Raw genomic sequence first — 170,778 nt, 5'->3', positions numbered from 1 at the left:
ACATCGTGTGGTGTTTTCTTTTCGGGCGGGCGCCCCCCCGCGCTGTCAAAAAAAAACACCCCCCCCCCCCCCCCCCGGGGGGGGGGGGGGCGGCCCCCCCCCCCCCCCCCCCACGACGGCGTTCGCCCTCCCACTCGACCTCGGCGGACGAGTGGGCTGCGGCCTGCGCTACTCTTGAACGTCACCGCTGTCGCACCGCGCTGACCGTGCGCGCCCGACAGGGCGGTGTTCAGCCGCATTTTCCCAGCTCCAAGCCCCAGGAAGTGACATGCCTCCGAAGAAGAAGCTCGTCAAGACGTTCACGCTTCAGCTGCCGGCGGGCCAGGCCACGCCGGCGCCGCCGGTCGGCCCCGCGCTCGGCCAGCACGGCGTGAACATCATGGAGTTCTGCAAGTCCTACAACGCGCAGACCGAGTCCCAGCGGGGCGACATCGTCCCCGCCGAGATCAGCGTGTACGAGGACCGCACCTTCACCTTCGTGCTGAAGACCCCGCCCGCCGCCCGGCTGCTGATCAAGGCCGCCGGTGTGCAGAAGGGCTCGGGCGTCCCGCAGGCCGAGAAGGTGGGTTCGGTCAGCCGCGCCCAGCTGCGTGAGATCGCCGAGAAGAAGATGGCCGACCTCAACGCCAACGACCTGGACCAGGCCGAGAAGATCATCGCCGGCACCGCCCGGTCGATGGGCATCACCGTCAACGACTGACGTCGGCCCCGCCGACGACCCGATCGTGGGAGGGCTCGCGCCGAGCGGCCCGCCAGAGACCACAGGAGTAATCAGCAATGCAGCGCAGCAAGAGCTACCGCAAGGCCGCCGACGTCATCGACCGGTCCAAGCTCTACACCCCCGCCGAGGCCGTGAAGCTGGCCAAGGAGACCACCAACGTCAAGTTCGACGCCACGGTCGAGGTCGCCATGCGCCTCGGCGTCGACCCCCGCAAGGCGGACCAGATGGTCCGCGGCACGGTCAACCTGCCGCACGGCACCGGTAAGACCGCCCGCGTGATCGTCTTCGCCGGCGGCGCGAAGGCCGAGGAGGCTGCCGCGGCGGGTGCCGACGAGGTGGGCACCGACGAGCTGGTCGCCCGGATCCAGGGTGGTTGGCTCGACTTCGACGCGGCGATCGCCACGCCGGACCAGATGGCCAAGATCGGCCGGATCGCGCGGATCCTGGGCCCGCGCGGTCTCATGCCGAACCCGAAGACCGGCACGGTGACCATGGACGTCACCAAGGCGGTGCAGGACATCAAGGGCGGCAAGATCACCTTCCGGGTGGACAAGCACTCCAACCTGCACCTGATCATCGGCAAGGCCTCCTTCACGGAGAGCCAGCTGGTGGACAACTACGCGGCGGTGCTCGACGAGGTGCTGCGGGCCAAGCCGTCCGCGGCGAAGGGCAAGTACCTCCGCAAGGTCATCCTCACCACCACGATGGGCCCGGGTGTCCCGGTCGACCCGAACCTGGTGAAGAACCTCACCGAGGAGCCGGCCGAGGCCTGAGCCCGACCAGTTCGCTCCGCCGGGGCGCCGCCACACCTGTGGCGGCGCCCCGGCGCGTTCAAGGTGTGGCAGGCTCGTCCGCATGCGGCTGGAGAACGTCTGGTTGCGGTACCACCGGCGAGGGCCGTGGGTGCTGCGCGGGGTCGACGTACGGATCGGTCCGGGTGAGGTGGCGGTCGTGCTGGGCCGCAACGGCGTCGGCAAGTCGACGCTGCTCCAGGTGGCGGCCGGGGTGCTCCGACCGGGCCGGGGGCGGGTCACCGACCGGCCGGTGCGGGTCGGCTGGGTGCCGGAGCGTTTCCCGTCCGACCAGCCGTTCACCGTGGCCCGCTACCTGACCGGGATGGCGCGGGTCGCCGGGTTGGGTCGCGCCGCCGCCGATGACGCCGTGGCCACCTGGACGGACCGGCTCGGGCTGGCCCGGTTCCGCGCGGTCCGGCTGCCGGAGCTGTCCAAGGGCACCGCGCAGAAGGTGGGCCTCGCCCAGGCGATGCTGCGTCCGCCGGGCCTGCTGGTGCTCGACGAGCCGTGGGAGGGGCTGGACGCCGCCACCCGTGACCTGGTCCCCGAGTTGATCGACGAGGTGCTCGCCGGCGACGGCGCGGTCCTGGTCAGTGACCATCGGGGGGAGACGGTCCGGCTGCCGGGCGCGCGCCGCTGGACGGTGGCCGACGGCTCGCTGACCGAGGAGACGCCGTCGGCGGACGAGGCCGTCGCCGTGGTCGAGGTCGCGGTGCCGGCCGCGCGGGTCGCCAGCACCGTCGCCCGCCTGCGGGCCGACGGCCACCAGATCCTTCGGGTACGCCCCGACCCCTCCACCGCCACACCGGAGGTCGGCTCCGCGGCACCGCCGGTGCGGCCGGCCGCCGAGCGGGCGACCGAGCAGCCCGGCGGCACCGACGCGGCGGGCGAGCCGGCGACGGTCGAGCCGGCGGCGGGGGAGGCCCGGTGACCGCCCTGGTCCGGCTGCGGCTGGCCGGCTTCCTGCGTACCGGGAGGGCGCTGGCGCCGCTGCTCGCGGGTCTCGTCGCGCTCGGCACGCTGTACGGCGGCGGCCGGGCCCAGCCCGCGGAGGCGTACGGCGTCTCCGCCGTGGTGCTCTTCCCGGTGCTCGCCTGGCAGACCAAGATCCTGTTGGACGTCGAGCCGGACGTGCAGCGCCGGCTCGCCCAGGTGTCCGTCGGGGTGGCCGGGGAGAGGGTCGCGGGTCTGCTCGCCGCCGGCCTGGCGGCGCTGGCGACGGTGGCCGTCGCGCTGGTCTTCCCGTGGCTGGTGGGCGGGGTCACCGGTCCGGTGGACCCGGGGGACCGGTCGGTGCCGGTCGGTCTCGCGCTGGGGCTGTTTGCGCATCTGCTGGTCGTACCCGCGGCGGTTGCTCTTGGCGCGTTGGCCAGCCGGGCGTCGGTGGGCGGCGCCGGGTACGGCGTCGCGGTGCTGGCCCTCGGCGGCGTCGGCGCGGTGGTGCTCGGTCTGAGCGGGTCGGTGGCCCCCTGGCTGGCTCCGCCGATCATGGCGACCGCCCGGACGGTGGCGGGCGACGCCGCCGCGCTCACCCTGCTGGGGCTGAGCGTGTGGGCGCTGGCCTGGAGCGCCGCGGTCGTCGGCGGCTACCTGTGGCGGCGGCGCGCCCAGGGTTGAGCAGCGCCGGCGTCGGTGGTCCGGCTCACAGATGGCGATTTGGCGCTGGTGGCGCGGGCGCGTACTCTTCAACAGTCATCCGTGTTCTCATGGATGAGGAACCACCCAGAGACCGCTGGTCACCGTGTTTCGGCACGGTCGAAGGTCCCGCGACAGACGGGCGACCCGCGTAGGGCGGCAAGCGTAACTCGGCAGTGAGCATGGTCCGCCGACCGTGACGATCCGCCGGCCCTCGCCCCGTGCGCCCTGCGCCGGGGCTTTCTCGTTGTCGCTGCCTCCGCCCCCGTTCCAGGCTTCGGCCGTGACGGGGACCAGCCTCGAGTAACGAGAGAGGAGGGACATGGCGGACAAGCCGATCCGAGCCGACAAGGCCACGGCCGTCTCTGAGCTGACCGAGAGCTTCCGCAGCGCGGGCGCCACCGTGCTGACCGAGTACCGCGGTCTGACGGTTTCCCAGCTCACCCAGCTGCGGCGCTCGCTCGGTGCCGAGACCAGCTACACGGTCGCGAAGAACACGCTGGCGAAGCGTGCTGCGACGGACGCGGGCATCACCGGCCTCGACGAGCTGTTCACCGGTCCTACCGCGCTGACTTTCGTTTCGGGCGACGTCGTCGAGGCGGCGAAGGGGCTTCGCGACTTCGCGAAGGCCAACCCGAAGCTCGTCATCAAGGGCGGTGTCTTCGAGGGCAAGGCCATTTCCGCGGCCGAGGTCACGAAGCTCGCCGACCTGGAGTCCCGCGAGGTGCTGCTGGCCAAGCTGGCCGGCGCGATGAAGGGCAACCTGAGCAAGGCCGCGGCCCTGTTCCAGGCACCGCTCTCCAAGGCCGCCCGCGCGGCGGCCGCCCTTGCGGACAAGAAGCGCGAGCAGGAGGGCGCCGAGGCGGCCTGAGGCCGCGCGGCGCACCCACGTTCTTAACAACCTTTAGAAAGGACGCCAGACATGGCGAAGCTCAGCACCGACGAGCTGCTTGACGCGTTCAAGGAGATGACGCTGATCGAGCTCTCCGAGTTCGTGAAGCAGTTCGAGGACACCTTCGAGGTCACCGCCGCGGCTCCGGTCGCGGTTGCCGCCGCTGGTGGCGCCCCGGCCGCCGCCGAGGCCGAGCCGGAGAAGGACGAGTTCGACGTCATCCTCGAGGCTGACGGCGGCAAGAAGATCCAGGTCATCAAGGTCGTGCGTGAGCTGACCGGCCTGGGCCTCAAGGAGGCCAAGGACGCGGTCGAGTCCGCGCCGAAGGCCATCCTGGAGAAGGTCAACAAGGAGACCGCCGACAAGGCGAAGGCCAAGCTCGAGGGCGAGGGCGCCAAGGTCACCCTCAAGTGACCTGACGTTCCACCTGCGCGTGCCTCGGCTCGGTGAGCCGCGACACGATCGCGTCGCGGCGGGCGGTGATCCGACACGGATCACCGCCCGCCGTGTTGGTGGATCCGGCGGCACCGGCCCTGAGCTGGGCGTCGACGATCGGTGTGGGGCCCCGGACGAGCGCGACGGGTCCACCTCCGGTGGGAAAGAACAGACGACCCGGATACCGGGCCTTGACGCGGCCCCGGGCTGCCAGGCACGCTGACACCAGCAAGACACCGCGCTTGCGACGGCCACAACGTGGGTAATGACAGCGGCGGCACCAACGGCTGCGGCAACCCGCGCGGCCCAGTGGGGACGTTGCGTTCTGAGCGGCCCGGCAGACCCCGGTTGACGGGGGCCGAGGCGCGTTCCGCGAACGACCTGCGGGGTGGGCTGGACAGCGGTTAGCCTCTCGGCTACACTGCTAGTTTGCGCTGCCTTCCGACTTGACCCCTGCTCGGAAATGTCCGTTTACGGATATTTCTGGTGGGGTCATTGGAGTGCACGCGTACCAGCCGTTCTGCAGCACCGGTCCTCGGAAGGACGCATCTTGGCAGCTTCCCGCCCTGCGAAGACCAGTCGTACGTCGAGCGCATTCGCTCCCCGCCGAGTTTCATTCGGCAGGATCACCGAACACCTCGAGGTCCCCAACCTCCTTGCCATCCAGAACGAGTCCTTCGACTGGCTCGTCGGCAACGAGGCTTGGCAGGGCCGGTCGGCGGACGACCCGCACGCACGCTCGGGTCTCGCGGAGATCCTTGAAGAGATCAGTCCCATTGAGGACTTCTCCGGCACCATGTCGCTTTCCTTCTCGGCGCCGCGCTTCGACGAGGTCAAGGCCTCGATCGAGGAGTGCAAGGAGAAGGACCTGACCTACTGCGCTCCGCTCTTCGTGACCGCGGAGTTCACCAACAACACCACTGGCGAGATCAAGAGTCAGACGGTGTTCATGGGTGACTTCCCGATGATGACGCCCAAGGGCACCTTCGTCATCAACGGCACCGAGCGCGTCGTGGTCAGCCAGCTCGTCCGGTCCCCGGGCGTGTACTTCGACAAGCAGCCGGACAAGACCTCCGACCGCGACCTCTCCAGCGTCAAGGTCATCCCGAGTCGGGGTGCCTGGCTGGAGTTCGACATCGACAAGCGCGACACGGTCGGCGTACGTATCGACCGCAAGCGTCGGCAGGCCGTCACGGTCCTGCTCAAGGCCATCGGATGGTCGGCCGAGCGGATCCGTGAGAAGTTCGGCTGGTCCGAGCTGATGATGACGACGCTCGAGAAGGACCACATCGCCGGCCAGGATGAGGCCCTGCTAGACATCTACCGCAAGCTGCGCCCTGGCGAGCCGCCGACGCGCGAGAACGCCCAGACCCTGCTCGACAACCTCTTCTTCAACCCGAAGAGGTACGACGTCGCCAAGGTCGGGCGCTACAAGTTCAACAAGAAGCTCGAAGTGGACGTGCCGATCACCACCGGCACGCTCACCGAGGACGACATCGTCGCCACCGTGGAGTACCTGTGCCGGCTGCACGCCGGTGAGGACGGCTACGAGGCCGACGACATCGACCACTTCGGCAACCGGCGCCTGCGCACCGTGGGTGAGCTGATCCAGAACCAGGTTCGGGTCGGCCTGTCCCGCATGGAGCGGGTCGTCCGTGAGCGGATGACCACGCAGGACGTCGAGGCGATCACCCCGCAGACCCTGATCAACATCCGCCCGGTGGTGGCGGCGATCAAGGAGTTCTTCGGGACGTCGCAGCTGTCCCAGTTCATGGACCAGACCAACCCGCTGGCGGGCCTGACCCACCGGCGCCGGCTGAGCGCGCTCGGCCCGGGTGGTCTGTCCCGGGAGCGGGCCGGCTTCGAGGTCCGTGACGTGCACCCGTCCCACTACGGCCGGATGTGCCCGATCGAGACGCCGGAAGGCCCGAACATCGGCCTGATCGGCGCGCTGTCCACCTTCGCCCGGGTCAACCCGTTCGGCTTCATCGAGACGCCGTACCGGAAGGTCGTCGAGGGTCGGGTCACCGACCAGATCGACTACCTGACCGCGGACGAGGAGGACCGGTTCGTCAAGGCCCAGGCCAACGCGCGGTTGAAGGCTGACGGCACGTTCGCCGAGGACCGGGTCCTGTGTCGTCGTAAGGGCGGTGAGACCGAGGACGTCGTCCCCGGTGCCGTCGACTACATGGACGTCTCGCCCCGGCAGATGACCTCGGTCGCGACCGCCATGATCCCGTTCCTCGAGCACGACGACGCCAACCGGGCACTGATGGGCGCGAACATGCAGCGCCAGGCGGTGCCGCTGGTCAAGGCCGAGGCGCCGCTGGTGGGTACGGGCATGGAGTACCGGGCCGCGGTCGACGCCGGCGACGTGGTTGTCGCCGAGGTCGGCGGTGTGATCGAGGACCTCTGCGCCGACTACGTCACGATCCACCAGGACGACGGCCACCGCCGGACGTACCTGCTGCACAAGTTCCGCCGCTCCAACGCCGGCTCCTGCGTCAACCAGAAGCCGGTCGTCTTCGAGGGCGACCGCGTCGAGGCCGGTCAGGTCATCGCCGACGGTCCGTGCACCGACGAGGGCGAGATGGCACTCGGACGCAACCTGCTGGTGGCGTTCATGTGCTGGGAGGGTCACAACTACGAGGACGCGATCATCCTGTCGCAGCGCCTCGTGCAGCAGGACGTGCTCACCTCGATCCACATCGAGGAGCACGAGGTCGACGCCCGGGACACCAAGCTCGGCCCGGAGGAGATCACCCGCGACATCCCGAACGTCAGCGAGGAAATGCTCGCCGACCTCGACGAGCGCGGCATCATCCGGATCGGTGCCGAGGTCGTCCCCGGCGACATCCTGGTCGGCAAGGTCACGCCCAAGGGCGAGACCGAGCTGACCCCGGAGGAGCGGCTGCTCCGCGCGATCTTCGGTGAGAAGGCGCGTGAGGTTCGGGACACCTCGCTGAAGGTGCCGCACGGCGAGACCGGCACGGTCATCGGTGTGCGGACCTTCTCCCGCGAGGACGGCGACGAGCTGCCGCCGGGCGTCAACGAGCTGGTCCGGGTCTACGTCGCCCAGAAGCGCAAGATCCAGGACGGCGACAAGCTCGCCGGCCGGCACGGCAACAAGGGCGTCATCTCCAAGATCCTTCCGGTCGAGGACATGCCGTTCCTCGAGGACGGCACCCCGGTCGACATCGTGCTCAACCCGCTCGGCGTGCCGAGCCGGATGAACATCGGCCAGGTTCTGGAGACCCACCTCGGTTGGGTCGCCAAGACCGGCTGGAAGGTCGAGGGTGACGACGCCGACTGGAAGCGGCAGCTGCGCTCGATCGACGCGCACGAGTCCGAGGGGGACACGAACGTGGCCACCCCGGTCTTCGACGGTGCCCGCGAGGAGGAGATCTCCGGTCTGCTCGAGTCGACCCTGCCCAACCGGGACGGCAAGCAGCTGATCGGGCGCACCGGCAAGGCGCAGCTGTTCGACGGTCGTTCCGGCGAGCCGCTGCCCGACCCGATCGCGGTCGGCTACGTCTACATCCTGAAGCTCAACCACCTGGTCGACGACAAGATCCACGCTCGGTCGACCGGCCCGTACTCGATGATCACGCAGCAGCCGCTGGGTGGTAAGGCGCAGTTCGGTGGTCAGCGTTTCGGTGAGATGGAGTGCTGGGCGATGCAGGCGTACGGCGCTGCCTACGCCCTGCAGGAGCTGCTCACGATCAAGTCCGACGACGTTCTCGGCCGGGTGAAGGTCTACGAGGCCATCGTCAAGGGCGAGAACATCCCGGAGCCGGGCATCCCGGAGTCGTTCAAGGTGCTGCTCAAGGAGCTGCAGTCGCTGTGCCTCAACGTTGAGGTGCTCTCCAGCGACGGTGTGGCCCTGGAAATGCGCGAGACCGACGACGAGGTGTTCCGGGCCGCCGAGGAGCTGGGCATCGACCTGTCCCGGCGCGAGCCGAGCTCGGTCGAAGAGGTCTGAGGTGAGCGGTCGGGGGCCGGCTCGCCGGCCCCCGACCCCACCCGAGAATTAGCAGTACAGACGACGACATAGGGGACAGAGTGCTCGACGTCAACTTCTTCGACGAGCTGCGCATTGGTCTCGCCACCGCCGACGACATCCGTCAGTGGTCGCACGGCGAGGTCAAGAAGCCTGAGACGATCAACTACCGCACCCTGAAGCCGGAAAAGGACGGACTCTTCTGCGAGAAGATCTTCGGTCCGCAGCGGGACTGGGAGTGCTACTGCGGTAAGTACAAGCGCGTCCGGTTCAAGGGCATCATCTGTGAGCGCTGTGGCGTCGAGGTGACCCGCTCCAAGGTCCGTCGTGAGCGGATGGGGCACATCGAGCTCGCTGCTCCGGTGACCCACATCTGGTACTTCAAGGGCGTGCCGAGCCGGCTGGGCTACCTGCTGGACCTCGCCCCCAAGGACCTCGAGAAGATCATCTACTTCGCCTCGTACGTCGTGACGAGCGTGGACGCGGAGTCGCGTCACCGTGACCTCTCGACGATCGAGAACGAGATCCTGGCCGAGAAGCGGCAGTCCGAGAACAGCCGCGACTCGGAGATCGAGAAGCGGGCCGCCAAGCTCGAGGCCGACCTGGCCGAGCTGGAGGCCGAGGGTGCCAAGGCGGACGTCCGGCGCAAGGTCAAGGAGGGCGGAGAGCGCGAGATGCGCCAGATCCGCGACCGGGCCCAGCGCGAGATCGACCGCCTGGACGAGGTGCTGGACACCTTCCGCAAGCTGGAGCCGAAGCAGCTGGTCACCGACGAGCTGCTCTACCGCGAGCTGCGCGACCGGTTCGGTGAGTACTTCACCGGCTCGATGGGCGCCGAGGCCATCAAGGCGCTGGTCCAGAACATGGACCTCGACGCCGAGGCCGAGAGCCTGCGGGAGACCATCCGGTCCGGCAAGGGCCAGCGGAAGATCCGGGCGCTCAAGCGGCTCAAGGTCGTGGCGGCGTTCCTGAACACCCGCAACTCGCCGCTCGGCATGGTGCTGGACTGCGTCCCGGTCATCCCGCCGGACCTGCGCCCGATGGTGCAGCTCGACGGTGGCCGGTTCGCGACCTCGGACCTGAACGACCTGTACCGCCGCGTGATCAACCGGAACAACCGCCTCAAGCGACTGATCGACCTCGGCGCGCCCGAGATCATCGTCAACAACGAGAAGCGGATGCTCCAGGAGGCCGTCGACGCGCTGTTCGACAACGGCCGCCGCGGCCGGCCGGTCACCGGTCCGGGTAACCGCCCGCTCAAGTCGCTCTCCGACATGCTCAAGGGCAAGCAGGGCCGCTTCCGGCAGAACCTGCTGGGCAAGCGCGTCGACTACTCCGGCCGTTCGGTCATCGTGGTCGGCCCGAAGCTCAAGCTGCACCAGTGTGGTCTGCCCAAGCAGATGGCGCTGGAGCTGTTCAAGCCGTTCGTGATGAAGCGGCTGGTCGACCTCAACCACGCACAGAACATCAAGTCCGCCAAGCGGATGGTCGAGCGTCAGCGCCCGGTCGTGTGGGACGTGCTGGAAGAGGTCATCGGCGAGCACCCGGTGCTGCTCAACCGGGCGCCGACCCTGCACCGCCTGGGCATCCAGGCCTTCGAGCCGCAGCTGGTCGAGGGCAAGGCGATCCAGATCCACCCGCTGGTCTGCACCGCGTTCAACGCCGACTTCGACGGTGACCAGATGGCGGTGCACGTGCCGCTGTCCGCCGAGGCCCAGGCCGAGGCTCGGATCCTGATGCTGTCGTCGAACAACATCCTCAAGCCGGCCGACGGCAAGCCGGTCACCATGCCCACCCAGGACATGGTCATCGGCCTGTACCACCTCACCCACCTCACCGCCGGTGAGAAGGGCGAGGGCCGGGCGTTCAGCTCGGACGCCGAGGCGCGGATGGCGTTCGACAACGGCGAGCTACACCTGCAGGCTCCGGTGAAGATCCGCCTGCGTGACGTGATCGGTGTCGACAACGGCGCCGGCGCCGAGGCGTGGAGCGCCCCGGAGGGCTGGGTCGAGGGTGAGCCGCTGACCGTGGAGACCACCCTCGGTCGGGTGCTGTTCAACGAGACGCTGCCGCAGGGCTACCGCTTCGTGAACTACGAGATCCGCAAGGGTCAGCTCTCCGCGATCGTCAACGACCTCGCCGAGCGCTTCCCCAAGGTGGCGCTGGCCGCCACCCTGGACGGGCTCAAGGAGGCCGGTTTCCACTGGGCCACCTGGTCCGGCGTGACGATCGGCATGGAGGACGTCATCGCTCCGCCGCGCAAGGCGGAGATCCTGGCGAAGTACGAGAAGGAAGCCGACCGGATCGACAAGCAGTACCAGCGTGGTCTGATGACCGCCGAGGAGCGTCGCGGCGAACTCATCGAGATCTGGACCAAGGCGACCAACGAGGTCGCCAAGGAGATGGACACCGCGCTGCCGCAGGAGAACCCACTGTGGAAGATGATCAACTCGGGTGCCCGCGGTAACCTGCTCCAGCTCCGGCAGATCGCGGCGATCCGTGGTCTGGTGGCCAACCCGAAGGGCGAGATCATCCCGCGGCCGATCAAGGCCAGCTACCGGGAGGGTCTGTCCGTGCTGGAGTACTTCATCTCCACGCACGGTGCCCGTAAGGGTCTCGCCGACACCGCGCTGCGGACCGCCGACTCGGGTTACCTGACCCGTCGTCTGGTGGACGTCTCCCAGGACGTGATCATCCGCGAGGAGGACTGCGGCACCGACCGGGCGATCCCGATGCAGATCGGCGAGCGCCTGGAGGACGGCAGGCTGGTCGTGCACGAGCACGCCGAGACCAGCGTGCACGCCCGTACCCTGGCCGACGACATCAAGGGGCCGGACGGCACCGTCGTCGCCGAGCGGGGTCAGGACATCAACTCGATCGGGGTCGACAAGATCGTCGCCGCCGGCGTGGAGACGGTCCGGGTGCGCAGCGTGCTCACCTGCGAGTCGAAGCTGGGTGTCTGCGGTGCCTGCTACGGGCGTTCGCTGCCGACCGGCAAGACCGTGGACGTCGGCGAGGCGGTCGGCATCATCGCCGCCCAGTCGATCGGTGAGCCGGGTACGCAGCTGACGATGCGTACCTTCCACACCGGTGGTGTCGCGGGTGAGGACATCACCCAGGGTCTGCCGCGTGTCCAGGAAATCTTCGAGGCTCGGGTCCCGAAGGGTAAGGCGCCCATCGCCGACACCCCGGGTCGGATCCGGATCGAGGACGGCGAGCGCTCCCGGAAGATCATCGTGGTGCCGGACGACGGCAGCGACGAGATCGTCTACGACAAGATCTCCAAGCGGGTCCGGCTGCGGACCCACGACGGTGGTCACGTCGAGGTCGGCGAGAAGCTCACCGAGGGCACCATCGACCCGCACGAGCTGCTGCGCATCCTCGGTCCGCGCGCGGTCCAGGTCCACCTGACCCAGGAGGTCCAGGAGGTCTACCGCTCGCAGGGCGTGCTCATCCACGACAAGCACATCGAGATCATCATCCGCCAGATGCTCAAGCGGGTGACGGTCATCGACTCCGGCTCGACCGAGTTCCTGCCGGGTGTGCTGGTCGACCGGGCGCTGTTCGAGTCGGAGAACCGCCGACTCGTCTCGGAGGGCGGCGAGCCCGCCGCCGGTCGTCCGGTGCTGATGGGTATCACCAAGGCCTCGCTGGCCACCGACTCCTGGCTCTCGGCGGCCTCCTTCCAGGAGACCACCCGGGTGCTGACCGACGCTGCGATCAACTCGCGCAGCGACTCGCTGGTCGGCCTCAAGGAGAACGTGATCATCGGTAAGCTCATCCCGGCCGGTACCGGCATCAGCAAGTACCGCAACGTCCGGGTCGAGCCGACCGAGGAGGCCAAGGCCAAGGTCTACTCGATGACCGGTTACCCGGAGACCGACTACGGGTTCGGGCCGGCCAGCGGGCAGGCTGTGCCGCTGGACGACTTCGACTTCGGGTCGTACCGCTAAGCACCAACACCGACGAGGCCCCCGGCACCTGCCGGGGGCCTCGTCGTGTCCGGACCTGCCCACCCGCACATCGGGTTGGGCAGAATGGGGGCATGACCACCGCAGCCGGCCAGGTGTCCAGCGCGCAGGGCCCCCGCCATCCGCTGGATCCCGATCCGGCCCGGGCCACCAAGGCGCGGGCGGTGTTCGCGCTGGGGCTGCTCGGGATGCTGACCGGCCTGTTCATCGGTGGTGTGGTGCCGGCGACGGTGGCCCTCCAACTGTCCCGCCAGGCGCGCCGCGAGGCGTACGCCTCGGGGGGTTTCCTGACCGGCGGCGCCTGGCTGCGGCGCGGGGAGCGGATGGCCTGGGCCGGCCTGGTGCTGGTCGCGGTCAGCGTGGTGGTCGCAGTGGTGATCGGCGTGGTCCGGTTGGCGGGCGCGCCGTTCGGCCACGACTACCCGACGAACATGGACTGACCCGATCCGCGGTCGCGCCCGGCGTGGGCGGTGGAACCTCCGGCGGTAGCCTGGCCGTGTCCGCCGCACGGCGGTGGTGGCCTGTCGACAGGAGGACCTCGTGACGGAACCGGCGCGGCCCCCGGCGGACGAGCCGGCCGGGCATCCTGGCGCGCCGACCTCGCCGCCGGCCCCGACCCCGGCCCCGGCCCCGGCTCCGGTCGAGCCAAACGCCTGGGCGCGGCCCGATCCGGACCGGCAGCCGGACGCGCCGGCGGCCGTGTCGCCGGCGCCCGCGCCGCACCCTGACGTGCCGACCTGGGGCGCACCGCCGCCTTCCGCGACGCCGCCGGGCTGGGGTGCACCGCCTCCCTCGACCCCGCCCGGCTGGGGCGGGCCGCCGCCTTCCGCGACGCCGCCTGGCTGGGGTGCACCGGCACCCGGCTCCGGGTTGACGCTGCCCGGTGGGGGTGCGGTCGCCGCGTCCGGCTCCGGCCAGCCGTACGCGGTCTCCGGTGCGCCGGCCCCGCCGCCCGGTTGGGGGCAGCCGCCGTCCGGGTACGGGCCCCCGCCGGGGTGGGGGCAGCCGGCGCACGCCCCCGGTTATGGGCCCCCGGTGCCGCCACCGACCGACGACCGGCCCCGCCCGCCGAAGCGGGTGGAGTCGGTGCCCGGTACGCCGTACGGCGTGGTGTACCTGGACGTGGCCCCGGTCACCTCGGGCCTGGCCGTCGGGGCGTTGGTGGCCGGCATCGCGTCGATCCTGGTGTCGTTGCTGGTGATCTGCTTCGGCGTGGCCTTCGCGAACGAGGGTGGGGTCTGGGCGGCCGGCGCGTTCGCCGTGCTGGGCGCGCTGGCCGGGGTGGCCGCCGTCGTCGCCGGCCTGCTCGGCCAGCGGCAGATCCGCCGGCCCGCAGGTCCGTCCGCGGTCCGGTTCACCGGTCGAGGGCTGGCGGTGGCCGGTCTCAGCTGCGGTGCGGCGGGAGCGTTGCTCAGCCTGCTGGCCCTGGGCCTGTCCCTGGTGATCTCCCTGACGTGAGGCTGGTCACCGTCCGGATCGCCGTGCGGCCCGGTTGTCGCAGGTCCCGGGACGGGTCTGCGGTGCCGGCTGCGGGGGCGACGGGTGGTCCGGTGGGGAAGCCGGTACACTTGTATCCGTAGGTGCCCATCACGGGCGACGGGGCAGGGCATGATCCGGCTGGCGGGTGTGAGACGGCCGCCGGGCCAATCCGTTTTGACCTGGGCGGCTGTGGTAGGTACTCTTTCCCCTTGTGCCCGGGCATGCCCGGGCAACTCGTGCGTGCGCTGGTTCCGGTGATCCGGATGGCGAGCACGACAAGCCAAAGATCCGGCGCGGGGCGACCCGCGTGCCGGTGACAGAAAACCCCGGTAGGTCCGCGAAAGCGTCCGTACCGGGACCGTGAGCTGGGCGACACGCCCGACCGCGGGTGCCGGGACCTCCGCAAGGTGGCCCTGGTCGGAATGTAGGAGAGCCGGTCATCAGGCCGGCTAACGAGCAGACGGCGCGGCCGCGACAGCGGCCGAAGGGAGCGGAGAAACCCGGTGCCCACGATCCAGCAGCTGGTCCGAAAGGGCCGCCAGGCCAAGACGACCAAGACCAAGACCCCGGCGCTGAAGGGTTCCCCTCAGCGGCGCGGCGTGTGCACCCGCGTGTACACCACCACCCCGAAGAAGCCGAACTCGGCGCTGCGCAAGGTCGCTCGTGTGAAGCTCAGCAGCCAGATCGAGGTGACCGCCTACATCCCCGGTGTGGGTCACAACCTCCAGGAGCACTCGATCGTGCTCGTGCGCGGCGGCCGGGTGAAGGACCTCCCCGGCGTGCGTTACAAGATCGTCCGCGGTTCGCTGGACACCCAGGGTGTCCGTAACCGCAAGCAGGCGCGCAGCCGTTACGGCGCGAAGAAGGAGAAGAGCTGACATGCCGCGTAAGGGACCCGCTCCGCGGCGGCCGCTGGTCGCTGACCCGGTGTACAACTCGCCGCTGGTCACCCAGCTGGTGAACAAGATCCTGCTCCGCGGCAAGCGTCAGCTCGCCGAGTCCATCGTGTACGCGGCCCTCGAGGGCTGCCGCGAGAAGTCCGGCACCGACCCGGTCGTCACCCTCAAGCGGGCGATGGACAACGTCAAGCCGACCCTCGAGGTGCGCAGCCGTCGTGTCGGTGGCGCCACCTACCAGGTTCCCGTCGAGGTTCGCCCCGCCCGGGCGACCACGCTGGGCCTGCGGTGGCTGGTCACCTACTCCCGCGCACGCCGCGAGAAGACCATGGTCGAGCGGCTCATGAACGAGCTGCTGGACGCGAGCAACGGCCTCGGTGCCGCCGTCAAGCGGCGCGAGGACACGCACAAGATGGCCGAGTCCAACAAGGCCTTCGCGCACTACCGCTGGTAACACCCTGGTTCCGGCGCTCTCGGGCGCCGGAACCGCCACCAGTTGAGTCGAGACGACGATAAGTAGGGATTGAAGTGGCCGCCGCAGACGCGCTCGCCAACGTACGCAACATCGGCATCATGGCGCACATCGATGCCGGTAAGACCACGACCACCGAGCGGATCCTGTTCTACACCGGTATTACGTACAAGATCGGTGAGGTCCACGAGGGCGCTGCCGTCATGGACTGGATGGAGCAGGAGCAGGAGCGTGGTATCACCATCACCTCCGCTGCTACCAAGTGTGAGTGGAAGGGCCACACGATCCAGATCATCGACACGCCTGGCCACGTCGACTTCACGGTCGAGGTCGAGCGGTCGCTGCGGGTACTGGATGGTGCGGTCGCGGTCTACGACGGTGTCGCCGGCGTGGAGCCGCAGACCGAGAACGTCTGGCGGCAGGCCGACAAGTACAACGTCCCGCGGATGTGCTTCGTCAACAAGCTCGACCGGACCGGCGCCGACTTCTTCCGCTGCGTGCAGATGATGATCGACCGGCTGAACGCGACCCCGCTGGTGCTCCAGATCCCGATCGGGCTCGAGGGCGACCACATCGGCGTCGTGGACCTGGTCGGCATGCGCGCTCTCACCTGGCGCGGGGAGACCCAGAAGGGTGAGGACTACGCGATCGAGGAGATCCCGGCCGAGCTGGCCGACTCCGCGGCCGAGTGGCGCGAGAAGCTGATGGAGACCCTGGCCGACGTCGACGACTCGGTGATGGAGAAGTACCTGGAAGGCGAGGAGGTCTCCGTCGAGGAGATCAAGGCCGCCATCCGGCGTGCCACCATCGCCGGCAAGGCCAACCCGGTGCTGTGCGGCTCGGCGTTCAAGAACAAGGGCGTCCAGCCCATGCTCGACGCCGTGGTCGACTTCCTGCCGTCGCCGCTGGACGTTCCGGCGATCGAGGGTACGGCCCCCGACGGCGAGACCCCGCTGCTGCGTAAGCCGTCCAACTCGGAGCCCTTCTCCGGCCTGGCCTTCAAGATCCAGACGGACAAGCACCTGGGCAAGCTCACCTACGTGCGGGTCTACTCCGGCACGCTCGATTCCGGTTCCCAGGTGGTCAACTCCACCAAGGACCGCAAGGAGCGGATCGGCAAGATCTACCAGATGCACGCCAACAAGCGGGAAGAGCGTCCGTCGGCGCAGGCCGGTGACATCATCGCCGTGCAGGGTCTCAAGCAGACCACCACCGGTGACACGCTCTCCGACCCGGCGAACCCGGTCATCCTGGAGTCGATGACCTTCCCGGAGCCGGTCATCTCGGTGGCGATCGAGCCGAAGACCAAGTCCGACCAGGAGAAGCTGGGCACGGCCATCCAGCGCCTGGCCGAGGAGGACCCGACCTTCCGCGTCCAGCTGGACGAGGAGACCGGTCAGACGGTCATCTCCGGCATGGGTGAGCTGCACCTGGACATCCTGGTGGACCGGATGCGCCGCGAGTTCAACGTCGAGGCCAACGTCGGCAAGCCGCAGGTGGCGTACCGCGAGACGATCCGCCGCAAGGTGGACAAGATCGAGTACACCCACAAGAAGCAGACCGGTGGTTCGGGTCAGTACGCCCGCGTCATCGTGAGCGTCGAGCCGCTTCCGCTGGACAACGACTCGCCGACCTACGAGTTCGCCAACGCCGTCACCGGTGGCCGCATCCCGCGGGAGTTCATCCCGTCGGTCGACGCCGGTGCCCAGGACGCCCTGCAGTACGGCATCCTGGCGGGCTTCCCGCTCGTCGGTGTGAAGCTGACGCTGCTGGACGGCCAGTACCACGAGGTCGACTCCTCGGAAATGGCATTCAAGATCGCCGGCTCGATGGTGATGAAGGAGGCGGCCCGCAAGGCCGACCCCGCACTGCTCGAGCCGATGATGGCCGTTGAAGTCACCACTCCTGAGGAGAACATGGGTGACGTCATCGGCGACCTCAACTCCCGCCGCGGCATCATCCAGGCGATGGAGGAGCGCAGCGGCGCCCGCATCGTCCGGGCTCTGGTGCCGTTGTCGGAGATGTTCGGCTACGTCGGCGACCTGCGGTCGAAGACCCAGGGCCGGGCTAGCTACAGCATGCAGTTCGACTCCTACGCCGAGGTTCCGCAGAGCGTCGCGAAGGAGATCATCGCCAAGGCAACGGGCGAGTAACTGCCCCGAGCAGGTGATTCGTGGTCGGTCGCGGGAGGGTTCACCCGCCCGCGGCCACCACGATCGGGTTGCGTGAGACCGGGCCTGTAGGCTTCATCGCCGCAGAACCCACAAAAGCTCTCCGGCCGTTCAGGCCGGAAAGGCTGTCGACAGAGTCCTAAGCGCCGACCGGCGCGCCGGGCGTACGAACCAAGAAGTCCACAGGAGGACACCAGTGGCGAAGGCGAAGTTCGAGCGGACTAAGCCGCACGTCAACATCGGCACCATTGGTCACATCGACCACGGTAAGACGACGCTGACGGCGGCCATCACCAAGGTCCTGCACGACCAGTTCCCGGACCTGAACCCGTACACGCCGTTCGACGAGATCGACAAGGCGCCGGAGGAGAAGGCCCGCGGCATCACGATCTCGATCGCGCACGTCGAGTACCAGACCGAGGCGCGGCACTACGCGCACGTCGACTGCCCCGGCCACGCGGACTACATCAAGAACATGATCACCGGTGCCGCGCAGATGGACGGCGCGATCCTGGTGGTCGCGGCGACCGACGGCCCGATGCCGCAGACCCGCGAGCACGTGCTGCTGGCCCGCCAGGTTGGCGTGCCGTACATCGTCGTGGCGCTCAACAAGAGCGACATGGTCGATGACGAGGAGCTCCTGGAGCTCGTCGAGCTCGAGGTGCGCGAGCTGCTCTCCTCGCAGGAGTACCCGGGTGACGACCTGCCGGTCGTTCGGGTTTCGGCGCTGAAGGCCCTCGAGGGTGACCCCGAGTGGACCGGCAAGCTCCTGGACCTGATGACCGCGGTCGACACCGCGATCCCGCAGCCGGAGCGCGAGACCGAGAAGCCGTTCCTCATGCCGATCGAGGACGTCTTCACGATCACCGGTCGTGGCACCGTCGTCACCGGTCGCGCCGAGCGCGGCATCCTCAAGCCGAACGAGGAGGTGGAGATCGTCGGTATCCGCGAGAAGTCGCAGAAGACGGTCTGCACCGGTATCGAGATGTTCCGCAAGCTGCTCGACGAGGCCCGCGCGGGCGAGAACGTCGGTCTGCTGCTGCGTGGCATCAAGCGCGAGGACGTCGAGCGCGGCATGGTGGTCGTCAAGCCGGGCACCACGACCCCGCACACGGAGTTCGAGGCGACGGTCTACATCCTCTCCAAGGAGGAGGGCGGCCGGCACACCCCGTTCTTCCAGAACTACCGTCCGCAGTTCTACTTCCGGACCACGGACGTCACCGGTGTCGTCACCCTCCCCGAGGGCACCGAGATGGTCATGCCGGGTGACAACACCACCATGTCGGTGAAGCTGATCCAGCCCATCGCCATGGAGGAGAACCTCAAGTTCGCGATCCGCGAGGGTGGCCGCACCGTCGGTGCCGGGTTCGTCACCAAGATCATCAAGTGAGCTAGGTAACCCCGATTAGACCCGCCGCCGGTCGTGCGGCATACTAGTCAGGTTGCGTAACGACAGTTCGTCGCCTGTGTTCGGCTTTCGCTGAACCTCCGGGTGACGGCACAGTCGAGCGTAGGGTGGTTGGCGGCCCAGTCGCCAACCACCCTCGCACGGCGTTCAGGTCGCGGTAATGCGATCGGCGCCTTGACCCACCGCGCGGTCAGGACCGCTCCGGAGTCCCGGGGCGGAGCCCGGCCCGAGGGCGCGACACGCCCGACCGCGGGGGTCGGCGAAGTGGGCCTGTACCAGCCGGTACAGGCGCCCGCAACACAGCGGCATCGAGAGAAGGAACAGAAGCCACCATGGCGGGACAGAAGATCCGCATCCGGCTCAAGGCCTATGACCACGAGGTCGTCGACTCCTCGGCGCGGAAGATCGTCGAGACGGTGACGCGTACCGGGGCGCAGGTCGCGGGCCCGGTGCCGCTGCCCACGGAGATCAACCGTTTCTGCGTTATCCGCTCGCCGCACAAGTACAAGGACTCGCGCGAGCACTTCGAGATGCGCACGCACAAGCGGCTGATCGACATCATCGACCCGACCCCGAAGACGGTCGACTCGCTCATGCGCCTCGACCTGCCGGCTGGCGTCGACATCGAGATCAAGCTGTAGGGACCGGACAAATGGACAGGCAAGTCAAGGGGATCCTGGGCGCCAAGCTCGGCATGACCCAGGTCTGGGACAACAACCGCGTTGTTCCCGTGACCGTGGTCGAGGCCGGCCCGTGCGTCATCAGCCAGGTTCGTAGCGCCGAGAAGGACGGTTACTCCGCGGTCCAGCTGGCCTACGGCACCATCGACCCGCGCAAGGTCAAGAAGCCGATCAGCGGGCACTACGCGAAGGCGGACGTGGCGCCGCGCCGGCACATCGTCGAGCTGCGCACCACGGACGCGTCGGAGTACTCGCTCGGCCAGGAGGTCACGGTCGAGGAGTTCCCGGCGGGCGTCACGATCGACGTCACCGGCAAGACCAAGGGCAAGGGCTACGCCGGCCCGATGAAGCGGCACGGCTTCCACGGTCTGCGCGCCAGCCACGGTGTCGAGCGCAAGCACCGCTCGCCCGGCTCCATCGGCGCCTGCGCCACTCCGGGTCGTGTCTTCAAGGGCACCCGGATGGCCGGCCGGATGGGTGGCGTGCGCTACACCGTGCAGAACCTCACCGTCCAGGCGGTCGACACCGAGAACAACCTCCTGCTCGTCCGTGGTGCCATTCCTGGCCCCAAGGGCGCGCTGGTTCTGGTCCGTACCGCGGCCAAGAGCAAGGTGAAGAAGGGCGGTGCGGCCAAGTGACCACCGTTGACGTGCGCACCGTCGAAGGCACCACCAGCGGCTCCGTCGAGCTGCCGGCGGACATCTTCGACGTGCAGGCCAACGTCGCGCTGATGCACCAGGTCGTGGTGGCCCAGCTCGCGGCGGCCCGACAGGGCACGCACAAGACCAAGACCCGCGGCGAGGTCGCCGGCGGCGGCAAGAAGCCGTACAAGCAGAAGGGCACCGGTCGCGCCCGGCAGGGCTCGATCCGCGCCCCGCAGTTCGCCGGCGGTGGCGTGGTGCACGGTCCCGTGCCGCGCGACTACAGCCAGCGGACCCCGAAGAAGATGAAGGCCGCCGCGCTGCGCGGTGCCCTCTCCGACCGGGCCCGCGCCGGGCAGGTGCACGTCGTCGAGGCGTTCGTCTCGGGCGAGAAGCCGTCGACCAAGGCGGCCCTGGCCACGCTGACCAAGCTCACCGAGGCCCGTCGGGTCCTGGTCGTGCTGAGCAGCACCGACGAACTGAACTGGGTGTCGCTGCGCAACGAGCCGCGGGTGCACCTGATCGAGTCCGGCCAGCTGAACACGTACGACGTGCTGGTGGCCGACGACGTGGTCTTCACCAAGGACGCCCTGGACGAGTTCCTGGGCGTGCCCGCCGAGACCACCGAGGAGGGTGGCAAGTGAGCACGATCGCCGACCCGCGCGACATCATCGTGGCGCCGGTCGTCTCGGAGAAGAGCTACAGCGAGCTGAACCGGAACTGGTACACCTTCCTGGTGCACCCGGACGCGAACAAGACCGAGATCAAGATCGCTATCCAGCAGATCTTCAACGTCCGCGTCCTGACGGTCAACACGCTCAACCGCCAGGGTAAGCGCAAGCGCACCAAGACCGGCTTCGGTCAGCGCAAGGCGACCAAGCGGGCGATCGTGAAGCTGGCTGACGGTGACCGCATCGAGGCCTTCGGCGGCCCGGTCAGCTGAGGGGTGTAGACAATGGCTATCCGTAAGTACAAGCCGACGACGCCGGGCCGACGTGGCTCCAGTGTCGCCGACTTCGCCGAGATCACCCGGTCCACGCCGGAGAAGTCGCTGCTGGCTCCGCTGCCGAAGAAGGGCGGGCGTAACGCCCACGGCCGGATCACCACGCGGCACCACGGTGGAGGTCACAAGCGCCAGTACCGTCTGATCGACTTCAAGCGGGTCGACAAGGACGGCGTGCCGGCGAAGGTCGCTCACATCGAGTACGACCCGAACCGCACGGCGCGCATCGCGCTGCTGCACTACGCCGACGGCGAGAAGCGGTACATCATCGCGCCGAAGGACATGAAGCAGGGCGACCGCGTCGAGTCCGGTCCGGGCGCCGACATCAAGCCCGGCAACAACCTGCCGCTGCGCAACATCCCGGTCGGTACCACGATCCACAACGTGGAGCTGCGCCCGGGTGGCGGGGCCAAGCTGGCCCGTTCCGCCGGCGTGGGCATCCAACTGCTCGGCCGTGAGGGCGCGTACGCGACCCTGCGTATGCCGTCCGGTGAGATCCGGCGTGTGGATGTGCGCTGCCGCGCCAGCATCGGCGAGATCGGCAACGCCGACCAGTCGAACATCAACTGGGGCAAGGCCGGCCGTATGCGGTGGAAGGGCAAGCGCCCGACCGTCCGTGGTGTCGCCATGAACCCGGTCGACCACCCGCACGGTGGTGGTGAGGGTAAGACCTCCGGTGGTCGCCACCCGGTCAACCCGCAGGGTAAGCCCGAGGGCCGCACCCGCCGTAAGGGCCAGCCGAGTGACCGGCTGATCGTCCGCCGCCGCTACGCCACGCGTAAGCGCGGCTGAGGGAGATAAGACATGCCTCGCAGCCTGAAGAAGGGCCCGTTCGTAGACGCCCACCTACTCAAGAAGGTGGAACTGCAGAACGAAAAGGGCACGAAGAACGTGATCAAGACCTGGTCGCGGCGCTCGACGATCATCCCGGAGATGCTCGGGCACACGATCGCGGTGCATGACGGACGCAAGCACGTCCCGGTGTTCGTGACCGAGGCGATGGTCGGGCACAAGCTCGGCGAGTTCGCGCTGACCCGCACGTTCAAGGGTCACGAGAAGGACGACCGGAAGAGCCGTCGGCGCTGACGCCGCGGGCATACGGATAGAGGGAACAAGGGGTTACAGCGATGCCAGGAAAGGGCGACGCTCCGGTGCTTCCGGGCGCGCGGGCGGTTGCGCGGCACGTGCGCATCTCGCCGATGAAGGCGCGCCGGGTGGTCAACCTCGTCCGCGGCCTGCCCGCGAAGGAGGCGCTCACGGTGCTGCAGTTCGCGCCGCAGGCTGCGAGCGAGCAGGTGTACAAGGTGCTCGCTAGCGCGATCGCCAACGCGGAGAACAACGAGCGGCTGGACCCCGACGCGCTGCTCGTCAGCGAGGCGTTCGTTGACGAGGGCCCGACGATGAAGCGGTTCCAGCCTCGGGCGCAGGGTCGGGCGTACCGGATCCGCAAGCGGACCTGCCACATCACCGTGGCGGTCGAGGCGGTCGCGCCGGCAGCGCCGAGGAAGGCCGCGGCCAAGAAGGCCGCACCGGCCACGGAGGCCGCACCGGCCGAAGCGCAGAGCAAGACGGAGGGCGCCGAGTAATGGGTCAGAAGGTTCACCCCACTGGGTTCCGGCTCGGCATCTCGACCGACTGGAAGTCCCGCTGGTTCGCGGACAAGCTCTACAAGGACTACATCGGCGAGGATGTCAAGATCCGCCGGATGATGTCCAAGGGCCTCGAGCGCGCCGGCATCTCCAAGGTCGACATCGAGCGCACCCGCGACCGGGTCCGCGTCGACATCCACACCGCTCGGCCGGGCATCGTCATCGGCCGTAAGGGTGCGGAGGCCGACCGGATCCGCGGCGAGCTCGAGAAGCTCACCGGCAAGCAGGTCCAGCTGAACATCATCGAGGTGAAGAACCCCGAGTCGGACGCTCAGCTCGTCGCGCAGGGCGTGGCCGAGCAGCTGTCCAGCCGGGTCAGCTTCCGTCGGGCGATGCGCAAGGCCATGCAGTCGGCGATGAAGAACCCGGTCTGCAAGGGCATCCGGGTTCAGGTCTCGGGTCGCCTCGGCGGCGCCGAGATGAGCCGGACCGAGTTCTACCGTGAGGGCCGGGTTCCGCTGCACACGCTGCGGGCCAACATCGAGTACGGCTTCTTCGAGGCCCGTACCACGTTCGGCCGGATCGGTGTGAAGGTCTGGATCTACAAGGGCGACGCCGTCCCGGGCCGGGAGGCTCCGGCCGAGGCCGGTCCGTCCCGCCCGCGTCGTGGTGAGCGTGGCGACCGTCCCGAGCGTCCGCGCCGTGGCCGGTCGGGTTCGTCCGGCACGACGGCCGGTGGCACCGAGGCCGGCCGGGCTGCTGCGACCACCATCGCGCAGCAGGCCGAGACGCCGAGCGGCGAGCCGGTCGACAGCGCAGCTGTCGCGGCCGCGGCTGCTCCGGCAGAAACGCAGCAGGAGGGCTGACAGATGCTGATGCCGCGCAAGCCCCCGAAGGGCTTCCGCAAGCCGCACCACCCGGACCGCAGTGGCGCGTCCAAGGGTGGTAACCGGGTGGTGTTCGGCGAGTTCGGGATCCAGGCTCTCGAGCCGGCGTACGTGACCAACCGCCAGATCGAGTCGGCGCGTATCGCGATGACCCGTCACATCAAGCGTGGCGGCAAGGTCTGGATCACGATCTTCCCGGACCAGGCCCTCACCAAGAAGCCTGCCGAGACCCGGATGGGTTCCGGTAAGGGTTCGCCCGAGTGGTGGGTCGCCAACGTCAAGCCGGGGCGGGTTCTCTTCGAGATGTCCTTCCCCAACGAGCAGATCGCGCGAGAGGCCATGCGTCGCGCGATCCACAAGCTCCCGATGAAGTGCCGCATTGTTACGCGCGAAGTGGGTGAATCCTGATGGCAGCGGGCGTTAAGGCGACCGAGCTGCGTGAGCTCTCCGAGGAGGAGCTGGTCACGAAGCTGCGGGAGGCCAAGGCGGAGCTGTTCAACCTCCGCGTGCAGGCCGCAACCGGGCAGCTGGACAACAACCGGCGGTTGCAGGTCATCCGTCGGGAGATCGCCCGGATCTACACGATCATGCGCGAGCGCGAGCTGGGGCTCTCGGCCGCGCCGACCGAGGTGACTTCGTGAGCGAGCGAAGCGAGCGTAAGGGAGCTCGAGCATGAGCGAAAACACCGCAGCGAGCGCGCAGCGCTCGCGCCGCAAGGTCCGTGAGGGCCTGGTGGTCAGCGACAAGATGGACAAGACCGTCGTGGTCGAGGTCGAGGACCGGGTTCGGCACGCTCTGTACGGCAAGATCATGCGCCGTACGAGCAAGCTGAAGGTGCACGACGAGCAGAACGCCGCCGGCACCGGCGACCGGGTCCTGATCATGGAGACCCGGCCGCTGAGCGCCACCAAGCGTTGGCGGATCGTGGAGATCCTGGAAAAGGCCAAGTAGCGAAGGCTCGAGCTCGCCCGGCGTTGCGTCGGGCGTAGGTTCCGCCAGGCTCCGGCCGCTACGGCGGCCGGAGAACCGGCAGACATAGGAGATAGACGTGATTCAGCAGGAGTCGCGACTGCGCGTCGCCGACAACACGGGTGCTCGGGAGATCCTGTGCATCCGGGTTCTCGGTGGCTCCGGTCGGCGCTACGCGAGCATCGGCGACGTCATCGTGGCCACCGTCAAGGACGCGATCCCGGGTGCCGGTGTCAAGAAGGGCGACGTCGTCAAGGCCGTCGTCGTTCGCACCGCCAAGGAGAAGCGGCGGCCGGACGGCTCGTACATCCGCTTCGACGAGAACGCCGCCGTCATCATCAAGGACGGCGGGGACCCGCGCGGTACCCGCATCTTCGGCCCGGTGGGTCGGGAGCTGCGGGACAAGCGGTTCATGAAGATTATTTCCCTCGCGCCGGAGGTGTTGTGACCGTGAAGGTCAAGAAGGGCGACACGGTCGTCGTCATCGCCGGCAAGGACAAGGGTGCCAAGGGCAAGGTCATCGCGGCCTACCCGCGGCAGGACAAGGTCCTGGTCGAGGGCGTGAACCGGGTCAAGAAGCACACCCGCATCAGCACCACCCAGCGTGGCGCCAAGACCGGCGGCATCGTCACCCAGGAGGCCCCGATCCACGTCTCGAACGTGCAGGTCCTGGACTCCGACGGCAAGCCGACCCGCGTCGGTTACCGGATCGACGACAACGGCCAGAAGGTCCGCATCGCGCGTAGCACCGGTAAGGACCTGTGATGACCACGGCTACCGAAAAGACCATGCCGCGCCTCAAGGAGCGGTACCGCAACGAGATCGTGGCCCAGCTGCGTGAGCAGCACAGCTACGGCAACCCCATGCAGGTGCCGCGGCTGGTCAAGATCGTCGTCAACATGGGTGTCGGCGAGGCTGCTCGCGACGCCAAGCTGATCGACGGCGCGGTCCGCGACCTCGCCACGATCACCGGCCAGAAGCCGCAGGTGCGGCGGGCGACCAAGTCCATCGCGCAGTTCAAGCTCCGCGAGGGCATGCCGATCGGCGCGAAGGTGACCCTTCGCGGCGACCGGATGTGGGAGTTCCTGGACCGGCTGCTCTCCATCGCGTTGCCGCGTATCCGCGACTTCCGCGGTCTGGACGGGCGCAAGCTGGACGGGCACGGCAACTACACGTTCGGTCTGACCGAGCAGTCGGTGTTCCACGAGATCGATCAGGACAAGATCGATCGCCAGCGGGGCATGGACATCACGGTGGTCACGACCGCCACGACTGACGACGAGGGCCGGGCGCTGCTCAAGCTCCTGGGCTTCCCGTTCAAGGAGAACTGAGATGGCCAAGAAGGCGCTGATCCTCAAGGCGGCCGCGAAGCCGAAGTTCTCGGTTCGCGCGTACACCCGCTGCCAGCGGTGCGGGCGTCCGAAGGCGGTCTACCGCAAGTTCGGGCTCTGCCGGGTCTGCATCCGGGAGATGGCCCACCGCGGTGAGCTGCCGGGCGTGTCCAAGGCTTCCTGGTAAGGGCGACCGCGTCCCGGCTGTCAGCCGGGAACTCCTGCACCGATTAGGTATTGCTCTTCGCCGTAGGCCCGGGGCTGATGCCCCGGGAACCCCGGCGAGAAAGGCTGACGAAATCCATGACGATGACCGACCCGATCGCAGACATGCTCACGCGTCTGCGTAACGCCAACCAGGCGTACCACGATCAGGTGAAGATGCCCTACTCCAAGATCAAGGCGAACATCGCCGAGGTCCTGAAGGCCGAGGGTTACATCGCCACCTGGTCGGTCGAGGAGCCCGAGGAGGGCGCCGTCGGCAAGCGACTGGTCGTCGAGCTGAAGTACGGCCAGAACCGCGAGCGGAGCCTGGCCGGCATCAAGCGCGTGTCCAAGCCCGGTCTCCGGGTGTACGCCAAGTCGGACGGGCTCCCGCGGGTGCTCGGTGGGCTGGGCGTGGCGATCATTTCGACGTCCCAGGGGCTGCTGACCGACCGGCAGGCCCGCAAGCGGAGTGTTGGCGGGGAAGTCCTCGCCTTCGTCTGGTAACGGGAGACAGGTAGAAATGTCGCGAATTGGACGTAAGTCGATCCCGGTGCCAGCCGGCGTCGACATCACGATCGACGGGCAGACCGTCAAGGTCAAGGGCCCCAAGGGCCAGCTCCAGCACACCCTCGCCGAGCCGATCACGATCGAGCGGGCCGAGGATGGGCAGCTGAGCGTCAACCGGCCGAACGACGAGCGCAAGGCCAAGGAACTCCACGGCCTGAGCCGTACGCTGGTTGCCAACATGATCGTCGGGGTCACCGAGGGCTACCGCAAGAGCCTGGAGATCGCCGGCACCGGTTACCGGGTCACCGCCAAGGGTTCGGACCTCGAGTTCGCGCTCGGGTTCTCGCACCCGGTGGTCGTTCCCGCCCCGGCGGGCATCACCTTCACGGTGGAGCGGCCGACCCTGTTCCACGTGGCCGGCATCGACAAGCAGCAGGTCGGTGAGGTCGCCGCCAACATCCGGAAGATCCGTCCGCCGGAGCCCTACAAGGGCAAGGGCGTGAAGTACCAGGGCGAGGTCATCCGCCGCAAGGCCGGAAAGGCAGGTAAGAAGTGAGCGCCACGCTGCTCAAGCGCCGCCGCGGCGTCGCCGCCAAGCGCGCCGTTGGGCGTGCGCGTCGGCACTTCCGCGTCCGCAAGAACGTCAGCGGTACGTCCGAGCGTCCGCGCCTGGTCGTCACCCGTTCGCTGCGGCACATGGTCGCCCAGATCGTCGACGACACCAAGGGCCACACCCTGGCGTCGGCGTCGACCCTGGACGCCTCGCTGCGCGGTGCGGAGGGCGACAAGAGCGCCCTCGCCGGCAAGGTGGGCGCGCTGCTCGCCGAGCGGGCCAAGGCCGCCGGCGTCTCCAAGGTCGTCTTCGACCGCGGTGGCAACCGGTACGCGGGGCGAGTCGCCGCGCTTGCCGACGCCGCCCGCGAAGCCGGGCTCGAGTTCTAACAACCCCGTCACGAGAGATAAGGAAGGCTGCTGATGCCAGGTCAACAGCGCCGTGGCGGCGGGTCCGGTGGCAACGAGGGTGGTCGCCGCGACAACCGCCGTGAGGGCGGCCGCGGAAACGCGCCCGTCGAGAAGACCCCGCACCTTGAGCGGGTCGTCGCGATCAACCGCGTCGCCAAGGTCGTGAAGGGCGGTCGTCGCTTCAGCTTCACCGCCCTGGTGATCGTGGGCGACGGCGACGGCACGGTCGGCGTGGGCTACGGAAAGGCCAAGGAGGTGCCCGCGGCCATCGCCAAGGGTGTCGAGGAGGCCAAGAAGCACTTCTTCAAGGTTCCGCGTATCGGCCAGTCGATCCCGCACCCGGTGACGGGTGAGGACGCCGCTGGCGTGGTGCTGCTCAAGCCGGCCTCGGCCGGTACGGGTGTCATCGCCGGTGGTCCGGTGCGTGCCGTGCTGGAGTGTGCCGGGATCCACGACGTGCTCTCCAAGAGCCTCGGCTCGTCGAACCCGATCAACATCGTGCACGCCACCGTGGCGGCCCTGAAGGGGCTTGAGTCCCCCGAGCAGGTCGCGGCGCGTCGTGGCCTGCCGGTGGAGGACGTCGCGCCGGCCGCCATGCTGGCGTCGCGTGCGGGGGTGGCGCACTGATGGCACGTCTGAAGGTCACCCAGCTCCGGTCCGGTATCGGGACCAAGCAGAACCAGCGTGACTCGCTGCGTTCGCTCGGTCTCAAGCGGATCAACGACGTGGTGGTCAAGGAGGACCGGCCCGAGATCCGCGGCATGATCTTCACTGTGAGCCACCTCGTGAAGGTCGAGGAGGTCGAGTAATGACGATCAAGGTGCATCACCTGCGCCCGGCGCCCGGTTCCAAGACCGCGAAGACCCGTGTGGGTCGCGGTGAGGGTTCCAAGGGCAAGACCGCTGGTCGCGGTACCAAGGGTTCCAAGGCCCGCAAGAACATCTCGGCGGCGTTCGAGGGTGGGCAGATGCCCATCCACATGCGCCTGCCGAAGATGAAGGGCTTCAAGAACAAGTTCAAGGTGGTCTTCCAGGTGGTCAACCTGGACCGACTCGCCGAGCTGTTCCCGAACGGCGGCCAGGTTGGCCCGCTGGAGCTGGTCGAGTCCGGCGCGGTCCGCAAGGGCCACCCGGTGAAGGTTCTCGGCACCGGCGACCTTGGCGGAGTGGCGCTCCAGGTGTCGGCGCACGCGTTCAGCGCGTCGGCCAAGGAGAAGATCGCCGCCGCCGGTGGCTCCGTCACCGAGCTGTAAGGCGTACGACCCATGGCGCCCGTCCAGTTGTGAGCAACTGGCGGGCGCCATGGTCTACCCGGGGCGTGTGCGCCCGGTAATATCGGAATCGGTTTATGTAGCCGGGCACATCTGCCCGGACCGGGATAGGGCTGTTAGAGTCCCATCCCAGCCATGGATTCCGGGCGCTCGCCCGGGATCCACCCCGACCCGCCAGGGATCACCGGCGGCCCGCCTCGCGCAGGAGGAAGAAGTTGCTGTCCGCCTTTCTCAGTGCGTTCCGTACGCCTGACCTGCGCAAGAAGCTGCTGTTCACAGTAGGCATCATCGCGGTCTACCGGCTGGGTGCCACGCTGCCCAGTCCGGGCGTCTCGTACGGCAACGTGCAGAAGTGCCTCGACACCATCCAGGGTGACACCACCGGGGTGGTGAACCTTCTCAACCTCTTCTCCGGCGGGGCGCTGCTACAGCTCTCGGTCTTCGCGCTGGGCATCATGCCCTACATCACGGCGTCGATCATCCTGCAGCTGCTGACCGTCGTGATCCCGCGCCTGGAGCAGCTCCGCAAGGAGGGTCAGGCCGGCCAGGCGAAGATCACTCAGTACACGCGGTACCTGACCCTCGGTCTCGGTGTGCTGCAGGCCTCGGCGTTCGTCGCCCTGGCCCGCTCGGGGCAGCTCTTCCAGAACCGCTGCGACCAGTTCCCGATCATCCCGACCGGCACCGGTATCCCGGACTGGCTGACCCTGACCATCCTGGTGATGACGATGACCGCCGGCACCGGCATGGTCATGTGGCTCGGTGAGCTGATCACCGACCGGGGCGTCGGCAACGGCATGTCCGTCCTGATCTTCACCTCGATCGCGGCCCGGCTGCCCAGCGAGGGTTGGCAGATCAAGACCAGCAAGGGCTGGGACATGTTCGCCCTGGTCATCGCGCTGGTCCTGGTGGTCATCACCGCGGTCACCTTCATCGAGCAGGCGCAGCGCCGGATCCCGGTGCAGTACGCCAAGCGGATGATCGGCCGGCGGATGTACGGTGGCACCTCGACCTACATCCCGCTCAAGGTCAACCAGGCGGGTGTGATCCCGGTCATCTTCGGTTCGTCGCTGCTGTACCTGCCGCAGCTGGCCCTGCAGTTCTTCGACCAGAACGACCCGGGCAAGACCCAGGCGTGGATCCAGAACAACCTGGTCAACCCGAGTAGCCCGATCTACATCACGGTCTACTTCCTGATGATCATCTTCTTCACGTACTTCTACGTCTCGATCACGTTCAACCCGACCGAGGTCGCGGACAACATGAAGAAGTACGGCGGGTTCGTGCCGGGCATCCGCCCGGGCAAGCCGACCGCCGACTACCTGGACTTCATTCTCAGCCGGATCACCCTGCCGGGCGCGCTCTACCTCGGCGTCATCTCGATCCTGCCGAACTTCTTCTTCATCTGGCTGGACAACCAGCAGTACCAGAACTTCCCGTTCGGCGGCACCGCTGTGCTCATCATGGTCGGCGTCGGTCTGGAGACCGTGAAGCAGATCGAGAGCCAACTCATGCAGCGGAACTACGAAGGGTTCCTGCGGTAGATGAGACTCGTTCTGGTTGGTCCGCCGGGTGCGGGCAAGGGCACTCAGGCCGAGTTCATCGCCGCGCACCTCTCGGTGCCGAAGATCTCGACCGGAGACATCTTCCGGTCGAACGTCACCCAGGGCACGCCGTTGGGTGTCGAGGCGAAGCGGTACATGGACGCGGGCGAGCTGGTTCCGGACGAGGTCACCATCAACATGGTCCGGGACCGGCTGGCCGAGCCCGACGCCAGCGAGGGTTTCCTGCTCGACGGTTTCCCGCGGACCACTCCGCAGGCCGCCGCTCTCGACAAGCTCCTCGCCGACCTGGGCACCGCCCTCGACCTGGTCCTGGAGCTGGTGGTCGACGACGACGAGGTGATCCGACGGCTCTCCGGCCGGCGTACCTGCCGGGGCTGCGGCAAGATCTGGCACGTCGAGTTCGACGCCACCACCCGCCCGGGCATCTGTGACCGGTGCGGCGCCGAGCTGTTCCAGCGCGACGACGACAAGCCGGAGACGATCGCCACCCGGCTTCGGGAGTACAGCGAGAAGACCGCGCCCCTGGTCGACTACTACGGCGCCCAGGGCAAGCTGGTCGGGATCGACGCCACCGGCCCGGTGGAGGACGTCACCAGCCGGGCCATCGACGCGCTGCGGTCGTACGGCGGCTGAGGTCCTCGCCGGTCCACGCGGATAGAGTGCGAACAGCGGGGTACGCGAGACGTGCCCCGCTGAACAGCCACGAAAGGTAATCGCTCCATGCGTCGTCCCCAGCTGGACATCCAGCTGAAGACCCCTGACCAGATCGAGAAGATGCGGGCCGCCGGGCTGGTGGTGGCGGAGGCGCTGCGCCGGATGCGCGAGGCCGTGGCCCCCGGTGTGAGCACCGCCGATCTGGACGCCATCGCCGAGTCGACCATCCGCGAGGCGGGCGCCGTCCCGTCGTTCAAGGGCTACCACGGGTTCCCGGCGTCGATCTGCTCCTCGGTCAACGAGCAGATCGTGCACGCCATCCCCTCGCCGAAGCAGGTGCTCGCCGAGGGCGACCTCATCTCGATCGACTGCGGCGCGGTGCTGAACGGCTGGCACGGCGACTCCGCGATCACGGTCGGGGTCGGCGAGGTCGACCCGGCGCTGCTCAAGATGGCCGAGGTGGCCGAGGACGCCATGTGGGCCGGTATCGCGGCCGCCGCCCGCGGCGCGGCCAGCGGCAAGGGCCGCCTCACCGACATCTCGCACGCGGTGGAGACCGCCGTCCGCAAGGGCGGCCGGTACGGCATCGTTGACGGCTACGGTGGGCACGGCATCGGCACCGAGATGCACCAGGACCCGCACGTGCTCAACCACGGCCGGCCGGGCAAGGGCCCACGGTTGGTTCCCGGTATGGCACTCGCCATCGAACCGATGATCACGATGGCGTCCCCGCGGACGGTCGAGCTGGCCGACGGCTGGACGGTCGTCACCCGGGACGGTTCGGTGGCCGCGCACGTCGAGCACTCGATGGCGCTGCTGCCCGACGGCGTCTGGGTGCTCACCGCCTTCGACGGCGGCCGCGCCCGACTGGGCGACCTGGTAACGGCTCGCCAACCCGCCACCTCGACCGCCCCCTGACCGCTCCAGCCGCCGCCCTGGCACGTTGATCGACTCCGATTCGCCGATCCGGCGGTATCCAACCGATGCGATGTAACCAGGACGGCGAACCGGGTGGATCGAGGAGGGCGGCTCGGGGTCGGACGGGACTGGCGTGGCGGTGGCATGCTTGCCGGCATGGACGGGCGCGACGGGATGCGAGCGGCGGACGCGGACCGTGAGGCGGTGGCCGACCGGTTGCGCGTCGCCCTCGGCGAGGGCCGACTGGACCTGCACGAGTACGACGAGCGGTTGCAACGGGCGTACGCCGCACGGACGTACGCGGAGTTGGACGCCCTGCTGACCGACCTGCCGCCGGTGCCGCCCACCGGGGGGTCGACGCTGGCGCCGGTCATCCCGGCCGCCCCGCCGGGCGCCGGCGCGGGTCACCAGCCCGCCCCGACGGCGGGTGCCGGCACGGCCCGCTGGTTGGCCGAGGTGTGGCTGCCGTACCTGAGGGTGATCGCCGTCGTGGTGACCATCTGGGCGGTGATCTCGCTGCTCAGCGGGGAGCTGCTCTATTTCTGGCCGATCTGGGTGGCCGGGCCGTGGGGCGCGGTGCTGATGATCCAGACGGTGACCGGACTGGGTCGGGGAGAGCCCCGGCGTCGGGCCGTCGAGCGGGAGCGCAAGCGGGCGAAGCGGGAGCGGCGACGGGAACTGCGCGCCGACGAAGCGAACGAACGGGACGAACCCCCAGCGCCAGCCTGATCATCTGCGGCGGCCTGGGGCGGGCAATCCGCGGCACCGTCCGGAGCTCGTGCCTTGATCCACTCGGATTCGCTGAAGTTGTGTTGTCCACCACCCGCGGATGCCGCGGTTTCACGGAAGGCGAGTGGATCACGCGCAGGTGGGGCTCGGGCGGAGATCATCGGGCGTCCGGACGGGGGGCCGGCACCGACACGGCGGCGTGGTGGGTGGCCGGTTTGGCGACGGACCGCAGGCGGGCGTACACTTTCAGATCGGCGCACAGCGTCCACTCCGGCATGCCCACCCTGCGCTTCGGTGGGTCCTGGAGCCGCGGCTGGCGCGGGCTCCTGATCAAGGTCAGGTTTCCGTGTAAGACGTTGTGGGCCGCCCGGAGCAATCGACGTCAGGACAGCGGAGGACATGCCGAAAAAAGACGGAGCCATTGAGATCGAGGGTCGGGTCATCGAGCCCCTGCCGAACGCTATGTTCCGGGTGGAGCTCGCGAACGGCCACAAGGTGCTGGCTCACATCAGCGGCAAGATGCGGCAGCACTACATCCGCATCCTGCCGGAGGACCGGGTCGTCGTCGAACTCTCGCCGTACGACCTGACCCGCGGGCGCATCGTCTACCGCTACAAGTAGTCCTGACGACGGCCGGGAAGTCCCGTGTCCGTCTTCGACGTCCGGTCTCGCGTACTCCGCGTCGCCGGGCCAGATGGGAAGTAAGGCAACCGTGAAGGTCAAGCCGAGCGTCAAGAGGATCTGCAACAAGTGCCGGGTTATCCGCCGGCACGGCCGGGTCATGGTCATCTGCAGCGACCCGCGCCACAAGCAGCGCCAGGGCTGACTCAGCCCATCCGGCCGTAACACCGGCCGGATGGCGTTGGTCCGGGCAGATCCCCAGCGACACACACATCACACATGCTCGTCCCAGCCGCGAGCGGTACGCGAGACGTACTCCTGCGTGGCTGACCCCCGGTCGGAGGCCGGGGCCCGCTCGGGCAGCGACCGATCCCGGTCGCCGGCGCTGACAGCGTCGGAAAGACGGGACGGCCGGTAGCGGGATGGGACGGGTCCACACCTCCGCCACACATTACGAGGAGTACGCCCGCACATGGCACGTCTAGTCGGCGTGGATCTCCCCCGCGAGAAGCGGATGGAGATCGCGCTCACCTACATCTTCGGGGTCGGTCGCACCCGCGCCCTGGAGACACTCGCCGCCACCGGCATCTCGCCGGACAAGCGCGCTCGGGACCTCACGGACGAGGAGCTCGTGCAGCTCCGCGACCACATCGAGGGCAACTACAAGGTTGAAGGCGACCTGCGCCGCGAGGTCGCCGCTGACATCCGCCGCAAGGTCGAGATCGGCTGCTACGCCGGCATCCGGCACCGCCGGGGCCTGCCCGTGCGTGGCCAGCGGACCAAGACCAACGCGCGGACCCGCAAGGGCCCGAAGCGGACCGTCGCCGGCAAGAAGAAGCCCGGCAAGAAGTAGTTCTTAACCGGATGACGGGGGTGGCCGCCGCCGAGGTGGGCCAGGCCGCAACCCGATCCGGAAAGTCAACTAGGAGCGCACAGACTTATGCCACCGAAGGCTCGTGCCGGAGCCGCTGTCAAGAAGGTCCGGCGCAAGGAACGCAAGAACGTCGCCCACGGGCAGGCGCACATCAAGAGCACCTTCAACAACACCATCGTGTCCATCACGGACCCGACCGGTGCGGTCATCTCCTGGGCCTCCGCCGGCCAGGTTGGCTTCAAGGGCTCCCGCAAGTCGACTCCGTTCGCCGCGCAGCTGGCCGCCGAGGCCGCCGCGCGTCGGGCCATGGAGCACGGCATGCGCAAGGTCGACGTGTTCGTCAAGGGCCCCGGCTCCGGCCGGGAGACCGCCATCCGTTCGCTGCAGGCCGTGGGCCTCGAGGTCGGCCAGATCGCCGACGTCACCCCGCAGCCGCACAACGGGTGCCGTCCGCCTAAGCGTCGTCGGGTCTGAGAGGTAGAGAGAGATGGCTCGTTACACCGGTGCTGACTGCCGCCGTTGCCGGCGGGAGAAGATGAAGCTGTTCCTCAAGGGCAGCAAGTGCGATGGCCCGAAGTGCCCGTTCGAGTCCCGGCCGTTCCCGCCCGGGCAGCACGGCCGCGGCCGCACGAAGGAGACGGAGTACCTGCTCCAGCTCCGTGAGAAGCAGAAGGCCCGCCGGGTTTACGGCGTGCTGGAGAAGCAGTTCCGCGGTTACTACGAGGAAGCCGTCGGCAAGCAGGCCAAGACCGGTGAGGTCCTCCTGCAGATCCTCGAGTCGCGGCTGGACAACGTCGTTTACCGGGCCGGCTACGCCCACTCGCGGGACATGGCCCGCCAGCTGGTCAAGCACGGTCACTTCACGGTGAACGGCAAGAAGGTCGACATCCCGTCGTACCGCGTCAAGGAGCACGACATCATCGAGGTTCGGGGCAAGAGCAAGGAGCTCACCCCGTTCATCGTCGCGCAGGCTCAGGCCGGCTCGAAGACGGTTCCGGCGTGGCTTGAGGCCATCCCGAGCCAGATGAAGGTGCTCGTGCACTCCCTCCCGGCCCGGCAGGTCATCGACACGCAGGTCCAGGAGCAGCTGATCGTCGAGCTCTACTCCAAGTAGTCGGAGCTCGTTGCGGTGGCCCGCCCTCCGGGGCGGGCCACCGGAACAGTTTGTGTCGTGGGCGTCAAATAGCGGGCGTCCCGGAAGAGAAGAGAAAACATGCTCATCAGCCAGCGACCCTCCCTCTCCGAGGAGTCGATCAACGAGACCCGGTCGCGGTTCGCCATCGAGCCGCTGGAGCCGGGCTTCGGTTACACCCTGGGCAACTCGCTGCGGCGCACGCTGCTGTCGTCGATCCCGGGTGCGGCCGTCACCTCGATCAAGATCGACGGCGTGCTGCACGAGTTCACCACGATCCCCGGTGTCAAGGAGGACGTGGTCGAGCTCGTCATGAACATCAAGGAGCTGTGCGTCAGCTCCGAGCACGACGAGCCGGTCAGCATGTACCTGCGCAAGCAGGGCCCGGGCGACGTGACCGCGGGTGACATCCAGCCCCCGGCCGGCGTCTCCGTGCACAACCCGGACCTGAAGCTCGCGACCCTCAACGGCAAGGGCCGGCTCGACATGGAGCTGACCGTCGAGCGGGGCCGGGGCTACGTGACGGCTGCGCAGAACAAGCAGTCCGGCGCCGAGATCGGCCGGATCCCGGTCGACTCGATCTACTCGCCGGTGCTGAAGGTGACCTACCGCGTCGAGGCGACCCGTGTCGAGCAGCGCACCGACTTCGACCGGCTGATCATCGACGTCGAGACCAAGCCGTCGATGGGTCCGCGTACCGCGCTGGCCTCGGCCGGTTCGACGCTGGTGGAGCTGTTCGGTCTGGCACGGGAGCTGGACGAGACCGCCGAGGGCATCGACATCGGGCCGTCCCCGCAGGACGCCCAGCTGGCGGCGGACCTCGCCCTGCCGATCGAGGAGCTGGACCTCACCGTCCGCTCCTACAACTGCCTCAAGCGCGAGGGCATCAACTCCGTTGGTGAGCTCATCGGGCGTACCGAGGCCGACCTCCTCGACATCCGCAACTTCGGTCAGAAGTCGATCGACGAGGTCAAGATGAAGCTCGCCGGGATGGGTCTGGGGCTGAAGGACTCTGCCCCGAACTTCGACCCGGCGAACGTCGTGGACACCTTCGGCGAGGCCGACTACGACACCGACGACTACCGCGAGACCGAGCAGCTCTAGTCCGCGCTGCCGCCACAACTGAGGAGCACCAAAAATGCCCACGCCCACCAAGGGCCCCCGCCTCGGCGGCAGCCCCTCGCACGAGCGGCTGATGCTCGCCAACCTGGCGACCGCGCTGTTCCAGCACGGCAAGATCCAGACCACCGAGACGAAGGCCCGACGGCTGCGTCCGCTGGCCGAGCAGCTCATCACCAAGGCCAAGCGCGGTGACCTCGCCGCGCGTCGGCGGGTGCTGGGCGTCGTCAAGGACAAGGACGTGGTCTACGCCCTGTTCGACCAGATCGCGCCGCGGTACGCCAACCGGCCCGGCGGCTACACCCGGATCGTGAAGACCGGTCCGCGCAAGGGTGACGCCGCTCCGATGGCGATCATCGAGCTGGTGGAGGAGCTTCAGGTCGCCGAGCCGAAGGCGAACAAGAAGACCGCCGCCCGCAAGGCCGCGCAGCAGGACAAGGTCGAGGCGCTCGCCCCGGCTGAGGAGGCCCCGAAGTCGGCCGACGCCGACCAGGACTCCGAGGCGCCGGTGTCGGCGTCCGGTGACACCGACGCCGCCCGCGAGGACAGCGACGAGGCCACCGAGAACAAGGCCTGATCAAGGGCAACGTCGGGCCCGGCACCCCATCGGGGTGCCGGGCCCGACCCGTAACAGGAGGTACGAGGTGGACGAGCGGATCCGGCTGCGGCTGGACGTCTCGTACGACGGGGCGGGTTTCTCCGGTTGGGCGGCCCAGCCGACCCGGCGGACCGTCGCGGGGGTGCTCGTCGAGACCCTGGCCCTGGTCCTGGGCGACGGTACGGCCACCGGGTTGACCGTGGCGGGCCGGACCGACGCGGGGGTGCACGCCACCGGGCAGGTCTGCCACCTGGACCTGCCCGTCGACGTGTGGCGCCAGCACGAGGGGCGGTTGTTGCGCCGGCTGGCCCGTCTGCTCCCCACCGACGTGCGGGTGCGGGCGATGGTCGAGGTGCCCGCCGAGTTCGACGCCCGGTTCTCGGCCACCTTTCGGCGCTACGAGTACCGGGTGACCGACGCGCCCTTCGGGGCGGAGCCGCTGCGCCGGCACGAGGTGCTGGCCTGGCCGAGGCCGCTGGATCTGGCCGCGTTGAACGCCGCGGCCGCCGGCCTCGTCGGGGAGCACGACTTCGCCGCGTACTGCCGGCGCAAGGAACACGCGACGACGCTGCGCGAGGTGACGCGGCTGGACTGGCGTCGGAACCCCGACGGCCTCCTGGTCGCCACCGTGCAGGCGGACGCGTTCTGTCAGGCCATGGTGCGCAGCCTGGTGGGGGCCATGCTGGTGGCCGGCGACGGCCGTCGTCCCGTCCAGTGGCCGGGCAGCCTGCTCACTCACCGGGAGCGGTCCAGCGAGGTGACGGTGGCGCCGGCACACGGGCTGACCCTCGTCGCGGTCGGCTACCCGCAGGACCCGGCCGAGTACGCGCGTCGCGCCGACCTGACCCGCCGGCTGCGGGTCCCCGTCGAAGGCTGACCGCCGCCGGGCGGGGTCGGTCGTCGGGAGGGTTGACCGCCGCCGGGCGGGGTCAGTCGCCGGGCAGTTCGCCGTCGCCGCTCTGGGTGCCGCTGCTCTCCGTCGGCGCCGCCGTCGGTTGCCCGGCCGTGCCGCCGTCGGCCCGCCGTTGCAGCACGCCCTTGCTGAGATGCAGCTCGATCATGTCGAACAGGATCTCCCGGATCTTCGGGTCGCCGGACTTGACGGCCGCACCGTCCGCGCGGACCACCAGCGCGTACGCCAGGTAGTGGCCGCGCACCTGCCAGCCGACGCGGGCGGGGGCGGTGCCCAGCACGGCGGTGTCGTCGCCGGCGGTGAGGCCCCGGAAGCGGCCCTGCCGTTCGTCGAGGAGCTGGCGGATCCGTTCCCGGGTGCGCTCGGCGCTGGCCTTGTCGGTGAGGTTGAACAGGCCGGTGGTGACCAGGTGGTCGCCGTCCGGGGTCCGCAGCGTGGCCCGTACGACCTGGTTGCAGCCGAGGCGGACCAGCATGTCGGCCACCTCGCCGGTGGCGGCGACGGCACAACTGCCGCTGGAGTGCGTCTTGAGCACCTGGTAGGCCGCCTGGCCGTCGGAGAGCTTCAGTTCCTTGCCGGGGAAGACCTCCTTGGCGGTGAGGGGGGCCTGGTCGGTGTCCCGGGAGTCGAGGTCCTGCCGCTCGGCGGCGGGAGCGGACGCGGCGGTGTTCGGCTGGTACGTCGGGGTGGTCTCCGGCTGTTTGCCGCGTTCGGACAGGAGCGCGGCGGCGCCCAGCCCGCAGAGCGCGAGCAGGACCAGGACGGCTGCGCCACCGACCAGCACCTGCCAGAGGCGGCCGCCGCCGCGCCGGGAAGTCTGCTCGATCGGCTGCGCGGAGGTGTAGACCCGTTCGCGGGGTGCGGCGAGCGGAACGTCGGCACGGGCGGGCGGCGGCGGCTGCGACGACGGCAGGACGAGTTGGTTCGGCCGGGGCAGCGACGGCGCGGGGAAGCGCGACGGAGAGGGCCCGGCCGGCGGGGGCGGGCCGTCGAACGCGGCCACCTCGGAGCCGGGCTCCGGGTACTCCTCGAAAGCGTCCTGATCGGACTCGTACCGATACACCATGTCGCCTAGAGTAGGAGCCATTGTCCCTTTAGGGGGTAATAACGGGAAATGTGTGCGTGGGCCGTGTCGGGACGTGTCCCGGCCGGTGCGAGAATTGCCGACGTGACCGGCGACCACTACTTCACCGCTGAACCCGCCAGCGACGCCCCGCCGCGCGAGGTCGAGTTCTCCGTCGCCGACCGCGACTACCGGCTCGCCTCCGCCGGCGGGGTCTTCTCCGCCAGCCGACTCGACCCGGGCACCGCGGTGCTGCTGCGCAAGGCCGAGCTGCCCACCGCCGACACCACCGGTGACCTGCTCGACCTGGGCTGCGGGTTCGGGCCGATCGCCTGCGTGCTGGCCGACGTGGCGCCGTCGAGCACGGTCTGGGCCGTCGACGTCAACGCCCGCGCCCGTGACCTCACCGCCGCCAACGCGGCCCGGATCGGTGCCGGTGACCGGGTCCGGGTCAGCGCACCGGACGACGTGCCGGCGGACCTGCGGTTCGCCGAGCTGTGGTCCAACCCGCCGATCCGGATCGGCAAGGAGGAACTGCACGAGCTGCTGCTGCGCTGGCTGCCCCGGCTCGCCCCGGACGGCGTCGGCTGGCTGGTGGTCGCCCGGCACCTCGGTGGCGACTCGCTGCAGCGCTGGCTCACCGAGCAGGGTTGGCAGGTCGAGCGGCACGCCAGCCAGAAGGGCTTCCGGGTGCTGCGGGTCACCCGGTAATTGGATATCCCCCCCGCCGCCGCCTGGGGCAGGATCCCGGCGTGGGATACGTGGACGTGGCAGGGGTCGGGCACATCCTGCCCGACGGTCGGGAACTCTTCGCCGACGTGTCGTTCCGGGTCGGCGAGGGCGCCAAGGTCGCCCTGGTCGGGCCGAACGGCGCGGGTAAGACGACGCTGCTGCGGATGGTAGCCGGGGACCTGCCGGTGCGGACCGGTGTCGTCGCGCGCGCCGGCGGGCTGGGCGTGATGCGCCAGTTCATCGGCATGATCGGTGACGAGTCGACGCTCGCCGACCTGGCGCTGTCGCTGGCCCCGCCGCCGCTGCGCGACGCCGGCCGCCGGCTCGCCGAGACCGAGGCGGCCATGCGGGCGGCCGAGGTCCGCGGCAAGTACAGCACCGCCGCCGGCAAGGCCCAGCTGGCGTACGCCGACGCCCTCGGCGCCTGGGGCGAGGTCGGCGGGTACGACGCCGAGGTGCTCTTCGACACCGTCGCGACCATCGTGCTCGGCCTGCCGTGGGACGCCGCCCGGGACCGTCCGGTGCGGACGCTTTCCGGTGGCCAGCAGAAGCGGTTCGCCCTGGAGTTGCTGCTGCGCGGCCCGGACGAGGTGCTGCTGCTCGACGAGCCGGACAACTTCCTCGACGTGCCGGGCAAGCGCTGGTTGGAGGCACGGCTGCGCGAGTCGACCAAGTCGGTGCTGTACGTGTCGCACGACCGCGAGTTGCTGGCCCAGAGTGCCGACCGGGTGGTCGCCGTCGAGGGTGGCAGCGCCTGGGTGCACCCGGGTGGCTTCGCCAGCTGGCACTCGGCACGGGTGGCCCGGCACGCCCGCCTCGACGAGCTGCGCCGACGCTGGGACGAGGAACACCAGAAGCTGCGCGAGCTGATGCTGATGTACAAGCAGAAGGCGGCGTACAACGATGGGTTGGCCTCGCGGTACCAGGCCGCGCAGACCCGGCTGCGCAAGTTCGAGGAGGCCGGGCCGCCGCCCGTACCGCCGAAGGACCAGGACATCCGGATGCGGCTGAGCGGCGGGCGGACCGGCAAACGCGCGGTCATCTGCGAGCAGCTGGAGCTGGACGGCCTGACCTTCCCCTTCGACCTGGAGATCTGGTATGGCGACCGGGTGGCGGTGCTCGGTGCCAACGGCACCGGCAAGTCGCACTTCCTGCGGCTGCTGGCCCGCGGCGGCACCGATCCCGACCCGGCGAACGGCCCGGTCGACGGGGCGGGTGCGCTCGCCCCGGTCGCCCACGACGGCACGGCCCGGTTGGGCGCCCGGGTCCGCCCCGGGCACTTCTCCCAGACCCACGACCGGCCGGAGCTGATGTCGAAGACGCTTGTCGAGATCCTCTGGCGGGGTGACGACCACCGCACCGGGATGGACCGGCACGCGGCGATGGGGGTGCTCAGCCGCTACGAGCTGGCCGGTCAGGGTGACCAGCGCTTCGGCACGCTCTCCGGCGGGCAGCAGGCCCGTTTCCTGGTGCTGCTGCTGGAGCTGTCCGGGGCGACCCTGCTGCTGCTCGACGAGCCCACCGACAACCTCGACCTGGCCAGCGCCGAGGCCCTCGAAGCGGGCCTGAACGCGTTCGAGGGGACGGTGATCGCGGTCACCCACGACCGGTGGTTCACCCGCTCCTTCGACCGGTTCGTGCTGTTCCGGGGCGACAACGAGGTCGTGGAGACCCCGGAGCCGGTCTGGGACGTGGGCTGATCGGTCCCCGGGCAGGGGTGCGTCCGGCCGGCATAGGGTGGATCTCGTGACTGAGATGACCTATCGCCGGCTGGGCGACTCCGGGCTCGTGGTGTCCGTGGTCGGCATCGGCTGCAACAACTTCGGCCGCAAGTTGGATCTCGACGGCACCCGCGCGGTGGTGGACGCCGCCCTGGACGCCGGAATCAACCTGTTCGACACCGCCGACATCTACGGCGAACCGCAGGGCGGCTCCGAGGAGCTGCTCGGGCAGGCGCTCAAGGGTCGCCGCGACGACGTGGTGGTGGCCACCAAGTTCGGCATGGACATGAACGGCCTCAACGGTCCGGACCACGGTGCCCGGGGTTCGCGGCGGTACATCGCGCGCGCGGTCGAGGCGTCGCTGCGCCGACTCGGCACCGACCACATCGACCTGTACCAGATGCACGAGCCCGACCCGGGCACTCCGATCGACGAGACCCTCGCCGCCCTGGACGACCTGGTCCGCGACGGCAAGGTGCGCTACCTGGGCAACTCCAACTTCGCCGGCTGGCAGATCGCCGACGCCGACTGGGTCGCCTCGTCCAACGGGCGGTCCCGCTTCATCAGCGCGCAGAACCACTACAGCCTGCTGGAGCGGTCGGTGGAGACCGAGGTGATCCCGGCCTGCGAGCGGTTCGGCCTCGGCATGCTGCCGTTCTTCCCGCTCGCCAACGGCCTGCTCACCGGCAAGTACAAGCGCAGCGAGCAGCCGCCGGCCGGCAGCCGGCTCTCCGGTGGCGGCCGGTACGCGGAGCGGCTCGCCGCGGCCGACTGGGACACCATCGAGGCCATCGAGGCGTACGCCGCCGAGCGGGGGCTGACCATGCTCCAGGTGGCAATCGGCGGACTGGCCGCCCAGCCGGCGGTGACCTCGGTGATCGCCGGTGCCACCACGCCCGAGCAGGTGCACGCCAACGCGGCCGCCGGCACCTGGGAGCCCACCGACGACGATCTGGCCGCGCTGCGCTTCATCCTCTGAGCGCGGCGGAGCCGGCCGCACGACAGCGGGCCGGGCCGCTCATCGCGGCCCGGCCCGGTCGGCCAGTGGATGGCGCCGAAGCGCCGCTGGGTCAGTGGATGGCGCCGGAGCGCCGCTGGGTCAGTCGGTGCGGCGCTGGGGCGCCGCTGGGTCAGTCGGTGCGGCGGCGGCCGAACAGCATGGCGACCCCCATCGCGGCGGCGACGAGCACCAGCCCGGCCGCCGCGAACGGCCACCACCCGGCGTTCCCCCCGCGTCCGTCGGCCCGGTCCGCGGTGACCGCGACCGGCTTGGGCGCCGGCGGTGACTGTGCCGCCCGGGCCTGCACCGTGGCGGTGGCCTGGGTCTGCAGCGGGGCGGGGGAGTTCACCGTCACCCGCCAACTGCCGGCCGTGAGCAGCGGACCGCTGGTGTAGAAGCCCTGCCCCTCGGGCTGCGGTTCGAGTTGCACCGGGCCGACCTTCTGCCCGTCCGGGCCGGTGGCGGTGAGGACCAACCGCACCAGCTTGTCCAGCCGACGACCGTCGGCGTAGGTGGCCTGGATGGTGACCCCCTCGGCCCCGTCGCCGGCCACCGTCAGTTTGAGTTTGTCGGCCTGCGCCGCCGCCGGGGGTGCGGCGAGCAGGGTCAGAGCCAGTCCGGCGACCACGGCGGCCAGCACCTTGCGGATACCCGTCACGGACATCTCCTCACTACCGATGAGGGAGGCCCCTCCCCGACGCCGCAGCGCCGGGGAGGGGCCTCGTCGGATCAGAGCTGGCGACCGGGTGCCAGCCGGGTGGTGTCGCCACCGAGCCGCCCGGCGCCCTTGACCGGTTCGCCGTCGTTCGCCTTGACTCCGGCCTTACTGGCCGTACCGCCCAGCCGGACGATCATGGCGTCGGCGTCCCGGATCAGGACGTCCCGGACCTCCGCCTCGGCCACCAGGGTGGCGTCGGCGGCGAGCGTCCGGAACTGCGTCAACTGCTTGATCGCCTTGCTGTCGTTGCCGGCCGCCTCGGCCTGGCGGGCCGCGTCGAGCTTCGCCTTCAGCTGCTTGTGCGCCGTGGCCGAGAGTCGACCCGTCGCCTTGAACCGGTCCAGCAGGTTCTGCATGTCCCGGAACGAGGTGGTGACGAAGAACCGGACCGTCGAGGTGGTCGTGTTGCCCGCCTTGTCGGTCGCGGTGACGGTCAGCTCGTGCAGGCCGAGCGGCAGCTCGTACATGGCCTGCAGGGTGCCGCTGGCGTACGCCCTGCCGTCGAGCTGACCGACCACGGACGCGATGCCCGAGGTGGGGTCGACGGCCTGCCAGGACACCCGGACGTCCTGGCTGTCGCCGTAGAGCTGGCCGTCGGCGATCCCGGACACCAGCAGCGTCGGCTTGGTGCCGTCGATGCGCAGCACCGCCGACTTGAGCGTCTCGGCGTTGCCCGCCTTGTCGGTGGACCGGAACAGCAGCTCGTGCTGCCCGTCGCCGGTCACCTCGACCGGCGCCGTGTACGGCGTCCACGCGCCACCGTCCAACGACCACTCCACCGTCTTGACCCCGGAACCGGCGTCGGTAGAGGTCAGCACCACCGGGATCGTCCCGTTGTGCCAGCCGGCGTCGTTCGCGGGAGCGAACGTCGCCGTCGTGACCGGTGCGGTGGCGTCGATCTTGACCGTGACGGTCTTCGTCGACTCCACGTTGCCCGCCTCATCGGTCGAGCGGAACCGCAGCTCGTGCTCGCCGTCCCCACTGATCGCCACCGGAGCGGTGTACGCCGTCCAGGTGGTGGCCCCGTCCAGCTGGTACTCGGTGCTGGCCAGCCCACTGCCGCCGGCCTCGTCGGCGGCGGTGAGGGTCACCGTCACCGGACCGGTGTACCACCCCTCGGTCGGGGTGCCCGAAACCGCCGCCGTGGCGACCGGCGCGGTCTCGTCGGCGACCTTCGTGCTCAACCGGAAGTAGTCGAACGCGGCGGTCTTCGAGGCGGTCTGGTTGGCGCCGAGGGTGAACAACCCGACCTTCGGGGTGGCGCCCACCGCGCTGTTGGTCAGCGCCTCCAACGCGGTCCAGGTCGTCCCGTCGGCCGAGTACGACGCGGTGAACGTGTCGCCGGTGCGGGCCAGTCGCAGGTGCCACACCGCCGAGGTGAGGCTGGTCGCCTCCGGCTGCGGGTTCTGCACCGCCCCGCCGATCTCGCTGCGGAACTCGATCCGCCGCGTCACCGCCTGGCCGGCCTGGTTGTCCGCGATGAAGTCGAACTTCAGGTAGTTGTCGTCGTCGGCCTGCACGAGCAGACCGGCCTGCTGGTACTGCTCGTTCAGCAGACTGCCGTCGACCTTCGTCTCCAGGGTCCAGTCGCCTGACGGCGCGGTCTGGAGGATGAAGTTCTTCGGCCCGGTGTTGTCGGTGCCGTAGATGTCACCGTTGGGCACGTCGATCCGCAGCGCGCCGCCGGTGACCCGGTAACCGGCCGGGTCCTCCCGCAGGATCGCGTCCCAGCGGCACTTGTCCAGCGTGTCGCCGGTGAACTCGTCCGACGGGTCGACCGGGCCGGCCGGAGCGTCCGGCGTCACCTGGAACGAATCGAAGGCCGCGTCGACCACCGGCGCCTCGGTGCCGCCGTTGAGTGCGAAGACCCCGATCCGCGGGTTGGTGATGCCGGCGAGCGCGGCCGAACGGCCGACCGGGGTGAACGTCTGCCCGTCGCCCGAGGCGGCGGCGGTCAGGTTCGTCCCGTCGCTGGTGATCCGCAGGTACACGGTGTCACCCGCCGGTGCGGCGGCGCTGTCGGCGCCCTCGTTGCGAGGCGTCGCGGCCGTCTCCCGGATGAACTCCACCCGCCGGCTGCCGTTGTACAGCAGGTCCACCTTGGCGTAGTTGTCGTCGTCGCCGTACACCAGCAGACCGGCCTGCTGGTAGTTGGCGGTGACCGGGAGGGTGACCTTGGTGGTGATCTCCCAGGCGCCGGTCGGAGCCGGCTGGAGCACCAGGTTGGTCGCGTCGTTGCGGGCGCCGTAGAGGTCGCCCACGCCGGTCGGCAGCCGCAGCGCGCCGCCACTGACCGAGTAGAGCTGGTTCTCCCGGATGACGCTGGACCAGCGGGTCTTGTCGAGGCTGGTGCCGTCGAAGGCGTCCGAACGCGCCCCGAAGCAGGACGTGTCCGGGGCGTCCACCCGCACCGGCACCGTGGCGTACGACTTGGCGCCCTTGCTGTCGGTCACCGTGAGGGTGGCCGTGAAGGTGCCCGGGCTGGCGTAGGTGTGGCTGGCGTCCAGCGTGGACGCCGTACCGCCGTCACCGAAGTCCCAGGCGTACGTCAGCGGGGTGTCGCCCTCGGCGTCGGTGGCCGTGCCGTCGAACGCCACGGTGACCGGCGCGGTGCCGGCGGCCGGGGTCGCGGTGGCGGTGACCACCGGCGGCGCGTTCTCGGTGACGCCGCGGCCGACGAAGTCCATCCAGTTGACGTTGAACAGCGAGCCGGAGCCGCCGTTCGGGTCACGGGCCACGAAGTACAGCGAGCCGCTCGCGGCACCGGTGACCGGCGCGCTCACGTCCGTGTACGTCTGCCACGCGCCGGTCGCCGGCACGGTGGCCGTGGCGACCACCGGTCCGTCCACCGCGCCCGCCCGGACCTCGATGCGACCGCCAGCGGCGGCCGAGGCGGCCCGGAACCGGATCTCGCTGATGTTGGTCAGGTCCGCCGGGGCGAGCGACCACCAGTCGCCGTCCTCGATGAACCCGATGTTCTGACCGCCGCCGGCGGTGTCGGCGCCGGTCTCCCGCTGCACGCCGGCGTCTCCGCCGCCGGTGCTCACCGGTGCCCGACCGGTGGCGGTGAAGAACTCGGCCTGCTTGCGCTTGGGCTGCAGCACCTCGATGACCCGACCGGTGAGCGGGCTGGCTCCGCCGGCCCCGCCGTCGTCGGTGTAGGTGGCCTCGAAGACCGCGAAGACGTTCGCCTCGGCGCCGTGCCCGGAGGCGAGCGACGTCTGGACGGTGCCGGTGCAGCCGGTGTGCTGCTCCAGCGGGTGGGCGTGCTCGTCGTGACCCAGCAGCACCTGGAGGTTCACCCGGGCACAGTCGATCTCCCCGTCCTCGGGGTCGGTCACCTTGATCGTGTAGCGGACCTGGTCACCCCAGTCGAAGAACCCGCCGTCCGGCGGGAACTCGATGGTGACCGTCGGGGACGTGTTGCCCACGGTGATCGGCACGTTGGCCACCGCGGTACGGCCCTTCGGGTTGGTGACGGTGAGCTGGGCGGTGTAGTTGCCCGCCGTGGCGTAGGTGTGCGTCGGGTTAGCGTCGGTCGAGGTCTGCCCGTCGCCGAACGCCCAGGCGTAGGTGAGCGCGCCACCGTCCGGGTCGCGGGAGCCGGCGCTGGAGAAGGTGACGGTCAACGGCGCCGCACCCGAGGTCGGGGTGGCGGACGCCGCCGCGATCGGCGCGCGGTCACCGGCGGTGTAGTCGATCCGGTAGACACCCGAGTTGTCGTTGTTGCCACCGAAGCCGCTGCCCCACTCGATCAGGTACAGGGCGCCGTCGGGGCCGAACTCGAAGTCCATCGGCCGGACCATGGTCATCCCGGTGAGCAGCTGGTTGATGTCCACCAACGACTTGCCGTCGGGGGTCAGCTGCATCGTGTACATCTTGTTCTGGTTCCACTCGCCGAGCAGCGCCTTGCCGTCGTAGTAGGCCGGCCACTTGCGGGTCGAGTTGAGGTCCGCGTCGTAGCGGTAGACCGGGCCGCCCATCGGGGCGCCACCGCCGCCGATCTCCGGGTACCGGGCGTCACCGGCGTACCCGTAGTCGACGGTCGCGGGGACGACCGGCGGGAGGTTGGTCAGGCCGGTGTTGTTGGGCGAGTTGTTCACCGGCGCCGCGCAGTCGAACTTCGCGCCGCTCGGGCCGGACGGGAACGTGTAGTCGTTGTACGCCTCGTTCGTGCCCGTGCAGTACGGCCAGCCGTAGTTGCCGGGGGTCACGATGTTCCACTCGACCAGGCCACGCGGGCCGCGGGTGGGGTTGTCCGCGTTGGCGTCCGGCCCGTAGTCCGCGACGTACAGCGTGTTGGTCTTCGGGTCGGTGCCGATCCGGAACGGGTTGCGGAAGCCCATCGCGTAGATCTCGGGACGGGTCTTCTCGGTGCCCGGAGCGAAGAGGTTGCCGGCCGGAACGGTGTACGACCCGTCGTCCTCCGGGTGGATCCGGATCACCTTGCCGCGCAGGTCGTTGGTGTTGGCCGAGGTGCGCTGCGCGTCGTAGTCCTGGCGGCCCGACCGCTCGTCGAGCGGCGAGTACGAGTTCGACTCGAACGGGTTGGTGTTGTCACCGGTGGCCAGGTACAGGTTGCCGGCGCCGTCGAAGGTCATGCTGCCCCCGGCGTGGCAGCAGGTGTTGCGCTGGGTGTCGACCCGCAGCACCTGCTTCTCGCTGGCCGGGTCGATGGTGTCGCCGGTCACCGTGAACCGGGACAGCAGGTTGCGCGTGACGCCGTCGTTCGGGGCGTAGTACAGGTACACCCACTTGTTGGTGGCGAAGTCCGGGTCGAGCCGGATGCCGATCAGGCCGTCCTCGTTGCCGGTGAAGACGTCCAGGTCGACGGCGGTGACGGTGTTGCCGGTGTCCGGCTTGATGATCTGCACCCGACCGTCGCGTTCGATGTAGAAGACCCGCCCGTCTCCGGCGATGTCCAGTTCCATCGGGTTGCTCGTGTTGCTGTCAAGGGAGACCTTCTCGAAGTTGGAGGTCTTCGAGGCGCCACAGTCGGCGTCCACCACACCGGCGGCGGTCTGGATGCCGCCGAGCAGGTGCTTGAGGAACTCCGGTTCGGCGTACGACTCCCGGGTGTGCCCGCCGCCGGTGTACCATGATCGACCACCGTCGAAGTCCTGACACCAGGCGGTCGGGTGGTCGGCGCCCATCGCACCGGCGCCCGGGGTGTAGCTCTTCTCGTCCAGGCTGGCCAGCACGTGCACGTCCGGCCGGGGGTTGGTCTGGAAGTTGTACCACTCGTCGAAGCGGGACCAGCGGTCCGGAAGCTCGGCGGTGGACGGGTGTGCGTGGTCCTCCACCTTGACCGTGGCCTGCTGGTTCGCCGGGTGGTTGGCGAAGTACGCGCCGACCAGGTCGCCGTACCAGGCCCAGCTGTACTCGGTGTCCGACGCGGCGTGGATGCCGACGTAGCCACCGCCCGCCTTCACGTAGCGCTCGAACGCCGCCTGCTGGTCGGCGTTGAGGACGTCGCCGGTGGTGGAGAGCCAGATCACGGCCTTGTACTTGGCCAGGTTGGCGTCGGTGAATACCGCGCCGTCCTCCGAGTTGTCCACGGTGAATCCGTTGGCCGCGCCGAGTTGCTGGATGGCGGCGATGCCGGTGGGGATGGAGTCGTGCCGGAAGCCGGCGGTCTTGGAGAAGACCAGGACGGAGAAGGGATCGGCGGCGGCCTTGGGCGCCTTCGGCACCACCTGGGTCACCGGGGCCGCGGCCTGCGCGTCTTTCGGGGGGACCTGGGCGGCGGGAGCCGCCTGCGCCGGCGACCCGAGCAGGGTCGTCGAAGCGAGGGCCAGGGAGATGAGGGTCGCGGTGATGGGTTTTCGGGCACGACGAGAACGGGACACGCCGCCTCCAATGTCGCAGTGGACAGGAATCGCGGGGGCCGGCTCGCCGAAGACCGTCCCAGATGGAGCCGGTGGGGACACCGTGCCAGGGCGTCCACGCCGGCATTTTGTCGAATCGCTGAACAAATTAATTCGGCTCGCTCAATGTCGGGCAAGATGCCGGCGGGTAACGGTTCTGCAACGGGGGGCGACATTCCGAACAGGACCGGGATGAAGCACCCCAACTGATTCGGCCTTCCGGGCCCGTCGACCCCTCCCTTGGCAGGCCGACGGATCCGTCGTACTGTGACACGCAAGTAACCCACGGGAGCCCGGTGTACCGGGCTGAGAGGGGGGCTGACAGCCCCCGACCGTCGAACCTGATCCGGGTAATGCCGGCGCAGGGAGGAGCGTTGCCGTGCCGTCCCTTGGACGACTGCATCTCATCACCGACACCCGACCCGGTCGGGACCCGCTCGCCGTGGTCCGCGCCGCCCTCACGGTGGCCCGCGCCGACCTGGTGGTGCAGGTCCGCGTCGAGGACTCGGCCACCGACCGCGAGACGTACGAACTGGCCCGGCAGGTGCTGGCGCTCTGCCGGCCGTACGGGGCGACCTGCCTGGTCAACGACCGGTTGCACGTGGCGCTGGCGGTGGGCGCCGCCGGCGGGCACATCGGCGCCGACGACCTGCCGGTCGCCGCCGCCCGCCGGGTGCTCGGCCCCACCGCCGTGCTGGGCGCCACCGCCCGCGCGCCCGGTACGGCGAGCGCGGCCGTCGCGGCGGGAGCCAGCTACCTGGGCGTCGGACCGTGTCACGCCACCACCACCAAGCCCGGGTTGCCGGACCCCATCGGCCCCGCCGGGGTACGCGCCGTCGTCGACGCCGTCGACGTACCGGTCATCGCGATCGGCGCGGTGACCGCCGACCGGGTACCGGCGCTGCGGGCCGCCGGGGCGTACGGGGTGGCGGTGGTCGGCGCGATCTCCGCCGCCACCGACCCGGCCCACGCGACCGCCGAGCTGATCGAGGCGCTGACGTGCTGACCGGCCGGTCCCCGGCACCGCGATCGAGCGACCGGGCCCGGCTGGACGTGGCGGTGGTGGGGGCGGGCCCGGTCGGGCTGGCGATCGCCTGGCGCTGCTCCGCGCGCGGGTTGCGGGTGGCGGTGCACGACGCGGCACCCGGGTCGGGGGCGTCGGCGGTGGCCGCCGGCATGCTCTCCCCGGTCGCCGAGGCGTACTTCGGTGAGCGGCGGCTGACCGAGCTGCTGCTGGCGTCCGCGGCCCGCTGGCCGGCGTTCGCCGCCGAGCTGACCGAGACGACCGGCGTCGCGATCGGTTACCGCACCGAGGGCACCCTGATGGTCGGGCTGACCGGTGACGACCTGGCCGAGGCGCGCCGGCTCTGGGCGTACCAGCAGGGGTTGGGTCTGCCGGTGACCCCGCTGCTGCCCAGCGGGCTGCGCGACCGCGAACCGGCGCTCGCGCCGCGGGTGCGCGGCGGCGCGCTCGCGCCCACCGACCACCAGGTCGACCCGCGGCTGCTGGTGCCGGCGCTGCGCACGGCCGCGCAGCGGGCCGGCGCGGCGTTCGTGCCGCAGGCGGTCCGACACCTGTCCGATGTGGAGGCGAGGGTCACCGTGGTCGCCGCCGGCTGCGGGGCCGCCGCCCTCACCGGGCTGCCGGTGCGGCCGGTGAAGGGCCAGATCCTGCGGCTGCGCGCGCCCGGCGGCGTCGCGCCGGGCTTCCGGCACGTGATCCGGGGGTACGCCGACGGCGAGCACGTCTACCTGGTGCCCCGCGCCGACGGTGAGGTCGTGCTCGGCGCGACGGTCGAGGAACGCTCGGACACCACGGTCACCGCCGGCGCCGTGCAGCGGCTGCTCCGCGCCGGGGTCGACCTGCTGCCCGAACTGGCCGAGTACGACCTGGTCGAGGCGGTCGCCGGGCTCCGCCCCGGCACCCCGGACAACGCGCCCATCCTCGGGCCGCTGCCCGGCCGACCGGACGTGCTGGCCGCCACCGGGCACCACCGGCACGGCATCGTGCTCACCCCGGTCACCGCCGACCTGATCGCCGACCTGGTGGTCACCGGCGTGCCCGACCCGCTGCTCGCCGCGTTCCGGCCCGACCGGTTCGTCGGCGCGGCGACCGGCGGTGGACCCGATCGGACGATGGAGGGCGACCAGTGGAGTTGACGGTGAACGGGGCCGGGCGCAGCGTCCCCGGTGGCGCGTCGGTGGCGGACCTGGTCCGCGACGTGGTGCCCGAGCAGCGTGGCGTGGCGGTCGCGGTCAACGGCGAGGTGGTGCCCCGGGCCGGTTGGCCGGTGACGGTGCTGCGCGACGGTGACCGCGTCGAGGTGCTCACCGCGGCGCAGGGCGGGTGAGCGGCGTGTCGTTCGAGCTGGGTGGGGTGACGTTCGGCTCGCGGCTGATCCTCGGCACCGGCGGGGCCGCGAACCTGCACGTGCTGGAGCAGGCGATCCGCGCGTCCGGCACCGAGCTGGTCACCCTGGCCCTGCGCCGGGTGGACACCGCCCCGGGCACCGGCGGTGGGCTGCTCGACCTGCTGGACCGGTGCGGGGTACGGCTGCTGCCGAACACCGCCGGCTGCTACACGGCGACCGAGGCGGTGAAGGTGGCCCGGCTGGCCCGGGAGGCGTTCGACACCGACTGGATCAAGCTGGAGGTGATCGGCGACGAACGGACGCTGCTGCCCGACGGGGTGGAACTGCTCCGCGCCGCCGAGGAGCTGGTCGCCGACGGGTTCACCGTGCTGCCGTACACCAGTGACGACCCGGTGCTCGCCCGCCGGCTCGCCGACGTGGGTTGCGCCGCGGTGATGCCGGCCGGTTCCCCGATCGGCTCGGGCCTCGGCGTCGGTAACCCGCACCACATCCGGCTCATCCGGCAGGGCGTGGACGTGCCGGTGATCCTGGACGCCGGCATCGGCACCGCGTCCGACGCCGCCCTGGCGATGGAGCTGGGCTGCGACGCGGTGCTGCTGGCCAGCGCGGTCACCCGGGCCGCCGACCCGGTGGCGATGGCCACGGCGATGCGGTACGCGGTCGAGGCGGGCCGCCTCGCGGCGGGCGCCGGCCGGATCGCCCGTCGCTTCCACGCCCTCGCCTCCACCCCCGACGAGGGAAGACCCGACCTGTGACCGCGCCGTCCGGTGTCGTCGTGTTGACCGACCGGCTCGTCGCGCGCGGCGGACTCGACCGGGTGGTGGCGGGAGCCGTCGCCGGGGGAGTGCGCTGGGTGGTGCTGCGGGAGAAGGACCTGCCCCGCGCCGAACGCGCCGCCCTCGCCGCCGACCTGCGTGCGATCCTCGCTCAGGTCGGCGGGACCCTCATCGTGGCCGGCCCCGACCCGCTCGGCGGCGACGCCGTCCACCTGCCCGCCGCTGGCCCGTACCCGCCACCAACCCACCAGCTGGTCGGCCGCTCCTGCCACAACCAGGCCGAGCTGGCCCGTCTCACCACCGAGCACTACGCGACGGCCTCCCCGGTCTGGCCAACGCCATCCAAGCCCGGCTACGGTCCGCCCCTGCACGTCGCGGGGTTGGGCAGCCTCGTCCGCGCCAGCCCGGTGCCCCTGCTGGCCCTCGGCGGAGTGGAAACCCCGGAACAGGTGACCGCCTGCGTCCAAGCGGGAGCCAGCGGAGTAGCAGTACTGGGCGCACTGATGCGGGCAGCAGACCCAGAAGAAACAGCCGCCACCCTGAGCAGCGCTTGTGTCGAGGCGGTCACCCCTGAGCTGTCCGAAGGCCGGCACGGGTGCACGGAGGTCTCCCGGGCAGCCCCCAACCGCAACCAGGGAAAACCATGACCCCGCGCACAATCCTCACCATCGCCGGCTCCGACTCCGGTGCCGGCGCCGGCATCCAGGCCGACCTCAAGGTCTTCGCGGCTCTCGGCGCGTACGGCACGAGCGTCCTCACGGCGGTCACCGCGCAGAACACCCGGGGTGTCGACGCCGTCCTGCCGTTGCCGCCGCGCACGGTCACCGAGCAGTTGGACAGCGTCCTGGGCGACTTCACCGTCGGCGCGGTCAAGACGGGGATGCTCGGCACGCCGGCGGTCGCCGACGTGGTGGCCGAGGCCGCCCGGGACGGCCGGTTGCCCCAGCTCGTCGTCGACCCGGTGCTGGTCGCCACGAGCGGCCACCGGCTCGGTGTGGTGGGCGCGGTGGAGCGGCTGCTGCCGTACGCCCGGGTGGCGACACCGAACTGCGCGGAGGCCGCGGCCATCACCGGACGCGGGGTGGACGACGTGGCGGGGATGGTCGTGGCGGCCGAGGCGCTCGCGGCCGGCGGCCCGGAGTTCGTCGTGGTCACCGGCGGTGACCTGGACGGCGGCGAGGCGGTCGACGTGCTGCACGGCGGCGGCGTCACCACTCTGCTGCGCGCGCCCCGGGTGGACACCCGGCACACCCACGGCACCGGGTGTTCGTTCTCGGCGGCCATCGCGGTGCGGCTCGCGCTGGGCGATGAGGTGCCGACGGCGGTCGAGGCCGCCAAGGAGTACGTGCTCCGCGCGCTGACCGGTGCGCGGAGTTGGGAGCTGGGCGCGGGACGTGGGCCGTTGGATCACTTCGGCTGGTCCGCTTGATCACCAGGGAGGTTGTCGTGCAGGCACGAGGCAAGGTGTACGTCGAGGGTTCGCGGCCGGATGTGCGGGTGCCGTTCGCGGAGGTGGCGCTGACCGGCGATCATCCACCGGTGCGGCTCTACGACACGTCCGGTCCCGGGTCGGACCCGGAGGTGGGGCTGCCGCCCCTGCGGGGGCCGTGGATCGCCGAGCGGGGTGACGTGGCACCGGTGCGTGGCGCGGGTACGCCGCTGGCCGGTGCGGACGGGCGTCGTCCGACGCAGCTCGCGTACGCACGGGCCGGTGTGGTGACGCCGGAGATGGAGTTCGTGGCGATCCGGGAGAACGTCGACCCGGAGCTGGTCCGCGCCGAGATCGCCGCCGGTCGGGCGGTGTTGCCGCTGAACGTGAACCACCCGGAGTGTGAGCCGGCGATCATCGGCAAGGCGTTCCTGGTCAAGGTGAACGCCAACATCGGCACGTCGGCGGTCAGCTCGTCGGTCGCCGAGGAGGTGGAGAAACTGACCTGGGCCACCCGTTGGGGTGCGGACACGGTGATGGACCTGTCCACCGGCAAGCGGATCCACGAGACCCGGGAGGCGATCGTGCGGAACTCGCCGGTGCCGATCGGGACGGTCCCGATCTACCAGGCGCTGGAGAAGGTCGGCGGTGACCCGGTGAAGTTGAGCTGGGAGGTGTTCCGGGAGACCGTCATCGAGCAGGCCGAGCAGGGCGTCGACTACATGACCGTGCACGCGGGAGTGCTGCTGCCGTACGTGCCGCTGGCCGTGGACCGGGTCACCGGGATCGTCTCCCGAGGCGGTTCGATCATGGCGGCCTGGTGCCTGGCGCACCACGAGGAGAACTTCCTCTACACGAACTTCGCCGAGCTGTGCGCGATCCTGGCCCGCTACGACGTGACGTTCTCCCTCGGTGACGGGCTGCGGCCCGGCTCGATCGCGGACGCCAACGACGAGGCGCAGTTCGCCGAGCTGCGCACCCTCGGTGAGCTGACGACCGTCGCCTGGGAGCACGACGTCCAGGTGATGATCGAAGGGCCGGGGCACGTACCCATGCACAAGATCAAGGAGAACGTGGACCTCCAGCAGGAGTGGTGCCACGAGGCGCCCTTCTACACACTCGGTCCGCTGACCACCGACATCGCGCCCGCGTACGACCACATCACCTCGGCGATCGGCGCTGCGATGATCGGCATGTTCGGCACCGCGATGCTCTGCTACGTCACCCCGAAGGAGCACCTCGGACTGCCGGACCGCGACGACGTGAAGGCGGGCGTGATCGCGTACAAGATCGCGGCGCACGCGGCGGACCTGGCCAAGGGGCACCCCGGCGCACAGGACTGGGATGACGCGCTGTCGAAGGCGCGGTTCGAGTTCCGTTGGGAGGACCAGTTCAACCTCTCGCTGGACCCGGACACGGCGCGCTCGTACCACGACGCGACGCTGCCGGCCGAACCGGCGAAGACGGCCCACTTCTGCTCGATGTGCGGGCCGAAGTTCTGCTCCATGAAGATCACCCAGGAGCTCAAGGAGTACGCCGCCCGTGGCATGAAGGACAAGTCGGAGGAGTTCGTGTCCGGCGGGAGCCGCGTCTACCTGCCGTTGACCTGATCCGCCTGACCGTTGCCGGCCGGTCTGCGGCTGGCGAGTGTGCCGGCCGGCCGGTGTGAGGCGATGATCGACTCGGGTTCATTGATGTCGCGGTGTCCACGTGGGCGGGACAGCCCGGTATCAGTGAACCCGAGTCGATCAGGCAGGTGGGTTGATCCGTCGACGTGTCGGCGGGGGACGGTCAGTCGCGGTGGTGCCGTCCGGTGGAGCGCATCGACCGGCGACCGCTCTCCTGCTCCGGCTCGTTGTCCGGCACCGGCTTGCCCAGGCCGGCGACCCAGTCGACGAACTCCTCGTCCTGCGCCGGCAGCGGCTCCTCCCCGTTCGACACGTTCGGGGTCTCCTCGTCGGTGCGGGACCGGTTGCGGCGGAACAGTCCGCCGAGCCGTCCGCGCCGGGTCGGCTGCTCCGGCTCGTCCCGGGGCGTCGGCACGACCGGCGCCGGGTCGACGCTCGCCGGACCGTCGTCGGTGAGCGTTCCCGCCTGCCCCGGTACGACCGGGGACGACGAGGTCGGGACCGGGTCCGTCGCCGGGTCCGCCCCGGACGGTGCCGACCCGGTGTTCCGGTCCGATGTGCCGACGGCCCGGCGCCAGCGAGCGGCCGCCCGGTCCAACGCGCTCTCGCCACGCTCGTCCGGCGTCGTCGCACTCGCCGCCTCGGCGGGGGCCGGCGGATCGCTCGGCTCGGTCGTGCCGGTCGGTGCCGTCGAGGAGTCGTCCGTCGAACCGGGCTGCGCGTCTGTCGACCCTCCCCGACGGGTGGTATTGAAGGCGTCCCAGGTGCTGGCGCGGCTCAGGTCCGGCAGCGGTGCCCGGTGCCGGGGGCGGAGCGTCCACTCGGCCGGATCCGGCGTACTCCGGGCCTCCGGGACCGTCGACCCGGCGTCCTCGGCCGGCGCGGACACGGTCCGCCCCGGGGTGACCGGCCAGGCCGGCGGGGCCGGCGTCCACCGGTCCGGCTGGGCGCCACCGGCGGGCTCCGAGCCGAACAGCGAAGCGTGCGAGCTGTCCCCGGCCATGAAGCGGTCGGTTCCGGTCTGCTCGGTGCCGGTGTGGTCGGTCCGTCGCGTGGTGCCGGTGCTCCGGGTGGCCGTGGCGGCCTCGGTGGCCGACGGGGTCGTCGCTCCTCGCCCGGCCTCGTCGGGCGAGGGCCGGGCGGCGGAAGCGGCCGGGGCTGCCGGAGCGACCGAGGTGGCGGGAGCAGCCGGTGTAGCGGGAGCAGCCGCGGCTGCCGGAGCGACCGAGGTAGCGGGAGCGGCCGGGACTGCTGAAGCGGCCGGGGCGGCGGGGACGTCGACGGTGGGCTGCGGGCCGTCGGTGCCGGACCGGGCGGCCTTCCTGGCTCGCCCGGTGCTCGCGGCGGTCGTGGGCATCGCGGTCGCGGCGGTCGTGGCCGTCGCGGTGGTGCCGCTCCCGGCTGGCGCGTCGGTCGCCGCCCTGGCCGATGCGTCGGCCTCGGCCCTGCCCGGCGCAACGGCCCCGGGCCCGGCTGGCGTGCCCGCTCCGGCTGGCGTGCTGGCTCCGGCTGGCGTGCCCGCTCCGGCGCGCGGGTCGGCCGGCGTGCTGGCTGGCCCGTCGGCAGTGGTGCTGGCTGGCGCGTCGGCCGGCGTGCTGGCTGGCGCGTGGGCCGGCGTGCTGACTGGCGCGGCGGTGCCGGCGGCGGCCAGGTCGGTCGGTGCGGCCTCGGTGGTCGACAGCGTGCCGGCCTCGTCCCGGGCCGAGGCGACGGGGGTGGACTTCGGCTTGCGGGACCGGCGTGGCTTCGGCGTCGACGCTCCGGGGGCGGCGTCAGCACCCGTCGTGGTCATGTCGCCGAGGTCGGTGCTGCTCGCGCTGGTCATGTCCCGGTCGGGCGTGGTCGGGTCGGTGGTCGTCGGGTCGAGCGTGTCCCGGTCGGTCATGGTCGGGTTGTCGGCGTCCGTGCCGGTCCGGCCGGTGGGGCGGCGATCGCCCGTCGGGATGGCCTCGGTCGGTGGGGTCGTGCCACCCTCGACGGTCGCTGCGGCGTTCGACAGCGGGCGGTCGGTCGGATCGGCTGCGAGCGACGAGTCGAGCCCGGCCAGCGGAGAGGAGACGGCTGCCGCCTCGTCCCGGCCCGCGGCGGGCTCGTGCCGTGCGGCGCTGAACTCGCCGGTCGGCGCGGTCACCCAGGGGGCGGCGGCCGGTCGGGAAGCGCCGGCCTCGTCCGGCCCGGTCAGGTCGGCGGGGACCGGGCCGTGCTGGCCGCCCGCCGTGGCCGCCGGCCAGTCCCAGTGCGCCGGGACGGTGCGTACCCCGCTGTCGGCGGCGTGCGGGGGGCGCCCGGTGCCGGTCCGCTCGATGGCGGAAGGCTCGCCCGCGATGGTTCCGAGTGCGGTACGCGCGCCGGCGGTCGGCTCGCCCGTGGTGCTGTCGTCGGCGGTGCTGTCGTCGGTGCTGTCGTCCGCCGAGCCCGCCGGCCGGGCGTTGGGCAGGGCGAGACCGGTGGGCAGCGGACGCAGGATGGTGGTCGGCTCGATCGCCTGCGAATCGGTGCGGTTGGCGCGTACCGGCCAGCGCAGCAGGGCGGCCGCCGCCGCGCCGAGCGCACCGGCGAGGACCGCGATGAGCGCGCCGTAGTAGGGGGTGGTCTGGTAGCGGTCCACCGTGTCACCGGGGCCGGCGGTCAGGTAGGCGAACGCCACCAGGACCGGACCGGCCACTCCGGTGGCTCCGCTGATCAGCGGGACCTGGCCCCGCCATCGGGCCAGGCCGGCGGTCGCCGCGCCGGCGAGCAGCGCCGTGATGGGCAGCAGCAGCAGCGCGAGGCGCTGTGCGACGTCATCGTCGAGCCAGCTCGGCTCCAGCACGCCGAGCCGCACGGTGGGCAGCGGGCCGGCCGTACCGAGCGACGGCAGGACGGAGATCAACGCCAGCAGCCAGACGGCGCCGGCCACGGCCGCCATGTTCCAGCCCAGCTCGGGCCGGAGCAGGACGGCGATGGCCGCGCCCGCCCCGATGACCGCTCCGAGGACGGCGCAGATGCCGACCGCCCAGACCGGGTCAACCGAGATCAGCTCGGCGGCTCGCGCGGGCTGCATGCAGAGTGGCGCGACGGCGGTGGCGCCGAGCGCGGCGGCACCGCCGATGGCCAGTTGCCGGCCGGTGCTGGCCGCCGGGATGTCTCGGCGGGCCAGGCGTCCGGTCAGGACGGCGCCGGCGACGGCGGCGTTCGCGGCGAACCAGCCCACCCAGACGAGCTGGGCCGGCCACTGGTTGACGGTCGTGCCGGTGAAGGCGCCGGTGAGCCGGACGATGCCGAAGCCGTACGCGACACCGAGCTGACCGGCCCCGGCCAGCACGCTCACCCCGAGCGCCGTGAGCAGCAGTCTGCCCCAGGTCCGAAAGGCCATGTCCGGCACGTTACGCACCCGGTACACCGGATCGCCACCGGCGCGCCGCGCGGCGCGTCGGCCCGCGCCCGGCGGGTCTACTTGAGTTCGACCAGTCGGGCCAGGTAAGTCGTGTCCCCGACATTGGTGAGCATGTGCACCGCCCCGGGGTCGCGGTAGACCACTCCACCGGTCGGCTCGTCGGCGTCGATCCGGGTGCCGTCGACGGTCTGTACGACGTTCTTCGCGCCCTCGATCGCCACCACGAGGTAGGGGTGGTCGTGCCGGTGCAGGGGCTGCCGCTCACCCGGTTCGAGTCGGATGTGCCAGACCCGGACCCGGTCGTTCTCGTACACGATCTCCTGGCCCACCGGCCCGAGCTCGGTGCCGTCGATCACGTCGCTCATCGTTCTCCGTCCAGTTGGGGGAGCACCTCGGCGGCGATCAGCTCGAGGTGGTCCAGGTCGGCGAGGTCGGTCATGCGCAGGTGCACCCGCGTGGTGCCGATCTCGGCGAACTCACCGATCCGCTGCACGAGCTGCGCGGGCGAACCGACCACCGGGTCCTCCGGCGGCAGCGCGCTCTTCTCGTGCAGGGGCGCGGCGCGCCGCTGTGCCTCCGCGTCGGTCCGGCCGATGGCCACCACGATCCCGGCGGAGAGCACCAGCGGTGCACGCCCGGCCTCCGTCCGACCCGCGCGGTCGCACGCCTCCCGGACCCGGTCGTACGCCGTGGCGGTCTCCGTGACGGACTTGAACGGCATGTTGAACTCGTCGGCGTACCGGGCGGCCAGTTCGGGGGTGCGCTTGGGACCGCGTCCGCCCACGATGATCGGTGGGCCGGGCACCTGCACCGGCTTGGGCAGGGCGGGCGCGTCCACCAGCCGGTAGTGGTCGCCGGTGAAGCTGTACGTCTCGCCCAGCGGGGTGCGCCACAGCCCGGTGATCACCTCAAGCTGTTCGGCCAGCCGGTCGAAGCGTTCACCGACGGCCGGGAACGGGATGCCGTACGAGGTGTGCTCGCGCTCGTACCAGCCGGTGCCGATGCCCAGGTCGACCCGGCCGCCGCTCATCTGGTCGACCTGCGCGACCTGCACCGCGAGTGGGCCGGGCAGCCGGAAGGTGGCCGACGTCACCAGGGTGCCGAGCCGGATGCGTTCGGTTTCCCGGGCGAGGGCGGCGAGGGTCAGCCAGGCGTCGGTGGGGCCGGGCAGGCCCGGGTCGTTGCCCATCGACTGGTAGTGGTCGGCGCGGAGGAATCCCTCGTAGCCGCCGGCCTCGACCAGCCGGGCGAAGCGGAGCTGGGTGTCGTAGGTGGCGCCGCGGTTCGGCTCGGTGAAGACCGACACCCGCATGTTCATCGTCCTTCCGCGCCGGCCGCCGCCGGCTGGTCGCGTTCCATCAACAGCTCGTGCAGGTCGGCGCTGACCTGGGCCACGTCGGCCAGGTGGGCGTTGCGGCCCAGGGTGCGGGGGCTCAGCACGACCACCCAGGCGGCGAGCAGCACCGCTTCGTCGATCGAGTGGGTGACGAAGGTGATGGTCGACTTGGTGTCGGTGTGCACCCGCTGGAGTTCGCCGGAGAGTTGCTCGCGGGTGGGCGTGTCCAGCGCGGAGAACGGCTCGTCCATCAGCATCACGCGGGGTTTGCGGCCGAGTACGGCGACGAACTCACCCTCGGCGACGTCGAGGTCGATGCCGCGCAGGGCCTCGACCCGGCCGGACCGGCCCTCGAAGGTGCGCGACACCCCGGACAGTCGGATCATCTCCGGCGGACCTCCGCTGAGTGGACGGTCAAGAATCCGACAAAGGCTAGCCGGGTCGTTGGTGTATCGCACCGTCCGAGGTGGTCGTCAGGTTGTTTCCGTTCCGTAACCAGACGCGTCTGGCGTCGCAACTGTGGGTTTCTCGTACGCTGTGCCCGCGAAGAGTCCCCTCACGATGGCGGTGCCGGCTTCCACCCCTCCCGTCGGTTCCCGCCGCGACAACCCCTCCGGTGGTCTGCGGCCCCGGTCGGAAAGGACCTGGTGCACTGATGAGAAGGCTGACCCGTACGGTCGCTACGGCCGCGCTCGCCCTCGCCCTCGCCCTCGTCTCCGCCTGCGGCAGCGGGTCGGACTCGTCCGACGACGCCAAGGGCGGCGACGGCGGGGCGCTGGAGAAGGTGACCTACCTCACCTCCTTCGGCAACTTCGGCCGTGACTCCTACGCCTGGGTGGCGAAGGAGAAGGGCTTCTTCGAGGAGGCCGGCTTCGACGTCGAGATCAAGGCCGGTCAGGGCACCGGTGGCGTCATCCAGACGGTCGTCGGCGGCCAGGCCGACTTCGGGCCGATCGACCTCACCGGCGGTCTGCTCCAGCTCGGGAACGGCCAGGCGAAGGACTTCGTCGCGGTGGCCGCGATCCAGCAGCGCACGATGGCCGGCATCGCCACCCTCGAGGGCAAGAACATCGCCTCGCCGAAGGATCTCGAGGGCAAGAAGCTCGCCGACACCCCCGGCTCCGTGGTCCGCAACCTGTTCCCGACGTACGCCCGGCTCGCCGGCGTGGACGCCAGCAAGGTGACCTGGGTCAACGGTGAGGCGCAGGCTCTGATCGGCACGCTGGCCGCCGGCTCGGTGGATGGCATCGGCCAGTTCGTCGTCGGTCAGCCGACGATCGAGGCGGTGGCGAAGAAGAAGGCCGTCATGCTGCCGTACAGCAACGTGATGCAGGACCTCTACGGCAACGTGCTGATCACCTCCTCCCAGATCGCCAAGGAGAAGCCCGAGATGGTGAAGCGGTTCACTGCGGCGCTGCTCAGGGGCCTGGAGTACAGCCTGGCGAACCCGAACGAGGCCGCTGACCTCCTGAAAAAGAACGTCGACGCCACCGTCGTGGCGTCGGCCGCCGCCGAGCTGGAGCTGATGGCCTCGTACGTCCGCTCCGACAACTCTGCCGGCGCCGCCATCGGCACCCTGGACAGTGGCCGGGTCGCCAAGAGCATCGCGGTCCTGCGGGGTGCCGGCGCGCTCAAGCAGAACATCACCCCCGAGCAGATTATCGACTTCAGCCTCGCGCCGAAGGCCTGACCGTCCGGTCGTCACCAGGGGGTACGTCCCGCCGGCTCCGGTGGGACGTACCCCCGTCGCTCGTCGGCCCCCGCGGCCGTGGGATTTCGAGGAGATCAAGATGACCGACGTCCGCTCAGCAGAGCCGGCCGTGCCGGTGCCCCCGCCGGCGGGCACCGGCCGCGACGCGGGTCGGGGCGCCGGCCTGCGCGCCGGGACCGGGGCGGCGCTGCTGCCCGCGGCCGGTATCCTCGTCGCCCTGGCGGCGTGGTGGCTCATCGCCCGGCTGGAGCTGGTCCACCCGGCCGCCCTGCCGCCGCCGGATGACGTGCTCGCCGCGTTCGTCGACAAGCCCGCCCGGATGCTGGAACACACCTGGGACACGCTGCTCGAGATCCTTTTCGGGTTCGCCCTGTCGGCGGCGGCCGGTGTCCTGATCGGACTTTCCCTGGCCAGCTCCCGCACGGTGGAGCGGATGTTCACCCCGCTGCTGGTCGCGGTGAACGCGGTGCCGAAGATCACGCTGGGCCCGCTGCTGGTGGTGGCGCTGGGCTGGGGTCAGAAGCCGATCCTGACCATGGTGTTCCTGCTCTGCTTCTTTCCGATCGTGCTCTCCACCGCGACCGGGCTGACCACCACGCCGGCCGACCTGGCGGAGCTGGTCCGGTCCTGGAACGCCTCCCGCTGGCAGGCGTTCCGCAAGGTGCGCTTCCCGGCCGCGCTGCCGCAGATCTTCGTCGGCCTCAAGGTGGCCATGCCGTTGGCCGCGATCGGTGCGGTGATCGGCGAGTTCCAGGCCGGGGAGAGTGGCCTCGGTTACGTCATCCTCCAGTACGCCGGCGTCGGCGACACCGCCACCGCCTGGGCGGCGATCATGCTGGTGGCGCTGGTGAGCATCCTGCTCTACTCGGCGCTCCTGCTCATCGAGCGGATCGCCCTGCCCTGGGTCCGCGAGACCACCAGCAGCCGCTGATCGCTCGATCCCCGACAACGCGAAGGGCCGGCCTCCCGCTCGGGAGACCGGCCCTTTCGCCGTTCGTGGGCGACGCGCTGCGGCTCAGCCCGCGAGTCGCCAGCGGCCGTTGCGGGCGACCAGCGTGGTGAGTGCCTGCGGCATGAGGCCGGAGTGGTTGTCCGGCGTCATCCGGATCGGGCCGGAGAGGCCGTCCATCTGGGACGTCTCCAGCACGTCGCGGATGCCGTTGCGGTCCACCGTGCCGGCCTCGCCGCCGGCGCGCAGCTCGGCGTCGGCGATCAGTTGCACCGCGTCGGCGGCGAACGACGACGATCCGTTGTAGCCGCCGTAGCGCGCCGTGTAGTCCTGGAACCACTGCCGCCGGGCCGCCTTCGCCGGCGTGGTGGCGATCACGTCGTCGATCACCATCGTCTGGGTGAAGATCAGCGTGGCCCGTTCGGTGGCGCGGGCCGCCGCGCCGAGGAAGAGGTCACCGGCCGCGCCCGCGTCGAAGAACAGCGAACCGCGAAAGGCGGCCTGCTGGGCGCTGGTGGCGGCCAGCGCCGCCTGCTCCGGAGGCGTCCAGATGACCAGCGCGTCGGGCCTGTCCGAAGTGAGCTGGCCGACCTGCTGGCCGACCTCGGTGTCGGTGGTCTTCACCGCCTGCTCGCCGACGGGCTTGATGTTGGCCTTGGTCAGCTCGCGGCGCAGGGCGGCCACGCCCTCCCGGCCGTAGTCGTCGTCGCTGTAGAGCAGGCCCACCTTGCGGACCGACTTGCGACGCAGTTCGGTGGTGAGTGCGGCCGCACTGTCGGCGGCGTTCGGGCCCAGCTTGAACACGTAGCGCCGATCGGCGACCGGAGCGGCGATCGCCCCGGAAGCGGCGAGCGCAATGGTGGGAATCCGCTTCTCGTTGATGGTTCCGACCGCGCCGACCGCGCATTCGTTACAGCCGCCCATGATGATGGCGCTGACTTGGGAATCGCTGCTGAAGTCGGCGATGTTGCGCAGTGACTCGGCGGCGTCGGAACGGTTGTCCTTCACCTTCAGCTTGATCTTCCGGTCGTTCAGTGCTCCCGAGGAGTTCAACTGCTCGACCTTGAGCTCCAGGGCCCTCTGGTATGCCCGGCCCACCGGCGCGGCCGCGCCGGAGAGTTCGAGGTCCGCAGCGATCACGATCGGACTCGTGTCCTTGTCGGCCCCGCCGAACTGGCAGCCGGTGAGCGTGGTGGCAACTACGGCCGATGCGAGCGCCGCGATGGTCGCGGAGCGGATGGGGCTCAACTCAGTCCTCCAGGTGCGGGCGCGGGCGCTGCCCGGTCACCGCCGCTAATCCGTCCTCAGTGGAGGACGGGATCTCCTCTGCCGTACGGTGTGCGCGAAGCCTGCAAAACCTTGCCAATGGCCGGCGCTGTGGTCAAGCGCGGACCCCGGTTGCATTTTCGGGACGGCCATCCCACATGCTGGGGTAACGCAACGTTTGCAAAAGCTCACTTTGCACACACGTGTGACCACTCTGGAGTTACAACCCCTGTTCAGGGGCTTGCGGAAATGAAGGTATCAGTTGACCGGATCACGGGTTCCGCGCCGTCGGACCGTTTCCTACCTCGCTGCGGCTTCCCAAACAGGATCTTCTCTGATGAAATCGCGGCCGTGCCGCGCGTGGTCCCCTCCGCCTACGGCACGGTTCGGCGGGCCAGGCGGGGAAGAAACGACGGAGGCGATGTCGTGAGCACCGGACCGACGACCCTGCCCGCAGTTGGCGACTCCACGCGGCGTTCGCGCCGCGGGTTGCCGCGGCTGCGTGACGCCCGGATCCGGTCCAAGTTGGCGCTGATCCTGGTCGTCCCCGTGGCGGCGGTGATCGCACTGGCCACGGTCCGGCTGATCTCGGTAGGCGAGGGCGCCGTCGACGCCACCCAGGCACGATCGCTCACCGCGCTCTCCATCGACGTCAGCGCGCTCACCCAGGATCTCCAGTCCGAGCGGATGGCCGCGGCGGCCTACCTGGCCGCCCCGCAGCAGCCGGCCGACGCGTTCAACCTGCGGGTCCGTCAGACGCAGCAGCGGGTCGAGGAGTACCGGGCCGAGCGGGGCCGGATCGGCGAGGTGCCGGCGGCTCTGCGGGACCGGCTGGCGGCCATCGACAGTCACCTGGCCACCCTGGACGGCACCCGGCAGGAGGTGCTCGACCGTCGTCAGATGGCGGTCGCCGAGGCGGTGCTGAGGTACGGCGTCATTCTCACCGACCTGGTCGGCTACGGTGACGGGCTCGCCCAGCTGCCCGGCGACGAGAGTCTGTCGGACAGCCGCCGGGCCGTCGCCGCGTTCGCCCGCGCCAAGGCGTCGGTGGCCGAGGAACAAGCGGTGGCCTTCACCGCGCTCACCGCCGGCCAGCTCGACGAGGAGCAGTTCTCCTCCTTCGTAGCCACCCTGACCAGCCAGCAGGAGGCCCTGGTCGCCTTCTCGCTCGCCGCCGACCCGGTGCAGCGCGCCCTGGTCGACAGAACCGTCTCCGGTGACGCGGTCGGCCTGTCCGACCGGGTGGCCACCGACCTCACCCGCTCGGTCGGGCAGCGTTCACTGGTCAACGCGCAGGACGCCACCGCCGCCATCGGCGCGGTCACCGACCTGATGCGCTGGGCCGAGGTCCAACTGCAGAACCGACTTCTCGAGCAGTCCGACCAGGCCCGCTCGGACGTCATCCGGCAGGCCGTGGTCGAGTCGGTGCTGGTGCTGCTCACCCTGATCATCGCGGTGACGCTGGCCGTGGTGCTGGCCCGCTCGCTGAACCACTCGCTGCGCCGACTGCGCGAGGGTGCCCTGTCGGTGGCCAACCACGACCTGCCCGACGCGGTGCAGCGGCTGCAGAACATGGGCAGCGTCGGCGACGGCGGGGTGGAGGAGATCGTCCGGCAGGTCCGAGATCCGATCCAGCTCACCAACCGCGACGAGGTCGGTCAGGTGGCTCTGGCCTTCAACGTCGTGCACCGGGAGGCGGTCCGGGTCGCGGCCGAGCAGGCCGCGCTGCGGACCAGCGTCTCGGCGATGTTCCTCAACCTGGCCCGCCGCAGTCAGACCCTGGTCGACCGGATGATCGGCGAGCTGGACGCGATCGAGCGTGGCGAGGAGGACCCGAAGCGGCTGGCCCAGCTCTTCGAGCTGGACCACCTGGCCACCCGGATGCGCCGCAACGACGAGAACCTGCTGGTCCTGGCCGGTGCCGACTCCGCCGTGCCGCGTCGCGACGACGCGCTGGTGGTGGACGTGCTGCGTGCCGCGCAGTCCGAGGTGGAGCTGTACAACCGCATCGAGTTCGGCACCGTGGACACCGACATCTCGGTGGCCGCGCACGCGGTCAACGACGTGGTACGGCTCGTCGCCGAGCTGCTCGACAACGCGACCCGGTTCTCGCCGCCGACCACCACGGTGGTCGCCGACGGTCGCCGGATCCGCGACTACGTGCTGATCCAGATCGAGGACCGCGGGCTCGGCCTCACCGATGACCAGCTCGACTCGCTCAACCGGCGCCTGGCCGCGCCGCCGAGCGTGGACGTCGCCGCGTTCCGGCTGATGGGTCTGGCCGTGGTGAGCCGGCTCGCCTCCCGCTACGGGATCCGGGTGGAGTTGCGCCGCAACGTCGAGGGCGGCACCGTCGCTCAGGTGACCCTGCCCGCCGCCACCGTGATCCTGCCCAGCAACCGGGGCCGCGAGCAGGTGCTGACCCGGCCGCGCCAGCCGATGGCCGTCGAGCAGACGCCGCTGACCCCGATCGGTCACGCCGAGTCGTACTCCGGTGCCACGGCCGCGGCGGCGACGCTGCCCGACCAGTGGCGGACCAGCACGCCCGCGCCGGCGCAGTGGCAGTCCCCGTTGGACTCCCGCGACACCACCCCGTCCGTGCAGGCCGGCGGCTTCACCGGCGCGCACCAGACGGTGCCGCCCGCGCCTGCCCCGGCCGCCCCGGTTCCGCCGGCCCGGCCCGCCTACAGCAACGGCGGCGGTCCCTCGGTGGGCAGCCCGACCGTGGCGTACCCGACCATCGACCCGCTGCCCCGGCGTGGCTCGGGGGCGGACACCCCCGACGGACGTACCGCGCCGGTGTTGCCGGTCGGGCCGGTCGCCGGGCTCGGTGCGGTCGCGCCGCCGGCCGCGCCAACCGTGCCCTCGGTGCCGGCCGCCCCGGTCAGCACCCGTCCGGACTTCCCGGCCGAGGCGCCGATCTTCCGGGAGATGGAGGCGGTCTGGTTCCGGTCGCACGGCGACGACGCGACCGCGATCTTCACCCGGCCGCAGTTCGACGGGCCGCCGCCCTCCACCGGGACGGCCGACACCGCTCTGCGGTCGAACGGAGGCGGTCAGCAGGCCGCCGCGTTCGCGCCGGCCGCCGCGCCAGCCCGTCCGCCACTGCCGACCCGCACTCCGGGCAGCTCCGGTGAGGCCGCCGGAGTGCAGACCGCGGGAAGCATGGACGGTTTCGGCAACGGGAACGGCGGCGGCAGCCGGGGCGCCTCGACGCCCACGCCACCGCCGTCGTACACGCCGCCGCCGGTGCCCCGCACGGCGCCGGCCGCACCGGCCGCGCCCGTCCAGCCCGCCGCGCCGAGCGCACCCACCGTGGATTCGAGCGCCTGGCGGACGGCGGCGGACGAAGGCTGGTCGCGGGCCAGCCGGGCCGCCGAGCCGGCTCCCGCCGGTACGACCCGGTCGGGCCTGCCCAAGCGGGTGCCGCAGGCGCAACTCGTGCCCGGCGGCATCGAACCGAAGGGTGGCCGGGACCGCAGCCGGCGGACCCCCGATGAAGTACGCGGCCTGTTGTCGGCCTACCACCGCGGTGTGCAGCGTGGCCGGACGGCCGGGACGGACCAGAACAGCACCTCGACCAAGGAGAGCCGATGAACAGGCCAGCTGCCATGCAGGACATGGGTTGGCTGCTCACCAACTTCGCCGACAGCGTGGCGGGTATCGCCCACGTGGTGGCGGTGTCCGCCGACGGGCTGCTGCTCGCGTCCTCCCGGGACCTGCCGGGGGACCGGGCGGACCAGCTCGCCGCGATCACCTCTGGCGTGGTGAGCCTGACCGAGGGCGCGGCCCGGATGTTCAGCGCGGGCGGGGTGTTGCAGACCGTCATCGAGATGGACAGCGGCTACCTCTTCCTCATGTCGATCAGCGACGGCTCGTCGATGGCCGTGCTGGCCGCGCGGAGCTGCGACGTGGGCCAGGTGGGCTACGAGATGGCGTTGCTGGTCGAGCGGGTCGGTGCCGCGCTGGTGCCGCTGCCGCGAGACGCGGTGCGTTCGTAGCACCGAGACCCGGCGCGCGGACCGCGCGCCGGACCAGGGATGGGGGGCGGTGTACGCCGACTCCGTACGGGACGAGGAGGTGATCGGGGATGGACCAACGGCGCGTTGACCCGCGCGGTGCTCTGGTGCGTCCGTACGCGGTCACCCGTGGTCGTACGGAGCCCCGGCAGGACATCGCTCTCGAGGCGGTCCTCACGGCCTCACCCACCCAGGTCGCCGAGTCCCGCTTCGCCGGGCACGACAAGCACCGAATCGCCACGGTCTGTGAGGGCCGTGCACAGTCGCTGGCGGAGATCGCCGCGTACACCCGGATGCCGCTGGGCGTCGCCCGGGTGTTGGTCGCCGACATGGTGGCCGAGAGCCTGCTGACGTTACACACTGCTGCTCCCGCCGAGGGGTTCGAGGAGCGGATGGAACTGCTTGGAAGGGTGCTAAGTGGACTTCGCAGGCTATGACCCCGCTGGGGGGCGGCCGGGCCGGGGAATCGTCTCCGCGAAGATTGTCGTCGCGGGCGGCTTCGGCGTCGGTAAGACGACGCTGGTCGGCGCGATCTCCGAGATCACGCCGCTGAGGACCGAGGCGGTGATGACCGCGGCCGGTGTCGGCATCGACGACCCGTCCAAGGTGCCGGGCAAGGAGACCACCACGGTCGCCATGGACTTCGGCCGGATCACGATGGCCCAGGACCTGATCCTGTACCTGTTCGGTACGCCGGGTCAGACCCGGTTCTGGTTCATGTGGGACGAGATCATCCGGGGTGCGGTGGGCGCCGCCGTGCTGGTGGACACCCGCCGGATCACCGACGCGTTCGCCCCGCTGGACTACTTCGAGAACCGCAATCTGCCGTACGTGGTGGCGCTGAACCGGTTCGACGGTGCTCCCGAGTACGAGGCGGAGGAGGTCCGCGAAGCGCTGGCCATCTCGCCGCAGGTGCCGCTGGTGATGACCGACGCCCGGCACCGGGATTCGGTCAAGCAGGTGCTGGTGACGGTGGTCGAGCACGCCATGCTCCGGCTCCAGGCCGAGCACGGCCGGGGTTTCCCCACGCCCGTCGGCTGATCCCGTCGCGGTCGGCCGGTCCGCACCGGCCGACCGCGACGCGTCAGTCCACCCGGAGCCGGTAGCCGCGCTTGACCACGGTCTGCACCACGCGCGGGGCGCGCAGGCCGGCCCGGAGGCGGGCGACGGCCATCTCCACCGCGTGCTCGTCCGCGCCGCGGGGCAGCGTGCGCAGCAGGGCGGTCCGCGACAGAACCCGGCCGGGGGACTGGGCCAGCGCCCGCAGCACCGCCATCGGCGCGGGAGCGAGCGGTCGCAGTTCGCCGTCGATCACCGCGGCGTGACCGCGCAGGGTGAGCAGATGCCCGGCGGCCTTGAACGTCATGGTCCGGCGGGGCAACTCGTCGACGATGGTCCGTACGAGCGCCCCCAGCCGGGCCCGACCCGGGGCGCTGACCGGTATCCCGTGCCGCAGCAGCGGTTCGGCGGTGACCGCGCCCACGCAACTGGCGAGCACGTCGGTGCGGAACGCGGACAGCACCGCCTCGCTGCGGTCCCCGGCGGCGCGCAGCAGGGCCTCGGCCGCCGGCGCCGAGGTGAACGTCACCGCGTCGACCAGCCGGCCGGCGATCAGGTCGATGAGTCGGTGCAACGGTGCCGGGTCGGTCGGCGGTGCCCACCGGTAGACCGGTACCTCGATGACCGTCGCGCCGGCCGCCTCCAGTGCGAGCGTGCACTCCGGTTGCCGTTCGCCGTGCAGCTGCATGGCGATGACCTGCCCGGCCACGCCGCGCCGACGCAGGTGGTCGACCACCTCGTCGCAGCTCTCCGAGGCGGGCGACCACTGGTCGTGCAGTCCCGCCGCTCGGATCGCGCCGCGTGCCTTGGGTCCTCGGGCCACCACGTACGACCCGGCCAGCACCGAACGCAGCGGCTCGGCGAGCCCCCAGCCCTCGGCCGCTTCCAGCCACCCGCGCATGCCGATGCCGGTGTTGGCCATCAGGATGTCCGGCGGTTGGTCCAGGCAGGCGCGGGTCGCCTCGCGCAGTTCGGTGTCGTCGGACAGCGGCACGATCCGCAGTGCCGGGGCGAGCACCACCCGGGCACCCCGCCGCTCCAGCAGCGCGGCCAGCTCGTCGCGCCGCCGGTCGGCAGTCACCCCGATGGTGAAGCCGGCCAGTTCTTCCCGCATCAACCCTCCCGTCGCAGCCGCACTTCGACCAGCCCGTCGCGGCAACGCGCGTCGTGTCGGGCCACGGCGACGCCGGGCAGGTCGAGGCACCGCCCGGTGTGCAGGTCGTACACCTGCTTGTGCAGCGGCGAGGCGACGGTCGGCACCCCGCCGCGGCTGCCCACGATGCCCCGGGACAACACGTAGGCGCCGGAGACGGGATCGCGGTTGTCGATCGCGAACAGCCCGTCCGCGGTGCGGAAGAGAGCGACCTGCACGCCGTCGACCAGGGCGGCGACCCCCCGATCGGGTTCGAGCCGGTCGAGGGGGCAGATCGTGGTCCAGTCCAGTGTGGTGGTGGAGTTCATCGCCGTACCTCCGGTAGGCCCAGTGCGACCGGCTGCCGGTCCCGCACCGGCACCGGCTGGCCGCGTTCCAGCGCGAAGGTGATCGACGGGTCGGGCACGTCGGGTGCGTTGACGAACGAGGTGTAGCGGCGCAGCCGGTCCGGGTCGTCGAGCACGTCGCGCCACTCGTCGGAGTACGACGACACGTGCCGGGCCATCGCCGCGTCGAGGTCGGCGCAGAGGCCCAGCGAGTCGTCCACGATCACGGCGCGCAGGTGGTCCAGGCCGCCGTCCATCGCCTCGATCCAGCCGGCGGTGCGTTGCAGCCGGTCGGCGGTACGGATGTAATACATCAAAAATCTATCGATTAGTCGAATCAGCACTTCTGTCGACAAATCAGTGGCGAACAGGTCGGCGTGCCGGGGCCGGAAGCCGCCGTTGCCACCGACGTACAGGTTCCAGCCGGTCTCCGTGGCGATGATGCCGAAGTCCTTGCTGCGGGCCTCGGCGCACTCCCGGGCACACCCCGACACCGCCGACTTGATTTTGTGGGGAGCGCGCAGCCCCCGGTAGCGCAGTTCCAGCGCCACCGCCAACCCCACCGAGTCCTGTACGCCGTAGCGGCACCAGGTCTCGCCGACGCAGGACTTCACCGTGCGCAGCGCCTTGCCGTACGCGTGACCGGACTCGAACCCGGCGTCCACCAGTCGTCGCCAGATCAGCGGCAACTGCTCCACCCGTGCCCCGAACAGGTCGATCCGCTGCCCACCGGTGATCTTCGTGTAGAGCTGGAAGTCCCGGGCGACCTCACCGATCACGATCAGCTTCTCCGGGGTGATCTCGCCACCCGGGATCCGGGGCACCACCGAGTAGCTGCCGTCGCGTTGCAGGTTGGCCAGGAAGTGGTCGTTGGTGTCCTGCAACGACGCCTGCTCCCCGTCGAGCACGTGCCCGCTGCCCAGCGAGGCGAGGATCGACGCCACCACCGGCTTGCAGATGTCGCAGCCACGGCCCCGACCGTGCTCGGCCACCAGTCGGGAGAAGGTGCGGATGCCGCGCACCTGGACGATCTCGAACAGCTCCCGCCGGCTCACGTCGAAGTGCTCGCACAGGGCCGTGGACTGCGCCACCCCCGCCGCGTCCAGCAGCTGCTTGAGCATCGGCACGCAGGAGCCGCAGCTGGTGCCGGCCCTGGTGCACGCCTTCAACGCCGGCACGTCCGCGCAGCCGTCGGCGATGGCGGCGTCCACGTCGCCACGGGTGACCGCGTTGCAGGAGCAGACCTGCGCGGTGGCGGGCAACGCGCCCGCGTCCGCGCCGCCGCCGTCGGGGGCGAGCAGTGCCAGCGGCGCGGCCGGCAGCGGGCCGCCCACACTGGCCCGCAACGTCGGGTACGCGCTGGCGTCGCCGACCAGCACCCCGCCGAGCAGCGTGTGCGCGTCGTCGGAGAGGACCAGCTTCGCGTACGCCCGGGTCGCCGGATCGGTGAACGTGACGTCCAGGCAGCCCGGCGTGGTGCCGTGCGCGTCGCCGAACGAGGCCACGTCGACGCCGAGCAGCTTCAGCTTGGTGGCGGTGTCCGCTCCCGGGAACGTCGCCGCGCCGCCGACCAACCGGTCGGCCACCACCTCGGCCGTCGCGTAGCCCGGCGCGACCAGGCCGTGGCAGGTGCCGTCGACCGCCGCGCACTCGCCGACCGCCCAGATCCGTTCGTCGGCGGTGCGGCACGTCCCGTCGACCAGCACCCCACCGCGCGGCCCCGTCGGCAGACCGGCGGTACGGGCCAGCTCGTCGCGCGGTCGGATGCCGGCGGCCACCACCACCAGCTCGGCGTCGACCGCGCTGCCGTCGGAGAGTTCCAGGGCGGCGACCGCACCGTCCGGGCCGGGACGGATCGCGGTGGTGGCAACCCCGAGGTGGGTACGCACACCCAGCTCCTCGACGTAGCGCCGCAGCATCGCGCCGCCGGCCTGGTCCACCTGCACCGGCATCAACCGGGGCGCGAACTCGACCACGTCGGTGCTCAGGCCCAGCAGCCGCAGGGCGTTCGCCGCCTCCAGCCCGAGCAGCCCGCCGCCGATCACCGCGCCGACCCGGCGGCCGTCCGCGTACGCCCGGATCGCCGCCAGGTCGTCCAGGGTCCGGTAGACGAAGACCCCGGGCAGCTCCGCGCCGGGCACCGGTGGCACGAACGCGTACGAACCGGTGGCCAGTACCAGCGCGTCGTAGTGGTACTCGCCGACGGCGGTGGTCACCACCCGCCGGTCCCGGTCGATGGCGGTGGCCGGCTCGCCGAGACGCACCCGCACCCCGTCGTGCGGGGTGTGCAGGTTCAGGTCGCTCTCGCTCACCCCGTCGAAGAACGCCGACAGCCGCACCCGGTCGTACGCCGCACGGGACTCCTCGCCGAGCACGGTCACCCGCCAGCGTCCCTGCGGATCCCGGGCGCGCAGCGCGTCGACGAAACGCTGCCCGACCATCCCGTTGCCGATGACCACCAGGTCGCCGCTCATCGCGTCACCTCCACCGATTCCGCCTCGGACAACCAGTCGACGATGCCGCCCACCGCGTCCCGGCAGCCGCCGCATCCGGTGCCGGCCCGGGTCACCGCGACCACCGCGTCGGCCGTCCGGGCACCGGAGCGCCAACAGCGCACCAGCGCGCCCTTGGTCACCGTGTTGCACTGACAGACGATGGCCGCGTCCGGCATCAGCGCCGGTGACGCGGCCGGTGCCGCGCCGGTCGCGCCGAGCGCTCGGCCCAGCAGCAGCGCCCGCCGGTCGGCGGGCACCGGATGGCCACGATCGAACAGTTGGATCACCGTGCCGACCGCCGGGTTGTCGCCGAGCAGGATCGCGCCGATCAGACGCTCGTCGCGGATCCGCAGCCGGGCGTACGTGCCCCGGGTCGGGTCGGCGAAGGTCAGCTCCTCGCCCGGCTCGCCGCCCACCGCGTCACCCATGGCGGCCAGGTCGATCCCGGCCGCCTTCAGTCGGGTCACCACCGGCCGGGGCCGGTAGCGGGCCAGCGGGTCGGTGCCGCTCAGCACGTCGGCGAGCACCCGGGCCTGGGCCCAGGCGGGTGCCACCAGGCCGGTGAGCGCGCCGTCGTGCTCGGCGCAGTCGCCGATCGCCGAGATGCTCCGGTCGTCGGTGCGCAGCCGGTCGTCCACCACCACACCACGTCGCACGGTCAGGCCGGCGGCCCGCGCGAGGGCGGTGTCCGGGCGTACGCCGCAGGAGAGCACCAGCAGATCGGCGCGCAGCGACCGACCGTCGGCCAGGTCGAGGCGTACACCCGTGTCGTCCGCGACCACGCCGGTCGCCGGCACGGCGAGTTGGATGGTGACGCCGAGGCCGGTGAGGGTGCCGGCGAGCACCGCGCTGGCCGCCGGGTCGAGCTGCCGTTCCATCAGGTGCCCGGTGTGGTGCACCACGGTGGTGGCCAGCCCTCGGGTGGCGAGCCCTCGGGCGGCCTCCAGGCCGAGCAGCCCGCCGCCGAGCACGAGCGCGCTGCGCGCGCCGTGGGCCGCCGCGATGATCCGCCGGCAGTCGTCCAGGGTCCGGAACGACACCACCCGCGGCGGGAGGTCGGCCGGGTCGAGGCCGGGTAGCGGCGGCACCACCGCCCGGGCGCCGGTGGCCAGCACCAGGTGGTCGTATCCGATCCGTTCGCCGTCGGCGGTGCGGACCTCCCGGGCGGAGCGGTCCACCGTCGTCACCGGTACGCCGGTGCGCCTGTCGATGCCGTGCCCGGCGGCCTCGGTCAGCTCCACGTCCGGCTCGCCGATCCGGCCCGCCAGCAGGGTGGAGAGCATGATCCGGTTGTACGCGCGGTGCGGCTCGGCCCCGAGGACGGTGACCTTCCGGTCGCCTTCGCGGGCGTGCAGTTCACCGGCGAGGCGGGCGCCCGCCATCCCGTTGCCGACGATCACCACCCGGGTCGTCATGCCTTCTCCACCCGTACCGCGCAGATCTTGAATTCGGGCATCCCGGAGATCGGGTCCACCGCGTCGTTGGTCACCGAGTTGGCCCGGCCGGCCCCGGCCCAGTGGAACGGCGCGAAGACGGTGTCCGGTCGGATGCCCGCGCTGAGGCGGGCCGGAGCGCGCAGTTCACCCCGGCGGGACGTGACCAGCACCGGGTCGCCGTCGTCGATGCCCAGCCGGACGGCCAGGTCGGGGTGCAGCTCGACGAACGCCTCGGGTGCGGCGCGGCGCAGCGCGGCAACGCGGCGGGTCTGGGTGCCGGACTGGTACTGGGCCAGCACCCGGCCGGTGGTGAAGTGCAGCGGGTACGTGTCGCAGACCTCCTCGGCGGCCGGCCGGTGGTCGACGGGGTGGAACCGGGCCCGGCCGTCCGGGGTGGCGAAGCGGTCGGCGAAGAGTCGGGGTGTGTCCGGCCCGTCCTCGCTGGGGCAGGGCCAGTGGACGCCGTCGGCGGCGTCGATCCGCGCCCAGGTGATGCCGGCGTAGTCGGCGGTGCCGCCGGCGGACGCGCGGCGCAGCTCGGCGAAGACGGCGGCGGGGTCGGTCGGGAACCGGGCCGCCGCGTTGGTGGCCGCCGCCTGTTCGGGGGCCAGCCTCGCCGCGAGGTCGGCGATGATGGCCAGGTCGGTCCGGACGCCGGGCGGCGGCGGGCGCAGCGCACGCCGGCGCAGCACCCGACCCTCCAGATTGGTCATCGTGCCGTCCTCCTCGGCCCACTGCGCGGTGGGCAGCACCACGTCGGCCAGCGCCGCCGTCTCGGACAGCAGCAGGTCGGCGACGACCAGCAGATCGAGGTCGCGCAGCCGGCGCTCGATGCGGGCCGCCCGGGGCGCGGAGACCACCGGGTTCGAGCCGAACACCAGCAACGCGCGCGGGCCGTCGGGCGTGCCGAGCGAATCGAGCAGCTGGTACGCCGGCACACCCGGGCCCGGCAGCTCGTCGGCGGGCACGCCCCAGACCCCGGCCACGTGCTCCCGGGCCACCGGATCGTCGATCTTCCGGTAGCCGGGGAGCTGGTCGGCCTTCTGCCCGTGCTCCCGCCCGCCCTGGCCGTTGCCCTGGCCGGTGAGGCAGCCGTACCCCGAGCCGTCGCGGCCGGGCAGGCCGAGGGCGAGAGCCAGATTGACGTACGCGGTGACCGTGTCGACGCCCTTGGCGTGCTGCTCGGCGCCGCGCGCGGTCAGGATGATCACCCGTCCGCCGGTGCCCAACGCGCGGGCGGTCGCCTCCAGGTCGGCGACCGGCACCCCGGAGAGCTGCTCCGCGCGGGCCGGCCACCAGGCGGCGACGCTGCGGCGGACCGCCTCGAAACCGGTGGTCCGCTCGGCCACGTACGCCTGGTCGACCCAGCCCTCGGTGAGCGCGATGTGCAGCAGCGCGTTGGCCACCGCGAGGTCGGTGCCGGGCAGCGGTTGCAGGTGCAGGTCGGCCTGGCGGGCGGTGGCGGTGAGGCGGGGGTCGACGACGATCAGCCGGCCGCCGGCGCGGCGTTGCTCGGTGAGCCAGCGCACCAGCGGCGGCATGGTCTCCGCCGGATTGGCGCCGACCAGCAGCAGCGTGTCGGCCCGGCCCAGGTCGGCGAGCGGGAACGGCAGCCCCCGGTCGACGCCGAAGGCGCGCATCCCGGCGGCGGCCGCCGAGGACATGCAGAACCGTCCGTTGTAGTCGATGTGCCGGGTGCGCAGCCCGATCCGGGCGAACTTCCCCAGGGCGTACGCCTTCTCGTTGGTCAGGCCACCGCCGCCGAAGACGGCGACCGCGTCCCGGCCGGCGTCGTCCTGCACGGTGCGGATGCCCGCGACGATCCGGTCCAGTGCGGCGTCCCAGCTCGCCGGGCGCAGCTCGCCGGTGGCCGGGTCGCGCAGCAGGGGAGTGGTCAGCCGGTCCGGGTGGTCGAGCAGGTCGGCGGCGGTCCAGCCCTTCTGGCACAGCCCACCGCGGTTGGTGGGGAACTGGCGGGGGTGCACGGTCACCCCGTCACCGTCCGCGCGCAGGGTCATGCCGCACTGAAGGGCGCAGTACGGGCAGTGCGTCGCCACCTCCCGGGGCGCCAGCCCCGGCCGAGTGGCCGACCATGCACCGTCTGTCATGTCGGCAAAGCGTGCCGCCGGGCGGTTTCCGGTCCGGGTCCCTTCTGTTTCGGTCCTGTCAAGTGGGGCTCACACCGCACCGTGGTTCGGCGACGAACGGATGGTCGCCGGTGGTCAGCGCACGTCGGCGCGGCGTGGTCGGCGGGTCACTGACAGCCACCCAGGAAACGGGCGTGGAGTGCTCGCGGGTCAGGACGAACGCCCAGGGAGTACAGATCGTCAACCGCGTCTTGCATGTTCGCTGCCAGATAGAACGCCAGGGCGATCGAATGGCCGTAGAACTCGGCGGCGAGGTCAAGCTGAGCCGGCGCGCACGGCCAGGGAGCAGCGCAGTTACGGCAGCGCCACGCCGGGCGCATCGGATGGTGCGGACGTGGGCGGCGGGTCATCCGACCCGCACCGGACCGCGCTTGACGGGAGCGCGGGTGGTAGGGCGACGGGCCGCCGGGGCGGGCGTCTCCGGCCAGATCAGGCCGGCGGGCATCACGAACAGGGACCGGCGTGCGACCGCATCCCCATTCGCGGCCAGCTCGTAACCGTCGACCCACAGCCACCCGTCGTACGTCGGCCAGTCGAGAACGCGAATCACGCGGACGAAGATCGGGCGCATGAACTGCACGCTCGCGGCGCGGGTCAGGTGCACGACCTCACCCGGGTGCGGCTTCCGCGGTCTGGGCTTCGGCTCGGGTCTCCGATCGGGTGGCGTGTCCGGCACGGTGTCCCCCTGGCCGTCACGTCGGGAAGAAGCCGCCCCCATGAATGCTCGCCCGCGGAGATCTTGGACAGTTTCCGTTCTCTCCTAACGGAAACTGTCCAAGATCTGGGCAGCTCAAGGGCGACCTCGGTACGAACGCGTCCGCCGGTCCAGTGGTCCCTACCGGCCGCGCCGTCCGATCCCAGGTTGCTTTCAGTGATGGGACAAGAACACCCCGTAGCCATATGGTCACGAGACATTCCGCGCATCCGATGGGGGAAGTCGTGAACGATGCGCTACGCGCAGCACTAGCCGAGACGGGACGCTCGATCGAGTCCCTGGCAGGGTTGGTCGGGGTCGATCGGAAGACGGTCGCGCGTTGGCTGAACCACGACCACATTCCCCACCCTCGACACCGTGAGGCGGCGGCGAGTGCGCTCCGACGGCCCATAGGGGACATCTGGCCGGACACCTCAAGACGCCGCGAGCCAATGCGGACGAGCCACCATGCGTGAGCAGGTGCAGGCTCTCATCACCGCGTGCGGGCCCGGCACGTCCGCGTGCACATCGTCCCCTCTGCCGTCGGCGCGTACGCTGGCCTGAACGGTCCCTTCGTCATCGCTGTGGGGCCCGAGCATCGGATAGCCGGCTATCTCGACAATCAGCTCCAGGGCCACGTCGTTACCGGTGCCGAGGCCATAGCGGCGATACTGGCGGCGTGGGAGAACGTACGCGGTGAGGTGCTGTCCTACTGGCAATCCGTCGATCTACTTACGGGGACGGCGAAGACATGGAACTGGCCGGCGCGCAGTGGCGTAAGAGCACCCGCAGCAGCGGCAATGGCGGCGACTGCGTCGAGGTTGCGGACAACCTGCCTGGCATCGTTGGCGTGCGGGACTCGAAGGACACGGCAGGGCCGGAACTGGTCTTCGGGCCAGCGGCCTGGCGGGCGTTTGTTGCTATGGCGAAGGCGCACGACCCAGCCTGACCAGCATGACGCGGACGGCCCCCGGCTCCTGAAACCAGGAAAGCGCCGGGGACCTTCGCGTGTCCGGGGTCACCACCCGCAGGTAGCGCAAGCGCGGCCACGCTCCCCATGTCGACCGTTCGTGACGGTCCCGGCTTCGCTGCAGCGGGATCCGCGGTGACGTCGCGGGCGGCATGAGTTGGTCGCCTTCTGGAGCTGGATCGCTGACGACATCAGCGTCGTCCAGTGCTTATGATGTGGGAAATGTGTCTCAAATTCCGGGAGGGTGCGATGAGCGTGACGGACGTGTTCGACGCGGTGGCCGCCGGTCGTACGCCGGAGGTGTTGGATCTGGGCGCGGGCACCGGGCTGCTCTCGCTGCTGCTCGCCGCCGCCGTGCCCGGGGTGCGGTTGACCCTGGTGGACGGGGCGCCGGCCATGCTCGCCCGCGCCACCGAGCAGTTGCGCGGCCGGGGCGTGCCGCACCGGACCGTCCGGGCCGACCTGTCCGACGAGCTGCCGCCCGGCCGGTACGACGCGGTGGTCAGCGCGCTGGCGATCCACCACCTGGACGACGACGGCAAGCGGGCGCTCTACCGACGGGCCGCGGCCGCGCTGGCACCGGGTGGCGTGTTCGTCAACGCCGAGCAGGTGGCCGGCCCCACCCCTTTCCTGGACCGGCGCTACGACGAGGTGTGGCTGGCGCGGATCACCGAGCTGGGCGCGTCCCCCGACGAGATCGCGGGTTCCCAGGCGCGGATGCGGCACGACCGTCCCGCCACCGTGGCCGACCAGTGCCGCTGGCTCACCGAGGCCGGCCTGGTCGACGTCGACTGCTACTTCAAGGAGTGGCGCTTCGCGGTGTTCGGCGGACAGGCCCGGTGAGAAGCGGCGGAATGTGCCTTTCGTCGGCGGGGGACGAGTCGGTGAGCGCGTGGATGACTGACGGTCATACCGCTGGGTAGTCTGCTCGACATGACTGCCAAGGTGACTCTGTCGTTCACCGACGAGACGATCGAGGAGGCGCGGCGGTTCGCCAAGCGCGAGGGGCTGTCGCTCTCCGCGTGGATGGATCAGGCCGCCCGGGAGAAGGCGCTGCGCGAGGTGTTCACCGCGCACGCCGCCGCCGTGGGCCGCGCCAACCTCGACCTGGAGTCCGCCGCCCTCGCCGACGCCCGCGAGGTGGGCATGGTCAACGACCTGCTCTCCGGCGGCCGGCCGCGTGCTGCGTAGGGGTGAGGTCTGGCGCATCGAGGGCGCCCGGGAACGCCTCGGTCTCGTGATCAGCTCGGACGTCTACAACTCCACCGACGTACCCATCGTGATCGTGGTCGAGGTCGTCGAGGAGTCGCTGCTGCGCGACTCCCCGCTCGCCGTGTCGATGGGCCGGTACGTGGTGATGCCCGACCGCATCTCCTCGCCGATGAAGAAGTGGTTCACCGACTGCGTGGACGTCGCCGACACCGACACCATGCTCCGGGTGGGCCGCGCGCTGCGCATCCTCCAGCAACTCTGACGCCGACCTCACCACCGCCGCCCGCCCGTGGTGCGCTCCCCGTTTCCCGTCCGACCCGCGACGGGCACTGCCAGGTAACCCCGCGTTCCTAGCGTTTCCCCTCGTCACATCGACGAGGAGGAGCCGCCGTGAGCACGCTCACCAGCACCGCAGTCACCGCCGGACCGCCTGCCGTCACCGGCCGTCCGCGCGCCCTCGACGACTGGCGTCCCGAGGACCCCGACTTCTGGCGGACGACCGGTGCGCCCATCGCCCGGCGCAACCTCTGGGTGTCGATCTTCGCCGAGCACGTCGGGTTTTCGGTGTGGAGCCTCTGGTCGGTGACCGTGCTCTTCCTCGGCCCCGCGTACGGCATCGACCCGGCCGGCAAGTTCCTGCTCACCGCCGTGCCGGCCGCACTGGGCGCGGTGCTGCGACTGCCGTACACGCTGGCCGTGGCCCGCTTCGGCGGGCGGCGCTGGACGATCATCAGCGCGCTGCTGCTGCTCGTGCCCACGGTGCCGATGACGGTGCTGCTGGAACCCGGGGTGTCCTACTCCACGCTGATGGTGCTCGCGTGCCTCACCGGGGTCGGCGGCGGCAACTTCGCCTCCTCGATGGCGAACATCAACCTGTTCTATCCGTCCCGGCTCAAGGGCCGCGCCCTCGGCCTCAACGCCGGCGGCGGCAACCTGGGCGTACCCGCGGTGCAACTGGTCGGGCTGGCGGTGCTCGCCACCGCCGGTGCCGCGTACCCCCGGCTGGTCCCGGCCGTCTACCTGCCGCTCATCGTGCTGGCCGCGCTGGCGGCGGCCCGCTGGTTGGACACGGTCCCCGGGGCGCGCAACGAGCCGGGCGCGCTGCGCGAGGCCGCCCGCGATCCGCACACCTGGGTCATGTCGCTGCTCTACATCGGCACCTTCGGCTCGTTCATCGGGTTCGGCTTCGCGTTCGGCCAGGTGCTCCAGCTCCAGTTCGCCGAGCGCTTCCCCACCCCCGTCGACGCCGCCTGGTTGACCTTCCTGGGTCCGCTGGTGGGTTCGCTGATCCGGCCGCTGGGCGGGCACCTCGCCGACCGGCTCGGCGGCGCCCGGGTGACCTTCTGGAACTTCGTGGCGATGGCGGCCGGCGCCGCCGTCGTCCTGTACGCGGGCCGGGAGCGCTCGTTCGGGCTCTACCTGACCGGTTTCCTGGCCCTCTTCGTCTTCTCCGGCGTCGGCAACGGCTCCACGTACAAGATGATCCCGGCGATCTTCCGGGCCCGGGCGGCGGACGCGGTGGCCACCGGCCGGCGCGACCCGGAGGCCGCCGCACGGTGGGCGCGGCGGATGACCGGAGCGTTGATCGGCATCGCCGGTGCGGTGGGGGCCTCCGGCGGGGTGCTGGTCAACATCGCCTTCCGCCAGTCGTTCCTCGGCTCGGGCAACGCCGACGCCGCCTACCTGGCGTTCATCGGCTGGTACGCGCTGTGCTTCGTGGCCACCTGGGTCGTCTACCGTCGTCCGAGGGCCGGACGGCTCGCCGGAGTGTGAGCTGGGCCATGCCCGGCGCGTCGGCGTGCGAGGCCGGACCCCCGTTTTGACCTGCCGATGGGGCGCCGGGTATCGTTGCCTGCTGTTGTACGACATCCAGAGGCGTGCCCCATCAGGTACGCTTGGTCGTTCGTGCGCGCTGGTCCGGCCTGCAAGATCTGGTCACCTCGGCGCGCGACCCCAGACCGACGACGAGACAAGGTAGACCTGTGCGTACGTACAGCCCGAAGCCGGGTGAGATCGAGCGTCAGTGGCACGTCATCGACGCCTCTGATGTCGTGCTGGGCCGCCTGGCCACCCACGCCGCCACGTTGCTGCGTGGTAAGCACAAGCCGACTTTCGCGCCGCACGTCGACACGGGCGACTTCGTCGTCATCGTGAACGCGGGCAAGGTTGCGCTGACCGGCAACAAGCGCCAGACCAAGGTCGCTTACCGCCACTCGGGTTACCCGGGTGGTCTCAAGCAGGTCGGCTACGACGAGCTGCTGACCAAGCGCCCCGAGCGGGCCATCGAGCTGGCTGTGAAGGGGATGCTCCCGCACAACAAGCTCGGCCGTCAGCTGATCAAGAAGCTGAAGGTCTACGCCGGTGCCGAGCACCCGCACCTCGCGCAGCAGCCGGTGCCGTTCGAGATCAAGCAGATCGCGCAGTGAGCGCGGGCGAAGGAAGCAGCATGACCGACATCACCACCGAGACCGAGGTTGCCCCTGAGGCCACCGAGGCGCCGGCGCCCGTCGCCCGCGCGCCGCGTGGTGACCGCCCGATCCAGACCGTGGGTCGGCGCAAGGAGGCAATCGTCCGGGTCCGTATCGTTCCGGGCACCGGCAAGATCACCTGCAACGGCCGCGACCTCGAGGCCTACTTCCCGAGCAAGGTGCACCAGCAGCTCATCAAGGACCCGCTGGTCACTGCCGAGAAGCCCGAGGCGTTCGACGTCATCGCCAACCTGCGTGGCGGCGGCACCACCGGCCAGGCCGGTGCGCTGCGGCTGGCCATCGCCCGTGCGCTGATCGTCAACGAGCCGGACGACCGCCCGGCCCTCAAGAAGGCCGGCTTCCTCACCCGGGACGCCCGGGTCAAGGAGAGCAAGAAGTACGGCCTCAAGAAGGCCCGTAAGGCTCCCCAGTACTCGAAGCGCTGATCTTCACCAGCGCGTTGTACTTCTGACGGACGGCCGGTCCGCCTCCCCTCGACCGGGGAGGTGGGCCGGCCGTTCCGCTTTCTCCTCATCGGCAGTGCTCATCGGAGGTTGGCGGGTATGGGTCGGTTGTTCGGCACGGACGGCGTACGCGGGCGCGCGAACGCGGATCTCACACCCGAATTGGCGCTCGCGCTCGCGGTGGCCGCCGCGCACACACTCGCCGAGACGGACCGCAGCCATCCGCCGCTGGCGGTCGTCGGCCGGGACACCCGCGCCAGCGGCGAGATGCTGGAGGCGGCCGTCGTGGCCGGCCTGACCAGCGCCGGCGCGAACGTGGTGCGGGTCGGCGTGCTGCCCACCCCGGCCGTGGCGTTCCTCACCGCCGAGGCGAAGGCCGACCTCGGGGTGATGCTGTCCGCGTCACACAACCCGATGCCGGACAACGGCATCAAGCTCTTCGCCGCCGGCGGCCACAAGCTGCCCGACGAGATCGAGATGCAGATCGAGGCGGCCGTCGAGGCGAACGCCACCACCGCGTGGGACCGGCCGATCGGCGCCGGCGTCGGCCGGGTGCACGACCTGCTCGACGGCGCCGACCACTACGTCCAGCACCTGGTCGGCACCCTGCCGCACCGGCTCGACGGGATCAAGGTCGTGGTCGACTGCGCCAACGGCGCCGCCGCCGAGGTGGCCCCCGTCGCGTACCGGGAGGCCGGCGCGGAGGTCGTGGCGATCCACGCCGAGCCCGACGGGCTGAACATCAACGACGAGTGCGGCTCCAACCACATCGAGGCGCTGCGCGAGGCCGTGGTGCAGCACGGCGCCCACCTGGGCATCGCCCACGACGGTGACGCCGACCGCTGCGTGGCGGTCACCGCCGACGGCGACGAGGTGGACGGCGACCAGGTCATGGCGATCCTCGCGCTGGCCATGCGCGACGCCGGCACGCTCACCCAGGACACCCTGGTCGCGACCGTGATGAGCAACCTCGGCCTGCGACTGGCCATGTCCGCACAGGGCATCCGGCTGATCGAGACGAAGGTCGGCGACCGGTACGTGCTGGAGGAGCTGCGGGCGTCCGGGCTGGCGCTCGGCGGCGAGCAGAGCGGCCACATCGTCATGCCCGCCCACGCCACCACCGGCGACGGGGTGCTCACCGGGCTGCACCTGATGGCCCGGATGGCGGCCACCGGCCAGTCCCTCGCCGAACTGGCATCCGTGGTCACCAAGCTGCCCCAGGTGCTGATCAACGTGCCGGTGGGGGACCGCACCGTCGGTGCCGCCGCGCCGGCCGTCCGCGCCGAGGTCGAGCGGGCCGAGGCCGAGCTGGGCGAGACCGGGCGGGTGCTGCTGCGGCCCTCGGGCACCGAGCCGCTGGTCCGGGTGATGGTCGAGGCGGCCACCGAGGCGACCGCCCGCGCGGTCGCCGAGCGGATCGCCGCGCTGGTCCGCACCGCCAGCCCCACCGCGTCCTGACGGTTCACGCTGTGGAGCCGAGGTCGTGGACCGACTCAGCTCCACAGCGTCAGGGCCGGGATCAGCCGGCCGGGGTCAGGGCACGCAACCGGGTGACCGCCTCGGCGAGCACCTCCGGGCGCTTGCAGAAGGCGAACCGGACCAGCCGCCGGCCCGCGTCGACGTCGTCGTAGAAGACCTGGGTGGGCACCGCCACCACCCCGCACCGCTCCGGCAGGGAGCGGCAGAACTCCACCCCGTCCGTGCCGCCGAGGGCCGTGATGTCGGCGGTGACGAAGTACGTCCCCTCCGGGGCGAGCACGTCGAAGCCGGCGTCGGTGAGACCGCCGACGAGCTGGTCGCGGCGCTGCTGGAGCCCGTCGCGGAAGCCGAGGTAGTAGTCGTCCGGCAGCGCCAGCGCCACGGCGACCGCCGGTTGCAGCGGTCCGGCGTTGACGAAGGTCAGGAACTGCTTCACCCGCAGCACCGCCGACACCAGCGCCGCCGGGCCGCTCGCCCAACCGACCTTCCACCCGGTGCAGGAGAACGTCTTGCCGGCCGAGGAGATGCGCAGCGTCCGCTCCCGCATCCCGGGCAGACTGGCCAACGACACGTGCGGGCTCGCCGCGTCGGTGAAGACCAGATGCTCGTACACCTCGTCGGTGACCGCGTACGCGCCGAACTCCTGGCACAACTCGGCGACCAGCGTCAGCTCGGCCGGGGTGAACACCTTGCCGGTCGGGTTGTGCGGTGAGTTGAGCAGCACCAGCCGGGTGCGTGGCCCGAACGCCGCGCGCAACGCCGCCGGGTCGAAGGCGTACCGGCCGTTGGCCGCGGGGCGCAGCGTCACCGGCCGCCGGACCGCGCCGGCCAGCGCGATCGAGGCGGCGTACGAGTCGTAGTACGGCTCGAAGCAGACCACCTCGTCGCCCGGCTCGCAGAGGGCGAGGATGCTCGCCGCGACGGCCTCGGTCGCGCCCGCCGTGATCACGATCTCGCCGTCCGGGTCGTACGCCAGGTCGTGGAACCGCCGCTGGTGGGCCGCGACCGCCGCGCGGAGAGCGGGGATCCCCGGGCCTGGCGGGTACTGGTTGTGGCCGCCGCGCAGCGCTTCGGCCGCTGCGGCCAGCATCTCCGGAGGGCCGTCCGTGTCGGGGAAGCCCTGGCCCAGGTTGACCGCGCCGGTGCGCACGGCGAGGGCGGACATCTCGGCGAAGATCGTCGTGCCGAACGGCCGCATCCGGGCCACCAGCGGGTCGACATCGGTGCTCGTCGTCACCTGCGCCAGCCTACGGGCACCCGCCGGTCGAACCCCAGCCTCACCGCCGCGTGCTTGGTCGACGGAGCCGCGCCCGGCTGCGCTCGGCCTCATCCGACCTCGCAGGTCGTCCGCCAGTACCCCCGCGTCTTGTCGACGATCGGCTTGCCGGCGTCGGTGCCGGTGACCGTGACCGTGCAGTCGATCGGCCCGTGATAGTCGATGTCCGGCCAGGTGGCCTCCACCATGACCCGGCTCTGGCCGTCGGTCCGGATGGTGGTGCGCCAGGGCAGCTTCGCGGCGTCGACGTGGATGAGGTCGCTCTCGGCGTCGTAGTAGGCGATGTCCGCCGTACCCGAACCGGTGACCTCGTAGACCACCGTCACCGGTGCCGGCCCCGACGTCGGTCGGGTGATCGGCTTCTTGGTCGGGATGGGTGCCGCGGTCGTCGGCCCGGCGGTGCCCGGCTCGGCGCTGGGGGCGGTCCAGCCGTCGTCGGGGACGGGGTACGGCTCTCCGGCGACCGGATCCGGGCTGGACGCTTCGAGCAGCAGGCCGGCCCCGCAGACGCAGCCGCAGACGATCAACACCAGCGTCACGACGACCGCGATCACGATCCCGACGACCCGACCGGTGCCGGCGGGGGCGCCGCCGGCCGGTGGGTACCCGGGATGGGCGTAGGGCGGTGGAAAGCCGGGCGGCGGCCACCCGGCTGCTGGTGGCCAGCCCGCCGGCGGTGCCTGGCCGACGGGTACCGGCCAGCCTGCGGGTGTCGGCTCGCCGGGTGGCGGTGGACCCTGGGCTTCGGGTGGGGGTGGCATCCACGGGGTCGCCGACGGCTCCGCCGACCAGGACGTCGCGGGCGGATGGGGCGTCCACTGGTGGGCCGGTGGGGTCGGCGCCCACGGGGCGGCCGGTGGGGCCGGCGTCCAGGGGGAGGCGGTCCACGGGGCCGGTGGTGCCCACGGCTGACCCGGGGCCAGCGGGTCGGGCGCCGGGAACGGGGTCGACGACGGCGGTGCCGTGGGGTCCGGCGACGGTGGCGGGCCGGCGCCCGGGGCGGCCGACGGTTCCGGCGCGGCCGAGCCGCCGGGAGGCGGGTCCGCGGGCGGGGAGGGGGACGGATCGGGCGGCGGCGCGTCGGACATGGCTGCTCCGGGCGGGAGTGGGTATGGGACGAACGGGCCATCGAAGGGACGCGCCGAACCCGCCGAGAGACTGTCCTAACCCCGCGTCTCGGCGCAACCCCGTCGCCGGTCACTGCGCCGCGTGGCCTGTGACGCTCGTCCCGTTGTGCCCCTCCAGGTGCCGATCGCTCAGATCCCGTGCTCGATTAGCCGACTTTCGAGCACCCACGATGAGCGAAACTGGGTTAGGCTGCGGGCCATGTGTGGAATCGTGGGATACGCGGGCGCGCGCCCCGCACTCGGGATCGTGCTCGACGGGCTGCGGCGGCTGGAATACCGCGGCTACGACTCGGCGGGCGTGGCGATCGTCTGCGACGACCAGCTGCTGACCGAGAAGAAGGCCGGCAAGCTGGCCAACCTGGAGAAGGTGCTCTCCGAGCGGGCCGCCGGCAACCCCGACGACTGCGCGGCCAGCCCGATCGGCATCGGTGACGGCACCACCGGCATCGGGCACACCCGCTGGGCCACCCACGGCGGCCCGACCGACCGCAACGCCCACCCGCACGTCGCCCCCGACGGCCGGGTCGCGGTGATCCACAACGGCATCATCGAGAACTTCGCCCGGCTCCGCGCCGAGCTGGAGGCCGACGGCGTCCAGTTCGTCAGCGACACCGACACCGAGTGCGCCGCCCACCTGCTCTCCGCCGCGCTGGCCGACCTGCGCGCCGCCGGCCAGCCGGACAGCCCGCAGCTGCTCGCCGCCGGCATGCGGGTGGTCTGCCAGCGGCTGGAGGGCGCGTTCACCCTCCTCGCGGTGGACGCCGCCGTGCCCGGCGCGGTCGTCGGCGCCCGGCGCAACTCGCCCCTCGTGGTCGGCCGCGGTGACGGTGAAAACTACCTGGCCAGCGACGTGGCCGCGTTCATCGAGCACACCCGGGAAGCGGTCGAGCTGGGCCAGGACCAGATCGTGCTGATCACCGGTGACAGCATCGAGATCACCGACTTCGACGGCCAGCCCGCCGCCGGCAAGGACTTCCACATCGACTGGGACTCCTCGGCCGCCGAGAAGGGCGGCTACGACTGGTTCATGCTCAAGGAGATCGAGGAGCAGCCGCAGGCCATCGCCGACACGCTGCTGGGCCGGCTCACCGAGAGCGGCGAGATCGCCCTCGACGAGGTCCGCCTCAGCGACCAGGATCTGCGCGACGTCGACAAGATCTTCATCGTGGCCTGCGGCACTGCCTACCACGCCGGCATGGTCGCCAAGTACGCCATCGAGCACTGGACCCGGATCCCGTGCGAGGTGGAGCTGGCCAGCGAGTTCCGCTATCGCGACCCGGTGCTCGACCGGTCCACGCTGATCGTGGTCATCTCGCAGTCCGGCGAGACGATGGACACCCTGATGGCGCTGCGCCACGCCAAGGAGCAGAAGGCCCGGGTGCTGGCCATCTGCAACACCAACGGCTCGACCATCCCCCGTGAGTCGGACGCCGTGCTCTACACCCATGGCGGGCCGGAGATCGCCGTCGCCTCCACCAAGGCGTTCCTCACCCAGGTCGTCGCCTGCTACCTGATCGGCCTGCACCTGGCCCAGGTGCGTGGCATCAAGTTCGCCGACGAGGTGGGCGCGGTGGTCGCCCAGTTGCAGGAGATTCCCGGCAAGCTGCGCGAGCTGCTCGACCGGATCGAGCCCGTCCGCGAGCTGGCCCGGGAGCTGAAGTCCGAACCGACGGTGCTCTTCATCGGCCGGCACGTCGGCTACCCGGTGGCCCTGGAGGGCGCGCTGAAGCTCAAGGAGTTGGCGTACATGCACGCCGAGGGCTTCGCCGCCGGTGAGCTGAAGCACGGCCCGATCGCTCTGATCGACAAGGGCACCCCGGTCATCTGCGTGGTGCCCTCGCCGGTGGGCCGGGGCATGCTGCACGACAAGGTCGTCTCCAACATCCAGGAGGTCCGGGCGCGCGGCGCACGGACCATCGTGATCGCGGAGGAGGGTGACGAGGCGGTCGTCCGGTACGCCGACCACCTGATCTACGTGCCGCGTACGCCCACCCTGCTGGCTCCGCTGGTCACCACGGTGCCGTTGCAGGTGCTCGCCGCCGAGATCGCCGCCGCTCGGGGGCACGACGTGGACCAGCCCCGCAACCTGGCCAAGTCGGTCACCGTCGAGTAGCCAGCACCGTCGCTGCGAGCCCCGGTCACCCGTACAGGTGGTGGCCGGGGCTCGACCGTCAGCGGCCCAGCACGACGCGGGCCATCCCGTCCAACGCCGGGTTGCCCGGCTCCCAGTAACCGGCGTGCCCGCCGCGGCCACTGGGGAACACCCGGCCACCGAAGCCGGGGTCGGCCGGGTCGCGGCCGAACCACAACTCGTGCGCGTTCCGGTCGGGCCAGCCCAGCACCGCGGCGAGCGGCGCCACGCCGAGCAGGGCACGCCGGCCCAGCTCGTCGACCGGTCGGGCCAGCCGGATCACGTCGTCGGGGGCGCTGCTCGCCCAGACCTGCCCGGGTGGAACACCCAACTCGGTGGCGTGCGCCGCGCCGACCCCCGGTGAGCCGACGAACATCAGCGCGTCGGCGGCCAGGCCGTGCTCCCGGGCCGCCACGCCCACCACCAGCGACCCGTAGCTGTGCCCCAGCACCGTCTGCCGGGCTGGTGGCCCCTCGTGGCTGGCCCGCATGCCCTCCTGGAAGCGGTGCAACGCCCCGCCGGCGTCCCGGGCCTGCTCGGCCGAGGCCGCCTCGGTCAGGAAATCGGGAGCGTCGTAGTCCAACCACAGCACGGCCGCGCTGCGCTCGCCCGGGGCGAGCGCCGCGCACCGGTCCAACACGCGGGCCGCCCGACCCAGCTCACCGGGGGCGTCGTCCAGGCCGGCGGTCATCCCCGGCACGTAGGTCAGCACCCGATCGGCGTGGTCCGGGTCGCCGAGCGCCACCACCACCCGGCCCTCACCGGCCGGGTCCAGCCCCAACAGGTACGCCCGCGGCTCCCCGGCCGCCAGTCGCTCGGTGAGCGCGTCCAGGCCGGCCAGCTTCGCCGCCACCGCCCGCAGCCGCAGCGACGCGACCGGCCCCGGCGGCACCCGGGCCAGCAACCGTCGACGCTCGGCCAGCAGCTCCTCGCGCCGGACGTCGAGCCGCAGCCGGTTCGCCTGGTCGCGGGCGGTCACCGGCACCCCGTCCAGGCTGCCGACCAGGGCCGGTTCGTGCCCGACCAGCCACCGTCGCTGCGCCGGGGTCAGCCCGGACCACCAGGCCCTCACCAGGGCCGGTGTGGCACCGGGCGCGGGCCGGCCCGGTGGCGGCGGCGACGCCCAGCCGGAGCGGGCCGCCCGGGCCAGCTCGTCCAACCGGTCTGCGGCCGCCCGGTCCGCCGCATCGGCGCAGCCGAGCGCGTCCCGCAGCGCCGCAGCCACTCCGGCCGCCACCGCCGAGGCCGCCACGCCCGCCCCCGCCACGCCCGCCTGCTCGGTCGATCGAGGCCGAGCCGGATCGACCCGCACACCGCCGGACCGGTCCACCACCAGACCGGCCGCTTCGGCCCGGGCGACCGCCTCGACGAGCCGCGCCTTCGCCACCACGAGGCGAGCGGCCAGCTCCGCCAGCACCTGATCGGTCTCGATCAACACGGGCGCGACCGAGGTCAGCTCACCGCGCAGACCACCCAGCCGGGCGTCGGCCGCCGTGGCCGCCGCCCCGGACCAACCGCTCCGCAGCCGCCCGGCGGCCTCGGCCAGCTCGGCGGCACGCCTGTCGACCGGCCCGGTCAACCCCGCCCAGGCCATTCCGGCGACCCGCCAACCGCCCGGGTCGGCGGCCCAGAGCTGCCGGTAGCCGACGGCGGTCATCGCGGCAGCGCGGCGAACCGACCGGCGGCGCGGTCGTCCACCGACTCGTACGCCTCCGCCGCCGCCCGCACCCCGCCCGAGGCCGCCGCCACCAGCGCGCCCAGCCGGCCGAACCAGGCCTGCCCGGCCGCCTCCAGCTCGACCAGGGACGCGGCGGCCCGCCAACCGGGCGCCGCCACCAGCAGACCGGGCACCCCGGACAGGCCCAACGCCAACCGGTGCGCCTCGCCGTCGAGCGCCGCGGCCACCACCCGCAACGACTCCGGCTGAACGGCGAACGGCTCCTCGGTCATGACCCACCCCCACAGATCGGCATCGACGCGCTGACGCTAGGCGGGTGCCGGGCGGCCGGAGGTGCCCTGTGGACAGCGGCGGCGGTCGTACCCCCGGGCCTGTCCACAGGCGTTGCCCACGGCGGGCCCGACGGCTAATCTGCCGCCCTCGCCGCCGGTAGGGTGAAGTGGTGATCGTCGCTGTCGGCATCGACGTCGTCCTGGTCGACCGGTTCGCCCGGGCCCTGGCACGGACGCCGCTGCTCGCCGACCGGCTCTTCACCCGGGCCGAGCGGTCCACCCGCTCCGGGCACCCGCGCTCACCGGAGTCGCTGGCCGCCCGCTTCGCCGCCAAGGAGGCCGTCGCCAAGGCGCTCGGCGCCCCGGCGGGGCTCAACTGGCACGACTGCGAGATCGTGCCCGACCCGGACGGGCGCCCCTGGCTGACCGTCTCCGGCACGGTCGCGGCGGCGGCCGACGAACGCGGGGTCAACCACTGGCATCTCTCGCTGTCGCACGACGGCGGGATCGCGTCGGCGATGGTGGTCGCGGAACGGTGACGTCGACCGGGCGGGCCGACCGGCTCGTCCGCGCACGGAATGGGACACGGTGGTATGAGACCGGTGTGGCGGGTGGCCGACGTACGGGCGGCCGAGGCGGGACTGATGGGCACGCTGCCGGAGGGCACGCTGATGCAGCGGGCCGCCGCCGGGCTGGCTCGCCGGGCCGCGTTGCTGCTCGCCGAGCGGGGCGGCGTGTACGGCGGCCGGGCGCTGCTGCTGGTCGGCTCCGGCGACAACGGCGGAGACGCGCTCTACGCCGGTGCGCGGCTGGCCCGCCGGGGCGTCGAGGTGTCCGCCCTGCTGCTCACCCCCGGGCGGGCGCACGCGGCCGGGATGGCGGCCCTGCGCGCCGCCGGCGGCCGGCTGGTGGACGGCCCGACCGACCCGGTCGACGTCGTCCTCGACGGCATCGTCGGAATCGGCGGCACCGGCGGGCTGCGGGCGAACGCCGACGACGTGGCCCAGCGCCTCGGCGAGCTGCGTGGCCGCGACGGCGGCCGGGCCACCGTGCTGGCGGTCGACGTCCCCAGCGGCGTGGCGGTGGACACCGGCCACGTGCCGCTGTCCGCGTCCGGCCGGCCCACCGCGGTCCGCGCCGACGTGACGGTGGCCTTCGGCGCGCTGAAACCCGCCCTGGTGGTCGGGCCGGCCGCCGCCCTCGCCGGCCAGGTGGAGCTGGTCGACATCGGGCTGCGGCCATGGCTGCGCGGCACCCCCGCGCTGCGGGTCACCGAGTGGTCCGACCTGGTCAGCTGGTGGCCGCGGCTGAGCCCGTCGTCGGAGAAGTACACCCGGGGCGTGGTCGGCGTCGCGACCGGCTCGGCGACGTACCCGGGCGCGGCGGTCCTCTCCGTCGGCGGGGCTCTCGCGGGGCCGACCGGCCTGGTCCGTTACGCCGGCGGCGCCCGGGCCGAGGTGCTGCACCAGCACCCGTCGGTGATCGCCACCGGCCGGGTCGCCGAGGCGGGTCGGGTGCAGGCGTGGGTGTGCGGCTCCGGGCTGGGCACCGGTGAGGACGCGGCGGCGGAGCTGCGGGCCGTCCTGTCCGCGCCGGTGCCGGCGGTGCTCGACGCCGACGCGCTGACCCTGCTGGTGGACGGCTCACTCGCCGACCGGCTGCGCGGCCGGGACGCGCCCATCGTGGTCACGCCGCACGACCGGGAGTTCACCCGACTCTGCGGGGAGGAGCCGGGCGCCGACCGGGTCGGCTCCGCGCTGCGGCTGGCCGCCTGGATGAACGCCGTGGTGCTGCTCAAGGGGGACCGCACGGTGATCGGCACGCCGGACGGTCGGGCGTACGTCAACCCGACCGGCACCCCGGCGCTGGCCACCGGTGGCACCGGCGACGTGCTGGCCGGGCTGCTCGGTTCGCTGCTGGCGTCCGGGTTGCCCGCCGAGCAGGCGGCGGCCTCGGCCGCGTACCTGCACGGGCTGGCCGGCCGGGAGGCGGGCCGGGGTGGGCCGGTGACCGCGCCCGACGTGGCGACGGCACTTCGCCCGGTCGTCGCCCGGCTGGGCTGAACGTCACCGTTGCGGGCACGGCGACCGGATCAACCGCCCCGCCGTGCGTCGCCGCCCGCGGTGATCACAGCGGAAAGTAGGCTGGGCGCATGTGGCAGGCCGAGGTACGCGTCGATCTTGACGCGATCCGTGAGAACGTGAGCCGGCTCCGTTCCGGCACGACCGCCGAGTTGATGGCGGTGGTGAAGGCCGACGGGTACGGCCACGGCATGCTTCCGGCCGCCCGGGCCGCCCTCGACGCCGGTGCGGACTGGCTGGGGGTCTGCACCCTCGACGAGGCGCTCACGCTGCGCCGGGCCGGGGTCACCGCGCCGGTGCTCGCCTGGCTGCTCGCCCCCGGATTGCCGCTGCACGAGGGCGTCCGCGCCGGGGTCGACCTCGCCGCGGCCAGCCTCTCGCAACTGGACGAGATGATCGAGGCGAGCCGGCTCGCCGAGCGCCCCGCCCGGTTGCACCTGAAGATCGACACCGGGCTGTCCCGGGGTGGGGCGACCGTCGCCGACTGGCCAGCCCTGCTGGAGGCCGCCGCGAAGGCCCAGGCCGACGGCCTGGTCGAGGTGGTCGGCGTGTGGAGCCACTTCGTGTACGCGGACATGCCCGGCCACCCGACCACCGATCGCCAGTTGGCCGTCTTCCACGAGGGGCTGGCCATGGTCGAACGGGCCGGGCTGCGCCCCCGCTGGCGGCACCTGGCCAACTCGGCGGCCACCCTGACCCGCCCGGACACCCACTTCGACCTGGTCCGCCCCGGGCTGGCCATCTACGGGCTCTCCCCGGTGGCCGGCGAGACGTACGGGCTGCGGCCGGCGATGACCGCCCGCGCCCGGGTAGTGCTCACCAAGCGGGTGCCCGCCGGCACCGGTGTCTCCTACGGGCACACCTACACCACGGAGACCGACGCGAACCTGGCCGTGGTGCCGCTCGGGTACGCCGACGGGGTGCCCCGGCACGCGTCCAACAGCGGTCCCGTCCAGCTCGCCGGCAAGCGACGGACCATCTCCGGACGGGTCTGCATGGACCAGTTCGTGCTCGACTGCGGCGACGACCCGGTGGCCGACGGCGACGTGGCGACGCTCTTCGGCAGCGGCGCCGACGGAGAGCCGACCGCCGACGACTGGGCCGAGGCGGTCGGCACGATCAACTACGAGATCGTCACCCGGTTCGGGGGGACGCGGGTGCCGCGCGTCTACGACGGCGAGCGGGCATGAGCCCGTACCGCATCCCGCGTCCGCGGACCGCGGCCGGTCGGGTCGCGGGGATCGTCGGCGTCGCGGCGGCCGGCCTGGCCGCCGGGGTCGCGACCGAACGCACGCTGGTCCGCCGGCTCAAGGCCGACCCGGCCGACCGCTACGCGCACGAGACGTTCGGCGAGCAGCGGTACGACGAGGCGTTCCGGCTGGAGTTGCCGGACGGTACGGACATCCACGTCGAGGTGGTCGAGCCGACCCGGCCGGTGCCCGGGCACCCGACGGTGGTGCTGGTGCACGGCTTCTGCCTGGACATGGGGACGTTCCACTTCCAGCGCCAGATGCTGGCCGCGCGCGGTGACTACCGGGTCGTCGCGTACGACCAGCCCGGCCACGGCCGGTCCGGCCGTCTGGAGACCGGGGAGTACGACCTCGCGGTGCTCGGCCGCACACTGCGTGACGTGATCGACCGGACCGCCCCGGAGGGGCCACTGGTGCTGGTCGGGCACTCGATGGGCGGCATGACGATCATGGCGTTCGCCGAGTCGTTCCCGGAGCTGTTCGGCGACCGGGTGGTGGGCACGGTGCTGATGGCCACCTCGGGCGGTCTGATCGCGGAGACCAAGCTGGTCGCGCCGGCGCTGCTCGGCCGGGTCGGCGGCCCGGTGCTGTACATGGTCAGCAACGCCACCCGCTACGGCGGACCGGTGATCGACAAGGCCCGCAAGTCGACGTCGAACGTCGCCTGGCTGTTGACCCGCAAGTACGGCTTCGGCACCCGTAAACCGAGCCCGTCGCTGGTGTCCTACGTGGAGACGATGAACTCCCGGACGTCGGCCGACACGGTGACCCGCTATCTGCGGACTCTCGCCACCCACTCGCGCTTCCCGGCGCTCGCGGCGCTGGCCGCGACGCCGGTGCTGGTGGTGGTCGGCGACAAGGACATGATCACTCCGGTGACCCACTCCGAGGAGATCGTCCGGCGGTTGCCGCACGCCGAGTTCGTGAAGATCGAGGACAGCGGGCACGTGGTGATGTTGGAGCACGCCGACGAGGTCAACGCCGCGCTGGCGCGGTTTCTCGAGTCATTGCAGAGCGTGGAGGAACGGTGAGTCACGTCGTCAAGCTGCCGACCGTCGAGGACACCCGGGATTTCGGTCGCCGGTTGGCCGGGCTGCTGCGGGCCGGTGATCTGGTGCTGCTGACGGGTCCGCTGGGTGCCGGCAAGACCGCCCTCACACAGGGCATCGGTGCCGGGCTCGGTGTCCTCGGCGACATCACCTCGCCGACCTTCGTGATCGCCCGGCTGCACCGGCCCGATCCGGCACGGGGCGGCCGGGTGGCTCTGGTGCACGCCGACGCGTACCGGCTGGGTGACGCCTCCGACCCGCGCGCCGAGATCGACGACCTCGACCTGGACGCCTCGGTGGACGACTCGGTGACCGTGGTGGAGTGGGGCGAGGGCCTGGTGGAGCAGCTGGTGGACGCCCACCTGCGGGTCCGCATCGACCGCCGTGACGACGACACCCGGATCGTCGAGCTGGACCCGGTGGGTGGAGACTGGGCGCGTCGATTGGACGACCTGAGAGGTTCCTGATGCCCGACGACACCCCCGCCCTGGATCTGCTGGCTCTGCTGCCGGAGCAGTGGCGTGCCGTGCTCACCCCGCACCTCGACCCGGAGCGCACCGCCGCGCTGGCCGAGTTCGTCGCCCGGGAATATGCGACGCAGACCGTCTTCCCGCCGCTGGAGGACCTGTTCTCGGCATATCGGCTCTGCCCGCCGCAGGCCACTCGGGTGCTGATCCTCGGGCAGGATCCCTACCACCGGGCCGGGCAGGCGCACGGGCTGAGCTTCAGCGTCCGCGAGGGCGTCTCGGTGCCGCCGTCGTTGCGTAACGTCTTCAAGGAGTTGGGCGAGGACGTCGGCGTGCCCAAGCCGCGCAGCGGCAACCTCGACGGCTGGGCCGCCCAGGGTGTGCTGCTGCTCAACGCGGTGCTGACGGTCCGCCGGGCCACCCCGGGCTCGCACGCAAACGCCGGCTGGGAAGAGTTCACCGATGCCACCATCCGGGCGCTGGACGCGTCGCCGCAGCGGGTGGTCTTCCTGCTCTGGGGCGGGTACGCCCGTAAGAAGGCCGCCCTGGTCACCAACCCGCAGCACGTGGTGCTGGAGGCCGGTCACCCCAGCCCGATGAACCCGCGCGGTTTCCTCGGCAGCCGCCCGTTCAGCGCCGCCAACAAGGCTCTCGCCGACGCCGGTCTGCCCACCGTCGACTGGGAACGCACCGCCGGCTGACCAGGCCGGCCGCCCCGGTCAGCCGGCCGGTGGGTCAACCCCCGCTGGCCGACTGCCGGGCCCGGTAGCGGCGCAGCAGCTCGGCGGCCCGCGGCTCGGTCAGCTCCAACTCGACCAGCGGGACCACCCGGTAGCTCCGCCCACCGTGGTGCACCTCGATCGTCTCGGGCAGCTCGTCGCACATCGTTGCCCTGATCTCGCCGTAGCGGGTCGACCAACGATGCTCGCCCGGCTCCTCGGGTTCCAACCACACGCCGCCGAACTCGCCCCAGCGGTCGTTCCACCGCTGTCCGTAGGCCGCTTCCAGCCATCGGGTGAACAGTTTCGAATCCTGCCATCGCACGGCGATCTCCAGCGCGTCGACCGGCACCGGCGCGCCCTGCAGCAGTGCCGCGGTGCAACCGGTGATCACCTGCGGGAAGTCGGTGAGTCGGTCCAACGTCCGATCCAGGTCCAGCTCGTTGATCCGCTCGGCGATCGGCCGGGCGGCCAGGTCGTCGATCCGGGCGTCGAGGTGCGCGTCCAGCGGCTCCACGGCGACGACCAACTGCACGTCCATGGCGGCGAGTAACCGCTCCAGCACGGGGATGGTCGGTGCGCGTTCGCCGCGTTCGATCCGGGCCACCGCCGCCTGGCTGACCTCGGCGAGCTGAGCCAACTGACGCTGGCTCAGCTCGCGCCGGTGTCGTTGGTGTCGCACCGCGGTGCCGATGAGAGTGACGAGACGAGTCGATGGCATCCCGGCATGGTCGACCAGGTCGCCGTGTCCGCGGTACCTCTGCGGCGGATTGACGACTCGCCGCGCGCCACCCTGTTGGCCGGCGATCGTCGCGGGTTGACTGCCGGCCGACCAGGTGTGTCCCAGTGAGCGTGATGCCTGTGAGTCATCTTGATGACTCACAGGCATCACGCTCAAAGAAGGACTCGGTGCCGCTCAGCGCCCGCCGGGGGGACGAAGGTGGCACGGCCGGGCCGTGCGGCGGGGCGGGGCGTGACCGGGGGCGGTGGCCGGGCCGCTAGGCTGGCTTACCGTGCTCGTACTCGTGGTGGACAGCTCGACCCCTGCGGTGACCGCCGCGCTGGTGGAGGTCTCGGCGGACGGTGTCGCGTCCCGGGCGCACCGGTGCACGGTCGATGCCCGTGCGCACGGCGAACTGCTGGCGCCCCAGGTCGACGCGGTGCTCGCCGACGTCGACGCGCGCCCGCGTGACCTGACCGCCATCGTCGCCGGGCTCGGCCCGGGGCCGTTCACCGGGCTGCGGGTCGGCCTGGTCACCGCCGCCACGATGGGTCAGGTGCTCGGCATCCCCACGTACGGTGTCTGCTCGCTGGACGCCATCGGCTACCCGGCGGCGTCCGGCGAGCCGGTGCTGGCCGCCAGCGACGCCCGCCGCAAGGAGCTCTACTGGGCCGTCTACGACGGTGCCGGCCAGCGCATCGTCGGACCGGAGGTCTCCACGCCCGTGGTGGCGGCGGCCCGGGCCCGCGAGCTGGGCGCGCTGGTCGCGGTCGGTGACGGCGCGCACCGGTACGCCGATGTCCTGGACCTGCCGGTCCGGGTGGAGCCGCGCTACCCGGACGCCACCGTGCTGGCGCTGCTCGCCGCCGAGCGGATCCGGGCCGGCGCACCCGGTGAGCGGCTCACCCCGCTCTACCTGCGCCGCCCGGACGCCGTGGCGGCCACCGGCCGCAAACCGGTCCTGCCGTGACGGCCGTGCGGCTGGGGGCGTTCCGCTGGTGGCACGTCGATGAGGTGCTGCCGATCGAGGCGGACCTCTTCGGTGCCGGACAGTGGTCCCCGGCCATGTTCTGGAACGAGCTGGCCAGCCGCCACTACTACCGGGTCGCCACCGACGACGGCGGCGCCGTGCTCGGCTACGCCGGGCTCGCCGGAGCCCCACCGGACGAGGTGTGGGTGCAGGTCATCGCCGTCCGGCGGGACGCCCAACGGCGCGGCATCGGACGCGTCCTCCTGGAAGACCTGCTCGCCGAGGCGAACCGACGCGGTGCCCGCAGCACCCTGCTGGAGGTCGCCGTGGACAACGTGGCCGCCCAGCGGCTCTACGCGACGTACGGGTTCGAGCCGATCGGGGTACGACGCGGCTACTACCAACCGAGCAACACCGACGCGCTGGTCATGCAGCGTGACGCCGAGCTGACCGGGGACGGACCACACGACCATGGCTGACGAACCGCTGATCCTGGGCATCGAGACCTCCTGCGACGAGACCGGCGTCGGCATCGTCCGGGGGCACACCCTGCTGGCCGACGCGCTCGCCTCCAGCGTCGAGGAGCACGCCCGGTTCGGAGGCGTGGTGCCCGAGGTGGCCAGCCGCGCGCACCTGGAGGCCATCGTGCCGACCATGCAGCGGGCGTTGACCGACGCCGGTGTCACCCTGGCCGACATCGACGCGATCGCGGTCACCTCCGGCCCCGGGCTGGCCGGCGCGCTGCTGGTCGGCGTCGCCGCCGCCAAGGGGTACGCGCTCGCCGCCGAGAAGCCCGTGTACGGCGTCAACCACCTGGCCGCGCACGTCGCGGTGGACACCCTGGAGCACGGCCCGCTGCCGGAACCCGCCATCGCTCTGCTGGTGTCCGGCGGGCACTCGTCGCTCCTGCTCGTCGACGACCTGGCCCGGGGCGTCACCCCGCTGGGCGCCACCATCGACGACGCGGCCGGTGAGGCGTTCGACAAGGTCGCCCGGCTGCTCGGGCTGCCGTTCCCGGGTGGCCCGCCCATCGACCGGGAGGCGCGCGCCGGCGACGCCGCCTCGATCGCCTTCCCGCGCGGTCTCACCGCCGCCAAGGATCTCGCGGCGCACCGGTACGACTTCTCGTTCTCCGGCCTCAAGACGGCGGTGGCCCGCTGGGTCGAAGCGCGGCAGCGCGCCGGCGAGCCGGTGCCGGTGGCCGACGTGGCCGCGTCCTTCCAGGAGGCGGTGTGTGACGTGTTGACCACGAAGGCGCTCGCCGCCTGCCGCGCACAGGGCATCGAGACCCTGGTGATCGGCGGGGGAGTGGCCGCGAACTCGCGGCTGCGGGCGCTGGCCGAGCAGCGGGCCGAGAAGTACGGCATCCGGGTCCGGGTGCCCCGGCCGAAGCTGTGCACCGACAACGGGGCGATGGTGGCGGCGCTCGGCTCGCACCTGGTCGCCGCCGGGGTCGCGCCGAGCCGGCTGGACCTGCCGGCCGACTCCGCGCTGCCGCTGACCACCGTCAGCGTGTGACGGGGGCGACGGACATGATCGTGCGGATGTGGGAGGCGCGTGCGGAGGCGTACGGCGTCGCCGACCTGATCACCTGGGTGTGCGACACGGCTCTGCCCGAGGTGGAACACGACCCGCTGCACGTGTCCAGCGAGGTCTTCTCCTCCACCGACCACCGGGTGGTGGTCATCTCCAAGTGGCGCAGCAATCCGCGCCCACTGCCCGATCCGCCCGCCCTGTTGGTGGCCCGCGCCCCGCGCTCCTGGGACTTCACCCAGGTCGACCGCTGACCCGGGCCACCGACAAGGCGGTCAGCTGCGGCGCAGCATCCGGTAGGTGGCGATCCCGCCGGTGCCCAGCGCGGCGAGGAAGACCAGCCAGACGACGGTGCTGCTGACCCCGACCTGCGGGCCGGTGTTCGCCGCGGCGGCGGCCAGCAGCCCGTCCTGGCCGGGGGCGGGCAGCGCGGCCGGTGGCAGCTCCGGCCAGCGGACCAGCCCGGTGCTCTCCAGCATCTGCATGTGGTGCTGGACGAACGCGTTGGCGTCCTCGCAGAGCTTACGGACGGTGGCGTCGCGGGTGCTGGCCCGTACCGCGCCGATCACCGGGAAGATCTTGCCGTGGGCCACCCGCAGGCGGGTCACGAAGATCTGGTCGAAGCGGGCGCCGGAGGCCTTCTGCATCTCCGCCAGCCAGCCCTTCTGCTCGGCCGTCGGCTCGGTGGGGATGGTCGCGCCCAGCTTGTTGGCCGCGTCCACGACGAGTTGGTCGAGCTTCTGGTGCTCGCCGGCGATGCCGGCGCCGATCTCCCGGACCTTCGCCGACTGTCCCTTCTCGGCGGCCATCTGACCGGCCGGCATCTCCCACAGCCCGGCCAGCCGGACCCCGTTGAGCAGGGTCATGTCGGCGGCGTTGAGCTGTTGCCCGGCGGGTGCGGCGACGGCCACGCCGGGCAGGACGCCCACCCCGGCGATGATCGCGATGAGCAGCATCGCCGCCCGGTGGGTCCGGTTGCCCAGCCGGCGACGGGCGGATCTGAGCGGTGCCATGTCTGCGGTGCCTCCTCGGTCCGGACCGAAACGCGTCGGGACCGGGCAGCCGTACCTGCCGGCTGCCCGCCCGCCCAGTGGTACGGACTGATCGTGCGATCAGTTCACCGGTCGGCGGCGCGGTTCAGCGGGTGACGGCGAGGAAGCCACCGAGCAGCAGCAGCGTGAGCGCGGCGACGGCGAAGAGCACCAGCAGCTCCCGCCGGCCGTGCCCGATCGTGGTCGCCCCGGTGGCCGGGTCGTCGGGCAGGGCCGGCAGGTCGCGGGTCAGCGCGGCCAGGTCACCGAGGGTACGGGCCGTCCACACCGCACCGACCCGGTCGGAAAACTCGTCCAGGGTGAGCCGACCGGCTGTGGTGTGCCGGTGCAACTCGGCGACCACCCGGTGGCGGTCGTCGTCGGAGGCGCGCAGCTCGACATCCACGCCGGACAGGGTACGCGGATCAGCCCACGTCGAGGGGGTCGGCGAGGAGCCGTTCGAAGGCCAGTTCGGCGGCGCCGATCAGAGGTGCGTCCTCGCCCAGCTTGGGGGTGCGCAGCCGGACGTGTTCCAGGCAGGCGCCGAGCGCGTTGGAGTTGAGCCGGCTGCGGATCTGGGCCGCCGCGGCGAGGTAGAGGTCCCGCATGGTGCCGCCGAAGATGACCATCTCCGGGTTGAAGACGTTCACCAGGTTGGCGACCCCGAAGCCGAGCCAGTCACCGGCCTGGCGGACGGCCGTCTGGGCGCGGGCGTCACCCCGGTCGGCGGCGTCGAAGACGGCCAGCAGCGCCTCGCGGCCCCGGGCGTCGGAGCGTCCCGCCGCGCGGAGCAGGCCGTGCTCGCCGATCTCGGTCTCCCAGCAGCCCCGGGTGCCGCACTCGCAGGGCATGCCGTCGCGGACCACCTTCATGTGGCCGACCTCGCCGCCGTACCCGCCGTGCCCGGTGAGCCGGCGACCACCGGCGATGATGCCGGCGCCGACACCGACATCGCCGTACAGGTAGATGACGTTGTCGCAGCCGGCCGCCACCCCCCGGGCGTGCTCGGCGAACGCGGCCACGTCGGCCACGTTGCCGACCGTGATCGGCACGTCGAGGCCCAGTTCGGTGCCGAGTGCCGCGCCGATCGGCTCGTCCACCCAGCCGGTGGTCGGGCCGAGCCGGACCAGGCCGTCCTCGCGGCGGACCATCCCGCAGACGGCGACACCGGCACCGACGCAGATCGCGTCGCCGGGCACCGCCTGCTGCATGTCCTTGACCGCGCCGGCCAGCAGCGGCGCGGCCTCGGCGGCCAGCAGGCCGCGCGGTCGGTCCAGCTCCCGGCGGTCCAGCACCGCGCCGCCCAGGCCGACCCGGGCGGCGCGCAGCCGGTCCACCTCGACGGAGTACGCGTACGCGTACACCCGGGCCGACTCGGGCCGGACGACCAGTGACGGCCGTCCGGCCCGGCCGGTCTCCTTCGGTGTTCCCTCGCTGACCAGGCCGACGCCGGCGAGGTCGGCGGTGAGCGCGCCGATGGTGCTGCGGTTCAGTCCCAGCGTGGTGGTGAGTTCGGCGCGGGTGGTCGCCCCGTGGACGTGTACGTGCCGGAGCAGGGCCCCGAGGTTCTGCCGCCGGACCTCGTCCTGGCTCGGTGCCGGGCGCATGGTGGTGCCCCTCCCCGCGGTCAGCGGGTGCCGGTGGCTGCCGCGCGGCGGCGGGAGAGCGCGTCGACGGTGGCGGCGAGCATGAGCACGACGCCGGTCACCACGTACTTGACTCCCGCGCTGTACCCCATCAGGCCCATTCCGTTTTCGATGACCGCGACCACCGCGCCGCCGAGGACGGCGTCGAGGACACGGCCCTTGCCACCGAAGAGGCTGGTGCCTCCGATCACCGCCGCGCCGACCGCGTAGAGCAGTACGTTACTGCCCCCGGTGTTCGGGTCGACCGAGTTGGCCCGGCTGGCCGCCACGATGCCACCGATCGCGGCCATGGACGAGCAGATCACGAAGACCGAGATCCGGATCCGGTCGATCCCGATGCCGGCCCGGCGTGCCGCTTCCCGGTTGCCGCCCACGGCGTAGATGTGCCGGCCGTAGCTGGTGCGTTGGAGCACGAAGGTCCAGATGACCAGCAGCACCGCGATGATCGGCACGACGATCGGCACACCCTTGAGCGAGACGACCAGTACGTTGCGGCTGCGCTCCAGGTTGAGGACGTACACCGCCGCTCCGAGGATGACGGCGAGCCCGCCGATCCGCAGCGCCACCACCGCGATCGGGTCGGTGATCAGACCGCGGGCCACCCGGTTGCGGTGGCGCAGCAGCTGCACCGTCCCGTAGCCGACGACCGCGAGGGCGGCCAGCGCCCAGCCGAGGGTGGGGGTGAGGTTGCGGTTGGCGATGGCGACGAGCACCTCGTCGCGGACGGAGATGTTGGTGCCGTCCTTGACGAGCATCAGCACGATGCCCTGGAAGGCGAGGAAGCCGGCGAGGGTGACCACGAAGGACGGAACGCCGATCTTCGCGACGAGCAGGCCGAGGGTGGTGCCGATGACCAGACCGGTGCCGACCGCGGCGAGCACGGCGACCCACCAGGGGTAGCCGAGTACGGTGACCACATTGGCCAGTACCGCCGCGCAGACCCCGCTGGCGAAGCCGGCAGAGAGGTCGATCTCGCCGAGCAGCAGCACGAAGACCAGGCCCATCGCGATCAGCGTGACCGCGGCACCCTGGGTGAAGAGGTTGGCGAAGTTACCGGCCGACAGGAACGACGACGGCCGCATGACCGCGAAGACCGTGCAGAGCACGATCAGGCCGAGGACGGCGGGGAGCGCGCCGACGTCGCCGCCGCGTACCCGGCTCAGGTAGGTGCGGACGTGGCTCCCGACGGTCGGCGCCGGTGTGACGGCCGCGGGGCCGTCCTTCCGCACGGCGGTGGTGGTCATCGGTGGCCTCCTGAGGTCGAGTCGGCCGGCTGCGGGCCGTTGCCGTTGCCGCCCGTACCCGGGTCGGTGGCGAGGCCGAGCCCGCCCGAGCGCCCGGCGGTGATCAGCTCGACCACCTGGGCGTGGGTGATGTCGGTGGTCTTCACCTGGGCGACCATCTGGCCGAGGTACAGCGCGGCGATGCGGTCGGAGACGGCGAAGACGTCGTTCATGTTGTGCGAGATGAGCACCACGGCGAGGCCGTTGTCGGCGAGGCGGCGGACCAGTTCGAGCACCTGGGCGGTCTGTGCCACGCCGAGCGCGGCGGTCGGCTCGTCAAGGATGACCAGCTTGCTGTTCCACAGCACGGCCTTGGCGATGGCCACGGTCTGACGCTGACCGCCGGAGAGGCTGGACACGTGTTGACGCAGTGAGGTGACGGTGCGGATGGAGAGCCCGGCCAGCGTCTCGGCGGCGAGTTGCTCCATGGTCGGCTCGTCGAGGACGATGCCGCTGCGCTTCTCCCGGCCGAGGAACATGTTCTGCACGATGTCCAGGTTGTCGCAGAGCGCGAGGTCCTGGTAGACGACCTCGATGCCGAGGGCGGCGGCGTCGCGGGGGCTGTTGATGTGGACCTGCTCACCGTTGAACAGGACCTCGCCGGCGTCGGTGGGGTAGATGCCGCTGATGCACTTGACCAGGGTCGACTTGCCGGCGCCGTTGTCGCCGACCAGCGCGGTCACTTCGCCCGGGTGGACGGTGAATGCGACGTCGCGGAGCACCTGGACGGGACCGAAGCTCTTGTCGATCCCGCGAAGTTCCAGCAGGGGGGTCGCGGACACGGGGGGTCTCCTTCGCAAGGGAGGTCGGGGCCCGTCCGGCGGGCGCCGCCCGGCACGGGAGTGGTGCTCCCGTGCCGGGCGGCGATGGTCGTCCCGGCGGGTACTGCGGCGTCGGTCAGCTGATGCCGGCTTCGGCGCAGAGCTTGGCGTACGTCCCGGTGCAGACCTGCTCCTTGGTCACGTAGCCGTCGGCGATGACGTCCTTGACGGTGTCCTTGTAGATGGCCTTCGGGGTGAGCAGCACCGAGGGGACGTCGCGGCCACCCTCCGGGTCCTTCACCGTCTGGCCGGTCTCCTTCTTCTCGCCCTTGGCGAGCGCGATGGCCAGGTCGGAAGCGGCCTTGGCCTCTTCCCGGACCGCCTTGTAGACGGTCATGCACTGGTCACCGACGAGGATGTTCTGCAGGCCCTCGACGCTGGCGTCCTGCCCGGTCACCGGCACCTTGCCGTTGAGCTTGTTCTTCTTGAGGATCGAGATGGCCGCGTTGCCGAGACCGTCGTTGGCCGACAGCACACCGTCGATCTTGCCGTTGGCCTTGGTGAGCTGCTGCTCGAAGATCGTGGCGGCCTGGGCGTTGTCCCACGCCGGAACCGCGTCCTCGGGGCCCTTGACGTATTCCTTGGAGTCGAACTTCGGCTTGAGCACCGAGTCGTAGCCGGCCTTGAACAGGGTGGCGTTGTTGTCGGTGGGGGAGCCGTTGAGGTACGCCACGACCGGGTTCTTGACACCCTTCTCGGTCAGGCACTTCGTCAGCCCCTCGCCCTGCAGCTTGCCGACGGTCTCGTTGTCGAAGCTGACGTAGTACTGGGCGGAGCCGCCGAGGGTGAGCCGGTCGTAGTCGATGGTGGCGACACCCTGCGACTTGGCCTTGTCGAGCACGGCCTTGCCGGTGCCGGAGTCCAGGTTGACGATCATCAGGGCGGTGACGCCGCCGGTGATCATCTGGTCGGCGATGGTCTGGAAGGCGGTCTTGTCGTTCTGGGCGTTCTGAATGTCGTACTGGACGCCGGCGGCCTTGAACGCCTCTTCCAGGAATCGACGGTCCGCGGTCTCCCAGCGGACGGAGGACTTGCTGTCCGGGAGGATCACGCCGATCTTGGGGGTCTTGGCCGAACCGGACGGGTCGTTGCTGGAGTCGTCGCCGCAGGCGGTCAAGGCGCCGGCCGTGAGCAGGCCCACGGCGGCGATGGTGAGGATCCCCTTACGCATGTGCAGGGTCCTTTCGGGGGTGGGGGAGGTGTTGTTTTGTTGTGTCCGGCAACGTATTTCGCGTCACACCAGCTCCACAAGACTGCGCAGGTGCCAAGTTTGTTGGGGGCGATAACAATTCAGCAACGCGACTGTTACTCCCCGGTCATCCCACCGGGGAGTCGACGTAACGACAGGTGTTAGCGCGTGTGCAACGGCGCGGTGCGCGCCTCGGTCAGCGCCACCAGATCCGCAGCGGCCAATTCGAGTTGCAGACCGCGTCGGCCTGCGGAGACGTAGATCGTCGGCAGGTCCAGTGCGGAGTCGTCGAGCACAGTGGGCAGTCGCCGGCGCTGCCCGAGCGGGCTGATCCCACCCCGCACGTAGCCGGTGGCCCGCTCGGCGACCACCCGGTCGGCCAGCGCGGCCCGCTTGCCGCCGACCGCCGCCGCGAGCGCCTTGAGGTCCAGTTCACCGCTGACCGGTACGACCGCCACGGTGAGTGCGCCGTCCACGTCGGTCACCAGCGTCTTGAACACCCGCTCCAGTGCCACGCCGAGCGCCGTCGCCACCAGCGCGCCGTAGTTCGGGGCGTCCGGCGCCACCCGGTACGGGTGGGTGCGATGCGCGATGCCACGCTTGACCAGTAGTGCCGTCGCCGGAGTGCCCTGTCCCGCCACACCGACGACGCTAGTCGACCGGCCGGCCGATCAGTACGGTCGGCGCCCCGGCGACCCGGGTGAGCACCAGACTCGCCGCCTGGTCGCCGGTCAACCGCAGGTCCCGCCGGAGCTGCTCCGGGGTGAGTGCCGAGCCCCGCTTGAGGATCTCCACCCGACCCACCCGGCGGTCCCGCAGCAGCGTCCGCAGGCGCTTGAGCGAGAACGGCAGCACGTCGGTGATCTCCAGGCAGCGGGCGTACGGGGTGCGGGTCGGGTGCTCGGCGTAGAGGTAGGCGATGCTCGGGTCGCCCAGCGTGGCGTGCAGCTCGTCGGCCAGTTCGGCGACGAGGTGCGCGCGGACCACCGCCGGGTCGGGGTCGTAGAGGTAGCGGCCCACCGTCCCGACCGGCGCCTCGGTGGCACCTGAGCCGGTGAGCTGGTGGCGGCGGGTCTCGCCGCTCTCCTGGCGGTACAGGGTGGCGCGGCGGGGCACCTCCGCCAGCTCCCCGCACCAGAGCGCGGCCTCGACCAGGTCGCCGTCCACGCCGACCCACTCGGCCTCCGCGCCGGGCGGGATGAGCGAGTGGTCCAGGCCCGGCGCCACCTTCACCACGGTGCGCGGCACCCGCTCGGCCAACCCGGTCACGAAGTCCCAGGGTGGCGAGTAGGCGCGCGGGTCGAAGATCCGCCGCCCGGTGCCGGTCGTCCGGCGGGCCGGATCGCAGAAGACCCCGTCGACCCGGGTGACGTCGAACGCTGTGGCGTCGCCGCACTCGACCGTGAACAGGTCGGCCAGCCCCGCCGCGGCCGCGTTGGCGGCGGCCATCGCGGCGGTCACCGGGTCGGCCTCCACCCCGTACACCCGGATGCCGGCACGGGCCGCGGCCAGCGCGTCGGCGCCCAGGCCGCAGCCGAGGTCGGCGAGGGTGTGGACGCCGGCCGCTCGCAGCCGTTCGGCGCGGCGGTCCGCGACCACCCGGCGGGTGGCCTGCTCCAGTCCGGCCCGGGTGAGGAACATCCCGGCGGCACCCGGGCCGAACTTGCCGATCGCCCGGTGGCGCAGCTCGGCCTGGGTGAGCGCCGCCGCGGCCAGTGGCGGCGGCACCCCGGCCGCGCGCAGGGCCGACGCCGCGGTCAGCGGATCACCGCCGGCCAGCTCGGCCGCCGCCGCGAGCGCGGCCGACCCCTCGGGGGTACGCAGCGTCGCCAGCTGGTCGAGATCCACTCCGCCATTGTCCCGGGCGACCCGGAAATCCTGGCTGGCGGGGCGCGACGCGCTGGCACTCTCCTTGACGGAGTGCTAGCCACGGAATAACCTGCGATTAGCACTCTCACCCTGAGGGTGCCAGCTTCCGGGTCTCGCGACCCGGGTGCGCACGCCAGGCGGACCGGCACCCGCGACGACGGTCCCGCCCGGTGGCATGAGGCAGATTGACGCTGGTCAGCCCCGCTGGCCAGCAACGAAACCAGTACCCCAGGAGGGTATGCCCGTGACTACCGCGACCAAGGTTGCGATCAAGCCGCTCGAGGACCGCATCGTGGTCCAGGCGAACGAGGCTGAGACCACCACGGCGTCGGGCATCGTGATCCCCGACACCGCCAAGGAGAAGCCGCAGGAGGGCACCGTCCTCGCTGTGGGCCCGGGGCGCGTCGACGACAACGGCAACCGGGTTCCGGTTGACGTTCAGGTCGGCGACACCGTCCTCTACTCGAAGTACGGCGGCACCGAGGTCAAGTACGCCGGCGAGGAGTACCTGGTGCTCTCCGCCCGCGACGTCCTCGCGGTCATCGAGAAGTAAGCAACCGATCAGTGCCATTGCCCCGGTCCGGCTCGCCGGGCCGGGGCAATGACGCTTCGAAGGGACATTCATGGCGAAGATCCTGAGCTTCTCGGACGACGCCCGGCACCTGCTGGAGCACGGTGTCAACGCCCTCGCGGACGCGGTCAAGGTCACCCTCGGCCCGCGCGGGCGCAACGTCGTCCTGGACAAGAAATTCGGTGCGCCGACGATCACCAACGATGGTGTGACCATCGCCAAGGAGATCGAGCTCACCAACCCCTACGAGAACCTCGGCGCGCAGCTGGTCAAGGAGGTGGCGACCAAGACCAACGACGTCGCCGGCGACGGGACCACCACCGCGACCGTGCTGGCCCAGGCGATGGTCCGTGAGGGCCTGCGCAACGTGACCGCCGGAACCAACCCGGCCGGCCTCAAGCGGGGCATCGACGCGGCGGCCGCCAAGGTCTCCGAGGCGCTGCTCGGCCGGGCCGTCGAGGTCGCCGGCAAGGAGTCGATCGCGAACGTGGCGACGATCTCCGCGCAGGACGCCACCATCGGCGAGCTGATCGCCGAGGCGATGGAGCGGGTCGGCCGCGACGGTGTCATCACCGTCGAGGAGGGCTCGATGCTCACCACCGAGCTGGACGTGACCGAGGGTCTCCAGTTCGACAAGGGCTTCATCTCGCCGAACTTCGTCACCGACCTGGAGGGTCAGGAGTCCGTCCTCGAGGACGCGTACATCCTGGTCACCACCCAGAAGATCTCGGCGATCGAGGAACTGCTGCCGCTGCTGGAGAAGGTCCTGCAGAACAGCAAGCCCCTGCTGATCATCGCCGAGGACGTGGACGGTCAGGCGCTCTCCACCCTGGTGGTCAACTCGCTGCGCAAGACCCTCAAGGTCTGCGCCGTGAAGGCCCCGGGCTTCGGCGACCGGCGCAAGGCCATGCTGCAGGACATCGCGATCTCCACGGGCGCCGAGCTGGTCGCCCCGGAGCTGGGTTACAAGCTCGACCAGGTCGGCCTGGAGGTGCTCGGCACCGCCCGGCGCGTCGTGGTCGACAAGGAGAACACCACGATCGTCGACGGTGGCGGCCAGAAGACCGACGTCGCCGACCGGGTGGCCCAGATCCGCAAGGAGATCGAGGCCTCCGACTCCGACTGGGACCGGGAGAAGCTGGCCGAGCGGCTGGCGAAGCTCTCCGGCGGCATCGCCGTGATCAAGGTGGGTGCGGCGACCGAGGTCGAGATGAAGGAGCGCAAGCACCGCATCGAGGACGCCATCGCGGCGACCAAGGCCGCGGTCGAGGAGGGCACCGTGCCCGGCGGCGGCGCCGCCCTGGTGCAGATCCTCCCGGTGCTCGACGACGACCTGGGCTTCACCGGTGACGAGAAGGTCGGCGTCTCGGTCGTGCGCAAGGCGCTCGTCGAGCCGCTGCGCTGGATCGCGCAGAACGCCGGTCACGACGGCTACGTCGTCACCCAGAAGGTCGCCGACCTGAAGTGGGGCAACGGCCTCGACGCCGCCAAGGGCGAGTACGTCGACCTGGCCAAGGCCGGCATCATCGACCCGGTGAAGGTGACCCGCAACGCGGTCACCAACGCCGCCTCGATCGCCGGTCTGCTGCTCACCACGGAGAGCCTCGTGGTGGAGAAGCCGGAGCAGGCCGAGCCGGCCGCCGCCGGTGGGCACGGCCACGGCCACGGCCACCAGCACGGCCCGGGCTTCTGACCCGGTAGCGACACCCCCCGGGGCACACCGCCGTACGACGGTGTGCCCCGGTCCGTCTTCGCCGGTCATTACCAAGCGCTGACGTCGTTGGCGACCCGGCGCGGTGATCGCGCACACTGGGCCGATGAGCACCACGTCACGGCGGTACGCCGCGCTGGCCGGAGTGACCGCTGCCGCCGTCGCGATCGGGATCGCCGAACCGGTGGCGGTGCTGACCGGCCCCCGGTCGGCGCCGCTGGTCGCGGTCGGCGGGGTGGTCGTCGACGCCGTCCCCGAGTCGGTCAAGCAGTTCGCCATCGACGTCTTCGGCACCGCCGACAAGATCGCCCTGCTGGTCGGTACGGCCGTGCTGCTCGGCGGCTTCGCCGCCCTGTTCGGAGTGCTGGCGGTGCGCCGGTTGGCCCTCGGTCTGGCCGGCATCGCGGCGTTCGGCGTCATCGGCGTGGCCGCCGCGCTGACCCGCCCCGGCGCGGACGTCCTCGACGCGCTGCCATCACTCGTCGGCGGCGGCCTCGGTGCCCTGGTGCTCTGGCTGTTCATCGCCGGCCCGTTCGAGCTGGACCCCTGGCCCTGGACCTCACCCGCGCCCCGGGTGGCCCCGGTGTCCCCGGCGGGTCCGGTGTCGCCGGCTGGCCCCTCGGGCCGTGACGGATTGCCGGTGCCGGTGACCCCTGCCGCGCCGGTGCCGGTTACTCCCGCCGCGCCGGTAGCGGTGAGCGCGGCCGACGGGGTCGACCCGGAGTCGCGTCGGCGGTTCCTCAGCGGTGCCGGGGCGCTGCTCGGCACCGCCGCCGTGGCCGGCCTGGGCGGGCGGTGGCTGGCTGGGCGGCGCGGGGTGTCGGCCGCCCGGGACGCGATCAGCCTGCCCGCGCCGGTCGCACCGGCACCCGCCGTGCCCGCCGGCGCGGACCTGTCGGTGACCCAGCTCGCGCCGTACGTCACCCCGAACTTCGGGTTCTACCGGATCGACACCGCCCTGGTGGTGCCCCAGGTGGACCCCGACACCTGGCGGCTGCGGATCCACGGCCGGGTCCGTACCGAGCGCACCTACAGCTACGCCGACCTGCTGGCCCGGCCGCTGGTCGAGCGGTACGTCACGCTGGCCTGCGTCTCCAACGAGGTCGGGGGCGACCTGATCGGCAACGCGCGCTGGCTCGGCGTACCCCTGCGGGAACTGCTCGACGAGGTCGAGCCGGAGGACGGCGCCGACCAGGTCGTCGGCCGGTCGGTCGACGGCTGGACCTGTGGCACCCCCACCGCCGCGCTGCGCGACGGGCGGGACGCCCTGCTGGCGATCGGCATGAACGGGGAGCCGCTGCCGGTGGAGCACGGCTTCCCGGTCCGGATGGTGGTGCCCGGCCTCTACGGTTACGTGTCGGCCTGCAAGTGGGTGACCGAGCTGGAGCTGACCCGGTTCGCCGACTTCGACGCGTACTGGGTGCCGCGGGGCTGGTCCGCCCAGGGACCGATCAAGACCCAGTCGCGAATCGACGCGCCGCGCGCCCGCAACCGACTGACCGCCGGCCCGGTCACCGTGGCCGGGGTGGCCTGGGCGCAGCACCGGGGCATCCGCCGGGTCGAGGTACGCGTCGACGGCGGCGCCTGGCAGGAGGCGGAGCTGGCCCCGACGGTGTCGGTGGACACCTGGGTGCAGTGGTCGTGGCGCTGGGACGCGACGCCGGGCGAGCACCGGCTCCAGGTCCGGGCCACCGACGCGACGGGTGAGACGCAGACCGAGCGTACGCAGGGCGTCGCCCCGGACGGCGCCACCGGCTGGCACACCGTCACGGTCAACGTCCGCTGACCCCGCCCGCATGACGCGGAAACCGCGCCCCGGTGGGGGCGCGGTTCGCGGTGCTGGGAAGAGTCGGGTCAGGCGACGTTGCGTTGGGCGGGGACGGTCGACTTGTGCGGGCGGCCCAGTCGGGCCTCCAGTCGGGCCACGTCCACCCGGGCGTGCCGGCGGTCCGCCAGGTCCTCCCAGCCGACGGCGAGCAGCCGCAGCCGCTCCGACTCGCTGAAGCCACCCCACACGCCGTACGGCTCGCGGACCGACAGCGCGTGCGCGGCGCACTCGGCGCGAACGGGGCAGGCCCGGCACACCGCCTTGGCGGAGGACTCCCGACGCAGTCGGGAGGAGCCCCGCTCACCGTCGGGGTGGAAGAACTGGGCGCTGTCCCGCCCTCGACAGGCACCGAGCCGCTGCCAGTCCCACAGATCGACGATGGGTCCGGGCAGTCTACGTACGTTCGACATCAGCACCCCTCCTCCCGCGCGGCACCGCGAGATCCTTGTGGCCGGCTTCCGGGCGGCGGGCCGCGCAGGCGCACCGTTCCCGGCCTGGCCCTCCCGGTACCCGGGCCGTCGCCGACTCACACGTGTGTGATCGAAAACGACCTCCAAGTTGCGGCTTTTGCCCCATCTGTCGGAAAAGTTCGAAGGATTGCCGGGAACCTCCTCCCCAGCCGACCCCGTCATGGTCTGCTCGTTGGCGGAGAGGAGACCACAGTGCGTACCGTTCTCGTGTGCGTTCGGACACCACTCGCCGCCCAGCACCTGACTTCTGCTGCCGCGCGACTGGGTTTGTCCGCGATCGTTCGTACCGCCGTCTCCGATCCCGAGGTGATGTTGCGGCTCGCTGAGCGACCGGCCGACGTGGTGCTGGCCGACACGGCCCTGACGCGGCCGGACAGCGCCGGCTTCGTCCGCCGGGTGCTGGCCCGCGCGCCGCAGGCCGCGGTGGTGCTGCTCGGTGCCGAGGAGTCCGAGGCCGCGGCGGCGAGCATCAGCGCCGGCGCCCGCGGTCTGATCCAGAACGCCGACCACGACCTGACCAGCGCGGTCGCGAAGGCCCTGCTGCTGCTCACCGCTCCCGGCCGGGCGACCCGGCAACGGATCACCGATCCGGCCCGGGACACCGCGACGGTCGGCGGCGCGGGCCGCTCCGGGCCGTCCCTGCGCGGCTCCGCCGAGCCCGGCCGGTCCGCCACGGCGACCGGCGAGGGGCCGGCAGGCGTGCCGTCGGTGCCGGTACAGCGAGGTGACGATGAGGCCGAGTCCGCGAACGGCGATTCGCCCGACCAGACCGACCAGGCCCGCAGCGCCCAGAGCACCCGGCCCGCCCGGGCGTCGATCGGGCTCACCGAGCGGGAGCTTCAGGTGCTGCTGGGCATGGCCGAGGGCAAGAGCAACGCGGAGATCGGCCGGGAGCTGTTCGTCTCGGAGGACACCGTCAAGACCCACGCCCGCCGGCTGTTCCGCAAGCTCGGTGCCCGGGACCGGGCACACGCGGTGGCCGCCGGCTTCCGCGCCGGCCTGGTCGCCTGACCCGCACCCCGCACCCCGGTCCCGCACGCGCCGCACGCGCCGCACGCGCCGCACGCGCCGCACGCGCCGCACCGCGCCGCACGCGCCGCACCGCGCCGCACGCGCCGCACGCGCCGCACGCGCCGCACCGCGCCGCACGCGCCGCACGCGCCGCGCCGCACGCGCCGCGCCGCGCCGCGCCGCGCCGCAAGATCGTGCTCGAACCAGGATGTAGTGGCTTCCCCGGACTGGGAGGCCACTACATCGTTGTTGCAGCACGATCTTGCGGGCGGCCGGGCTTGCTTGCCGGGGGTGGGACCGCGGGGGTCAGTCGGTGGCGGTGGTGGTGCCCGACTCGTCCTCGGTGCCCTCGGTCAGGGTGTCGTGCACCCCGTCGGCGTATCCGCGGGCGTAGTCCCACGTCACGTAGTGGTCCGGGTCCGGGTCGTAGGCGGGCTCGTGCACCCGGGGCCGACCGGAGTTGAGCAGGTGATGCAGGTTGCCCCGGAGCAGATCCCAGTCGAAGTAGTGTGGCTCCCGGCAGTCCTCGCATTCGATCACCAGCCCGCGGACACCGATCGGCGCCAGCAGGGCCTGGTAGATCTCCAGGTCGGCGAGGTCCTCCAGCACGTCCTGCCGCTCGACGTCGGTCAGTGGATCCGGCGTCGCGTCGTCGCCCGGATCGTCCAGCCCCGCAGTCGGGTCGGCCGGGTCGCCGTTGAACGGGTCGATGGGCTCGTCGTGCACCCCCTCACCGTAGACCCAACGCGGCGGGGACGTCCGCCCCCCGGCTGCGCGACGAGCCGGCCCGCCACGAGGGAGTCGCCCAGCTCACTGGGTACGATGGGACGACGTGCCGGCACCGTGGCGCGTTCCGGTGCCTGCCCGCGCCACCTCGCTGAAGCCCATTCGAGCAGCTCAGGGGAGCAATCGTGGAAAATTCGCCCAGCACCGATCTTCCGGCCGGCGCCGAGCACGCCGACCTGGGCGGCCACCTGCCCGAGCTGCCGGCCGGCTCCGCGCGGGTGGTTCCGCTCGGTCTCACCTTCGACGACGTGCTGCTGCAGCCGGGCGAGTCGGACGTGGTGCCCAGCAGGGTCAACACCCGGACGAAGCTCACCCGCAACGTCGAGCTGTCCATCCCCCTGCTGTCCAGCGCCATGGACACCGTCACCGAGGCGCGGATGGCGATCGCCATGGCCCGCCAGGGCGGCATCGGCGTGCTGCACCGCAACCTTTCGCTGGAGGACCAGGCCCTTCAGGTCGACCTGGTGAAGCGCTCCGAGTCCGGCATGATCACCAACCCGGTGACGGCCAGCCCCAACGACACGCTGCGCGAGGTCGACGAGCTGTGCGGCCGCTACCGCATCTCCGGCGTGCCGGTCGTGGACTCCGACGGTCAGCTGGTCGGCATCGTCACCAACCGGGACATGCGCTTCGTCTCCGAACCGGACACGCCGGTCCGCGAGATCATGACCCACACGCCGCTGGTCACCGCCAAGGTCGGGGTGAGCAAGGACGACGCGCTGGCCCTGCTGCGCCAGCACAAGGTCGAGAAGTTGCCGATCGTGGACGACTCCGGCCGGCTGCGCGGGTTGATCACCGTGAAGGACTTCACCAAGAGCGAGCAGTACCCGGACGCCAGCAAGGACGACGCCGGCCGGCTGCGGGTCGCGGCCGCCATCGGTGTGGGCGAGGACGCGTACAAGCGGGCCCGTGCCCTGGTCGACGCGGGCGTGGACGTGCTGATCGTGGACACCGCGCACGGCCACCAGCGGGCCGTGCTGGACATGGTCCGCCGGCTCAAGGCCGATGTCAGCATCGACATCGTGGGCGGCAACGTGGCCACGTACGCCGGTGCGAAGGCGCTGGTCGACGCCGGCGCCGACGGGATCAAGGTGGGCGTGGGTCCGGGCGCGATCTGCACCACCCGGATCGTCGCCGGGGTCGGCGTGCCGCAGATCACCGCGATCATGGAGGCGGCCCGGGCCGCCCGTCCGGCCGGTGTGCCGGTGATCGGTGACGGCGGGATCCAGTACTCCGGCGACATCGCCAAGGCGCTGGTCGCCGGCGCCGACACGGTGATGCTCGGCAGCCTGCTGGCCGGCTGCGAGGAGAGCCCCGGCGAGCTGATCTTCGTCAACGGCAAGCAGTACAAGGCGTACCGCGGCATGGGGTCGCTCGGCGCGATGCAGTCCCGGGGCCAGGCCAAGTCGTACAGCAAGGACCGCTACTTCCAGCAGGACGTGCTCAGCGACGACAAGCTGGTCCCCGAGGGCGTCGAGGGCCAGGTGCCCTACCGGGGGCCGCTGTCCCGGGTGGCCCACCAGCTCGTCGGTGGGCTGCGTCTGGCCATGGGGTACGCGGGCGCGGAGAACATCCCCGACCTGCACCACCGGGGCCAGCTCATCCGGATCACCGCGGCCGGGCTGAAGGAGAGCCACCCGCACGACATCCAGATGACCGTCGAGGCGCCCAACTACCACACCCGCTGACCCCTCCACCCCCAACCACCTGGAGTCCCCCATGCGTGACGTGGTCGAGATCGGGCTGGGCAAGACCGCGCAGCGCGGCTACCACCTGGACGACATCGCCATCGTGCCGAGCCGGCGAACCCGGGACGTCGACGACGTCTCGACCGCCTGGCAGCTCGACGCGTACCCGTTCGGCATCCCGTGCGTCGGGCATCCCTCCGACGCCACCATGAGCCCGTCCTCGGCGGTGCGGCTCGGTCAGCTCGGCGGCCTCGGCGTGCTCAACGTCGAGGGGTTGTGGACCCGCTACGAGAACCCGACCAAGGTGCTGGACGAGCTTGCCGGCCTCGACGAGGACGCCCGCGCCACCAAGCGGCTCCAGGAGGTGTACGCGGAGCCGATCCGTCCGGACCTGATCGCCGAGCGGGTGCGTGAGCTGCGCGCCGGTGGCGGCACGGTGGCGGTGCGGGTCTCCCCGCAGCACACCCTCGCGCTGGCCCCGGTGATCCTGGACGCCGGGGTGGACATCCTGGTCATCCAGGGCACCATCGTGTCGGCGGAGCACGTGTCGACCACCGATGAGCCGCTGAACCTCAAGGAGTTCATCGCCGACCTCGACCTGCCGGTGATCGTGGGTGGCTGCACCGACTACAAGACGGCGCTGCACCTGATGCGTACCGGCGCGGCCGGCGTGATCGTGGGCATCGGTGGTGACGAGTGGTCGACCACCGAGTCGGTGCTGGGCATCCGGGTGCCGATGGCCACCGCGATCGCCGACGCGGCGGCGGCCCGCCGTGACTACCTCGACGAGACCGGCGGCCGGTACGTGCACCTGATCGCCGACGGCGACATCCAGACCTCCGGTGACATCGCCAAGGCGCTCGGCTGCGGCGCGGACGCGGTGATGCTGGGCGAGCCGTTGTCGCTCTGCGACGAGGCGCCCGCCGGCGGTGCCTGGTGGCACTCGGCGGCCAGCCACCCGTCGCTGCCCCGGGGCGCGTTCGAGGTGGCGGGTGAGCCGCTCGGGTCGATGGAGGAGCTGCTCTTCGGCCCGGCCGACGAGGCCGACGGTCAGCTCAACCTGTTCGGTGGGCTGCGCCGTGCGATGGCCAAGTGCGGCTACCGCGATCTCAAGGAGTTCCAGAAGGTCGGTCTGGTCCTCGACCGCTGACCGTCACCCGCTCGGCGAGAGGCCGGCTCCGCGACGCTGCGGGGCCGGCCTTTTCCGTTACTTCTTGAGGTAGATGGTCAGGTCGGACATGTTGCGGTAGCTGAGCGCCGCGAAGTCGAGCGACTGGGCCCGGTTGGTGGTGCCGCCCGGGGCGGTGTCCATCTCCCAGTTGGCGTGGTGGAAGTCCCGCTCGCCGATGGTCTGGAAGAACTGCTGGAAGTTGATGTCGCCCTCGCCGAGCGGGGTCATCTGGTGGCCGTTGGGCACGCTGGTGTCCCGGTCGCCGTCCTTCGCGTGGAACAGCGGGAACCGGGTGGTCCGGTCGGCCACGTTGAGGATCGGGTCGAACAGGTCGGTCTGCTCGCGGCCGGCCGGGTCGACGTACTTCTGGTGCTTGTAGCGGGCGACGTAACCCCAGTAGATGTCGAACTCGAAGAAGACGTACCGGGGGTCGGTCCTGCCGAAGAAGTACTCCAGCCGCCGGATGCCGGAGGAGCGGGTGGGGCGGCCCTGCTCGTCGAGCGGCCCGGAGTCGAGCAGGAAGCTGTACGCGACGTCGTGGTTGTGCGTGTAGAGCCGCAGGCCCCGGGCTCGGGCCTGCCGGCCCAACTCGTTCCAGGTGTCGGCGGCGGCGTCCCAGTCGGCCTTGTACGCGCTGTTGGTCGGGTCGCTGCCGGTGCCGATGTTCTTCATGCCGAGTTCCTCGGCGATGTCCATCTGCTGCTGGAAGGTGGCCGCCTGGATCGAGGCGTGGGTGCCGTTGGCGACGAGACCGTTGTCGTCGAGGATCTTGCGGATCTCGCGCGGGGTGATCTGCCGGCCCAGGATCTCGGTGCTCTGGGTGTATCCGGCGAACTCGATATCCTTGTAGCCGATCTCGGCGAGCCGGGCGAGAACGCGCTCGAAGCCGTACGGCACGCCACTGTCGTCGGGCGCGGCGGTGATCCGGTCCCGGACGCTGTAGAGGATGATGCCCCGGTTCTTCGACGGGATCAGCGGTTCGACCCGCAGCCTGCTCCTGCCCTTGTCCTTGGGGTTCGCGAGTGCGGGGGCGCCGGTGGCGAGCACCGGCAGACCGGCCGCGCCGAGCGCGGCGGCGCCGGCGGAGGCGGCGAGCAGGGACCGGCGGCTGAGCCGGCCGGCAGAGGAGGCGTCGGTTGCGGTCTGGTCTGGCATCGTTCCACCTTTCGCGACGGCGGTGGCCGTCGATGACGATCAGCAGAGGGTGCGACGAGAGTCCGGTCGCGGGGTGCCGCCGAGCGCCCAGGTCCGCGTCTGAATGTTCCGAACGCGTTACAGCTTGGAGACAGACACTAACGGCGGTCGAAGCCGAAAGAAAGTATCGATCGAGGTTAACTTTTGTTTGTATCGACGAAAGTGACTGATGATCGTCGATACTGGCCGTGGGTCCGTCGGCGCTGACTACGCTCGTCCTGATCGGGATCGTCGCAGGAGGAGGGTGCATGATCCGGACCGGACAGACACCGACCGGCAGCCGGCTGGCCGCCACCGCCACCGCGTTGACCTGTGTGATCGCGCTCATCACGGCCGGCTGCACGGGTGCGGACACCGACGGATTCCGGCCCGGTGCCACCGACGCCGGTGATCCGTACGTGCCGGGGCGCGGTAACGGCGGCTACGACGTCACGCACTACGGCCTCGACGTCCGCTACGACCCGGCGACCGACCGGCTCACCGGCCGCGCCGTCGTCACGGCCACGGCCACCCAGGACCTGTCCCAGTTCAACCTGGACCTGCACGGTCTGGACGTCGACTCGGTCAGCATCTCCGACGCGCGGGTCGACCATCGACGCGACGGCGACGAACTGGTCGTGACCCCACGCGACGGACTTTCCCGGGGCCGGCAGTTCACGGTGACGATCGAGTACGCGGGCGTACCCGCCGCCGTCACCGACGGCGAACTGGGCAGCGGCGGCTTCCTGCACACCGCCGACGGCGCGGTCGCGCTCGGCCAACCCGACTCCGCGGCGACCTGGTTCCCGGTCAACGACCACCCGTCGGACAAGGCCAGCTACGACATCGTGGTGACCGTCCCGGACGGGCTGTCGGCGCTGAGCAACGGGGTGCCCGGTCCGACGAGCAGCGCCGACGGCTGGACCACCTGGCGCTGGTCGGAGCGGGCCCCGATGGCCAGCTACCTGAGCACCCTGGTGATCGGGAACTACCGGGTGACCAGTGGCACGCACGGTGGCCGGCCGATGGTCACCGCCGTGGCCGCGAGCCTGCCGGCGAGCGGCGGCGCGGCCAGCTCGGTCGCCCGCACCGGGGAGATCGTCGACTTCCTGGCCAGCCGATTCGGTCCGTACCCCTTCGACTCGTACGGCGGGATCGTCGTCGCCGACGACCGGATCGGCTACGCCCTGGAAACCCAGTCCCGGCCCGTCTACGGGCCCGCCTTCTTCACCGGCGACCGCCCCAACCCGGGGGTCGTCGCCCACGAACTGGCCCACCAGTGGTTCGGCGACAGCGTGTCGCTGAGCAGGTGGGGTGACATCTGGCTGAACGAGGGCTTCGCCAGCTACGCCGAGTGGCTGTGGGAGGAGCACGACGGCGGCCGGACCGCGCAGCGCAACTTCGATCTCCAGTACGCGGCGACCGACTGGACCCAACCGTCGGTCGAGCCGGGCCGGGAGCACATGTTCGGCACCGCCGTCTACAAGCGTGGCGCGCTCACCGTGCACGCGTTGCGCCGCACCGTCGGCGACGACACGTTCTTCCGCATCCTGCGGACCTGGACCGCCGAGCGGGCGGCCGGTAACGCGACCACCTCGGATTTCGTGGCGCTCGCCGAGCGGGTGTCGAGCCGGCAGCTGCGACCGCTCTTCGACGCCTGGCTGGTGGGCGGCTCGCCGCCGTCCCTGCCGTGACGGGGCCGTGATCGCCGGTCGATAGGCTGCCGCCTGCGATCGGCGGGAGACCCCCGTCGCGCGGGGGTGGCTCGGCCGTCACCGCAACCGTACGGGGAGGGTTCGTGATGAGTGTGACGCGCCGCAGGCTGCGGGTGGGCGTCGGTCTGCTGGTGACCGGGGCGCTCGCACTGTCCGGATGCGACTCGGCCGCCCCGCAGGAGGCGCCCTCGCCGAGCGCGTCGGCCACGCCGGCGCGGACGTTCACCGCCGGCGCCGCCGGCGTCGGTGACGACTACTTCCCGAGCTACGGCAACGGTGGCTACGACGTCGGGCGGTACACCGTCAAGGTGCGCTACGACCCGGCGGAGGACCAGCTGACCGGCACGGCCACGGTGCAGGCCACCGCGACGGCCGACCTGTCGACGTTCAACCTCGACCTCGCCGGCCTGACCGTCGAACGGGTCACCGTGGACGGCGCCCCGGCCACCCACACCAGGGACAGGAACGAGCTGGTGATCAAGCCGGCGGCCGGCCTGATCAACGGCAACGGGTTCGTCGCCGAGATCGCCTACGCGGGCGTGCCGAAGCCGCTGAAGAACGAGTTGCTCGGCGACGGCGGGTTCCTGCACACCTCCGACGGTGCGATCGCGCTGGGCCAGCCCGAGTCGGCGAGCACCTGGTTCCCGGTCAACGACCACCCGTCCGACAAGGCGTCCTACGACTTCGAGATCACCGTCCCGGACGGCCTCACCGCGGTCAGCAACGGTGTGCCCGGCGGCAAGAGCAGCAAGGACGGCTGGACCACCTGGAAGTGGTCGGAGAGGTCGCCGATGGCCAGCTACCTGAGCACGCTGGTGATCGGCACGTTCCGGGTCACCACCGGCGAGCACAAGGGCCGGCCGGTCTACAGCGCGGTCACCACCACCCTCGCCAAGGGATCCGCGGACACCTCGATCGCCGAGACCGTCACGGTCGCCGACTACCTGGAGAGCGTGTTCGGGCCGTACCCGTTCGACGCGTACGGCGGCGTGGTCGTCTCCGACAGCCGCATCGGGTACGCGCTGGAGACGCAGAGCCGCCCGGTCTACTCCGGCGGCTTCTTCCGGCAGGGCGCGAACACCGGTGTGGTCGCCCACGAGCTGGCCCACCAGTGGTTCGGTGACAGCGTGGCGTTGGCCAGGTGGGAGGACATCTGGCTCAACGAGGGCTTCGCGACGTACGCGGAGTGGCTCTGGGCCGAGCACACCAAGGAGTCCACCGCCAAGGCGGAGTTCGACAAGCGGTACGACGCGGTGCCGAGCGTGGTGTGGAGGACGCCGCCGGGCAAGCCGGGGGTGAAGGACCTGTTCAGCCAGTCGGTCTACCAGCGTGGCGGGATGACCCTGCACGCGCTGCGGGTGGCCGTCGGCGACAAGGCGTTCTTCGAGATCATCAAGACCTGGGCGGCGGACAAGCGCAACGGCACCGCCACCACCGCCGAGTTCGTGGCCCTCGCCGAACGAGTCTCCGGCAAACAACTGGACGCCCTCTTCGACGCCTGGCTCTACGGCACCAAAAAGCCTGCCCGCCCCAAGCCCCTCTAACCCCCCGCCCCCGCGATCTTGCACTTTCTGCCCCGGCAAAAGGGGTGAGTGAGCGCAGATCAACGACCGAAAGTGCAAGATCGCGGGCGGGCGGGCGGGTGCCCGGGTACGGGGTGCCGGGTTAGTTCTTGACGACCAGGTTGGGGTGGGCGGCCAGGTAGGCGTCGGCGCGGCCGGCGCGCAGCTCCGTGATGAACTTCCGGCCCTCGCTGGTGAGCTGTTCGCCCTGATAGGCGCTGCCCTTGCCGACGCCGGAGCCGGGCAGGCCGACCAGCACGAACTTGTCCTCCGGCACCCCGCTCAGCGCGTACGCCAGGTCGACGATGCGGTTGCCGCCCACGTACACCAGGGTGTCGCCCAGCGCGGCGACCACCTGGTCCACCCGCTCCGGTTGCCGGGCCAGGCCCTCGTCCAGGATCTTGCGGGTCAGCGCGCGGATCAGCTGCTGCTGGTGGCGTTGCCGGGCGTAGTCGCCGCCGGTGATGTAGCGCTGCCGTGCGTAGTCCAGCGCCTGCCAGCCGTTGAGGTGCTGGTTGCCCTTCTCGTAGACCTGCTGCGGCCCGGTGTACCCGCCGGGCGCGCTCTCCCGGTACTTGCCGTCCGGTCGGCGGTGCAGCGAGGCGACCCGCTGGTCGACGTAGATGTCGACCCCGCCGAGGGCGTTCACCAGCCGGTCGAAGCCGTTGAAGGTGAGCACCGCGCCCGCGTCGATGCGCAGCCCGGTGTAGCCGCTGACGGTGCTGCGCAGCAGCTCGTACCCCTGGGCCGTGCTCGGTTGTTTGGGTTTGCCCGGCACCCGGCTGCCGTAGCTCATCGAGTGCGTGAGTTTGGTCTTGCCGCCCTTGTAGCCGGCCTTCGGGAACGCCGGAATGTCCACCAGCAGGTCGCGGGGGAGCGAGAAGAGGTACGCCCGGCCCAGCCCTTTTGGCACGTGCAGCACCAGCACGGCGTCGGAGTGCGGCTCCCAGCCGGGCACGCTGACCCGGGTGTCCACCCCGACCAGCAGCAGCGTCAGCGGGCCGGTGATGTTGGCGCCCGGCGGTGGACCGCTCGGGCTGGGAGTGGGCGTACCGAGCGGTGACGGGGTCGGCGAGCCGGCCACCGGGGCGCCGCCGGGCTTGCTGTCGCCGGTGAGCCGGGTGACCACCACCGCCCCGGCGGCGATCAGCGCGACGGCGGCGAGAGCCACCAGGCCCAGCAGCAGCCACCGTCGGCGCGGTGCCATCGACCCGAGGATCATCTTGGATTCCTTCCACCCGTCTGCTGAACAACGCTCCGACGGGTACTCCGGGTTGCGGCCCGGGAGGTGCCGGGTTGGTGGGCCGCTGCATGATCGCGCGAAAACTGCCGCTGGCGCGAGCGCTACTGGCGAGTAATGATGCGTCCATGCGGTACGACGTGGTCGTCGTCGGGTCCGGCTTCGGTGGCAGCGTCACCGCGCTCCGACTGGCCGAGAAGGGCTGGTCGGTCGGCGTTCTGGAGGCCGGCCGGCGCTTCGCCGACGACGAGTTCCCGCAGACGTCCTGGCGGGCCCGCCGGTTCCTGTGGGCGCCGAGGTTGGGTTGCTACGGCATCCAGCGGCTCACCCTGCTCCGCCCCGCCGACCGGCGATCCGGCGGTGGTGTGCTCGTGCTCTCCGGCGCGGGGGTGGGCGGCGGCTCGTTGGTCTACGCGAACACCCTCTACGAGCCGCTGCCGGCCTTCTACTCCGATCCGCAGTGGCGGGACATCACCGACTGGCGTGCCGAACTGGCCCGCCACTACGACCAGGCGAAGCGGATGCTCGGCGTGACCACGTACCCGATGGACACCGGCGCGGACCGCGCCATGCGGGCGGTGGCCGAGCGGATGGGGGTGGGGCACACCTTCCACGCCACCCCGGTTGGCGTGCACATCGGCCGCCCTGGTGAACGGGTCGGCGACCCGTACTTCGGCGGGGCCGGCCCGGAGCGCACCGGCTGCCTGCACTGCGGTGAGTGCCTGACCGGCTGCCGGCACGGGGCGAAGAACACGCTGGTGAAGAACTACCTCTGGCTCGCCGAGCGGCGGGGCGCCACCGTGCACCCGTTGACCACGGTGACCGCCGTCCGACCCGCCTCCGGCGGCGGGTACGAGGTGCACACCGTCCGCACCGGCGGGTGGCTGCGGCGAGAGCGGCAGGTGATCCACGCCGACCAGGTGGTCTTCGCCGCCGGCGCGCTCGGCACCCAACGACTGCTGCACGCGATGCGGGCCGACGGTGCGTTGCCGGCGCTGTCGCCCCGCCTCGGCGAGCTGACCCGGACCAACTCGGAGGCCATCCTGGGCGCCTCGGTGCCGCGCCAGCGGGCCCGGGCCGAGCGACTCGACTTCAGCGAGGGCGTGGCGATCACCAGTTCGTTCCACCCCGACGGGCAGACCCACATCGAGCCGGTCCGCTACGGGCGCGGCTCAAACGCGATGGGGCTGCTGCAGTCGCTGCTGGTCGACGGTGGCCCGCACCGGGTGCGGCGGTGGCTGGGCAGCATCGTGCGGCAACCGGGGCTGGCCGCCCGGATGCTGTCCGTGCGCGGCTGGTCGGAGCGGACGGTGATCGCCCTGGTGATGCAGTCGGTGGACAACTCGCTGACCACCCGGTGGCGGCGCGGCGCGTTCGGTCGTCGGCTGGTCACCGGCCCGGGCCACGGCACGCCGAGCCCGACCTGGATCCCGGCCGGCAACACGGCGACCCGACTGCTCGCCGAGGAGATCGGTGGCACTCCCGGTGGCTCGCTCACCGAGCCGTTCGACATCCCGGTGACCGCGCACATCCTGGGTGGGGCGGTGATCGGTGCCACCCCGGCGGACGGGGTGATCGACCCCTGGCACCGGGTGTACGGCCACCCGGGGCTGCACGTGGTGGACGGGGCCGCGGTCTCGGCGAACCTCGGCGTGAACCCGTCGTTGACGATCACCGCGCAGGCGGAACGGGCGATGTCCTTCTGGCCCAACCGGGGCGAAGAGGACCCGAGGCCACCCGTAGGAGCCCCGTACCGCCGTCTGCCACCCGTACCCCCGCACACCCCGGCGGTCCCGGCGGACGCCCCGGGCGCGCTGCGCGCCTGACCGGCGATCGTGCGGTGTCGGTAGTCGCCGGGTGGTATTTGTGGCTTTTGGCGGGACCGGAAGTGCGCGATCGCGGCGAGCGGGGTGCGGGCGGCGAGCCGGTCGTCGGGGCGGGGGTGATACTCGCTAGGATTTGTGCACATGAGCCTGCCTCGCCCCGTCCTTGTGGTGGACTTCGGAGCCCAGTACGCCCAGCTCATCGCGCGCCGGGTCCGGGAGGCGAAGGTCTACTCCGAGATCGTGCCGCACTCGATGCCGGTCGCCGAGATGCTGGCGAAGAACCCGGCCGCGATCATCCTCTCCGGCGGCCCGGCCAGCGTGTACGCGCCGGACGCCCCGCAGATCGACGCCGGCGTGTTCACGGCCGACGTGCCGGTCTTCGGCATCTGCTACGGCTTCCAGGCGATGGCCCAGGCGCTCGGCGGCACCGTCGCGCGGACGGGTAACCGCGAGTACGGCGGCACGCCGCTGCGCCCCCGTCTGCTCGCCCCGGGTGTGCTGCTCCGCGACCTCCCGGCGGACCTGCCGGTCTGGATGAGTCACGGTGACGCGGTCACCGAGGCGCCCGAGGGTTTCACGGTGACCGCCGAGTCGGCGGGCGCGCCGGTGGCGGCATTCGAGGACCTGGCCGGGCGTCGGGCCGGCGTGCAGTTCCACCCGGAGGTCGGGCACACCCAGCACGGCCAGGAGATGCTGCAGCGCTTCCTGTACGACATCGCCGGCATCGAGCCGACCTGGACGCCCGAGAACATCATCGACGAGCAGGTCGCCCTGATCCGCGCCCAGGTCGGCGACAAGGAGGTCATCTGCGGCCTGTCCGGCGGGGTGGACTCGGCGGTCGCCGCGGCGCTGGTGCACAAGGCGGTCGGTGACCAGCTCACCTGCGTCTTCGTCGACCACGGCCTGCTGCGCGCGGGCGAGGCCGAGCAGGTCGAGAAGGACTACGTCGCGGCCACGGGCATCAAGCTGAAGGTGGTCGACGCGGCGGACCGGTTCCTCGGCGCGCTGGCCGAGGTGACCGACCCGGAGCAGAAGCGCAAGATCATCGGTCGGGAGTTCATCCGGGTCTTCGAGGCCGCGGCCCGCGAGATCGCCTCGCACGGTGACGTGGAGTTCCTCGTCCAGGGCACCCTCTACCCGGACGTGGTCGAGTCCGGCGGCGGCACCGGCACCGCCAACATCAAGAGCCACCACAACGTCGGCGGCCTGCCGGAGGACCTGAAGTTCGCCCTGGTCGAGCCGCTGCGCACGCTGTTCAAGGACGAGGTCCGGGCGCTCGGCCTCCAGCTCGGCCTGCCCGAGGCGATGGTCTGGCGGCACCCGTTCCCCGGCCCCGGCCTGGCCATCCGGATCATCGGCGCGGTCGACCGGGAGCGGCTCGACCTGCTGCGCCAGGCCGACTTGATCGCCCGCGAGGAGCTGACCGCCGCCGGCCTGGACCGGGGCGTCTGGCAGTTCCCCGTGGTGCTCCTCGCCGACGTACGTAGCGTCGGCGTGCAGGGTGACGGGCGCAGCTACGGGCATCCCGTGGTGCTGCGCCCGGTCTCCAGCGAGGACGCGATGACCGCCGACTGGTCCCGGCTGCCCTACGAGGTGGTGGCCCGGATCTCCACCCGGATCACCAACGAGGTCGCCGAGGTCAACCGGGTGGTGCTGGACGTCACCAGCAAGCCGCCGGGCACCATCGAGTGGGAGTGAGTGCGCCTCACCCGGCCGGCGGCGCGCTGGGCGGGGTCGTCGGCGGGTAGGGCGGCGTCGGGGCGTACCCCGGTGCCGGTCCGCCGGGCGCGGGCCCGGCGGTGGGCTGCGGCGCGGCGCCCGCCGGGTGCGGCCAGGCCGGCGCGCCGGTGGGCTCCTCGGGCATCAGGAACCACATGATCGGGTACGCGAACAGGGCGAGCCCGCCGGTGAGCAGGCCGCCGACCGCGAAGACCACCCGGACCAGGGTGGGGTCGACGTCGAAGTAGCGGCCGAGGCCGCTGGCGACCCCCGCCACCATGCGGTCGGTGGTGGGTCGCCGGAGCTGCTTGTACGGGGCGTGGGGAGCGGCGGTGGTTGTCATGCCTCCACGGTCCGCGCCGGGGCCCGGCCTGTCCTCGGTGACTGCCCGGATCCTTACCCTGACCGATCCCTGATTGGGGCCAGACAGTCAGGAATCCGACTCTTTTCCGTTCCGGTAACCCGGCCCGGGGAGAATTTGCTCCCGTGACCACCTTGCTGGAGCCGCTTCGCAGGATCGCGGCATACGCAGTTTGTGCTGATTCAGACGGCCGAGTGTTGCTGGTCCGCGCATCGGAGCGCTCCGGCACCCCCGGCACGTGGTCCCTGCCCGGCGGGGCGGTCGACCACGGCGAGGACCCCAATCACACGGTGGTCCGCGAAACCGCCGCCGAGACGGGCCTCTCGGTCGCCGTCTCGGGCCTGGCCGACGTGCTCGCCGACATGCGGGCGCTGCCCGATCGCGGCATCACCATCCACACCGACCGGCTGATCTACCGGGTGGCGGTGCGCGGCGGCACCCTCGCCGACCGGGTCGGCGAACGCCCCACCGACCTGGCCCGGTGGTACACGCTCGACGAGGCGCGCGAGTTGCCGCTGCGTTCGTTCACCGCGCGTGCTCTCGGTCTGCCCGCTTCCTCGGCCGACGTGGTGCCCGACGAAGCCCCCGAGTTCCCCTCCTTCTACGCGGTGCCCGGCCCCGACGGGCTGCACCGGGCGCAGCGCTTCGCCGCGTACGCGGTGTGCACCGACCCGGCCGGTCGGGTGCTGCTCACCCGCATCTCCGACGGCTACCCGGGTGCCGGCTGCTGGCACCTGCCCGGAGGCGGCACCGACTACGGCGAGCAGCCCGGCGCGGCACTCATCCGTGAGCTGGTGGAGGAGACCGGCCAGGCTGGCCGTCTCGTCGAGCTACTCGGAGTGGCCAGCCACCGCGACGCCGCCTCGCTCGGCCCGGAGGGCTACCCGATCGACTGGCACGGCGTACGCGCCTTCTACCGGGTGGTCGTGGACGATCCCAACCCGCTGACGATCGCCGACGTGGGCGGCTCGACCTGCGAGGCCCGCTGGTTCGCCCGCGAGGAGTTGGGCGCCCTGCCCACGGACCGCCTGACCGAGGTGACCGCCGAGGCAGTCCAAGCAGCCCAGCTCACCTAACCCCACACCCACCCCACCCCGACGCTCGCGGTCGATCATGAGGTTGACCGGGCGGTATGTCCGTCCCGGTGCCGCTAACCTCATGATCGATGAAGTCGGCGGGTGGAGGTGGTGGCGTGCGGGAGCGGCGGCGCGTCGGGGCGTACGGGATGCTGCGCGACGGGCGCGGGCGGGTGCTCTTGGCGCGCGGGTCGGAGACCTGCCCGTACCCGGGGGTGTGGCAGCTTCCCGGCGGCGGGGTCGAGCACGCCGAACACCCGGTCCGGGCCGCCCAGCGTGAGTTCGCCCGGGAGACCGGGCTGGCCGCCGCGGTGGGCGCGATCCGGGCGGCGGTCGCCGATGTCGCCACGTACCCCGACGACGATGTCGCGGTGCACACCGACCGGCTGATCTTCGACGTCGAGGCGACGGGCGGTGACCTCCGGCCGGAGCCCGCCGGCGGCATCGCCGAGCTGGGCTGGTTCGGCCCGGACGAGGCGGCGGCCGTGCCGCTGATGCCGTTCACTGCCGAGCTGCTCGGGCTGCCGGTGTCGCCCCTGCCGGCCGGCCTGCCCCGGGCACTGCCACCCGACCCGGCACCGCACCCCGACCGCCGGCTGCGCTTCGGGGCGTACGGGCTGGTCACCGATCCGGGCGGGCGGTTCCTGCTCACCCAGATCGCGGACGGCTACCCGGGCGCCGGCAGGTGGCACCTCCCCGGCGGTGGTACCGACCACGGCGAACAGCCGACCACCGGGCTGCTGCGGGAGCTGGTCGAGGAGGGCGGGCAGCTGGGCCGGGTGGTGGAACTGCTCGGCGTCGACAACCTGCACAACCCCGCCGCGCTCGGCCCGGAGGGTCGCCCGCTGGACTGGCACGGCGTACGGGTGATCTATCGGGTGCTGGTGGACGTACCCACCGACGCGGTGGTCACCGAGTCCGCCGGTGGTTCGACGGCTCGGGCCGGCTGGTTCACCCGGTCCGAGACCGCTGACCTGCCGTTGACCGGCATCGCTGCCTCGGCAATCGGACAAGCGGGCGGATAGCACCCCGCTCGCTGAGCCGGAATGGTGACCCTCCGGTACAGTCAGTGGAGGGAATGGTGGAGGAAACGGGCGTTGAGGCCCGGGATGGGAATAAGAGAGCGGTTCGCGCGGTTTAAGCCAGTTATAAGTACCGCCGGCAGCTATCGCCAAGTCCTGTTCCCCTATGCGATGGTGTACTCCGCAAAAGGCTGCCGGGCCATCGAAGGGTCCGGCACGAGACAGCCGGACACCCGCCCCCGCGGCGGCCAGCCGATCCGGTGATGGAGGAAACGTGCCGAGAGCCCCATGGCGCCGGCGTCGTACGACTGACAGTCCGCGCCCCGCAGGGCGTCGCTGGGCGGGCCCGTTGCGCCGCAGCAGCACGTTCGCCCGCCAGGTGCTGCTGGTCCGAGTGGGTCGCCGTGACGACGACCTGCGGACCACCGACCTCGCGTTGCCCGAGCACCGGTACGCCGACCGGCAGCGCCGCCGCTACGGTCTGGACCGGCTCAGCCGGCCGCCGATCGACGCCACCCGGGCGGAGATCGAGGCGGTCATGCCGATCAGCCCGGCGTTGCCCATGGTGCACACCGACGAGGCCACGGCCGGGTCGATCCCCCTGCTCCCCGGCGAGCGCACGGTGGCCCGCCGGATGAAGTTCGGCGTGGTCAACGCCTGCACCCTGGCGAGCCTGATGCTCGGCATGCTGGCCATCTTCCTGGCCATGCAGGGTGAGGTGCGCCTCGCCGCGCTCTGCCTGATCGCCTGCGTCGTCTTCGACGGGTTGGACGGCGCCCTGGCCCGCCGGCTCGGTGTGGCCAGCCCGTTCGGCGCGCAGATGGACTCGCTGGCCGACATGTGCTCGTTCGGCCTCGCCGCGCCGGTCGTGGTGTACGCCTCGCTCGCCGGCTCCGTCTCGACGGCGGCCGCCGCGGTGGCATGCGCCCTGGTCGCGGCCTGTGCCGCGATCCGACTGGCCCGCTTCAACGTCTCACCGAAGGACGGCCGGTTCTTCTGCGGCGTGCCCACCACCATGGCGGCCGCGGTGCTCGCGGTGACCGTGGCGATCGGCCTGCCGGTGCCCGGCCCGGTGCTGGTGGCCGGCGTGGCGCTGCTCGCCTTCGCGATGGTCTCCAGCTTCCCGTACGCCAAGCTCGCCCGCCTGGTCAAGATGCCGCCGTGGCTGTGGCTGGCCCCGGTGATCGGCGCGCTCGTCGACGTCCGGCTCACGTTCGCCCTGATCGTGGTCGGCTACCTGGTCAGTGGGCCGGTGCTCTGGTTGCGGCAGCGTCGTACCGCCTGATCGAGACATGCAGAACGGGGCGCCGCGAACAGCGGCGCCCCGTTCTCGCTCTGCTGGGTCAGCGCCAGCGGGCGATGACCGTCGCCCCGCCGACGACCTTGTCGCCCGGACCGACGAGCGGGTCGGCGGCGTCGGCCGGCAGGTACACGTCGGTGCGCGAGCCGAACCGGATCAGACCGAAGCGTTCGCCCTTCGCCAACAGCGCGCCGATCGGCGCGCGCTGCACGATGCGGCGGGCGATCAGCCCGGTCCGCTGCGCGACCACCACCGTGCCGCGTGACGTGTCCAGCACGGTGTACGCGGCGACGTTGTGTTCGGCGTCCGGCTTCATCGCGTTGACGAAGCCGCCGTCGGCGACGAAGTAGTCCACCACCTTGCCGGCGACCGGTGACCGGTTGACGTGCACGTCCAACACCGACAAGAAGACCGCGACCCGCAACCACTCGCCGTCGCCGAAGCGCTCGTCGTGCAGTCGCTGCACCGACAGGACCTGTCCGTCGGCGCTGGCGACGATGGCGGTCGGGTCCTCCGGCACGTCCCGTTCCGGATCGCGGAAGAACGCGGCGACCGGGCCGGCGGCCAGTGCCGGCAGCAGCCACAGCTTCGATGACGGACGTGCCACCCGGGCCAGCGCGGCCAGGCCCAACGTGATGCCCGCCGCCGCCACCCCGTTGGAGTCGATGTGCATGCCGCGGGTCAGCTTCACGCTCGACGGCCGGTACGCCGGGGTCAACCGGTCCGCCGCGGCCGGTGCGGCCGGGGCGAACCGCAGCCGGTAGATCCGCAGCGGCGGTGAGTTGCGCAGGACCAGGTCGGCGCCGACGCCGTGCAGGGCGTCCTGCCGGGCCAGCTCGGCGGCGGCACCGGCCGTCCGGCCGGGAGTCGCGGTCGTGGCCACGCTCAACACCGCACCGTCGGTGAGGTACTTGACCAGCCCTTCGATGGCGCCGCGGGTCTCCTCGACGGTGCCGGCGAAAACCTCTCCGGCGATGACCACGGTGGCGGCCTCCGCCTCGGCGAGCGTGTCGACCACGCGGACCCGCTCGGAGACCCACCGGCCCTGGGCGGTGACGTGCTCGCGGAGCACGGTGGCGTCGGACGACTCGGCGGGCACCACGGTGAGCCGGTCACCGGGGAGCAGCGCCTCGATCGCCGCGGCCAGCACCGCGGACTCCGGGCTCGCGCCGACCAGCAGGGCGGCCTTGGGATCGTTGATCCGGGCCAGCTCGGTGACGAGCGTTCGGGCGGCTCGCTCGCCGATGCGGACCGGACCGGACCGACCGGTGGTACGCACGGCGGGGGACTGGGTCATGTCGGACGGGCTCCTGACGGGGTAGCGACGGGAATCGCGGCGGGACCGCCATGGCGGGTCGGGCCGGCCGGCGGAGGCGAGATCTCCATCAGCCAGCATATGCGCCTGCCCGCGCCGGCCGCACCGCCGTGGCGGTGGAGCGGGCCGACGCGGGCACCCCCGCTTGGTCAGGGTTGCGTGCGCCGCCCCTCCCGCTCGTCCGCCGGCCGGTCGTCGACGACCTCGACCGGTTGCTCGGCCCAGGTCGGCTCGTCGGCCCCGGAACGAGCCGGACCGGGCACCGGCGTGGTCTCCGGCTCCGCCGGCGGATGGGCCAGCCACGCCGGGTGGATCACCTCCGCGGTCGGCGCCTCCGGTGCCGGCGCGGTGTCCCAGGTGGAGCGGTCGGCCTCCCAGGACGGCAGCGGGACACCGGAGGTCGGAACGGTGACGGCCGGAAGTGGCGCGGTGTCACCGGGCACGGGCGCGGCGGCACCGGAAACCGGCGCGCTGGCACCGGACACGGGTGCGGTGGCCTGCACGGCCGGCTCCGGTTGGCTCGGCCGGCCCGAGCGCAGCGCACCGACCAGCCCGAACACCCCGATCAGGATCAGTGCGCCGGCCAGGAACCAGCCGACCGGCGGCAGTGCGAGCCCGAGCAGTTGAGCGAGCAGCCACCAGGCGGACAGCGCCAGGAACACCAGCCCGAAGGCGAACGACACCAGGTCGGTACGGTGAGCCTTCATCGGGTCACCTCCAGGTTTCCGGCATTGACGTGGATGTACAGGCGTAGCTTCCCGCCGCCGGGCCCGTCCGCGCCGAGGTCGGTGGACTCCCGCAGGCTGCCGTCCAGCCCCCCGGACCGGTTGCCGAACACGGTGGCGTCGCCCGCGTTGACGTCCGCCACCGTGGTGACGTCCACATTCGGCGGGACGACCACGGTCGCCTTGCCGAAGTTGATCGCCACGGTCACCTGGGTGTCCCGGTTCGCGAAGTCGATCCCCCGCAGGTCGAGCACGGCGTCACCGAAGCTGTTCTCGTACCGGTCGGCGAGATCGCGATAGTCGGTGGGTGCCCAGGTGACCGCGCCGTCGACCCCGCGGATCCGGTCGTAGGACTCGGCGACCGTCGCCGTGCCCAGCGCGGCGGCGGTCACCAGGCCGAGCGCGATCAGCCAGCGGGCACGGCCGAACCAGGTGCCGACCAGCAGGCCGAGCCCGATGGTGGCCAGCGCTGCCGCGAAGTACGCCGACGCGCCGATGTTGAAGACGTCGAGCAGGTCGAGCAGGGCGACCAGACCGAGGGCCAGGAAGATCAGGGAGAACGTCACCGAGCCGAGGGGCGATCGCTCCTTCGGCCGCTTTGGCGGCTTCGGTGGCTTGGGCGGCGGGTACGCGGCCGGAGCCGGAGACGCGTACGGGCCGTGCGGGGCGAACGGAGGGCGGTAGCCGCCCGGAGCCGCCGGGGTCGGGTAGCCGGCGGGGGCGCCGGTGGCGGGCACGCCGGTCACCGGCGCCGCCGGCCAGCCTTCGCTGGGCGTGCCGGTGGTCGGCCAACCGGGCGCGGGCGCCGGCCAGCCCGGCTGCGGCGGGGAGGTCGTGCCGGCCGGCTGCCCGGAGGTCGACCCCACCCCGGAGACCGGTCGTGCGTCGGCCACCGGCTGGGCGCGGTACGCCGGGGCGGGGGGTGCCGCCGTCACGTACGCCGGGTCGCCGCCGACCGGCGGTGCCGTCGCCGGTGGGCCGGCGGGCGGTACGGTGCCGGGCGCCGGGGCCGGCCAGGTGACCGGCGGGACCGGGCCGGGTGGTGTACCGGCCGGTGCCGGACCGCCGGGTGTGCCGAGCTGCGGCCCTCGGCTGTCCCGGTTGAGCAGCAGCGCGCCACCGATCAGGATGGCCGCGCCGAGCAACACCGCGCGGAAGGCGTCGGTGACGATGTAACCGAAACTGGCCGCGACCAGGATGCCCAGGATGATCACGGTCACCGGCGACATGCTGGACCGACCGCGCCCGAGCATCGACTCCACCGGCGACGCCGTGTCGCCCTCGTTCGGGATGATCAGCCACGCGGCGACGTACACCAGGATGCCGATGCCGCCGAAGAACCCGAGCACCGCGAGCAGCACCCGCCACAGCACCGGATCGGTGTTGGTGGCCCGTCCGATCGCCGCGCAGACCCCGGCGAGGTAGCGCCCTTCACGCGGGCGGACCAACCCGTACCGCGAGGTGAAGCCGGCGCCGCCCAGCGGCGGTGGCGTGCCCGGACCGGGCGGTGTGCCAGCGGCCCCGGCCGCCCCGTGGCGGGCGTCCGGCCCGTAGCCGGTGCCGGGCGGGTAGCCCGCGCCGCCGCTGCCGGGATCGCCCGGTGTCGGGGCGGCGGTCGGACCGGCGCTGGGCGGGCCGAACGTGGTGGGCTCGGCCCAGCCGGACGGTGTCGCGGCTGGTGGGGGCGGTGATGAACCGCCCGGCTGTGCCGATCCCGGGCGGGGCGGCGGGGCAGCTTCCTCGGTCATACGTCGATACTGCTGCCCGGTCCGCCCGAGCGACCTCAGGACCCGACCCTGACCCCACCCTGAGATATCGGCGGCCGGAATGTCGGGGGCGTCCCCGTGGTCGTGGCCGCCGCGGCGTGTGACGATCGGACTCACCGAACCCGACCAGTCCACCACCGTGACCAGGGAGCCCGCGATCAGCACCGTCACACCGCCCCCGCGCCTGTACCGCGCCCCCGAGCATCGGATGGCCGCCGGCGTCGCCGCCGGCATCGCCGACCACCTCGGCATCTCGGTGCTGCGCGTCCGGGTCGCGTTCATGGTGCTGCTCGGCCTGAGCGGCTTGGGCCTGCTGCTCTACGCGGCCTTCTGGGCGGTGGTGCCGCTGCGACCCGGTGACACCGCCGTCCCGCCCCGGCGGGACGTGGCCCAGCTCCTGCCGTTCGTGGGGATCGGGCTGGGTGTCCTGCTGATCCAGGTGATGGTGTTCGACTCGGTCGGTGCGGCGGGCACCGCCGGCTGGCTGGTGGCCATCATCGCGGTCGGCGCCGGGGTCATCTGGCACCAGTCCGCTCCCGAGCGGCGTCGACGCTGGGGCGACGCACCGGTGCCCTGGCTCGGCGCGGTCGTCGAGGAGAGCGACCGGCGGGCCTTCGTCCTCCGGTTCATCGGCGGCGGGGTCCTGGTCGCGGTCGGCATCATCGGTGTGGCGGCCGTCTACTCGCCAGCCCAGAACTTCGACGCGGTGATCAACGGCGTGATCTTCGCGCTGGTGGGGCTGGCCGGTGTCGGCGTGGTCGCCGCACCGGTGCTGTGGCGGACGTACAGCCAGCTCCGCTCCGAGCGGGAGGGACGGATCCGCGAGCAGGAGCGGGCCGAGCTGGCCGCGATGGTGCACGACCAGGTGCTGCACACGTTGGCCCTGATCCAGCGCAACGCCACGGACGTCAAGACGGTCCAGCGGCTGGCGCGGGGGCAGGAACGGTCGCTGCGCAACTGGCTCTACAAGCCCACCGCGTCGCCGCACGAACGGTTCGCCGCGGCCCTGGAGCAGGCGGCCGCCGAGGTCGAGGACACGTTCGCGATCACCGTGGAGGCGGTGGTGGTGGGCGACCGGGAGACCGACGAGAAGGTCGGTGCGCTGGTCGCCGCCGCGCGGGAGGCGTTGGTGAACGCGGCCCGGCACGCCGAGGTGCAGACCGTGTCGCTCTACGCCGAGGTGGAGCCGGATCAGGTCAGTGTCTTCGTCCGGGACCGGGGGAAGGGCTTCGATCCGGATACCGTGGAGGACCACCGGCACGGCGTACGCGGCTCGATCATCGGGCGGATGAAGCGGCACGGCGGACGGGCCGAGATCCGGTCCGGACCGGGGGAGGGGACCGAGGTCCGGTTGATCCTGCCGATCTCCCGGGACTCGTCCGCAGCGGAGAGGAACAGATGAGCATGCCCGAGCAGTCGACGGAGCACCTCGACCCGGCGGACGCCCGCCCCGGGCGGCTGCGGGTGTTCCTGGTGGACGACCACGCGATGTTCCGAGCAGGCGTACGCGCGGAGTTGGGTGCCCACGTCGAGGTGGTGGGTGAGGCGAGCACCGTGGCTGAGGCGGTGACCCGGATCGCGGCTACCGGCCCGGACGTGGTGCTGCTCGACGTGCACATGCCCGACGGTGGCGGACGCGCGGTGCTGGAGGCGATGCGGCGCAGCCATCCGCAGGTCAAGTTCCTGGCGCTGAGCGTCTCCGACGCGGCCGAGGACGTGATCGGGCTGATCCGTGCCGGTGCCCGGGGGTACGTGACCAAGACGATCTCGCCGGACGAGCTGGCGGCGGCGATCCGCCGGGTCGCCGACGGTGACGCGGTGTTCAGTCCGCGGCTGGCCGGGTTCGTGCTGGACGCCTTCGCGGCCCGACCGGACGCGCCGGTGGCCGACCCGGAGCTGGACCAGCTCACCAACCGTGAGCGGGAGGTGCTGCGACTGCTTGCCCGGGGGTACGCGTACAAGGAGATCGCGAAGGAGCTGTTCATCTCCATCAAGACGGTGGAGACGCACGTGTCTAACGTGCTGCGCAAGCTCCAGATGTCCAACCGCTACGAGCTGTCCCGCTGGGCCGCGGACCGTCGGCTGGTGTGATCTATTCCTCCTCCCCGGCGATTGGGGCAGATGCGGCGGATGCCGCTGCCCGGTGATCCTGCTGCCGGACTCGGTCAGGCGGCGAGGGCCGGAGGTATCCGTCGATCATCCGGTTGTGGGAGCAGGCGCACGGCAGAGTTCGTGCCGTTCCTGGCTTTTGACGCCGAGATCCGTACCGTCATCTGCTCCACCAACGCCATCGAGTCCGTTATCGCCCGGATCCGCCGAGCTATCCGTGCCCGCGGCTACAACCGCAACCGAAGGTGCCGCCCTAAAGGGCGGCTACCGCCCGGTGAGGGGCCTCGACCTGACCAGGCAAGCCTGCCGGCCGGTGGACCATACGCTGAGTGCCTTCGAGATGTCCTTCGAAGGCCGCCTGACCGCAGGCCGCTGGTAACCCTCAACAACTAGAGTCGCACCGTTCTCGGTTCAGTTGACAGACCCTTGAACCAAAACCGATTCTAGGCCGTTGTGCGGACAAGGCGATCTTGCTCTGCGGGTGGAGGAGAGTACGGATGAGTCAAGCGGGCCTTGACGGTGGAGCAACTGCCTGGGTTTTGGTTTCGGCCGCCTTGGTGCTGCTGATGACGCCGGGAGTGGCCTTCTTCTACGGCGGCATGGTTCGCGCCTCGAACGTCGCCGGTACGGTGATGCAGAGCATGATGACGATCGGCGTTGTGACGGTCCTGTGGTTACTGCTCGGCTACTCCCTGGCGTTCGGGCCCGGCAACTCATTCGTCGGTGGGTGGTCGTTCGCCGGGCTGACCGATCTCGCGGCCGCAGTGCCGGGGATCGACCTCGCCGGGGTGCCGTCGATGGCCTTTGTGCTGTTCCAGATGATGTTCGCGGTGATCACACCGGCTCTGATCACCGGGGCTGGGGCGGAACGCTGGCGCTTCAGCGCCTCGATGCTCTTCATCGCGCTCTGGTCTCTGTTGGTCTACGCGCCCGTGGCGCACTGGCTGTTCTCGCCGCTTGGTTGGGCGCACCAGCTCGGCGCGCTTGACTTCGCCGGTGGAGCTGTGGTTCACGCGAACGCCGGAGCGGCGGCGCTTGTCGTCGCCGCTCGTCTGGGCCGTCGGGCCCGTGCGGAGCACCGTCCGCACAATTTGCCGTTGATGCTGCTCGGTACGGCGCTGCTCTGGGTCGGCTGGTTCGGATTCAACGGTGGTTCGGCGCTCAGCGCCAATGGCCTGGCTGTGCTTGCCGTCATCAACACGCAGGCAGCCGCAGCAGCGGCGATGATCGCTTGGGCGGCTGCGGAGCGACTTCGGTTCGGTAAGCCCACAACGCTGGGTGCCGCGTCTGGGGCGGTGGCCGGCCTGGTCGCGATCACCCCGGCGGCCGGGTACGTCACGCCGTCGAGTGCGCTGTTGATCGGTCTCGCCGCAGGCGTGCTGTGCCACTTCGCGGTCGGGCTCAAGGTGCTGCTCCGACTTGACGACGCGCTCGACGTTGCCGCCGTCCATCTCGGCGGTGGGTTGATCGGCGCGCTCTCGGTCGGCCTCTTCGCCACCGCCTCGGTCAATCCTGGAATCGCGAATGGCCTGTTCTATGGCGGAGGATACCGACTGCTCGGCGTTCAGGCGTTGAGCGTCTGCGCTGTGGTGGTGTACTCCGCATTGGTCTCCCTGATCATCATGAGCCTCGTGTCGCGGATTCGTGGCAATCGGGTCAGTGGCCGTGCCGAGAGTGTCGGAGCTGACCTGGCGGAGCATGGCGAGACCGCGTACGAGTTCCCGTCGACACCGCAGCCGGCGGCCCGGTCGTGACCAGTCCAACATCGGCCCTCCGCCGGCGCGGACCTTGGATCGCAGTCGCGTTGCTGTTGATCATCGCGCTCTCCGCGGTGCACGTGATGCTTGCCGTGCAGTCACGTAGCCGCATTGATTCCGACGTCGCTCAGGTCACCAGTGCACAGCAGGGGGTGCGCTACCTGCGGGCGACCATCGACCTGCTCAGCGAGTTGACCCGGCTCAGGGCGCAAGCGGTGCGCAACACTCCAGCCAACCCGGGCGCACTGCAACGGGTGGTCACCGAGCTCGATGCCCTCGACGGACGCGAGGGCGAGGAGCTTGGCCTCGGCCCGCGCTGGTCCGGCCTACGCCCGAAGGTCGGGCAGCTCATCGACGACATGCCGACCGGGCGTCAGGCGCTCGACCGGTACGGCGAGGTGCTCACTCTTGCGGTGGATATGGCCGCTAAGGTGGTGCGTCTCGCGCACCTGACCAGCAGTGCGGACAGCTACGTCAACTACCTCGCCGATGCGAGCTTCGTTCAGTTGCCCATCGTGCTGATCGGCGCGAATCTGGTTGCTGACCAGACGTACCTCGGCGGCGGGTCTGGGTCGGCCGCACTCGTCATCGCGGTGACCCGCGCGCAGGTGGCGGCTGCGGCGGCCGCGATCGACGCAGGCCTGCGTGACGCGACCGGAGCCGCCAGCCACGCCGCGCTGGTCGAGCCCCTCGACTCGTTCCGCGACACGGTCAGCCGGTTCGGCGACACTGCGCCGGCCGGCACTGCTGGTACGAGGGCAACCGCCGCCAACGCCGTCCTGGTGCAGGACGCGAGTCTGGCCGTGGCCGACGCGATGTCCAAGCAGTTGGACCGGCTACTCAAGGATCGCGTCCGGACCCTCGACAGGCTCCGGCAACAGCAGATCGCCTTGGTGATCGGCGGGGTATTGGTCGGTCTGCTGCTGCTCTGGTGGGCGATGCCGGGTCGTGAACGGGAGTCGGCCGACGACCGGGACGATGAGGTTGGGGCGGATCCGACTGCCGATATCGCGGCCGTGTCCGTCGCGATGCCCGAGGTTGATGCTCGGGACCTACTCGCGGCCGAAGAATTGCTTCGGGTCGGGCGCGGCGTACGGCCTCGATCGGGTGACGACGAGCTGACAGATGCTTAGCGGACTGCGCGTCGCGCAGCGACTCAGCCTGCTGTCGCTGCTGTCGGTGGCCGTGGCGCTGTGCGCCACGATACCGCTCGTCGCACGCGGGATCGACCAGGCGCGTTCGGCCACGGTCGTCGCGAACAGTGCAGAGGATGCGCGCTCGGTTAGCCGGGTGATCCGGGACCTACAGCGAGAGCGCCTACTCGTCGTGGGTCGGCTCGGCGGAGCGCCGGTCAGTCACGACGCGCTTCTTGTTCAAATGCAGCAGGTGGACGACAGTTGGGAGAGCGCGGCGCGCGCGCTGCCGTCGACCAGTGCCGCCGAGCTCCGCATGGCGCTGGGCCATCCAGAGCACTTGCGAGAGCTTCGTGCCCGGGTGTTGGGGGGCGCCCGCACGGCGGCGCAGTTCGCCCACAGCTACGACGAGCTGATCCGGGAACTGCTCGATGGCTTACGTCTGGCCGGCTCAGCAGGTGTTGACGCGCCGGGACTGCGACAGATGGCGTCGGTGGACGCCCTGCTGCGACTGAACGAGGTAACCAGCCAGAGCCTCACTGCGGTGCTCCTCGAGCCGGTGGACCCAAACGCAGCCCAACAACTGGCGGTCACGGCGGAGTCTGCGGCCGTGATATACCGGGAGACTTTCAGACAAGAGGGTGACGCGCACCACGAGGCATTGATCGCGGCAGCGGATGCGGGGCCGACATCCGGGCGGGCAAGAGCGGCGGTGGCCGCCGTGACGAGCCGCCGCGGGCCAGCCCGGACCCTGCCGATTAGTCGACTGATGTCGATGATGGAGGGGGCGCTTGCAACGAGGCAGGAAGTCCAGGACGAGATCACGCGCGATATCACGCAGCGAGCGGTGAACGCCGCGGTCGCTGGCCGTCGCGCCGCCTCCCTGGAGACCGGAGTGTTGGTGGCGCTGCTGGCCGCGATCTGCCTCTTCGCCGCTGCGATTAACAGGTCCGTGGCACGGCCCCTGAAGCGAATGGCGCGCGCGGCCAACGCGGTAGCGGACCTCGCCACCCGCGAAATGAATCGGATCAACGAGCTTGAGTTCGACGACGAGGAATTTCAACCGAAGTTCGCGGCCGTCATGCTGCGGTCGGCTGACGAGATTGGCGAACTGGCATCGGCGATCAACCGTGTTCAGGCGACTGCGGCGCTGCTGCTGCAACAACAGGCACTCAACCGGCGCAACGTCTCCGTGATGTTCGGTAACATCGCGAACCGCACCCGTAGTCTGGTCGAGCGGCAGGTTGCTCGTATCGACCAGTTGGAGCGCGACGAGTCCAATGAAGAGCGGCTGGCCCAGCTGTACCAGTTGGATCATCTGACCAGCCGCCTCCGGCGGGGGACCGAGAGTCTGCTGGCGATTGCCGGTCGGCGGGACGAGGAGCAGTTGCGCGCGCATGCCCCCACACCGCTGATCGATGTGATCCGTTCCGCGATCGGCGAGATCGAGCGCTACCAGAACGTCCACGTGAATTCCGTGGCCAACACAACGGTGGCGGCGGGCGTCGTAGCCGACCTGACCCTGATCCTTGCCGAGGTGCTGGAGAACGCCACGTCGTTCTCGCCGCCGTCCGCGCCGGTCGACGTTTCGGCAAGTCTGGGTTCAGACTGCCTGATCCGCGTCGTCGACTCCGGCATCGGCATGAAGCCGGACCGAATCGTCGAGGAGAATCGCCGCCTTGTCTCTGCGGGACGCCCTGACGTCGCGCCGACCAACATGCTCGGACTGATCGTCGTGGGACGGCTGGCCCGCAGGCACGGAATGACGGTACGACTGCTGCCATCGCCGGTCGCCGGGGTGACCGTCGAGATCACGGTTCCGCGGCATTTGCTGCTGCTGATGGGTGTCGATCAACCGGCGGTCCGGCCGCAAGGATGGACTCAGCCCATGCCGGCGCGGCCGAAAGTCGGCCGGGCAGCGGCGAAGGCCGGCACCGGCAGCGCATCCGCCGTAGGTCTGGCACCGTCGTCCCCGCCGCTGACCGGGGCGCTCGGCAAGAATGTCTTCAACTGGTGGAGCGGGCGGTTGGACGGCGCTCAGGAGATACCCCACCATCACGATCCTCTGCCAACTGTCCCGAGGGGGAACCAGCCCGACGCGACGTCGCCCCGGACGGCAGCGGAATCGGTAGCCACGGAAACCCGCGCTGGGCTGCGGCGACGCCGTCCAGGACTGAGCCAGACGTCGCTGGGCTGGGATGACCCCGGACCTCTGCCGTATCCGCCGCGACGTCCCGACGTGGAGCGCGCCGAGCTGGACGAGATGGTCCGTGCGGAGGCCCAAGCTGAGGGCGCGGTCGGGTCTGCGGCTCGTCGGCCAGGCCGGGATGCGCAACCGTCAGCCGGGCCGGCTCCGGGCGTCGGGGCATTGCCGCCGCGCGTTGCTCCCTCGCCGACGGCTCGCGGGACCGCTCAGCTCAGCGCCAGCGGGCTGGAACGGCGCCGTCCGGGAGAGCATCTCGACGTGCAGTTGGCCGAGGAACTCGCCGCTCGCGCGCGGTACCGGGCGGCTCCGCCGCCCGCTGGAGGCGCAAGTACCCTGCGTGATCCCGAAGCCGAACGGGCAGCACTCGACGACTTTCACGAGGGGCTCGCTCGGGCGGCGGCCCTTCACAATGACCGGAGCCGATAATGACCGTACCCGCTTACCAGACAAGCAACGAGGCGCAGCAGTTCAACTGGCTGCTCGAAAGGTTCGCCAGCGAGACCGCAGGCGTCCTGGAGGCGATTGCTGTCTCCTCCGACGGACTGCTCGTGGCGCTCTCCTCCACCCTCTCCCGCACAGACGCTGATCGTCTCGCGGCCATCACCTCGGCTCTCGCGAGCCTGGCGAGCGGCGCTTCACGTGTGTACGACCTCGGTGCCACGAACAAGGTCATCATCGACCTGCAGCGGGGCTATCTACTAGTCAGCGCCATCAGCCCGGGTTGTTCACTCGGAGTGCTCGCACAAAAGGACGCCAGCCTGGGCAACCTCGCCTATGAGATGGCGGTCTTTGCCAACCATGCCGGCCCAGTACTCACGCCGCAGCTTATTGACGAACTGAAGCTGACGGTCCGGGCCTGACCGGGATGGTCGCAGACGGGGTTAACGAAACAGTCGGCGGACATCATCGCCGAGTGTCCCGGGTACGGCCTTATCTGCTGACCGGTGGGCGGGTACGCCCCATCGGGATGAAGTTGAACATGGCGGCGCAAGTGGTGGCGACACGGGATGGCCTGGACTCGACGTCTCGCCTGCACTACGAGCATCGCGACATCGTCGAGTTCTGCAGGGAGTGGGTTGCGATCGCGGAGATATCGGCCCACGTCGGGCTGCATCTCGGAGTCACCCGAGTGCTGGTCGCCGATTTAATTGCGTTGAACTTTCTCACCACCCGCGGATTGCACCTGCCCGAGGACCGGCAGAGGCAGATCATCGAGAGGGTTATCCGTGGACTCACTGCCATTCGCTGACGCGGCTCCCGACCAGGGCCGGCCGCCTGTACCGGTGAAAATCGTCATCGCCGGTGGTTTCGGAGTAGGCAAGACCACTGCGGTCTCCCAGATCTCCGAAGTTCCCGTACTGACCACCGAGGCACCGATCACCGAGGTCGCGGCTGCATTCGACCGTGCCGAGGAGGTGCCGAGTAAGACGACCACGACGGTTGCACTCGACTTCGGTCGCATCACCATCGACGACGAGATCAAGCTCTATCTCTTCGGTACGCCGGGCCAGGACCGCTTCGGATTCATGTGGCGGGATCTGACGGAGGGGGCGCTCGGTGCGTTGGTGATTGTGGATGCGCGTCGCCTCGATGACTGTTATCCGGCGGTCGACTACTTCGAGCGGACCGGCATTCCTTTCGGGGTGGCGGTCAACCTGTTCGACGGCTTGCTGACCCATGATCTTGACGATGTCCGGTGGGCGTTGGCGATCTCCGACGACACACCACTGATCACCTTCGATGCCCGCGACCGGGGCTCGGTGCTGGATGCGTTGTTGGTGGTTCTGCGCCGCAGTCTGACGATGCCGCGACGGGCCGGCCCGCCAACCGATGTGACTGGTTCATGAGTCACGGCCGGGGCTCAGTACCCCAACGTCAGTTCGCCTGTCTGCACTGGTAGTGGCTCGTCGGGTTCGGGCTTGGGCTGTTCGTCGCCAGATCGACCGGTGCAGGGTTTGCGCGGGTGGGAGCGTCACGGCGAGGAAGACGGCGGTGAGGAGTCGGCCCCGGCCCCGCTTCGCGCGGTGTCGGGGCCGGCTGCGCTCCGCCAGCGCCGAGGGAGAGTGCGGACAAGCTCACGCAACGCAATTCCCCGCCGAGCGTCGCGGCCGGCTTGGCTACCTATTTCCTGCTCGGAGCTGCCCGTCCCGACCGCTTTATGATCATTTTTCAAGTATCGGCAACGTGGCGGGCAACTAACGGCTTGATAACGGCACCTTCACGGCAGCGGCCAGTGGGTGTCACAGTGGCAGCACTTCACCCTTGGTGTGTGGCACTCCGTACGGCCCACGACCACGACCCTCGCTGTTTTGACGGCGGTTCGTGGCCGTGTCGCCCGCGTAGGGTCACGCCCCGGCGGGTGGGGAGCCCGGCGGATCGGAACATCAGGGGTGTCTCCAACTTCCCTGTGATCCCGACGACCCGCGCCCCGGGGTGGTCGGGCGGTGTCACCCCCAAACGTGCGTGAAACCCACGACGGAACCTGGTTAGAAAGAGGAGGCCCCTCGGAATGAGAGTCTCGAAGCGGGCGACGAGCGCGATCGCGCTCAGCGCGGCTGCCGCGCTTGTCGCGAGCGGTTGCTCGAGCGGTGACGGTGACGGCAACGCCGCCGCCAGCAAGGACGGCGCGATCGTCATCCACGGTGTCCAGCCGGAGAACCCGCTGGTCCCGTCGAACACCACGGAGACCGGCGGCGGCAAGGTCATCGACTGGCTGTTCACCGGCCTGGTCGAGTACCCGAACGACGGTGGGGCCCCGCGCAACGCGCTGGCCGAGTCCATCGACTCCAAGGACTCCAAGGTCTTCACGATCAAGATCAAGAAGGGTACCAAGTTCCACGACGGTACCGAGGTGAAGGCGAAGAACTTCATCGACGCCTGGAACTGGGCCGCGTACTCGCCGAACGGCGCGCAGAACGGCACGTTCTTCTCGGACATCGCCGGCTTCGACAAGACCTACACCGAGGACCCGGACGGCGCGGACGGCCCGCAGAAGGCCCCGCCGCCCACGGCCAAGGAGCTGTCCGGCCTGAAGGTCATCGACGAGCAGACCTTCGAGGTCACTCTGGCGGCCCCCACGGCGGTCTTCCCGACCAAGCTCGGCTACAGCGCCTTCATGCCGCTGCCGGACGCCTTCTTCACCATGAAGCCCGAGGAGTTCGGCAAGAAGCCGATCGGCAACGGCCCGGTGAAGTTCGTGTCGTGGGAGGACAACGTCCTCATCAAGCTGACGCGCTTCGACGACTACAACCTGCGCGACAAGATGAAGATCAAGGACGTCGACGTCAAGCTGTACCAGGACGAGACGGCGGCCTACAACGACCTGCTGGCCAACAACCTCGACTTCATGGAGACGGTCCCCACCTCGGCCCTCGCCGGTGACAAGTGGAAGACCGACCTCGGTGACCGTGGGCTGTCGACCACCACGCCGTCGACCGCGCTGATCGCCTTCCCGATCTACGACAAGCGCTTCCAGAACCCGAAGCTGCGTCGGGCCGTGTCGCTGTCGATCAACCGGCAGGAGATCTCGGACAAGATCTTCTTCGGTACCCGCAAGCCGGCCGACAGCTGGGCGAACCCGCTGACCCCGGGCGCCAAGCCGGGCAACTGCACCGCCTGCAAGTTCGACCCGACCACGGCCAAGCAGCTGCTGACCGAGGCCGGCGGCTTCACCGGCGAGATGGTCTTCTACTACAACGCCGACTCCAGCCACAAGGACTGGATGGACGCCGTTGCGCAGCAGGTCAAGACCAACCTCGGCATCGAGGCTCGCGCCGAGGGCGTCCCGACCTTCGCGGTCTTCCGCCAGAACATCAACGCGCACAAGATGACCGGCCCGTACCGTGCCGCCTGGCAGCAGGACTACCCGGACGTGGAGAACTGGGTCAACCCGCTCTACGTCAAGGGTGGCTCCTCCAACGACGGCCTGTACAGCAACCCGCAGGTCGACGCCCTGGCCAAGCAGGCCAGCGCCGCGCCGAGCCTGGAAGCCTCGCACGAGGCGTTCTCCAAGGCCGTCGAGCTGGTCGACCAGGACGTCCCGAGCATCCCGATCTACTTCTACGGCCAGCAGTCCGGCCACTCGGAGAAGATCAAGAAGCTCGAGCTGAACAACGTCGGCGAACTCGACATCACCTCGGTCGAGCTCTGATCCGAACGGTCTGACCCCGGGTCGGGCTCGCCACATCCGGTGAGCCCGGCCCGGGGCCGTTCCGCGAGTGGGTGTTACAACACCCCGCTCGCCACGTTGTCACCACCGTGTCGGCCGTCCGACGCGCCCCCTGTCTGGAGGACCACCCCATGGGCCGTTATCTGTTGAGACGGCTGCTCCAACTCGTGCCGGTCTTCATCGGTACGACGTTCCTGATCTACGCCCTCGTCTGGGCCGTTCCGGGCGATCCGTTCGCCGGCAAGTGCGGCGAGCGCCGCTGCCCGGACCAGTACATCGCGTTCATGACCGAGAAGTACCACCTCGACCAGAACGTCTTCGTGCAGTACGCCAACTATATGAAGAACCTGCTCCAGGGGGACTTCGGCACCACGTTCTCGCAGCGTGAGATCAGCGACATCATCCTGACGTCGTACCCGAACACGCTGAAGCTGGCCCTGGTGGCGCTCGCCATCGAGGCCGTGATCGGCCTCGGCGCCGGCGTGCTGACCGGTCTGCGGCGCAACGGCTTCCTGGACAACCTGGTCCTGGTCTCCACGCTCTTCCTCATCGCGCTGCCGGTCTTCGTGGTCGGCTTCGTCCTCCAGTGGCTGCTGGGCGTGCAGTGGGGCATCATCAAGCCGACCGTCTCCTCGGAGATGCGGCTCTCTGAACTGATCGTGCCGGGCTTCGTGCTCGGTAGCGCATCGGTGGCGTACATAGCCCGGGTGGCCCGCACGAGCATCGCGGAGAACCGCCGTGCCGACTACGTGCGTACGGCCATCGCCAAGGGCCTCCCGATGCGCCGGGTGGTGGGTGTGCACCTGCTGCGCAACTCGCTCATCCCGGTGGTCACCCTGCTCGGCACCGACCTCGGTGCTCTGATGGGCGGCGCGATCGTCACCGAGGGCATCTTCGGCATCAACGGAATCGGCCGCCAGGTCTTCCGCGCGATCGTCACCAAAGAGAGCGCTACCGTGGTAGGGATCGTGGTCGTCCTGGTGCTGGTCTATCTCGTGATGAACCTGCTGGTTGACCTGCTCTACGCCGCCCTGGACCCGAGGATCCGCTATGAGTGACCCGAGTACCGCATCGATCGTCAGCACCCCTGCCGCGCACCCGACCGACGCTGCCACCCCCGCAGCCCCGGGCGCACCGCAGAGCAACGAGAAGCCCCGTGGCCTGCTCGGCGACGCATGGCGGGATCTGCGCCGTAAGCCGCTGTTTTGGATCTCGGCCACGCTGATCGTGATCTTCCTGCTGATGGCCGCCTTCCCGGCGCTGTTCGCCCCGGGTGACGCGGTCAACGGTTCGCTGTCGCGCAGCCTCAACAAGCCGGGCGCCGAAGGCTGGTTCGGTTACGACGTGCAGGGCCGCGACGTCTACGCCCGGGTCATCTACGGCGCGCGGGCGTCCATCGTGGTCGCCGTCCTCTCCGTGATGGGCACCCTGCTGGTCGGCGGCACCATGGGCATCATCGCGGGCTACCGCGGTGGCTGGGTGGACGGTCTGCTCAGCCGGATCGCCGACGTCTTCTTCGGTCTGCCGTTCGTGCTGGGCGCGATCGTCATCCTGACCACGTTCAACGGCTCGGGCTCCGGCAACAGCAAGGCCCAGATCATGGGCCTCGTCATCGTCTCCCTGACCGTCCTGAGCTGGCCGGTGGTCATGCGGCTGATGCGGTCCTCGGTGCTCGCCACCAAGGAGGCCGACTACATCGTCGCGGCCCGCGCGCTGGGTGCCGGCACCGGTCGGATCATCCTCAAGCACCTGCTGCCGAACTGCCTGGCCCCGCTGCTGGTCTACGGCACGATCATGGTCGGCTCGTTCATCGGCGCCGAGGCGACGCTGTCGTTCCTCGGTGTCGGCCTGAAGTCGCCGGTGGTGTCCTGGGGCATCATGATCAGTGACGGGCAGCAGTTCATCCGGGTCGCGCCGGGGCTGGTGTTCTTCCCCGCCGCGTTCCTCGTCACCGCAGTGCTGAGCTTCGTGATGCTCGGTGAGGCGGTCCGCGAGGCCCTCGATCCGAAACTCCGCTAGGGGAGATCCAGTTGTCCGACATTCTCGTGTCCGAGCAGTCCGCGCCGGGATCCGGCGGGTCCGGACGTCCCTCCGGCCGGCTGCTCGAGGTCGACGACCTGCGGGTGGAGTTCCGCACCCGGGACGGCGTCGCAAAGGTCATCAACGGGGTCACGTACCACGTCGACGCGGGGGAGACCCTCGCCGTGCTCGGCGAGTCCGGCTCCGGCAAGAGCGTCACGGCGCAGACCATCATGGGCATCCTCGACACCCCGCCCGGGTTCGTCACCGGCGGGCAGGTTCGCTTCCACGGCAAGGACATGCTGCGCATGTCCGGCGAGGAGCGCCGCCGGATCCGCGGTGAGGGCATCGCGATGATCTTCCAGGACGCGCTCTCGGCACTGAACCCGGTCTTCACCGTCGGGTTCCAGATCGCCGAGCAGTTCCGCGTCCGGCGGGGCCTGGGCCGCGCGGAGGCCAAGAAGCGCGCGATCGAGATGCTCGACCAGGTCAAGATCCCGAACGCCAAGAGTCGGTTCAACAACTATCCGCACCAGTTCTCCGGCGGTATGCGGCAGCGCGCGATGATCGCGATGTCGCTGGCGCTCGACCCGGAGGTGCTGATCGCGGACGAGCCGACCACCGCGCTCGACGTGACCGTGCAGGCCCAGATCATGGACCTGCTGGCCGAGCTTCAGCGTGAGCGGCAGATGGGCATGATCCTGATCACCCACGACCTCGGCGTGGTCGCCGACGTCGCGGACCGGATCGCGGTCATGTACGCGGGCCGGATCGTCGAGGAAGCCGACGTGTACGACCTGTACGCCAAGCCGGCGCACCCGTACACGATGGGTCTGATCGACTCGATCCCGCGCCTGGACGAGAAGGGGCAGCAGCTCCGGACGATCAAGGGCCTCCCGCCGAACCTGATGAACATCCCGCCGGGCTGCCCGTTCAACCCGCGTTGCCCCATGGTTCAGCCGGTGTGCCGGGAGAAGGTCCCGCCGCTGCTGCAGGTGGGCACCGCCCGGGCCAGCGCCTGCCACTTCGCCGAGGAGCTGGTGAACCGTGACTGAGAACATCCTCGAGGTCCGTGACCTGGTCAAGCACTACCCCGTCACCCAGGGTGTGGTGTTCAAGAAGACCGTCGGCCAGGTCAAGGCGGTCGACGGGGTCTCGTTCGGTCTGCGCGCCGGTGAGACGCTCGGCGTCGTCGGCGAGTCCGGCTGCGGCAAGTCGACCCTCGCCCGGGTGCTGATGAACCTGGAGAAGCCGACCGCCGGCAACGTGGTCTACAAGGGCCAGGACATCTCCAAGCTCTCCGGTGGGGCGCTGCGGCGTCTGCGTCGGCAGATCCAGCTGGTCATGCAGGACCCGTACACCTCGCTGAACCCGCGGATGACGGTCGGTGACCTGATCGGTGAGCCGTTCGAGATCCACCCGGAGGTGGCGCCGAAGGGCAGCCGTCGGGCCAAGGTCCGGGAGCTGCTCGACCTGGTCGGGCTCAATCCGGAGCACATCAACCGGTACCCGCACCAGTTCTCCGGCGGTCAGCGCCAGCGCATCGGCATCGCCCGTGCGCTCGCGCTGCGGCCGGAGGTGATCGTCTGCGACGAGCCGGTGTCGGCTCTGGACGTGTCCATCCAGGCTCAGGTGATGAACCTGCTGGAGCAGTTGCAGGCCGAGTTCGGGTTGTCGTACATCTTCATCGCCCACGACCTGTCCGTGGTCCGGCACCTCTCGGACCGGGTCGCGGTCATGTACCTCGGCAAGATCGTCGAGATCGGCACCGAGGACGAGATCTACGAGCGGCCGACGCACCCGTACACGCAGGCGCTGCTCTCCGCGGTGCCGGTGCCCGACCCGACGCAGCGGCACCACAAGACGATCATCCGGCTCTCGGGTGACGTGCCGTCGCCGATCAGCCCGCCCTCGGGCTGCCGGTTCCGGACCCGCTGCTGGAAGGCGCAGGACGTGTGCGCCGAGAAGGTCCCGCTGCTGGAGGTCCGGCAGGGCTCGGACCACCCGAGCGCCTGCCACTTCGCCGAGAAGCGCGAGATCGTCGCCACCCACGAGGTGTGAGTTCCCCGGGACCGCCTGCCGACGTCGTCACGACGTCGGCAGGCGGTTTCGTCTGTCCGGAACCCCGCACGGCCGAGTCGTCGGGGTGAGAGCGGAGTCGCCCGGACCGCCGGGATGGCTCACAGCGGGCCGCGGCCCGCCGGGATGGCTCACAGCGGGCCGCGGCCCGCCCGCAGCAGCAGCAGCGCCAGTTGGGTGCCGTCGGCACCGAGCGCCGTCCGGAAGCGCTCCAGGATCTCCCGCTCCCGGGAGAGCACGAGCCGCGTCCCCCCGGAAGCCATCCGGGTCGCCCCGACCTCCTGGGACAGCGTCGCCCGTTCCTGCCAGAGCGAGATGAGTGCGTGGTCGATCTCGTCGATCCGTTCCCTGATCTCCACGATCCGGGCGGCGGCCATCGGCTCCGCGGTGCCGGTACGTGCCTCGACCGGGCCGCCGTCCCCGCTCGGAGGCGCGACCGCCGTCGCCGGCTCGCTCCCGGTTGTCGGGGACTGCTCCGTCGGTCGGATCGCGCCGCCGCTCTGCTCCACCACGTCTGTCATCATCGGGTACCTCTCGCACTGTGGTGCCCGGTGCCCGGAACCTGGGACGGAAAAGCCCCGGACTCCAGGAGCCCGGGGCTTTCGTAGGTCTGATTCGATCAGGCGCGACCTACGGCAGCCGGACTCCCGGTGCCGTAGTAAAAGTAGTAACGCGCTGCGAACACGTCGTCGAGTATGCCCATGCCTCCGCCCCGTACGCAAGCGGTTCGCCCGGGACGACCGTGGGAGGTCGGGAAGTGTCCGCCCGGCGGCATAGACTTGTCCGGCGATGCATCCTCTCTTCGACATCCCCGCGTCCTCGCCTGCGCCGGAGTCCGCGCCGGCCCGTCCGGAGCGGCCCCGGCCGGCCGCCGTCCGCCTCGACCCGCAGCAGCTGCTCGCCGGGCTGAACGGCCCGCAACGCGACGCGGTCAGCCACGCCGGTTCGCCGCTGCTGATCGTGGCCGGCGCGGGATCCGGCAAGACCCGGGTGCTCACCCACCGGATCGCCTACCTGCTCGCCGCCCGGGACGTCCACCCCGGTGAGATCATCGCGATCACCTTCACCAACAAGGCGGCCGGCGAGATGAAGGAGCGCGTCGCCGCGCTCGTCGGGCCGCGCGCCCGCCTGATGTGGGTGTCGACGTTCCACTCCGCGTGTGTCCGGATCCTGCGCGCCGAGCACGAGCACGCCGGCCTGAAGTCGACCTTCTCGATCTACGACGCGGACGACTCCCGGCGACTGATGCAGCTGGTCACCCGCGAACTCGATCTCGACCCCAAGCGCTACCCGGCGCGCGGGCTGGCCGCCCAGGTCTCCAACCTGAAGAACGAGCTGGTCGACCCGGAGCAGTTCGCCGCGCGGGCGTCGGGGCCCAACGAGCGGGCCCTCGCCGAGGCGTACACGCTGTACCAGCGCCGGTTGCGGGAGGCGCACGCACTCGACTTCGACGACCTGATCATGACGACGGTGCACCTGCTCCAGTCCCACCCGCACGTCGCGGAGAGCTACCGCCGACGGTTCCGGCACGTGCTCGTGGACGAGTACCAGGACACCAACCACGCCCAGTACGTCCTGATCAAGGAGTTGGTCTCCGGCACCGAGGGGCTGGAGCCGGCCGAGCTGTGCGTGGTCGGTGACGCCGACCAGTCGATCTACGCCTTCCGGGGCGCGACGATCCGCAACATCCTCGAGTTCGAGCGGGACTTCACCGACGCGCGGACGATCCTGCTGGAGCAGAACTACCGCTCCACCCAGACCATCCTCAACGCGGCCAACGCGGTGATCGACCGGAACACCTCCCGCAAGCCGAAGCGGCTGTGGAGCGAGGCCGGCGCCGGCGAGCGGATCGTCGGGTACGTCGCCGACACCGAGCACGCCGAGGCGGACTGGGTGGCCCGGGAGATCGACCGGCTGGTCGACGCCGACGAGACCCGTCCCGGTGACGTCGCGGTCTTCTACCGCACCAACGCCCAGTCGCGCGTCTTCGAGGAGGTGTTCATCCGGGTCGGCCTGCCCTACAAGGTGGTCGGCGGGGTGCGCTTCTACGAGCGCAAGGAGGTCCGCGACGCCCTGGCGTACCTGCGGTCGGTGGTCAACGACGACGACACGGTGAGCCTGCGGCGGGTGCTCAACACCCCCCGCCGGGGGATCGGCGACCGCGCGGAGGCATGCGTCGAGGCGCTTTCCAGCCGCGACCGCATCTCGTTCGGCGCGGCCCTGCGCCGGGCCCGGGAGGCACCGGGCATCTCCACCCGGGCGGCCAACGGCATCGGCGACTTCGTCGCGCTGCTCGACGGTGCCCGGGAGCTGGCCGAGACCGGCACCCCGGAGGAGGTGCTGGAGGCGCTGCTGACCCGCTCGGGCTACCTGACCGAGCTGGAGGAGAGCCTGGACCCGCAGGACGCCGGCCGGGTGGACAACCTCCAGGAGCTGGTCAGCGTCGCCCGGGAGTACACCGAGCGCATCGAGGCGCTGGGCGAGGAGGGGGAGCGGGCCACCCTGGCCGGCTTCCTCGAGCAGGTCGCGCTCGTCGCCGACGCCGACCAGATCCCCTCGGACGACCCCGACCACCAGGGCGTGGTCACCCTGATGACGTTGCACACCGCCAAGGGCCTGGAGTTCCCGGTGGTGTTCCTGACCGGGCTGGAGGATGGGGTCTTCCCGCACCTGCGTTCGCTGGGCGACACCCGCGAGCTGGAGGAGGAGCGCCGTCTGGCCTACGTCGGCATCACCCGTGCCCGGCAGCGGCTCTACCTCTCCCGGGCGGTGACCCGCTCGGCGTGGGGGCAGCCGGCCTACAACCCGCCGTCGCGGTTCCTGGAGGAGCTGCCGACGGAACTGGTGCACTGGGAGCGCACCGAGGGGTCGTACACCTCGTGGGCCGGCGGGGGCGGCGGCGTGGGCGGCCGCGCGGACCGCGCGCCCGGCGTGCGTGGCACCTTCACCGGGGGTACGCCGAAGGCGGCGCAGCTGGCCCAGCGGCTCGGTGTGGACGCCAGCCGGCTGACCACGGCCAGCGAGCTGCCGCAGGGGCCGAAGGTGGCCGCGGGCGACCGGGTCAACCACCAGCGGTACGGCCTGGGGCGGGTGCTCGCCGTCGAGGGGCACGGTCCGGGTGCCCGTGCGCAGATCGACTTCGGCGACCAGACGATGTGGCTGGTGCTCCGGCACGCCCCGGTCGACAAGCTCTGACCCGTCACGCGGGGTGACGCGCGCCCAGCTCGCTGCCCGCCACGATTTCGCTTGATCATGCAAAGAGTGGCCTTCAGGAGTGCTCACCGCGCCGCTGCTCGCGGCCGCGTCTACGGTGTGCAGCTCGCCGCCAGCGCGGCGTGGATGGCCCGGTTCCGGTACGGGCCGATGGAGTGGTTGTTGCGGGCCTGGACCGAGCAGCGGTGGCCACGGCTGCGCGCCGCGAGCCCGGCGTAGGTCTCCTGGTTGCTCCTGGGCCTGGCACCGGCGCCAGGCCCAGGAGCAAGTGAACCTACGGCGGTCTCAGCAGCCCAGGTCCACGCCGTGGGCCCGCATGTACGGGGCCGGGTCGATCTGGTTCCACATGCCCTGGTGCACCTCGAAGTGCAGGTGCGGGCCGGTGGCGTCGCCGGTGGCGCCCTCGTACCCGATGATCTGGCCGGCCTTGACCTTCTGGCCGACCGTCACCGCGATCCGGCTCTGGTGGGCGTAGTGGGTCAGGTACCCGTTGCCGTGGTCGATGAAGACGGAGTTGCCGTAGCCGTCGGCGGCGTCGCCGGCCTGGGTGACCGTGCCCGCCGCGGCGGCGTGGATCGGGGTGCCGGAGGGCAGGGCGAGGTCGATACCGGCGTGCAGGGTGCCCCAGCGCTGGCCGTAGCAGGAGGTGACCGCCGCGCCCGGCATCGGGTCGACCCAGGCGGGGGTGGGCTTGGTGGTCTTCTTCGGCTTCGGCTTCGGCTTGGCGGTGGCCGTCTTCGCCGGTGTGGGGCTGGCGCTGGTCGTCGACGGGCTCACGCTCGGGGTGGCCGAGGGGGAGGCCGGCGCGGTCGACTCACGGGCGGAGCGGTCGGCCCGGCTGGCGGCCTCGGCCCGGGACTGCGCGTCGAGCGAGACGGCGGTGGGCGACGGGCGGTCCGGGCCGGTGGTGGCGACGGCGACTCCGCCCAGGCCGAGCGCCACCAGGGCAGCCGCGCCGAGCACGATGAGGCGGTTCCGCCGACGGGCGCGCTGCGGCTGCTCGACGGTGGTGTCGGGGGTGTTCTCGTTCTGGACGGGGCTGTCTTCCTGCACGGCGGACCTTCACAGTCGAGGGGCACTTGACCTCGAAATACTGGTGTCGGGTCGAGTCCGGCCGGGTACCGGGACCGCATCCGGACCGGGCAGGTTGGCAGCGCTCTGCCCGGATACCTCCCGACCTGCGGTGATCCGTCCGTAAATATGATCATGGCGACTCGTGTCGTCGGTCACAGTCGGCGGTGTGGCCCAGGTGACATCCGGCACGAAAAACCGCCCGGATCGACAGATCCGGGCGGTCAACGGTCGTTACGCACCGTCAGGAGGCGGCTACCTCGCTGTAAATTGCCTCGACTTGCAGCTTGATGTCCACTCCGTGGTCCTGAAGGAACGTCACCGGGTCGACCGGCTGGCCCTTGACATGGATCTCGAGGTGCAGGTGGACGCCGTAGGCGTGGCCGGTCTGGCCCACGAGGCCGAGCTGGTCACCCGCCTTGATCTGCTGCCCCTCCTTGACGCTGACCGCGGCGGAGTGGCCGTAGATCGCCTCGCTGCCGTCGGCGTGCTGGACGATCACCGCGTTGCCGTACCCGCCGAACCAACCGGCCTTGGTGACCACGCCGTCGTGGACCGCCACGTACGGCGTGCCCTCGGGGACGACCAAGTCGACGCCGGTGTGCATCTTGCCCCAGCGGACCCCGTAGGGAGAGTTGAAGTCGTAGCCCTGCAGCGGCAGCAGCCAGACCTCGGGCTCGGCGGCGTCCTTGCCACGGCCGTCCCGGGAGGCGCGGTCGGCGTTGTCCGCACGGGCCGCGGCGTCCTGGCTGGTGACCGACGCCTGCTTGAGCTCGTCGAGAACCGACGGGCTGACGTCCTTGGCGTCCGGCAGGGCGCTCGCGCCGAGCGCGACGATGCCGGCTCCGACGAACGCCGTGGTGACGACCGCGGCGTAGCGGCTGCGGGGTGGGGTGGGTACGCGGCGGCGACCGCGATATCGATCGGGCTCAGACGACAGGCGCTGGCGCACGCACACCCTCCGTTGTCGGGGTTCCGAGGCGGCCGGTGGACGTTCGTGAAGCTCCGGTGAACGTCCGCTGACCGCGTCATCACCCGTCCATGGACCTGATGACAACCGAGGACACGTTAGCCAACCACCAGGCGAGTCACAAGCCAGAGCGCCGAATTGGCGTGTCGATCTGTCCGTTTGCGTCCATGATTGTCATGCATCGCGACGTCGAACGGTGCCCTCGTTGCTGCCCGTTCGTCGCCGAGCGTGACCGGTCCGGCGGAGTCGTCCGGCTTGACGGCGCGGTCTGTCGGGCCCCGCTCGGAGTCGACCGGGTCGAGCGGGTTGCCGGCCCGGATTTCCCGGGCCCGGTCGGCCGGGTTACCGTTCGTTCAGGTGAAGGCCGTGGAGCCGGTGAAAGGTGTGCGCTGATGAGCTCTCGTATTCGGGTCGTCGTCGCCAAGCCAGGCCTGGACGGCCACGACCGGGGCGCCAAGGTTGTCGCGCGTGCCCTTCGTGACGCCGGCATGGAGGTCGTCTACACCGGCCTGCACCAGACCCCCGAGCAGATCGTGGAGACCGCGATCCAGGAGGACGCCGACGCGGTCGGCCTCTCCGTGCTGTCCGGTGCGCACATGACGCTCTTCCGCCGGGTCCTGGAACTGCTCGGCGAGCGGGACGCCCGCGACATCGTCGTGTTCGGCGGCGGCATCATCCCGAACGACGACATCCCCGAGCTGGAGAAGCTGGGCGTCGCCAAGATCTTCACGCCGGGGGCCACCACGCAGGCGATCGTCGAGTGGGTCCGGCAGAACGTGGCGCAGCCGGTCGCCTGAGGCGTACCGGCTCGGGTCGTCGGGCGGACCCGGGCACGGGGGAGGGGCCGGACGCACCCCTCACACGTCCGGCCCCTCTATGCACGATGCCCCGCCGCCACCCCTCGACCGACAGGGCATCGGCCGTCTCCCGTCATCACGCTGAATCAGCGCTCCGACACCTGACTCAACGACGCCCCGACGGGCGGGTTACGCACCCCCGGCAACATCGCCCGGACGGTTGACGCGGCACGTGCCGCGCCCGAAACCGGCCCCGCGGGCTGCCGGGTTGTGCATTACCGCACACCGCGCACCCGCTCGGTTGCCGGCGGTGCCCACCTCGCTAGGCTGCGGCCAATGGCCTGTGTCAAGTGATGACAGGCGTCAAACTGTTTTTCTGAACGCTGGTGGCGGCGCGACGGCGCGCCGCGGAGACGGGACGGGACGCGCAATCGTGGACCTGTACGAGTACCAGGGGCGGGACCTGTTCGAGCGGCACGGCTTGCCCGTGCTTGCCGGCGGCGTCGCCACTACCCCCCAGGAGGCCCGCTCGATCGCCGAACGCCTCGGCGGTCGAGTGGTCGTCAAGGCGCAGGTGAAGGTCGGCGGCCGAGGTAAAGCCGGCGGCGTCAAGCTGGCCGAAGGCCCGGATGAGGCGGTGGCCAGGGCCACCGACATCCTCGGCATGGACATCAAGGGTCACACCGTCCACAAGGTCATGATCACGGTGACGGCGGACGTGGCCGAGGAGTACTACTTCTCGTACCTGCTCGACCGGGCGAACCGCACCTTCCTCTGCATCGCCAGCGTGGCCGGCGGTATGGACATCGAGCAGGTCGCCGCCGAGACCCCGGACCGTGTGGTCAAGGCTCCGATCGACGCGAACACCGGTGTCGACGAGGCCAAGGCGCGGGAGATCGTCGCCGCCGCCGGGTTCCCGGCCGAGGTCGCCGACCAGGTGGTCGAGATCGCCGTGGGCCTGTGGCAGGCGTTCGTCGCCGAGGATGCCACTCTGGTCGAGGTCAACCCGCTCGCCAAGAACGGCGACGGGCGGATGCTGCTGCTCGACGCCAAGATCAGCCTGGACGAGAACGCCGCGTTCCGGCACCCGGACCACGAGGCCCTGGTCGACCAGGCCGCCGTGGACCCGCTGGAGCAGGCCGCCAAGGCCAAGGACCTCAACTACGTCAAGCTCGACGGCGAGGTCGGCATCATCGGCAACGGCGCGGGTCTGGTCATGTCGACCCTCGACGTGGTCGCGTACGCCGGTGAGCGGCACGGCAACGTCAAGCCGGCCAACTTCCTCGACATCGGCGGCGGCGCGAGCGCCGCGGTCATGGCGAACGGGCTGGAGATCGTGCTCTCCGACCCGGCCGTGAAGAGCGTCTTCGTCAACGTCTTCGGCGGCATCACCGCCTGCGACGAGGTCGCCAACGGCATCATCCAGGCGCTGGCCCTGCTGGAGCAGCGCGGCGAGCAGGTCACCAAGCCGCTCGTCGTCCGGCTCGACGGCAACAACGCCGAAGCCGGCCGGGCGATCCTGGACGGCGCGAACAACCCGCTCGTGCAGCGGGTGGACACCATGGACGGCGCGGCCGAGCGGGCCGCCGAGCTGGCAGCTGCGGGGGTCTGATCATGGCTATCTGGCTGACCAAGGACTCGAAGGTCATCGTCCAGGGGATGACCGGTTCCGAGGGTTCCAAGCACACCCGGCGGATGCTCGCCGCCGGCACCAACGTGGTGGGCGGCGTCAACCCGCGCAAGGCGGGCCAGAAGGTCGACTTCGACGGCACCGAGCTGCCGGTCTTCGCGTCCGTGGCGGACGCCATGGCCGAGACCGGGGCCGACGTCACGGTCATCTTCGTGCCGCCGCAGTTCACCAGGGCCGCCGTGGTCGAGGCGATCGACGCCGCGATCGGCCTGGCCGTGGTGATCACCGAGGGCGTGCCGGTGCACGACACCGCCGCGTTCTGGGCGTACAACCTGGCGCAGGGCGAGCGGACCCGGATCATCGGGCCGAACTGCCCGGGCATCGCCTCGCCGGGCGCGTCCAACGCCGGCATCATCCCGGCCGACATCACCGGCTCCGGCCGGATCGGCCTGGTCAGCAAGAGTGGCACGCTGACCTACCAGATGATGTACGAGCTGCGGGACATCGGCTTCTCCACCTGCGTCGGCATCGGCGGTGACCCGATCATCGGGACCACCCACATCGACGCCCTGGCGGCGTTCGAGGCCGACCCGGAGACCGACGCGATCGTGATGATCGGCGAGATCGGCGGCGACGCCGAGGAGCGGGCCGCCGAGTTCATCAAGGCGAACGTCACCAAGCCGGTCGTCGGCTACATCGCCGGCTTCACCGCGCCCCCCGGCAAGACCATGGGCCACGCCGGTGCGATCATCTCCGGCTCGGCCGGCACCGCGGAGGCGAAGCAGGCGGCCCTCGAAGCCGTCGGCGTCAAGGTCGGCAAGACGCCGACCGAGACCGCGAAGCTGATGCGGGAGATCATGTCCGGCAACTGAGCCGGCCAGGCGGCATCGAAGAGGGGGTCGACCGGAGACGGTCGGCCCCCTCTCGTCGTGCCGCACCCGCTCAGTCGTTGTTCCAGAACGGGTAGTTGCCGGTGAGACGCAGGATCGAGCCGCCGATGATATTGATCACGCCGAACACGATGGCGAGGTATCCGAGCACCGGCGACTGGCCGTAACGGCGGGCGTCGCGGATGGACAGGTAGCCGAAGACGATGCCGAGGATGCCGCAGCAGATCAGGCCCAGCACGATGCCCAGCACGCCCCAGAGCGTCGTCCGGTCCCGTCCCTGGGCCGGTGGCGGCGGGGGCGGCGGGTATGCGGTCGTCACAGCTACCTCCGGACGGTCGTGAGCGGCGGGCTGACCCGGGCCGACCCGGATGGCGGCGACGGCCACCCCCTCTGGGCCGACGCTAGACCGGAGCAGGCGTCCCGGACCGAGGTTCGTTCAACTCGCCGCCTTTCGGGGCGGGTTAACGGACTGCTCCCGCCCGCGCGACGTGCCAGAGTAGAGCGGATGTCCCCCGTCACCCCTGACCGTCCCAGCCGTCCCGGCGGTGTGCGCGCCGACGACCGGCCGGTCGACCGCGCCACACCGGGCCGACGGGTGCCCGCGCAGCGCCCCGGCGGGCCGCCGCGTGGGCGGGCGCCGCTGCCGGTCGCCGCGGGGGTGGCCGCCGGCTGGGCCGCCCTCACGTCGTACCTGCCGGTCGCCATCGTGCTCGCCCTGGTCCAGTTCGGCGCGGACGGCGCCACCCTCGGCGGTGCCCTGCGCACCGCGCTGGCCGGCTGGCTGGTCGGGCACGGCGTGCCGCTGCGCACCGAGGCCGGCCCGTTCGGGCTCGCCCCGCTGGCGCTCACCGTCCTCGCGATCTGGCGGCTCACCCGGGCCGGCGTGCACGTGAGCCGCGCGATCGGCGCCCGGGACACCCGCTCACCGCGCCGGGCGCTGCTCGCCGCGGGCGCGGTCGGCATCGCGTACGCGCTGCTCGGCACACTCGCGGCCGTGCTGGTCGGCGCGGGCGGCCCGGACGCGTCCCTGGTCCGTGCGGCGGCCACCTTCGCGGCGGTCGGCACGCTCGCCGCGCTGGTCGGCGCGACCCGGATCACCGCCGTCACCGGTGTGCTCGCCGCCCGGATGCCGACCCGGCTGCGCGACGGCGTACGCACCGGGCTGGTGGCCGGGCTCCTGCTACTCGGCGCGGGCGCCGGTGCGGCCGGGCTGGCCGTGGCCACCGGCGGCGGGGACGCGGCCGACATGATCGGGGCGTACCGCACCGGGGTGGCCGGGCAGGCCGGGATCACCCTGGTCAGTGTGGCGTACGCGCCGAACGCGGCGATCTGGTCGAGCAGTTACCTGCTTGGGCCGGGCTTCGCGGTCGGCACCGACACCGCGATCCGGACGAGTGAGGTGTCGGTCGGCGCGCTGCCGGCCGTACCGCTGCTCGCCGGCCTGCCGCGCGGCCCGGTGGACGGCCTCGGTGCCCTGCTGCTCGCGGTGCCGGTGCTGGCCGGGATGGTGGCCGGCTGGCTGCTGGCCCGTCGGACGGCCCGGCACGTCGGGCCGGAGCGGGTCCGCGGTCGGGTCGACGCCGAGCACGGCCGCGAGCGCGCCCCGAGGCGTTGGGCCGACCTGCTGGTGCCGGCGGCGCTGGCCGGGCCGGTGGCCGGCGTGCTGCTCGGCGTGGCCGCCGAGGTCTCCGGCGGCCCGCTCGGTGCCGGCCGACTCGCGCAGCTCGGGCCGGTGGCCTGGCAGGTCGCCGCCGTGGCCACCGGTGTCATCGCGGTCGGTGCGCTGCTCGGCGCCGCCGCGACCCGGGCGCTCACCCGGTCTCCCGCTTGGTAGACGAGCGCGGGGCGCCCCGAGACGATCCGGAGCGCCCCGTCGGTACCGAGCCCGTCAGGGCTGGGTCGGCAGCGCGACGTTCGCCACGATGCTCAGGATGATCAGCAGGATGCCCAGTCCGACGCCGACCGCACCGCAGATCAGGCCGGCCTTGGCCTGCCCGGCGTTGCTGGCCTGACCCTGGGCGACCTTCTGCCGGGCGAGGTAACCGGTCACCACGCCCGCGATGCCGACCGGGATGCCCAGGTAGAGGCAGCAGACCAGCGGGATCGACGCGATGCCGAGGATCATCGACACCAGGCCGAGGGTGTTGTTCTGGCCCTGGGCCTGCGGGTAGCCGGCGTTCGGGTACGTCGGAGCGCCGTACGGGGGCTGCTGCTGGCCGTACGGGTCCTGGTACGGCTGCTGCTGACCGTACGGCTGACCCGAGGTGGGCTGCTGGCCGTACGGCGCCTGCGGCGCCGCGTACGGGTCCTGCGGCTGCTGACCGTAGGGCTGCCCAGAGGTCGGCTGCTGGCCGTACGGCGCGGCCGGCGGCTGGCCGTACGGGGCGGCCGGCTGCTGGCCGTACGGGGCGGCCGGCGGCGGGGCGTACGGGTCGTGCGGCGGCTGGGGCGCGGTCGGGTCCTGGTTGGGCTGCTGGCCGTACGGGTCCTGACCGGGGTTACCGGGCTGCATTCGAGAAGCTCCTTGGACTGGTTCCGTCAGTTACTGCTGCTGTTCCCACCCATGATCGCGCCCAGACCACCCAACGCACAGCACAGCAACACGACGACATACCACCCGATGCCCACGATAAGGGCCCACTTCGACCATTTCCTCGACTCCGCGGCGGCGGCCTGGGCACCGGCGTAGTCACCCTGCTGAAGCAGCGGGTTGACCTTCGACGCGCTGATGATGGCCGGGAGGGCCAGCGGCCAGAAGAGGAAGATGGCGACGATCGACATCGTCATGTTGTTGTTGATCGGCGGCTGCTGCTGGGGGTGGGTACCGGGCTGCATGGGGGTGCTCCTCATTCCGACGGCACGGCTGCCGTGCCGGATCAGTGACAGGGGTGCGGGCCGGCACGGTGTCCAGCCCGAGCGAGCGGCAGCGTATCGGGTCGATGCCCGCCGGCACTGTCAAAGATCGGCACCGCCCAGCCGGAGGGCGTCCTGACCTGCCCGATAGGGTGGCCCGGTGACCGAGCCCGCGTCCGCCGCCCGCATCGTCGTCCTCATCTCCGGCTCCGGGAGCAACCTCCAGGCGTTGCTGGACGCCGCCGCCGACCCCGCGTACGGCGCGCAGGTGGTCGCGGTCGGCGCGGACCGCGACGGCATCGCGGGCCTGGACCGGGCCGAGGCCGCCGGCGTGCCGACGTTCGTCGAGCGGGTCCGCGACCACGACACCCGGGACGACTGGGATGTGGCGCTCACCGCGCACGTCGCGAAGCACCAACCCGACCTGGTCATCTCCGCCGGGTTCCTCAAGCTGGTCGGCCCGCACTTCCTCACCGCGTTCGGCGACCGCTACCTGAATACCCACAACACGTTGCTGCCGGCGTTTCCCGGCATCCACGGCCCACGGGACGCCCTCGCCTACGGCGTGAAGCTCACCGGGGCCACCCTCTTCTTCGTCGACGCGGGCATGGACACCGGGCCGATCGTCGCGCAGGTCGCGGTGCCGGTGCTCGACGACGACGACGTGGACGCGCTCACCGAGCGCATCAAGGAAGCCGAGCGCCGCCAGCTCGTCGAGCAGGTCGGTCGCCTGGTCCGCGAAGGCTGGACCATCACCGGAAGGAAGGTCACGGTTCCGTGAGTCCCACTCAGGACGGGCGCCGCCCGATCAGGCGGGCGCTGGTCAGCGTCTACGACAAGACCGGGCTGGTCGAGCTGGCCCAGGCCCTGCACGCGGCCGGCGTGGAGATCGTGTCCACCGGCAGCACGGCGGGCACCATCGCCGCCGCCGGTGTGCCGGTGACGCCGGTGGAGACGGTGACCGGCTTTCCCGAGGTGCTCGACGGCCGGGTGAAGACGCTGCACCCGAAGGTGCACGCGGGCCTGCTCGCCGACCTGCGCAAGGACACCCACGTGGCGCAGCTCGACGAGCTGGGTGTGGCGGCGTTCGACCTGCTGGTCTCCAACCTCTACCCGTTCCAGGCGACCGTGGCCTCCGGCGCCGGCGTCGAGGAGTGCGTGGAGCAGATCGACATCGGCGGGCCGGCCATGGTGCGGGCCGCCGCCAAGAACCACGCCTCGGTCGCCGTGCTCACCGACCCGGCCGGTTACCCGGCGCTGCTCGCCGCGCTCGGCGAGGGTGGCTTCACCCTGGCCCAGCGTCGCGCGCTGGCCGCCCGGGCGTTCGCCGACATCGCCGAGTACGACGTGGCGGTCGCCCGGTGGTGCGCCCAGGAACTGGCCCCCGCCGACGACTCGTGGCCGCAGTTCGCGGGGCTGGCGCTGCGCAAGTCGACCGGGCTGCGCTACGGCGAGAACCCGCACCAGCCGGCTGCGCTCTACACCGACCCGGACGCCCCGGCGGGGCTGGCCCAGGCCGAACAGCTGCACGGCAAGGAGATGTCGTACAACAACTACGTCGACGCGGACGCCGCCTGGCGGGCCGCGAACGACTTCGCCGACCAGCCGGCAGTGGCGATCATCAAGCACGCCAACCCGTGCGGCATCGCGGTCGGCGCGGACGTGGCCGAGGCACACCGCAGGGCGCACGCCTGCGACCCGGTGTCGGCATTCGGCGGCGTGATCGCGGTCAACCGGCCGGTGTCGGTCGAGATGGCCCGGCAGGTGGCCGACATCTTCACCGAGGTGGTGGTCGCCCCCGGCTTCGACGAGGGCGCGGTCGAGGTGCTGCAGGGCAAGAAGAACATCCGGCTGCTGCGCGCGCCCGCGTGGACCCCGGCGCTGGTGGAGCTGCGGCAGGTGACCGGGGGTGTGCTGGCCCAGGTCGCCGACCGGGTGAACGCCCCCGGCGACGACCCGGCGAACTGGCGGCTGGCGACCGGCGAGGCCGCGGACGAGGAGCTGCTGCGCGACCTCGCGTTCGCCTGGCGGGCGGTCCGCGCGGTGAAGAGCAACGCGATCCTGCTGGCCCGCGACGGTGCCACCGTCGGCGTCGGCATGGGTCAGGTCAACCGGGTCGACTCGGCGCGGCTCGCGGTCAGCCGCGCTGGCGCCGACCGGGCGAGGGGTTCGGTCGCGGCGTCGGACGCGTTCTTCCCGTTCGCCGACGGCCCGCAGATCCTCATCGACGCCGGCGTCCGCGCCATCGTGCAACCCGGCGGCTCGATCCGCGACGAAGAGGTCATCGCAGCGGCCAAAAAAGCCAACGTGACGATGTACCTAACGGAAACCCGCCACTTCTTCCACTAACGAAGTCCCCCGTCGATCATGGAGTTGTGGTGCCTCACAAAAGGGGCTCCAGCGGCTGAACCGCCCACCACAACTCCATGATCGACGCGAACGTGCGGGCCTACGCCGCGGGGGTAGCCGGGCGGAGTTCCGCGAAGTGGCAGGCGGACGGGTGGGGGTCCGCAGCGCGGGGCACCGCCTGCGGGTCTTCCTTGGCGCAGATGCCCTGGGCCTTCCAGCAGCGGGTGCGGAAGTGGCAGCCGGACGGCGGGTCGGCCGGGCTGGGCACGTCCCCGACCAAACGGATCATGTTGCGCTGGTCGCGGACCTCCGGGTCCGGCACCGGCACGGCCGAGAGCAGAGCCTGGGTGTACGGGTGGGTGGCCCGCTCGTAGATCTCGTCCTCGGTGCCGATCTCGACGATCCGGCCCAGGTACATGACCGCGACGCGGTCGGCGATGTGGCGCACCACGGACAGGTCGTGGGCGATGAAGATGTACGACAGCCCGAACTCGTCCTGCAACTGCTCCAGCAGGTTGATCACCTGGGCCTGGATGGAGACGTCGAGGGCGGACACCGGCTCGTCGCAGACGATCACCTCCGGGCGTAGCGCGAGGGCGCGGGCGATGCCGATGCGCTGGCGCTGACCGCCGGAGAACTGGTGCGGGTACCGGTTGATGTGCTCCGGGTTGAGCCCGACGACGTCCAGCAGCTCCTGGACCCGCTTCTGCTTGCTGCCCTTCGGCGCCGCGTCGGGGTGGATCTCGAACGGCTCGCCGATGATGTCGCCGACGGTCATCCGCGGGTTCAGCGAGGTGTACGGGTCCTGCATGACCATCTGCATGTTGCGGCGCAGCCGGCGCAGCTCGGACCCGGAGGCCTTGAACAGGTCCTTGCCCTCCAGGGTGGCCCGCCCGGAGGTGGGCGTCTCCAGGCGCATCAGCAGCCGGGCGAGGGTGGACTTCCCGCAGCCGGACTCGCCGACCACGCCGAGCGTCTCGCCCCGGCGCAGCTCGAAGCTCACCCCGTCGACGGCCTTGACCGCGCCGATCTGCCGCTGGAACAGCACGCCCTGACTGATCGGGAAGTGCTTCACCAGGTTGTCGACGGAGAGGATGGTCTCGCCCCGGACCTTGGTGGAGCTAGCGGGCGCTGTCATCACGGACCTCCTGCGCGAAGTGGCAAGCGCTGGTCCGGCCATCGCCGAGGACCAGGTCGTGCGGTACCACGTCCACGCAGACCTGCTGGACGTACGGGCACCGGGGGTGGAACGGGCAGCCGGACGGGATGCGCATCAGGTTCGGCGGCAACCCCTTGATCGTGGACAGCTCCTGGCCGCGCACGTCCATCCGCGGGATCGACTCCAGCAACCCCTTGGTGTACGGGTGGGCGGGCGCCTTGTACAGCGAGCGGACGTCGGCGTGCTCGACGATCCGGCCGGCGTACATGACGGCGATCCGGTCCGCGACGCCGGCGACGACTCCCAGGTCGTGGGTGATCAGGATCATCGCCATGTTGAGGTCCCGGCGCAGGTCGGCCAGCAGGTCCATGATCTGGGCCTGCACGGTGACGTCGAGCGCGGTGGTGGGCTCGTCGGCGATCAGCACCTTCGGGTCCAGGGCCAACGCCATGGCGATCATGACGCGTTGCCGCATGCCGCCGGAGAACTGGTGCGGGTAGTCGCCGATCCGCTTCGCGGCGCCCGGGATCTTGACCAGGTCCATCAGCTCGATCGCACGACGGCGGGCGTCACCACGGGACATGCCGGCGCGTTGGCGTAGCGTCTCGCCGATCTGCCAGCCGACCGGGAACACCGGGTTCAGTGCGGAGAGCGCGTCCTGGAAGATCATCGCGATCTCCTTGCCGCGGACCTGCCGGCGCTGCTCCTCGGAGCCGGTGAGCAGGTCCTGACCCCGGTAGAGGATCTGGCCGGAGCGGACGAACGCGGGCGGCGTGTCCAGGATGCCCATGATCGCCTGGGCGGTGACGGACTTGCCGGAGCCGGACTCACCGAGCACCGCCAGGGTCTCCCCGGCATCCAGGTGGTACGACACGCCGTTGATCACCCGGGCGACACCCTCGTTGGTCCGGAACTCGACGTGCAGGTCCCGCAGCTCCAGCAGGTGGCCGTCCGCCGGGGTGGCGGAGGCGGGCGTGGGTTCGACGGTCATGGCTGTGCCTGCCTTTCGCTCACGACTGCGGGGCTCGCTTCGCTCACTCCTCGCGCTCGCATGGAGTTGATCACCGCAGCTTCGGGTCGAAGGCGTCACGGATCGCGTCGCCGAGCATGATGAACGCCAGCACGGTCAGCGCGAGGAAGGCCGACGGGACGATCAGCGGTGTCGCCGCCTCCCGCATGTGGATGCGACCGGTGTCGATGTCCTGGCCCCACGAGATCGTCGGGGACTTCAGGCCGATGCCCAGGAAGGACAGCGTCGCCTCGGCGGCGATGAACGAGCCGAGCGCGATGGTCAGCACGACGATGGCCGGGGCCAGCGAGTTCGGCAGGATGTGCCGCCACATGATCCGGCCGTTGCCGGCGCCGAGCATCCGGGCCGCCGCCACGTAGTCCTGCTCCTTGGCGGTGATCACCGAGGACCGCACCACCCGGGCGGCGGTGGTCCAGCCCAGGATGGCCAGAACGAAGATCACCGCGGCGATCCGGGCGCTCGTGCTGTCGCTGGACACCCGCTTGAGCAGCACGATCGCGGCCAGCAGCAGCGGGATGCCGAGCACCACGTCGATCACCCGGGAGAGCACGGCATCGACCCAGCGGCCGAAGTACCCGGCCAGCATGCCGACCACCAGCGCGATGATGCCGGTGCCCAGCGCGGCGAGCGCGCCGACCAGCAGCGAGGCCCGCGTGCCGTAGACCGCCCGGGAGTACGTGTCGCAGCCCTGGAAGTCGTACCCGAAGATGGCCCCGCCGGACGGCCCGGCGTGCTGCCGGGAGAGCAGGCAGTCGTTCGGGTTGTTGGCGGTGAACACGCCCGGGGCCAGTGCCATCAGCGTGAAGATGACGACCAGCGTCAGCGAGATCCAGAAGATCGGGTTGCGGCGCAGGTCGCGCCAGGCGTCGCCGGCCAAGCTGCGCGGCTTGTGCGGTGCGCCGACCTGGTTGGGTGTCCCCGGCTCGCCCGAGGGGCCCCGCCGTGCGGCCTGGTTCTCGCTGGCCGCCACAGTCTCAAAATCACTCATGCCGGCACCTCGCTGCGCGCGATGCCGGCCTGCGAGCCCAAGCACGCTGCGCTGATGATTCGTTCGCTGCGCTCACTCATAGCGGATCCTCGGGTCGAGTACGGCGTACAGGACGTCCACCACCAGGTTCGAGACCAGGTAGACCACGACCAGCACGCTGACGATGCCCACCACCAGGGGGCCGTCCTCGGTGCGGATGCCGCGGAAGAGGTTGAAGCCCACGCCGGGGATGTTGAAGACGCCCTCGGTGATGATCGCGCCGCTCATCAGGTTGCCCAGTTCCACACCGAGGAAGGTGACCACCGGGATGAGCGAGTTGCGCAGCACGTGGACGGTGACGATGCGGCGCTTGACCAGGCCCTTGGACCGGGCGGTCCGGACGTAGTCGGCGCGCAGGTTCTCCGCCACCGAGGTACGGGTCAGCCGCAGCGCGGTGGCCAGCGACAGTGAGCCGAGGACGATGCCCGGCAGCAGCAGCGCGTAGAACGTCGGCTGGGAGCCGGCGGTGGGCGGGAAGAGTTGCCATTTGACGCCCAGCAGGTACTGGGCCAGCGGCGCCAGCACGATGGTCGGGATGCCCAGCACCAGCAGGGTGAGCACCAGGGTCGAGTTGTCGAAGATGCTGGCCCGCCGGATGCCGGCGACCACGCCGGCGGTGACCCCGAAGATGATCGCCACGGCGAGCGCGATGAGCGCGAGCTTGACGGTGACCGGCCAGGCCGCCTGCAGGATGTCGCCGATCTGGCGGCCGGTCAGTGACTGGCCGAGGTCGCCCTGGAGCAGGCTCTTGACGTAGTCGAAGTAGCGGTAGAAGAACCCGCCGACGCCGGTCGCGTCGAGGTGGTACTTCTCCGTCAGGTAGGCCCGTTGGGCCGCCGTCACCGGGCGTTCGCCCGCGAGGGCCTGGATGGGGTCGCCCTGGCCGGCGAACATCAGCGCGTAGACGATCAGGGTGGTCCCGAAGAACGCCAGGACCATCTGCAGTAGGCGCCGCAGGATGTAGCGGAACATGCTTAGCAGTCTCTCCGGAAATATGCGAAAGGGTCGCAAGACGGCATCTCTGGTCGTACCTGAAATGTCTGGCACGTGCCGTCCGGCCCGGGGGAGGCCGGCACCACCCGTTCCGGGCCCCGCCTGCGCGGGGCCCGGCCGGGACAGCGCGGTCCGGGCCACCCGGGCGTCGTCGCCCGGGTGGCCCGAAATCCGTAGGTCAGCTCAGCTGGCCGCTTCGATCTTGATGAGGTTGACCCGCTGGAACAGGTCCATCTCCACGTTCTTGACCTTGGTCGAGTGGCCGAACACGTTCTGGCCGAAGCGCAGCGGGATCGTCGGCATGTCCTTGGCCAGGATGTCCTCCGCCTGCTGGTACTTGGCGATCGCCTCGGCCTGCGTCTTGGCGGCGGAACCCTCCTTGACGAGCTTGTCGAACTCCGGGTTGCTGTAGCCGTAGTAGTTCGACGAGCCGTTGGTGCTGTACAGCGGGCCGAGGTAGTCCTCCATGCTCGGGTAGTCCATCACCCAACCCAGTCGGAAGGCCCCCACCGGCTGCTTCGCCTTGACCTTGGTCAGCAGGTCGGCGAACTTCGGCTCGGCGACACCGACGGCGTCGACGCCCAGGTTGGCCTTGAGCTGGTTGACCGTGGCGTCGACCCAGTCCTTGTGGCCGCCGTCGCCGTTGTAGGAGATGAGAATCTTCGATGGGCCGCCGGCGGCCTGGTAGAGCTTCTTGGCCTCGGTCGGGTTGAACTCGCCCGCCTTGCCCGTGGTGTTCTCCCGGTAGCCTGGCAGGACCGGCGAGACGAAGGAACGCGCCGGCGTCTGCGAGCCCTTGAAGACCGACTTGGTGATCTCGTCACGGTCGATCGCCATCGAGATGGCCTTGCGCACGTCCGGGTTCGCGAAGTTCTTGTCGAACGTCGGGAACGCCAGGAACTGGAACGACGACATCGGGCTGGTCTTGTACCGGTCGCCCAGGTCGGTCGGCGCGCTGCTCAGGCTCTCCGTCGGCAGGATCGGCAGCACGTCCAGGTTGTCCGCCAGGACGTCCGCGTACGCCGCGGTGAGCTGCTGGTAGATCCGGAACTCGATCTCCTTCACCTTGGGCTTCTCGCCCGGGTACGCGTCGTAGCGCTCGACGTTGATCTTGCTGTCGTGCTGCCAGGTGCCCTTCATCTTGAACGGGCCCTGCCCGATCGGCGCCTGCTCGTAGGAGTCCTTGAGCACGCCCGGCGCGGAGAACGCGGCGTCCGGCATCGGCAGGTACGCGTTGTAACCGAGCATCGTCCGGAAGTCGATGTACGGGTCGGAGAGCGTCACGGTGAAGGTGAGGTCGTCGACCTTCTTCAGGCCGGACATCTCCTTGGCCTTCGGCTTCTCGCCCTGCAGGTCGGCGTAGCCAGCGATCTTCTCGAAGAAGAAGCTGCTGTCCTGGCCGTTGGGGGCGTACGCGCCGTAGTTCCACGCGTTGATGTAGTCCTCGGCCGTGACCTTCTCGCCGTTGTGGAAGGTGTAGCCGTCCTTGAGCTTGATCGTCCAGACCTTGTTGTCGGACGAGGTGACCGACTGTGCGGCGACCTCGAACGGCTTGTTCTGGGCGTCGTAGTCGACGAGCGGGGTGAACAGGCCAGCGAGCACCTGCGCACCGTTCGTCTCGGCGGTGTTGGTGGGAACCAGGTGCTTCGGCTCGCCGATCTGGATGCTGACCGCCGAACTGGTGCTGCCGCCGGATCCACCGTCTCCGCCGCTGCCGCAGGCCGCGAGGCCCAGCGTCACCGCGAGCGGGAGGGCGGTCCAGGCGGCGAGTCTACGAACTCGCATTGGAACCTCCTCATCTCCTCACGCTGCGCAGTCAGGCCCGACGCTGGGTTTACGCTGCGCAACAAGGCGCAAGGGTATGTTGACGTCCCGGCCGTCGACAACGGCCGGGTTGCGGATGCGTTGGGTCGGCAGGCGCCGTGCTTGCGCGGTGCCGCAGTGCCGTGCTACCGCAAGCCGCATTGCGTTCTCTGAGCTGCCAGATTGGTGGCAAGTTGAGGGCTCTTTGTGCTCTGCCGGGCCGGACTCAGCGCCCACTGCCGCGTCGTCCGATCTCAGCCTCTCGCGCACCGTCTGACCGTTTCGACGATGTCCGGTCACACAGATATCTCACTCATAGTGATGAAGCGCACTTCACTCTGAGTTACCGATTGACGTGTGGCTGGGGTCTCGCAAGGCATCCAGAGTGAGGTCGTCGGAACGGCAGGCGTTGGACATGAGACGATCGGGTCGTGACGGCGACGCTTCTGGACGGCAAGGCAACCGCGGCGGAGATCAAGGACGAGCTGCGGATACGCGTGAAGGCACTCGCGGAACGCGGCATCGTCCCCGGGCTGGGCACGGTCCTGGTCGGTGCCGACCCGGGCAGCCAGGCGTACGTCAACGGCAAGCACCGCGACTGCGCCGAGGTGGGCATCGCCTCGATCCGCCGGGAGCTGCCCGCCGACGCCACCCAGCAGCAGGTCGACGACGTGATCGCCGAGCTGAACGCCGACCCGGCCTGCCACGGGTACATCGTCCAGCTGCCGCTCCCCGCCCACCTGGACACCCAGCGCGTGCTGGAGCTGATCGACCCGGACAAGGACGCCGACGGCCTGCACCCGGTCAACCTGGGTCGCCTCGTCCTCGGCTACGACGGCCCGCTGCCCTGCACCCCGCGCGGCATCGTCGAGCTGCTCCGCCGCCACGACGTCGCCCTGCGCGGCGCCACCGTCGCCGTGGTCGGCCGGGGCAACACCGTCGGCCGCCCGCTCGGCCTGCTGCTCACCCGGCGCAGCGAGAACGCCACGGTCACCCTGTGCCACACCGGCACCCTTGACCTCGCCTCGCACACCCGTGCCGCCGACATCGTCATCGTCGCGGCCGGCGTACCGGGCCTGCTCACCGCCGACATGATCAACCCGGGCGCGGTGGTGGTGGACGTCGGCATCACCCGGGTGATCGGCCCGGACGGCAAGGGCCGCTACACCGGCGACGTCGACCCGGAGGTGGCCGAGACGGCCGGCGCGCTGGTGCCGATGCCCGGCGGTGTCGGTCCGATGACCCGCGCCATGCTCCTCACCAACGTCGTGGAGCGTGCCGAGCGCGGTTGAGGTGTAGGGCCGTAACCGTCCGCCCCTGGCCCGATCGGTGCCAGGATGACTGATACGGTCCGGAAAACCGACTGGTATCAGGGAGTGGGACGACCATGGGTAAGAAGGTCACTGTCGTCGGGGCTGGCTTCTACGGCTCCACCACCGCACAGCGCCTGGCCGAGTACGACGTCTTCGACACCGTTGTGATCACCGACATCGTGGAGGGCAAGCCCGCGGGCCTCGCGCTCGACCTCAACCAGTCGCGGGCCATCGAGGGCTTCGAGACCAAGGTCGTCGGCGTGACCACCGGCCCGAACGGCGAGGGCTACGAGGCCATCGAGGGCTCCGACGTCGTCGTGATCACCGCTGGCCTGCCGCGCAAGCCGGGCATGAGCCGGATGGACCTGCTCGAGACCAACGCCAAGATCGTGCGGCAGGTCGCCGAGAACGTCGCCAAGTACGCCCCGAGCGCCGTCGTCATCGTGGTCTCCAACCCGCTGGACGAGATGACCGCGCTCGCGCAACTCGCCACCCAGTTCCCGAAGAACCGGGTGCTCGGCCAGGCCGGCATGCTCGACACCGCCCGGTTCAGCAACTTCGTCGCCGAGGCGCTGAACGTGCCGGTGGCGTCGGTCCGCACGCTGACCCTGGGCTCGCACGGCGACACCATGGTCCCGGTGCCGTCGAAGAGCACGGTCAACGGCAAGCCGCTGCGCGACGCGATGCCGGCCGAGCAGATCGAGGAGCTGGTCGTCAAGACCCGCAACGGTGGCGCCGAGGTCGTCGCGCTGCTCAAGACCGGTTCGGCGTACTACGCGCCGTCCGCGGCCGCGGCCCGGATGGCCAAGGCTGTCGCCGAGGACTCCGGCGAGGTCATGCCGGTCTGCGCGTGGGTCGACGGTGAGTACGGCATCTCCGGCGTCTACCTGGGTGTCGAGGCCGAGATCGGTGCCGAGGGCGTCAAGCGCGTCGTCGAGACCGACCTGGACGCCGACGAGCGCGCCAGCCTCCTGGAGGCCGCCGAAGCCGTCCGCGCCAAGCAGGGCGACATCTCCAGCATGTAATTCCCGAACCACCGCATCGCGGAGGGGGGGGGGGGGGGCGCCCCCCCCCCCCCCCCCCCCCCCCCCCCCACCCCCCCCCCCCCCCCCCCCCCCCCCCCCCCCCCCCCCCCCCCCCCCCCCCCCCC

164 protein-coding genes, 2 pseudogenes and 1 riboswitch are annotated in these 170,778 nt (G+C 71.1%); of the genes and pseudogenes, 120 read left to right on the top strand and 46 right to left on the bottom strand.

Going from position 1 to position 170,778, the window contains the following annotated elements; all coding sequences use genetic code 11:
• Positions 1 to 268 precede the first annotated feature (268 nt).
• The 47 genes from rplK (at position 269) to truA (ending at position 38,008) form a co-directional block, all read left to right on the top strand.
• Positions 269 to 700, top strand: coding sequence for a 50S ribosomal protein L11 (gene rplK, locus AB0H52_RS08825; RefSeq protein ID WP_151488757.1), 432 nt, complete (start codon positions 269 to 271; stop codon positions 698 to 700).
• A 77-nt stretch (positions 701 to 777) separates the two neighbouring features.
• Positions 778 to 1,494 carry a 50S ribosomal protein L1 gene (rplA, locus tag AB0H52_RS08820; protein ID WP_151488758.1) on the top strand — a complete coding sequence of 239 codons (717 nt, stop codon included), beginning with the start codon at positions 778 to 780 and terminating at the stop codon, positions 1,492 to 1,494.
• A gap of 82 nt (positions 1,495 to 1,576) precedes the next feature.
• The gene (locus AB0H52_RS08815; RefSeq protein WP_357946142.1) at positions 1,577 to 2,446 is read left to right on the top strand and encodes an ATP-binding cassette domain-containing protein; all 870 of its coding nucleotides are present in this window, start codon (positions 1,577 to 1,579) and stop codon (positions 2,444 to 2,446) included.
• Positions 2,443 to 3,132 (top strand): hypothetical protein, encoded by a 690-nt coding sequence (locus AB0H52_RS08810; protein ID WP_151488760.1) that lies wholly within the window; start codon positions 2,443 to 2,445, stop codon positions 3,130 to 3,132. The genes AB0H52_RS08815 and AB0H52_RS08810 overlap by 4 nt, the downstream gene beginning before the upstream one ends.
• 340 nt (positions 3,133 to 3,472) lie before the next feature.
• Positions 3,473 to 4,021, top strand: a complete 549-nt coding sequence (gene rplJ / locus AB0H52_RS08805) for a 50S ribosomal protein L10 (protein ID WP_151488761.1) — start codon at positions 3,473 to 3,475, stop codon at positions 4,019 to 4,021.
• A gap of 51 nt (positions 4,022 to 4,072) precedes the next feature.
• Positions 4,073 to 4,456: a 50S ribosomal protein L7/L12 gene (gene rplL / locus AB0H52_RS08800; protein ID WP_151488762.1), complete on the top strand. Its 384-nt coding sequence runs from the start codon at positions 4,073 to 4,075 to the stop codon at positions 4,454 to 4,456.
• 571 nt (positions 4,457 to 5,027) lie between these two features.
• Positions 5,028 to 8,459, top strand: a complete 3,432-nt coding sequence (locus AB0H52_RS08795; protein WP_151488763.1) for a DNA-directed RNA polymerase subunit beta — start codon at positions 5,028 to 5,030, stop codon at positions 8,457 to 8,459.
• A gap of 80 nt (positions 8,460 to 8,539) precedes the next feature.
• Positions 8,540 to 12,430 (top strand): DNA-directed RNA polymerase subunit beta', encoded by a 3,891-nt coding sequence (locus AB0H52_RS08790; RefSeq protein ID WP_151488764.1) that lies wholly within the window; start codon positions 8,540 to 8,542, stop codon positions 12,428 to 12,430.
• Positions 12,431 to 12,522: 92 nt separating this feature from the next.
• Positions 12,523 to 12,888 (top strand): hypothetical protein, encoded by a 366-nt coding sequence (locus AB0H52_RS08785; protein ID WP_151488765.1) that lies wholly within the window; start codon positions 12,523 to 12,525, stop codon positions 12,886 to 12,888.
• 637 nt (positions 12,889 to 13,525) lie between these two features.
• The gene (locus AB0H52_RS08780; RefSeq protein WP_151488139.1) at positions 13,526 to 13,906 is read left to right on the top strand and encodes a hypothetical protein; all 381 of its coding nucleotides are present in this window, start codon (positions 13,526 to 13,528) and stop codon (positions 13,904 to 13,906) included.
• Between the two features lie 524 nt (positions 13,907 to 14,430).
• Entirely contained in the window at positions 14,431 to 14,805 is a 375-nt protein-coding gene (gene rpsL / locus AB0H52_RS08775) for a 30S ribosomal protein S12 (protein ID WP_007465318.1), read from the top strand.
• A gap of 1 nt (position 14,806) precedes the next feature.
• Positions 14,807 to 15,277 (top strand): 30S ribosomal protein S7, encoded by a 471-nt coding sequence (gene rpsG, locus AB0H52_RS08770; RefSeq protein WP_076466673.1) that lies wholly within the window; start codon positions 14,807 to 14,809, stop codon positions 15,275 to 15,277.
• A gap of 74 nt (positions 15,278 to 15,351) precedes the next feature.
• Entirely contained in the window at positions 15,352 to 17,448 is a 2,097-nt protein-coding gene (gene fusA / locus AB0H52_RS08765) for an elongation factor G (RefSeq protein WP_151488133.1), read from the top strand.
• A gap of 214 nt (positions 17,449 to 17,662) precedes the next feature.
• Positions 17,663 to 18,856 (top strand): elongation factor Tu, encoded by a 1,194-nt coding sequence (gene tuf, locus AB0H52_RS08760; RefSeq protein ID WP_151488132.1) that lies wholly within the window; start codon positions 17,663 to 17,665, stop codon positions 18,854 to 18,856.
• A gap of 350 nt (positions 18,857 to 19,206) precedes the next feature.
• The gene (rpsJ, locus tag AB0H52_RS08755) at positions 19,207 to 19,515 is read left to right on the top strand and encodes a 30S ribosomal protein S10 (RefSeq protein WP_007073037.1); all 309 of its coding nucleotides are present in this window, start codon (positions 19,207 to 19,209) and stop codon (positions 19,513 to 19,515) included.
• An 11-nt stretch (positions 19,516 to 19,526) separates the two neighbouring features.
• On the top strand, positions 19,527 to 20,192 hold the full coding sequence (rplC, locus tag AB0H52_RS08750; RefSeq protein ID WP_151488131.1) for a 50S ribosomal protein L3: 666 nt from the start codon (positions 19,527 to 19,529) through the stop codon (positions 20,190 to 20,192).
• Positions 20,189 to 20,839: a 50S ribosomal protein L4 gene (gene rplD / locus AB0H52_RS08745; RefSeq protein WP_151488130.1), complete on the top strand. Its 651-nt coding sequence runs from the start codon at positions 20,189 to 20,191 to the stop codon at positions 20,837 to 20,839. The genes rplC and rplD overlap by 4 nt, the downstream gene beginning before the upstream one ends.
• Entirely contained in the window at positions 20,836 to 21,138 is a 303-nt protein-coding gene (rplW, locus tag AB0H52_RS08740) for a 50S ribosomal protein L23 (protein ID WP_007465304.1), read from the top strand. Before rplD ends, rplW begins: the two co-directional genes overlap by 4 nt.
• Positions 21,139 to 21,150: 12 nt before the next feature.
• Positions 21,151 to 21,990: a 50S ribosomal protein L2 gene (gene rplB, locus AB0H52_RS08735; protein ID WP_030329891.1), complete on the top strand. Its 840-nt coding sequence runs from the start codon at positions 21,151 to 21,153 to the stop codon at positions 21,988 to 21,990.
• A gap of 12 nt (positions 21,991 to 22,002) precedes the next feature.
• Positions 22,003 to 22,284, top strand: a complete 282-nt coding sequence (gene rpsS, locus AB0H52_RS08730; RefSeq protein ID WP_151488129.1) for a 30S ribosomal protein S19 — start codon at positions 22,003 to 22,005, stop codon at positions 22,282 to 22,284.
• Positions 22,285 to 22,325: 41 nt separating this feature from the next.
• The gene (gene rplV / locus AB0H52_RS08725) at positions 22,326 to 22,784 is read left to right on the top strand and encodes a 50S ribosomal protein L22 (protein WP_139585967.1); all 459 of its coding nucleotides are present in this window, start codon (positions 22,326 to 22,328) and stop codon (positions 22,782 to 22,784) included.
• Positions 22,784 to 23,653 (top strand): 30S ribosomal protein S3, encoded by an 870-nt coding sequence (gene rpsC, locus AB0H52_RS08720; protein ID WP_007465294.1) that lies wholly within the window; start codon positions 22,784 to 22,786, stop codon positions 23,651 to 23,653. The genes rplV and rpsC overlap by 1 nt, the downstream gene beginning before the upstream one ends.
• 3 nt (positions 23,654 to 23,656) lie before the next feature.
• Positions 23,657 to 24,082 (top strand): 50S ribosomal protein L16, encoded by a 426-nt coding sequence (rplP, locus tag AB0H52_RS08715; protein ID WP_007465292.1) that lies wholly within the window; start codon positions 23,657 to 23,659, stop codon positions 24,080 to 24,082.
• Complete coding sequence (rpmC, locus tag AB0H52_RS08710; protein ID WP_151488128.1) at positions 24,082 to 24,315, top strand: 50S ribosomal protein L29; 234 nt, start codon at positions 24,082 to 24,084, stop codon at positions 24,313 to 24,315. Before rplP ends, rpmC begins: the two co-directional genes overlap by 1 nt.
• A gap of 31 nt (positions 24,316 to 24,346) precedes the next feature.
• Positions 24,347 to 24,625, top strand: a complete 279-nt coding sequence (gene rpsQ / locus AB0H52_RS08705) for a 30S ribosomal protein S17 (RefSeq protein WP_151488127.1) — start codon at positions 24,347 to 24,349, stop codon at positions 24,623 to 24,625.
• 97 nt (positions 24,626 to 24,722) lie between these two features.
• Entirely contained in the window at positions 24,723 to 25,091 is a 369-nt protein-coding gene (gene rplN, locus AB0H52_RS08700) for a 50S ribosomal protein L14 (RefSeq protein WP_007073026.1), read from the top strand.
• Positions 25,088 to 25,408 carry a 50S ribosomal protein L24 gene (gene rplX, locus AB0H52_RS08695; RefSeq protein WP_007465276.1) on the top strand — a complete coding sequence of 107 codons (321 nt, stop codon included), beginning with the start codon at positions 25,088 to 25,090 and terminating at the stop codon, positions 25,406 to 25,408. The genes rplN and rplX overlap by 4 nt, the downstream gene beginning before the upstream one ends.
• A complete protein-coding gene (gene rplE / locus AB0H52_RS08690) occupies positions 25,408 to 25,974 on the top strand; it encodes a 50S ribosomal protein L5 (protein WP_088987580.1) in 567 nt (188 codons plus the stop codon). The genes rplX and rplE overlap by 1 nt, the downstream gene beginning before the upstream one ends.
• 1 nt (position 25,975) lies before the next feature.
• A complete protein-coding gene (locus AB0H52_RS08685) occupies positions 25,976 to 26,161 on the top strand; it encodes a type Z 30S ribosomal protein S14 (RefSeq protein ID WP_007073023.1) in 186 nt (61 codons plus the stop codon).
• Positions 26,162 to 26,277: 116 nt separating this feature from the next.
• Positions 26,278 to 26,685: a 30S ribosomal protein S8 gene (gene rpsH / locus AB0H52_RS08680; RefSeq protein WP_007465270.1), complete on the top strand. Its 408-nt coding sequence runs from the start codon at positions 26,278 to 26,280 to the stop codon at positions 26,683 to 26,685.
• Between the two features lie 16 nt (positions 26,686 to 26,701).
• The gene (gene rplF / locus AB0H52_RS08675; RefSeq protein WP_124860508.1) at positions 26,702 to 27,244 is read left to right on the top strand and encodes a 50S ribosomal protein L6; all 543 of its coding nucleotides are present in this window, start codon (positions 26,702 to 26,704) and stop codon (positions 27,242 to 27,244) included.
• Positions 27,241 to 27,630, top strand: a complete 390-nt coding sequence (gene rplR, locus AB0H52_RS08670) for a 50S ribosomal protein L18 (protein WP_151488126.1) — start codon at positions 27,241 to 27,243, stop codon at positions 27,628 to 27,630. Before rplF ends, rplR begins: the two co-directional genes overlap by 4 nt.
• Positions 27,631 to 27,663: 33 nt before the next feature.
• Positions 27,664 to 28,278, top strand: a complete 615-nt coding sequence (gene rpsE / locus AB0H52_RS08665) for a 30S ribosomal protein S5 (RefSeq protein WP_074314587.1) — start codon at positions 27,664 to 27,666, stop codon at positions 28,276 to 28,278.
• The gene (gene rpmD, locus AB0H52_RS08660; protein WP_151488125.1) at positions 28,278 to 28,460 is read left to right on the top strand and encodes a 50S ribosomal protein L30; all 183 of its coding nucleotides are present in this window, start codon (positions 28,278 to 28,280) and stop codon (positions 28,458 to 28,460) included. Before rpsE ends, rpmD begins: the two co-directional genes overlap by 1 nt.
• A complete protein-coding gene (rplO, locus tag AB0H52_RS08655; RefSeq protein WP_030329906.1) occupies positions 28,460 to 28,903 on the top strand; it encodes a 50S ribosomal protein L15 in 444 nt (147 codons plus the stop codon). Before rpmD ends, rplO begins: the two co-directional genes overlap by 1 nt.
• Before the next feature lie 233 nt (positions 28,904 to 29,136).
• Positions 29,137 to 30,465, top strand: coding sequence for a preprotein translocase subunit SecY (gene secY, locus AB0H52_RS08650; RefSeq protein WP_151488124.1), 1,329 nt, complete (start codon positions 29,137 to 29,139; stop codon positions 30,463 to 30,465).
• The gene (locus tag AB0H52_RS08645) at positions 30,466 to 31,119 is read left to right on the top strand and encodes an adenylate kinase (protein ID WP_151488123.1); all 654 of its coding nucleotides are present in this window, start codon (positions 30,466 to 30,468) and stop codon (positions 31,117 to 31,119) included.
• An 87-nt stretch (positions 31,120 to 31,206) separates the two neighbouring features.
• Complete coding sequence (gene map / locus AB0H52_RS08640; protein ID WP_151488122.1) at positions 31,207 to 32,058, top strand: type I methionyl aminopeptidase; 852 nt, start codon at positions 31,207 to 31,209, stop codon at positions 32,056 to 32,058.
• Between the two features lie 156 nt (positions 32,059 to 32,214).
• The gene (locus AB0H52_RS08635) at positions 32,215 to 32,787 is read left to right on the top strand and encodes a DUF1707 domain-containing protein (protein WP_357946125.1); all 573 of its coding nucleotides are present in this window, start codon (positions 32,215 to 32,217) and stop codon (positions 32,785 to 32,787) included.
• 399 nt (positions 32,788 to 33,186) lie between these two features.
• The gene (gene infA / locus AB0H52_RS08630; RefSeq protein WP_007073013.1) at positions 33,187 to 33,408 is read left to right on the top strand and encodes a translation initiation factor IF-1; all 222 of its coding nucleotides are present in this window, start codon (positions 33,187 to 33,189) and stop codon (positions 33,406 to 33,408) included.
• A gap of 91 nt (positions 33,409 to 33,499) precedes the next feature.
• Positions 33,500 to 33,613, top strand: coding sequence for a 50S ribosomal protein L36 (rpmJ, locus tag AB0H52_RS08625; RefSeq protein WP_043965539.1), 114 nt, complete (start codon positions 33,500 to 33,502; stop codon positions 33,611 to 33,613).
• 267 nt (positions 33,614 to 33,880) lie between these two features.
• Positions 33,881 to 34,261: a 30S ribosomal protein S13 gene (gene rpsM, locus AB0H52_RS08620; protein WP_007465236.1), complete on the top strand. Its 381-nt coding sequence runs from the start codon at positions 33,881 to 33,883 to the stop codon at positions 34,259 to 34,261.
• Between the two features lie 87 nt (positions 34,262 to 34,348).
• Positions 34,349 to 34,756, top strand: coding sequence for a 30S ribosomal protein S11 (gene rpsK, locus AB0H52_RS08615; RefSeq protein ID WP_030329919.1), 408 nt, complete (start codon positions 34,349 to 34,351; stop codon positions 34,754 to 34,756).
• A 13-nt stretch (positions 34,757 to 34,769) separates the two neighbouring features.
• On the top strand, positions 34,770 to 35,396 hold the full coding sequence (rpsD, locus tag AB0H52_RS08610) for a 30S ribosomal protein S4 (RefSeq protein WP_030489600.1): 627 nt from the start codon (positions 34,770 to 34,772) through the stop codon (positions 35,394 to 35,396).
• A 99-nt stretch (positions 35,397 to 35,495) separates the two neighbouring features.
• Positions 35,496 to 36,518 (top strand): DNA-directed RNA polymerase subunit alpha, encoded by a 1,023-nt coding sequence (locus AB0H52_RS08605; RefSeq protein ID WP_053653923.1) that lies wholly within the window; start codon positions 35,496 to 35,498, stop codon positions 36,516 to 36,518.
• A gap of 34 nt (positions 36,519 to 36,552) precedes the next feature.
• Positions 36,553 to 37,110, top strand: coding sequence for a 50S ribosomal protein L17 (gene rplQ, locus AB0H52_RS08600; protein WP_151488121.1), 558 nt, complete (start codon positions 36,553 to 36,555; stop codon positions 37,108 to 37,110).
• A gap of 67 nt (positions 37,111 to 37,177) precedes the next feature.
• Entirely contained in the window at positions 37,178 to 38,008 is an 831-nt protein-coding gene (gene truA / locus AB0H52_RS08595) for a tRNA pseudouridine(38-40) synthase TruA (RefSeq protein ID WP_151488120.1), read from the top strand.
• Positions 38,009 to 38,060: 52 nt separating this feature from the next.
• On the opposite strand, the gene AB0H52_RS08590 is transcribed toward truA, so the two are convergent.
• Positions 38,061 to 39,110 (bottom strand): hypothetical protein, encoded by a 1,050-nt coding sequence (locus tag AB0H52_RS08590; protein WP_225854138.1) that lies wholly within the window; start codon positions 39,108 to 39,110, stop codon positions 38,061 to 38,063.
• A 102-nt stretch (positions 39,111 to 39,212) separates the two neighbouring features.
• On the opposite strand from AB0H52_RS08590, the gene AB0H52_RS08585 reads away from it, so the two are divergent.
• From AB0H52_RS08585 to AB0H52_RS08575, 3 genes are read left to right on the top strand one after another with little or no spacing between them, the layout of a single operon-like run.
• A complete protein-coding gene (locus AB0H52_RS08585; RefSeq protein WP_151488119.1) occupies positions 39,213 to 39,818 on the top strand; it encodes a methyltransferase in 606 nt (201 codons plus the stop codon).
• A 41-nt stretch (positions 39,819 to 39,859) separates the two neighbouring features.
• Positions 39,860 to 41,539 (top strand): ATP-binding cassette domain-containing protein, encoded by a 1,680-nt coding sequence (locus tag AB0H52_RS08580; RefSeq protein WP_151488118.1) that lies wholly within the window; start codon positions 39,860 to 39,862, stop codon positions 41,537 to 41,539.
• A 37-nt stretch (positions 41,540 to 41,576) separates the two neighbouring features.
• Complete coding sequence (locus AB0H52_RS08575) at positions 41,577 to 42,539, top strand: aldo/keto reductase (RefSeq protein ID WP_192580119.1); 963 nt, start codon at positions 41,577 to 41,579, stop codon at positions 42,537 to 42,539.
• A gap of 151 nt (positions 42,540 to 42,690) precedes the next feature.
• On the opposite strand, the gene AB0H52_RS08570 is transcribed toward AB0H52_RS08575, so the two are convergent.
• Positions 42,691 to 43,218 carry a hypothetical protein gene (locus AB0H52_RS08570; protein WP_151488117.1) on the bottom strand — a complete coding sequence of 176 codons (528 nt, stop codon included), beginning with the start codon at positions 43,216 to 43,218 and terminating at the stop codon, positions 42,691 to 42,693.
• Positions 43,219 to 43,289: 71 nt separating this feature from the next.
• The gene (locus AB0H52_RS08565; RefSeq protein WP_357946116.1) at positions 43,290 to 49,127 is read right to left on the bottom strand and encodes a ThuA domain-containing protein; all 5,838 of its coding nucleotides are present in this window, start codon (positions 49,125 to 49,127) and stop codon (positions 43,290 to 43,292) included.
• A 293-nt stretch (positions 49,128 to 49,420) separates the two neighbouring features.
• A riboswitch (TPP riboswitch) is annotated at positions 49,421 to 49,530 on the top strand.
• On the opposite strand from AB0H52_RS08565, the gene thiE reads away from it, so the two are divergent.
• From thiE to thiC, 7 genes are all read left to right on the top strand, one after another.
• A complete protein-coding gene (thiE, locus tag AB0H52_RS08560) occupies positions 49,525 to 50,151 on the top strand; it encodes a thiamine phosphate synthase (protein ID WP_151488115.1) in 627 nt (208 codons plus the stop codon). (Overlaps the previous riboswitch by 6 nt.)
• Positions 50,148 to 51,305 carry a glycine oxidase ThiO gene (thiO, locus tag AB0H52_RS08555; RefSeq protein WP_151488135.1) on the top strand — a complete coding sequence of 386 codons (1,158 nt, stop codon included), beginning with the start codon at positions 50,148 to 50,150 and terminating at the stop codon, positions 51,303 to 51,305. The genes thiE and thiO overlap by 4 nt, the downstream gene beginning before the upstream one ends.
• The gene (gene thiS / locus AB0H52_RS08550; RefSeq protein ID WP_151488114.1) at positions 51,296 to 51,496 is read left to right on the top strand and encodes a sulfur carrier protein ThiS; all 201 of its coding nucleotides are present in this window, start codon (positions 51,296 to 51,298) and stop codon (positions 51,494 to 51,496) included. Before thiO ends, thiS begins: the two co-directional genes overlap by 10 nt.
• Entirely contained in the window at positions 51,493 to 52,272 is a 780-nt protein-coding gene (locus AB0H52_RS08545) for a thiazole synthase (protein ID WP_151488113.1), read from the top strand. Before thiS ends, AB0H52_RS08545 begins: the two co-directional genes overlap by 4 nt.
• On the top strand, positions 52,269 to 52,940 hold the full coding sequence (locus AB0H52_RS08540; protein ID WP_151488112.1) for a thiamine phosphate synthase: 672 nt from the start codon (positions 52,269 to 52,271) through the stop codon (positions 52,938 to 52,940). The genes AB0H52_RS08545 and AB0H52_RS08540 overlap by 4 nt, the downstream gene beginning before the upstream one ends.
• Positions 52,937 to 53,722 (top strand): bifunctional hydroxymethylpyrimidine kinase/phosphomethylpyrimidine kinase, encoded by a 786-nt coding sequence (gene thiD / locus AB0H52_RS08535; RefSeq protein WP_151488111.1) that lies wholly within the window; start codon positions 52,937 to 52,939, stop codon positions 53,720 to 53,722. Before AB0H52_RS08540 ends, thiD begins: the two co-directional genes overlap by 4 nt.
• Positions 53,723 to 53,739: 17 nt before the next feature.
• Positions 53,740 to 55,332, top strand: coding sequence for a phosphomethylpyrimidine synthase ThiC (gene thiC / locus AB0H52_RS08530; protein ID WP_151488110.1), 1,593 nt, complete (start codon positions 53,740 to 53,742; stop codon positions 55,330 to 55,332).
• A 181-nt stretch (positions 55,333 to 55,513) separates the two neighbouring features.
• Here thiC and AB0H52_RS08525 read toward each other — a convergent pair whose 3' ends face one another.
• The 4 genes from AB0H52_RS08525 to AB0H52_RS08510 all read right to left on the bottom strand — a co-directional run bounded on the left by AB0H52_RS08525 (position 55,514) and on the right by AB0H52_RS08510 (position 60,448).
• On the bottom strand, positions 55,514 to 58,705 hold the full coding sequence (locus AB0H52_RS08525) for a hypothetical protein (protein ID WP_357946110.1): 3,192 nt from the start codon (positions 58,703 to 58,705) through the stop codon (positions 55,514 to 55,516).
• Positions 58,706 to 58,782: 77 nt separating this feature from the next.
• A complete protein-coding gene (locus AB0H52_RS08520; RefSeq protein ID WP_151488108.1) occupies positions 58,783 to 59,091 on the bottom strand; it encodes a cupin in 309 nt (102 codons plus the stop codon).
• Positions 59,088 to 60,038, bottom strand: coding sequence for an LLM class F420-dependent oxidoreductase (locus tag AB0H52_RS08515; protein WP_151488107.1), 951 nt, complete (start codon positions 60,036 to 60,038; stop codon positions 59,088 to 59,090). Before AB0H52_RS08515 ends, AB0H52_RS08520 begins: the two co-directional genes overlap by 4 nt.
• Before the next feature lie 2 nt (positions 60,039 to 60,040).
• Positions 60,041 to 60,448 (bottom strand): hypothetical protein, encoded by a 408-nt coding sequence (locus tag AB0H52_RS08510; protein WP_151488106.1) that lies wholly within the window; start codon positions 60,446 to 60,448, stop codon positions 60,041 to 60,043.
• A gap of 269 nt (positions 60,449 to 60,717) precedes the next feature.
• Here AB0H52_RS08510 and AB0H52_RS08505 point away from each other — a divergent pair, with 269 nt between their 5' ends.
• Positions 60,718 to 61,752: an ABC transporter substrate-binding protein gene (locus AB0H52_RS08505; RefSeq protein ID WP_151488105.1), complete on the top strand. Its 1,035-nt coding sequence runs from the start codon at positions 60,718 to 60,720 to the stop codon at positions 61,750 to 61,752.
• A gap of 100 nt (positions 61,753 to 61,852) precedes the next feature.
• Positions 61,853 to 62,704: an ABC transporter permease gene (locus tag AB0H52_RS08500; RefSeq protein WP_151488104.1), complete on the top strand. Its 852-nt coding sequence runs from the start codon at positions 61,853 to 61,855 to the stop codon at positions 62,702 to 62,704.
• A gap of 84 nt (positions 62,705 to 62,788) precedes the next feature.
• Here AB0H52_RS08500 and AB0H52_RS08495 read toward each other — a convergent pair whose 3' ends face one another.
• The gene (locus AB0H52_RS08495) at positions 62,789 to 63,970 is read right to left on the bottom strand and encodes an ABC transporter substrate-binding protein (protein ID WP_151488103.1); all 1,182 of its coding nucleotides are present in this window, start codon (positions 63,968 to 63,970) and stop codon (positions 62,789 to 62,791) included.
• 444 nt (positions 63,971 to 64,414) lie between these two features.
• On the opposite strand from AB0H52_RS08495, the gene AB0H52_RS08490 reads away from it, so the two are divergent.
• The 4 genes from AB0H52_RS08490 (at position 64,415) to AB0H52_RS08475 (ending at position 69,048) form a co-directional block, all read left to right on the top strand.
• A complete protein-coding gene (locus AB0H52_RS08490; protein WP_357946105.1) occupies positions 64,415 to 67,585 on the top strand; it encodes a nitrate- and nitrite sensing domain-containing protein in 3,171 nt (1,056 codons plus the stop codon).
• On the top strand, positions 67,582 to 67,989 hold the full coding sequence (locus AB0H52_RS08485; RefSeq protein ID WP_007465177.1) for a roadblock/LC7 domain-containing protein: 408 nt from the start codon (positions 67,582 to 67,584) through the stop codon (positions 67,987 to 67,989). Before AB0H52_RS08490 ends, AB0H52_RS08485 begins: the two co-directional genes overlap by 4 nt.
• 89 nt (positions 67,990 to 68,078) lie before the next feature.
• Positions 68,079 to 68,444, top strand: coding sequence for a DUF742 domain-containing protein (locus tag AB0H52_RS08480; RefSeq protein WP_151488101.1), 366 nt, complete (start codon positions 68,079 to 68,081; stop codon positions 68,442 to 68,444).
• Complete coding sequence (locus AB0H52_RS08475; RefSeq protein ID WP_151488100.1) at positions 68,425 to 69,048, top strand: ATP/GTP-binding protein; 624 nt, start codon at positions 68,425 to 68,427, stop codon at positions 69,046 to 69,048. The genes AB0H52_RS08480 and AB0H52_RS08475 overlap by 20 nt, the downstream gene beginning before the upstream one ends.
• 43 nt (positions 69,049 to 69,091) lie before the next feature.
• Here AB0H52_RS08475 and AB0H52_RS08470 read toward each other — a convergent pair whose 3' ends face one another.
• The 6 genes from AB0H52_RS08470 to AB0H52_RS08445 form a co-directional block, all read right to left on the bottom strand.
• The gene (locus AB0H52_RS08470) at positions 69,092 to 70,180 is read right to left on the bottom strand and encodes a uroporphyrinogen-III synthase (RefSeq protein ID WP_278126348.1); all 1,089 of its coding nucleotides are present in this window, start codon (positions 70,178 to 70,180) and stop codon (positions 69,092 to 69,094) included.
• A complete protein-coding gene (gene nirD, locus AB0H52_RS08465; protein ID WP_151488098.1) occupies positions 70,180 to 70,527 on the bottom strand; it encodes a nitrite reductase small subunit NirD in 348 nt (115 codons plus the stop codon). Before nirD ends, AB0H52_RS08470 begins: the two co-directional genes overlap by 1 nt.
• A complete protein-coding gene (gene nirB / locus AB0H52_RS08460) occupies positions 70,524 to 73,019 on the bottom strand; it encodes a nitrite reductase large subunit NirB (protein ID WP_151488097.1) in 2,496 nt (831 codons plus the stop codon). Before nirB ends, nirD begins: the two co-directional genes overlap by 4 nt.
• Positions 73,016 to 74,455, bottom strand: a complete 1,440-nt coding sequence (locus tag AB0H52_RS08455) for an FAD-dependent oxidoreductase (protein WP_357946100.1) — start codon at positions 74,453 to 74,455, stop codon at positions 73,016 to 73,018. Before AB0H52_RS08455 ends, nirB begins: the two co-directional genes overlap by 4 nt.
• Entirely contained in the window at positions 74,452 to 76,584 is a 2,133-nt protein-coding gene (locus AB0H52_RS08450) for a molybdopterin oxidoreductase family protein (protein WP_151488095.1), read from the bottom strand. Before AB0H52_RS08450 ends, AB0H52_RS08455 begins: the two co-directional genes overlap by 4 nt.
• A 385-nt stretch (positions 76,585 to 76,969) precedes the next feature.
• The gene (locus AB0H52_RS08445) at positions 76,970 to 77,194 is read right to left on the bottom strand and encodes a hypothetical protein (RefSeq protein WP_151488134.1); all 225 of its coding nucleotides are present in this window, start codon (positions 77,192 to 77,194) and stop codon (positions 76,970 to 76,972) included.
• 368 nt (positions 77,195 to 77,562) lie between these two features.
• Between AB0H52_RS08445 and AB0H52_RS08440 the strand changes: the two are divergent.
• The 9 genes and pseudogenes from AB0H52_RS08440 to glmM form a co-directional block, all read left to right on the top strand.
• Positions 77,563 to 78,072, top strand: a pseudogene (locus AB0H52_RS08440) (Scr1 family TA system antitoxin-like transcriptional regulator); the annotation flags it as partial.
• Positions 78,069 to 78,266, top strand: a complete 198-nt coding sequence (locus tag AB0H52_RS08435) for a DUF397 domain-containing protein (RefSeq protein ID WP_151488093.1) — start codon at positions 78,069 to 78,071, stop codon at positions 78,264 to 78,266. The pseudogene AB0H52_RS08440 and the gene AB0H52_RS08435, both read left to right, overlap by 4 nt.
• Positions 78,267 to 78,536: 270 nt before the next feature.
• Positions 78,537 to 79,130 carry a class I SAM-dependent methyltransferase gene (locus AB0H52_RS08430; RefSeq protein ID WP_357946096.1) on the top strand — a complete coding sequence of 198 codons (594 nt, stop codon included), beginning with the start codon at positions 78,537 to 78,539 and terminating at the stop codon, positions 79,128 to 79,130.
• 90 nt (positions 79,131 to 79,220) lie between these two features.
• The gene (locus AB0H52_RS08425) at positions 79,221 to 79,478 is read left to right on the top strand and encodes a DUF6364 family protein (protein ID WP_151488091.1); all 258 of its coding nucleotides are present in this window, start codon (positions 79,221 to 79,223) and stop codon (positions 79,476 to 79,478) included.
• Positions 79,468 to 79,761, top strand: a complete 294-nt coding sequence (locus tag AB0H52_RS08420) for a hypothetical protein (RefSeq protein WP_151488090.1) — start codon at positions 79,468 to 79,470, stop codon at positions 79,759 to 79,761. Before AB0H52_RS08425 ends, AB0H52_RS08420 begins: the two co-directional genes overlap by 11 nt.
• Positions 79,762 to 79,889: 128 nt before the next feature.
• Positions 79,890 to 81,272: a nitrate/nitrite transporter gene (locus AB0H52_RS08415; protein WP_357946092.1), complete on the top strand. Its 1,383-nt coding sequence runs from the start codon at positions 79,890 to 79,892 to the stop codon at positions 81,270 to 81,272.
• Positions 81,273 to 81,481: 209 nt separating this feature from the next.
• Positions 81,482 to 81,925, top strand: a complete 444-nt coding sequence (gene rplM / locus AB0H52_RS08410) for a 50S ribosomal protein L13 (protein ID WP_007465158.1) — start codon at positions 81,482 to 81,484, stop codon at positions 81,923 to 81,925.
• Positions 81,926 to 81,945: 20 nt separating this feature from the next.
• Entirely contained in the window at positions 81,946 to 82,413 is a 468-nt protein-coding gene (rpsI, locus tag AB0H52_RS08405) for a 30S ribosomal protein S9 (RefSeq protein ID WP_110563055.1), read from the top strand.
• A 117-nt stretch (positions 82,414 to 82,530) separates the two neighbouring features.
• On the top strand, positions 82,531 to 83,889 hold the full coding sequence (gene glmM / locus AB0H52_RS08400) for a phosphoglucosamine mutase (protein WP_151488088.1): 1,359 nt from the start codon (positions 82,531 to 82,533) through the stop codon (positions 83,887 to 83,889).
• 61 nt (positions 83,890 to 83,950) lie between these two features.
• On the opposite strand, the gene AB0H52_RS08395 is transcribed toward glmM, so the two are convergent.
• Positions 83,951 to 85,147 (bottom strand): pyridoxal phosphate-dependent aminotransferase, encoded by a 1,197-nt coding sequence (locus AB0H52_RS08395; protein ID WP_151488087.1) that lies wholly within the window; start codon positions 85,145 to 85,147, stop codon positions 83,951 to 83,953.
• 89 nt (positions 85,148 to 85,236) lie between these two features.
• Positions 85,237 to 86,274: an MmpS family transport accessory protein gene (locus tag AB0H52_RS08390; protein ID WP_357946086.1), complete on the bottom strand. Its 1,038-nt coding sequence runs from the start codon at positions 86,272 to 86,274 to the stop codon at positions 85,237 to 85,239.
• A gap of 238 nt (positions 86,275 to 86,512) precedes the next feature.
• Between AB0H52_RS08390 and glmS the strand changes: the two genes are divergently transcribed.
• Positions 86,513 to 88,426, top strand: a complete 1,914-nt coding sequence (glmS, locus tag AB0H52_RS08385) for a glutamine--fructose-6-phosphate transaminase (isomerizing) (protein WP_151493273.1) — start codon at positions 86,513 to 86,515, stop codon at positions 88,424 to 88,426.
• Positions 88,427 to 88,484: 58 nt separating this feature from the next.
• On the opposite strand, the gene AB0H52_RS08380 is transcribed toward glmS, so the two are convergent.
• A complete protein-coding gene (locus AB0H52_RS08380) occupies positions 88,485 to 90,101 on the bottom strand; it encodes an alpha/beta hydrolase (protein WP_357946083.1) in 1,617 nt (538 codons plus the stop codon).
• On the bottom strand, positions 90,098 to 90,394 hold the full coding sequence (locus AB0H52_RS08375; protein WP_151489896.1) for a type VII secretion target: 297 nt from the start codon (positions 90,392 to 90,394) through the stop codon (positions 90,098 to 90,100). The genes AB0H52_RS08380 and AB0H52_RS08375 overlap by 4 nt, the downstream gene beginning before the upstream one ends.
• Positions 90,395 to 90,564: 170 nt before the next feature.
• On the opposite strand from AB0H52_RS08375, the gene AB0H52_RS08370 reads away from it, so the two are divergent.
• The 6 genes from AB0H52_RS08370 to ung all read left to right on the top strand — a co-directional run bounded on the left by AB0H52_RS08370 (position 90,565) and on the right by ung (position 95,942).
• Positions 90,565 to 90,933, top strand: coding sequence for a holo-ACP synthase (locus AB0H52_RS08370; protein ID WP_151489895.1), 369 nt, complete (start codon positions 90,565 to 90,567; stop codon positions 90,931 to 90,933).
• Between the two features lie 54 nt (positions 90,934 to 90,987).
• Positions 90,988 to 92,457 (top strand): NAD(P)H-hydrate dehydratase, encoded by a 1,470-nt coding sequence (locus AB0H52_RS08365; RefSeq protein ID WP_357946079.1) that lies wholly within the window; start codon positions 90,988 to 90,990, stop codon positions 92,455 to 92,457.
• Between the two features lie 89 nt (positions 92,458 to 92,546).
• Complete coding sequence (gene alr, locus AB0H52_RS08360; protein ID WP_151489893.1) at positions 92,547 to 93,665, top strand: alanine racemase; 1,119 nt, start codon at positions 92,547 to 92,549, stop codon at positions 93,663 to 93,665.
• Complete coding sequence (locus tag AB0H52_RS08355; protein ID WP_357946075.1) at positions 93,662 to 94,756, top strand: alpha/beta hydrolase; 1,095 nt, start codon at positions 93,662 to 93,664, stop codon at positions 94,754 to 94,756. The genes alr and AB0H52_RS08355 overlap by 4 nt, the downstream gene beginning before the upstream one ends.
• On the top strand, positions 94,753 to 95,241 hold the full coding sequence (gene tsaE / locus AB0H52_RS08350) for a tRNA (adenosine(37)-N6)-threonylcarbamoyltransferase complex ATPase subunit type 1 TsaE (protein WP_151489891.1): 489 nt from the start codon (positions 94,753 to 94,755) through the stop codon (positions 95,239 to 95,241). The genes AB0H52_RS08355 and tsaE overlap by 4 nt, the downstream gene beginning before the upstream one ends.
• Positions 95,241 to 95,942 carry a uracil-DNA glycosylase gene (gene ung / locus AB0H52_RS08345; protein ID WP_151489890.1) on the top strand — a complete coding sequence of 234 codons (702 nt, stop codon included), beginning with the start codon at positions 95,241 to 95,243 and terminating at the stop codon, positions 95,940 to 95,942. The genes tsaE and ung overlap by 1 nt, the downstream gene beginning before the upstream one ends.
• A gap of 34 nt (positions 95,943 to 95,976) precedes the next feature.
• Here ung and AB0H52_RS08340 read toward each other — a convergent pair whose 3' ends face one another.
• Positions 95,977 to 96,681 carry a helix-turn-helix transcriptional regulator gene (locus AB0H52_RS08340; RefSeq protein ID WP_278126381.1) on the bottom strand — a complete coding sequence of 235 codons (705 nt, stop codon included), beginning with the start codon at positions 96,679 to 96,681 and terminating at the stop codon, positions 95,977 to 95,979.
• A gap of 292 nt (positions 96,682 to 96,973) precedes the next feature.
• Here AB0H52_RS08340 and tsaB point away from each other — a divergent pair, with 292 nt between their 5' ends.
• The 4 genes from tsaB to AB0H52_RS08320 are packed head-to-tail and all read left to right on the top strand — an operon-like array spanning position 96,974 to position 99,438.
• On the top strand, positions 96,974 to 97,651 hold the full coding sequence (tsaB, locus tag AB0H52_RS08335; protein ID WP_151489889.1) for a tRNA (adenosine(37)-N6)-threonylcarbamoyltransferase complex dimerization subunit type 1 TsaB: 678 nt from the start codon (positions 96,974 to 96,976) through the stop codon (positions 97,649 to 97,651).
• The gene (gene rimI, locus AB0H52_RS08330; RefSeq protein WP_192580261.1) at positions 97,648 to 98,130 is read left to right on the top strand and encodes a ribosomal protein S18-alanine N-acetyltransferase; all 483 of its coding nucleotides are present in this window, start codon (positions 97,648 to 97,650) and stop codon (positions 98,128 to 98,130) included. The genes tsaB and rimI overlap by 4 nt, the downstream gene beginning before the upstream one ends.
• The gene (gene tsaD / locus AB0H52_RS08325) at positions 98,123 to 99,169 is read left to right on the top strand and encodes a tRNA (adenosine(37)-N6)-threonylcarbamoyltransferase complex transferase subunit TsaD (protein WP_151489888.1); all 1,047 of its coding nucleotides are present in this window, start codon (positions 98,123 to 98,125) and stop codon (positions 99,167 to 99,169) included. Before rimI ends, tsaD begins: the two co-directional genes overlap by 8 nt.
• A gap of 14 nt (positions 99,170 to 99,183) precedes the next feature.
• Complete coding sequence (locus AB0H52_RS08320; RefSeq protein ID WP_151489897.1) at positions 99,184 to 99,438, top strand: hypothetical protein; 255 nt, start codon at positions 99,184 to 99,186, stop codon at positions 99,436 to 99,438.
• A gap of 21 nt (positions 99,439 to 99,459) precedes the next feature.
• Here the strand turns inward: AB0H52_RS08320 and AB0H52_RS08315 are convergent, their stop codons facing one another.
• The 8 genes from AB0H52_RS08315 to AB0H52_RS08280 all read right to left on the bottom strand — a co-directional run bounded on the left by AB0H52_RS08315 (position 99,460) and on the right by AB0H52_RS08280 (position 107,002).
• Positions 99,460 to 100,197 carry a DUF4142 domain-containing protein gene (locus AB0H52_RS08315; protein ID WP_151489887.1) on the bottom strand — a complete coding sequence of 246 codons (738 nt, stop codon included), beginning with the start codon at positions 100,195 to 100,197 and terminating at the stop codon, positions 99,460 to 99,462.
• 124 nt (positions 100,198 to 100,321) lie between these two features.
• Positions 100,322 to 100,621, bottom strand: coding sequence for a DUF1707 domain-containing protein (locus tag AB0H52_RS08310; protein ID WP_151489886.1), 300 nt, complete (start codon positions 100,619 to 100,621; stop codon positions 100,322 to 100,324).
• 19 nt (positions 100,622 to 100,640) lie between these two features.
• Positions 100,641 to 101,822 (bottom strand): ROK family protein, encoded by a 1,182-nt coding sequence (locus AB0H52_RS08305; protein WP_357946068.1) that lies wholly within the window; start codon positions 101,820 to 101,822, stop codon positions 100,641 to 100,643.
• A gap of 20 nt (positions 101,823 to 101,842) precedes the next feature.
• Entirely contained in the window at positions 101,843 to 103,105 is a 1,263-nt protein-coding gene (locus tag AB0H52_RS08300; RefSeq protein WP_151489884.1) for an ABC transporter permease, read from the bottom strand.
• A complete protein-coding gene (locus AB0H52_RS08295; protein WP_151489883.1) occupies positions 103,102 to 103,926 on the bottom strand; it encodes an ATP-binding cassette domain-containing protein in 825 nt (274 codons plus the stop codon). The genes AB0H52_RS08300 and AB0H52_RS08295 overlap by 4 nt, the downstream gene beginning before the upstream one ends.
• Positions 103,927 to 104,041: 115 nt before the next feature.
• Positions 104,042 to 105,136 carry a substrate-binding domain-containing protein gene (locus AB0H52_RS08290; RefSeq protein WP_151489882.1) on the bottom strand — a complete coding sequence of 365 codons (1,095 nt, stop codon included), beginning with the start codon at positions 105,134 to 105,136 and terminating at the stop codon, positions 104,042 to 104,044.
• 179 nt (positions 105,137 to 105,315) lie between these two features.
• Positions 105,316 to 105,795, bottom strand: a complete 480-nt coding sequence (ybaK, locus tag AB0H52_RS08285; protein WP_151489881.1) for a Cys-tRNA(Pro) deacylase — start codon at positions 105,793 to 105,795, stop codon at positions 105,316 to 105,318.
• 10 nt (positions 105,796 to 105,805) lie between these two features.
• On the bottom strand, positions 105,806 to 107,002 hold the full coding sequence (locus AB0H52_RS08280; protein WP_151489880.1) for a methyltransferase domain-containing protein: 1,197 nt from the start codon (positions 107,000 to 107,002) through the stop codon (positions 105,806 to 105,808).
• 259 nt (positions 107,003 to 107,261) lie between these two features.
• On the opposite strand from AB0H52_RS08280, the gene groES reads away from it, so the two are divergent.
• The 3 genes from groES (at position 107,262) to AB0H52_RS08265 (ending at position 111,091) form a co-directional block, all read left to right on the top strand.
• On the top strand, positions 107,262 to 107,576 hold the full coding sequence (gene groES, locus AB0H52_RS08275; RefSeq protein ID WP_030330046.1) for a co-chaperone GroES: 315 nt from the start codon (positions 107,262 to 107,264) through the stop codon (positions 107,574 to 107,576).
• 70 nt (positions 107,577 to 107,646) lie between these two features.
• On the top strand, positions 107,647 to 109,287 hold the full coding sequence (gene groL / locus AB0H52_RS08270) for a chaperonin GroEL (RefSeq protein WP_151489879.1): 1,641 nt from the start codon (positions 107,647 to 107,649) through the stop codon (positions 109,285 to 109,287).
• A 124-nt stretch (positions 109,288 to 109,411) separates the two neighbouring features.
• Positions 109,412 to 111,091: a molybdopterin-dependent oxidoreductase gene (locus AB0H52_RS08265; RefSeq protein ID WP_151489878.1), complete on the top strand. Its 1,680-nt coding sequence runs from the start codon at positions 109,412 to 109,414 to the stop codon at positions 111,089 to 111,091.
• Positions 111,092 to 111,159: 68 nt separating this feature from the next.
• On the opposite strand, the gene AB0H52_RS08260 is transcribed toward AB0H52_RS08265, so the two are convergent.
• A complete protein-coding gene (locus AB0H52_RS08260; protein WP_139583648.1) occupies positions 111,160 to 111,543 on the bottom strand; it encodes a WhiB family transcriptional regulator in 384 nt (127 codons plus the stop codon).
• 252 nt (positions 111,544 to 111,795) lie between these two features.
• Here AB0H52_RS08260 and AB0H52_RS08255 point away from each other — a divergent pair, with 252 nt between their 5' ends.
• Entirely contained in the window at positions 111,796 to 112,614 is an 819-nt protein-coding gene (locus AB0H52_RS08255; protein WP_151489877.1) for a response regulator transcription factor, read from the top strand.
• A gap of 306 nt (positions 112,615 to 112,920) precedes the next feature.
• Here AB0H52_RS08255 and AB0H52_RS08250 read toward each other — a convergent pair whose 3' ends face one another.
• Entirely contained in the window at positions 112,921 to 113,340 is a 420-nt protein-coding gene (locus AB0H52_RS08250; protein ID WP_151489876.1) for a DUF5319 domain-containing protein, read from the bottom strand.
• A 185-nt stretch (positions 113,341 to 113,525) separates the two neighbouring features.
• Between AB0H52_RS08250 and guaB the strand changes: the two genes are divergently transcribed.
• Positions 113,526 to 115,088 (top strand): IMP dehydrogenase, encoded by a 1,563-nt coding sequence (guaB, locus tag AB0H52_RS08245; RefSeq protein ID WP_151489875.1) that lies wholly within the window; start codon positions 113,526 to 113,528, stop codon positions 115,086 to 115,088.
• A 31-nt stretch (positions 115,089 to 115,119) separates the two neighbouring features.
• The gene (locus tag AB0H52_RS08240) at positions 115,120 to 116,238 is read left to right on the top strand and encodes a GuaB3 family IMP dehydrogenase-related protein (RefSeq protein WP_278126400.1); all 1,119 of its coding nucleotides are present in this window, start codon (positions 115,120 to 115,122) and stop codon (positions 116,236 to 116,238) included.
• Between the two features lie 57 nt (positions 116,239 to 116,295).
• Here the strand turns inward: AB0H52_RS08240 and AB0H52_RS08235 are convergent, their stop codons facing one another.
• Positions 116,296 to 117,414, bottom strand: coding sequence for a sugar phosphate isomerase/epimerase (locus tag AB0H52_RS08235; RefSeq protein WP_357946058.1), 1,119 nt, complete (start codon positions 117,412 to 117,414; stop codon positions 116,296 to 116,298).
• Between the two features lie 287 nt (positions 117,415 to 117,701).
• On the opposite strand from AB0H52_RS08235, the gene AB0H52_RS08230 reads away from it, so the two are divergent.
• Positions 117,702 to 119,126 (top strand): M1 family metallopeptidase, encoded by a 1,425-nt coding sequence (locus AB0H52_RS08230; protein WP_357946055.1) that lies wholly within the window; start codon positions 117,702 to 117,704, stop codon positions 119,124 to 119,126.
• A 107-nt stretch (positions 119,127 to 119,233) separates the two neighbouring features.
• On the top strand, positions 119,234 to 120,691 hold the full coding sequence (locus AB0H52_RS08225; RefSeq protein WP_357946052.1) for a M1 family metallopeptidase: 1,458 nt from the start codon (positions 119,234 to 119,236) through the stop codon (positions 120,689 to 120,691).
• Between the two features lie 121 nt (positions 120,692 to 120,812).
• Here AB0H52_RS08225 and AB0H52_RS08220 read toward each other — a convergent pair whose 3' ends face one another.
• Entirely contained in the window at positions 120,813 to 121,931 is a 1,119-nt protein-coding gene (locus AB0H52_RS08220) for an LCP family protein (protein WP_357946050.1), read from the bottom strand.
• Positions 121,932 to 122,077: 146 nt separating this feature from the next.
• Here AB0H52_RS08220 and AB0H52_RS08215 point away from each other — a divergent pair, with 146 nt between their 5' ends.
• Positions 122,078 to 123,775, top strand: coding sequence for a GMC family oxidoreductase (locus tag AB0H52_RS08215; RefSeq protein ID WP_357946047.1), 1,698 nt, complete (start codon positions 122,078 to 122,080; stop codon positions 123,773 to 123,775).
• A gap of 141 nt (positions 123,776 to 123,916) precedes the next feature.
• The gene (gene guaA, locus AB0H52_RS08210; protein WP_357946044.1) at positions 123,917 to 125,473 is read left to right on the top strand and encodes a glutamine-hydrolyzing GMP synthase; all 1,557 of its coding nucleotides are present in this window, start codon (positions 123,917 to 123,919) and stop codon (positions 125,471 to 125,473) included.
• A gap of 7 nt (positions 125,474 to 125,480) precedes the next feature.
• Here the strand turns inward: guaA and AB0H52_RS08205 are convergent, their stop codons facing one another.
• Complete coding sequence (locus AB0H52_RS08205) at positions 125,481 to 125,837, bottom strand: PspC domain-containing protein (RefSeq protein WP_151488593.1); 357 nt, start codon at positions 125,835 to 125,837, stop codon at positions 125,481 to 125,483.
• Between the two features lie 143 nt (positions 125,838 to 125,980).
• On the opposite strand from AB0H52_RS08205, the gene AB0H52_RS08200 reads away from it, so the two are divergent.
• The 3 genes from AB0H52_RS08200 (at position 125,981) to AB0H52_RS08190 (ending at position 129,238) form a co-directional block, all read left to right on the top strand.
• On the top strand, positions 125,981 to 126,931 hold the full coding sequence (locus AB0H52_RS08200) for an NUDIX domain-containing protein (protein ID WP_357946041.1): 951 nt from the start codon (positions 125,981 to 125,983) through the stop codon (positions 126,929 to 126,931).
• Between the two features lie 116 nt (positions 126,932 to 127,047).
• Complete coding sequence (locus AB0H52_RS08195) at positions 127,048 to 127,956, top strand: NUDIX hydrolase (RefSeq protein WP_357946038.1); 909 nt, start codon at positions 127,048 to 127,050, stop codon at positions 127,954 to 127,956.
• A 346-nt stretch (positions 127,957 to 128,302) separates the two neighbouring features.
• Positions 128,303 to 129,238 carry a CDP-alcohol phosphatidyltransferase family protein gene (locus AB0H52_RS08190; protein WP_357946034.1) on the top strand — a complete coding sequence of 312 codons (936 nt, stop codon included), beginning with the start codon at positions 128,303 to 128,305 and terminating at the stop codon, positions 129,236 to 129,238.
• A gap of 58 nt (positions 129,239 to 129,296) precedes the next feature.
• Here AB0H52_RS08190 and AB0H52_RS08185 read toward each other — a convergent pair whose 3' ends face one another.
• From AB0H52_RS08185 to AB0H52_RS08175, 3 genes are all read right to left on the bottom strand, one after another.
• Positions 129,297 to 130,550, bottom strand: a complete 1,254-nt coding sequence (locus tag AB0H52_RS08185) for a phosphatidylserine decarboxylase (RefSeq protein ID WP_357946031.1) — start codon at positions 130,548 to 130,550, stop codon at positions 129,297 to 129,299.
• A gap of 167 nt (positions 130,551 to 130,717) precedes the next feature.
• Positions 130,718 to 131,275, bottom strand: coding sequence for a hypothetical protein (locus AB0H52_RS08180; protein ID WP_192580160.1), 558 nt, complete (start codon positions 131,273 to 131,275; stop codon positions 130,718 to 130,720).
• Entirely contained in the window at positions 131,272 to 133,041 is a 1,770-nt protein-coding gene (locus AB0H52_RS08175) for a PspC domain-containing protein (protein ID WP_151488598.1), read from the bottom strand. The genes AB0H52_RS08180 and AB0H52_RS08175 overlap by 4 nt, the downstream gene beginning before the upstream one ends.
• A 157-nt stretch (positions 133,042 to 133,198) precedes the next feature.
• On the opposite strand from AB0H52_RS08175, the gene AB0H52_RS08170 reads away from it, so the two are divergent.
• The 14 genes and pseudogenes from AB0H52_RS08170 (at position 133,199) to AB0H52_RS08105 (ending at position 148,512) form a co-directional block, all read left to right on the top strand.
• A complete protein-coding gene (locus AB0H52_RS08170) occupies positions 133,199 to 134,461 on the top strand; it encodes an ATP-binding protein (RefSeq protein WP_151488599.1) in 1,263 nt (420 codons plus the stop codon).
• 2 nt (positions 134,462 to 134,463) lie between these two features.
• Positions 134,464 to 135,150: a response regulator transcription factor gene (locus AB0H52_RS08165; RefSeq protein ID WP_151488632.1), complete on the top strand. Its 687-nt coding sequence runs from the start codon at positions 134,464 to 134,466 to the stop codon at positions 135,148 to 135,150.
• 86 nt (positions 135,151 to 135,236) lie between these two features.
• Positions 135,237 to 135,547 (top strand): annotated as a pseudogene (locus AB0H52_RS08160) (transposase); the annotation flags it as partial.
• Between the two features lie 118 nt (positions 135,548 to 135,665).
• Positions 135,666 to 136,922: an ammonium transporter gene (locus AB0H52_RS08155; RefSeq protein WP_151488601.1), complete on the top strand. Its 1,257-nt coding sequence runs from the start codon at positions 135,666 to 135,668 to the stop codon at positions 136,920 to 136,922.
• Positions 136,923 to 136,972: 50 nt separating this feature from the next.
• A complete protein-coding gene (locus AB0H52_RS08150) occupies positions 136,973 to 138,058 on the top strand; it encodes a hypothetical protein (RefSeq protein ID WP_357946027.1) in 1,086 nt (361 codons plus the stop codon).
• Positions 138,051 to 140,690 (top strand): nitrate- and nitrite sensing domain-containing protein, encoded by a 2,640-nt coding sequence (locus AB0H52_RS08145; protein WP_357946024.1) that lies wholly within the window; start codon positions 138,051 to 138,053, stop codon positions 140,688 to 140,690. Before AB0H52_RS08150 ends, AB0H52_RS08145 begins: the two co-directional genes overlap by 8 nt.
• The gene (locus tag AB0H52_RS08140; RefSeq protein WP_151488604.1) at positions 140,690 to 141,124 is read left to right on the top strand and encodes a roadblock/LC7 domain-containing protein; all 435 of its coding nucleotides are present in this window, start codon (positions 140,690 to 140,692) and stop codon (positions 141,122 to 141,124) included. The genes AB0H52_RS08145 and AB0H52_RS08140 overlap by 1 nt, the downstream gene beginning before the upstream one ends.
• Positions 141,125 to 141,177: 53 nt before the next feature.
• Positions 141,178 to 141,513, top strand: coding sequence for a DUF742 domain-containing protein (locus AB0H52_RS08135; protein ID WP_192580158.1), 336 nt, complete (start codon positions 141,178 to 141,180; stop codon positions 141,511 to 141,513).
• Complete coding sequence (locus AB0H52_RS08130; RefSeq protein ID WP_151488606.1) at positions 141,491 to 142,111, top strand: ATP/GTP-binding protein; 621 nt, start codon at positions 141,491 to 141,493, stop codon at positions 142,109 to 142,111. The genes AB0H52_RS08135 and AB0H52_RS08130 overlap by 23 nt, the downstream gene beginning before the upstream one ends.
• Before the next feature lie 662 nt (positions 142,112 to 142,773).
• Complete coding sequence (locus AB0H52_RS08125; RefSeq protein WP_151488607.1) at positions 142,774 to 144,414, top strand: ABC transporter substrate-binding protein; 1,641 nt, start codon at positions 142,774 to 142,776, stop codon at positions 144,412 to 144,414.
• Between the two features lie 149 nt (positions 144,415 to 144,563).
• On the top strand, positions 144,564 to 145,490 hold the full coding sequence (locus AB0H52_RS08120; protein WP_151488608.1) for an ABC transporter permease: 927 nt from the start codon (positions 144,564 to 144,566) through the stop codon (positions 145,488 to 145,490).
• The gene (locus AB0H52_RS08115; protein WP_151488609.1) at positions 145,483 to 146,451 is read left to right on the top strand and encodes an ABC transporter permease; all 969 of its coding nucleotides are present in this window, start codon (positions 145,483 to 145,485) and stop codon (positions 146,449 to 146,451) included. The genes AB0H52_RS08120 and AB0H52_RS08115 overlap by 8 nt, the downstream gene beginning before the upstream one ends.
• A gap of 26 nt (positions 146,452 to 146,477) precedes the next feature.
• Positions 146,478 to 147,506 (top strand): ABC transporter ATP-binding protein, encoded by a 1,029-nt coding sequence (locus AB0H52_RS08110; RefSeq protein WP_151488633.1) that lies wholly within the window; start codon positions 146,478 to 146,480, stop codon positions 147,504 to 147,506.
• Positions 147,499 to 148,512: a dipeptide ABC transporter ATP-binding protein gene (locus AB0H52_RS08105; protein ID WP_151488610.1), complete on the top strand. Its 1,014-nt coding sequence runs from the start codon at positions 147,499 to 147,501 to the stop codon at positions 148,510 to 148,512. The genes AB0H52_RS08110 and AB0H52_RS08105 overlap by 8 nt, the downstream gene beginning before the upstream one ends.
• A gap of 149 nt (positions 148,513 to 148,661) precedes the next feature.
• Here AB0H52_RS08105 and AB0H52_RS08100 read toward each other — a convergent pair whose 3' ends face one another.
• Positions 148,662 to 149,054 (bottom strand): chorismate mutase, encoded by a 393-nt coding sequence (locus AB0H52_RS08100; protein WP_151488611.1) that lies wholly within the window; start codon positions 149,052 to 149,054, stop codon positions 148,662 to 148,664.
• A 265-nt stretch (positions 149,055 to 149,319) separates the two neighbouring features.
• Between AB0H52_RS08100 and pcrA the strand changes: the two genes are divergently transcribed.
• Positions 149,320 to 151,725, top strand: coding sequence for a DNA helicase PcrA (pcrA, locus tag AB0H52_RS08095; protein WP_151488612.1), 2,406 nt, complete (start codon positions 149,320 to 149,322; stop codon positions 151,723 to 151,725).
• 66 nt (positions 151,726 to 151,791) lie between these two features.
• Positions 151,792 to 151,962, top strand: a complete 171-nt coding sequence (locus tag AB0H52_RS08090) for a DUF418 domain-containing protein (RefSeq protein WP_278126425.1) — start codon at positions 151,792 to 151,794, stop codon at positions 151,960 to 151,962.
• A 66-nt stretch (positions 151,963 to 152,028) separates the two neighbouring features.
• Here AB0H52_RS08090 and AB0H52_RS08085 read toward each other — a convergent pair whose 3' ends face one another.
• A complete protein-coding gene (locus AB0H52_RS08085) occupies positions 152,029 to 152,796 on the bottom strand; it encodes a M23 family metallopeptidase (RefSeq protein WP_357946016.1) in 768 nt (255 codons plus the stop codon).
• A gap of 262 nt (positions 152,797 to 153,058) precedes the next feature.
• Positions 153,059 to 153,766 carry a M23 family metallopeptidase gene (locus AB0H52_RS08080; protein WP_151488615.1) on the bottom strand — a complete coding sequence of 236 codons (708 nt, stop codon included), beginning with the start codon at positions 153,764 to 153,766 and terminating at the stop codon, positions 153,059 to 153,061.
• Positions 153,767 to 154,176: 410 nt separating this feature from the next.
• On the opposite strand from AB0H52_RS08080, the gene AB0H52_RS08075 reads away from it, so the two are divergent.
• From AB0H52_RS08075 to sucD, 3 genes are all read left to right on the top strand, one after another.
• The gene (locus tag AB0H52_RS08075; protein WP_151488616.1) at positions 154,177 to 154,581 is read left to right on the top strand and encodes a cobalamin B12-binding domain-containing protein; all 405 of its coding nucleotides are present in this window, start codon (positions 154,177 to 154,179) and stop codon (positions 154,579 to 154,581) included.
• Between the two features lie 433 nt (positions 154,582 to 155,014).
• Positions 155,015 to 156,193: an ADP-forming succinate--CoA ligase subunit beta gene (gene sucC, locus AB0H52_RS08070; protein ID WP_151488617.1), complete on the top strand. Its 1,179-nt coding sequence runs from the start codon at positions 155,015 to 155,017 to the stop codon at positions 156,191 to 156,193.
• Between the two features lie 2 nt (positions 156,194 to 156,195).
• Positions 156,196 to 157,083: a succinate--CoA ligase subunit alpha gene (gene sucD, locus AB0H52_RS08065; RefSeq protein ID WP_151488618.1), complete on the top strand. Its 888-nt coding sequence runs from the start codon at positions 156,196 to 156,198 to the stop codon at positions 157,081 to 157,083.
• Between the two features lie 70 nt (positions 157,084 to 157,153).
• Here the strand turns inward: sucD and AB0H52_RS08060 are convergent, their stop codons facing one another.
• The gene (locus AB0H52_RS08060) at positions 157,154 to 157,420 is read right to left on the bottom strand and encodes a DUF4190 domain-containing protein (RefSeq protein WP_151488619.1); all 267 of its coding nucleotides are present in this window, start codon (positions 157,418 to 157,420) and stop codon (positions 157,154 to 157,156) included.
• Positions 157,421 to 157,606: 186 nt separating this feature from the next.
• Here AB0H52_RS08060 and AB0H52_RS08055 point away from each other — a divergent pair, with 186 nt between their 5' ends.
• Positions 157,607 to 158,935 carry a DUF6350 family protein gene (locus AB0H52_RS08055; RefSeq protein WP_151488620.1) on the top strand — a complete coding sequence of 443 codons (1,329 nt, stop codon included), beginning with the start codon at positions 157,607 to 157,609 and terminating at the stop codon, positions 158,933 to 158,935.
• A gap of 54 nt (positions 158,936 to 158,989) precedes the next feature.
• Here the strand turns inward: AB0H52_RS08055 and AB0H52_RS08050 are convergent, their stop codons facing one another.
• Complete coding sequence (locus AB0H52_RS08050; RefSeq protein ID WP_357946011.1) at positions 158,990 to 159,613, bottom strand: DUF4190 domain-containing protein; 624 nt, start codon at positions 159,611 to 159,613, stop codon at positions 158,990 to 158,992.
• Between the two features lie 26 nt (positions 159,614 to 159,639).
• A complete protein-coding gene (locus AB0H52_RS08045) occupies positions 159,640 to 159,936 on the bottom strand; it encodes a CD225/dispanin family protein (protein ID WP_151488622.1) in 297 nt (98 codons plus the stop codon).
• A 178-nt stretch (positions 159,937 to 160,114) separates the two neighbouring features.
• Here AB0H52_RS08045 and purN point away from each other — a divergent pair, with 178 nt between their 5' ends.
• Positions 160,115 to 160,735, top strand: a complete 621-nt coding sequence (purN, locus tag AB0H52_RS08040) for a phosphoribosylglycinamide formyltransferase (protein ID WP_151488623.1) — start codon at positions 160,115 to 160,117, stop codon at positions 160,733 to 160,735.
• The gene (purH, locus tag AB0H52_RS08035; protein WP_151488624.1) at positions 160,732 to 162,303 is read left to right on the top strand and encodes a bifunctional phosphoribosylaminoimidazolecarboxamide formyltransferase/IMP cyclohydrolase; all 1,572 of its coding nucleotides are present in this window, start codon (positions 160,732 to 160,734) and stop codon (positions 162,301 to 162,303) included. The genes purN and purH overlap by 4 nt, the downstream gene beginning before the upstream one ends.
• 100 nt (positions 162,304 to 162,403) lie before the next feature.
• On the opposite strand, the gene AB0H52_RS08030 is transcribed toward purH, so the two are convergent.
• From AB0H52_RS08030 to AB0H52_RS08010, 5 genes are all read right to left on the bottom strand, one after another.
• Complete coding sequence (locus AB0H52_RS08030; protein WP_151488625.1) at positions 162,404 to 163,441, bottom strand: dipeptide ABC transporter ATP-binding protein; 1,038 nt, start codon at positions 163,439 to 163,441, stop codon at positions 162,404 to 162,406.
• Positions 163,425 to 164,453: an ABC transporter ATP-binding protein gene (locus AB0H52_RS08025; protein WP_278126438.1), complete on the bottom strand. Its 1,029-nt coding sequence runs from the start codon at positions 164,451 to 164,453 to the stop codon at positions 163,425 to 163,427. Before AB0H52_RS08025 ends, AB0H52_RS08030 begins: the two co-directional genes overlap by 17 nt.
• Positions 164,454 to 164,523: 70 nt before the next feature.
• Positions 164,524 to 165,480 (bottom strand): ABC transporter permease, encoded by a 957-nt coding sequence (locus AB0H52_RS08020; RefSeq protein ID WP_151488627.1) that lies wholly within the window; start codon positions 165,478 to 165,480, stop codon positions 164,524 to 164,526.
• 72 nt (positions 165,481 to 165,552) lie between these two features.
• The gene (locus AB0H52_RS08015) at positions 165,553 to 166,491 is read right to left on the bottom strand and encodes an ABC transporter permease (RefSeq protein WP_151488628.1); all 939 of its coding nucleotides are present in this window, start codon (positions 166,489 to 166,491) and stop codon (positions 165,553 to 165,555) included.
• A 204-nt stretch (positions 166,492 to 166,695) separates the two neighbouring features.
• Positions 166,696 to 168,297, bottom strand: a complete 1,602-nt coding sequence (locus AB0H52_RS08010; RefSeq protein ID WP_151488629.1) for an ABC transporter substrate-binding protein — start codon at positions 168,295 to 168,297, stop codon at positions 166,696 to 166,698.
• 449 nt (positions 168,298 to 168,746) lie between these two features.
• Between AB0H52_RS08010 and AB0H52_RS08005 the strand changes: the two genes are divergently transcribed.
• Both AB0H52_RS08005 and AB0H52_RS08000 read left to right on the top strand, forming a co-directional pair.
• A complete protein-coding gene (locus tag AB0H52_RS08005) occupies positions 168,747 to 169,607 on the top strand; it encodes a bifunctional methylenetetrahydrofolate dehydrogenase/methenyltetrahydrofolate cyclohydrolase (protein WP_151488630.1) in 861 nt (286 codons plus the stop codon).
• Positions 169,608 to 169,702: 95 nt separating this feature from the next.
• Positions 169,703 to 170,653, top strand: coding sequence for a malate dehydrogenase (locus tag AB0H52_RS08000; protein WP_151488631.1), 951 nt, complete (start codon positions 169,703 to 169,705; stop codon positions 170,651 to 170,653).
• The last annotated feature ends 125 nt before the right edge of the window (positions 170,654 to 170,778 follow it).

The organism is Micromonospora sp. NPDC050695, from assembly GCF_040654415.1.
GTDB lineage: Bacteria > Actinomycetota > Actinomycetes > Mycobacteriales > Micromonosporaceae > Micromonospora.
This window is presented reverse-complemented; position numbering and strand designations above follow the sequence as displayed.

Bases quoted from the DNA above. Each gene is read 5' to 3' on its own strand.
- rplK (WP_151488757.1), top strand. From the start codon at position 269: ATGCCTCCGAAGAAGAAGCTCGTCAAGACGTTCACGCTTCAGCTGCCG.
- rplA (WP_151488758.1), top strand. From the start codon at position 778: ATGCAGCGCAGCAAGAGCTACCGCAAGGCCGCCGACGTCATCGACCGG.
- AB0H52_RS08815 (WP_357946142.1), top strand. From the start codon at position 1,577: ATGCGGCTGGAGAACGTCTGGTTGCGGTACCACCGGCGAGGGCCGTGG.
- rplJ (WP_151488761.1), top strand. From the start codon at position 3,473: ATGGCGGACAAGCCGATCCGAGCCGACAAGGCCACGGCCGTCTCTGAG.
- rplL (WP_151488762.1), top strand. From the start codon at position 4,073: ATGGCGAAGCTCAGCACCGACGAGCTGCTTGACGCGTTCAAGGAGATG.
- AB0H52_RS08785 (WP_151488765.1), top strand. From the start codon at position 12,523: ATGACCACCGCAGCCGGCCAGGTGTCCAGCGCGCAGGGCCCCCGCCAT.
- rpsG (WP_076466673.1), top strand. From the start codon at position 14,807: ATGCCGCGTAAGGGACCCGCTCCGCGGCGGCCGCTGGTCGCTGACCCG.
- rpsJ (WP_007073037.1), top strand. From the start codon at position 19,207: ATGGCGGGACAGAAGATCCGCATCCGGCTCAAGGCCTATGACCACGAG.
- rplC (WP_151488131.1), top strand. From the start codon at position 19,527: ATGGACAGGCAAGTCAAGGGGATCCTGGGCGCCAAGCTCGGCATGACC.
- rplB (WP_030329891.1), top strand. From the start codon at position 21,151: ATGGCTATCCGTAAGTACAAGCCGACGACGCCGGGCCGACGTGGCTCC.
- rpsS (WP_151488129.1), top strand. From the start codon at position 22,003: ATGCCTCGCAGCCTGAAGAAGGGCCCGTTCGTAGACGCCCACCTACTC.
- rplV (WP_139585967.1), top strand. From the start codon at position 22,326: ATGCCAGGAAAGGGCGACGCTCCGGTGCTTCCGGGCGCGCGGGCGGTT.
- rpsC (WP_007465294.1), top strand. From the start codon at position 22,784: ATGGGTCAGAAGGTTCACCCCACTGGGTTCCGGCTCGGCATCTCGACC.
- rplP (WP_007465292.1), top strand. From the start codon at position 23,657: ATGCTGATGCCGCGCAAGCCCCCGAAGGGCTTCCGCAAGCCGCACCAC.
- rpmC (WP_151488128.1), top strand. From the start codon at position 24,082: ATGGCAGCGGGCGTTAAGGCGACCGAGCTGCGTGAGCTCTCCGAGGAG.
- rpsQ (WP_151488127.1), top strand. From the start codon at position 24,347: ATGAGCGAAAACACCGCAGCGAGCGCGCAGCGCTCGCGCCGCAAGGTC.
- rplE (WP_088987580.1), top strand. From the start codon at position 25,408: ATGACCACGGCTACCGAAAAGACCATGCCGCGCCTCAAGGAGCGGTAC.
- AB0H52_RS08685 (WP_007073023.1), top strand. From the start codon at position 25,976: ATGGCCAAGAAGGCGCTGATCCTCAAGGCGGCCGCGAAGCCGAAGTTC.
- rpsH (WP_007465270.1), top strand. From the start codon at position 26,278: ATGACGATGACCGACCCGATCGCAGACATGCTCACGCGTCTGCGTAAC.
- rplF (WP_124860508.1), top strand. From the start codon at position 26,702: ATGTCGCGAATTGGACGTAAGTCGATCCCGGTGCCAGCCGGCGTCGAC.
- rpsE (WP_074314587.1), top strand. From the start codon at position 27,664: ATGCCAGGTCAACAGCGCCGTGGCGGCGGGTCCGGTGGCAACGAGGGT.
- rpmD (WP_151488125.1), top strand. From the start codon at position 28,278: ATGGCACGTCTGAAGGTCACCCAGCTCCGGTCCGGTATCGGGACCAAG.
- rplO (WP_030329906.1), top strand. From the start codon at position 28,460: ATGACGATCAAGGTGCATCACCTGCGCCCGGCGCCCGGTTCCAAGACC.
- AB0H52_RS08645 (WP_151488123.1), top strand. From the start codon at position 30,466: ATGAGACTCGTTCTGGTTGGTCCGCCGGGTGCGGGCAAGGGCACTCAG.
- map (WP_151488122.1), top strand. From the start codon at position 31,207: ATGCGTCGTCCCCAGCTGGACATCCAGCTGAAGACCCCTGACCAGATC.
- AB0H52_RS08635 (WP_357946125.1), top strand. From the start codon at position 32,215: ATGGACGGGCGCGACGGGATGCGAGCGGCGGACGCGGACCGTGAGGCG.
- infA (WP_007073013.1), top strand. From the start codon at position 33,187: ATGCCGAAAAAAGACGGAGCCATTGAGATCGAGGGTCGGGTCATCGAG.
- rpsM (WP_007465236.1), top strand. From the start codon at position 33,881: ATGGCACGTCTAGTCGGCGTGGATCTCCCCCGCGAGAAGCGGATGGAG.
- rpsK (WP_030329919.1), top strand. From the start codon at position 34,349: ATGCCACCGAAGGCTCGTGCCGGAGCCGCTGTCAAGAAGGTCCGGCGC.
- rpsD (WP_030489600.1), top strand. From the start codon at position 34,770: ATGGCTCGTTACACCGGTGCTGACTGCCGCCGTTGCCGGCGGGAGAAG.
- AB0H52_RS08605 (WP_053653923.1), top strand. From the start codon at position 35,496: ATGCTCATCAGCCAGCGACCCTCCCTCTCCGAGGAGTCGATCAACGAG.
- rplQ (WP_151488121.1), top strand. From the start codon at position 36,553: ATGCCCACGCCCACCAAGGGCCCCCGCCTCGGCGGCAGCCCCTCGCAC.
- AB0H52_RS08590 (WP_225854138.1), bottom strand. From the start codon at position 39,110: ATGGTGTATCGGTACGAGTCCGATCAGGACGCTTTCGAGGAGTACCCG.
- thiD (WP_151488111.1), top strand. From the start codon at position 52,937: ATGACCCCGCGCACAATCCTCACCATCGCCGGCTCCGACTCCGGTGCC.
- AB0H52_RS08525 (WP_357946110.1), bottom strand. From the start codon at position 58,705: ATGGCCTTTCGGACCTGGGGCAGACTGCTGCTCACGGCGCTCGGGGTG.
- AB0H52_RS08520 (WP_151488108.1), bottom strand. From the start codon at position 59,091: ATGAGCGACGTGATCGACGGCACCGAGCTCGGGCCGGTGGGCCAGGAG.
- AB0H52_RS08515 (WP_151488107.1), bottom strand. From the start codon at position 60,038: ATGCGGGTGTCGGTCTTCACCGAGCCGAACCGCGGCGCCACCTACGAC.
- AB0H52_RS08510 (WP_151488106.1), bottom strand. From the start codon at position 60,448: ATGATCCGACTGTCCGGGGTGTCGCGCACCTTCGAGGGCCGGTCCGGC.
- AB0H52_RS08505 (WP_151488105.1), top strand. From the start codon at position 60,718: ATGAGAAGGCTGACCCGTACGGTCGCTACGGCCGCGCTCGCCCTCGCC.
- AB0H52_RS08500 (WP_151488104.1), top strand. From the start codon at position 61,853: ATGACCGACGTCCGCTCAGCAGAGCCGGCCGTGCCGGTGCCCCCGCCG.
- AB0H52_RS08485 (WP_007465177.1), top strand. From the start codon at position 67,582: ATGAACAGGCCAGCTGCCATGCAGGACATGGGTTGGCTGCTCACCAAC.
- AB0H52_RS08480 (WP_151488101.1), top strand. From the start codon at position 68,079: ATGGACCAACGGCGCGTTGACCCGCGCGGTGCTCTGGTGCGTCCGTAC.
- AB0H52_RS08470 (WP_278126348.1), bottom strand. From the start codon at position 70,180: ATGCGGGAAGAACTGGCCGGCTTCACCATCGGGGTGACTGCCGACCGG.
- nirD (WP_151488098.1), bottom strand. From the start codon at position 70,527: ATGAACTCCACCACCACACTGGACTGGACCACGATCTGCCCCCTCGAC.
- nirB (WP_151488097.1), bottom strand. From the start codon at position 73,019: ATGAGCGGCGACCTGGTGGTCATCGGCAACGGGATGGTCGGGCAGCGT.
- AB0H52_RS08455 (WP_357946100.1), bottom strand. From the start codon at position 74,455: ATGACGACCCGGGTGGTGATCGTCGGCAACGGGATGGCGGGCGCCCGC.
- AB0H52_RS08450 (WP_151488095.1), bottom strand. From the start codon at position 76,584: ATGACAGACGGTGCATGGTCGGCCACTCGGCCGGGGCTGGCGCCCCGG.
- AB0H52_RS08445 (WP_151488134.1), bottom strand. From the start codon at position 77,194: ATGCGCCCGATCTTCGTCCGCGTGATTCGCGTTCTCGACTGGCCGACG.
- AB0H52_RS08435 (WP_151488093.1), top strand. From the start codon at position 78,069: ATGGAACTGGCCGGCGCGCAGTGGCGTAAGAGCACCCGCAGCAGCGGC.
- AB0H52_RS08430 (WP_357946096.1), top strand. From the start codon at position 78,537: ATGAGCGTGACGGACGTGTTCGACGCGGTGGCCGCCGGTCGTACGCCG.
- AB0H52_RS08425 (WP_151488091.1), top strand. From the start codon at position 79,221: ATGACTGCCAAGGTGACTCTGTCGTTCACCGACGAGACGATCGAGGAG.
- rpsI (WP_110563055.1), top strand. From the start codon at position 81,946: ATGACCGACATCACCACCGAGACCGAGGTTGCCCCTGAGGCCACCGAG.
- glmM (WP_151488088.1), top strand. From the start codon at position 82,531: ATGGGTCGGTTGTTCGGCACGGACGGCGTACGCGGGCGCGCGAACGCG.
- AB0H52_RS08390 (WP_357946086.1), bottom strand. From the start codon at position 86,274: ATGTCCGACGCGCCGCCGCCCGATCCGTCCCCCTCCCCGCCCGCGGAC.
- glmS (WP_151493273.1), top strand. From the start codon at position 86,513: ATGTGTGGAATCGTGGGATACGCGGGCGCGCGCCCCGCACTCGGGATC.
- AB0H52_RS08380 (WP_357946083.1), bottom strand. From the start codon at position 90,101: ATGACCGCCGTCGGCTACCGGCAGCTCTGGGCCGCCGACCCGGGCGGT.
- AB0H52_RS08375 (WP_151489896.1), bottom strand. From the start codon at position 90,394: ATGACCGAGGAGCCGTTCGCCGTTCAGCCGGAGTCGTTGCGGGTGGTG.
- AB0H52_RS08365 (WP_357946079.1), top strand. From the start codon at position 90,988: ATGAGACCGGTGTGGCGGGTGGCCGACGTACGGGCGGCCGAGGCGGGA.
- alr (WP_151489893.1), top strand. From the start codon at position 92,547: ATGTGGCAGGCCGAGGTACGCGTCGATCTTGACGCGATCCGTGAGAAC.
- AB0H52_RS08355 (WP_357946075.1), top strand. From the start codon at position 93,662: ATGAGCCCGTACCGCATCCCGCGTCCGCGGACCGCGGCCGGTCGGGTC.
- ung (WP_151489890.1), top strand. From the start codon at position 95,241: ATGCCCGACGACACCCCCGCCCTGGATCTGCTGGCTCTGCTGCCGGAG.
- AB0H52_RS08340 (WP_278126381.1), bottom strand. From the start codon at position 96,681: ATGCCATCGACTCGTCTCGTCACTCTCATCGGCACCGCGGTGCGACAC.
- tsaD (WP_151489888.1), top strand. From the start codon at position 98,123: ATGGCTGACGAACCGCTGATCCTGGGCATCGAGACCTCCTGCGACGAG.
- AB0H52_RS08320 (WP_151489897.1), top strand. From the start codon at position 99,184: ATGATCGTGCGGATGTGGGAGGCGCGTGCGGAGGCGTACGGCGTCGCC.
- AB0H52_RS08315 (WP_151489887.1), bottom strand. From the start codon at position 100,197: ATGGCACCGCTCAGATCCGCCCGTCGCCGGCTGGGCAACCGGACCCAC.
- AB0H52_RS08305 (WP_357946068.1), bottom strand. From the start codon at position 101,822: ATGCGCCCGGCACCGAGCCAGGACGAGGTCCGGCGGCAGAACCTCGGG.
- AB0H52_RS08300 (WP_151489884.1), bottom strand. From the start codon at position 103,105: ATGACCACCACCGCCGTGCGGAAGGACGGCCCCGCGGCCGTCACACCG.
- AB0H52_RS08290 (WP_151489882.1), bottom strand. From the start codon at position 105,136: ATGCGTAAGGGGATCCTCACCATCGCCGCCGTGGGCCTGCTCACGGCC.
- groES (WP_030330046.1), top strand. From the start codon at position 107,262: ATGCCCGTGACTACCGCGACCAAGGTTGCGATCAAGCCGCTCGAGGAC.
- groL (WP_151489879.1), top strand. From the start codon at position 107,647: ATGGCGAAGATCCTGAGCTTCTCGGACGACGCCCGGCACCTGCTGGAG.
- AB0H52_RS08265 (WP_151489878.1), top strand. From the start codon at position 109,412: ATGAGCACCACGTCACGGCGGTACGCCGCGCTGGCCGGAGTGACCGCT.
- AB0H52_RS08260 (WP_139583648.1), bottom strand. From the start codon at position 111,543: ATGTCGAACGTACGTAGACTGCCCGGACCCATCGTCGATCTGTGGGAC.
- AB0H52_RS08240 (WP_278126400.1), top strand. From the start codon at position 115,120: ATGCGTGACGTGGTCGAGATCGGGCTGGGCAAGACCGCGCAGCGCGGC.
- AB0H52_RS08235 (WP_357946058.1), bottom strand. From the start codon at position 117,414: ATGCCAGACCAGACCGCAACCGACGCCTCCTCTGCCGGCCGGCTCAGC.
- AB0H52_RS08230 (WP_357946055.1), top strand. From the start codon at position 117,702: ATGATCCGGACCGGACAGACACCGACCGGCAGCCGGCTGGCCGCCACC.
- AB0H52_RS08225 (WP_357946052.1), top strand. From the start codon at position 119,234: ATGAGTGTGACGCGCCGCAGGCTGCGGGTGGGCGTCGGTCTGCTGGTG.
- AB0H52_RS08220 (WP_357946050.1), bottom strand. From the start codon at position 121,931: ATGATCCTCGGGTCGATGGCACCGCGCCGACGGTGGCTGCTGCTGGGC.
- AB0H52_RS08215 (WP_357946047.1), top strand. From the start codon at position 122,078: ATGCGGTACGACGTGGTCGTCGTCGGGTCCGGCTTCGGTGGCAGCGTC.
- guaA (WP_357946044.1), top strand. From the start codon at position 123,917: ATGAGCCTGCCTCGCCCCGTCCTTGTGGTGGACTTCGGAGCCCAGTAC.
- AB0H52_RS08205 (WP_151488593.1), bottom strand. From the start codon at position 125,837: ATGACAACCACCGCCGCTCCCCACGCCCCGTACAAGCAGCTCCGGCGA.
- AB0H52_RS08185 (WP_357946031.1), bottom strand. From the start codon at position 130,550: ATGACCCAGTCCCCCGCCGTGCGTACCACCGGTCGGTCCGGTCCGGTC.
- AB0H52_RS08180 (WP_192580160.1), bottom strand. From the start codon at position 131,275: ATGAAGGCTCACCGTACCGACCTGGTGTCGTTCGCCTTCGGGCTGGTG.
- AB0H52_RS08175 (WP_151488598.1), bottom strand. From the start codon at position 133,041: ATGACCGAGGAAGCTGCCCCGCCGCCCCGCCCGGGATCGGCACAGCCG.
- AB0H52_RS08165 (WP_151488632.1), top strand. From the start codon at position 134,464: ATGCCCGAGCAGTCGACGGAGCACCTCGACCCGGCGGACGCCCGCCCC.
- AB0H52_RS08155 (WP_151488601.1), top strand. From the start codon at position 135,666: ATGAGTCAAGCGGGCCTTGACGGTGGAGCAACTGCCTGGGTTTTGGTT.
- AB0H52_RS08145 (WP_357946024.1), top strand. From the start codon at position 138,051: ATGCTTAGCGGACTGCGCGTCGCGCAGCGACTCAGCCTGCTGTCGCTG.
- AB0H52_RS08140 (WP_151488604.1), top strand. From the start codon at position 140,690: ATGACCGTACCCGCTTACCAGACAAGCAACGAGGCGCAGCAGTTCAAC.
- AB0H52_RS08125 (WP_151488607.1), top strand. From the start codon at position 142,774: ATGAGAGTCTCGAAGCGGGCGACGAGCGCGATCGCGCTCAGCGCGGCT.
- AB0H52_RS08120 (WP_151488608.1), top strand. From the start codon at position 144,564: ATGGGCCGTTATCTGTTGAGACGGCTGCTCCAACTCGTGCCGGTCTTC.
- AB0H52_RS08115 (WP_151488609.1), top strand. From the start codon at position 145,483: ATGAGTGACCCGAGTACCGCATCGATCGTCAGCACCCCTGCCGCGCAC.
- AB0H52_RS08100 (WP_151488611.1), bottom strand. From the start codon at position 149,054: ATGATGACAGACGTGGTGGAGCAGAGCGGCGGCGCGATCCGACCGACG.
- pcrA (WP_151488612.1), top strand. From the start codon at position 149,320: ATGCATCCTCTCTTCGACATCCCCGCGTCCTCGCCTGCGCCGGAGTCC.
- AB0H52_RS08075 (WP_151488616.1), top strand. From the start codon at position 154,177: ATGAGCTCTCGTATTCGGGTCGTCGTCGCCAAGCCAGGCCTGGACGGC.
- sucD (WP_151488618.1), top strand. From the start codon at position 156,196: ATGGCTATCTGGCTGACCAAGGACTCGAAGGTCATCGTCCAGGGGATG.
- AB0H52_RS08055 (WP_151488620.1), top strand. From the start codon at position 157,607: ATGTCCCCCGTCACCCCTGACCGTCCCAGCCGTCCCGGCGGTGTGCGC.
- AB0H52_RS08050 (WP_357946011.1), bottom strand. From the start codon at position 159,613: ATGCAGCCCGGTAACCCCGGTCAGGACCCGTACGGCCAGCAGCCCAAC.
- AB0H52_RS08045 (WP_151488622.1), bottom strand. From the start codon at position 159,936: ATGCAGCCCGGTACCCACCCCCAGCAGCAGCCGCCGATCAACAACAAC.
- AB0H52_RS08030 (WP_151488625.1), bottom strand. From the start codon at position 163,441: ATGACAGCGCCCGCTAGCTCCACCAAGGTCCGGGGCGAGACCATCCTC.
- AB0H52_RS08025 (WP_278126438.1), bottom strand. From the start codon at position 164,453: ATGACCGTCGAACCCACGCCCGCCTCCGCCACCCCGGCGGACGGCCAC.
- AB0H52_RS08020 (WP_151488627.1), bottom strand. From the start codon at position 165,480: ATGAGTGATTTTGAGACTGTGGCGGCCAGCGAGAACCAGGCCGCACGG.
- AB0H52_RS08015 (WP_151488628.1), bottom strand. From the start codon at position 166,491: ATGTTCCGCTACATCCTGCGGCGCCTACTGCAGATGGTCCTGGCGTTC.
- AB0H52_RS08010 (WP_151488629.1), bottom strand. From the start codon at position 168,297: ATGCGAGTTCGTAGACTCGCCGCCTGGACCGCCCTCCCGCTCGCGGTG.
- AB0H52_RS08000 (WP_151488631.1), top strand. From the start codon at position 169,703: ATGGGTAAGAAGGTCACTGTCGTCGGGGCTGGCTTCTACGGCTCCACC.